209 protein-coding genes, 1 tRNA gene, 1 other RNA gene and 2 pseudogenes (2 of these 213 running past the window's edge) are annotated in these 228,513 nt (G+C 64.0%); 114 read left to right on the top strand and 99 right to left on the bottom strand.

What is annotated here, in order from left to right; translation table 11 throughout:
* The 15 genes from lnt to FJV83_RS14525 form a co-directional block, all read right to left on the bottom strand.
* On the bottom strand, positions 1–1,000 hold the 5' portion of the coding sequence (gene lnt, locus FJV83_RS14600) for an apolipoprotein N-acyltransferase (protein WP_142886563.1). The gene continues 593 nt to the left of window position 1, outside the view; 1,000 of the gene's 1,593 nt are visible here — the first part of the coding sequence; the start codon lies at positions 998–1,000; its stop codon lies off the left edge, out of view.
* A gap of 201 nt (positions 1,001–1,201) precedes the next feature.
* Positions 1,202–1,672, bottom strand: coding sequence for a VOC family protein (locus FJV83_RS14590; protein WP_142886562.1), 471 nt, complete (start codon positions 1,670–1,672; stop codon positions 1,202–1,204).
* Positions 1,673–1,685: 13 nt separating this feature from the next.
* Positions 1,686–2,780, bottom strand: coding sequence for a hemolysin family protein (locus tag FJV83_RS14585; RefSeq protein WP_142886561.1), 1,095 nt, complete (start codon positions 2,778–2,780; stop codon positions 1,686–1,688).
* Between the two features lie 27 nt (positions 2,781–2,807).
* On the bottom strand, positions 2,808–3,308 hold the full coding sequence (ybeY, locus tag FJV83_RS14580) for an rRNA maturation RNase YbeY (protein ID WP_095771817.1): 501 nt from the start codon (positions 3,306–3,308) through the stop codon (positions 2,808–2,810).
* A gap of 19 nt (positions 3,309–3,327) precedes the next feature.
* Positions 3,328–4,320: a PhoH family protein gene (locus FJV83_RS14575; protein ID WP_245318074.1), complete on the bottom strand. Its 993-nt coding sequence runs from the start codon at positions 4,318–4,320 to the stop codon at positions 3,328–3,330.
* Between the two features lie 83 nt (positions 4,321–4,403).
* Positions 4,404–5,813: a tRNA (N6-isopentenyl adenosine(37)-C2)-methylthiotransferase MiaB gene (gene miaB, locus FJV83_RS14570; RefSeq protein WP_095771815.1), complete on the bottom strand. Its 1,410-nt coding sequence runs from the start codon at positions 5,811–5,813 to the stop codon at positions 4,404–4,406.
* A gap of 75 nt (positions 5,814–5,888) precedes the next feature.
* Positions 5,889–6,689, bottom strand: a complete 801-nt coding sequence (locus tag FJV83_RS14565) for a 1-acyl-sn-glycerol-3-phosphate acyltransferase (RefSeq protein WP_095771814.1) — start codon at positions 6,687–6,689, stop codon at positions 5,889–5,891.
* 27 nt (positions 6,690–6,716) lie between these two features.
* The gene (gene rimI / locus FJV83_RS14560; protein WP_010913305.1) at positions 6,717–7,211 is read right to left on the bottom strand and encodes a ribosomal protein S18-alanine N-acetyltransferase; all 495 of its coding nucleotides are present in this window, start codon (positions 7,209–7,211) and stop codon (positions 6,717–6,719) included.
* On the bottom strand, positions 7,211–7,888 hold the full coding sequence (gene tsaB / locus FJV83_RS14555) for a tRNA (adenosine(37)-N6)-threonylcarbamoyltransferase complex dimerization subunit type 1 TsaB (protein ID WP_142886560.1): 678 nt from the start codon (positions 7,886–7,888) through the stop codon (positions 7,211–7,213). The genes rimI and tsaB overlap by 1 nt, the downstream gene beginning before the upstream one ends.
* A 96-nt stretch (positions 7,889–7,984) precedes the next feature.
* Entirely contained in the window at positions 7,985–9,088 is a 1,104-nt protein-coding gene (locus tag FJV83_RS14550) for a DUF1513 domain-containing protein (protein ID WP_142886559.1), read from the bottom strand.
* 2 nt (positions 9,089–9,090) lie between these two features.
* Positions 9,091–10,170, bottom strand: a complete 1,080-nt coding sequence (locus FJV83_RS14545; RefSeq protein ID WP_142886558.1) for an imelysin family protein — start codon at positions 10,168–10,170, stop codon at positions 9,091–9,093.
* Positions 10,170–11,771 carry a di-heme oxidoredictase family protein gene (locus tag FJV83_RS14540; protein WP_142886557.1) on the bottom strand — a complete coding sequence of 534 codons (1,602 nt, stop codon included), beginning with the start codon at positions 11,769–11,771 and terminating at the stop codon, positions 10,170–10,172. The genes FJV83_RS14545 and FJV83_RS14540 overlap by 1 nt, the downstream gene beginning before the upstream one ends.
* 12 nt (positions 11,772–11,783) lie before the next feature.
* A complete protein-coding gene (bfr, locus tag FJV83_RS14535) occupies positions 11,784–12,269 on the bottom strand; it encodes a bacterioferritin (RefSeq protein ID WP_019863056.1) in 486 nt (161 codons plus the stop codon).
* Positions 12,235–12,546, bottom strand: coding sequence for a (2Fe-2S)-binding protein (locus FJV83_RS14530; RefSeq protein ID WP_142877124.1), 312 nt, complete (start codon positions 12,544–12,546; stop codon positions 12,235–12,237). Before FJV83_RS14530 ends, bfr begins: the two co-directional genes overlap by 35 nt.
* 112 nt (positions 12,547–12,658) lie before the next feature.
* A complete protein-coding gene (locus FJV83_RS14525) occupies positions 12,659–13,948 on the bottom strand; it encodes an imelysin family protein (protein WP_142886612.1) in 1,290 nt (429 codons plus the stop codon).
* 434 nt (positions 13,949–14,382) lie between these two features.
* Here FJV83_RS14525 and FJV83_RS14520 point away from each other — a divergent pair, with 434 nt between their 5' ends.
* Positions 14,383–15,636: an FAD-dependent oxidoreductase gene (locus tag FJV83_RS14520; RefSeq protein WP_142886556.1), complete on the top strand. Its 1,254-nt coding sequence runs from the start codon at positions 14,383–14,385 to the stop codon at positions 15,634–15,636.
* A 118-nt stretch (positions 15,637–15,754) separates the two neighbouring features.
* On the opposite strand, the gene FJV83_RS14515 is transcribed toward FJV83_RS14520, so the two are convergent.
* Entirely contained in the window at positions 15,755–17,032 is a 1,278-nt protein-coding gene (locus FJV83_RS14515; protein ID WP_095771966.1) for a 4-aminobutyrate--2-oxoglutarate transaminase, read from the bottom strand.
* A gap of 233 nt (positions 17,033–17,265) precedes the next feature.
* On the opposite strand from FJV83_RS14515, the gene FJV83_RS14510 reads away from it, so the two are divergent.
* From FJV83_RS14510 to FJV83_RS14500, 3 genes are read left to right on the top strand one after another with little or no spacing between them, the layout of a single operon-like run.
* Positions 17,266–18,405: an efflux RND transporter periplasmic adaptor subunit gene (locus tag FJV83_RS14510; protein WP_142886555.1), complete on the top strand. Its 1,140-nt coding sequence runs from the start codon at positions 17,266–17,268 to the stop codon at positions 18,403–18,405.
* Positions 18,402–19,472, top strand: coding sequence for an efflux RND transporter periplasmic adaptor subunit (locus FJV83_RS14505; RefSeq protein ID WP_142877119.1), 1,071 nt, complete (start codon positions 18,402–18,404; stop codon positions 19,470–19,472). Before FJV83_RS14510 ends, FJV83_RS14505 begins: the two co-directional genes overlap by 4 nt.
* Positions 19,472–22,567, top strand: a complete 3,096-nt coding sequence (locus FJV83_RS14500; protein ID WP_142877118.1) for an efflux RND transporter permease subunit — start codon at positions 19,472–19,474, stop codon at positions 22,565–22,567. The genes FJV83_RS14505 and FJV83_RS14500 overlap by 1 nt, the downstream gene beginning before the upstream one ends.
* Positions 22,568–22,606: 39 nt before the next feature.
* On the opposite strand, the gene FJV83_RS14495 is transcribed toward FJV83_RS14500, so the two are convergent.
* The 12 genes from FJV83_RS14495 to ffs all read right to left on the bottom strand — a co-directional run bounded on the left by FJV83_RS14495 (position 22,607) and on the right by ffs (position 34,171).
* Positions 22,607–23,353, bottom strand: coding sequence for an ABC transporter ATP-binding protein (locus FJV83_RS14495; RefSeq protein WP_095771965.1), 747 nt, complete (start codon positions 23,351–23,353; stop codon positions 22,607–22,609).
* Positions 23,350–24,186, bottom strand: coding sequence for an ABC transporter ATP-binding protein (locus FJV83_RS14490; RefSeq protein WP_142886554.1), 837 nt, complete (start codon positions 24,184–24,186; stop codon positions 23,350–23,352). The genes FJV83_RS14495 and FJV83_RS14490 overlap by 4 nt, the downstream gene beginning before the upstream one ends.
* Positions 24,183–25,103, bottom strand: a complete 921-nt coding sequence (nikC, locus tag FJV83_RS14485; protein WP_095771803.1) for a nickel transporter permease — start codon at positions 25,101–25,103, stop codon at positions 24,183–24,185. The genes FJV83_RS14490 and nikC overlap by 4 nt, the downstream gene beginning before the upstream one ends.
* Positions 25,100–26,161, bottom strand: a complete 1,062-nt coding sequence (locus FJV83_RS14480) for an ABC transporter permease (protein ID WP_095771802.1) — start codon at positions 26,159–26,161, stop codon at positions 25,100–25,102. The genes nikC and FJV83_RS14480 overlap by 4 nt, the downstream gene beginning before the upstream one ends.
* 16 nt (positions 26,162–26,177) lie before the next feature.
* The gene (locus FJV83_RS14475; protein WP_095771801.1) at positions 26,178–27,821 is read right to left on the bottom strand and encodes an ABC transporter substrate-binding protein; all 1,644 of its coding nucleotides are present in this window, start codon (positions 27,819–27,821) and stop codon (positions 26,178–26,180) included.
* A gap of 261 nt (positions 27,822–28,082) precedes the next feature.
* Complete coding sequence (locus FJV83_RS14470; protein WP_142886553.1) at positions 28,083–29,375, bottom strand: lytic murein transglycosylase; 1,293 nt, start codon at positions 29,373–29,375, stop codon at positions 28,083–28,085.
* A gap of 26 nt (positions 29,376–29,401) precedes the next feature.
* A complete protein-coding gene (gene recR / locus FJV83_RS14465; RefSeq protein WP_095771799.1) occupies positions 29,402–30,007 on the bottom strand; it encodes a recombination mediator RecR in 606 nt (201 codons plus the stop codon).
* A gap of 89 nt (positions 30,008–30,096) precedes the next feature.
* The gene (locus FJV83_RS14460; protein WP_142886552.1) at positions 30,097–31,092 is read right to left on the bottom strand and encodes a cell wall hydrolase; all 996 of its coding nucleotides are present in this window, start codon (positions 31,090–31,092) and stop codon (positions 30,097–30,099) included.
* Between the two features lie 228 nt (positions 31,093–31,320).
* Positions 31,321–31,728, bottom strand: a complete 408-nt coding sequence (locus tag FJV83_RS14455) for a hypothetical protein (protein ID WP_095791920.1) — start codon at positions 31,726–31,728, stop codon at positions 31,321–31,323.
* Positions 31,729–31,804: 76 nt separating this feature from the next.
* A complete protein-coding gene (locus tag FJV83_RS14450) occupies positions 31,805–32,128 on the bottom strand; it encodes a YbaB/EbfC family nucleoid-associated protein (protein ID WP_095771796.1) in 324 nt (107 codons plus the stop codon).
* A gap of 23 nt (positions 32,129–32,151) precedes the next feature.
* The gene (locus FJV83_RS14445; protein ID WP_142886551.1) at positions 32,152–33,969 is read right to left on the bottom strand and encodes a DNA polymerase III subunit gamma/tau; all 1,818 of its coding nucleotides are present in this window, start codon (positions 33,967–33,969) and stop codon (positions 32,152–32,154) included.
* Positions 33,970–34,074: 105 nt separating this feature from the next.
* Positions 34,075–34,171: signal recognition particle sRNA small type (gene ffs / locus FJV83_RS14440), an RNA gene on the bottom strand.
* 144 nt (positions 34,172–34,315) lie between these two features.
* On the opposite strand from ffs, the gene FJV83_RS14435 reads away from it, so the two are divergent.
* The 5 genes from FJV83_RS14435 (at position 34,316) to FJV83_RS14415 (ending at position 37,328) form a co-directional block, all read left to right on the top strand.
* Positions 34,316–34,735, top strand: a complete 420-nt coding sequence (locus tag FJV83_RS14435) for an HIT family protein (RefSeq protein WP_095771794.1) — start codon at positions 34,316–34,318, stop codon at positions 34,733–34,735.
* Positions 34,736–34,804: 69 nt separating this feature from the next.
* The gene (gene nudC, locus FJV83_RS14430; RefSeq protein WP_142886550.1) at positions 34,805–35,749 is read left to right on the top strand and encodes an NAD(+) diphosphatase; all 945 of its coding nucleotides are present in this window, start codon (positions 34,805–34,807) and stop codon (positions 35,747–35,749) included.
* Positions 35,750–36,183: 434 nt separating this feature from the next.
* Positions 36,184–36,489, top strand: a complete 306-nt coding sequence (locus FJV83_RS14425) for a Dabb family protein (RefSeq protein ID WP_095771792.1) — start codon at positions 36,184–36,186, stop codon at positions 36,487–36,489.
* 162 nt (positions 36,490–36,651) lie between these two features.
* Entirely contained in the window at positions 36,652–36,903 is a 252-nt protein-coding gene (locus tag FJV83_RS14420) for a type II toxin-antitoxin system Phd/YefM family antitoxin (protein WP_140888225.1), read from the top strand.
* Entirely contained in the window at positions 36,903–37,328 is a 426-nt protein-coding gene (locus FJV83_RS14415) for a type II toxin-antitoxin system VapC family toxin (RefSeq protein WP_142886549.1), read from the top strand. The genes FJV83_RS14420 and FJV83_RS14415 overlap by 1 nt, the downstream gene beginning before the upstream one ends.
* A gap of 30 nt (positions 37,329–37,358) precedes the next feature.
* Here the strand turns inward: FJV83_RS14415 and FJV83_RS14410 are convergent, their stop codons facing one another.
* Both FJV83_RS14410 and FJV83_RS14405 read right to left on the bottom strand, forming a co-directional pair.
* On the bottom strand, positions 37,359–38,222 hold the full coding sequence (locus tag FJV83_RS14410; protein ID WP_064984594.1) for a prephenate dehydratase: 864 nt from the start codon (positions 38,220–38,222) through the stop codon (positions 37,359–37,361).
* Between the two features lie 36 nt (positions 38,223–38,258).
* Positions 38,259–38,987: a 3-deoxy-manno-octulosonate cytidylyltransferase gene (locus tag FJV83_RS14405; RefSeq protein WP_010913277.1), complete on the bottom strand. Its 729-nt coding sequence runs from the start codon at positions 38,985–38,987 to the stop codon at positions 38,259–38,261.
* 193 nt (positions 38,988–39,180) lie between these two features.
* Here FJV83_RS14405 and FJV83_RS14400 point away from each other — a divergent pair, with 193 nt between their 5' ends.
* The 7 genes from FJV83_RS14400 to FJV83_RS14370 all read left to right on the top strand — a co-directional run bounded on the left by FJV83_RS14400 (position 39,181) and on the right by FJV83_RS14370 (position 48,648).
* Positions 39,181–39,861 carry a cytochrome c family protein gene (locus FJV83_RS14400; RefSeq protein ID WP_095771788.1) on the top strand — a complete coding sequence of 227 codons (681 nt, stop codon included), beginning with the start codon at positions 39,181–39,183 and terminating at the stop codon, positions 39,859–39,861.
* A gap of 171 nt (positions 39,862–40,032) precedes the next feature.
* Positions 40,033–41,910, top strand: coding sequence for an extracellular solute-binding protein (locus tag FJV83_RS14395; protein WP_142886548.1), 1,878 nt, complete (start codon positions 40,033–40,035; stop codon positions 41,908–41,910).
* Positions 41,910–43,778, top strand: a complete 1,869-nt coding sequence (locus FJV83_RS14390; protein WP_142886547.1) for an extracellular solute-binding protein — start codon at positions 41,910–41,912, stop codon at positions 43,776–43,778. The genes FJV83_RS14395 and FJV83_RS14390 overlap by 1 nt, the downstream gene beginning before the upstream one ends.
* 30 nt (positions 43,779–43,808) lie before the next feature.
* A complete protein-coding gene (locus tag FJV83_RS14385; protein ID WP_095787255.1) occupies positions 43,809–44,903 on the top strand; it encodes a microcin C ABC transporter permease YejB in 1,095 nt (364 codons plus the stop codon).
* Positions 44,903–46,048 carry an ABC transporter permease gene (locus FJV83_RS14380; RefSeq protein WP_095787254.1) on the top strand — a complete coding sequence of 382 codons (1,146 nt, stop codon included), beginning with the start codon at positions 44,903–44,905 and terminating at the stop codon, positions 46,046–46,048. Before FJV83_RS14385 ends, FJV83_RS14380 begins: the two co-directional genes overlap by 1 nt.
* Entirely contained in the window at positions 46,045–47,676 is a 1,632-nt protein-coding gene (locus FJV83_RS14375) for an ABC transporter ATP-binding protein (protein ID WP_142886546.1), read from the top strand. The genes FJV83_RS14380 and FJV83_RS14375 overlap by 4 nt, the downstream gene beginning before the upstream one ends.
* A 30-nt stretch (positions 47,677–47,706) precedes the next feature.
* A complete protein-coding gene (locus FJV83_RS14370; RefSeq protein ID WP_095771782.1) occupies positions 47,707–48,648 on the top strand; it encodes a glyoxylate/hydroxypyruvate reductase A in 942 nt (313 codons plus the stop codon).
* Positions 48,649–48,657: 9 nt separating this feature from the next.
* Here FJV83_RS14370 and FJV83_RS14365 read toward each other — a convergent pair whose 3' ends face one another.
* The 3 genes from FJV83_RS14365 to FJV83_RS14355 form a co-directional block, all read right to left on the bottom strand.
* Complete coding sequence (locus FJV83_RS14365) at positions 48,658–49,185, bottom strand: AAA family ATPase (protein ID WP_142886545.1); 528 nt, start codon at positions 49,183–49,185, stop codon at positions 48,658–48,660.
* Between the two features lie 66 nt (positions 49,186–49,251).
* Positions 49,252–49,602 carry a hypothetical protein gene (locus FJV83_RS14360; RefSeq protein ID WP_246691863.1) on the bottom strand — a complete coding sequence of 117 codons (351 nt, stop codon included), beginning with the start codon at positions 49,600–49,602 and terminating at the stop codon, positions 49,252–49,254.
* Between the two features lie 120 nt (positions 49,603–49,722).
* Positions 49,723–50,640 carry a class I SAM-dependent methyltransferase gene (locus FJV83_RS14355; protein ID WP_095771964.1) on the bottom strand — a complete coding sequence of 306 codons (918 nt, stop codon included), beginning with the start codon at positions 50,638–50,640 and terminating at the stop codon, positions 49,723–49,725.
* 123 nt (positions 50,641–50,763) lie between these two features.
* Between FJV83_RS14355 and FJV83_RS14350 the strand changes: the two genes are divergently transcribed.
* A complete protein-coding gene (locus FJV83_RS14350; RefSeq protein WP_142886544.1) occupies positions 50,764–51,771 on the top strand; it encodes a ligase-associated DNA damage response exonuclease in 1,008 nt (335 codons plus the stop codon).
* A gap of 241 nt (positions 51,772–52,012) precedes the next feature.
* Positions 52,013–53,614, top strand: a complete 1,602-nt coding sequence (locus tag FJV83_RS14340; RefSeq protein ID WP_142886543.1) for a cisplatin damage response ATP-dependent DNA ligase — start codon at positions 52,013–52,015, stop codon at positions 53,612–53,614.
* A gap of 3 nt (positions 53,615–53,617) precedes the next feature.
* On the opposite strand, the gene FJV83_RS14335 is transcribed toward FJV83_RS14340, so the two are convergent.
* Positions 53,618–54,763 carry a hypothetical protein gene (locus FJV83_RS14335; RefSeq protein WP_142886542.1) on the bottom strand — a complete coding sequence of 382 codons (1,146 nt, stop codon included), beginning with the start codon at positions 54,761–54,763 and terminating at the stop codon, positions 53,618–53,620.
* 287 nt (positions 54,764–55,050) lie between these two features.
* Here FJV83_RS14335 and FJV83_RS14330 point away from each other — a divergent pair.
* Together FJV83_RS14330 and FJV83_RS14325 are read left to right on the top strand one after the other, a co-directional pair.
* A tRNA-Thr gene (locus tag FJV83_RS14330) sits at positions 55,051–55,126 on the top strand.
* A 142-nt stretch (positions 55,127–55,268) separates the two neighbouring features.
* Positions 55,269–55,457, top strand: coding sequence for a YodC family protein (locus FJV83_RS14325; RefSeq protein WP_019863018.1), 189 nt, complete (start codon positions 55,269–55,271; stop codon positions 55,455–55,457).
* Between the two features lie 27 nt (positions 55,458–55,484).
* On the opposite strand, the gene FJV83_RS36975 is transcribed toward FJV83_RS14325, so the two are convergent.
* Entirely contained in the window at positions 55,485–55,856 is a 372-nt protein-coding gene (locus FJV83_RS36975) for a hypothetical protein (protein WP_246691862.1), read from the bottom strand.
* On the opposite strand from FJV83_RS36975, the gene FJV83_RS36970 reads away from it, so the two are divergent.
* The 7 genes from FJV83_RS36970 (at position 55,855) to FJV83_RS14290 (ending at position 60,993) form a co-directional block, all read left to right on the top strand.
* Positions 55,855–56,109, top strand: coding sequence for a hypothetical protein (locus FJV83_RS36970; protein ID WP_246691861.1), 255 nt, complete (start codon positions 55,855–55,857; stop codon positions 56,107–56,109). The genes FJV83_RS36975 and FJV83_RS36970 overlap by 2 nt on opposite strands.
* A 45-nt stretch (positions 56,110–56,154) precedes the next feature.
* Positions 56,155–56,691, top strand: coding sequence for an RNA polymerase sigma factor (locus FJV83_RS14315; protein WP_095791935.1), 537 nt, complete (start codon positions 56,155–56,157; stop codon positions 56,689–56,691).
* A gap of 119 nt (positions 56,692–56,810) precedes the next feature.
* Entirely contained in the window at positions 56,811–57,257 is a 447-nt protein-coding gene (locus FJV83_RS14310; RefSeq protein WP_245437733.1) for a hypothetical protein, read from the top strand.
* Entirely contained in the window at positions 57,254–57,709 is a 456-nt protein-coding gene (locus FJV83_RS14305; protein WP_095771770.1) for a periplasmic heavy metal sensor, read from the top strand. The genes FJV83_RS14310 and FJV83_RS14305 overlap by 4 nt, the downstream gene beginning before the upstream one ends.
* A gap of 109 nt (positions 57,710–57,818) precedes the next feature.
* Positions 57,819–58,097, top strand: coding sequence for a hypothetical protein (locus FJV83_RS14300; RefSeq protein WP_095787337.1), 279 nt, complete (start codon positions 57,819–57,821; stop codon positions 58,095–58,097).
* Positions 58,098–58,212: 115 nt separating this feature from the next.
* Entirely contained in the window at positions 58,213–59,694 is a 1,482-nt protein-coding gene (locus FJV83_RS14295; protein ID WP_142886541.1) for a DUF1800 family protein, read from the top strand.
* Positions 59,695–59,733: 39 nt separating this feature from the next.
* The gene (locus FJV83_RS14290; RefSeq protein ID WP_142886540.1) at positions 59,734–60,993 is read left to right on the top strand and encodes a DUF1501 domain-containing protein; all 1,260 of its coding nucleotides are present in this window, start codon (positions 59,734–59,736) and stop codon (positions 60,991–60,993) included.
* A gap of 302 nt (positions 60,994–61,295) precedes the next feature.
* Here the strand turns inward: FJV83_RS14290 and FJV83_RS14285 are convergent, their stop codons facing one another.
* On the bottom strand, positions 61,296–64,703 hold the full coding sequence (locus tag FJV83_RS14285) for an acyl-[ACP]--phospholipid O-acyltransferase (RefSeq protein ID WP_095787241.1): 3,408 nt from the start codon (positions 64,701–64,703) through the stop codon (positions 61,296–61,298).
* On the opposite strand from FJV83_RS14285, the gene FJV83_RS14280 reads away from it, so the two are divergent.
* A complete protein-coding gene (locus tag FJV83_RS14280; RefSeq protein ID WP_142886539.1) occupies positions 64,692–64,910 on the top strand; it encodes a hypothetical protein in 219 nt (72 codons plus the stop codon). The two genes, FJV83_RS14285 and FJV83_RS14280, sit on opposite strands and share 12 nt — an antisense overlap.
* Before the next feature lie 61 nt (positions 64,911–64,971).
* Here FJV83_RS14280 and FJV83_RS14275 read toward each other — a convergent pair whose 3' ends face one another.
* The 5 genes from FJV83_RS14275 to FJV83_RS14255 form a co-directional block, all read right to left on the bottom strand.
* A complete protein-coding gene (locus FJV83_RS14275; RefSeq protein WP_142886538.1) occupies positions 64,972–66,561 on the bottom strand; it encodes an indolepyruvate oxidoreductase subunit beta family protein in 1,590 nt (529 codons plus the stop codon).
* Positions 66,554–68,707, bottom strand: coding sequence for an indolepyruvate ferredoxin oxidoreductase subunit alpha (locus tag FJV83_RS14270; RefSeq protein WP_095771766.1), 2,154 nt, complete (start codon positions 68,705–68,707; stop codon positions 66,554–66,556). Before FJV83_RS14270 ends, FJV83_RS14275 begins: the two co-directional genes overlap by 8 nt.
* 44 nt (positions 68,708–68,751) lie before the next feature.
* Positions 68,752–69,234, bottom strand: a complete 483-nt coding sequence (locus tag FJV83_RS14265) for a MarR family transcriptional regulator (RefSeq protein WP_095771765.1) — start codon at positions 69,232–69,234, stop codon at positions 68,752–68,754.
* Positions 69,234–70,805 carry an NAD(P)/FAD-dependent oxidoreductase gene (locus FJV83_RS14260; RefSeq protein ID WP_095771764.1) on the bottom strand — a complete coding sequence of 524 codons (1,572 nt, stop codon included), beginning with the start codon at positions 70,803–70,805 and terminating at the stop codon, positions 69,234–69,236. Before FJV83_RS14260 ends, FJV83_RS14265 begins: the two co-directional genes overlap by 1 nt.
* A 174-nt stretch (positions 70,806–70,979) precedes the next feature.
* Entirely contained in the window at positions 70,980–71,771 is a 792-nt protein-coding gene (locus FJV83_RS14255) for a cyclase family protein (RefSeq protein WP_095771763.1), read from the bottom strand.
* 118 nt (positions 71,772–71,889) lie between these two features.
* On the opposite strand from FJV83_RS14255, the gene FJV83_RS14250 reads away from it, so the two are divergent.
* The 13 genes from FJV83_RS14250 (at position 71,890) to FJV83_RS14185 (ending at position 85,845) form a co-directional block, all read left to right on the top strand.
* On the top strand, positions 71,890–73,464 hold the full coding sequence (locus tag FJV83_RS14250) for an NAD(P)/FAD-dependent oxidoreductase (RefSeq protein WP_142886537.1): 1,575 nt from the start codon (positions 71,890–71,892) through the stop codon (positions 73,462–73,464).
* A gap of 111 nt (positions 73,465–73,575) precedes the next feature.
* Positions 73,576–75,105 carry an ABC transporter substrate-binding protein gene (locus tag FJV83_RS14245; RefSeq protein ID WP_142886536.1) on the top strand — a complete coding sequence of 510 codons (1,530 nt, stop codon included), beginning with the start codon at positions 73,576–73,578 and terminating at the stop codon, positions 75,103–75,105.
* Positions 75,106–75,273: 168 nt separating this feature from the next.
* Positions 75,274–76,281 (top strand): ABC transporter permease, encoded by a 1,008-nt coding sequence (locus FJV83_RS14240; protein WP_142886535.1) that lies wholly within the window; start codon positions 75,274–75,276, stop codon positions 76,279–76,281.
* Complete coding sequence (locus FJV83_RS14235) at positions 76,274–77,122, top strand: ABC transporter permease (protein WP_095771759.1); 849 nt, start codon at positions 76,274–76,276, stop codon at positions 77,120–77,122. Before FJV83_RS14240 ends, FJV83_RS14235 begins: the two co-directional genes overlap by 8 nt.
* On the top strand, positions 77,119–77,997 hold the full coding sequence (locus tag FJV83_RS14230; protein ID WP_095791944.1) for an ABC transporter ATP-binding protein: 879 nt from the start codon (positions 77,119–77,121) through the stop codon (positions 77,995–77,997). Before FJV83_RS14235 ends, FJV83_RS14230 begins: the two co-directional genes overlap by 4 nt.
* Complete coding sequence (locus FJV83_RS14225) at positions 77,990–78,826, top strand: ATP-binding cassette domain-containing protein (protein WP_095791945.1); 837 nt, start codon at positions 77,990–77,992, stop codon at positions 78,824–78,826. Before FJV83_RS14230 ends, FJV83_RS14225 begins: the two co-directional genes overlap by 8 nt.
* 77 nt (positions 78,827–78,903) lie before the next feature.
* Complete coding sequence (locus FJV83_RS14220; RefSeq protein ID WP_095771756.1) at positions 78,904–79,503, top strand: VOC family protein; 600 nt, start codon at positions 78,904–78,906, stop codon at positions 79,501–79,503.
* A gap of 142 nt (positions 79,504–79,645) precedes the next feature.
* On the top strand, positions 79,646–81,940 hold the full coding sequence (locus tag FJV83_RS14215; RefSeq protein ID WP_095791946.1) for a bifunctional salicylyl-CoA 5-hydroxylase/oxidoreductase: 2,295 nt from the start codon (positions 79,646–79,648) through the stop codon (positions 81,938–81,940).
* Positions 81,937–82,710 (top strand): SDR family NAD(P)-dependent oxidoreductase, encoded by a 774-nt coding sequence (locus tag FJV83_RS14210; RefSeq protein ID WP_142886209.1) that lies wholly within the window; start codon positions 81,937–81,939, stop codon positions 82,708–82,710. Before FJV83_RS14215 ends, FJV83_RS14210 begins: the two co-directional genes overlap by 4 nt.
* A complete protein-coding gene (locus tag FJV83_RS14205; protein WP_010913223.1) occupies positions 82,704–83,174 on the top strand; it encodes a MarR family transcriptional regulator in 471 nt (156 codons plus the stop codon). Before FJV83_RS14210 ends, FJV83_RS14205 begins: the two co-directional genes overlap by 7 nt.
* Complete coding sequence (locus FJV83_RS14200; protein ID WP_095771753.1) at positions 83,171–83,983, top strand: enoyl-CoA hydratase family protein; 813 nt, start codon at positions 83,171–83,173, stop codon at positions 83,981–83,983. Before FJV83_RS14205 ends, FJV83_RS14200 begins: the two co-directional genes overlap by 4 nt.
* A 236-nt stretch (positions 83,984–84,219) precedes the next feature.
* Complete coding sequence (locus FJV83_RS14190; RefSeq protein ID WP_142886208.1) at positions 84,220–85,368, top strand: acyl-CoA dehydrogenase family protein; 1,149 nt, start codon at positions 84,220–84,222, stop codon at positions 85,366–85,368.
* 63 nt (positions 85,369–85,431) lie between these two features.
* A complete protein-coding gene (locus FJV83_RS14185) occupies positions 85,432–85,845 on the top strand; it encodes a RidA family protein (protein ID WP_095787228.1) in 414 nt (137 codons plus the stop codon).
* Here the strand turns inward: FJV83_RS14185 and FJV83_RS14180 are convergent.
* Entirely contained in the window at positions 85,842–86,936 is a 1,095-nt protein-coding gene (locus FJV83_RS14180) for an LLM class flavin-dependent oxidoreductase (protein ID WP_142886207.1), read from the bottom strand. The two genes, FJV83_RS14185 and FJV83_RS14180, sit on opposite strands and share 4 nt — an antisense overlap.
* A gap of 123 nt (positions 86,937–87,059) precedes the next feature.
* Between FJV83_RS14180 and FJV83_RS14175 the strand changes: the two genes are divergently transcribed.
* From FJV83_RS14175 to FJV83_RS14160, 4 genes are all read left to right on the top strand, one after another.
* Complete coding sequence (locus tag FJV83_RS14175) at positions 87,060–87,821, top strand: HpcH/HpaI aldolase/citrate lyase family protein (RefSeq protein WP_142886206.1); 762 nt, start codon at positions 87,060–87,062, stop codon at positions 87,819–87,821.
* Positions 87,822–88,218: 397 nt separating this feature from the next.
* On the top strand, positions 88,219–89,016 hold the full coding sequence (locus FJV83_RS14170) for an ABC transporter substrate-binding protein (RefSeq protein ID WP_142886205.1): 798 nt from the start codon (positions 88,219–88,221) through the stop codon (positions 89,014–89,016).
* 148 nt (positions 89,017–89,164) lie between these two features.
* Entirely contained in the window at positions 89,165–89,839 is a 675-nt protein-coding gene (locus FJV83_RS14165) for an amino acid ABC transporter permease (protein ID WP_095771748.1), read from the top strand.
* Positions 89,840–89,887: 48 nt separating this feature from the next.
* Positions 89,888–91,162, top strand: a complete 1,275-nt coding sequence (locus tag FJV83_RS14160; protein ID WP_142886204.1) for a cysteine desulfurase-like protein — start codon at positions 89,888–89,890, stop codon at positions 91,160–91,162.
* Positions 91,163–91,283: 121 nt separating this feature from the next.
* Here the strand turns inward: FJV83_RS14160 and FJV83_RS14155 are convergent, their stop codons facing one another.
* From FJV83_RS14155 to FJV83_RS36965, 6 genes are all read right to left on the bottom strand, one after another.
* A complete protein-coding gene (locus tag FJV83_RS14155; RefSeq protein WP_095771746.1) occupies positions 91,284–92,114 on the bottom strand; it encodes a dipeptide ABC transporter ATP-binding protein in 831 nt (276 codons plus the stop codon).
* Entirely contained in the window at positions 92,111–92,962 is an 852-nt protein-coding gene (locus FJV83_RS14150) for an ABC transporter ATP-binding protein (protein ID WP_095771745.1), read from the bottom strand. The genes FJV83_RS14155 and FJV83_RS14150 overlap by 4 nt, the downstream gene beginning before the upstream one ends.
* Positions 92,962–93,846, bottom strand: coding sequence for an ABC transporter permease subunit (locus tag FJV83_RS14145; RefSeq protein WP_245437747.1), 885 nt, complete (start codon positions 93,844–93,846; stop codon positions 92,962–92,964). Before FJV83_RS14145 ends, FJV83_RS14150 begins: the two co-directional genes overlap by 1 nt.
* A gap of 26 nt (positions 93,847–93,872) precedes the next feature.
* Positions 93,873–94,880: an ABC transporter permease subunit gene (locus FJV83_RS14140; RefSeq protein WP_095771743.1), complete on the bottom strand. Its 1,008-nt coding sequence runs from the start codon at positions 94,878–94,880 to the stop codon at positions 93,873–93,875.
* Between the two features lie 45 nt (positions 94,881–94,925).
* Positions 94,926–96,524, bottom strand: a complete 1,599-nt coding sequence (locus FJV83_RS14135; protein ID WP_038651939.1) for an ABC transporter substrate-binding protein — start codon at positions 96,522–96,524, stop codon at positions 94,926–94,928.
* A 399-nt stretch (positions 96,525–96,923) separates the two neighbouring features.
* The gene (locus FJV83_RS36965) at positions 96,924–97,313 is read right to left on the bottom strand and encodes a hypothetical protein (protein WP_246691860.1); all 390 of its coding nucleotides are present in this window, start codon (positions 97,311–97,313) and stop codon (positions 96,924–96,926) included.
* A 4-nt stretch (positions 97,314–97,317) separates the two neighbouring features.
* Between FJV83_RS36965 and FJV83_RS14130 the strand changes: the two genes are divergently transcribed.
* Together FJV83_RS14130 and FJV83_RS14125 are read left to right on the top strand one after the other, a co-directional pair.
* Positions 97,318–99,021 (top strand): long-chain fatty acid--CoA ligase, encoded by a 1,704-nt coding sequence (locus FJV83_RS14130; protein WP_246691859.1) that lies wholly within the window; start codon positions 97,318–97,320, stop codon positions 99,019–99,021.
* Positions 99,022–99,037: 16 nt separating this feature from the next.
* Positions 99,038–99,865, top strand: coding sequence for a methyltransferase (locus FJV83_RS14125; protein ID WP_185973402.1), 828 nt, complete (start codon positions 99,038–99,040; stop codon positions 99,863–99,865).
* Here the strand turns inward: FJV83_RS14125 and FJV83_RS14120 are convergent.
* Positions 99,849–100,571: an HAD family hydrolase gene (locus FJV83_RS14120; RefSeq protein ID WP_095771741.1), complete on the bottom strand. Its 723-nt coding sequence runs from the start codon at positions 100,569–100,571 to the stop codon at positions 99,849–99,851. The genes FJV83_RS14125 and FJV83_RS14120 overlap by 17 nt on opposite strands.
* Positions 100,572–100,576: 5 nt before the next feature.
* Positions 100,577–102,220 carry a glucose-6-phosphate isomerase gene (gene pgi / locus FJV83_RS14115; protein ID WP_142886201.1) on the bottom strand — a complete coding sequence of 548 codons (1,644 nt, stop codon included), beginning with the start codon at positions 102,218–102,220 and terminating at the stop codon, positions 100,577–100,579.
* Between the two features lie 303 nt (positions 102,221–102,523).
* Here pgi and FJV83_RS14110 point away from each other — a divergent pair, with 303 nt between their 5' ends.
* Entirely contained in the window at positions 102,524–104,017 is a 1,494-nt protein-coding gene (locus FJV83_RS14110) for a PLP-dependent aminotransferase family protein (RefSeq protein WP_010913204.1), read from the top strand.
* A 193-nt stretch (positions 104,018–104,210) separates the two neighbouring features.
* Positions 104,211–105,800 (top strand): trimethylamine methyltransferase family protein, encoded by a 1,590-nt coding sequence (locus FJV83_RS14105; RefSeq protein WP_095791956.1) that lies wholly within the window; start codon positions 104,211–104,213, stop codon positions 105,798–105,800.
* Positions 105,801–105,946: 146 nt separating this feature from the next.
* Here FJV83_RS14105 and FJV83_RS14100 read toward each other — a convergent pair whose 3' ends face one another.
* The 3 genes from FJV83_RS14100 to FJV83_RS14090 form a co-directional block, all read right to left on the bottom strand.
* Entirely contained in the window at positions 105,947–106,345 is a 399-nt protein-coding gene (locus tag FJV83_RS14100; protein ID WP_142886200.1) for a hypothetical protein, read from the bottom strand.
* Positions 106,346–106,447: 102 nt separating this feature from the next.
* Positions 106,448–107,863, bottom strand: a complete 1,416-nt coding sequence (gene chrA, locus FJV83_RS14095; RefSeq protein ID WP_142886199.1) for a chromate efflux transporter — start codon at positions 107,861–107,863, stop codon at positions 106,448–106,450.
* Between the two features lie 17 nt (positions 107,864–107,880).
* Positions 107,881–108,867 carry a chromate resistance protein ChrB domain-containing protein gene (locus tag FJV83_RS14090; RefSeq protein WP_185973401.1) on the bottom strand — a complete coding sequence of 329 codons (987 nt, stop codon included), beginning with the start codon at positions 108,865–108,867 and terminating at the stop codon, positions 107,881–107,883.
* Positions 108,868–108,972: 105 nt separating this feature from the next.
* On the opposite strand from FJV83_RS14090, the gene FJV83_RS14085 reads away from it, so the two are divergent.
* The 4 genes from FJV83_RS14085 (at position 108,973) to FJV83_RS14070 (ending at position 112,775) form a co-directional block, all read left to right on the top strand.
* On the top strand, positions 108,973–109,941 hold the full coding sequence (locus FJV83_RS14085) for a Fe-Mn family superoxide dismutase (protein WP_246691858.1): 969 nt from the start codon (positions 108,973–108,975) through the stop codon (positions 109,939–109,941).
* Positions 109,938–110,408, top strand: coding sequence for a chromate resistance protein ChrB domain-containing protein (locus FJV83_RS14080; protein ID WP_142886198.1), 471 nt, complete (start codon positions 109,938–109,940; stop codon positions 110,406–110,408). The genes FJV83_RS14085 and FJV83_RS14080 overlap by 4 nt, the downstream gene beginning before the upstream one ends.
* Before the next feature lie 266 nt (positions 110,409–110,674).
* Positions 110,675–111,931 carry an MFS transporter gene (locus FJV83_RS14075; RefSeq protein ID WP_348645175.1) on the top strand — a complete coding sequence of 419 codons (1,257 nt, stop codon included), beginning with the start codon at positions 110,675–110,677 and terminating at the stop codon, positions 111,929–111,931.
* A gap of 376 nt (positions 111,932–112,307) precedes the next feature.
* A complete protein-coding gene (locus FJV83_RS14070; protein WP_142886197.1) occupies positions 112,308–112,775 on the top strand; it encodes a hypothetical protein in 468 nt (155 codons plus the stop codon).
* A 156-nt stretch (positions 112,776–112,931) separates the two neighbouring features.
* Here FJV83_RS14070 and FJV83_RS14065 read toward each other — a convergent pair whose 3' ends face one another.
* Complete coding sequence (locus FJV83_RS14065; protein ID WP_142886196.1) at positions 112,932–114,737, bottom strand: IlvD/Edd family dehydratase; 1,806 nt, start codon at positions 114,735–114,737, stop codon at positions 112,932–112,934.
* Positions 114,738–114,886: 149 nt separating this feature from the next.
* Here FJV83_RS14065 and FJV83_RS14060 point away from each other — a divergent pair, with 149 nt between their 5' ends.
* Positions 114,887–115,336, top strand: coding sequence for a carbon monoxide dehydrogenase subunit G (locus FJV83_RS14060; protein WP_095787214.1), 450 nt, complete (start codon positions 114,887–114,889; stop codon positions 115,334–115,336).
* A 99-nt stretch (positions 115,337–115,435) separates the two neighbouring features.
* Here the strand turns inward: FJV83_RS14060 and FJV83_RS14055 are convergent, their stop codons facing one another.
* Entirely contained in the window at positions 115,436–116,605 is a 1,170-nt protein-coding gene (locus tag FJV83_RS14055) for an Mrp/NBP35 family ATP-binding protein (protein WP_246691869.1), read from the bottom strand.
* A gap of 206 nt (positions 116,606–116,811) precedes the next feature.
* Between FJV83_RS14055 and FJV83_RS14050 the strand changes: the two genes are divergently transcribed.
* Complete coding sequence (locus FJV83_RS14050) at positions 116,812–117,189, top strand: VOC family protein (RefSeq protein ID WP_095771734.1); 378 nt, start codon at positions 116,812–116,814, stop codon at positions 117,187–117,189.
* 16 nt (positions 117,190–117,205) lie between these two features.
* On the opposite strand, the gene FJV83_RS14045 is transcribed toward FJV83_RS14050, so the two are convergent.
* Positions 117,206–118,210, bottom strand: coding sequence for an inorganic phosphate transporter (locus FJV83_RS14045; protein WP_142886194.1), 1,005 nt, complete (start codon positions 118,208–118,210; stop codon positions 117,206–117,208).
* A 3-nt stretch (positions 118,211–118,213) separates the two neighbouring features.
* A complete protein-coding gene (locus FJV83_RS14040; protein WP_142886193.1) occupies positions 118,214–118,855 on the bottom strand; it encodes a DUF47 domain-containing protein in 642 nt (213 codons plus the stop codon).
* Positions 118,856–119,024: 169 nt separating this feature from the next.
* On the opposite strand from FJV83_RS14040, the gene FJV83_RS14035 reads away from it, so the two are divergent.
* The 10 genes from FJV83_RS14035 to FJV83_RS13990 all read left to right on the top strand — a co-directional run bounded on the left by FJV83_RS14035 (position 119,025) and on the right by FJV83_RS13990 (position 129,193).
* Positions 119,025–119,924 (top strand): LysR family transcriptional regulator, encoded by a 900-nt coding sequence (locus FJV83_RS14035; RefSeq protein WP_140888280.1) that lies wholly within the window; start codon positions 119,025–119,027, stop codon positions 119,922–119,924.
* A gap of 134 nt (positions 119,925–120,058) precedes the next feature.
* Positions 120,059–120,538 carry a formate dehydrogenase subunit gamma gene (locus FJV83_RS14030; RefSeq protein ID WP_142886192.1) on the top strand — a complete coding sequence of 160 codons (480 nt, stop codon included), beginning with the start codon at positions 120,059–120,061 and terminating at the stop codon, positions 120,536–120,538.
* Positions 120,535–122,091, top strand: a complete 1,557-nt coding sequence (locus tag FJV83_RS14025; protein WP_095787210.1) for an NADH-quinone oxidoreductase subunit NuoF — start codon at positions 120,535–120,537, stop codon at positions 122,089–122,091. The genes FJV83_RS14030 and FJV83_RS14025 overlap by 4 nt, the downstream gene beginning before the upstream one ends.
* Positions 122,092–122,101: 10 nt before the next feature.
* A complete protein-coding gene (gene fdhF / locus FJV83_RS14020; protein ID WP_095787209.1) occupies positions 122,102–125,014 on the top strand; it encodes a formate dehydrogenase subunit alpha in 2,913 nt (970 codons plus the stop codon).
* 2 nt (positions 125,015–125,016) lie between these two features.
* Positions 125,017–125,847 carry a formate dehydrogenase accessory sulfurtransferase FdhD gene (fdhD, locus tag FJV83_RS14015; protein WP_095771729.1) on the top strand — a complete coding sequence of 277 codons (831 nt, stop codon included), beginning with the start codon at positions 125,017–125,019 and terminating at the stop codon, positions 125,845–125,847.
* Entirely contained in the window at positions 125,837–126,145 is a 309-nt protein-coding gene (locus FJV83_RS14010; RefSeq protein WP_095787208.1) for a formate dehydrogenase subunit delta, read from the top strand. The genes fdhD and FJV83_RS14010 overlap by 11 nt, the downstream gene beginning before the upstream one ends.
* Positions 126,146–126,261: 116 nt before the next feature.
* Positions 126,262–127,815, top strand: coding sequence for an alpha/beta fold hydrolase (locus FJV83_RS14005; protein WP_142886191.1), 1,554 nt, complete (start codon positions 126,262–126,264; stop codon positions 127,813–127,815).
* 108 nt (positions 127,816–127,923) lie between these two features.
* On the top strand, positions 127,924–128,403 hold the full coding sequence (locus FJV83_RS14000) for a carboxymuconolactone decarboxylase family protein (RefSeq protein WP_095771726.1): 480 nt from the start codon (positions 127,924–127,926) through the stop codon (positions 128,401–128,403).
* Positions 128,404–128,478: 75 nt separating this feature from the next.
* A complete protein-coding gene (locus tag FJV83_RS13995) occupies positions 128,479–128,841 on the top strand; it encodes a nuclear transport factor 2 family protein (RefSeq protein ID WP_142886190.1) in 363 nt (120 codons plus the stop codon).
* Between the two features lie 37 nt (positions 128,842–128,878).
* Positions 128,879–129,193: a hypothetical protein gene (locus FJV83_RS13990; protein ID WP_010913185.1), complete on the top strand. Its 315-nt coding sequence runs from the start codon at positions 128,879–128,881 to the stop codon at positions 129,191–129,193.
* Positions 129,194–129,364: 171 nt separating this feature from the next.
* Here the strand turns inward: FJV83_RS13990 and FJV83_RS13985 are convergent, their stop codons facing one another.
* From FJV83_RS13985 to FJV83_RS13960, 6 genes are all read right to left on the bottom strand, one after another.
* On the bottom strand, positions 129,365–130,792 hold the full coding sequence (locus FJV83_RS13985; protein ID WP_142886189.1) for a gamma-aminobutyraldehyde dehydrogenase: 1,428 nt from the start codon (positions 130,790–130,792) through the stop codon (positions 129,365–129,367).
* A gap of 26 nt (positions 130,793–130,818) precedes the next feature.
* Complete coding sequence (locus tag FJV83_RS13980; protein WP_115141083.1) at positions 130,819–131,634, bottom strand: ABC transporter permease; 816 nt, start codon at positions 131,632–131,634, stop codon at positions 130,819–130,821.
* Complete coding sequence (locus FJV83_RS13975) at positions 131,624–132,574, bottom strand: ABC transporter permease (protein WP_210248226.1); 951 nt, start codon at positions 132,572–132,574, stop codon at positions 131,624–131,626. The genes FJV83_RS13980 and FJV83_RS13975 overlap by 11 nt, the downstream gene beginning before the upstream one ends.
* A gap of 14 nt (positions 132,575–132,588) precedes the next feature.
* Entirely contained in the window at positions 132,589–133,587 is a 999-nt protein-coding gene (locus FJV83_RS13970) for an ABC transporter ATP-binding protein (RefSeq protein WP_142886187.1), read from the bottom strand.
* Between the two features lie 200 nt (positions 133,588–133,787).
* A complete protein-coding gene (locus FJV83_RS13965) occupies positions 133,788–134,942 on the bottom strand; it encodes an ABC transporter substrate-binding protein (RefSeq protein WP_142886218.1) in 1,155 nt (384 codons plus the stop codon).
* A 214-nt stretch (positions 134,943–135,156) separates the two neighbouring features.
* Positions 135,157–136,047 (bottom strand): class I SAM-dependent methyltransferase, encoded by an 891-nt coding sequence (locus FJV83_RS13960; protein ID WP_246691857.1) that lies wholly within the window; start codon positions 136,045–136,047, stop codon positions 135,157–135,159.
* A 31-nt stretch (positions 136,048–136,078) separates the two neighbouring features.
* Here FJV83_RS13960 and FJV83_RS13955 point away from each other — a divergent pair, with 31 nt between their 5' ends.
* Positions 136,079–136,561, top strand: coding sequence for a helix-turn-helix domain-containing protein (locus FJV83_RS13955; protein ID WP_142886217.1), 483 nt, complete (start codon positions 136,079–136,081; stop codon positions 136,559–136,561).
* 4 nt (positions 136,562–136,565) lie between these two features.
* Here the strand turns inward: FJV83_RS13955 and FJV83_RS13950 are convergent, their stop codons facing one another.
* The 3 genes from FJV83_RS13950 to FJV83_RS13940 form a co-directional block, all read right to left on the bottom strand.
* On the bottom strand, positions 136,566–137,471 hold the full coding sequence (locus FJV83_RS13950; RefSeq protein ID WP_095771720.1) for a LysR family transcriptional regulator: 906 nt from the start codon (positions 137,469–137,471) through the stop codon (positions 136,566–136,568).
* 74 nt (positions 137,472–137,545) lie between these two features.
* Positions 137,546–138,163, bottom strand: coding sequence for a DedA family protein (locus FJV83_RS13945; protein ID WP_095771719.1), 618 nt, complete (start codon positions 138,161–138,163; stop codon positions 137,546–137,548).
* Positions 138,160–138,759, bottom strand: a complete 600-nt coding sequence (locus tag FJV83_RS13940) for a methyltransferase domain-containing protein (RefSeq protein ID WP_142886184.1) — start codon at positions 138,757–138,759, stop codon at positions 138,160–138,162. The genes FJV83_RS13945 and FJV83_RS13940 overlap by 4 nt, the downstream gene beginning before the upstream one ends.
* Positions 138,760–139,050: 291 nt before the next feature.
* Here FJV83_RS13940 and FJV83_RS13935 point away from each other — a divergent pair, with 291 nt between their 5' ends.
* From FJV83_RS13935 to FJV83_RS13925, 3 genes and pseudogenes are all read left to right on the top strand, one after another.
* Positions 139,051–139,725, top strand: a complete 675-nt coding sequence (locus tag FJV83_RS13935) for a response regulator transcription factor (protein WP_095771717.1) — start codon at positions 139,051–139,053, stop codon at positions 139,723–139,725.
* A 10-nt stretch (positions 139,726–139,735) separates the two neighbouring features.
* Entirely contained in the window at positions 139,736–141,130 is a 1,395-nt protein-coding gene (locus FJV83_RS13930) for a HAMP domain-containing sensor histidine kinase (RefSeq protein ID WP_142886183.1), read from the top strand.
* Positions 141,131–141,162: 32 nt separating this feature from the next.
* Positions 141,163–141,405, top strand: a pseudogene (locus tag FJV83_RS13925) (NAD(P)/FAD-dependent oxidoreductase); the annotation flags it as partial.
* Here FJV83_RS13925 and FJV83_RS13920 read toward each other — a convergent pair.
* Entirely contained in the window at positions 141,402–142,178 is a 777-nt protein-coding gene (locus FJV83_RS13920) for a DeoR/GlpR family DNA-binding transcription regulator (RefSeq protein WP_142886182.1), read from the bottom strand. The pseudogene FJV83_RS13925 and the gene FJV83_RS13920 overlap by 4 nt on opposite strands.
* A gap of 412 nt (positions 142,179–142,590) precedes the next feature.
* Between FJV83_RS13920 and FJV83_RS13915 the strand changes: the two genes are divergently transcribed.
* Positions 142,591–143,478 (top strand): phosphotransferase family protein, encoded by an 888-nt coding sequence (locus FJV83_RS13915; RefSeq protein WP_095771714.1) that lies wholly within the window; start codon positions 142,591–142,593, stop codon positions 143,476–143,478.
* A complete protein-coding gene (locus FJV83_RS13910; protein WP_142886181.1) occupies positions 143,475–145,928 on the top strand; it encodes an FAD-dependent oxidoreductase in 2,454 nt (817 codons plus the stop codon). Before FJV83_RS13915 ends, FJV83_RS13910 begins: the two co-directional genes overlap by 4 nt.
* A 120-nt stretch (positions 145,929–146,048) precedes the next feature.
* On the opposite strand, the gene FJV83_RS13905 is transcribed toward FJV83_RS13910, so the two are convergent.
* A complete protein-coding gene (locus FJV83_RS13905; RefSeq protein WP_142886180.1) occupies positions 146,049–146,681 on the bottom strand; it encodes a class I SAM-dependent methyltransferase in 633 nt (210 codons plus the stop codon).
* Positions 146,682–146,784: 103 nt separating this feature from the next.
* Between FJV83_RS13905 and FJV83_RS13900 the strand changes: the two genes are divergently transcribed.
* Positions 146,785–147,687: a phosphotransferase family protein gene (locus FJV83_RS13900; protein ID WP_142876262.1), complete on the top strand. Its 903-nt coding sequence runs from the start codon at positions 146,785–146,787 to the stop codon at positions 147,685–147,687.
* 28 nt (positions 147,688–147,715) lie between these two features.
* Here FJV83_RS13900 and FJV83_RS13895 read toward each other — a convergent pair whose 3' ends face one another.
* The 3 genes from FJV83_RS13895 to FJV83_RS13885 all read right to left on the bottom strand — a co-directional run bounded on the left by FJV83_RS13895 (position 147,716) and on the right by FJV83_RS13885 (position 150,772).
* The gene (locus FJV83_RS13895) at positions 147,716–148,189 is read right to left on the bottom strand and encodes a DUF805 domain-containing protein (protein WP_142876273.1); all 474 of its coding nucleotides are present in this window, start codon (positions 148,187–148,189) and stop codon (positions 147,716–147,718) included.
* Between the two features lie 271 nt (positions 148,190–148,460).
* On the bottom strand, positions 148,461–149,384 hold the full coding sequence (locus FJV83_RS13890; protein WP_142886179.1) for a DMT family transporter: 924 nt from the start codon (positions 149,382–149,384) through the stop codon (positions 148,461–148,463).
* 107 nt (positions 149,385–149,491) lie between these two features.
* On the bottom strand, positions 149,492–150,772 hold the full coding sequence (locus FJV83_RS13885; RefSeq protein WP_142886178.1) for an amidohydrolase family protein: 1,281 nt from the start codon (positions 150,770–150,772) through the stop codon (positions 149,492–149,494).
* A gap of 152 nt (positions 150,773–150,924) precedes the next feature.
* Between FJV83_RS13885 and FJV83_RS13880 the strand changes: the two genes are divergently transcribed.
* The gene (locus tag FJV83_RS13880; RefSeq protein WP_142886177.1) at positions 150,925–152,679 is read left to right on the top strand and encodes an ABC transporter ATP-binding protein; all 1,755 of its coding nucleotides are present in this window, start codon (positions 150,925–150,927) and stop codon (positions 152,677–152,679) included.
* Between the two features lie 163 nt (positions 152,680–152,842).
* On the opposite strand, the gene ilvD is transcribed toward FJV83_RS13880, so the two are convergent.
* The gene (gene ilvD / locus FJV83_RS13875) at positions 152,843–154,687 is read right to left on the bottom strand and encodes a dihydroxy-acid dehydratase (protein ID WP_142886176.1); all 1,845 of its coding nucleotides are present in this window, start codon (positions 154,685–154,687) and stop codon (positions 152,843–152,845) included.
* A gap of 267 nt (positions 154,688–154,954) precedes the next feature.
* Between ilvD and FJV83_RS13870 the strand changes: the two genes are divergently transcribed.
* Positions 154,955–155,425 carry a VOC family protein gene (locus FJV83_RS13870; RefSeq protein WP_095771705.1) on the top strand — a complete coding sequence of 157 codons (471 nt, stop codon included), beginning with the start codon at positions 154,955–154,957 and terminating at the stop codon, positions 155,423–155,425.
* 48 nt (positions 155,426–155,473) lie between these two features.
* Here the strand turns inward: FJV83_RS13870 and FJV83_RS13865 are convergent, their stop codons facing one another.
* The 3 genes from FJV83_RS13865 to FJV83_RS13855 all read right to left on the bottom strand — a co-directional run bounded on the left by FJV83_RS13865 (position 155,474) and on the right by FJV83_RS13855 (position 158,689).
* Positions 155,474–157,066 carry a peptide chain release factor 3 gene (locus FJV83_RS13865; RefSeq protein WP_019862922.1) on the bottom strand — a complete coding sequence of 531 codons (1,593 nt, stop codon included), beginning with the start codon at positions 157,064–157,066 and terminating at the stop codon, positions 155,474–155,476.
* Positions 157,067–157,166: 100 nt separating this feature from the next.
* Positions 157,167–158,096 (bottom strand): haloalkane dehalogenase, encoded by a 930-nt coding sequence (locus FJV83_RS13860; protein WP_142886175.1) that lies wholly within the window; start codon positions 158,094–158,096, stop codon positions 157,167–157,169.
* The gene (locus tag FJV83_RS13855; protein ID WP_142886174.1) at positions 158,093–158,689 is read right to left on the bottom strand and encodes a TetR/AcrR family transcriptional regulator; all 597 of its coding nucleotides are present in this window, start codon (positions 158,687–158,689) and stop codon (positions 158,093–158,095) included. Before FJV83_RS13855 ends, FJV83_RS13860 begins: the two co-directional genes overlap by 4 nt.
* Positions 158,690–158,816: 127 nt before the next feature.
* On the opposite strand from FJV83_RS13855, the gene FJV83_RS13850 reads away from it, so the two are divergent.
* Positions 158,817–159,890, top strand: coding sequence for an FAD-binding oxidoreductase (locus FJV83_RS13850; RefSeq protein WP_142886173.1), 1,074 nt, complete (start codon positions 158,817–158,819; stop codon positions 159,888–159,890).
* On the opposite strand, the gene FJV83_RS13845 is transcribed toward FJV83_RS13850, so the two are convergent.
* The 3 genes from FJV83_RS13845 to FJV83_RS13835 all read right to left on the bottom strand — a co-directional run bounded on the left by FJV83_RS13845 (position 159,884) and on the right by FJV83_RS13835 (position 162,501).
* A complete protein-coding gene (locus tag FJV83_RS13845) occupies positions 159,884–161,257 on the bottom strand; it encodes an amidase (protein ID WP_142886172.1) in 1,374 nt (457 codons plus the stop codon). The genes FJV83_RS13850 and FJV83_RS13845 overlap by 7 nt on opposite strands.
* A gap of 179 nt (positions 161,258–161,436) precedes the next feature.
* Positions 161,437–162,237, bottom strand: a complete 801-nt coding sequence (locus FJV83_RS13840; RefSeq protein WP_142886171.1) for a class II glutamine amidotransferase — start codon at positions 162,235–162,237, stop codon at positions 161,437–161,439.
* 15 nt (positions 162,238–162,252) lie between these two features.
* Positions 162,253–162,501: a DUF6356 family protein gene (locus FJV83_RS13835; protein WP_095771698.1), complete on the bottom strand. Its 249-nt coding sequence runs from the start codon at positions 162,499–162,501 to the stop codon at positions 162,253–162,255.
* Positions 162,502–162,614: 113 nt separating this feature from the next.
* Here FJV83_RS13835 and FJV83_RS13830 point away from each other — a divergent pair, with 113 nt between their 5' ends.
* From FJV83_RS13830 to FJV83_RS13810, 5 genes are all read left to right on the top strand, one after another.
* Positions 162,615–163,085: an Lrp/AsnC family transcriptional regulator gene (locus FJV83_RS13830; protein ID WP_095771948.1), complete on the top strand. Its 471-nt coding sequence runs from the start codon at positions 162,615–162,617 to the stop codon at positions 163,083–163,085.
* Between the two features lie 96 nt (positions 163,086–163,181).
* Positions 163,182–163,667, top strand: a complete 486-nt coding sequence (gene dut, locus FJV83_RS13825) for a dUTP diphosphatase (RefSeq protein WP_095771697.1) — start codon at positions 163,182–163,184, stop codon at positions 163,665–163,667.
* The gene (locus tag FJV83_RS13820; protein WP_185973400.1) at positions 163,667–164,326 is read left to right on the top strand and encodes an HAD family phosphatase; all 660 of its coding nucleotides are present in this window, start codon (positions 163,667–163,669) and stop codon (positions 164,324–164,326) included. Before dut ends, FJV83_RS13820 begins: the two co-directional genes overlap by 1 nt.
* Positions 164,327–164,397: 71 nt before the next feature.
* On the top strand, positions 164,398–165,252 hold the full coding sequence (locus FJV83_RS13815) for a hypothetical protein (protein WP_142886169.1): 855 nt from the start codon (positions 164,398–164,400) through the stop codon (positions 165,250–165,252).
* A 74-nt stretch (positions 165,253–165,326) separates the two neighbouring features.
* Complete coding sequence (locus FJV83_RS13810; protein ID WP_095771694.1) at positions 165,327–166,130, top strand: oxaloacetate decarboxylase; 804 nt, start codon at positions 165,327–165,329, stop codon at positions 166,128–166,130.
* Here the strand turns inward: FJV83_RS13810 and FJV83_RS13805 are convergent.
* Both FJV83_RS13805 and FJV83_RS13800 read right to left on the bottom strand, forming a co-directional pair.
* Entirely contained in the window at positions 166,127–166,855 is a 729-nt protein-coding gene (locus tag FJV83_RS13805) for a sulfate transporter family protein (protein WP_142886168.1), read from the bottom strand. The two genes, FJV83_RS13810 and FJV83_RS13805, sit on opposite strands and share 4 nt — an antisense overlap.
* Before the next feature lie 87 nt (positions 166,856–166,942).
* On the bottom strand, positions 166,943–167,845 hold the full coding sequence (locus tag FJV83_RS13800; RefSeq protein ID WP_142886167.1) for an EamA family transporter: 903 nt from the start codon (positions 167,843–167,845) through the stop codon (positions 166,943–166,945).
* 246 nt (positions 167,846–168,091) lie between these two features.
* On the opposite strand from FJV83_RS13800, the gene FJV83_RS13795 reads away from it, so the two are divergent.
* Together FJV83_RS13795 and FJV83_RS13790 are read left to right on the top strand one after the other, a co-directional pair.
* Positions 168,092–169,084, top strand: a complete 993-nt coding sequence (locus FJV83_RS13795; RefSeq protein ID WP_095771691.1) for an adenosine kinase — start codon at positions 168,092–168,094, stop codon at positions 169,082–169,084.
* A gap of 232 nt (positions 169,085–169,316) precedes the next feature.
* The gene (locus FJV83_RS13790; RefSeq protein WP_142886166.1) at positions 169,317–170,009 is read left to right on the top strand and encodes an antitoxin Xre/MbcA/ParS toxin-binding domain-containing protein; all 693 of its coding nucleotides are present in this window, start codon (positions 169,317–169,319) and stop codon (positions 170,007–170,009) included.
* A gap of 53 nt (positions 170,010–170,062) precedes the next feature.
* Here the strand turns inward: FJV83_RS13790 and FJV83_RS13785 are convergent, their stop codons facing one another.
* Together FJV83_RS13785 and FJV83_RS13780 are read right to left on the bottom strand one after the other, a co-directional pair.
* Positions 170,063–171,148 carry a sensor domain-containing diguanylate cyclase gene (locus FJV83_RS13785; RefSeq protein ID WP_095787183.1) on the bottom strand — a complete coding sequence of 362 codons (1,086 nt, stop codon included), beginning with the start codon at positions 171,146–171,148 and terminating at the stop codon, positions 170,063–170,065.
* A 176-nt stretch (positions 171,149–171,324) separates the two neighbouring features.
* On the bottom strand, positions 171,325–173,604 hold the full coding sequence (locus tag FJV83_RS13780) for an NADP-dependent malic enzyme (protein ID WP_095771688.1): 2,280 nt from the start codon (positions 173,602–173,604) through the stop codon (positions 171,325–171,327).
* Between the two features lie 215 nt (positions 173,605–173,819).
* Here FJV83_RS13780 and mutS point away from each other — a divergent pair, with 215 nt between their 5' ends.
* On the top strand, positions 173,820–176,549 hold the full coding sequence (gene mutS, locus FJV83_RS13775; RefSeq protein WP_142886165.1) for a DNA mismatch repair protein MutS: 2,730 nt from the start codon (positions 173,820–173,822) through the stop codon (positions 176,547–176,549).
* Here the strand turns inward: mutS and FJV83_RS13770 are convergent, their stop codons facing one another.
* From FJV83_RS13770 to FJV83_RS13755, 4 genes are all read right to left on the bottom strand, one after another.
* Positions 176,550–177,395 carry an aldo/keto reductase gene (locus FJV83_RS13770; protein ID WP_142886164.1) on the bottom strand — a complete coding sequence of 282 codons (846 nt, stop codon included), beginning with the start codon at positions 177,393–177,395 and terminating at the stop codon, positions 176,550–176,552. It abuts the gene before it with no gap.
* Between the two features lie 89 nt (positions 177,396–177,484).
* The gene (locus FJV83_RS13765; protein ID WP_095787180.1) at positions 177,485–177,877 is read right to left on the bottom strand and encodes a DUF305 domain-containing protein; all 393 of its coding nucleotides are present in this window, start codon (positions 177,875–177,877) and stop codon (positions 177,485–177,487) included.
* Between the two features lie 58 nt (positions 177,878–177,935).
* Entirely contained in the window at positions 177,936–180,455 is a 2,520-nt protein-coding gene (locus FJV83_RS13760) for a heavy metal translocating P-type ATPase (RefSeq protein WP_142886163.1), read from the bottom strand.
* Entirely contained in the window at positions 180,436–180,792 is a 357-nt protein-coding gene (locus FJV83_RS13755) for a hypothetical protein (RefSeq protein WP_142886162.1), read from the bottom strand. Before FJV83_RS13755 ends, FJV83_RS13760 begins: the two co-directional genes overlap by 20 nt.
* An 82-nt stretch (positions 180,793–180,874) precedes the next feature.
* On the opposite strand from FJV83_RS13755, the gene FJV83_RS13750 reads away from it, so the two are divergent.
* From FJV83_RS13750 to FJV83_RS13715, 8 genes are all read left to right on the top strand, one after another.
* The gene (locus FJV83_RS13750) at positions 180,875–181,672 is read left to right on the top strand and encodes a glycosyltransferase family 25 protein (protein ID WP_142886161.1); all 798 of its coding nucleotides are present in this window, start codon (positions 180,875–180,877) and stop codon (positions 181,670–181,672) included.
* Between the two features lie 90 nt (positions 181,673–181,762).
* Complete coding sequence (locus FJV83_RS13745) at positions 181,763–184,564, top strand: [protein-PII] uridylyltransferase (RefSeq protein WP_142886160.1); 2,802 nt, start codon at positions 181,763–181,765, stop codon at positions 184,562–184,564.
* A 150-nt stretch (positions 184,565–184,714) separates the two neighbouring features.
* Positions 184,715–186,295 carry a murein biosynthesis integral membrane protein MurJ gene (gene murJ, locus FJV83_RS13740; RefSeq protein ID WP_095771681.1) on the top strand — a complete coding sequence of 527 codons (1,581 nt, stop codon included), beginning with the start codon at positions 184,715–184,717 and terminating at the stop codon, positions 186,293–186,295.
* Between the two features lie 165 nt (positions 186,296–186,460).
* Positions 186,461–186,991 (top strand): dTDP-4-dehydrorhamnose 3,5-epimerase family protein, encoded by a 531-nt coding sequence (locus FJV83_RS13735; RefSeq protein WP_142886159.1) that lies wholly within the window; start codon positions 186,461–186,463, stop codon positions 186,989–186,991.
* Positions 186,992–186,993: 2 nt separating this feature from the next.
* Positions 186,994–188,295, top strand: a complete 1,302-nt coding sequence (locus FJV83_RS13730; protein ID WP_142886158.1) for a glycosyltransferase — start codon at positions 186,994–186,996, stop codon at positions 188,293–188,295.
* Positions 188,296–188,445: 150 nt separating this feature from the next.
* Complete coding sequence (gene trpS, locus FJV83_RS13725) at positions 188,446–189,513, top strand: tryptophan--tRNA ligase (protein ID WP_142886157.1); 1,068 nt, start codon at positions 188,446–188,448, stop codon at positions 189,511–189,513.
* 277 nt (positions 189,514–189,790) lie between these two features.
* Positions 189,791–190,282: a universal stress protein gene (locus tag FJV83_RS13720; protein ID WP_010913128.1), complete on the top strand. Its 492-nt coding sequence runs from the start codon at positions 189,791–189,793 to the stop codon at positions 190,280–190,282.
* 146 nt (positions 190,283–190,428) lie between these two features.
* Positions 190,429–190,998, top strand: coding sequence for a NifU family protein (locus FJV83_RS13715; RefSeq protein WP_095771677.1), 570 nt, complete (start codon positions 190,429–190,431; stop codon positions 190,996–190,998).
* A gap of 153 nt (positions 190,999–191,151) precedes the next feature.
* Here the strand turns inward: FJV83_RS13715 and FJV83_RS13710 are convergent, their stop codons facing one another.
* Complete coding sequence (locus tag FJV83_RS13710) at positions 191,152–191,769, bottom strand: L,D-transpeptidase (RefSeq protein WP_095771676.1); 618 nt, start codon at positions 191,767–191,769, stop codon at positions 191,152–191,154.
* Between the two features lie 226 nt (positions 191,770–191,995).
* Between FJV83_RS13710 and cueR the strand changes: the two genes are divergently transcribed.
* From cueR to FJV83_RS13690, 5 genes are all read left to right on the top strand, one after another.
* The gene (gene cueR, locus FJV83_RS13705) at positions 191,996–192,418 is read left to right on the top strand and encodes a Cu(I)-responsive transcriptional regulator (RefSeq protein WP_095792167.1); all 423 of its coding nucleotides are present in this window, start codon (positions 191,996–191,998) and stop codon (positions 192,416–192,418) included.
* A gap of 168 nt (positions 192,419–192,586) precedes the next feature.
* Positions 192,587–192,919, top strand: coding sequence for a hypothetical protein (locus tag FJV83_RS13700; RefSeq protein WP_142876239.1), 333 nt, complete (start codon positions 192,587–192,589; stop codon positions 192,917–192,919).
* Between the two features lie 797 nt (positions 192,920–193,716).
* Complete coding sequence (locus FJV83_RS36410; protein ID WP_019862884.1) at positions 193,717–193,884, top strand: hypothetical protein; 168 nt, start codon at positions 193,717–193,719, stop codon at positions 193,882–193,884.
* Between the two features lie 264 nt (positions 193,885–194,148).
* Entirely contained in the window at positions 194,149–194,457 is a 309-nt protein-coding gene (locus tag FJV83_RS13695) for a hypothetical protein (protein WP_142886156.1), read from the top strand.
* A gap of 112 nt (positions 194,458–194,569) precedes the next feature.
* The gene (locus tag FJV83_RS13690) at positions 194,570–195,070 is read left to right on the top strand and encodes an MmcB family DNA repair protein (RefSeq protein ID WP_167470424.1); all 501 of its coding nucleotides are present in this window, start codon (positions 194,570–194,572) and stop codon (positions 195,068–195,070) included.
* Positions 195,071–195,094: 24 nt separating this feature from the next.
* On the opposite strand, the gene nhaA is transcribed toward FJV83_RS13690, so the two are convergent.
* From nhaA to FJV83_RS13660, 5 genes are all read right to left on the bottom strand, one after another.
* The gene (gene nhaA / locus FJV83_RS13685) at positions 195,095–196,291 is read right to left on the bottom strand and encodes a Na+/H+ antiporter NhaA (protein ID WP_142886155.1); all 1,197 of its coding nucleotides are present in this window, start codon (positions 196,289–196,291) and stop codon (positions 195,095–195,097) included.
* Between the two features lie 305 nt (positions 196,292–196,596).
* Positions 196,597–197,160 (bottom strand): ActR/PrrA/RegA family redox response regulator transcription factor, encoded by a 564-nt coding sequence (locus FJV83_RS13675; protein ID WP_010913121.1) that lies wholly within the window; start codon positions 197,158–197,160, stop codon positions 196,597–196,599.
* A gap of 64 nt (positions 197,161–197,224) precedes the next feature.
* Positions 197,225–198,556, bottom strand: coding sequence for an ActS/PrrB/RegB family redox-sensitive histidine kinase (locus tag FJV83_RS13670; RefSeq protein WP_142886154.1), 1,332 nt, complete (start codon positions 198,554–198,556; stop codon positions 197,225–197,227).
* 26 nt (positions 198,557–198,582) lie between these two features.
* A complete protein-coding gene (hrpB, locus tag FJV83_RS13665; protein ID WP_142886153.1) occupies positions 198,583–201,045 on the bottom strand; it encodes an ATP-dependent helicase HrpB in 2,463 nt (820 codons plus the stop codon).
* A 47-nt stretch (positions 201,046–201,092) separates the two neighbouring features.
* On the bottom strand, positions 201,093–201,983 hold the full coding sequence (locus tag FJV83_RS13660) for a DMT family transporter (protein WP_142886152.1): 891 nt from the start codon (positions 201,981–201,983) through the stop codon (positions 201,093–201,095).
* 27 nt (positions 201,984–202,010) lie between these two features.
* On the opposite strand from FJV83_RS13660, the gene FJV83_RS13655 reads away from it, so the two are divergent.
* From FJV83_RS13655 to dhaK, 14 genes are all read left to right on the top strand, one after another.
* Positions 202,011–202,709: a PIG-L deacetylase family protein gene (locus tag FJV83_RS13655; RefSeq protein WP_142886151.1), complete on the top strand. Its 699-nt coding sequence runs from the start codon at positions 202,011–202,013 to the stop codon at positions 202,707–202,709.
* A 231-nt stretch (positions 202,710–202,940) separates the two neighbouring features.
* Positions 202,941–204,272, top strand: a complete 1,332-nt coding sequence (locus tag FJV83_RS13650; protein WP_095792002.1) for an ABC transporter substrate-binding protein — start codon at positions 202,941–202,943, stop codon at positions 204,270–204,272.
* A gap of 126 nt (positions 204,273–204,398) precedes the next feature.
* The gene (locus tag FJV83_RS13645; RefSeq protein ID WP_095771946.1) at positions 204,399–205,346 is read left to right on the top strand and encodes a sugar ABC transporter permease; all 948 of its coding nucleotides are present in this window, start codon (positions 204,399–204,401) and stop codon (positions 205,344–205,346) included.
* Positions 205,343–206,293: a carbohydrate ABC transporter permease gene (locus tag FJV83_RS13640; protein WP_010913114.1), complete on the top strand. Its 951-nt coding sequence runs from the start codon at positions 205,343–205,345 to the stop codon at positions 206,291–206,293. Before FJV83_RS13645 ends, FJV83_RS13640 begins: the two co-directional genes overlap by 4 nt.
* Complete coding sequence (locus FJV83_RS13635; protein WP_095771666.1) at positions 206,290–206,496, top strand: hypothetical protein; 207 nt, start codon at positions 206,290–206,292, stop codon at positions 206,494–206,496. Before FJV83_RS13640 ends, FJV83_RS13635 begins: the two co-directional genes overlap by 4 nt.
* Positions 206,497–206,498: 2 nt before the next feature.
* Positions 206,499–207,611 carry an ABC transporter ATP-binding protein gene (locus tag FJV83_RS13630; protein WP_142886150.1) on the top strand — a complete coding sequence of 371 codons (1,113 nt, stop codon included), beginning with the start codon at positions 206,499–206,501 and terminating at the stop codon, positions 207,609–207,611.
* On the top strand, positions 207,604–208,617 hold the full coding sequence (locus FJV83_RS13625; protein WP_142886149.1) for an ABC transporter ATP-binding protein: 1,014 nt from the start codon (positions 207,604–207,606) through the stop codon (positions 208,615–208,617). Before FJV83_RS13630 ends, FJV83_RS13625 begins: the two co-directional genes overlap by 8 nt.
* Positions 208,618–208,690: 73 nt before the next feature.
* The gene (locus FJV83_RS13620; RefSeq protein ID WP_142886148.1) at positions 208,691–210,334 is read left to right on the top strand and encodes a dihydroxyacetone kinase subunit DhaK; all 1,644 of its coding nucleotides are present in this window, start codon (positions 208,691–208,693) and stop codon (positions 210,332–210,334) included.
* Positions 210,335–210,406: 72 nt separating this feature from the next.
* Positions 210,407–211,009 (top strand): dihydroxyacetone kinase subunit DhaL, encoded by a 603-nt coding sequence (gene dhaL / locus FJV83_RS13615; RefSeq protein WP_095771945.1) that lies wholly within the window; start codon positions 210,407–210,409, stop codon positions 211,007–211,009.
* A complete protein-coding gene (dhaM, locus tag FJV83_RS13610; protein WP_010913108.1) occupies positions 211,006–211,395 on the top strand; it encodes a dihydroxyacetone kinase phosphoryl donor subunit DhaM in 390 nt (129 codons plus the stop codon). Before dhaL ends, dhaM begins: the two co-directional genes overlap by 4 nt.
* Positions 211,396–211,415: 20 nt before the next feature.
* Positions 211,416–211,718 (top strand): HPr family phosphocarrier protein, encoded by a 303-nt coding sequence (locus tag FJV83_RS13605; protein ID WP_095771662.1) that lies wholly within the window; start codon positions 211,416–211,418, stop codon positions 211,716–211,718.
* A 41-nt stretch (positions 211,719–211,759) separates the two neighbouring features.
* Positions 211,760–213,334 (top strand): phosphoenolpyruvate--protein phosphotransferase, encoded by a 1,575-nt coding sequence (gene ptsP / locus FJV83_RS13600; RefSeq protein WP_185973399.1) that lies wholly within the window; start codon positions 211,760–211,762, stop codon positions 213,332–213,334.
* Between the two features lie 11 nt (positions 213,335–213,345).
* On the top strand, positions 213,346–213,771 hold the full coding sequence (locus FJV83_RS13595; protein WP_019862863.1) for a hypothetical protein: 426 nt from the start codon (positions 213,346–213,348) through the stop codon (positions 213,769–213,771).
* A gap of 31 nt (positions 213,772–213,802) precedes the next feature.
* Positions 213,803–214,789: a dihydroxyacetone kinase subunit DhaK gene (dhaK, locus tag FJV83_RS13590; protein ID WP_142886147.1), complete on the top strand. Its 987-nt coding sequence runs from the start codon at positions 213,803–213,805 to the stop codon at positions 214,787–214,789.
* A gap of 429 nt (positions 214,790–215,218) precedes the next feature.
* Here the strand turns inward: dhaK and FJV83_RS36405 are convergent, their stop codons facing one another.
* Positions 215,219–215,416 (bottom strand): hypothetical protein, encoded by a 198-nt coding sequence (locus FJV83_RS36405; protein WP_185973398.1) that lies wholly within the window; start codon positions 215,414–215,416, stop codon positions 215,219–215,221.
* Between the two features lie 142 nt (positions 215,417–215,558).
* Here FJV83_RS36405 and FJV83_RS13585 point away from each other — a divergent pair, with 142 nt between their 5' ends.
* The 3 genes and pseudogenes from FJV83_RS13585 to FJV83_RS36960 form a co-directional block, all read left to right on the top strand.
* Positions 215,559–217,466, top strand: a complete 1,908-nt coding sequence (locus tag FJV83_RS13585; RefSeq protein WP_142886146.1) for a propionyl-CoA synthetase — start codon at positions 215,559–215,561, stop codon at positions 217,464–217,466.
* Between the two features lie 361 nt (positions 217,467–217,827).
* On the top strand, positions 217,828–218,910 hold the full coding sequence (locus tag FJV83_RS13575; protein ID WP_095771659.1) for an acyltransferase: 1,083 nt from the start codon (positions 217,828–217,830) through the stop codon (positions 218,908–218,910).
* A 71-nt stretch (positions 218,911–218,981) separates the two neighbouring features.
* Positions 218,982–219,255: pseudogene (locus FJV83_RS36960) on the top strand (OsmC family peroxiredoxin); the annotation flags it as partial.
* A gap of 55 nt (positions 219,256–219,310) precedes the next feature.
* Here FJV83_RS36960 and FJV83_RS13565 read toward each other — a convergent pair.
* From FJV83_RS13565 to FJV83_RS13540, 6 genes are all read right to left on the bottom strand, one after another.
* Positions 219,311–221,698: a polysaccharide biosynthesis tyrosine autokinase gene (locus FJV83_RS13565; protein WP_142886145.1), complete on the bottom strand. Its 2,388-nt coding sequence runs from the start codon at positions 221,696–221,698 to the stop codon at positions 219,311–219,313.
* 285 nt (positions 221,699–221,983) lie between these two features.
* On the bottom strand, positions 221,984–222,880 hold the full coding sequence (locus FJV83_RS13560; RefSeq protein WP_142876226.1) for a UTP--glucose-1-phosphate uridylyltransferase: 897 nt from the start codon (positions 222,878–222,880) through the stop codon (positions 221,984–221,986).
* A gap of 74 nt (positions 222,881–222,954) precedes the next feature.
* Complete coding sequence (locus tag FJV83_RS13555; RefSeq protein ID WP_142886144.1) at positions 222,955–223,923, bottom strand: glycosyltransferase family 2 protein; 969 nt, start codon at positions 223,921–223,923, stop codon at positions 222,955–222,957.
* Positions 223,913–224,863 carry a glycosyltransferase family 2 protein gene (locus tag FJV83_RS13550; protein WP_142886143.1) on the bottom strand — a complete coding sequence of 317 codons (951 nt, stop codon included), beginning with the start codon at positions 224,861–224,863 and terminating at the stop codon, positions 223,913–223,915. Before FJV83_RS13550 ends, FJV83_RS13555 begins: the two co-directional genes overlap by 11 nt.
* A complete protein-coding gene (locus FJV83_RS13545) occupies positions 224,863–225,852 on the bottom strand; it encodes a glycosyltransferase family 2 protein (RefSeq protein WP_095771655.1) in 990 nt (329 codons plus the stop codon). The genes FJV83_RS13550 and FJV83_RS13545 overlap by 1 nt, the downstream gene beginning before the upstream one ends.
* A gap of 9 nt (positions 225,853–225,861) precedes the next feature.
* Complete coding sequence (locus tag FJV83_RS13540) at positions 225,862–227,034, bottom strand: glycosyltransferase family 4 protein (RefSeq protein WP_142886142.1); 1,173 nt, start codon at positions 227,032–227,034, stop codon at positions 225,862–225,864.
* A 188-nt stretch (positions 227,035–227,222) separates the two neighbouring features.
* Between FJV83_RS13540 and FJV83_RS13535 the strand changes: the two genes are divergently transcribed.
* A protein-coding gene (locus tag FJV83_RS13535) for a lipopolysaccharide biosynthesis protein (protein WP_095771653.1) crosses the window boundary here: on the top strand, positions 227,223–228,513 show its 5' portion. The gene runs 206 nt beyond the window's last position; the window shows 1,291 of its 1,497 coding nt (coding positions 1–1,291); its start codon is at positions 227,223–227,225; its stop codon lies beyond the right edge, outside the window.

Below are 228,513 nucleotides of genomic sequence, written 5' to 3'. Positions count from 1 at the left end.
TGTAATAGCGGCTGTCAGTGCTGGCCGCCGAGCCGCCTTCCTCGCGAACGACGCCGGCGATCAGCATCTGGCCATCGGCCAGCATGTCGCCCAGCGCCGTCAACGCGTCGGGGCGCTCGGTGAAGAGGAACGGCACCGAGGTTTCCGGCCAAAGAATGAGCTGTGGCTTGGCGTGACCGGGGTCCGGCGCCTTGGCGGACAGGCCGAGCAAGGTGGCGAAGATACGGTCGCGCACCGAGGCATCCCATTTTTCACTGAGGTCGACGGCCGGTTGGACAATGCGGACATCGAGGCTGCGCTCCGTCGGTTTTTCAGGAGCGGCAAGCCTGATGTAGCCGAAACCGACATGGGCCGATGCAAGCAGGCCGAACAGCACCGCACCCAGGCGCAGATGCCGGCGCGCCGCCAGCAGCGCCGGCAATGAAAAGAGGAACACGGCAAGCACGTTCATGCCGATCATGCCGGTCACCGACACGCTCTGCATGAGGAGAGGCACCGGCATTGCTGCGTAGCCTATGGCATTCCAGGGGAAACCGGTGAACAGGAAGCCGCGCAGCCACTCCATCAGCCCGAAGCCGAAGGCAAGGGCGGCGATGCGGCCGATATCGCTGCTCCACAGAAGCCGGGCGACCATCGTCGCGAAGCCGTAGAAAAAGGCGAGCGCGAAGGGAATGCCGACCACGGCGAAGGGCAGCGCCCAGGCAAAGTCGTCTGCCTCGACCAGCAACGCCGAGCCGATCCACCAGAGGCCGGCGAGGAAATAGCCGAAGCCGAACCACCAGCCGACGGCAAAGGCCGGCCGCAAGCGTCTGAAAAGGCTGCCTGAAGCTTCGCCGGTCGCACCGTCGAGCAGCCAGACCAGCAGCGGAAACGAGATGAAGCAGGCGGCGAAGAAATCATAGGGCGCCTGGCCCAGCACCGCCAGCGCCCCGGCAAGAAAGGCCACGAGCGCACGCCGCCAACCCCAAAGCAGAATTATCCGGCCGGTCAGGCGCTCCATGCGTACTTCCGAGTCGCGCGAATCAGGACGTAAGATTTATCAGGCCGCGGTCCGCGCTCCAAACGCCTGCCTGTCAGTCGCGATGATCCGATCACGCTCTGGAGGGCGTCGCGTTGAAACGGATTCATGCGACGCGCTTTAGAGCTTTGTTTTTATGCATGTCGTTCTCCCAAAACCGAGGTGACTTTTGGGCGACATGCATTACCGGTGCCAGCCGTCGATGCGCAGGCCGCTCAGCCGCTCGGCCTCTTCGCGGGAAACGCAACGGATGGGCTGGGTGAAGGTCCAGACATGGCCCTCGCGATCGCGAGCCCGATACTGGCGTTTGCCGTAGAACTGGTCCGTCGGCTCCTGGATTATGTCGGCGCCGGCCGCCCGCGCCTTCTCGCAATGCGCCGCCAGGCCATCCCTGAGCCTGACATAGACCGACTGCGTGTTCTTGCCCGAGACCGAAGCCGGGCTCGCGACATAATCGCTCCATTCGGAATCGACGATGATGTAGCAGTCGCCGAACCGCATCTCGGCGTGGACGAGGTTGCCGTCGGCATCGCTCACCACCATGCTGCGCTCGAAGCCGAAAGCCGCTTCGAGCCACGCCAGCGCTGCGCGCGGATCTCTGTAGAAGACACCGGAACCCAGACTTGAATGCTTGAACGGGTCGTCCACCGTCATCTGCAGCGGAAACTCAAGCCTGTTCGGTGCGGGCCGTGGCGCGGCGACGGCGTTCGCCCTTCTGGCTTTGCACGATGCGCACGCGCTTGACGCGGCGCGGATCGGCATCGAGGACATGGAACTCGAAGCCCGGAATGGCCTGCACCACCTCGCCGCGCGCCGGCACGCGGCCGAGCGTGTTGAAGATCATGCCGCCGATGGTGTCGACATACTCGCCATGTTCTCCGGCAGCGAAATCCTCGCCGATCATCTTGGCGACCTCGTCGATCTCGGCCTTGCCGTCGACGATGAAGACACCGTCGCCGGCCTGGGTGATCATCGGCTCGTCGTCGTCATGCTCGTCCTCGATGTCGCCGACGACCATTTCGACAATGTCCTCGAGCGAGACAAGCCCGTCCGTGCCGCCATACTCATCGATGACCAGCGCCATCTGCGTGCGCGTTGTCTGCATCCGGCCCATCAGGTCGGAAGCAAGCATCGAGGGCGGCACGAAAAGAACCTGGCGGATCAGATTGAGCTCGCCGATGGTGCGCGCGAGGTCGACCTGGGCAAGATCGAGCTGCGTGGCGACGGGCGTCTTCCTGGTCGTGCGCCCCTTCTTGACGCGCGCGAGCTTGGTGATGTGGGCCAGAACGTCGCGGATATGGACCATGCCGCGCGGGTCATCGAGCGTCTCGGAATAGACCGGCATGCGGGAATGGCCGGATTGTTCGAAGGTGCCCAGGAGATCGCCGAGTGTCGTGGTGATCTCGACCGCCTCGATATCGGCGCGCGGCACCATGACATCCTCGACGCGCACTTCACGCAGGCGCAGGATGTTGTTGAGCATGGCGCGCTCGCCGGGCGAGAAGGCGCCGGCATCGCTCGCCGTCTCGGCCAGAGCGTCGGCGATTTCCTCGCGCAGGCTGGTGCCATTACGTTGCCTGAACAGGCCCAAAACACGATCGAACAGGGAGGGTCCGGCAGGCGAAAGCTCGCTGGCTGCACTGCCGGCGCTGGCAGCACCAGAGGTAACGGTACTCGGACTTGATCCCTCTTCCGACGTATCGGAAGCCTTGGGCGCACTGCCGGCGTCAGGGCGGGCGGCAGTCTCTGGTTTGTCGTTCATCGTCGTCCGGTCAATTGTCAGATGTAGTTACGCGTAGGGATCGGGAATGGCAAGCCTTGCGAGCGCTGCGCGTTCGATGGCCTCCATCTCCTCAGCCTCGGCGTCGGTCTCGTGATCATGGCCCAGCAAATGCAGCAGGCCGTGGATGACGAGATGGGTGATATGGTTCTGCACTGGCTTGTCTTCCAGCGCCGCCTCGCGAGAAACCGTCTCGGCGGCGAGCACGATATCGCCCAGCATCGGCGGCAGCGGGCCGCCTTGTACAAACGGAAAAGCCGGGAAAGACAAGACGTTGGTGGGCTTGTCCTTACCCCGCCATTCGGCATTGAGCGTACGTATATGAGCGTCGTCGGAAAAAACGACGCTGAGTTCGGAACGGCCAGTCACGCCGGTCTCGGTGAAAGCAGCGCCAACCGCACGATCGACCAGCCGTGTCAGGCTTGCCTCATCGGGCCAATCACCCGCTTCGACCGATATATCGATGTCGACGGGAGGCTCCCCGTCGCCGGATAAATTGTCCTCAGGCATGAAGCGGCATCGTCAAAAATCAATTCTCGGCGCCGAGGCCGCGCGCCAGCTTGGCGTCGCGGTCATAGGCCCTGACGATTTCCGCCACCAGCGGATGGCGAACGACATCGACATCGTTGAAACGCACGGTGACCGCGCCGGCCACGCCGTCGAGGACGCGCAAGGCTTCGACCAGGCCCGATTTCGTGCTCGGGGGAAGGTCTATCTGGGTGGGATCGCCGGTGACGATCATGCGCGAATTCTCGCCGAGACGGGTCAGGAACATCTTCATCTGCATCGGCGTGGTGTTCTGCGCCTCGTCGAGGATGACCGCTGCATGCGCCAGCGTGCGGCCGCGCATGAAGGCGAGCGGCGCGATTTCGATGACTTCGGCAGCGATGGCGCGCTCGACCTTGTCGGCCGGCATCATGTCGTAGAGGGCGTCATAGAGCGGCCGCAGATAGGGATCGACCTTCTCCTTCATGTCGCCGGGCAGGAAGCCCAGCCGCTCGCCGGCCTCGACGGCCGGCCGCGACAGGATGATGCGCTCGACCATGCCGCGCTCGAGCAGCATCGCCGCATGCGCAACCGCCAGATAGGTCTTGCCGGTGCCTGCCGGACCGATGCCGAACACCAGTTCCGACCGCTCCAGGGCCCGCATATAGGCGTCCTGGTTCAGCGAACGGGCATAGATGGTCTTCTTGCGGGTGGAGATCTGGGCAGCGGAGACCTTGCCCTTGCGCTCCAGCGTCGGCAGGGTCAGTTGATCGTCGGCGGCGACCGCCATGCGCACGGCGCCGTCAACGTCGGACTGGCCGATATCGACGCCCTTCTGCAGAATGCCATAGAGATTGTCCAAGGCACGGCGCGCCTGTTCAGCGGCCGAAGCCGACCCCTTGATGGTCAGCTGGTTGCCGCGCGAACGGATGTCGACGCCGAGCTTCTGCTCGAGCCGGGCGAGGTTCTCGTCGAACTGACCGTAAAGGGCGCTGGCAAGCTTGTTGTTGTCGAAAGTCAGAACGATGTGCGCCATGTCAGAAGCCCCAGATGCCGGTACCGGGGGCAGGTTCTTCAGCTCTGCTGCGCTCAACCGTCTCTCCTCATCTGCCGAGACCATCAGGCCAATTCGGCGAACAGGCTATTGTAGCCCGTCTTCGTGATTCGCACCTGGATAATGTCACCGATTTCGCCGGCCTTTTCATCAACAATAACCGGCTGCAGCCAAGGTGAGCGGCCGACCTTCTGGCCGGCCTGCCGGCCGGGCTTCTCGATCAGCGTGTCGATGGTGCTGCCGACCAGGCTGGAACCGAAGTCCTGCTGCTGCTTCAACAGCAGTGCCTGCAGCCGCTGCAAGCGCTCGTCCTTGACTGTTTCGGGCACATGATCGGCCATTTCGGCGCCCGGCGTGCCGGGGCGCGGCGAATATTTGAACGAAAAGGCCGAGGCGTAGTTCACCTGGCGCACCAGGTCCATCGTCGCCTCGAAATCGGCCTCCGTCTCGCCGGGGAAGCCGACGATGAAGTCACCGGACAAAGCGATATCGGGACGTGCGGCACGGATGCGATCGAGCAGGGCCAGATAATCCCTGGCCGTATGCCTGCGGTTCATCGCCTTGAGGATGCGGTCGGACCCCGATTGCACCGGCAGATGCAGATAAGGCATCAGCGACGGCAGGTCGCGGTGGGCTGATATGAGCTCGTCATCCATGTCGCGCGGGTGGCTCGTGGTGTAGCGCAGCCGCGCCAGTCCAGGAATTTCGGCCAGCCGGAACAGCAGGCGGCCAAGGCCCCATTCCTCGCCGTTTGCGCCCTGGCCGTGCCAGGCATTGACGTTCTGGCCGAGCAGCGTCACCTCGCGCACGCCAGCCTCCGCCAACCGCTCGGCCTCGGCGACGATCTGCGCCACCGGTCGCGACACTTCCGAGCCCCTTGTATAGGGCACGACGCAGAAGGTGCAGAACTTGTCGCAGCCTTCCTGCACGGTGAGGAAGGCGGTGACGCCGCGCTTGATGACCTCGGCGCGCTTGGGCTGCGGCAGATGGTCGAACTTGTCTTCGATGGCGTAGTCGGTCTCGACGATCTTCTCGCCGCCGCGCACCCTCGCCAGCACGTCGGGCAGACGGTGATAGGTCTGCGGCCCGATGACAAGGTCGACGGCCGGCGAGCGCCTGATGATCTCGGCACCCTCGGCCTGCGCCACGCAGCCAGCGACGCCGATCAGCATTTCGCGGCCGGCAATGGCGCGCTCCGCCTTCATGTCGCGGATGCGGCCGAGCTCGGAATAGACCTTCTCCGCCGCTTTCTCCCTGATGTGGCAGGTATTGAGCAGCACCAGGTCGGCCTCGTCGATGGCATCGGTCGCGGTGTAGCCGTCGGCGGCCAGCGCATCGCCCATACGCTGTGAATCATAGACGTTCATCTGGCAGCCATAGGTCTTGATGAAGACCTTCTTCGCTGCCTTGGCGCGCACTGCCGGCTGTCCGGCCACACTGCCGATGTCGTCGCTTTCAATCGTGTTCAAGTCCATCCGGCGGCTTCTAACGCCTTTCCGTGACAAAAAACAGACGATTCTCGGCGTGCACGCGCAGGCGCAGGATCCAGGCTAGCGGCTCGGGCGCGGATCGGCGAGTGCCGCCTGCATCATCCCGCGCACCTGGCTTTCCATCAGCCTGGCCGTTTCCTTGCGGTTCGAGCCCTTGGCAAACGCGACCGGTTCGCCGAAATGCACTTCCACGTCGAGCGCGCCCTCCGCCATCAGCACCTTGAGGTGCGGCATCAGATCCTCGTCGCCGATCCAGGCCGAGATCGGCCGATGGCGGCGGCCGAGCGGCACGCCGTGCAGGCGCGTATAGGCGATCGCCACCGGCTGGATGAACACCTGCTCGGCCGCGCCCTCCGAAAGCGCCATCGAGGCCGCACCGAACAGCGTGCTCTTGAACGGCAGGACGGCATTGCCGTCGCCGGTCGACCCCTCGGCAAACAGCACCATGGCATCGCCCTTGGCCATGCGACTGGCGATCTCGCTTGCCTGGTCGCCGGAAGAACGCTTGCGTTCGCGCTCGATGAAGACGGTTCGCTGCAGTTTCGACAGCATGCCGATCAGCGGCCAGCCTTCCATATCGGCCCTGGCGATGAACTTCACATCGGCAAAGGACCCAAGCACCATGATGTCGGTCCACGAGATGTGGTTGGAGGCCACCAGCAAGGGACGCTTGTCGGACAGCGTTCCCTTGACATGGACGCGCATGCCGAGCGCCCTGAGGATCAGCCGGTGCCAGATCTTGAGAATGACGGTTTCCGGCCACCAGCCGGTCTTCATCGACAGGATCTGCAATGGCACCAGGACCAGCGAGCCGGCGACGACAAGGCCCAAGGCCAGGAAAATCCTGATTTTTCCGATCATGCTGTCCTGGCCCTACCCGACCTCTGGCTAGCGAAGATCGCGGCGCATGACAAGCGCGCCGGTCGGCCCGCGATCGGGCGACTTGTAGTAGTCCGGGCGCTTGCCGACTTCGCGGAAGCCCAGCCGACGGTAGAGGGCGATCGCGGCGACATTGGTCTCGTCGACCTCGAGGAACAGCGCTTCGGCGCGCTGTGCGTGCAGTTCGCGCAGCACCGCATCCATCAATTGCCAGCCCAGTCCCTGGCGGCGGTGCGATCGCGCCACCGCGACCGTCAGGATCTCGCCCTCGCCGGCGGCCAGGCGGGCGAGCACAAAGCCGACGGGCGGCTTGGCCCCCTGCCCGGTCTCGCGCGCTGCGTAACCGAACACGGTGTCCTGCTCGAGCAGGGCGGCGAACTCGCCATCGGTCCACGGACGGACAAAGTCCTCGCGATGCAGCACCGAGACCGCAGGGCTGTCGGTGATCCTGAGCGGCTCGAGAGCATAGTCCCGGCGGCGCGGCTGCAGAAAAGGTATGCGCATCAATTTTGTTGCCTCGAAAGAATAAATCCGGCTTGCGGCTTTGCATCCGTGCCGCGCAGGTAAAGTGGTTTCGGCCTTTCGCCCTCGCCTTTGGCGGCGGCCAGACGGGCGTAGGTGAGAACATCAGCGGTCGCCGTCTGAGGCCCGATATCGGAACGCCGGCCCACCGATTCGGCGATCTGCACTGCCGCAGTTCCGGCAAGCGCCGCAGAGGTCTCCCTCGCCAAGGCACTGACTTCCGGCAGCGTGGTCACTGCTGGACCGTAAGTCAAAACTAACGCTCTATCGTACAGTGCTGCATGGATTTCCTCGCGACCGGCATCCAGCGCCGCCAGCACGGCGCGGCCGGGAAATGCCAGTGCGGCCTCGGCGGCCAAAGCTTCGAGCGTCGTCACGCCGATCGCCGGGATTTTCAGCGCCAGCGCCAGGCCACGCGCCGTGGAGACACCGACGCGCAGGCCGGTGAAGGAACCGGGGCCGACGGAAACGGCAATGGCGCCAAGGCCAGGGTAGTCGGTTGCGGCGGCCTTCAGCGCCTCGGCGATGACCGCCATCAGGTGCTCGGCATGGCCCTTGCCGAGATCGAGCACCGCACGGCCAAGCTCCCGCCCGGCCGCCGCGTCGTAGACGCAGGCGGCGCAGAGGCTGGCGGCACAGTCGATGGCAAGCACTTTCATGAAACGACCGGTTCCGAGAAACACTTCCCTGTGCCCGCCAGGGCGCGCCACCGCAAGCATAATTTGTTAAGCGGCTTCGGTTCCGCCAGCGCGCTGTCAGACCTGTTCGATGCGCAGCATGTGGTTGTCCCAGACATAGTCCGGCTCTGACCGTGTCGCGCCGCTGCCCTCGATAATCTCGCCGGCGCCGGTGGTGGCCATGAAGCCCGATCCGTCCGGCGCCAGGCCACAGACCTCGACCAGCGCGCTGGACGAAACGACCCGGCCGCTGGCCGCGTCGATCACGACAAGCGAATTGCCTTCCGGCGACGAGACGGCGACGGTGCCGGCGGTCGCGTTGGTGGCGACCGAGCCGATATAGTTGCGGAAGCCGGACAGCACGTCCTGCGGCATGTCGAGAAGCTGCAACTCCTTGCCGCGCACGGCGCGGCCGACCAGCAGCGGACGATCGGTGCCCGGCCCCCGGTACTGGCAGCCAAACCAGATGGTGCCGGACGGGTCGGTATCCATGTGGCGGATCGACAGCTGGTGCAGGGAAGCCGGCAATTCATGCCTTTCGATCAGGTCGCCGGTGACGCGGTCGATGAGCACGTAGGACGGCTTCATGGTGGCGATGTTGAGCTCGGCGCGGCCATAATCGGGATGGGTCTCGATGCCGCCATTGGCGACCGCAATCGTCCGGCCGTCGCCCATGAGCAGGAGTTCGTGCGGGCCCACGCCATAGGTCGGGAATTCGCCGATGCGACTGAATTTCGCGCGTGCATCGTAGACGCCGACGACGCCGGCCGCATTGTCGAAATCGTTCTCGGTGGCATAGAGCAGGGCGCCGTCGGGCGAGAACACGCCATGGCCGAAGAAATGCCTGCCGGCGATGCTGGCGATGGTCTGCGGCGCCTCACGGCCCGAATGATCGAAAACGACGGCGAAGGTACCGGGCTGGCGGGCGAAGACCACCGAGCGCTTCGACAGGGGATCAAAAGCGACGTCGTGACCGCGATCGGGCAGGTCGATCGCATGCAGCACCTTGCCGGCCTCGGACAGCACGGCGGCGCCAAAACCGCCGTCGCGCTTGAGGAAAGCGGTGGCGAAGACGGCGTCGACAGCAAGCGTCTTCGCCCAGGCCGACGGCGCCATCGCGGCAGCGAAGCCGATGCCCGCAACCCTCAGGAAATCCCGGCGATCGATGAGCGGCGTGCGCATGCTCAGTCCCCATCCAATGACGAAAACCCGGCGGTCAGGCCGAATTCGGCGGTCAGCCGGGTGCCGATCAGGGTCGACAGGCTGGAGGTGATCAGCGCGAAATGCTCGAGCTTTTCGCGCAGCGCGGGGTCGGCGAGCGTCTTGTCGATCGGACCCTGGATCGATTTCGCGGTGGCGACGCCGTTGACCAGCTGGATGTGGAGGGACTCCGCCATCCAGCGTGCATCGAGCGGTAGCGCATCGCCAAGTTTCGAGGCCTGGAACAGCGCGTCGACGCCGGCGAGATTTCCGGCCAGCGCATTGGCGGTGTTTTGCGAGCGCCAGTAGATTGCCTGTTTCGGCTTGTCCGAATCCGGCTTGCCGCCAAGGAAACCTTTCAGGCGGACATCCCTGACCATCTCCAGCTCGTTGATGAAAACGCCGACCAGTTCGGTGACCGCTTCGTTGCCGTCGCGGTAGAGCGCGTTCTGCGGTCCCGGATTGGCCCAAAGCGCGGCAAAGCCGTCCGGCTTGTTCCAGGCCGCGCTGACGTCACCGGCCATGGTTTCGATATTGCCGGCAACCGCCGCGCCATAGGCGCAGCGATAGGGATCGTCCTTGCCCGCCAGCGCGTCGGCGCCGTCGCCGAAAAGCACGAACTCCAGCGCGCCGAGCCCCTGCATGGCGACGCTCTTGCCGGCCAGTTGTTTCGGATCGGTCGCCGTCGAATCCTTGTCCGCCAGCGCCGCCTGCACCTGTTTCAGGCCTATGCTCTTGCGATCCGGCCAGTAGAGGATGCGCTCCAGCCGATTGTTCTCCTTGATCGGGCCGAAACCGATGATTTCGGCCGACGACCAGGCATAGACCGTGGCCGAGAATTCGGCCCGCACCGCATCCAGCTCTCCTTGCGAGGGCGCTTCACAGAGCTTGTGCATCGCATGCGTCAACGCTTCCGCATGCTGGTGCAGATCGGCATAGGCCGGACGGACAAAGCCGTCGATTGCCCGCTGGATGATGTCGGAGGCTTTCACCGCCGCCGAGGCCGGGAAAACACCGAGCAGAGCCAGCGGAAGAACGAGAACCAGTGCAGAGCGCTTCAGCATCACAGTGACTCCAGGAATTTGACCAGCGCATCGCGCTCGGCCGCGTTGGCGGCGGCAAAGCGGTCGCGCGCCTTCCGCGCCTCGCCACCATGCCACAGGATCGCCTCGGTCAGGCTGCGCGCGCGGCCATCATGCAGAAAGAAGGAATTGCCGTTGACGGTTTCGGTGAGGCCGATGCCCCACAGCGGCGGGGTGCGCCATTCGCTTCCCGTCGCATCGCCCACCGCCTGGCCGTCGGCCAGGTCGGGTCCCATGTCGTGCAGCAGGAAATCGGAATAGGGCCAGATCAGCTGGAAGGCCTGCGCTTTGTCAGGCGCATCCCGACGAGTGACGAATTTCGGCGTGTGGCAGGAAACGCAGCCGATCTCGTAAAAGAGCTTCTTGCCGGCGAGCGCGCCAGGCGCGGCGAGATCGCGGCGCGCCGGCACCGCCAGGTTCTGCGAATAGAAGGTGACGAGATCCATCACTGGCGGCGGCGCCTCGACCGGGCCGAGGCGCGCCTGCACGCCATTCGGCATGGCCAGGCATTTTGCCTGTGCGGTGGTGCAATCGCCCCAGTGCTTTGGTTGTTCCGGCGTCGAGATGCCGATGTCACCGGCGAAGGCGTCCGCCGCCTGCTGGCGGATCGTCGCGGTCTGTGCTTTCCAGCCGAAACGGCCAAGCGTCAGTTCGCCACTCAGCCTGTCACGCACGATGTTCGGCTTGCCGGAGATGCCGTCATTGTCGCGGTCTTCCGGATCGGCATGAGCAAGAATGTCAGCCGGCGCGATCTGCTCGATCAGGCCAAGGCCGATCATCGGCGGCGTCAGGCGCGGCGACAGCGTGGTGCGCGGATCAAGCGGCCCATAAGCGAGATCGGTGACGGAGTAGCTGGGCTTGCGTAGGGAAACCGCCGTGCCGTCCGCCAGCGTCACCTGCCGTTCCTGATAATCGACGCGCATCCGGCCTTCGCCGCGCAAGCCGGGCACGGCCAGCTCCTGCAACTGCGTCCCATAGACCGGGTCGGGGAAATTGGGCAGATCGCGGTCGGCAATGGCCGACTTTTCCTCTGCGCTGCTGGCGTCGCGCGCCAGCCGCAGGAACATCGAGGTGGTGCCGATATCGCCTTGCGGCGGGCGACCGCGGCCGTCCTTCAGATGGCAGTTCTGGCAGGCGCGTTCGTTGAACAGCGGACCCAGCCCGTCCGACGCCTGCGTCGAAGATGGCGACGACACCCAGTTCTTGCGGAACAGGGCGTCGCCGAGCTTGAAAGTGCCCTGTTGCTCGAAGCTGATGTTGGCCGAGGATTGCGAGAAGGCGTCGCGGCTGACGTCTTTCTCAGACGTGCCGGCGCCGCCTTGCATCAGTTCGAACGGCTCGGGTTTGGAGAAATCCGTGGTCAACCTGGTGACGGCGGTGACGCGCGCCTGATCCTTGGCATTGAGGTCGCTGCGCGTCGTGGCGAGTCCGGCCGGCTGAAGCTCGCCGGCAATCGCGGGCGATGTCAGCGCCAACACGAGAATGGTGCAGCGCCGACGAGCCAGTCCGGCTGGTCTCTTCAGGTGAAGCGGCGAGCCATCGGCCCGCCGCAAGCGGCGGGATAATTCTAGCAGGCGCCGCATTCCCGCATGCCTTTACTCCGCCTCGTTGGCCGAGTCGGCGTTGAGCTGGCCGTACTTCTCCTCGCCGATCGAGGCGAGCAGGTCGAGCTGCGTCTCGAGGAAGTCGATGTGACCTTCCTCGTCAGCCAGCAGATCCTCAAACAGTTTCATCGTCACGTAGTCGCCCACCTCATGGCAGATTTCGCGCGAACGCTTGTAGGCCGTGCGCGCGTCATATTCGCCGGCAAGATCGGATTCGAGCACTTCCTTGACATTCTGCCCGATGCGCAGCGGCGCCACGGACTGCAGGTTCGGATGGCCTTCAAGGAAGATGATCCGGGCGATGAGCCTGTCGGCGTGGTGCATCTCCTCGATCGATTCCGCCCGCTCCTTCTTGGCCAGCTTCGTGTACCCCCAATCCTCCAGCAGACGGAAATGCACCCAATATTGATTGACGGCTCCAAGCTCCAGGAAAAGCGCCTCGTTAAGCCGCTCGATGATCAGACTTTCGCCTTTCATGGGTTCTGCTCCCGTATTGGACGCGCAGGCCTCTGACGCGATCCAGGTGTGAAACGACATCGGCGCCGCTCGCCTCCGAGCGGGCGTGGTAATTTTCGGTAACCCGAATGATCGTTTCGACCACATTTGGGAAACAGCCGCAACAGCGGCCACGCTTTTGCATCGCGTGATAGACCTTGGCCGGCACGATGAGTTGCCAGGGGTCCAGGTCCAGCAGCCCGATGATCGTCTGCTCGATCTCCTTCTCGGTGATGACATTGCAATGGCAGATCAGCATTTACAGGGCTCGGATGGCTGACGGCGCCTCCCGCGCCGTGTGGCTTGTTCTGGTCCCGGAGCCCATTTCGAAGCCGATTATCAGCTTCCGACCGGGCTCCAGGTTTCGGCGCTTACTTGAACACCTTGTCGGGTGCGTCGAGGCTGTCGGAGCCTTCGAAGGCGATGGCGTTGAGTTTCAGCGAGCCGACGGCACGCTCGATCGATTTGGTCTGATCGATCAGGGCGTCGATCGCTGCCTGCACGGTGGCGTTGCCCGCAGCGTTACCCTCGGCGATCTGCTGGTCATAGGCCTCGCCGGCCTCGGCCCGCGCCTTGATCGCCTCCATCTTGGCGACGGTGACGTCGAGCTTGTCAGACAGCTCCTTGTCGATCGCAGGATCGGCCGCCTTGACCATGTCATGCACCGAAGGTCCGGAAACGACGGTGCCGTCGAGGCGCCTGTAGCTGGCCAGGTAGGCGGCGCGGATGCCTATCGCATCATAGAGGTGGGAATTGTAGGTGTTGTCGGAGAAGCAGTCTTGCTCCTCCTCGGGATCATGCAGCATCAAGCCGAGTTTCATGCGTTCACCGGCCAGTTCGCCGTAGGACAGCGAGCCCATGCCGGTGAAGATGACCGAGATCGCCGTGTTCGGCTCGCCATCGACCAGGTTCTTGCGTGCGGCCCCGTCTTCCTTCCAGTCGTTGACCATCTTCTGCAGGTCCGAAACCAGAAGGGTGGTGGCGGACTTCAGATATTCGGCACGGCGGTCACAATTGCCGCCGGTGCAGTTCTTGAGGTCGTAGTCGGTGTAAGGGCGCTCGCCGGCGCCCGGGCCGGTGCCGTGCAGGTCCTGGCCCCAGAGCAGGAATTCGATGGCGTGATAGCCGGTGGCGACATTGGCCTCGACGCCGCCGGCTTGCTGCAGCGTGCCGGAGAGGAATTCCGGCGAAAGCTTCGAGGCATCGACCTTCTTGCCGTTGATCTCGATTTCCTTGTTGGCGATCACATTGGCCGTATAGAGCGAATTCGTGTCCGATTCCGTGCCGTAGCTCTTGGCGACATAGTCGATCAGGCCTTCGTCCAGCGGCCAGGAATTCACCTCGCCTTCCCAGTCGTCGACGATCTTGTTGCCGAAGCGGTAGACCTCGGTCTGCTGGTAGGGAACGCGCGATGCCTTCCAGGCGGCGCGGGCGGCATTGAGCGTTTCCGCCGACGGGTTGGCCAGCAGCGCATCGACCGCCTCGTCGAGAGCCTGCGCCGTGGTCAACGAATCCTCATATTTGGCAAGCGCGATGTCGGAATAGGTCCTGATGACCGCTTTCGCGTCGGTTTCCGCCTTGGCAGGCAGCACGAACACCGCCGCCGTCAGCAGCGCCGTGGCACCAATCGCCGCCAGCCTGCCGCCATATCGTGCTGTCATCATCACTCTCCAGTTTCTCGGAAATTCCATAAGCGGCGCGCGCGGCGACCGGCGCGAGGCCACGTCGTTGCCAAGAGCGCCAAGACTTGCCGCGCCATTGCGCGGTTCAGGGAAGAAAGACACCAAAATGCCTCCAATCGAACGGGTTCAAGGCCCAGACATCAAAGGGATGCGCCAATACGCAGGCTTCCATAAAGCTTCGACGCCGATGGAAGTCAACGAAAATCTGCGGGAAAAGCCAATTGAAACAATAGTTTAGAATTATTCTAAACTACAGAAGTCAACTTTACACCTCGACTGCGCCGGCTTCGCTGTCGAACTGTACGATTGACAGCCGCCGTTCCGGGTGCGACCCGCAAACGCTCTCTTGCGGCGGCGCCAGACAATTGCCACCTGCCGAGAGATCCTAGGATCGAATCAGGATTTGGGACGCGATGAAGAACGGCGTGGTCATTGTCGGTGCGGGTCATGCGGGCGTGCAAGCGGCCGCCAGTCTGCGCGAGGACGGCTATGACGGGCCGGTGATCCTCATCAGTGACGAGAACGAACTGCCCTACCATAAGCCGCCGCTGTCGAAGACCTTCATCAAGGATGCCGACGCCAAGCCGCAACCGCTTCGGGGTGAGGCCTTCTATACCGGCAGCGCCATCGACTACCGGTCGGACGTGCGGATCGAGCGCATCGATGTCGGCGGCCGCAGCCTGGAGATATCAGGCGGCGGCATGCTTGCCTTCGACCATCTGATCCTGGCGACCGGGTCGCGCCCGCGCCTCCTGCCGCTGCCAGGCGCTGATCTGGCCGGCGTCTTGTCGCTGCGCTCGCTGGCCGATGCACGGCGGATCCGCGACCTGAGCGCACGGAGCGAAGATGTCGTCATCCTCGGTGGCGGCTTCATCGGGCTGGAGATCGCCGCGACGCTGCGCGCGGCCGGCCGCACGGTGACGGTGGTGGAAGCGGTGGACCGGCTGCTTGGCCGCGCCGTGGCGCCGGTGGTGGCGAGCCATGTCCGGCAAAGGCTGGAAGCGACCGGCGTGCGCATCCTGACTGGCACCTCGATTTCAAGCCTCGAAGGCGAAAACGGCCATGTCGTCGCCGCCATCACCTCGTCAGGCGAAAGGCTGCCGGCGCGCATGGTCATCGTCGGCATCGGCGCCGTGCCCAATGTCGAACTGGCGCAGGACGCCGGTCTTGCCATCGCCAACGGCATCCGTGTCGATCACCAGATGCGCAGTTCGGTGCCAGAAATCCTGGCCATCGGCGACGTCGCCTCTTACCGGCACTGGTTCACCGGCGGCGATGTGCGGCTGGAATCGGTGCAGAACGCCACCGACCAGGCCCGCCTCGCGGCGCGCACGATCACCGGTCACGCGGATGCCTATTCGGCGGTGCCATGGTTCTGGTCCGATATTGGCGACATGAAGCTGCAGATGGTCGGACTGACCGCCGGCGGCGACAGCCAAGTCGTGCTGGCCGAACTGCCCGACAACAAGTTCTCGATCTACCATTATGCCGGCGACCGGTTGCTCGGCATCGAATCCGTCAACCGCCCCGGCGACCACATGCTTGGCCGCAAGATGCTCGGCGCCGGCTTCTCGCCGACGCCGGAGACCGTGGCAATGGGTCCCGAAGGGTTGAAGGCGGCTCTGGCTGCCTTTCAGCAGGATGAGCCGGCAAGAGCTGCGGGATAGCCGCGCTTACCCTCCCCTTGTGGGGAGGGGTCGCTGCGAAGCAGCGGGGTGGGGGTCGGCGCAATGCCCCCACCCGGACCTGCGGTCTGACCTCCCCACCAGAGGGAGGTAAGGTGGTTCAGGCAGCGCAGACTTCACGGATCGAGCTCTCCAGTATGTCGAGGGCCTCGTTCATGACCTCATCCTGGATGGTGATCGGCGCGAGGAAACGGATGACGTTGCCGTAGACGCCGCAGGTCAGCAGGATCAGGCCCTTGTCGAGCGCCTTCAGCCGGATGGCGTTGGCGATCTCGGCCGACGGCAGGCCCTTCTTGACGTCGTTGAACTCGACCGCGTTCATGAAGCCGAGGCCTCTTATATCGACGATCTCGGGCACGTCGTCGCGGATCGACTGCAGGCGCTGCTTCAGCCGCGCGCCCAGCGTGTTGGCACGGTCGCACAGCTTTTCGTCCTCGATCACATCAAGCACGGCATGCGCGGCCGCAACGCCGATCGGGCTGCCGCCATAGGTGCCGCCGAGGCCGCCGGGGCCGGGCGCATCCATGATCTCGGCGCGGCCGGTGACGGCCGACAGCGGGAAGCCGCCGGCCAGGCTCTTGGCCATTGTGGTGATGTCGGCCGCGACGTCGTGGTGATCCATCGCGAACATCTTGCCGGTGCGGGCAAAGCCGGTCTGCACCTCGTCGGCGATCAAAAGCATGCCGTGCTGGTCGCAGAGCTTGCGCAGCGCGGTCAGGAATTCGCGCGGCGCCTCGTAGAAACCGCCCTCGCCCTGAACCGGCTCGACAATGATGGCGGCGACGCGGGCCGGATCGACATCGGCCTTGAACAACCGGTCGAGTGCGGCAAGCGAATCGGCAACCGACACGCCGTGCAGCGGCACCGGGAACGGCGCGTGATAGACGTCGCCCGGCATGGCGCCGAAGCCGACCTTGTAGGGCACGACCTTGCCGGTCAGCGCCATGCCCATGAAGGTGCGGCCATGGAAGCCGCCGGCGAAGGCGATGACGGCCGGGCGTCCGGTGGCATTGCGGGCGATCTTGATTGCGTTCTCGACCGCCTCGGCGCCGGTGGTGACGAAGATGGTCTTCTTGTCGAACTTGCCGGGCAGCATTGCGTTCAGCCGCTCGGCCAGCCTGACATAGCTTTCATAGGGCACGACCTGGTGGCAGGTGTGGGTGAAACGGTCGAGCTGCGCCTTGACCGCTTCGATCACCCTGGGATGGCGGTGGCCGGTGTTGACGACGGCGATGCCAGAGGAAAAGTCGATATAGCGACGGCCTTCGACATCCCAGATTTCCGAATTTTCGGCCCGGTCGGCATAGATTTGCGTGGTCATGCCGACGCCGCGCGAGATCGACTGGTTTTTGCGTTCGGAAATGGCTGAATTCTTCATGATATCCCTCATCGGGCCGGCGCCCGTCCTCGTTGATCAGGTGTCTTCTGACCTTATTTCACGTTTTCCTCAAGTCGGCACCACCGGCGGGCGATTGGGCCTGCGACGAGAAGATCCGGGCCTTAACCAGTCGGACGATACGCGTACGAGGCCGGTTTCCTTTTTGCGGGGATCGATTATCCTCCCGACATCCGCGAGGCATCGCGATCAGCGACCTGCGGCTGGGGGAGCCCATGATGAGGAACGCGACATCGTCCGTCTCGCCGCCATCCATCAAAACCTCCAGCCTTTTGTCATTTCCAATTGCCTCGGCAGTGTGCGCCTGCGCAGCCGCATTGCTGCTGGCCGGCTGCCAGAAGCAGGAAGCGGCGGACAAGAAACTGCCAATCATGGTGCGCACCGAAACGGTGGCGATGGCCGACTATGCGCCGAGAACCTCGCTGACCGGGGTGATCGCCGCGCGCACGCTGAACAATCTGTCGTTTAGGGTTGGCGGCCGCATTGCCGAGCGGCTTGTCGATGTCGGCCAGCATGTCGACCAGGGGGTGGTGCTTGCCCGCATCGATCCGCAGGAGCAGCAATCCGACCTGCGCTCCGCACAGGCCGATCTCGATGCAGCACGAGCGCAGCTGACCCAGTCCGCCGCCGCCTTCGACCGGCAGAAGACGCTGCTTGCCCAGGGCTTCACCACAAGGCGCGACTATGACGCCGCCGACCAGGCGCTGAAGGTGGCGCAAGGCAGCGTCGATGCCGCGCAGAGCGCATTCGCCAACGCCCAGCAGAATCTGTCCTTCACCGAGCTCAAGGCGGGTGCCGCCGGCGTCATCACCGCCCGCCAGGTCGAAACCGGCCAGGTAGTGCAGGCGGCACAAACCGTCTTCACCGTCGCCGAGGACGGTGACCGCGATGCGGTGTTCAACGTGCAGGAGACGCTGGTCGCCAGGACGCCGGCCTCGCCGGCGGTGACGATCACATTGTTGTCCGACCCGCAGGTCCGGGCGACAGGCAAGGTGCGCGAAATCTCGCCGGCGGTCGACCAGGCTTCCGGTTCGATCCGGGTCAAGGTCGGCATTGCCGACACGCCAGCCGGCATGCCGCTGGGGGCGGCCGTCATCGGCTCGGTCAGCGCCAAGCCGGCGAAGGCGATCCTGCTGCCCTGGCAGGCGCTGACATCCAGCGCCGGCAAGCCGGCGGTGTGGATCGTCGACCCCTCGACCAAGGCGGTGGCGCCGACGCCGGTCGAGGTGCAAGCCTTCGATTCAGGCACGGTCGTCATCACCGGCGGACTGAACGAGGGCCAGAGCGTCGTGACCGCGGGCGGGCAGTTGCTCAGTCCTGGCCAGACGGTCGAGATATCGGGAGCGGCCCAATGAACCGGCCTGTCATGCTTGGCCTGTTCGCGCTTGGCGCGCTCGCCGCCTGCTCGAAATCGGAGGAAAAGCCGCCGGAGGTCATCCGGCCGGTCCTGTCGATAGTGGTCGAGCCGCGCACCACGCAGACCTTCGGCTTTGCCGGCTCGGTCGAGCCGCAGGTCAGCGCCGACCTTGCCTTCCGCCTGCTTGGCCGGGTCGTCTCGCGCGACGTCAAGGTCGGCGACATCGTCAGCAAGGGCACGACGATCGCCGCACTCGACCCGACCGCGCTGGAGCTGGCGGTACAAGCAGCCAAGGCCGAGCTCTCCAATGCCGAGGCCCAGTTCGCCAACGCAGCCGCCAGCGAGGAGCGCCAGCGCCAGCTGCTTGCCTCGGCCAACGCCTCGCAGGCCGTCTTCGACGCCGCCCAGCAGGCACGCAAGGCCGCGGAAGCCAATGTCGAGCGGGCCAAGGCTTCGCTTGCCAAATCGCAGGAGCAGCTTGGCTACGCCAGGCTGTTCTCGGATTTCGACGGCGTCGTCACCGCTGTCGGCGCCGAAGTCGGGCAGACCGTCTCGGCCGGCCAGACGGTCGTCACCGTGGCACGCTCGGATCTGCGCGAAGCCGTGGTCGATATTCCCGATCAGTTGACCGGCGATCTGACGGCCGGCACGCCGTTCCAGGTCATCCTGCAATCGCTGCCGACGATCGAGACCCAGGCCAAGCTGCGCGAGATCGCGCCGCAGGCCGAGGGCTCGACCCGTACCCGGCGAGTCAAGCTGACGCTCACCGATCCGCCGCAGGCCTTCCGGCTCGGCTCGACGGTGACGGCGACCCGCGTGACCAAGGTGGCGCCGACGATCGAACTGCCCATCTCGGCGCTGCTGGAAAAGAACGGTGCCGACAAGGTGTGGATCGTCGATCCGCAGACATCGAGCGTGAGCACGAAAGAGATCAAGGTGGCCGCCAAGGGTGCCGCAACCTTTACCGTCGCCGAAGGGCTGGAGGCCGGCATGCGCGTCGTCACCGCGGGCGTCCACAGCCTGAGCGAAGGCCAGAAGGTCAAAGTGCCGGAGGGCGGCGTCTGATGAAGGGCTTCAATCTCTCCGACTGGGCGCTAAGCCACCGCTCCATGGTCTGGTATTTCATGCTGGTCTTCGTGGTGGCCGGCATCTTCTCCTACCTCAATCTCGGCCGTGAGGAAGACCCTAACTTCACCATCAAGACGATGATCATCCAGGCCAACTGGCCGGGCGCCTCCGTCAAGGAGACCTTGCAGCAAGTCACCGACCGCATCGAGAAGAAGCTCGAGGAACTCGACAGCCTCGACTACACCAAATCCGTCACCACCGCCGGCCAGACCGTCATCTTCGTCAACCTGAAGGACACCACCAAGGCGCGCGATGTCGTGCCGAACTGGATTCAGGTGCGCAACATGGTCAACGACATCAAGGCACAGCTTCCGCAAGGCGTGCAGGGACCGTTCTTCAATGACCGCTTCGGCGATGTCTACGGCAACATCTACGCCTTCACATCGGACGGGCTGACGCCGCGCCAATTGCGCGACTATGTCGAGGATGTCCGCGCCAAGGTCCTGACCGTGCCCAATGCCGGCAAGGTCGATCTCGTCGGCGCGCAGGACGAAGCCATCTATCTCGAGTTCTCGACCCGCCAGATCGCCGCCCTCGGCCTCAACCAGCAGGCGATCGTGGCAAGCCTGCAGGCGCAGAACGCGATCACGCCGTCCGGCGTCATCCAGTCTGGACCGGAGCGCATCAGCGTGCGCGTCGGCGGCCAGTTCACCTCCGAGGACAGCCTTCGCGCCATCAACCTGCGCGTCAACGACCGCTTCTTCCGGCTGAGCGACGTGGCGACGATCACGCGCGGCTATGCCGATCCGCCAACGGCGCTGTTCCGCTTCAACGGCCAGGACGCGATCGGGCTCGCCATCGGCATGAAGCCCAACGCCAATCTGCTGCAGTTCGGGGAGGCGCTGCATGAGGAGATGAACAAGGTGCTGGCCGACCTGCCGGTCGGTGTCGGCGTGCATCTGGTTGCCGACCAGCCGGTCATCGTCGAGGAGGCCGTCTCGGGCTTCACCCGCGCTTTGTTCGAGGCGGTGGCCATCGTGCTCGCAGTATCGTTCATCAGCCTCGGCATGCGGGCCGGCTTCGTCGTGGCGCTGTCGATCCCGCTGGTGCTGGCCATCACCTTCACGGTCATGGCCTATCTCGGCATTTCGCTGCAGCGCATTTCGCTCGGCGCGCTGATCATCGCGCTCGGCCTTTTGGTCGACGACGCGATGATCGCCGTCGAGATGATGGTGGCGCGGCTGGAGGTCGGCGACAATCTGCGCAAGGCGGCCACCTATGTCTACACCTCGACCGCCTTCCCGATGCTGACCGGCACGCTGGTGACGGTCGCCGGCTTCATCCCGATTGGGCTCAATTCGAGTGCCGCCGGCGAATACACTTTCACCCTGTTCGTCGTCATCGCCGTGTCGCTTTTGGTGTCATGGATCGTGGCGGTGCTGTTCGCGCCGCTGCTCGGCGTCACCATCCTGCCGGCGACGATGAAGACGAAACACCATGACCAGCCGGGACGCTTCACTTCGCTGTTCCGGCGCGTCCTTGTCGGCTCGGTGCGCCACCACTGGCTGACCATCATCGCCACGGTGCTGTTGTTTGCCGCCTCGATCGCCGGCTTCGGTCTCGTCCAGCAGCAGTTCTTCCCGCCCTCCGACCGGCCCGAGCTGATCGTCGACTGGAACCTGCCGCAGAATTCCTCGATCGCCGAGACGCGCGACCAGATGGAGCGCTTCGAGCAGCGGGCGCTGGTCGGCAATCCCGATATCGACCATTTCTCGTCCTATATCGGCGAGGGCGCGGTGCGCTTCGTGCTGGCCTATGACGTGCAGCCGGCCAACCCCTATTTCGGCCAGACCGTGATCGTCACCAAGAGCATCGAGGCGCGCAACCGGGTCAAGCCGGCGCTGGAAAAGCTGCTGCGCGAGGAGTTCGTCGGCACCGACGCCTTCGTCAAATTGCTCGAACTCGGGCCGCCGGTCGGCCGTCCGGTGCAGTACCGCGTCGGTGGTCCCGACATCCAGACGGTGCGCGAGCTGGCACAGCAATTCGCCGGCGTGATCTCGGCCAATCCGAAGCTGGCAGCCCCCACCTTCGACTGGAACGAGCCGCAGCGCGTGCTGAGGGTCGACGTGCTGCAGGACAAGGCCCGCCAGCTCGGCATCACCTCTTCCGACATCGCCAGCGCGCTGAACAGCACGGTCGGCGGCGCCACCATCACGCAGGTGCGCGACGCCACCTATCTGATCAATGTCGTGGCGCGCTCACGCGATGCCGAACGCGGCTCGATCGGGACGCTGCAGAACATGCAGTTGCCGACCAGCACCGGCGAGGCGATCCCGCTCGCGGCGGTGGCCAACTTCCGCTACGAGCTGGAGCAGCCGACAGTATGGCGACGCGACCGCATTCCGACGATCACCGTGCGCGCCGGACTGGTCGGCGACGTGCTGCCGGCCACCGTGGTCAACGAGCTGAAGCCATCGGTCGATGCCTTCATCGCCAAGCTGCCGCCGGGCTATTCTGTCGAGACCGCCGGCTCGGTCGAGGAAAGCGCCAAGAGCCAGGGTCCGATCGCGGCCGTGGTGCCGCTGATGCTCTTCGTCATGGCCACGATCCTGATGATCCAGTTGCAGAGCTTCCAGCGCCTGTTCCTGGTGGTGGCGGTGGCGCCGCTCGGGCTGATCGGCGTGGTCGCGGCCCTGGTGCCGAGCGGCGCGCCGCTCGGCTTCGTCGCCATCCTCGGCGTGCTGGCGCTGATCGGCATCCTGATACGCAACTCGGTCATCCTGATCGTGCAGATCGAGGACCTCGTCGCCGAGGGCAAGGACCGCTGGGCGGCCGTCATCGAGGCGACCGAACACCGCATGCGGCCGATCGCGCTGACGGCGGCCGCCGCCAGCCTGGCGCTCATCCCGATCGCACGCGAAGTGTTCTGGGGGCCGATGGCTTATGCCATGATGGGCGGCATCATCGCGGGCACGGCGATCACCCTGCTGTTCCTGCCGGCGCTTTATGTGACGTGGTTCAGGATCAAGGAGCCGAAGCAATCGAGCCAAGCTGGACACAGCGAAGCCTTGCCAGAAGGCGGAGCAGCCTGAGGCTCGCCTGGCGCCAAGAAGTCGATTTAATAAATTTGGCTACGCCCTCACGAAGCCATCGCTCGCTCTCAGCAGATTGCGCGTGTAATCCTCGGTCACGCGGTGCGCGACAAGTTGGGCTGCCGTGAGGTTCTCGACCGCCTCGCCGCTTTGCATCACCATCAGCCGCTCGCACATATGGGTGATGATGGCGAGGTCATGGCTGACCATCAGGAAGGTCAGCTTGCGCCGTCGGCGGACCTCTTCCAAAAGGTTGAGCACTTCGGCCTGCACCGAGGCATCCAGCGCCGAGGTCGGCTCGTCGAGCAGCAGGATTGACGGCTCGAGGATCAGCGCGCGTGCGATCGCCACACGCTGGCGCTGGCCACCCGACAATTGATGTGCGTAGCGGAAGCGGAAACCGTTGCCGAGACCGACTTCATCGAGCGCGCGTTCTATGCGCTTTTCGCCATCGGCAAAACCATGGATGGCAAGCGGCTCCTGCAGCAGCCGGTCGACGGTCTGGCGCGGGTGCAGCGAGCCATAAGGATCCTGGAAGACCATCTGCACTTCGCGATAAAAGGCCTTGTCGCGGCGCGCGCCGAGCGTCTTGCCGTTGACGGTGATGCTGCCCGAAGCGACCGGCGCAAGGCCGGCGATCGCCCTGAGCAGCGTCGATTTGCCGGAACCGCTCTCGCCGACCAGGCCGAAGGATTCGCCTGACCTGACTTCGAGGCTGACGCCTTTCAGCGCGCGAAAGCGGTCGAAGATCACTTCCAGCCCGTCGACGGTGATCGCAGCTGTCATGCCGCCCACTCCGCCTTGCGGTCGAGCACTGGCAGAGGGTGACGCTCGAAGCCGATCCTGGGCATGCAGTTGAGCAGGCCGCGCGTATAGGGATGCTGGGCCTGGCCTAGTTCGGAAGCCTTGAGCTGCTCGACCACCTTGCCGGCATACATGACAATGACGCGATCGCAGAAGGACGAGACCAGGCGCAGATCATGCGAAATGAAGATCAGGCCCATGCCGCGATCGCTGACCAATTTATCGAGAATGCCGAGCACGTCGAGTTGCACTGTGACGTCGAGCGCCGAGGTCGGCTCGTCGGCGATCATCATTTCCGGTCCGGCGATCAGCATCATGGCGATCATGGCGCGCTGGCCCATGCCGCCGGAGACTTCATGCGGGTGCAGCTCGAAGACCCGCTTGGGATCGCGGATCTGGACCGCCTCCAGCATGGCCAGCGCGCGCTCGCGCGCCTCGGCCTTGGAGACCTTTTCATGCGTGCGCAGCGTTTCGACGATCTGGCGGCCGATGCTCATCACCGGGTCGAGCGAGTATTTCGGATCCTGCAGGATCATGGCGATGCGGTTGCCCCGCAATGCCCGGCGCTGACGCGGCGAGATGCCGAGCAGGTCAATGCCGTCGAAGGCCAATTTTTTGGCCGATATCCTGGCCTGCGGCGGCGTCAGGCCCATGATGGCGCGGCCGGTCTGCGATTTTCCCGAGCCGCTTTCGCCGACGATGCCGAGCCGCTCGCGGCCTAGCGTGAAGGACACGCCGCGTACCGCCCGGACCAGGCCGGTGCGCGTCGGAAAATCGACCCTAAGATCGTCGACGTCGAGCAGGGTGTCGCTCATTGGTCACCGCTCCGCGGATCGAGGGCATCGCGCAAGCCGTCGCCAAGCAGGTTGAAGCCGAGGCTGACGATGAGGATGGCGAAGCCGGGCGCGCCGGCCACCCACCACTGGTCGAGAATGAAGCGGCGGCCCGACGCGATCATGGTGCCCCATTCGGGCAGCGGCGGCTGCGCGCCGAGGCCGAGGAAACCGAGGCCGGCGGCGATCAGGATGATGCCGGCCATGTCGAGCGTCACCCGGATGATCAGCGAGGAGATGCAGAGCGGCATGATGTGGCGCAGCACGATGCGGAAGGGCGAGGCACCCATCAGTTGTACTGCCTTGATGTAATCGGAATTGCGCACGGTCAGCGTTTCCGCGCGCGCAATTCGCGCATAGGGCGGCCATGAGGTGATGGCGATGGCGAGCACCGCGTTTTCGATGCCGGGTCCAAGGGCGGCGACGAGGGCCAGCGCCAGGACCAGCTTGGGGAAGGCGAGGAAGACATCGGTGATGCGCATCAAGATGGCATCAGTCCAGCCGCCGGCATAACCGGCGACGGTTCCGACCAGCAGGCCGATGGGTGCGGCGATGATGGCGACCAGGATGACGACGTAGAGCGTCCAGCGCGAGCCGTAGAGGATGCGCGAAAGGATATCGCGGCCGAGGTCGTCCGTGCCGAACCAGTGCCCGGAACTCGGCGCCAGCAGCCGCGCGTTCTTCAGGTCGCCGAAGGTCGGCGAATAGGGTGCCAGCACGCCGGCGAGGGCCGCGATGACCAGCAGGGCGATGATGATCAGCAGCCCGACAAAAGCCAGCCGGTTGGCGGAAAAACGCCGCCACGCGACATAGGCGCGGCCAAGCCTTGCCTGCATGCGGGAGGCCGGCCGCTCGCTGAGCAGCCAATCGCGACGGCTCTGGATCGCCTCGGCGCTCATCCTGCCTTCGTCCTTGGATCGAGCACGCGGTACAGAAGATCGGACAGAAGATTGATGCCAATGAAGACCGAACCGATGGCGATGGTGCCGCCGAGCACGGCATTCATATCGGCATTCTGCAGCGAATTGGTGATGTAGAGACCGATGCCGGGCCAGGAAAAAACGGTTTCGGTCAGCACCGAGCCTTCGAGCAGGTTGGCATAGGAGAGCGCGATCACCGTCACCATCGGCACGGCGGCGTTGCGCAGCGCGTGGGCCCAGATGATGCGCCGTTCCGACAAGCCCTTGGCACGCGCGGCGACGATGTATTCCTGCGCGAGTTCGTTGAGCATGAAGGAACGCGTCATGCGGCTGATATAGGCGAGCGAAAAATAGCCGAGCAGCGAGGCCGGCAGGACAATGTGGCGGTAGGCGTCCCAGAAGACATCCCATTGCCCCTGCATCGCCGAATCGAGAAGGTAGAAACCGGTGATCGGCGTGAAGGTGTATTCGTAGACGACATCGAGCCGCGCCGGGAAAGCCACCCATTGCAGCTTGGCGTAGAACAGCACCAGTGCCAGCAGGCCGAGCCAGAAGATCGGCACGGAATAGCCGATCAGGCCGATAATGCGCACGATCTGGTCGATGATGCTGCCGCGCCTGACCGCCGCCAGCACGCCGAGCGGCACGCCGATGAACGAGCCGATCAGTGTTCCCAACGTCGCCAGTTCGATGGTTGCGGGAAAAGCACGACGGATGTCGGTCATGACCGGATTGGTGGTCAGCACCGAGGTGCCGAAATCACCGCTCAGGGCATTCTTCACATAGATGTAGAATTGTTCGATCAGCGGCAGGTCGAGGCCCATCTCGCGGCGCGTGCGCTCGACGACATTGGCCGGCGCCCGGTCGCCGAGCACCGCCAGCACCGGGTCGATCGGGATGACACGGCCGATGAAGAAGGTGACCGCGAGAAGACCAAGGTAGGTCGTCACCGCGATGACCAGGAAACGGCCGATCGCCGACGCAATGGCGACGGCGCGGGCGCTGCCGCGCCCGCTCTCGTTTTCAACCGCGCTCATGCGGCGCGTCCGCGCGCTATTCTTTCGAGACCGGCCCGACGAAGTTGGTGTCGAAGCTCGGGCCGAGCGCGAAGCCCTTGAGGTTCTTGCGCAGCCCGGCCACTTCCAATTGCTGATGGATGATGACGAAGGGGCTGGTGTCGAGGATCTTCTGCTGCAAATCCTTGTACATGTCGGCGCGCTTGCCCGTATCCTTCTCCAGCAGTGCCGCTTCGGTTTCCTTGGTCAGGTCCGGAATGTCCCAGGAATTGCGCCAGGCGAGCGTGTGCGACTTGCCGGCATCCGAATTGTCGGGGTTGGAGGCGAAGGTCTGGGCGTTGGAGTTCGGATCGAAATAATCCTGGCCCCAATTGCCGATATAGATGTCATGGTTGCGGGCGCGGTACTTGGTCAGCGTCTGCTTGCCGTCGCCGGGGATGATTTCCAGCTTGATGCCGGCCTGGCCGAGCGTCTGCTGGATCGATTCCGCCATGCCGGTCGTCGGCTGGCCGGTGCGCACGTCCATGGTGACGCTGAAGCCGTCTGCCAGGCCGGCCTTGGCTAGCAATTCCTTGGCCTTGGCAACGTCGAGCTTGAAGGGATTGGTGTCGATGGCGCCGAGATCGCCCTTGGGCAAGAATGATTGGTGGATTTCGCCGATACCCTTGAGGATGGTCGAGCTCAGCGCATCGTAGTCGACCAGATATTTGAAGGCCTGGCGGACCTCGGGCTTGGCGAGGTTCGGGTTCTTCTGGTTGAGGCTGATGTAGTAGACCGTGCCTTTCGGCGCGCTGGTGGTGGTGAGCTTGTCGTTCTTGGCGATGGCGTCGAGATCATTCGGCTCGAGGTTGCGGGCAACGTCGATGTCGCCGGCTTCGAGCGCCAGGCGCTGGGCCGAGCTCTCCTTCATATTGCGGTAGATGACGCGGGCGAGCTTGGCCTTTTCTCCGTGATAGTTGTCGTTGCGCTCCATGACGACGGCTTCGTTGGCGCGCCATTCGCGCAGCTTGTAGGCGCCGGAGCCGGCATAGCCGGTCTTCAGCCAGGCATTGCCGAAGTCGTTGTCCCATTTGTAGTCGGCGCTCGGCGTCACCGCGGCGACATGCTCCTTGACCAGCTTGGCATCAACGATCGAGGCGACGGTGGCCGACAGGCAGTTCAGCACGAAGCTCGGCGCATACGCCTTGTCGACGGTGAACTGGAATGTGGTGTCGTCGATTGCCTTGGCCTTTTCGGCGACGTTGTCGCCGCTGATGCCGAACTGGTCGATGATGAAGGCCGGGCTCTTGTCCAGCTTGACGGCGCGCTCGAACGAATAGGCGACGTCAGCCGCGGTGATCGGGTTGCCCGAGGCAAATTTGAGGCCCGGCTTGAGCTTGAAAGTGTAGGTCAGGCCGTCGTCGGAGACGGTCCAGCTCTCCGCGAGATCCGGCTTGACCTTGGAGGTGTCGCCGAGGTCGAGACGGACCAGCAGGTCATAGGTGTTGCCGGTGACTTCGGCGGTCGACAGCTCGAACGCTTCGCCCGGATCCATGGAGATGATGTCGTCGATGGCGAATCCCTCGACCAGCGTGTCGGCGGGCGTGACGGCGAAGGCAGGCGCTGCGCCAATGAGCAACGCGGACACCGCCGCGCCCGCCAGCAAGGCACGCGAGCGAAGAGCAAACTTTTCCATCATCATCGTGATTGTTCCCTGTTTTGTTGGTTGTTGACCTGAGTTCCCGGCTCAGGGTTGCAGAATTCTTGTCGGGGCCGAACGACAGCCCTCAAGCCCCTTACCGTCGTGGTTTTTGTCCAATTGGTCAACAGCATATCCGGCCGCTTTGTGACGGGCAACGAGCATTTGCAGAACGGCCCATTGGAGCAGAATGGCGGGCAGCACGTCGACGCACGGGCCAGCCGATCGGGGCCGCCGGACGAGAAAATCTGCCAATTATTCGAGTTATTTCAGCACGGCGACCAGGCCGGCATCGGGAAAGCAGGTCGCTGCCTGGCCGTTCTTGGACTGCCACTTGCCGATCGAACGGCGGGTCTTGAAGCCCGGCAGGCCGTCGGCGCTGCCGACATCATAGCCCTTGGCCTCCAGCGCCCGCTGCAAGGCGGCGATGTCGGAGCGATGGAGATCGCCGACCGGACCCCAGTTGCCGGAAAAATTCTGGTCGCCATGCGCAATGCGGTCGGCGCCGTGACCGATGAACAGCGCGTAGAGGTCGCTGGTGTTGTATTCCTTCAGCACATAGAAATTGGGGGTAGCGATAAAAGCCGGCCCGCTGCGGCCGGCCGGCATCAGCAGGAAGCCCTCCACCTTCAGCTCGCTCGCCGGAAACGGCTTGCCGCCGACGCGCTTGATGCCCATGCCAACCCACTCGGAGATCTTCTTGCCCTGATCGGGACCTTCCAGCGAGCAGGAGACGCTGTCGGGCACGGTTACCTCGAAGCCCCAGCCGCGTCCCCTCACCCAGCCATAATGGACGAGATAGTTGGCGATCGAGGCGAGCACGTCGGGCGTCGAGTTCCAGATATCGACGCGCCCATCACCGTCGAAATCCACCGCGTGCTTGAGAAAGGAGGTTGGCATGAATTGCGGCTGGCCAAGCGCACCGGCCCAGGACGATTTCATCGCGCCGACCGGGGCGAGGCCGCGTTGGACGATTTCCAGCGCGGCCAACAGCTCGGTGCGAAAGAAATCCTTCTTCGTCGACATGAACGCCTTGGTGCCCAGCACCTCGAAGGCGTCGTAAGGCATCTTTGCCGCGCCGAAGCCGGTCTCGCGGCCCCAGATCGCCAGAAGGATCTCGCCGGGCACGCCATAGCGCTTTTCGATCGCCGCAAGCGTCCTGGCGTTGGCGGCTTCGCGCGCGCGGCCGCCCGACGTCACCGCACGAACCGTCTTCTCGGCGAAATAGGCGCCGGGCGAGCCGAACTCGGCCTGATGCTGCTTCTGCGGCGTCTTCGGCTTCTCGCCGGGCATGACAAGGTCGGGCAGCTTCAAATTAGGCCTTATGCCGTCGAAGGCGGCATCGAAAGTCTGCTTGGAAATGCCTTTGGCCTTGGCCTCGGGCCAGAGGTCGTTCTGCAGCCAGGCGCGGAATTGGTCGTCGATCTTGGCGGCCGAGGCGGGGGCAGAAAAGACGAGGAAGGCAAGCGCAGCCAGGAAAAATGCAAGACAGAGCTGGCGACGTCCGCGTTCTGTGTCGGTGCTTGGCACCAGCCTCGAAGGACGCGCAACAATCATTATCCGCACCCTTCCCGCCAATTGCATCAAAACGCCGTCCGTGCGCGCAGCGCGGCGGCGAGCGTGCCCTCGTCGAGATAGTCGAGTTCACCGCCGACCGGCACGCCATGCGCCAGCCTTGTCACCTTGATGTCGAAGCCGGACAGCTGGTCGGTGAGGTAGTGCGCGGTCGTCTGGCCCTCGACCGTTGCGTTGACAGCGAGGATGATCTCCTTGACCTCGCCGCCGGCGACGCGGTCGATCAACGAGCGGATGTTGAGCTGGTCGGGGCCGACACCATCGAGCGGCGACAGCGTACCGCCGAGCACATGGTAGCGCACATTCATGGCGGCTGCCCGCTCCAACGCCCAGAGATCCGACACGTCCTCCACGACGATCAGCGTGGCGGCGTCGCGGCGCGGATCGGTGCAGATCATGCAAGGGTCGGATGTGTCGACATTGCCGCAAGTGGAACAGATGCGCACCTTGTCGGCGGCTTCGCCCATGGCGGCGGCGAGCGGCGACAGCAACTGTTCCTTCTTCTTGATCAGATGCAGCGCCGCGCGCCTGGCCGAACGGGGGCCAAGTCCCGGCACCTTGGCCAGGAGTTGGATCAGGCGTTCGATCTCGGGACCGGCGATTCGCTTGGACATTGCTCTGATCTAGGGTTTTTCAGAGCGCTTTGGAACATCCGGCGTCGCGCATGGTCGCCATACTGCCAATCGAAGCCGTGCGATGCGAATCAGTTGACCTCGAGCGGTCGAGACTGGCTGGCGATCATGGCACCGATGGCGTCGGTGTTCTCAGGCGTCGACTGGAACCCCATCGCCGCCTCTTGCGGCGCACCCTGAACCGAGGAAATGACGCGGGTGTTCAAGGTTCCGCCGAAACGGGCGGCGTCCGGTTCTTCCATCGGCTCCTGCATCGCGACCATTGTCGGCTTCACGGTCACCCGCGCCGACTTGGCCGTGGGCGCCGCGGCGGCGGTCACATAGGTCTCTTGAGCCGGGGCGGCGGTCCTGATCTTGGGCTGATGAGCCGGTTCCGCGGCGGCGGTCATATAGGCCTGCTGCGCCGGAGCGGTTCGGGACGTTTTGGCGGGGCGCGCCGGCTCCGTCGAGGCAACCATCGTCACCGGCGCGGCCGGCTTCACGATCTCGGACCCGGCCGAGGCAACCGCCACCATTGGTTCATCCGGCAGCGGCTGCCAGTTGCGGCCGCGCTTCTCGTAGAAGGCATTGCCGCCGGCAACCATGGTGTAGTGCATGTTCTTGTAGGGGAAGCGGAGGCCGGCGGTGTGGAAATACATCGTGTTCTTCAGCTTGGCCTTGCGCTCGCCTTTGAGCACGGCATCGGCCGCTTCCTCGACATCGGGCATGGCGCGCGAATTCATCGGCCTGGTCATGACGCCCGGCGCGAATTGCCCCGGCTCTCCGACCACCTGGCAGATGGTGCTGCCGTGGTTGCCCGAGCGCAGCCGGTTCATGACCACGGTGCCGACAGCGATCATGCCATCGCGGCTCGAGCGGTTGGATTCGAAGAACATCGCCCTCTCCAGGCACTCCCTGTCCTTCGGCGAGTGGCTGGAGGCGCGCGACGTCAGGAAGCTCGGCGTGATGGCATCGGTCAGGCCTGCAACGGACATGCCGTGCGAAGTGGTCTGGCTGCAGGCGGCCAAAAACAGGGGAGACGTGATGACGCCGAGCAACAGCGGCGTCTTCCATCGCGTGACGATCAACAGGCTACCCTCTCACTTCGATGCCCGCCCCCAGGCTGCGGCAAGAATGAGACACTTTCGGGCAAAATGATGGCCAAAACGTTATTAACAAAGTACTGTTGCCGAAAAGGCACAATTTTGAGCCTTTCCAGATAGATCGAGCCGTCATTTCACGAAAGCGATGACCGCTCTCTCTTGGTTTCGCCGCAATTGCCGAGGGAAAACCTCGTCCCGTTTTTCCGGGAATCGCTACCGCGCGGTCGCAATCGCCGCCGGCTGGCCTGGCTCAGCCTCCTCGACCTTCTCCGAAAACAGGCCGCGCCTGAGAAACAGCGCCCGCGCGTCCCTGGCCGCCGGCGCGATCTTTCCCGGCCAGTCGCTGTCGATGAATTCGGCCTTGGTGAAATCGGGATTTGTTTCGGAGGCCGCCTCGAGGAATTCGGCGATCTCCAGCACGACAGCGCGTTCGTCCTTCGAAAGCGCCGACGTGCCGGCCTCGATCGACGGCCGGTGCACGAAATCCTCGAACAGGTAGAAGTAGCCCTTGATGCCGACAATATCGACGCCGGCATCGCAATCGGCGAGAATTTCCAGAATCTCGTAGATCCTGTTGCGGATACGCTGCTCGATCAGTCTTTCGGACGGCTCTTCGGTCATGGGCGCATCGCCGCTGGTTTAAACTTTCATGCATGCCGTTACCCCAAAACCGCTGCACGGTCTTGAGCGAGACGCATCAGAACGGCAGTTTCATTCCCGGCGGGATCGGCAGGCCTGATGTCAGCGCCTTGGTCTTTTCCTGCATGATCTGCTCGACCTTGGCCTTGGCGTCATTGTGAGCGGCCAGAATCAGGTCCTCGAGGATCTCGACCTCATCCTCCTTGAAAAGGGACGGGTCGATCTTCAGCGACTTCATCTCGAACTTGCCGCTCAATGTGACGCTGACCAGGCCACCGCCGGCCTGGCCGACGGATTCGACCGTAGCGATTTCATCCTGCATGGCCTGGAACTTGGCCTGCATTTCCTTCGCCTTGCCCATCAGGCCGAGAAGATCTTTCATGGTCCGATCCTTGTCTTGGTTTATCAGGTCTCGTCGTCATCCGCCGGCGGCTCGACCGGCACTTCGGCTGCGGTCGCGTCTGCCTCCGGCGCGTCGGGAATGCGCACGTCGATGATCTTGGCGCCGGGGAAGCGCGCCAGGATGGCGGCAACCGTCGGATCGCTCTTTGCATCGAGGAAGGCGTTTTCGCGCTTGGTCGATTCCATTTCGGCCAGTGTCTGGCCGCCCTCTTCCTTCGACAGCGACACCAGCCAGTTGCGGCCGGTCCAGGCGCGCAGTTTCGTCGTCAGGTCGTTGAGCAGCAGCTTGGGCGCATCGTCGGTCAGGCTGACGTCGATGCGGCCGGGCTCGAAGCGGACAGGACGGATGCAACGCTTGACCAGCACCTTGAAGGCTATGTCGCGCTGCGCGTCGGCAAGCGCAACGATGTCGGCCAGCGACCTGACCGGCACCTGCTGCGGCTCGGACACCGGCGCGGGCGGCGCGACGAAGGCGGCCGGCGCCGGCGTAGCCTCGACCAGCCGCATGGTCTGCGCGCCACCGGAACCGGATGGCATGCGCGCCTGCGCCACCGCGCTGGCCGCGCCGCCATTGCCAGGACCGGCAGGGGCGCCATTCGGGCGCGATGCGCCATTCTGAACTGTTGCTGCCCCGTCCAGTGATCGCAACGCCTCGTCCAGAGTCGGCAGGTCGGCGGCATGCGCCAGCCGGATCAGCACCATTTCGGCGGCACTGACCGGCCGGTTGGAGGACTGCACCTCGGGAATTCCCTTGAGCAGCATCTGCCAGGTCCGCGACAGCACACGGACCGACAGCGCCCTGGCGAAATCGGCGCCGCGCTGGCGCTCGTCCTGCGACAGCGATGCATCGTCCATGGCGGTCGGCACGAAACGCAACCGGGTGACGAGGTGGTTGAACTCGGCAAGATCGGTCAGCACCGCGGCCGGATCGGCGCCGGTGTCGTATTGCGCGCGGAATTCGGCGAGTGCCGCCGCCACGTCGCCCTTCATCACATGTTCGAACAGATCGACGATGCGGGCGCGGTCGGCCAGGCCCAGCATGGTCCGCACCGCTTCGGCGCTGACGGCGCCGGCGCCGTGCGCGATCGCCTGGTCGAGGATGGAGAGCGAATCGCGAGCCGAGCCTTCGGCCGCGCGCGCGATCATCGCCAGCGCGTCGTCGTCGACCGAAATGCCTTCCTTGGCGGCGATCGAGGAGAGATGCGCCACCAGCGCGCCGGCGTCGATGCGCCTGAGGTCAAAGCGCTGGCAGCGCGACAGGACGGTGATCGGAACCTTGCGGATCTCGGTGGTGGCGAAAATGAATTTGACGTGCGGAGGCGGCTCTTCCAGCGTTTTCAGCAGGCCGTTGAAGGCCTGCGTCGACAGCATGTGCACTTCGTCGATGATGTAGACCTTGTAGCGGGCCGAGACCGGCGCGTAGCGCACGCGCTCGATGATGTCCCTGATGTCGTCGATGCCGGTGTGCGAGGCGGCGTCCATCTCGATGACGTCGACATGGCGGCCTTCCATGATCGCCTGGCAATGCTCGCCGAGCACGGCGAGGTCGACGGAAGGCTGGTCGACGGTCGCGGTCTTGTAGTTCAGCGCCCGCGCCAGGATGCGCGCCGTGGTGGTCTTGCCGACACCGCGCACGCCGGTCAGCATCCAGGCCTGGGCAATGCGGCCGGTGGCAAAGGCGTTGGTGAGGGTGCGCACCATCGGCTCCTGGCCGACCAGCTCGGAAAAATTCGACGGCCGGTATTTGCGCGCCAGCACGCGGTAGGCGGCGGCCTTTCCATTCTCCGGGCTTTTTGGCCCCGAATTTCCGGCTTCGCTCATTCGCCCGTTAAGCTCCAAAAGGCCGCGCCCAAAGGCGCCGATTCCTGCGCATAGTCTCGCCCGCGCTGCAATGCGTCGTCAATGTCGCGAGGAAGGGCCGATGAGGTGGGAGGCTGGAACAATGACCCGTTCCGGGCTCGTTAGGGCTGCTTCCTTCCGGACCTGACCCGGTTGGCGAGTGGATCGTCCACCACCAACCTCCCGATGTCCATATCGGCAATTGCGCGACGAAATGCAAGTGCGCAGGCAAATCGGCGCCATCACAAGAGAGATTCACTTGCAGCCCCGATGCAGCCGCTCTAGCGTTCGTGGTTTGATGAAAACAAGAAAAGCAAGGGAAACGCCGATGCTGCCGGGCCTGAAGGCCGGATTCACTCTGGATGCCCGGCTGGAGGCGGACAGCGAGCAGTTGATGTGGCTTGGGCTGTGCGAATTGCGGGTGATGAACGACCGCCGCTGGCCATGGCTGCTCCTGGTGCCACAGCGGCCGGGCGCGGAAGAAATCCACGACATGACGCCGCTCGACCAGGCGATGCTGACCTTCGAGACCAATATGGTGGCGCAGGCGCTCAAGAAAGTCAGCGGCTGCACCAAGATCAACACCGGCGCGCTCGGCAATATCGTGCGCCAACTGCATATCCATATCGTCGCACGGTCCGAAGGCGATCCCGGCTGGCCCGGCCCGGTATGGGGGTATGGCCTGCGCGAGCCCTATCAGCGTTCCGACCTGCGCCGGTTTGCCGAAACCGTAAGGGCGGCGCTATAAGCCTTCCCCGGTGTTGTTCCGAAACACGTTCATTCCCGGACATGTCCATTCCAAAGCATCAGAGACCGCATGAGCTTCCGCCTGTTTGACGCGCCTTTGCGCGAGCCGAGCCAGTTCGTCGGCTTTGCCGGCAACATGATCGACCGGCAATCCGAGAATCGAGCCGACGATTCGGTCGACAAGGCGCTGGCGGATCCGACGACGCGGCTTTTGCTGATGAATGGCGGCCGGCTCCACCTGAAGCTTGGTAACAGCGGCAGTCTCGATCCCTGGTTCGACGCCGCCGGGAGCGAACCCTTCAAGCCATTCTTCGCGCAGGGCGTGCTGCTCGGCTTTTCCGAACAGGGGCCGGTGCTGGCGATGCCTGTCGGAATCGAGGCCGAACAGCTGCCCGAGACCGTCAAGGCGATCGACTACCGCTCTGTCTACATGCAAGGGCTGATCGATGAAGCGGCGGCGGGGGCGATGGCGCAAGGGGCGGCCCTGCTTGCCTGGCACGCCAGCCATCGTTTTTGCAGCAAATGCGGCACGCAATCGCAAATGCGGGCCGGCGGCTACAAGCGCCATTGCCCGAATTGCGGCACCGAGCATTTTCCGCGCACCGACCCGGTAGCGATCATGCTGACGGCGACGCGGGAAAAATGCCTGCTCGGGCGCGGCCGACATTTCGCGCCGGGCATGTATTCAGCACTCGCCGGCTTCATTGAACCGGGCGAAACGATCGAGGCGGCGGTGCGCCGCGAAACGCTGGAGGAGGCCGGCATCCGGCTCGGCCGCGTCGTCTACCACGCCAGCCAGCCCTGGCCATTTCCCTATTCGCTGATGATCGGCTGCTTCGGCGAGCCGCTCAATGAGGACATCCAGGCCGACCTCAACGAGCTAGAGGACTGCCGCTGGTTCGGCCGCGACGAGGTGCGCCTCATGCTGGCCAGGGAGCATGCCGACAATCTGGTCACGCCGCCGAAAGGGGCGATCGCGCACCATCTCATCCGCGCCTGGGTCGACAGCGAATGAGCGAATTTATTCTGCGTCATATGTGGGCGTCTGTTTTGGTTGGGTTGCTGTCAGTCGATCCTGCAGCCGGCCATACCTTCGGCGGCCCTACAGCGTCAGATCCAGAAGGCTTCATAAGCAATTTACAAATGTCTGGCCGGATAGAGCGAAGATTTTTCTATTGCTCCATAGATCTAAGAATAGATAGAAACCTTTCAAGCGATAACTGCTTATATACCATCAGAAAATTGACACAGATATCAAAGAGGTTCGATTCTGGTCCAATAGAGCAATCCGATGTCAAACTCATGAGGAAACTCATCGAGATCATTGGCAAATTGGAGGGCATAGATGTCATTCGACAACCCAAGCAGTAAGATTCTCCTTTCCATAGGCCTCCTTCCAGCGAGGCTGAGAAGTTGGGAAAATTTTTGGAAGCATTGCAGGAGTAGAAAATGATCCGTCACACCGTCGTCTTCACGCTGAAGCATCCGCCGCATTCGCTGGAGGAAAAGCGTTTCCTGGTCGATGCCAAGAAAGCCCTCTCGACGATCCGGGGCGTCACGCATTTCGAACAGTTGCGGCAGATCAGCCCCAAGAACGACTATCAGTTCGGCTTCTCGATGGAGTTCGCCGACCAGGCCGCCTACACCAGATACAACGATCATCCCGACCATGTCGCCTTCGTGCGCGACCGCTGGGTGCCTGAGGTCGAGAAATTTCTCGAGATCGACTATGTGCCGCTGGGTGCGGTGATTTAAGCGCAGCCAGCGTCGAACAACAGCAAGCGCCATAGCGCTCCTGGCAAGCGCGACCCAACCCTATCCGTGAACTTGCGATGGGTTGCCATTCGTGCGCTCAACCTTGCAATTTCCGCTCAAACGGATTAAATGTGGTTACGTAACCACATTTGCGGAATTGGTATGATCACCACGCTTTCAGGTCGCGAACTCAATCAGGATCTAGGCCGTGCAAAACGCGCTGCCAAGGACGGCCCCGTGATCATCACCGACAGAGGGCGGCCAGTGCATGTCCTCTTATCGTTCGATGAATATAAACGGCTCACCGGTAAAACGCGGTCGCTCGGTGACATGCTGGCCACACCGGAAGCGGGTGACGTTGACTTGCCGCTGCCGCCCCGCACGGAACACGCCCAACCAGTAGACCTGTCCTGATGCTGTTGCTCGATACCAATGTCGTGTCCGAATTGCGCAAGGTATCGAGCGGTAGGGCGCATCCCAATGTCGTGCTCTGGAACGAAACCGTCGATCCAGCCGAAACCTTCATTTCGTCCGTAGTCCTGCACGAACTGGAGATTGCCGTAAGATTAGTAGAACACAACGACGCCGTTGCTGGCAAAGTGCTGCGCAATTGGTTGGAAAATGCGGTTCTCACAACATTTTCCGGTCGTATCTTGCCGCTGGACGACGCAGCGGCCGTTCAGGCGGCACAATGGCACGTGCCCAATCCCAAACCGATCAATCATGCCTATATCGCGGCCACGGCCTTCACCCGGCGGATGACGCTGGTGACGCGCAACATTGGCGATTTCGAGGGAACGGGAGTAACATTGGTAAATCCGTGGGACATCCAGGCGTAGGCTTTTAAGTCATGGCTTCCTGGAATTGCTCTAATCCGCCACTTTCCACTGCTCACGCGACTCGCTGGCCGGGTAGACGCCCAGGATCCGCACCTCGCGTGAGAAGAAGCGAAGCTCGTCCAGCGCCAGCTTGACCAGCGGATCGTCGGGATGGCCCTCGATGTCGGCGTAGAACAGGGTCGCGGTGAAAGCGCCGAGCTGGTAGCTCTCCAGCTTGGTCATGTTGATGCCGTTGGTGGCGAAGCCGCCCATGGCCTTGTAGAGAGCCGCCGGCACGTTGCGGACGCGGAAGATGAAAGTCGTCATCATCTTGGTGTCGGCTGAAGGCCGCTCGGCCCATTGTTTGCTCTTGGTCAGGACGACAAAACGGGTGACGTTCGAATCCGTGTCCTCGACATTTTCCTCGATGATATCGAGCCCGTAGAGCGTCGCCGCCAGCGCCGGCGACAGCGCGGCCATGGTGCGGTCCTTGACCTCGGAGATCATCTTGGCGGCACCGGCCGTATCGCCGGCGACGACCGCCTTCCAGCCGTTCTTGCGGATGTATTTGCGGCACTGGCCAAGTGCGTGGATGTGGCTGTGAACCGTCTTGATCTCGTCGCGCTTGACGCCGGGCAGCACCATCAGCTGGAAATGGATCGGCAGGAAATACTCGCCGACGATGTGCATCCGCGATTCCGGTAGAAGATGATGGATGTCGGCGACGCGTCCGGCGATGGTGTTCTCGATCGGGATCATGGCGAGGTCGGCCTTGCCGGTCTCGACCGCGTTGAAGGCATCCTCGAAGGTCGGGCATGGCAACGGCTCCATCGAGGGATAGACGTTGCGGCAGGCGGTGTCGGAATTGGCGCCCGGCTCACCCTGGAAGGATATTCTGTTGGTCTTTTCAGGCATGGCCGGGTCTCGATTCACGGGTGTCGAAGGGATTTCTCAGTTTGAAAGGATGGTTCGGGCGCGCTCAAGGTCTTGCGGCGTGTCGACGCCGAGCGGCAGCGACCGGACGATCTCGGCATCGATCCGCATGCCGGCTTCCAGCGCCCGCAACTGCTCAAGCCGTTCGCGGCGCTCCAGCGGTGACGGTTTCAGTGCGACAAAGCGCTCAAGCGCCGAGCGGCGATAGGCGTAGAGACCGACATGATGATAGAGTGGGCCCTCGCCCCAAGGCGCTGTGGCGCGGGTGAAATAGAGCGCCCTCAGCCGCGTGGCTGACAGCGGCGAACCGACGATCTTGACGACGTTCGGATTGGTCTTTTCCTCTTCGCGGACGATCTCGACACCAAGCGTGGCGATATCCACCGCCGCGTCCTCGAACGGCCTGAGCGAGGCGGCGATGATGCCGGGATCGATGGTCGGCAGGTCGCCCTGCACATTGACGATCGTTTCGACCTTGCGTCCGGGATCAAGCGCGGCCAGCGCCTCGTGGATGCGGTCGGAGCCGGATTCGTGGTCGATGCGCGTCATCACCGCCTCGAAACCATGCGCGCGCACCGCTTCGGCGACGCTTTGCGTGTCAGTCGCCACAACCACGCGGCCGAGGCCGGCTTCGGCCGCGCGACGGGCGACATGGACGATCATCGGCGCGCCGGATATGTCGGCCAGCGGCTTGCCCGGCAGGCGGGTGGAGGCCATGCGGGCCGGTATCAGGATCAGGGTGGACATGGCGGTGGCAAGGCGTTCGAAAAGAGGAGGGGAAAAGTGGCAAAAGGTCTCACTGGCAGCGCCCTTATAGGTGTTGCAACGCCGGAGCAAAAGACCTAGTTTCCGCCCGATTTGACCGGCTCTGGAGGGCGGGTCTCGATACCGACGGACGGAGTGGACGGTTCGGTCCGCCGGAAAAGGGAGCAAGGGGCGTATGGATTCCAACGAAGTCAACAAGCTGCTTGCCGGATTGCTCGGAACCGTTTTCGTCGTTTTCTCGGTCGGCCTGGTATCTGACGCGCTGTTTGCCTCGCCGGCTCCTGAAAAGCCCGGTTTTGCCATCGAGGCAGCCGAGCCGGCCGAAGGTGGCCCGGCCGCCCCGGCCGCCGAAGCCAAGCCGATCGCCGACCTGCTGGCGACCGCCAATGTCGAGGCGGGTGCTGCGGTCTTCAAGAAATGCCAGGCCTGCCATTCCGGTGAAAAGGGTGGCCCCAACAAGGTCGGCCCCGATCTGTGGGATCTCGTCGATCGTCCTGTCGCCGAACATGAAGGCTTCGCCTACTCGGCCGGCATGAAGGAATTTTCCAAGGGCGGCACCGAGAAGTGGACCTACGACAACATCAACCACTTCATCACCTCGCCGAAGAAATTCGTGAAGGGCACGGCCATGGGCTTCGCCGGCCTGCCAAAGGACGAGGACCGCGCCAACGTCATCGCCTATCTGCGCACGCTGTCGGACAATCCGAAGCCGCTGCCGGCACCAGGCGCCGCCGCCGACGCCAGCGCGCCCGCCAAGCCGGCCGATGGCGCCGCTCCGGCCAAGCCGGCTGACGGCGCGGCGCCGGCCAAGCCTGCCGCGCCCGCGGCTCCGGCACCAGCCGCGCCGGCCAAATAACCGAATTGTCATCAAAGCGTTCATAGAAAAGCCGGGTTCTGCCCGGCTTTTTTGTTAGGAAAAACGCATATGCGGCGACAAAGCCGCGCATGGCGGTTTTCAGGAGCGCCAAATCATCTAGATTGCCTTTTCTGGATGGTCCGGAGAAACGCATCGCGAAGAGGACAGTGCATGACGGTTGGCCGAACGCTTCTCAGGTCGCTGCTGGCGGCGGCCCTGCTGGTAGCGGGACTGCAGACGACCCGGGCCGACGAGTGGCGAACCACCTCATCGCTGATCGGCGATTCCAAGTACGGCGACAATTTCCAGCACTACGACTACGTCAACCCGAACGCGCCCAAGGGCGGGACGCTGAATTCGGTGCTGCTCGGTACCTATGACAGCTTCAACCCTTACATCGTCCAGGGATCGCCGGCGGCGGGCCTCGTCGGCTTCGGCGGCGGCCTGCTCTACGACACGCTGATGGAGCAGGCGACCGACGAGGGCAGCACCAGCCACCCGCTGATCGCCGACGCTTACAAATATCCGGCTGACTACTCCTCGGCGACCTACCGGCTCGACCCGCGCGCGAAATGGCATGACGGCCAGCCGATCACCGTCGACGACGTGATCTGGTCGTTCCAGGTGTTGAAGGCAAACAGTCCGCAATACAGCCGCTATTTCGAGAACGTCACCGACGCAGTGGCGATCTCCGACCGCGAGGTCGAGTTCCATTTCAACCAGAAGGGCAACCGGGAACTGCCGAAGATCATCGGCGACCTCGCCGTGCTGCCGAAGCACTGGTGGGAAGGCACCGACGCCAATGGCAAGAAGCGCGACGTCACCAAGCCGACGCTGGAAATTCCGCTGGGATCGGCGGCCTATAAGATCGCCAGCTTCAAGCCGGGCTCGGAAATCGTCTGGCAGCGCGTGCCGGACTATTGGGCGGCCAAGCTGCCGGTGAAGATCGGTCGCGAGAATTTCGACACGCGCCGATATACCTACATCCTCGACGACAATGCCGCCTGGCTGGCCTTCACCAAGGGCGGATTGGAAGACATCAACCGCGAGTACAGCTCCCGCAAATGGGCGACCGCCTATAATTTCCCGGCCATCCAGGCCGGTGACGTCGTCAAGAAGGACTTCCAGACCCAATCGCCGCAGCCGATGCAGGGCTTTGTCCTCAACCAGCGAAGGCCGCTGTTCCAGGACCGGCTTGTTCGCGAGGCACTGACCATCCCATTCGATTTCGAGAGCATGAATCGCACGCTGTTCTTCGGCTTCAACACCCGCACGTCAAGCTATTTCCAGGGTACCGAATTGGCGTCGAGCGGGCTGCCGCAAGGCAAGGAATTGGAGATCCTCGATAAATATCGCGACAAGCTACCACCCGAGCTCTTCACGCAAGAGTTCAAGCTGCCGGTCTACGATTCGCCACAAGCGGAGCGAAAGTACCTGAAACAGGCGGTCGATCTATTCGCCAAGGCAGGCTGGGTGATCAAGGGCGGCAAGATGGTCAACGCCAAGTCAGGCGCGCCGTTCAAGTTCGAGATCCTCGGCTGGAATGACACCGACCAGGTGATCGCCAGTCCCTACATCGCCAATCTGCGCAAGATCGGCGTCGACGCTTCGCTGCGCATCATCGACCAGACGCAGTACATCAACCGCGTCAACAATTTCGATTTCGATGTCGTCACGGGCCTGTTCGGCCAATCGGACTCGGCCGGCAACGAGCAGCGCGATTTCTGGAGCTCGAAAGCCGCTGACATGCCGGGCTCGCGCAATCTGATGGGCATCAAGGATCCGACCGTCGATGCGCTGGTCGACCGTGTCATCTTCGCCACCGACCGCGAGGATCTTGTCGCCGCCACCCATGCGCTCGACCGGGTGCTGCTCTGGAACTTCTACGTCGTGCCGCAATATTATCGGTCGGCGGTCTGGCTGGCCTATTGGGACAAGTTCAAATTCCCCGACAAGCAGCCTGCCTATGTCGGTGTCGACATCGATTCCTGGTGGATTGACCTCGACAAGGAGAAGGCACTGGCGGCCAAATACAAGGGCGGCAATTGATGGCGAGGCTGCCGCGCCGCGATTTCCTGGCACTGAGCGGGGCCGCCGCTGCCGCGGCCCTGCTGCCGGGAAGAGCCTTCGCCGACATTGCGACCGGCGTGAAATTGCACGGCCTGTCGGCCTTCGGGGACCTCAAATACAGACCGGATTTTACGCATTTCGACTATGTCAATCCGGACGCGCCCAAGGGCGGCCAGATGAATTTCACGCCGCCCAACGCAACCCTCAATCAGAGCTTCCTGACTTTCAACACACTGAACTTCCTGGTGTTGAAGGGGGAGGCGCCGCCGCGCGCCGAACTCTGTTTCGATTCCCTGATGGCAAGCGCGCTCGATGAGCCGGACACGGTCTATGGCCTGCTCGCCGAGTCCGTCACCTTGTCGTCGGACCGTAATGGCTTTCGCTTTGTGCTTCGGCCGCAGGCGCGCTTCCACGACGGCTCGCCGCTGACCGCCGAAGACGTTGTCTTCGCGTTGAAGCTCTACAAGGACAAGGGTCACCCAAACCTTTCCAAGGCATTGCGATACATGACCGACGCGGTCGCGGTCGATCCCGTCACCCTTGAGCTGACCTTCAATGGCGAACAGTCGGCGCAAAACATCCTGGCGGTCGTGGCCATGTCGATCGTGTCCAAGGCCTATTATACGGCCAATGAGTTCGATGCCTCGACCATGACACCGCCGCTTGGCTCGGGACCCTACAAGATCGGACGCGTGGTCGCCGGACAGGCCGTCGAATATGAACGCGTCGCCGACTATTGGGGCCGCGATCTCGCGGTGAACCGCGGCCAGTACAATTTCGACCGCATCCGCATCGACTTCTATCTCGACCGGCAGGCCGCATTCGAGGCCTTCAAGAAAGGCGATACGCATTTTCGCGAGGAATTCACCTCGCGTGTATGGGCCACCGGATATGATTTTCCGGCGTTGAACGACGGCAAGGTCGTCAAAAGGGAATTTCCCGGCGAAAAGACTCCGGACATGCAGGGCGTCGCGCTGAACCAGCGCCGTCCGCAATTCCGCGATGAACGGGTGCGACGGGCGATCGCCAACTGCTTCGATTTCGAATGGATGAAGCGCGCGCTGTTTTACGGCTCCTACGAGCGCGCGCAATCGAATTTCGAACGTTCGGACTACAAGGCCGAGGGCCTGCCCTCGCCAGGCGAATTGGCCCTACTGGAGCCATTGCGGGCCGAGTTGCCGCCGGAGGTCTTTGGCGAGGCGGTAACGCAGCCGCTCTCGGACGGTTCAGGTCATGACCGCAAGCTGCTGAGCGCGGCTTCGAAACTGCTTGCCGAAGCCGGCTGGAAACGCACGGGCAGTTTCGTCGTCAACGACAAGGGCGAGAGGCTGCGGGTGGAAATGCTGGCGGAGGACGATGGCATCGTTCGCATTTTCACTCCGTGGTCCGAGAACATGAAGGCGATCGGGATCGATGCTTCGATCCGGCAGGTCGATTCGGCGCAATATGAACAGCGGCAGAGTGATTTCGATTTCGACCTCAACGTCCTGCATTGGTCGATCGGAGCAACGCCCACGGTCGACAGCCTGGAAATGCTCTACGATTCCCGCATGGCGAACACACCGGGGCAGCGAAATTATCCGGGGACCGAAAGCAAGGCCATCGACGCGCTGATCGTGGCCGCCGGCAAGGCGCGCAGCCGAACAGAACTCGTCACCGCGCTCAGAGCGCTCGACCGGGTCTTGCGCGCGCGGCTAGACTGGATTCCAACATACTATCTGGCGAATCACCGCGTCGCCTATTGGGACATGTTCGGCTTTGTCGAGCAAAAGCCCGATTTCGGCTTTCCGGTCGAGACGCTGTGGTGGTTTGATAAGGGCAAGGCGGCAAAAATTGGCAAAGGTTAAAGTATCGGTCCGCAGAGGGCAGGAAGCCTGATGGGCGCCTATATACTGCGCCGCATCCTTTTGATGATCCCGACCCTGTTCGGCATCATGGCGATTTCCTTCGCCGTCATCCAGTTCGCGCCCGGCGGCCCGGTCGAGCAGGTGATCGCCAAGCTGACCAATCAGGGCGGCAGCGACCGCCTCGGAGGCGGCGGCGGCGATGCGGGCGGTTCCAATTTCGACGTCGCTGGCGACGTCAGCTCGAAATATCGCGGCGCGCAGGGGCTCGATCCGGAATTCATCAAGAAGCTGGAGAAGCAGTACGGCTTCGACAAGCCGCCGCTCGAGCGCTTCGGCATGATGCTGTGGAACTATATCCGGTTCGATTTCGGCAACAGCTACTTCCGCGACATCTCGGTGCTCGACCTGATCCTCGAGAAGATGCCGGTGTCGATTTCGATCGGGCTCTGGATCACGCTCTTGTCCTATCTGATTTCCATCCCGCTCGGTATCCGCAAGGCGGTGAAGGACGGCACGCCTTTCGACGTCTGGACCAGCGGCGTCGTCATCGTCGGCTATGCCATTCCGGGCTTCCTGTTCGGCATCATGCTGATGGTGCTGTTCGCCGGCGGATCCTTCTGGGACTGGTTCCCGTTGCGCGGCATCGTCTCGGACAATTGGGACCAGTTGTCCTGGCCAGGCAAGATCGCCGACTATTTCTGGCACATGACCCTGCCGCTGACGGCGCTGGTGCTGTCGGCCTTCGCCACGACGACGCTGCTCACCAAGAACTCGTTCCTGGAGGAAATCCGCAAGCAGTATGTGGTGACGGCGCGGGCCAAGGGCCTGTCGGAGCGACAGGTGCTCTACGGCCATGTCTTCCGCAATGCCATGCTGATCGTCATTGCCGGCTTCCCGGGCGCCTTCATCTCGGCCTTCTTCACCGGTTCGCTGCTGATCGAGAACATCTTCTCGCTCGATGGCCTCGGCCTGCTCGGCTTCCGCTCGGTGGTCGAGCGCGACTATCCGGTGGTGTTCGCCAATCTCTATATTTTCTCGCTTCTCGGCCTGTTCGTCGGATTGCTGTCCGACCTCATCTACACCTGGGTCGATCCGCGCATCGATTTCGAGCGGAGAGACGTCTGATGTCGGAGGCAAGCGTCACTGCCGGCGTGGTGCCGGAGCGGATGCCACGGCCGTTCCTGTCGCCGCTCAACAAGCGCCGCCTGCAGAATTTCAAGGCCAACCGGCGCGGCTACTGGTCGTTGTGGATTTTCCTCGTCCTGTTCGCGCTGTCGCTGTTTGCCGAATTCATCGCCAACGACAAGCCGATCATCGCGTCCTACAAGGGTGAAATCCTGTTTCCGGTGCTGGTCGCCTACCCCGAGGAAAAATTCGGCGGCTTCTATGCCGTCACCGATTATCGCGATCCGGTGATCCAGGACGAGATCAACGCCAATGGCTGGATGATCTGGCCGCCGATCCGCTATTCCTACCAGACCGTCAACAATGCCATTCCGGAAGCGGCACCCGCCAAGCCGTCCTGGCAGTATGACGCCGCGAAGCGCTGCAACCAGTATCCGCAAGGGGCCGCCGACCCCGCCTGCATCGTCGGCAACTGGAACTGGCTCGGCACCGACGACCAGGCGCGTGACGTCTTGGCGCGCGTCATCTACGGCTTCCGTATATCGGTGCTGTTCGGGCTGATCCTGACCGCCGGCTCGGCCCTGATCGGCGTCGGCGCCGGCGCCTTGCAGGGCTATTTCGGCGGCTGGACGGACCTGCTGTTCCAGCGCTTCATCGAAATCTGGTCGGCGATCCCGGTGCTTTACCTCTTGCTCATCGTCGCCGCCATCCTGCCACCGGGCTTTTTCATCCTGCTCGGGCTGATGCTGTTGTTCTCCTGGGTGGCGCTGGTCGGCGTCGTGCGGGCCGAGTTCCTGCGCGCCCGCAACTTCGAGTACGTCAACGCCGCGCGCGCGCTCGGCGTGCCCAACCGCACCATCATGTTCCGGCATCTGTTGCCCAATGCCATGGTGGCGACATTGACCTTCCTGCCCTTCCTGCTCTCTGGCTCGATCTCGACGCTGACCTCGCTCGACTATCTCGGCTTCGGCCTGCCGCCGGGGTCCGCCTCGCTCGGTGAGTTGCTGAAGCAGGCGCAGCGCAACCTCAATGCGCCGTGGCTCGGCATTTCCGGCTTCGTCGTCATCTCGCTGATGCTGTCGCTGCTGGTCTTTGTCGGCGAGGCGACGCGCGACGCCTTCGATCCGCGCAAGACGTTCAAATGAGCGAAGCGCCTCTGCTCAGCGTCCAGGACCTCAGCGTCGCCTTCGGCCAGGGCGGCGGCCAGTCTGTCGCTGTCGACCACATCTCCTTCGACATCGCCAAGGGCGAGACGATCGCGCTGGTCGGCGAGTCCGGCTCCGGCAAGTCGGTCTCGGCGCTGTCGGTGTTGAAACTCCTGCCCTACCCCAGTGCCAGCCACCCCTCGGGAAAGATCCAGTTCGAGGGCGCCGACCTGCTGGCGATGAGCGAGAAGCAATTGCGACAGGTGCGCGGCAACAAGATCACCATGATCTTCCAGGAGCCGATGACCTCGCTCAATCCGCTGCACACGATCGAGCAGCAGATCGTCGAGATCCTGAAGCTGCATCAGGGCATGGCCGACCGCGCGGCCAAGGCGCGCACGCTGGCGCTCCTCAACGAGGTCGGCATCCGCGATCCGCAGAAGCGGCTCGACGCCTATCCGCACCAGCTGTCCGGCGGCCAGCGCCAGCGCGTCATGATCGCCATGGCTCTGGCCAACGAACCGGAACTGCTGATCGCCGACGAGCCGACGACGGCGCTCGACGTCACCGTGCAGGCGCAGATCCTCGAACTGCTGGCGGGCCTCAAAAGCCGCAAAGGCATGTCGATGCTGTTCATCACCCACGATCTCGGCATCGTGCGCAAGATCGCCGACCGGGTTTGCGTCATGACCAAGGGCAAGATCGTCGAGACCGGACCGACCAAGGACATCTTCGCCAATCCGCAGCACCCCTATACGCGCCACCTGCTGGCAGCCGAGCCGAAGGGCAAGCCGCCGGCCGCCAACGCCGACGCCAAGCCGGTGATGACCGGAAAGGACATCAAGGTCTGGTTCCCGATCAAGCAGGGCTTCTTCCGCCGCACGGTCGACCATGTGAAGGCGGTCGACGGCATCGATGTCACCGTGCGCGCCGGCCAGACGCTGGGCGTGGTCGGCGAATCCGGTTCCGGCAAGACGACGCTCGGCCTGGCCCTGGCGCGCATGATCTCGTCGACGGGAACCATCCGGTTCAACGGCCGCGACATCAACCAGCTCACCTTCAACGCCATGCGGCCGCTCAGGCGCGAATTGCAGATCGTGTTCCAGGACCCGTTCGGTTCGCTCAGCCCGCGCATGTCGATCGCCGAGATCATCGAGGAAGGGCTGAAGATCCACGAGCCGAAACTGTCGCCCGATGAACGCGACGACAAGGTTGCGGACGTGCTGAAGGAGGTCGGCCTCGATCCGGCGACCCGCAACCGCTATCCGCACGAGTTTTCCGGCGGCCAGCGCCAGCGTGTCGCGATCGCGCGCGCCATGGTGCTCAACCCGCGCTTCGTCATGCTGGACGAGCCGACATCGGCGCTCGACATGAGCGTGCAGGCGCAGGTCGTCGACCTCCTGCGCAATCTGCAGGCCAAGCATGACCTCGCCTATCTCTTCATCAGCCATGACCTCAAGGTCATCCGGGCGCTTGCCAACGATGTCATCGTCATGCGCAACGGCCAGATCGTCGAAGCCGGCCCCTCCCAGCAGATTTTTGAAAATCCGCAAACCGACTATACTCGGGCGCTGATCTCGGCCGCCTTCAAGATAGAGACGGCGCCGGTCGGCATCGTCAGCCAGTAATTTGCGTAAAGAGGGACTAGACGAATCGCGATGGAAAAAGGCCGCATCCTGCTTGCCGTCACCGGCTTTCATCCGCAGCGCTGGCGCGAGTTGCTGTCGGCCGAGCGCGAGGTAGTGCTGGAGCCGGATGGCGCCAAGGATCCGTCGATCACCTATGCGGTGGTGTGGAAGCAGAAGCCCAATTTGTTGTCTTCGCTGCCCAATCTGCGCGCCATCTTCTCCATCGGCGCCGGCGTCGACCATATTTTCGCCGATCCAGGCCTGCCCGACGTGCCGATCGTCAAGGTCGTCGCCGACAATCTTACGCAATACATGACCGAATATGTCGTCTGGCGGGTGCTCGATCATCATCGCCAGGGCCTGCTCTACCGGCAGCAGCAGCAAAAGAAGATCTGGCACGAGCCGCCGCAGCGGCCAGCCGGCGACATCTCCGTCGGCATTATGGGGCTCGGCAATCTCGGCCGTGCTGCGGCCTCGGTGCTGCTGTCGCTCGGCTTCGCGGTCAATGGCTGGTCGCGCACCGAGCGGCCGATGCAAGGGGTGGCGACCTATTCCGGCGAGGCCGGGTTGATCCCCTTCCTCAAGGCAACAGATATCCTTGTCGTGCTTTTGCCGCTGACGCCGGACACGCAAGGCATCATCAATTACGGCGTGCTGAAGGAATTGCGCAAGCGCAACGGCCTCGGCGGCTCGGTGCTGATCAACGCCGGACGCGGCCGCCTGCAGAAGGATGCCGACATCGTGCGGGCGCTGGACGACGGCACGCTGAAGGAGGCGAGCCTCGATGTGTTCGAGGTCGAACCGCTGCCGAAGACCAGCCCGCTGTGGAACCATCCGAAGGTGTTCGTGACTCCGCACGCCGCGGCGACCTCCGATCCCATGCATCTGGTGCCGACCATGCTGCGCCAGATGGACGCCTTCGAGCGCGGCGAGAAGCTCGAGAATCTGGTGGATCGCAAGGCGGGATATTAGCCAGGCGTCCTATATAGCCAGGTCCCATTGCCTGAAGCACTGCTTGATTGCTCCCATCGAGGACAGCTGGAGCTTCGGCAGGTCGAGTTCCTCGAACATCGCCTGGTATCTTCCGCGGTTTTTCGGCGTGGTCACGGCAATATGGTGGATCATGTCCCATTTGACGCTGTCGCGTCCGCCCTCCAGGGCTCCGCGTCTGTTCTTCTCAAACCAGCTTCGCCTGAAATAACGCAGCAGGCTTGCCGGCGTGGAGATATCCAGCAGGATCACTCCCGTCGCCCGCCGAAAACGTTGCGGCATGCAGATCGAGTAATTTCCGTCCATCACCCAGCGCTCGCCGGCGATCGCGGCGTCATGCATGGCGATGAATTCGCTCTTTGGACGCGCCTCCCAGTCTGTGTTGGGCAGATGATGAAGCAGATCGAGGTGAACGGGCTCAAGGCCACGCTTGCGGGCAATCGCGACGGCCAGGGTCGACTTGCCGCTGTTGGACGGCCCCAGAATGCAGATGCGGTCGCCTAGGTCCGAGAGTTTCATTGATCGCCCCCATGCGGACGCGAGCATGCTGCCGGCGATCGCTCTCGTCGGCTGCTGCTTCTATCTTCAGGCAGGCAGGGCGAACTTCTTCTTCTGATTGTCCGGCTTGCCGCAGTCGCGGCGCTCGATCGACCGGTTCATGGCATCGATCTCGCCTGACGCCTTGTCACTGTCGCGCTTGGCCTTGGAGCGCATGTCGGGCGTGAACGGACCGAAACCCATGGCGGGATTGGAGAAGGTCGGCTTCGCGGTCACCGGAAGGTTGTATTGCTGCGCCAGGCCATTGCGCTGCGCCAGCAACTGGTCGCACGGCACGGTATCGTATTGCAGGGAGGATTCTACGTTGGCGTCCTGCCGCTCGGACATCGAGTTGCCGACGCAGCCGGCCGTTGCCAGGCAGGATGCCAAGATCATCATGTTCCAGCGCATCCGATATGCTCCTCCTGATATCCCGCACTGATGCGACCAGATCGCAAATATCAGTCGCGCACGCAAATCGGACTTTTTCGCAGCAGCGGGATGGTGTTCATGCACGCTTCAAACGGCGTGAGGCTTCCACGCCACAACGCCCAGCCCTTTGACGGGCTCGCGGCGATCCTGCCGGATGGTGGTTGGCTCCAGCGCCAGGATCGCAAGCCCGTTGGCTTCGAGTGTCCGCCTGACATAGGGTTGCGAATGAGCGTAGCGCCGCGAGGGCTGCAGCGCGAAGTCGCCGTCGTCTGCAAGGGTCTCGACGGAAAAGGCAAACAGGCCGCCTTCGGCGAGCAGGCCGGCAACGGTGCCCATCGGACCGTCGAGCGCGCCGATGTAGATCAAGACATCGGCCGATGTCACCAGATCGGGCTTTTCGCCTGAATGAGAGAATCCCTGCAGATCGGCTTTCGTCAGCGTGTCGTAGATGCCTTTCGCCTGCGCCTTCTTCAGCATCCTGGCCGAGATATCGACCCCTTCCAGCCGGTCGACGATCGGCCTCAGCCTCTCGCCCATCAGCCCGGTTCCGCAGCCCAGGTCGAGCGCCAGGCGGAAGCGGCCCGGCCTTGCCTTGCGAATCATCTGCTCGAGGAATTCGGGGAGCCGGTAGTCGAGCTTGCCGACCAGCATCTCCTCGAATGTCTCGGCATAGTGGTCGAACAGCGCCTCGACAAAGGCGCTGGGCGGCGCGGCGGCAACCGGAGCCTTGCCGATCAGCTGCAGTTTGAGGGCGGCGCCCTGGCGATCGGCCGCATCAAGTTTCAGCGACATCGCCCAGGCCTGCGCCGCCAGGTCGAGCCTGCCCGATGCCTCGTGCATCTCGCCGAGGCGGAACCAGCCCATTGCCCATTGCGGCGCCAGTTCCAATGCGCCGAGCAGCAGCTCGGCCGCCGCCGTGGGATCGCCGGAGGCAAAGAGCATCTCGGCATAGTCGGCACGGCGATCGGCGTTCAAATCGCCGGACGATGTCTGAAGCGGTTTCATGATGATGTTTCCGCCGGCGGATGGCAGCCGGGCCGCCATCTCTGTAGAGCAAAGCTGGCCTGAGAGTCAGCAGTCTCCGACAGACGGCTTCCCGCAGCGGAATTATATCCTATCTTGGGGACCATGCGCGCCGCCGACCTGCTTCATCCCCGGCCCGAGGGCCTTTACTGCCCGCCGGGCGATTTCTTCATCGACCCAGTGCGGCCGGTGGGCCGCGCGCTGATCACGCACGGCCATTCCGACCATGCACGCTCCGGCCACCGCTCGGTGCTGGCGACGCAGCAGACGCTCGACATTATGGGTCTGCGCTACGGCGAGGACTTTGCCGGAACGACGCAAGCCGCGCGGGTCGGCGAGACGATCGCGCTGAACGGCATCAGCGTCAGCTTCCATCCGGCCGGCCATGTGCTGGGTTCGGCGCAGATATCGGTCGAGCATCAGGGCACGCGCATCGTCGCCTCCGGCGATTACAAACGACAAAGGGATGCGACCTGCGTGCCGTTCGAGCCGATCCGTTGCGACGTGTTCATCACCGAAGCGACCTTCGGCCTGCCGGTGTTTCGCCATCCGCCGGACACGGGGGAGATCGCCCGCCTGTTGAAATCGGCAGCGCAGTTTCCCGAACGCTCGCATCTGGTCGGCGCCTATGCGCTGGGCAAGGCGCAGCGGGTGATGCGGCTGTTGCGCGATGCCGGCTATGACAAGCCGCTCTACATCCATGGCGCGCTGGCCAGGCTCAGCGAATACTATCAGAGCCAGGGCATCGACCTGGGTATCCTCGAGCCGGCAACGGTCGAAGACGGCAAGGACGACTTCACTGGCGCCATCGTCGTCGGCCCGCCATCGGCCTTCGCCGATCGCTGGGCGCGGCGCTTTCCGGATCCGATCTCGTGCTTCGCGTCGGGCTGGATGCGGATCCGCCAGCGCGCCAAGCAAGGTGGCGTCGAACTGCCGCTGATCATCTCGGACCATGCCGATTGGGACGAGCTCACGGCCACCATCAAGGAGACCGGCGCCGAGGAGATCTGGGTGACGCATGGCCGCGAGGAAGCGCTGGTTCGCTGGTGCGAGCTCGAAAGCATCGCCGCCCGGCCGCTGCATCTGGTGGGCTATGAGGACGAGGGCGATTGATGCAGTATTGCTCGTCAATCACCACCTCCGAGCACTGTGGCGCCCCCCTCTGGCCTGCCGGCCATCTCCCCCACGAGGGGGGAGATCGGACGTCGCGTCGGCGTTCGCCAATCTCCATCGTTGCCGAAGATGAGCCGGCGCCGAAGCTGCCAAGCTCCCCCCTTGTGGGGGAGATGTCCGGCAGGACAGAGGGGGGCGCCGTAGAGCGCAAACCTCCATCAATGGCGTGGTTCATACCATCATGAACCGCTTCGCCGAACTCCTCGACCGCCTGGTGCTGACGCCGTCGCGCAACGGCAAGCTGACGCTGCTGGTCGACTATTTCCGAACTGTCGAGGACCCGGATCGCGGGCTGGCGCTGGCGGCCATCACCGGGGACCTTACTATAGCCGCGGTCAAGCCGGCGATGCTGCGCATGCTGGTCACCGAACGCATGGACCCTGTGCTGTTCGGCTACTCTTACGACTATGTCGGCGATCTCGCCGAAACGGTGTCGCTGGTCTGGCCACAGACGCCGGGCAAGATCCCCAACCGCGAGCCGACGCTTGGCGAGGTCGTGGCCAAACTACAGGCGGCAAGCCGCTCGGACGGACCGAAAGTGCTGGCCGGCTTGCTCGACAGCGCCGGCATCTCGGCGCGCTTTGCCATCATCAAGCTGGTCACCGGCGGCCTGCGCATCGGCGTCTCGGCGCGTCTCGCCAAACAGGCGCTGGCGGATTTCGGCAAGGTCGACGTCGCCGAGATCGAGGAGCTATGGCACGGGCTGTCGCCGCCCTATATGGCGCTGTTCGCCTGGCTGGAAGGCAAGGCCGAAAAACCCCGCAACACGGCGATGGCTTTGTTCCGTCCGGTGATGCTGTCCAATCCGGTCGGCGACGGCGATCTCGAAAAACTCGATCCGGCGGACTACGCGGCCGAATGGAAATGGGACGGCATCCGCGTCCAGGCGGTGGCGGAAGGCGGCATCCACCGGCTCTATTCGCGCACCGGCGACGATATCTCGGGCGCCTTTCCCGACCTAGCCGACGCCATGCATTTTTCCGCCACGCTCGATGGCGAATTGCTGGTCGGCGACCCGCGAGAGGCGACGGGAACCTTCTCGGATTTGCAGCAGCGGCTGAACCGCAAGACGGTGACGCCGAAGATGCAGCAGCAATATCCGGCTTTCATGCGCTGTTACGACCTGCTTCAGCTCGGCGACGAAGACCTTCGCGCATTGCCGTTCCGCGAACGGCGTGGCCGCCTCGAAGCCCTCATGAAAGCGCTTGACCCCAGCCGTTTCGATCTGTCGCCCTTCGTCGACTTCGCGGATTGGCAGGCGCTGGAGAACCTGCGCCGCGCGCCGCCGCACCCGATCATCGAGGGCGTGATGCTGAAACGCTGGGATTCGCCCTATATCGCCGGCCGGCCGAAAGGCCCGTGGTTCAAGTGGAAGCGCGATCCGCACACGGTGGACGCGGTGCTGATGTATGCCCAGCGCGGCCATGGCAAGCGCTCGAGTTTCTACTCCGACTACACGTTCGGCGTCTGGTCCGGAGCCGAGGGCGAGGAGGAATTGGTGCCGGTCGGCAAGGCCTATTTCGGCTTCACCGACGAGGAGCTGAAGCAGATCGACAAATATGTCCGGGACAACACGGTCGAGCGTTTCGGCCCAGTGCGTTCGGTGCGGGCGGACCGTGACAACGGCCTGGTGCTGGAAGTCGCCTTCGAGGGGCTCAACCGCTCGACCCGACACAAATCCGGCGTCGCCATGCGCTTTCCCCGCATTTCACGGCTGCGCTGGGACAAGCCGGCCAACGAGGCCGACCGCATCGAGACGCTGCAGGCGCTGCTCGACCGCTAAGCCTTACGGCTCGATCGAGACGCGGATCTCGTAGATGTCGACCGCCTTGCCCTGCTTGTCGAAATCGGAATTGACGGCGATGGTTCCGGCCGAGCCCGGATGCTTGTTGGGGAACTGCACGTCGAACAGATATTCGTTGCGCTGCTGGCCGACCGCGTAGCGCTTGCGGCCGCAATCGCCGAGCTCGCCGAAATTGCAGTCGACGGAAATCTGCGTGTCCTTGCCGTCCTCGGCACGCGCGATGATGTCGAATACGGCGTGCTTGCCGGCGAGCTTCTCCAGCACGCCCTGCCCGACATCGAAAGCGATCGCCGAACCGGAGGGGCCGGACTGGATGCGCAGGAACGGACCGGTATCGTCCTTCATCACCGAGGCCTTGGCGTCCGAAGGGGCTGCGACATGCGTCGGGTCGGCCGGCGAGAACACATTGATCCAGGTGCGCGACTGGTCCGCGGCGCCGGGCTTGGCCGGCGCGTTGGCGCCGTCGGCCGGGGTGAAATCGTCACCCTCGACGGTTGGCGGCGCCTCGGGCGGCGCCGTGTCGAGCTGCGCCGCTGTCTTGAACACGCCGGTCTGCATGGCGAAGAACACGCCGATGCCGATCGCCGCAAGCAGGGTGACGATGAAGAAAATGGCGGTCAACGGCAGGCGGCGCCCGCGAATGCGCCGCTCATCGCGATCGGGCGCCACTTCCGTCGCGGTACCTGAAGCGGCGGGAGCGGACATGTCGATGGCTGGCGCGCCAGGAAGCGTCGCGTCCGGCATGATGTCGGGAACGACCGGCAACACGCGCGATCGCGGCGCATCGGAAGCGGGCTGCGCGGGGCCGTCGACGGTGACGGCGGGCGATGGCGCCTTGTCGCCGATCTCGATGGCGGGCGCCCCGGTGGCCGCGGGTTCGGCCGCCGGGTCGTCGACCTCCAGGCCGACATCCGGCACGGCCGGCAGGAACTCGGATTCGATTTCGGTGATCGTCGCCTGGATCGCCTTGCGGCGCTTGATGGCGACTTCCACGGTCACCCCGGGATTGGCCTGGAGCGCACGGTCAAGCGCGGCAAAGGCCGACCGATAGACCTTCTCGCGGAACGCGCGGTCCTCGGCATTGCCCTTCTCCAAGGCGTTCCGGATCGCTTTTTCGATCGCGTCCAAGCGGGATCCCTCTGCAAATTGCCCAAACTTCCGTGATGGTTAGCCGTAGGCGACCAATCAATCAACGGGCGGGCGGCCGCATTCTGCCTCGACGGGCCGTCCAAAGTCCATCTCGGCGATATTCCGGCAAACAAAATCGGAACATGCCGGCAATTCTCGCGCGCGGGGAGGTGCGAACCTGGTTTCGGTGGCGGCAGGCGCTCTTGCATGATTTGCCAAGTGGCATCTTGAATTCGCGGCCGGTTGAGTCTATCACCCAGCCCATCGTGGAGGCCCTGGCCTCCCGGGCCGCTTTAGCTCAGTTGGTAGAGCACATCATTCGTAATGATGGGGTCAGGTGTTCGAGTCACCTAAGCGGCACCAGTTCCCTTCCTATCCTCCATGTGCCGCAATCGGTACTCGATCACGGCCTGTGCGGTGGATCGCGCAATGGCTCCCCATATGCGCCATTGTCGAGACTCAGCTTTGGTGGGAAACTCGCGGGCCTCAGCATGGGAGGTCGAAAATGCCCAACACTTTCAAGACCGGAGACGTCGTCAAGCTGAAGTCTGGAGGGCCGAAGATGACGGTCAGCGACGGTGCCGCTTCCGGCATGTATCTGTGCCACTGGTTCAACCGCGAGGGCGATGTCTGGATCCCGCAGCATGCGGGTTTCAAACCGGACCAGCTGGTGGCCGCCGACCCGTCGGCATAGCTCCTGCCCGTTCGCCAAGGGCGGTGGCTAAACCGGCGTGCATTCGGATGACGCCGGATGGGGTGTCATGGCTGCTGCTTTTGCTGCCAGAGCTGAGGCGGCATCGCCGAATCGGATGATCGGCACAGGCGACCGACGGATTTCCGTGGTCGTGGCGTTTAACGGTTGAAGCGTGACCGCGGCATGGACCGTGGCCGACGCGCCAACAGGAGACGCCGAAGCATGATAAGCTGTTCGATCCTTGCCGCCGCCTTGAGCCTGCTGACCGTTGCGGCCCTCGCCCAGACGGCGACCCAGCCCCCCTGGCGCCACGCCGCCAGCCGCGGCCCCGGCCGCGCCAAGGGCCAAGTCCGAGATCACGGTGGCCAAGTTCCAGAAGCGGCGGGAGAAGGCGATCATGGCCGCCGACACGGATGGCGACGGCAAGATCAGCCTGCTGGAGTGGGAGGCTTTTCAGGCCAAGCGCAACATCAAGGGCGATGCGGCCAAATCCTTCGCGCGCATCGATTCGAACCATGATGGCTTCATCGATCGTGCCGAGGTCGATGCGTTCTTCGCCCAGCGCTTTGCCAAGCTCGACAAGAATGGCGACGGCGTTCTGACGGCCGACGAGATGCCAGGCCACAAATCCGCTCCCAAGCCGGAGCAATGACCAAGAGGCCATGACACGTGATGGAAATCGGGAGTGCGCCAGCCGATGAGCGCCGATCCGGACGAGGAGTTGGTTCGCCGGGTCGGTGCCGGCGACCCGGCGGCCGTGCAGACGCTCGTCGCGCGCAAATTGCCGCGCATCCTTTCGCTCGCCGTGCGCATGCTGGGCGATGCGGCGGAGGCCGAGGATGTCGCACAGGAGACCTTCGTGCGCATCTGGCGCCACGCCTCGAGCTGGCGGCGCGGCAATGCACGCTTCGACAGCTGGATCCATCGGGTGACGCTCAACCTCTGCTACGACCGGCTGCGCCGGCGCCGGGAACTGGTGACCGACGATTTGCCGGACATGGTCGACCCTGCCCCGCTTCCCGACGCCCGCGAAGAGCCGCAGGGGATCGAGCAGGCCTTGCAGGCGATCGCGCCACGCCAGCGCGAGGCGATCATCCTGGTCTATTATCAGGAGATGTCCAACATCGAGGCGGCCGCGACCCTGGAGATCAGCGTCGATGCGCTGGAGAGCCTGCTTTCGCGCGGCCGGCGGGCCTTGCAGATGATCCTGGCCAGGGATGGCGTCCATGACTGAGAAGACCGCGACCATGAATGGCGGACATTCACCGCGCTTTATGGACGTCCGGCGGGGGCCGGCCGGCCTCGTTTCCAACCCGCGTGGGCACGCGGCACCAAGGGGCAAGGGGAAGACAGATGGCTGAAGACATCGAGGACGGACCGGCAATGGACGCTAGGCGTTTCGCGGCGCTCGCCGAAGCCTATGGCGGCGATCTGCGGCGCTGGCCACAAGCGGAGCGCGACGCCGCCACCGCCTTTGCCTCAAGCGAGACAGGCCAGGCCATCTCGCGACGGGCCGATACGCTTGACGCCGTGCTCGACAGTTATCGCGTCCCGCACCCCGGCAAGGCGCTGCACGATACGATCCTGCGGACCGCCGACCGGTACATCGTCCGGCGGCGGCATCAGCGCTTCTGGTGGCTGGGGCTGGGGCTGGCCGGCATAGGGCTGGCCGGCGCCATTGCCGGACTGGCCCTGGTGACCGTCGTCACGCCCGAAGTTCAGCCCGACCATTATGTGCTCGACGCCAATGCGACGGCGTTCGGCGATGCCGGACCCGACACGATCGAGGAAGACCTATGAGCACCGGCCGCAATCTCCTCATCGCATCGGTGGTGCTGAACGTCTTCCTGGCCGGCGCGCTTGCCGGCGGGGCCGTCTGGATAAAACGCGGCAAGCCGGCCCAGGGCTATTCGCTGGAGGCGGCAGGCGGCCGGCTTCCCGACCAGCAACGCACGCTGTTCCGCAAGGCGCTGCGCGAAGTCCGCCAAGAGTCGCGCGAAATCATTCGCGACGGCCAGCAGGCCAGGCGCGATGCGGCGGATCTGCTGCGGCAGCCCGTCCTCGACACGGCGGCCCTGGCCGCCGCCCTGGAGCGAGCCCGCAATGCCGACGTCACCGTGCGCACGCGGCTGGAGCAGCGCATCATCGAGTTCGCGGCGGCAGGCTCCGCCGAGGATCGCAGCCTGCTGGCGGAAGGGCTCTCAAGGCGCGCCGGGCCGCAGCCGTCGACACCGCCAAAAAAATCGCCGTGACGACCGACGGAAAATGCCGATGGCGCCCGTTTAACGAGATGAAGGGCAGGATCTGCCGGGCCATCTGGCGCCGACAGGTTTCAACCTCGGACAACTTCGGAGCATGGTCATGAACTATCTGACAAAATACGCGGCCACCGCCGCTCTCGCGATGACCGGAACGGTGGCTACGGTCGCGGCATCCTCGGCGATGCCACTGGCGCCGGTTGCCGCCCCGGCGCTGGTCGAGCACGTCGCCTGGGGTTGCGGACCTGGCTGGCATCCCAATCCCTGGGGGCGCTGCGTCCCCAATCGCGTGGTCGTCTACCCCGGTTACCATTATTGGCATCGCCCGGTCTTCTATGGGTGGCATCCGCACCGTCACTGGCACCGCTGGCATCGCTGGTAGGGGCTTCGGGGGCCGACAACTTCGTCGGCCCCACGACCTCAGTTGAACAGGCACGAAACGGCTCGAACGGGCTTCCGGCGCCGTGCGCGGGAAGCCCCAGCAATGGAGAGCTGACTTGGATATCCCGGCCTCCAATTCCCCGCCAGATCCAGTGCTCGTCGCTTTCAACCGCTTCGGGCTCGGGGCAAGGCCCGGCGACCGCGACAGGGTGGCCCACGACCCGCGGGGCTATCTGAAGGCGGAACTGCGGCAGCCCGACATCGCCCTGATCCCGCTCGACGATCCGGCCTATGCGAGCCTGCCGGGCAGCACGCCGGCCATCCAGGCCAGCATGGCGGCAAACTTCCAACGCAAGCTCGACCGCGAGCACATGGCCGCAGCCACGGCGCAGCCCGCAATGGCGAGCACCCAGGCCACGCCGGAACCGGTTGCGCCTGCCCAACCTGTTCCGCCGCCCGCGCCACCGGGCAAACCCGCGCCGCCAATCGAGGCCACGCTGTTTCGCGCCGAAGCCCAGGCGCGCCTCGACAAGGCTTTTGGCGCCGAGGCCGGCTTCGTCGAACGCCTGGTGTATTTCTGGTCGAACCATTTCTGCGTCTCCGTGGCGAAGGACAACATCGTGCGGGCGAGCGCCGGCGCCTTCGAGCGGGAAGCCATCCGCCCCTTCGTGCTCGGCCGCTTCGCCGACATGCTGATGGCGGTGGAGCGGCATCCGGCGATGCTGTTCTATCTCGACAACCAGCAGTCGATCGGCCCGGACTCCCGCGCCGGCAAGAACCGCCGGCGCGGCCTCAACGAGAACCTCGCCCGCGAGATCATGGAACTGCACACGCTGGGCGTCGGCAGCGGCTATACCCAGGCCGACGTCACCAGCTTCGCGCGCATCCTGACCGGCTGGACGATGGCGGGGCGCAAAGGCCGGCTGGGCGAGCCCGGCAGTTCCGTCTTCAACGCCAATGCACATGAGCCGGGCGATGCGGTGCTGCTGGGCAAGACCTATCCGGCCGGCGGCATGGGTCAGGCCGAGGCGGCGCTCAACGACATCGCCCGCCATCCGGCGACGGCGCAGCACATCGCCACGGAACTTGCCCGACATTTCATAGCCGACGATCCGCCGCCCGCGGCTGTCGCGCGCCTCGCCAAGGTTTTCGCCAAGAGCGACGGCAATCTCCGGGCATTGGCGGCGACCCTCATCGACATGCCGGAGGCCTGGTCGGCGCCTCTGGCCAAGATGCGCTCGCCTTTCGACTATATCGCCGCCATCCGCCGGGCGGCCGGTCCGGGTCCGGCGAACGATCCCGGCCAGTCGCTCAATTGGCTCAATGCGCTGGGCGAGCCGCTCTGGCAACCGCCGGGGCCGAACGGTTTTTCCGACCAGGCGGACAGCTGGACCTCGGCCGAAGGCATGAAGATCCGCCTCGACATCGCCTGGCAGGCGGCCCGCCAGGTCAAGGATATCGGCAATCCCAACGACATGCTCGACGCCGTCATCGGTCCCTCCGCCTCGCCGGAAACGCGGCAAGCGGTCGCCCGCGCCGAGTCCAAGCAACAGGGCCTGGCGCTGCTCTTGATGGCGCCCGAATTCCAGAGACGCTAGCGCGAGCGACAGGTCCGGCGCCGACATGGAGACCAAGTCATGAGCCTGCTGTGTGAAACCCCTCACCCTTCCCGCCGCGCCGTGCTGATGACCGGCGGCGCGCTATTTGCCTGGGCCTATCTGCCTCGTTTCGCCCGCGCCGCCGACAATCGCGACCCGCGCCTGATCGTCATCGTGCTGCGCGGCGCGCTCGACGGCCTGTCGGCGGTCGGTCCGATCGGCGATCCCGACTATGCCGGCCTGCATGGCGACATCGCTTTGTCGCTCGCCGGCCCGCACGCGGCATTGCCGCTCGATGGTTTCTTCGCGGTCAATCCGGCGATGCCGGTCTTTGCGCGGCTGTTCAAGGACAAGCAGGCGGCGGTGGTGCATGCGGCTGCGACCGGCTATCGCGAACGCTCGCATTTCGACGGCCAGGACGTGCTGGAAAGCGGTTTCGCCGGGCCGGGCCACGTCGCCACCGGATGGCTCAACCGGGCGCTGGAGAGCCTGCCGGCGGGCGACCGCGTGGCGACGCTTGGCGGGCTGGCCGTCGGACCATCGACGCCGCTGGTGATCCGCGGCGCGGCTCCCGTGCTCGGCTGGGCGCCGCAATCGATGCCGGCGCCAGCCAGCGACCTCGCGGCGCGGGTTCTCGACCTCTACCAGCATCGCGACCTGGTCCTGGCGATGGCGCTGCAAAACGGCCTCGATGCCGACCGCATGGCGCTCGACGACCGGCCCGGCGGCAACGCGATTAAGCCGAAGGATGGGGCGATGAAGCCGAAGGGTGGCCTCGGCAGCGCCGCCGGCATGCGGCAGGCCGCGCAAGGTGCGGCAAGGCTGATCGCGGCCGATGACGGGCCGCGTGTTGCGGCGCTTGTCTTCGACGGCTGGGATACGCATGTCAACGAAGGCGGCGCCACGGGCCGGCTCGCCACCTTGCTCGGCAGCCTCGACGGCGCCTTCGAGGAATTCGAAAAGGGTCTCGGCGAGCGCTGGAAGGACACGGCGATCGTTGCCGTCACCGAATTCGGGCGCACGGCGCGGATCAATGGGACGGTCGGAACCGATCATGGCACCGGCACGGTGGTGCTGCTCGCCGGCGGCGCGATCAAGGGCGGCCGCGTCATCGCGGACTGGCCGGGATTGAAGCCGGCGCAACTCTACCAGCAACGCGACCTCGCCCCGACCAGCGATGTCAGGGCGGTGTTGAAAGGCCTGCTCGCCGACCAGTTCGGCCTGTCCGCAGCCGTGCTCGGCGACAAGGTGTTTCCCGAGTCGGCGGGGGTGAAGCCGATGCGGGATCTCATCGCTTGAAGAAGCACGATGGCGTCACGACCGCCATCCTTGGGGAAGCGCCCACCCCGCTTCGCAGCCACCGCCGTGTCGATCCGCTCCGTGATCACCAGCGATGGTGCCAATGATGTATCGGTCGGATTATCAAGCGGCGGCGGCACTGGGCTTGGCCATGGGCAGCGCCTGCGAGCTGACACTCGACAGCATCAATGCGCCTGCGGCGACGGCAATCGGCAGAATGTATCTGCGAGCATGATCGAGTCCTCCAAGCGACGCCGCGACTTTCAGCGCGGCGTCGTCGAGCGTCGAGCATGTCGCCTCGGTCAGGCGGCCTCGACCTTGGCGGCCGGCGCCTCCTGCCCCCGCACCAGTTTGGTTACGCCGGCGAAGTCGAGCTTGCCGGAGCCGAGCACCGGCACTTTCGGGACGACGCGCACTTCGGCGGGCACCATCAGGTCCATGGCGCCATTGGCCTTGGCGAAGGCCAGGAACTCGGCACGTGTGGCGCCGGGAGCCTCGGTGATGAGAATGAGCTTCTCGCCCTTGCGCGCATCCGGCACGGAAGCGACCGCCGACAACGAGCCTTTCCACAATTCACCCGCCAGCGCCTCGACGGCGGCAAGGGAAATCATCTCGCCGCCGATCTTGGCGAAACGCTTGGCGCGGCCGCGAATGGTGATGAAGCCGCCCTCGTCGACCGAGACGACATCGCCGGTGTCATGCCAGCCGTCGACCAGCGGTTCCAGCACACCCGGCTTCTCGGCGCGCAGATAGCCCGACATGACATTTGGGCCGCGCACGTAGAGACGCCCGCCTTCATCCACGCCGGGTACCGGATCCAGGCGGTATTCCATGCCGGGCATGATTTTGCCGACGCTGCCGGACCTGTTGTACATCGGCGTGTTGATGGCGATCACCGGCGCCGCTTCGGTCACGCCGTAGCCCTCGAGGATACGCACCCCGAACTTCTCCATGTAGGTCATGCGCGTCGCTGCCTTGACCGGTTCCGCGCCGGCAAAACAATAGCGTATCGAGCGGAAGTCGTAGGGGTGCGCTGTGCGGGCATAGCCGCTGAGGAACGTATCGGTGCCGAAGATGATCGTCGCGTTGGAGGCGTAGATCAGTTCCGGAACGATGCGGTAGTGCAGCGGCGATGGGTAGAAATAGACCGGCACGCCCGAGATCAACGGCAGCACCGTGCCGGCCGTCATGCCGAAGGAATGGAAGATCGGCAAAACGTTGAACACCTTGTCGCCCGAGTGGAAGTCGATGCGCGAGGCCGCCTGCGCGGCATTGGCCAGGATGTTGCGATGGGTGAGCACGACGCCCTTCGGCGTGCCTTCCGAGCCTGAGGTGAACAGGATTACCGCCGGGTCGTCAGGCTTGCGCGGCGCGCGCGGTGTCGACTTGCGCAACAGGCCAAGCAGCTTGTCCTTGAGACCGATGGTTGCACGCAGATCGTCGAGCCAGACGATGTCAACCGACCGGCCGATCTCCTCGACCACCGCGCCAAGCTTGGCCTGTTCGACAAACGCGCGGGACGTGAGCACGGTCTTTACCTCAGCGGCCTTGCAGGCGGAAAGGATGTTGGCGGCACCGGCGGTGAAGTTGATCATCGCCGGCACCTTGCCGGACGACATCACGCCGAGCAGCGTGGCGCACGAGCCGTTGGCGTTGGGCAGCATGATGCCGAGCGTCTGCTGATCGGCATAAAGGTTCTGGAATTTCTCGCCGAGCACGGCGGCCGCGGTCAGCAGCTTGCCATAGCTCAGCGAGCCGGTGACCGGATCCTGCACGGCGAGCCGTTTCATGCCGCGTTCATTCGCCGTCAGGATGATCTTTTCCAGCACCGTCCTGTCGATGTCCTGGGTGCGGAAGACGAGATCCGACATGACCTGGTAGAGTGCAGACCCCGCCGCGGCGCGGCGCTTGCGGCCTTTCAGCTCCGGCGGCACTTGCAGCTTGACCGGCTCCAGTATGGTCACCTTGACCTTCGGGAGCAGACGGCGGCGCACATGCTGCGACGTCAGCCGGGAGAACGGGCTTTTCTCCAGCCCGTCGATGCGGATCGGCACGACCATCGAGCCGGTCTTGTCCGCCACCATGGCGGCGCCATCATAGACCTTCATCAGCCCGCCGGTGACGGTGATGCGGCCTTCGGGGAAAATGACCAGCGGATCGCCGCCCTGCACGATCTTGATCAGCGTGCGGGTCGACATCGGCTTGGCCGGATTGAGCGGCAAGGCACGGGCGAGCTTCATGAACGGCTTCATCCACCAGGCCTGGGCTATGGCGTAGTCGATGGCGAAGACCGGCTCCTCGTCGGTCAGCGTCAGCGCCAGCGGACCGTCGAGGAAGCTCACATGGTTGAGCGCCAGGATCGGCGCCGTGCCGGCCGCCTTGAGGTTCTCCATGCCCTCGACCTCCAGGCGCAGGAAGGCGCGGAACAGGATGGAGACGAAATCGCGGAAGGCGTTGGTCGGCAGGAATTTCAGCATCAGCCAGGCGGCGACGGCATTGGCCGCGGCGAGGCCGAACAGGATGCCGCCGGTCGAGACTTTCGTCTGGATCGCGGCGACGAGGATGCCGCCGACGGTCATGAAGCCGGCATTGACGATGCTGACCGCGGCGACGACACGGGCGCGGCGCGCCTCGGGCGACCAGGCCTGCACGGCGGCGAAGGTCGGCACCACGAGGAAGGCGCTGGCGATGGCCATGCCGGCGAGGTCGATCGCCACACGGATGGTGTCTGGCCCGGCAAAGAACAGGGCAAGAGTTTGCGCCTTCGGCGAAGGCTGCATGCTCCAGATGGTCCAGGCCAAATGCAGGCCAAACAGCGCCAGCAGCGCCGTGCCGACCGGTGCGGGCAGAAGCACGATACGCCCCTGCGACATCCATGCGGCAATCGCCGAGCCGATGGCGATCGAGACGGCGAACACAGCGAGATAGACGGTGACGGCGATCTCGTTGCCGCCGAGCGAATCCTTGATCAAGGTCGGCAGGATCGAAAGCACGATGGCGCCGATCAGCCAGAACCATGAGGTCATCAGGCCGGCGCGCCAGATCCGCGTGTCGGTCCGCAGCTCGCTGACCTGGCGCCAGGTCGAGCGAAAGATGTTCCTGTCGATGACGAGGTCAGGTGCCGCGGAACCCGTGGGCGGAATATAGCGGCTGACGAACCAGCAGCCGACGGCCAGGGCCATCATGATCGGTCCAAACACCGTGACGCCGATGCCATCGGCCGACACGACGCCGCCGGCGATGGTGCCGCCGAGGATGGCGGCAAACGTGGCCGACTCGATCCAGGCGTTGGCCTTAGGCAGTTCCTTGCGCTCGAGGTGATCGGGCAGGATGCCGTATTTGATCGGCCCGAACAGCGCCGAGATGATGCCGAACATCAGCAGCGCCGTCATCAGCACGGGAATAGACGACAGCGCGATGCCGACGACGGAGACACCCGCGGCGGCGATCTCGGCGAATTTCAGCCGGCGCGCGATCAGCGCCTTGTCGAAGCGGTCGGCGATCTCGCCGCCAAGCGCCGACAACAACAGGAAGGGCGCCATGAAGACGGCGCCAGCCAAAGTGACCAGCGAGGCCGCCTGGTCGGCTGCCAGCGTGAAGAGGATCAGGAACACGAGCGTGTTCTTGAGGAAATTGTCGTTGAAGGCGGACAGGAACTGCGTCCAGAACAGAGGCGCAAAGCGCCGGGACAACATCAGATGCGTGTTCATGGCGATTTCCACTTGGCGGAACCCTACGGCTATTCGCCGGAGGCCCTGCGGGTTGCAGGCGCTATTTCAAGCTCAGTGATAGTCATGAGCTGGTTAAACTTCCTTACAGTGCCCGATGTCCATATCGCGGCTTTCGGTTCGCCAGAAATGAACATCGTTCATAAGCGCACCTTATCACATCTTGAACATTGTTCAAGCGAAAAATGAACGTCGTTCATTGCGCCTGGAAACGGAACCCGGAACCGGTGATGCCTCTGGTATCTCAGGGTTAGGGCGCCGAGATTGCCGGACCTGGCCCGAGCGTCGCCACTGTCTTCAGCGCGCCGTCGAGCATGTCGCCGTTTTCGTCCTTCAGCGCCGCCTCGCGCAGGCGGCGGATCCAGTCGGCGGCATCGTCGCGGCCCTTGAGCATGGCAAGCGCCGACAGCACGCGGTCGAATTTGGACTGGGCGCGAACATGGGTGTCGCTGTAGCCCTTGATCAGCCGGCGGCAGTTGAGGATTTCGACGGCCAGCGCATAGTCCTGGGGCACATGGGCGAGCGCCAGCGCGTACCAGCGATCGAGATGCGCGGTCTCGACCTTGTGCCTCAGCAGGCCGCGGCGCCAGCGGCGCAGGCCGCCGATAAACCAGAGTGCCGCAAAGCCGGCAAAGCTGTCGGTGCGGATGCGGCGGCCATGGTTGATGCGGCGGTCGAGGAAGGCGGCAAGCTTCGGCCGGCTCTCGATATAGCTGCCCAGCCCCGCCGGCATCGTGCCGCAGAACTCCTCGATGCGCGGATGAAAATATTCGGTGACCTGCAGGATCGAACCTTCCTTGACGCCGACTTCCTTGCGCACGCGCCTGTCACGGGTCGACCGTGTTTTCAGGTCGGCGACACGGATCATGTCGTCATAGCACAGCGCGTTGGCGAGGTGCTTGGCGGCGGCGATGGACAGCGCATGGGCATGGTCGGCGCGATCCACCGCGACGGCCTTGTCCAGCCGGTCAAGATACTCGCCGCCATAGGCGATGTCCTGATAGTCGACGACCTTCCTCAGGCCCCGCAACGCCATGTCACGCACCGCCACGGGCATCAGGTCGATGCGGGCAGCGAGCGCCTGCCAGCCCTGCAGCAGGTTTTGCGGGCCGCTCACGCGCCCTGCGCCCAATGCGGATTCGACAATGGCCGGCCCTGCCGGCCTCGGCGCCGGTGCCGCCGTGCCGCGCGCCCGGTCATAGGCGGCGCCAAAGGCGGCGAGGCTGGCCTTGACGCCGCGGCCGCCGGCACTGACCGCCTGCTCGTAGCTTTCGCGCGTGAAGGGCAGTGCGTCCGAGCCCGCCAGCGCGCCAAGCAGGCTGGCCGAGATCATCGAACCATTGTCGGCGGCGATCTTTTCCATGTCGAAGGCGATGAAGCGCTTCGATGCGGATTCCGCCGTCGCATGCACCTTGGCAGATGAGGCCCGGCCGTCGCCCGGCTCGATCTTCTCCGATACCGCGGCGATGCGGTGCGAAGAGGCGATCAGCGTGGTGCGCTCCGGCGTGACGAAACCACGGATGATGGCACGGCCGGCTTCCATCAATTCGGCGGCGACCAATATGTCGACATCGCCTTGCGAGGGCGACAGCGCGAAGACCGGCAGCCGGCCGGTGTCCCGGGCCATTTCGACATAGTAGATGGTGGCGCCGGTGCGCTGCGCCACGCCGGCGACCGAGGTCGATTGCGCGACATAGCCATTGCGTTCGGCGACATCGGTGATCCAGTCGGCCAGCACGCCGCCGCCCTGGCCGCCGACCGCCAGCACAGCGAGCTTGATGACGCGCTGGTCGTCCTGGGTGCCGTCCTTGGCGCGGAATGGCGGGACAGCGTCAAGCATTGGCGAACGTCAGGCGCCGGCTTTCGCGGCGGCGCTGCAGAAGGCTGATCACCGCGCGACGCGCGGATTCCAGGAAACGGTCCCAGCGGCTCGGATTGTGGACTACATCGGCGCGGTAGAAGGACGGGCAGAGTACGGCGGCATCGGCGACCTCGCCGCAATTGCCGCAGCCGACGCAGTTCTGGTCGATCGATGCCACCGGATCGTCGCGCAGCGGATCGTCGAGCGACTTCACCGACAGTGACGGGCAGCCCGACAACCGCATGCAGGCGTGGTCGCCGGTGCAGATGTCCTCGTCGACACCGAATTTCGGTTTGATCACGCGCTCGCCGCCCTTGATCGCCTTGTCGACCAGCGGCTTTTCGCGGCGCTGGCGGTTGAGCATGCATTCTGACGAGGCGACGATGACCTTCGGCCCCTTCTCCTCCGTCGTCAGCGCCTCGCGCAACGTGTCCTGCATCTTGCCGACATCGTAGGTGCGGTCGACATGGCGCAGCCATTTGACGCCCATGCCCTTCACCGCCTCGGTGATCGGATGTTTTGTCGACTTGGTCTTGTTGCCGGCGCGCGATGACAGGATGTCCTGCCCGCCGGTAGCGGCCGAATAGAAATTATCGACGATGACGATGACGCCGTCATTCTTGTTGAACACCGCATTGCCGATCGAGGAGGTCAGGCCGTTGTGCCAGAAGCCGCCATCGCCGACGAAGGAGATCGAGCGGCGCTTGGCATCGGGCGAATTGAACGCCGACGCCGAGGCCGGCCCCAGCCCATAGCCCATGGTGGTGGCGCCGAGCTCGAAGGGCGGCATGATTGAGAACAGATGGCAGCCGATATCGGAGGCGATGTGGTGCTTGCCGAGTTCCTGCTCGACCAGCTTGGTCGCGGCGAAGATCGGCCGCTCCGGGCAGCCGATACAGAAGCCCGGCGGACGGCCCGGCACCACATTGATCAGGTCCGCGGTGTCGACGCCGTCGCCGACCTTGTTGGGCGCGCGCACTTCACCGGGCAGCAGATGCGGCGCCTCGGCGCGCAGAAAGGCGCCGATGCCGTCGAGCATGACCTGGCCGGTGTATTCGCCGGCCATCGGCAGATATTCCTTGCCGACCAGCCTGGAGCCACGCCCGGCCTTGTGCAGCATCGCCGCGAAGGCCTGCTCGATGTAATTGGGCTGGCCCTCCTCGACGACCAGCACCGCCTGCTTGCCCTCGCAGAAGGACAGGAACTCGTCGTCGATCAAGGGATAGACGGCGTTGAGCACGTAGAGCGGCACGTCCGTCTCGCCATAGGTGTCGGCAAGGCCGAGACGCTGCAAGGCGCGGATGACGGAATTGTACATGCCGCCCTGCATGACGATACCGACCGAGCCGTGGTCCGAACCGAAGAATTCGTTGATCTTGCGGCTCTTTATGAAATCGACGGCGGCCGGCCAGCGCTTCGCCACCTTCTCCTTCTCATGCAGGAAGGAGGCGGGCGGAAGCACGATGCGGCCGGTGTCGCGGCGCGGTGCTTCGAGAGCATCGGCGACCGTCATCGGCGGCCGCTTGTTGTCCTTGGCGGTGAAATGGCCGTGAACGTGGCAGCAGCGGATGCGCACTTGCAGCATGACCGGCGTGTTGGAGGATTCCGACAGCTCGAAGCCGTCCTCCACCGCCTTGACGATCGACGGCAGGTTGGGGCGTGGATCGAGCAGCCAGACCTGGCTCTTCATGGCAAAGGCATGGCTGCGCTCCTGCATGATCGAGGAGCCCTCGCCATAGTCCTCGCCAACGATGATCAGCGCGCCGCCGGTGACGCCGCCGGAGGCAAGATTGGCGAGCGCATCGGAGGCGACATTGGTACCGACGGTCGATTTGAAGGTCGCGGCACCGCGGATGGGATAATGCACGGAGGCGGCGAGCATGGCGGTGGCGGTGGCTTCCGAGGCGCTCGCCTCGAAATGCACGCCGAGTTCGCCCAGAATGTCCTGCGCGTCGGCCAGCACATCCATCAGGTGGCTGATCGGCGCGCCCTGGTAGCCGCCGACATAGCCGACGCCGCATTGCAGCAGCGCCTTGGTGATGGCGAGGATGCCCTCGCCGGCAAACTCCTCTCCGGCGCCGAGCCTGAGTTTTTCAACTTCCTTGGCGAAAGACCGTTCGGCCATCTCTGCCTCCTTCCGTTGCCGCCGAGAACCGGCGGCGCGTACGTCTAGATGTCGTGCTTGCGAATGTTCTTGAGCATCTTCAAAAGCGTGGCGATGAGTGCCGCATATTCAGCGTCGTCGATATCGTCGAACATCGCCTCGAACGCGTCATGCATGGCCGGCCAGGCGCGAGTGAACTCGGCGCGGCCCTCATCGGTCAGGAAGACATGGCGGATGCGGCTGTCGGTGACGCCCTGTTCGCGCCGCACGAAACCTTGCCCCTCCAGCGTGTCCAGCGTGCGGCTCAAGGTCGACTGCTCGATCACCGTATAGACCGAGAGGTCGTTGACGGTGACGCCATCGGTGACCGACAGCACGGCCAGCGTGCGCACCTGCGGAATGGTCAGGCCCTGCTTGCGGAAATCATCGCGCAAGGTGGCGTTGTAGCGGCCCATGATGCGGTTCATCAGATAGGGCGCGAATTGCTGCAGGCCGATCTGCCCGAGCGTCGAAATGCGCTGGCGCTTTTCCGCCACCTTCTGTTCCATCACAGCCTCCTCGCCAGGAGAAAGCCGGAACCGCCGCCGAGACCCGCGCCGGGGTGGGTCGAGGCGCCGATATGATAAAGCCCCTTTATGCCGGTCTGGTGGTTGCGGCTGGTCTTGAACGGCCGCCACAGGAATGACTGGTCGATGGTCGAGGATCCGCCATAGGGATCGCCGCCGACCAGATTGATGTTCATCGCTTCAAGGTCGGTCGGCGAATAGGCTCGGCGCGCAATCACGCTGTCCTTGAAGCCATCGATGTGGCTGGCGAGGATCGCTCCAGCGCGGTCGGCATAGGCCTCGCGCAATGCGTCGGTCCATTGCCCATCAGCCGGGGCCTCCAGCTTACCGGCGGCATCGCCTTTGATGTGGCGCGGCGCCTCTGGCAGTTGCAGCCAGAGGATCGCCTTGCCTTGCGGACAGCGCGACGGGTCGAGCGCGTGCGGCTGGCCGACGCAGATGGTCGGCACTTCCGGCAGCATGCCGCGCACCGCCTCGTTGCAGGCTTTCGACACGCCATCCAGGCCCGGCGTCAGATGCAACAACGCCACCTTGTCCAGTCCTCCGCCGCGCCATGCCGGCGGCTTGTCGAGGGCGTAGTGGATCTGGAAGTTGCCTTTGCCGTAGCGGTATTTCCGCGTTGCCTCGATGTCGGCTTTGGGCGCCTCGCTGCCTAGCAGCCGGCCATAAAGCTGCGTCGGCGTCACCGAGCAGATGATGCTCTTCTTCGCATGGACCGTTTCGCCCGAGGCCAGCCGCACACCGGTGGCGCGACCACCAGCCAGGATGATGGAGGCGACGTCCGCTTCGGTGGAGATGACGCCGCCGCGCTCGATGATCAATGCCTCGAAGGCCGACAGCAGGTTCCTTGCCCCGCCCTTGACGATCGGGGCGCCCGCGGCTTCGAGCGCGAAGGCGATCACCTTGGCGATCTGGCCGGAGAAGGCATCTTCCGGCCCGAGCCCGGCATGCAGCACCCAGGGCGCCCAAAGCGCGCGGATGGTTTCGGACTGGTAGGTGCTTTCCAGCCAGCCGCGTGCCGGCGCCAGAGCGTCGCCGAGAAAGGCGGCAAGGCCGCGCGGGCCGCGCCGCCAGGCATCGCCGGCCAAAAGCTTGGCCGTCGGATAGGACCACAGGCTGCCGCCGAGCAGGCCGAACAGCAGGCCGGCATTGCGTTCGATGCCACCGACATCGTCGGCGTGGCGGTCGCCATCACCCGCCGCGATCGCATTGAGTGCGGCGACGTTGGCGGCGCGGTCGGTGCTGAGCACCGCGTGGCTGCCGTCCGGCCGCAGCACGCCGGTCGGCGTGGCCGTGTGGCAGAACTCCAGCCCGTGCCGGGCGAGGTCGCCGCCCAATGCCGCAAAGGCCGGCGAGGTGATGAACAGCACGAAGGTCGTCGCCATCACATCGTGTATGAAGCCGGGCGCGGTGATCTCCTCGGTGCGCATGCAGCCGCCGATGCGGTCGTTGCGTTCGAGGACGAGCACCTTGGCGCCCTTGCCGCCAAGCATCGCCGCGCAGACCAGCGCGTTGATGCCGCTGCCGACGATGATGTGATCGGGCGCTTTCATTGGGGAGTACCCTTGGATGACGGGAGGCCAATCGGGCTAAGCCGCGTTCCTTCGCGCCCCCCTCTGGACAGAGGGGGGCGCCGTAGAACGCTGACGTCACAAGACGGTCTTCCCCACTTCGTCATCGAAGTTTTGCCCTCGACCATGATCTTCTCCCGAAGACCGCCACCTCGCCTATTGCCCCGAGACCAGCGCCAGCGCGCGGATCGGGCTGCCAGTGCCGTGCTCGATCTTGAGCGGCGCCGCGATCAGGATGGCGCCCTTCGGCGGCAGCTGGTCGAGGTTGCACAGGCTGGCGAGGCCGTAGCGGTTGGCCTTGTGCATCAGCGTGTGCGCCGGGAATGGCGGCTCCATGCCGCCCGCCTTGCCGGCGTCGGTTCCGATCGTCTCCGAGCCCCAGCCCTTGATGTCCTTGGCTATCAGATACTGGATGGCTTCGGCCGTCGGGCCGGGCGTATGCGGGCCGGTCTCGTTGGCGTTGAGGAACTCGGCTTCCGAACCGTTGCGCTTGTACCAGTCGGTGCGCATCACCACCCACTCGCCGGCGTTGATGGCGCCGTGCTTGGCTTCCCACGCCTTGATGTGGTCGACGGTGAGCAGGAAATCGTGGTCGGCGGCGGCTTCCTTGGAGCAGTCGATGACATTGACCGGGCCGACAAAGTTCTGCGCCGGAATGGTATCGGTGGCGCCGTCCGGATAGTCCTTGCCGGTGATCCAATGCTGCGGCGCATCGAAATGCGTGCCGGAATGCTCGCCGAGCTTCAGCCAGTTCCACGCCCACCAAGGGCCGTTCTTGTCATAGCGGGAAATCGAATGGATCTCGACCTTGGGCGTGTCGACGGCGAGTTCCGGCGGCAGCTTGATCAGCGGCGTGTCCGGTCCGAGCTGCGCCGACAGGTCGACCACCTTGATGGCCCCTGAAAGCAGCCGGCCGGCGACTTCGCCGAGGAGTTTTTGCGTATCCATGTTTGTGTTCCCTCTTTTGTGGTGATGATCGAGGCTCGTCTCGGCCCTTAATATCCTACTAGACGAAAACATATGCATCTGCAATTATCTTTAAGCATAAAGGAAATGGGAACGGGGCGTGAGCGAGTTCGACGCGATCTTTGTCGGGGCGGGCCACAACAGTCTGGCATGCGCCGCGCATCTGGCGCTCAAAGGCTGGAAAACCGGGATTTTCGAGCGCAGCGCAACAATCGGCGGCGCCGTCCAGACCCGCGAATTCACCCTTCCCGGCTTCCGCCATGATTTCGGCGCGATGAATCTGAGCCTGTTTGCCGGCTCTGCCTTCCACCGGAAATATGCAAATGAATTGAAGGCGCAGGGCCTGGAATTCGCTCCGGTCGCCGACTGTTTCGCCAGCGCCTTTCCGAACGGACGCTGGTTCGGCGTCAGCAACGATCTGGAAAAGACCGCCACGCGCATGGCCGCTTTCTCCACCGCCGATGCCGCGACATGGCGCGGGCTTGTTGCCGCCTTCCCGGCCGAGGCCGAACATCTGTTCCGGCTGCTGGGCTCGCCGATGAGCGCCCGCGCGCTGGCCGGCTCAGCGTGGAAGCTGTGGCGCAAGAAGGGCATATCCGGCGCGCTCGACACGGGAAGGCTGTTGCTGTCGTCACCCCGCGCGTGGCTGGAGGAGACTTTCGAGTCGCCTTATGTGCGGGCGACGCTCGCCACCTGGGGCATGCATCTCGACTTCGCCCCCGACATCGCCGGCGGTGCGGTGTTCCCCTATCTGGAATCGATGGCCAACCAGAGCTTCGGCATGGTGCTGGGCAAGGGCGGCGCCGACACCATCATCCGGGCGCTGGCCGGCATGGTGACGTCCGCCGGCGGCAAGATCGTCACCGGCGCGGAAGTGGCCGAGATCACCGTTTCCGCCGGCAAGGCGACCGGGGTGCGGCTTGTTTCCGGTGAGACCCATACAGCCACCAAGGCCGTCATCGCCGGCGTCGCGCCAAAGGCGCTGACCGGCACGCTGCTGCCGGGGGGGTCCGGCAATGCCGGCTTCGACACGGCGATGAGAAAATTTCGGTATGCGCCGGGTACGATGATGATCCACCTGGCGCTGGACGACCTGCCGGACTGGCGCGCCGGGTCTGAGTTACGGCAGTTCGCCTATGTGCATCTGTCGCCCTCGCTCGACGCCATGTCGCGCACCTATCAGCAGGCAATGGCCGGCATGCTGCCGGACGAACCGGTGCTGGTCGTCGGCCAGCCGACCGCGATCGATCCCTCACGCGCGCCGCGGGGCAAGCATGTGCTGTGGGTGCAGGTGCGCATGCTGCCTGCAGAGATAACAGGCGATGCTGCCGGCAAGATTGCGCCCGCGCATTGGGATCAGGTCAAGGACGCCTATGGCGATCGCGTGCTCGACATCATCGAGACTTATGCGCCCGGCCTGCGCGCCAAAATCCTCGGCCGGTCCGTGTTCTCGCCCATCGACCTCGAGCGCGAGAACCCGAACCTGGTCGGTGGCGACCAGGTTTGCGGCAGCCACCATCTGGCGCAGAACTTCTTGTTCCGCCCGGCGCGCGGCTATGCCGGCTGGAACACGCCGGTCGGCAATCTGCATCTGACGGGAGCCGCGACATGGCCGGGTGCCGGGACCGGTGCGGCCTCGGGTCTCATGCTCGCGCAACAGCTTGGCGGGAGGTAGGCTCCGACGATTTTATCGAGGTGACGAGGGGCAAGGCGCTGCTGCCCACGAAGCCTGAACCAATGAACGGATAGCGCCGCGCAAAGACAATAACCAACAAGGGGAACGACCATGAAAATCAACAGACGCGAATTGCTGGGATACAGTGCCGCGGCACTCGGCATGGCCGCGGTTGGCCTGCCGAAAATAGCCAAGGCGGCGGCCGGCGAACTGACCATCGCATACAATGTCAACCTGCCGTCCTGGGATCCGACCACTGGGCCCTCGGCCGTCAACCCGACGATCCAGGGCCTCTACCAGTCGGTGTTCGACCAGTTTATCCCGCAGAAGCCCGACCTGTCCTTCGCCCCTGGCCTGCTCACGGAATGGGGCTGGAACGACGACCGCACCAAGGTGATGATGACGGTGCGCGAGGGCGTGAAATGGCATGACGGCTCACCCTTCACGCCCGAGGACGTTGTCTGGTCGCTGCAGCGCGCGGGCGACGAGAAGACCGGCAACCCGATCCAGTTCGTCTGGAAGAATGTCAGCAACTTCAAGATCGACGGCAACAAGATCACGGGCGACGTGGTGCAGTTCGACCCGGTCTATTTCAAATGGATGTCGTTCCTGACCGGCTACATCCTGCCGAAGGCCTATTACGAGAAGGTCGGCGCCGAAGGCTTCGAGAAAGCGCCGATCGGCACCGGCCCCTACATGGTGGAAAAGTTCGAGCGCAACGCCTTCCTGCGGCTGAAGGCCAATCCGAACTATTGGGGCGGCAAGCCGGCTTTCGAGAATGTGACGATCAAGTTCGTCACCGACGCGGCGAGCCGCGTCGCCGAGATCGAATCCGGCTCCTCGCAGGTGACGCTCGAAATCCCCTACGAGGAATATGACCGCCTGATCGCCAAGGACGGACTTGCCGGCTCGATCAAGAATGTTTCCGACATCGGCATGATCTTCTTCAACGACATCGAGGCGATGCTGGACAAGAACGTGCGCCAAGCAGCCGTGATGGCGGTGGACAAGGAGCTTCTGGTCAAGCGGCTGCTGCGCGGCTACGGCCAGCCGATCGCCACGCTGGAGACGCCGGAATACACGGCCTACGATGCGTCGATCAAGGTCGAGCACAATCCGGAAAAGGCCAAGGAGTTGCTTGCAGCCTCCGGCTATTCGCCGGAAAAGCCGGTCAAGTTCACCATCCAGACGACCAAGGGCTTCAAGCCCAAGGATTATGAGATGATCCAGGCGATCGTCGGCATGTGGCGCAAGGTCGGCATCGAAGCGACGATCGAAGTCTACGAGATCGCCAAGCACTACGAACTGCGCGCCGCCGACAAGCTGGCGCCGGCGGCCTTCTACAATTGGGGCAACGCCATCGGCGACCCGACGACCTCGACCGGCTTTGCCATGTACGGGCCGAGCCCGCACTCGGTGTGGGACAGCCAGGACCTGATCGACATGATCAACCCGCTGTGGGGCGAGAAGGACGAGGCCAAGCGCATCGCCGGCTGGAAGGCGGTCGACAAATACATCGCCGAGCAGGCCTATGTGCTGCCGCTTATGCAGTATGCGCAGCCGATCGTGCATGCCAAGGGCGTCAAGGTGGTGCAGCATGTCTCCGGCGCGTTGCTGCCGGCACTGATGACCCCGGCCTGAGACTGACGACAAGGCACGCTGTTCCAAGACAGCGTGCAACTTACGCAGGCCCCCTCATCTGGCCCTTCGGGCCACCTTCTCCCCTCGGGGAGCAGGTGGCCGCCAAGCGGCCGGATGAGAGGGCGTTTCGCTTAACCGATCACTGAGACAGGCCGGGCTTCAGCCAGCATGCTCCTGCAAAGATTCCTGATCCGTCTTCTGACGATGCTGATCACGCTGTTCGGCGTGGCCATCGTCGTTTTCGTCGTGATCCGCGTCGCGCCCGGCGATCCGATCGCCATGATGCTGCCGCCCGGCGCGACGGATGACGACATCGCCCGCCTGCGCGCGCTCTACCGGCTCGACAAGACCATCGTGCAGCAATTCTTCATCTGGTTGTCCGGCGTTGTCCGGGGCGATTTCGGCACCTCGATTTCGCTGCGGCAGGACGTGCTCGGCCTCGTCTTCAACCGGCTGCCGGCGACGCTGGAACTGGCCATCGTCGCGCTGATCATGGCGGTGGCGATCGGCGGTACGACGGCGGTCCTCGGCGCCAGAGAACGCGGCACGGCGGTGGAGGCAGGCATCGACATCGCCAGCGGGGCGGCACTTTCCATTCCCGATTTCCTGTGGGGCCTGGTGCTGATCCTGTTGTTCGGCGTGCTGGTGCCGATCTTCGACATTTCCGGCCGTGTGTCGCCGCAGCTCGACCTGCCCTTCGCCACCCAGTTCTATTTCTTCGAGAGCCTGCTGCGGCTGCGCTTCGACCTGACCTGGGACCTGTTGAAGCACATGCTGATGCCGGCGGTGGCGCTGGCGCTGCCGCTGGCGGCGATCATCTCGCAACTGCTGAAACAGTCGCTGAAGGAAGTGCTCGACCTCGACTATGTCGTGCTGGCGCGGGTCAAGGGTTTTTCCGAGACGCAGGTCATCCTGCGAGAGGCGCTGAAGAACGCCGCCCTGCCGACGCTGACCCTGGTCGGCGTGCAGTTCACCTTCCTGATCGGCGGCACCGTCATCGTCGAGCGGCTGTTTTCCTATGAAGGCCTCGGCAACATGGCGATCGATGCCGTCATCAACCGCGACCTGCCGCTGATCCAGGGCATCGTGCTGGTCTTCGCGCTGCTGTTCGTGCTGATCAATCTCGTGGTCGACATGATGTATGCCCTGCTCAACCCGAGGCTGCGCCATGGATGAGGCCCGCACATCAAGACGCGGACCGAGCCCCAGGCTGTGGCTCGCCGGCGGCTGGCTGCTGCTGGCTCTGCTGGCGGCGATCTTCGCGCCGCTGGTGGCGCCGCAGGATCCACTGGCGCAGGATCTGATGCTGGAGCGGCTGCCGCCCTTCTGGCTTGATGGCGCCGAGCCCGGCTATTGGCTGGGCACCGACAGCCTCGGCCGCGATCTGTTGTCCCGGCTGATCTTCGGCGGCCGTATCGCCTTCATCGTCGCTTTCGCGGCGGCCATCGCCGCCTGCCTCGTCGGCTCGACGCTCGGGCTGATCGCAGGCTATTTCGGCGGCTGGGCCGACCGCATCATTTCGCGCGTCGTCGATATCTGGATGGCGTTTCCGCCGGTGCTGTTCGCCATCCTCTTGGTCGCTGTGCTCGGCACCGGCCTCAGCTCCGTCATCCTGGCGATCGCCATCATCGACTGGACGCGCTTCTGCCGGGTGATCCGCGCCGAGGCGATGGGCCAGTCGCGCATGGACTATGTCGAGAATGCCCGCATCGCCGGCTATGGCCGCATCGGCATCATGCTGCGCGAAGTGCTGCCCAATGTGGTGCCGTCGATCGTGGCGCTTTTGTCGCTGGAGATGGGCATCGCCGTCATCGTCGAGGCGATCCTGTCCTTCGTCAATCTGTCGATCTCGACCGACGATCCGACCTGGGGCAGCATCATCGCCGAGGGCCGGCTGTCGATCCATCAGGCCTGGTGGGTGCTGGTGTTTCCGCTGATCACGCTGATCCTCACCGTGCTGTCGTTCAGCCAGTTCGGCGAAGCGCTGAAGGCCCGTTTCGACCCGGTGCTGCGATGAGCGCCTGTCTCGACATCGCCAATCTCAGCGCCGTGCTGCCGAACGGCCAGCGCGTGCTGCGCTCGGTGTCGCTTGCCGTGCAACCCGGCGAGGTGCGCGCACTGGTCGGCGAGAGCGGCGCCGGCAAGACGATGATCGGCAAGGCGGTGCTCGGCGTGTTGCCGTCGAGCGTGCGGCTCGTCGAAGGCGACATGCTGCTCGAGGGCGAAGACCTCGGCAGGCTTCAGCCCAAGGCACGGCGCACGCTGATCGGCGCCCGCACCGCGCTGATCCCGCAGGATCCGCTGACCGCGCTCAACCCGTCGCGCCGCATCGGTCCGCAGATGACCGACCGGCTGGTGCGCATTCTCGGCTGGAGCGGCGAGAAGGCCGATCGGCGCACCCGGCAGTTGCTGGACGAGGTGCAGATCCGCGATCCCGAGCGCGTGCTGAAAAGCTATCCGCACGAGCTGTCCGGCGGCATGCGCCAGCGCGTGCTGATCGCGGCCGCCTTCGCCGCCGAACCCCGGCTGATCGTCGCCGACGAGCCGACGACGGCGCTCGACGTCACCGTGCAGAAGCAGATCCTGCGCCTGATCGCCGCGTTGCAGCGCGAGCACGGCACCGCGATCCTGTTCGTCACCCACGATCTCGGCGTCGTCGCCAAGATCAGCCAGAAGGTCTCGGTGCTCTATGCCGGTAAGGTGGTGGAGGAAGCCGATACGGCAGCGCTCTTCGCCGCCCCTCAGCACGCCTATACGCGGGCGCTGATGGCGGCGACGCCGCGCTATACCGACCCTTTCGCCTCGCTGAAACCCGTGGACGGAGCGGTGCTGGCTGGGCTTGCCGCCGAGATCGCAGCAGCAGACCTGGCGTGGAGGCGGCCGCATGGTTGAGCCGCTGTTTTCCGTACGCGGGCTGAAGGTCGCCTTGCCCGACATGACGCGCAAGCCGCTGATCGGCCGTGCGCCTTTGGCCGAAATCCTGAAAGGGTTCGACTTCGACTTGCCGAAGGGCTCGGTGACCGGCATCGTCGGCGAATCCGGTTCCGGCAAGTCGACACTCGGTCGTGCCCTGGTGCGCCTGCTGGAGCCCAGCGCCGGCAGCATCGGCTTCGACGGCCGCGACATCACGCATCTGCCGGAAGCGGAGTTGCGGCCGTTGCGCCGCAATCTGCAGATGATCTTCCAGGATCCGATGTCGTCGCTCAATCCGCGCCGCACCATCGCCAGCATCATCGCCGCGCCGCTCAAGCAGAACGGGCTTGGCGACAATCTGAAGGCGCGCGTCGCCGAGGCGCTGCAGCGGGTCGGCCTGCCGCAGAGCTTTGCCGGCCGTTACCGCCACGAACTGTCTGGCGGCCAGCGCCAGCGCGTTGGCATTGCGCGCGCTCTGGCGCTGTCGCCGAAATTCGTGCTGGCCGACGAGATAGTCTCCGGCCTCGACGTGTCGACGCAGGCGCAGATCCTGACCCTGCTGGAGAAGCTCGCAGCCGACATGGGCCTGACCGTCGCCTTCATCAGCCACGACCTGTCGGTCATCCGGCGGCTGTGCCGGCAAGTCATCGTCATGCGCGAAGGCATGATCGTCGAAGCCAGCGCCACCGACGCCTTGTTCGACAATCCCAGGCAGGCCTACACGCGCGACCTCATCGGAGCCATTCCGCTGCCCGAAATCGACGCCGGCTGGCTGGACATTCCTGCCGCCGCCAAGGCCCCGACATGAATGCATACACATGCCGAAAAGCGGGGTTCGGACATGCGACCGCAAAGACCCAGGTCCCGCCAATGGAGAGGACTGACATGAAGACGATACTTCGAAATGCAACGCTTGCCGCCGCTGTCCTTGGCGGCGCCGGCATGGCCTCGGCCGATTCGATCCCCGGCATGCGCGGCCACGATCACACCGGCATCACCGTCCCCGACATGAAGCAGGCGGTCGACTTCTTCACCGAGGTGGTCGGCTGCAAGAAGGCAATGTCGTTCGGCCCGTTCGCCGATGACAAGGGTACCTTCATGCAGGACCTTCTGGGCGTCGATCCCAAGGCCGTCATCGAGCAGGTCACCATGGTGCGTTGCGGCTATGGCTCGAACATCGAGCTGTTCAAATACACCGCGCCCGACCAGAAGGATCTGACGCCGAAGAACAGCGACATTGGCGGCTTCCATATCGCCCTCTATGTCGACGACGTTGCCGCCGCCAAAGCCTATCTCGATGGCAAGGGCGTCAAGACACGCATGGGGCCCCTGCCGGTCAAGCAAGGGCCCGCCGCCGGCCAGACCATTCTCTATTTCCAGGCGCCCTGGGGATTGCAGCTGGAAGCGATCAGCTACCCCGACGGCATGGCCTATGAGAAGGGTGCCGAGACGGTGCTGTGGAGCCCGAAGAACCCGGAAAAGTGACCCTTGGCGCGCGCTTGCGGGGCGACACGCAAGCGCGCTGCCCGGTATCGGCATAATGATTTCGACATAAAACTTTAAGCTTGAAATATTTTGCCGCCGGCGCGATACTCACCAGGCAGCAAGCGAAGAGGAGATCGCACAGATGAAGGTTGCGGTTCTCGGCGGCGGTCCAGCCGGCCTCTACTTTGCCATATCGATGAAGCTCAGGGACGCCGCGCACGATGTGACGGTGTTCGAGCGCAACCGCGCCGACGACACGTTCGGCTGGGGCGTCGTGCTGTCGGCCGAAACGCTTGAGAACCTCGCCAAGAACGATCCGGTCAGCGCCGTCTGGATCAAGAAGCATTTTGCCTATTGGGACGACATTGCCGTCATTCATGACGGCGTGCGCACGGTCTCGTCAGGTCACGGTTTCTGCGGCATCGGCCGCAAGCGGTTGCTGATCCTTTTGCAGCGTCGCGCCCGCGAGCTCGGCGTCAAGCTGATGTTCGAGACCGATATCGCCGATCCCAAGCCTTACATGGAGTCTCATGATCTAGTCGTCGCCGCGGACGGGCTGAATTCCAGGGCGCGCAACACCTTCGTCGACATCTTCAAGCCGGACATCGACACCCGCAAATGCAAGTTCGTCTGGCTCGGCACCAACCAGAAATTCGACGACGCCTTCACCTTCATCTTCGAGAAGACCGAGCATGGCTGGGTGTGGGCGCATGCCTACCAGTTCGACAGTGAGACCGCGACCTTCATCGTCGAATGCAGCGAGCAGACCTGGGCTGCCTTCGGCTTCGGTGTGATGACGCAGCAGGAATCGATCGCGGTGTGCGAGCGCATCTTCGCCAGGCATCTCGGCGGCCACGCGTTGATGACCAATGCCAACCACATCAGGGGTTCGGCCTGGATCAATTTCCCGCGCGTGCTGTGCGAACGCTGGTCGTACAAGAACCTGGCGCTGATGGGCGACGCGGCGGCATCGGCGCATTTCTCGATCGGCTCCGGCACCAAGCTGGCGCTGGAAAGCGCGGTCGCGCTGGCCGAGTATGTGGAAACCGAGCCGGATCTCGATGCCGCGTTCCGCAAATATGAGGACGCACGGCGAACCGAGGTGCTTAAGCTGCAATCGGCGGCGCGCAATTCGCTCGAATGGTTCGAGGAGGTCGAGCGCTATCTTGGCCTCGATCCGGTGCAGTTCAACTATTCGCTGCTGACCCGCTCGCAGCGCATCAGCCACGAGAATTTGCGGCTGCGCGATGCCGAATGGCTGGGGGGTGCCGAAGAATGGTTCCAGCGCCAGGCGGGTGCCGGCGGCAACAGGCTGCGCCGGGCGCCGATGTTCGCGCCGTTCAAGCTGCGCGACATGAAGCTGCAGAACCGCGTCGTCGTCTCACCGATGGCGCAGTACAAGGCCGTCGACGGCTGCCCGACCGACTGGCATTTCACCCATTATGCCGAGCGCGCCAAGGGCGGCGCCGGACTCGTCTATATCGAGATGACCTGCGTCAGCCCGGAAGGCCGTATCACGCCCGGTTGTCCCGGCTTCTACGCGCCCGAGCACGAGGTGGCCTGGAAGCGGCTGCTGGACTTCGTCCACACAGAGACCGAGGCCAAGATCTGCGCCCAGATCGGCCATTCCGGCGCCAAGGGCTCAACCCGTGTCGGCTGGGAAGGCACCGACGTGCCCCTGGTGTCGGGCAACTGGCCTGTCATGGCGGCCTCGGCGATCGCGTGGTCGCCGCAGAACCAGGTGCCGAAGGCGATGGATCGCGCCGACATGGACAAGGTGCGCGACGAGTTCGTGGCCTCGGCCGAGATGGCCGACCGCTGCGGCTTCGACATGCTGGAGATCCATGCCGCGCACGGCTATCTCTTGTCGTCCTTCATCACCCCGGTCACCAACCGGCGCACCGACGCCTATGGCGGCGCGCTGGAAAATCGCATGCGCTATCCCCTGGAAATCTTCCACGCCGTGCGCGCCGCTTGGCCGGCGGAGAAGCCGATCTCGGTGCGCATTTCAGCCAATGACTGGGTCGGCATCGAAGGCGTCACACCCGCCGACGCAGTCGAGATCGCGCGGCTGCTGCATGAGGCCGGCGTCGACATCTGCGACGTGTCCGCCGGCCAGACCTCAACGGCGGCAAAACCCGTTTACGGCCGCATGTTCCAGACACCGTTCTCGGACCGCATCCGCAACGAGGTCGGCATGGCGACGATGGCGGTCGGCAACATCTACGAGCCGGACCATGTCAACTCGATCCTGATGGCCGGCCGCGCCGACCTGGTGGCGCTGGCACGGCCGCACCTTGCCGACCCGTACTGGACGCTGCACGCGGCGGTGACGCTCGGTGACCGCGGCGTGAAATGGCCGGATCCCTATCTGCCCGGACGCGACCAGATCTACCGGCTGGCCGAGCGCGATGCCGCCGCGGGGCTGAAAGTATGACGGCGGCACCAGCGATCTCCGGCAAGCATGCGCTGGTCACTGGCGGTGGCTCCGGTGTCGGCCGGGCCATCGCGCTGGCGTTGGCTGGTACCGGCATCGACGTGACCGTCTGCGGCCGGCGCGACGCCGAGCTTGCCAAAGTGGCCGGCGAAAGCGACCGTATCTTCGGCATCGCCGCCGATGTCACCAATGAGGTGTCGATGGCCTCGCTCTACCAGAGGGCGGAATCCGAGCGCGGGCCGTTCGACATCGTCATTGCCAATGCCGGCATGGCCGGCAGCACACCGGCGCACAAGACCACGCTCGCCGACTGGCAGAAGACGCTCGACGTCAACCTGACCGGCGCCTTCCTGACGGTGAAGCCGGCGCTGGCCGGCATGGCCGCGCGCAAGACAGGACGGATCGTGTTCATCGCCTCCACGGCCGGATTGAAAGGCTACGCCTATGTCGCGCCTTACGTGGCGGCCAAGCATGGCGTCGTCGGGCTGATGCGGGCGCTGGCGGCGGAGACCGCGAAATCCGGCGTCACCGTCAACGCTGTGTGCCCGGGCTTCGTCGAGACCGATATGCTGGAAGAATCCATCCACCGCATCGTTGAAAAGACCGGCCGCTCGGCTGGCGAGGCGCGGGCGAGCCTTGCCTCGACCAACCCGCAAGGCCGCTTCATCCAGCCGCAGGAAGTCGCCGCCGCCGTGCTGTGGCTGTGCGGCGAGGCAGCGTCATCGATCACCGGACAGGCAATTTCCATCTCAGGAGGCGAAACATGGTAGCCGGCCCCCTGCCCGCACCGTCGGGACCCGGCAAGGACCGTCTGCGTCTGTGGATCAGGCTGCTGCGCGCCTCGCGCACAATCGAGGCCGAACTGCGCGAGCGCCTGAAGAAAGAATTCGATACGACCCTGCCGCGCTTCGACGTGATGGCGGCCCTCTATCGCGTGCCTGAAGGCATGCTGATGAGCGACCTGTCGCGCTTCCTGCTGGTCTCCAACGGCAATGTCACCGGCATTGTCGACCGGCTGGTTTCCGAAGGACTGGTCGCTCGGGCCCGCCGCAATGGCGACCGCCGCACCTCCATGGTGCGGCTGACCGAGGAAGGCACCAAATCCTTTGCCACCATCGCCGCCGCCCATGAGGGCTGGATCGGCGAATTGCTGGGCAAGGTCAGCGAGGAGGATGCGCGCCGGCTGACCGGCATGCTGACCTCGTTCCGCAGCAACTGGGAGGGACGCGAATGACCGGGATGGCCGGGCTGAAGCCGAAGCATTTCCTGTGGGAGGTCGAAGGCAGGATCGCCAAGATCCGGCTCGACCGGCCGGAGCGCAAGAACCCGCTGACCTTCGACAGCTATGCCGAACTGCGCGACACCTTCCGCGACCTCGTCTATGCCGACGATGTCGACGCCGTGGTGTTCCTCTCCAATGGCGGCAATTTCTGCTCCGGCGGCGATGTCCACGACATTATCGGCCCGCTGGTCAAGATGGACATGAAGCAGCTCCTCGCCTTCACCCGCATGACCGGCGATTTCGTCAAGGCGATGCTGAACTGCGGCAAGCCGATCATCGCCGCCGTCGACGGCGTGGCGGTCGGCGCCGGCGCCATCATCGCCATGAGCTCCGACATCCGCATCGCCACACCGGAGGCCAAGACCGCCTTCCTGTTCACCCGCGTCGGCCTTGCCGGCTGCGACATGGGCGCCTGCGCGATCCTGCCGCGCATCATCGGCCAGGGCCGCGCCGCCGAACTGCTCTACACCGGCCGCACCATGACTGCCGCCGAGGGCGAGCGGTGGGGGTTCTACAACAGGCTGGTCGATGCGGCCTCGCTCGAGGCGGACGCACTCGACATGGCGGCGCGCATCGTCTCCGGCCCGACCTTCGCCCACGGCATCACCAAGACGCAGCTCAATCAGGAATGGTCGATGGGTCTCGACCAGGCGATCGAGGCGGAAGCGCAGGCACAAGCGATCTGCATGCAGACGCGCGATTTCGAGCGCGCCTACAAGGCGTTTGTGGCCAAGGAAAAGCCGGTGTTCGAGGGGAATTGAGATGTTTTCGTCGCTCAAGAAGGACTTGCCGGCGGGGCAGCGCCCCCCTCTGTCCTCCCGGACATCTCCCCCACTTGGGGGGAGATTGGCAGCTTGGGCGCCGGCTCCCGTCTTGCAACGCTGGCGATTGGCGAATGCGGCAATAATAGCCGATCTCCCCCCTTGTGGGGGAGATGTCCGGCAGGACAGAGGGGGGCGTCGTAGAGCGCAACGCTCCATGTACTGCGGAGGCCAACATGCCTGACCGTTCCTTCCTCAACTGGCCCTTTTTCGAGAACCGCCATCGTGAACTCGCCGAGAGCCTGGAAGCATGGTGCGCAAAACATCTCCCCGTCGATCACCACGACGTCGATGCCGCCTGCCGCGCGCTGGTGCAAAAACTTGGCCGCGACGGTTGGCTGAAGCCGACCGCTGTTGACACCGACAATCCCGGCCCGCTCGATGTCCGCATTTTGTGCATCACGCGCGAGACGCTTGCCCGCCATGACGGGCTTGCCGATTTCGCCTTCGCCATGCAGGGATTGGGCACCGGCGCGCTCAGCCTATTCGGCACGGCCGATCAGCAGCAATGGCTGGCGCAGACGCGGGCCGGCAAGGCGATCTCGGCCTTCGCCCTGTCGGAACCGCGCTCGGGCTCGGATGTCGCCAACACCGAAATGACGGCGACCCGCGACGGCGACAGCTATGTGCTCACCGGCGAGAAGACCTGGATCTCCAATGGCGGGATCGCCGATCTCTACATCGTCTTTGCCCGCACCGGCGAGGCGCCGGGCGCCAAGGGGCTTTCCGCCTTTATCGTGCCTGGCGACACTGCGGGCCTCGGCATCGCCGAGCGCCTCGAAGTGATCGCGCCGCATCCGCTGGCGCGGCTTTCCTTCGATCAGGTCCGTGTCCCCATCTCGGCCCTGATCGGCAAGCCAGGTGACGGCTTCCGCATCGCCATGTCGGTGCTCGACGTGTTCCGCTCGACCGTCGGTGCAGCAGCGCTCGGCTTTGCCCGCCGGGCGCTGGAAGAAAGCATCAGCAGAGTGGCCGAGCGCAAACTGTTCGGCGCACCGATGGCCGAATTGCAGATGGTACAGGGTCACATCGCCGACATGGCCCTCGACGTCGATGCGGCGGCGCTTCTGGTCTACCGCGCCGCCTGGACCAAGGACATGGGCGCGGCGCGGGTGACACGCGAGGCGGCGATGGCAAAACTGTTCGCCACCGACAAGGCGCAGGAGGTGATCGACAAAGCGGTGCAACTGCATGGCGGCGACGGCGTGCGCAAAGGCCACATCGTCGAAAGCCTGTATCGCGAGATCCGCGCGCTGCGCATCTACGAGGGTGCCTCCGACGTGCAGAAGGTGGTCATCGCGCGGCAAGTGATGGGCGCGGCCTGACGCGGGAAATTGACGGGCATTCGATTTTGAGACTTGGGTTTCAGGAATACCGGGAGGCTTCAAATGCATGAGATTCTGCAGCCGGAAGGCTGGGCCAAACCGGTCGGCTACGCCAATGGCGTCGCGGCGCGTGGGCGGCTCATCTTCGTCGGCGGACAGGTCGGCTGGAACGGTCAGTGCCAGTTCGAAACCGACGACTTTGTCGGCCAGGTGCGGCAGACGCTGCAAAACATCGTCGCTGTGCTGGCCGAGGCCGGTGCCGAGCCCCGGCACATCACCTCGATGACCTGGTATTTCACCGACAAGGCCGAGTACCTCGCCAACCTCAGGGGCCTCGGCGAAGCCTATCGCGAGGTGATCGGCCGACATTTCCCGGCGATGGCCGCCATGCAGGTGATGGCGCTGGTCGAGGACCGCGCCAAGGTGGAGATCCAGGCCACCGCTGTGATACCGGACGAACTCGTTCGTCCGGACTAAGTTACCCGCAGACCAGCCTTCCTCAAAATCGGCAGCACGTGGTCGCAGAAATAGGGCAGCTCCTGCGTGTAGTTGACGAAGGAGAGCGCGATGCCCTGATAGCCGTTCCCGGCAATGGCGGCCATGTCGGCGGCGATCGTTTCGGGTGTTCCGACCAGTGGATAGGTGCCGGCCCCGCCGGCGAAGCGTTGGCGGTACCGGTCATAGGCGTGCGGGTCGTGCGACTGCGAGAATTCCTTCTTGCCAGCCATATGGGCGTCGACCGCGTCATGGTCGGCCAGATCAACCGCGTAACGCATGTAATAGGCCTGCGCCTCCTCCATGGTCGGGCGGCAGACGACATGCGCCACGGTGTAGACGCCGACATCGCGGCCGGCCTTGTCGGCGCGCTCGCCGATATCGGCGACATGCTTGCCGGCATCGCTCATCTCGGAAAAGGTCGTGAACAGATAATCGCACCGGGCGGCGGCGAAGTCGCGGCCCGGCCCGCCGAAAGCGGCATTCATAGTCACCGGGCGAGGAAGCTGCAGACTGGCCGGCCGGCTCACCGCTTCCTTCAGGCGATAATAGGTGCCTTCATAGTCGAGCGGCCCGGCCGATGCATAGAGCTTTTCAAGAATCTCGATCCACTCGGCCGCCTGGTCGTAGCCCTTCTCGACCAGCGGCGTGCCGAACATGCCGAATTCCTTCGGGTTCCAGCCGCAGACGATGTTGAGCCCGGCGCGGCCCTGGCTGATGTGGTCGACCGTCGCCAGCGCCTTGGCGGCATAGAGCGGATGCACCAACGGCACGTGCACGGTCATGAACAGGCCGATCTGGTCGGTGGCCACCGCCAGAGCAGCCGCCCAGGTGAAGGTTTCGAACGACCATTCGCGCACCTTGTTGCGGCCGCCAAAGCCGCGCCAGCGCGCGATCGGCAGGATGAATTCCAGCCCGGCGCGGTCGGCAATTTGCGCTGCCGTCAGATTGTCCTGCCAGCTTGCCGTCCAGCGTTCCGGCACATCGGTGATGGCAAGCCCGCCATCGGCGTTGGTCGAAAAGACGCCGAGCTTCAGTTTGTTCGGGCCGTGCAGGGGATGCGCTTTGATCATCTCGGGAACTCGCGGCGGGAGGCCACACGCTAGGCTCGCGGTAAAATATTTCAAGCCTGAAATAGCTTCGCCTCGCCGCCGTTTGCGGATATGAGTTTGGGCCAGACGACAAAGGGGATCGGCATGAGCGAATTCCGCCAGAAATGCATCGGCAAGGCAAACCTCGTCGGTTCGTTTGCCGCCATTCCCCATCCGGTCGCGGTCGAAGTGATGGCGCTGTCGGGCCTCGACTTCCTCTGCATCGACTGGGAGCATGCGCAGATCTCGCGCGACATGATCGAGACCATGGTGCGCGCGGCCGACGTTCGCCGCGTGCCGGCGATGGTGCGCGTTCCCGGCCATGCACCGGAAGCCATCCAGGCGGCGCTGGACAGCGGCGCGCAAGGCGTGCTGGTGCCGCGCGTCTCGACCGCCGCGCAGGCCGAAGCAGCAGTGAAAGCCTCGCGCTATCCGCCGCTGGGCGAGTGTGGCGTCGGGCCTGGCCGAGCCGCCGGCTATGGTTATCGCATTCCCGAATATCTTGCCGGCGCCAACGACAGAACCGTCGTCGCGGTTCAGGTCGAGACAGCGGCGGGGCTCGCCAACGTCGATGCGATCGCGGCCACCGACGGCGTCGACGTGATCTTCGTCGGCCCGGGCGATCTTTCGGTGTCGATCGACGCGATCGGACCGCAAGGCGCCGACAAGCTCAATGCGGCGATCCGGACAGTCATCGGCGCGACGGTCGCACGCGGAAAGACATCAGGCATATTTTGCGCCAGCCCACAGGCCGTCAGCCGGTGGGCAGCCATCGGCGCGAGTTTCTTCGTGCTGGCCAGCGACACGATGTTTCTGGGCGCCGGCGCCGCGGCCAACGCTGCCGCCGCGCGCGACGAATTGGCATAGACAGGCGCGGCCAGACAAAAAGGCGTATCGCCGGAGCAACACGCAAGCCAAGCTTTTTAAGCTTAAAACTTTCGCCTTGAAATGCGTCCCACTTTGGATAAGCATTCAAGATCGATGACGGCGGCCGTGCCGCAGGGGTTGCCGGCCAGTCCATCGTGGTGCTTCGGGGGGTTCAGTCCTTGTCGTTCATGCTGCCCCAGTCATCATCCAGCGCGCGCTGTGCTTTCGACGGCGTGCGCTGCCAGATCCGCGATCCGCGTACAGAGACCATCGCCAACCACGCGCGCAGGTCGCTGCCATGAATTGACGCCCCGCTGGGAGGTGGGACGGCAAGAAACCGTGCGGGGCGAGCCCGCCCGATCAACAACCAGAGGGGATACCCCAGAGGGAACACCAAATGAACCTGACACGTCGCAATCTCATCCTGCTTGCCGCCGCCATCGGCATCGCCCCCGGCCCCGCCACGGCTTACGCCGCCGATGTGCTCAATGTCGGCGCCTATCCGACCAATCCGCCCTTCGAGTACAAGAACGAGAGCGGCACCTTCGAGGGCTTTGAAGTCGACATCGTCAACGAAGCCGCCAAGCGCATCGGCATGACCACCGATATCGCCGATCTCGGCTTCCAGGCGCTGTTCGCGGCCACCACGTCGAAGCGCATCGATGTCGCCATCTCGTCGATCACCATCACGGCCGAGCGGCTGAAGTCGCAGTCTTTCACCCAGCCCTACTATGATTCCGACATGGGCATTGCGACGAAGACCGACAGCGCTGTTAACACCGAAGCCGACCTCAAGGGCAAGATCGTCGGCGTGCTCTCCGGCTCGACCGGCGAGACCTGGGTCAAGGCTCATCAGGAAGCCGACGGCTTTAGCGATGTGAAGGGCTATGACACGCAGCAGAACCTGCTGCTCGACCTCAGCGCCGGCCGCGTCGACGCCGCCGTCAGCGACATTCCGGGCATGGAATACTCCTTCACCAAGATGAAGGATCTGAAGGTCAAGCAGCGCATCAAGACCGGTGAACAGTACGGGCTGATGATGACCAAGGACCACCCGCTGCTCGGCAAGCTCAACGACGCGCTGACCGCGATGAAGAAGGACGGCACGCTGGCCGCGATCCACAAGAAGTGGTTCGGCAGCGACGCGCCGGCCGATTCCTCGACCGTCAAGGAAATGCCGCTGCCGAAGGCCTGAGCGGAGATGCACTGAAATCGTGCCGGCTTTCCAGGCCGGCACGATTCATTTCACGCTTTCGCACTGCCGCGCGGACCGTCTCGCCATGGGCGAGGTCGATTGGTTTCAACTTTGAGCACCCCTTGCTCTGGGGTTCGGGAACGCTCCCATGTCGCTGATCGACACCTTCTTCAATCCCGACGTCATCATGGCCAGCCTGCCTGCGCTGCTGCGCGGCTTCCTGAACACGCTGCTGCTTGGCATTTTGAGCATCGGCATCGGCATCCCCATCGGCCTGCTGATCAGCCTGGTGCGGCTCTATGCGCCGAAGCCGCTGCGCTGGCTGGCGGTCGCCTACACCGACATTTTTCGCGCGCTGCCGGTGCTGGTGGTGCTGATCCTGATCTACTATGCCCTGCCCTTCCTCGGCATCCGCCTGTCGTCCTGGGCGTCCGCGGTGACGGCCTTCGCCTTCATCATGTCGGCCTATTCGGCGGAAGTGTTCCGCTCCGGCATAGAAAGCATTCCGAAAGGCCAGTTCGAGGCGTCGCAGGCGCTGGGCCTGCCGTTCCTCTTGACCTTGCGCAAGGTGGTGCTGCCGCAGGCGATCCGCGTCGTCATCCCGCCGATGACCAGCAATTGCGTCTCGATGTTCAAGGACACCTCGCTCGCCTCCACCGTGGCGCTGCCGGAACTCCTGAAGGAAGCGACCAACGCGCAGTCGCTTTACGCCAATCCCTCGCCGCTGATCGGCGCCGCACTGGTCTATCTCATCTTCCTCTGGCCGATGGTGCGCCTCGTCAGCCTGCTTGAAGACCGCTTCAAGACCGAGAAGGCGCGCTGACCTCGCCAACCGTTCTCCACCCGCCAAATTCTTCGCAGGAGCCTGCCCGTGAACAAGCACCAAACCGACAACGCGAACGCCGCAGCGTTCCCCGTCGACACCATCCGCGCCATGTTTCCCGCCCTGCAGCGGGCCGGCGATTTCATCTTCATGGACAATGCCGCCGGCGCGCAGATCCCGCAGAGCGTGCTCGACGCGGTGACCAACCATCTGGTTTCGCACAATGTACAGCGCGGCGGCCGCTATGGCCGCAGCGTCACCGTCGACCAATCCGTCACCGAAGCCCGGACAAGCGTGGCGCTGCTGATCAACGCCTATAGCCCAGCGGAAATCTGCTTCGGCATGAACGCCACCTCGTTCATCCGCCTCGTCAGCCTCGGCATCGGCCAGATGCTCTCGGAACGCGACGAGATCGTCATCACCGACATGGACCATGACGCCAACATCGCCACCTGGCTGGCACTGGAATCCGCCGGCGCCAAGTTCAAATGGTGGCGCATGCGCGAGGACGGCAATCTGCATGTCGACGATCTCAAGCCGCTGGTTTCCGACCGAACCCGCCTCGTCGCCTGCACGGTCACCGCGCACTCGATCGGCTCGATCGTCGACGTCGCCTCGGTCGCCAGGATCGCGCATGCGGCCGGCGCCGAAGTGTTCCTCGACTGCGTGCACTACGGTCCGCACGGGCTGATCGACGTGCAGGCCTGGGATTGCGACTATCTCGTCTGCTCCGGCTACAAGAATTTCTCGCCGCATATGGGTTTTCTCTGGGGCCGCTTCGATACGCTCAAGCGGCTGCCGACTTTTCGCGAGGACTTCATCCCCGACGAGCCGCCCTACAAGGTCGAGGCCGGCACCTTCATCTACGAGAACGTCTCGGGCATGGATGCGGCCGTGCGGTATCTGGAACTGATCGGCCGCAATCTGGCCCCCTCCAACAACCGCTCGCGGCGCGAAAACATCGTCGCCGGCATGGGCGCCATCCGCGACTACGAACTGCTTTTGGCGCGCGAGATGCTTGCCGTGCTGAAGGGCTGCGGCGCGACGATCTATGGCGTCGCCGACGAGGCCCGCATCAATGAGCGCGTGCCGACCTTCTGCTTCAACATCGGCAAGCTCTCACCGCAACGGATCGTCGAGGAGATGGCCGAGATGCAGATCGGCATCCGCGACGGGCACATGTACGCGCCGCGACTGATGAAGCGCCTCAATTTGTCGATGGACAGCGGCGCCATCCGCGCCTCGCTGGTGCACTACAACACGGTCGAGGAAGTGCACAAATTCGGCGAGGCGCTGCGCGCGATTATCGCCAGGCTGTCTTGAGCCTGGACCTTTGGTCCGACCCTTGCATGGGAGTCGGTTGCGGTTCCTCGACGTCGTCATCCTATGGCGAAGCAGGAGCGAAGCGACGCGGCGCAGACCATAGGATGACGAAATCCGAGGTTCAGGCGGCCTTCTTCTTCGCCAACCTGGCCTTGATGCTCGCCACGTCGGCGCGCGGCGTCGCGGCGAACAGCGTCTTGGTGTAGCTGTGCTTGGGGTCGGCGAAGACCTCGTCGCGCGGGCCGTATTCGACCGCTTCGCCGAAATACATCACCATCACGTCGTCGGCGATGTAGCGCACGACCGACAAATCATGGCTGATGAAGACATAAGTCAGCTGGAACTCGTCCTGCAGGTCGGCGAGCAGGTTGAGCACCTGCGCCTGCACCGAAAGGTCGAGCGCCGAGACCGGCTCGTCCAGCACCAGCAGGCTCGGATTGAGCATCAGTGCGCGGGCGATGGCGATGCGCTGGCGCTGGCCGCCTGAGAACATATGCGGGTAGCGGTTGTAGTGTTCGGGGCCAAGGCCGACCTTCTTCAGCATCTTCATTGCGAGGTCGCGCCGTTCCTCGGCCGGCTTGTTGGTGTTGATGAGCAGCGGTTCCCCCAGCACGTCGCCGATCTTCTGGCGCGGGTTGAGCGAGCCGTACGGGTTCTGGAAGACGATCTGCACCTTGCGGCGCATCTCCTTGGTCAATCCGCTCCTGGCGATGTCGACCTTGTTGCCGTCGATGAACAGCTCCCCCGAAGTCGCCGGATCGATCAGCGTGATGATGCGGGCGAGCGTCGACTTGCCACAGCCGCTTTCACCGACGATGGCCAGCGTCTTGCCCTTGTCGACGCTGAACGAGACACCCTTAACCGCATGCACGGTGCGCTGCGCGCGAAACAGCCCGCCGCCGACATGGTAGTCGCGCACGATATTCTTGCCTTCGACGACCTTGACGCTCATGCGGCGGCTCCCGAGGGCGCCGGCTCGAACAGCATGTCGGAGACGGTCGGCAGCCGGTCGCCCACCGCGTTCTCCGGCAGCGCCGACAAAAGCGCGCGGGTGTAATTGCTCTTCGGCTGCTCAAACAGCGACAGCACGTCGGCCTCTTCCATCTTGCGGCCCTTGTACTGGACGATGACGCGGTCGGCGGTCTCGGCCACCACGCCCATATTGTGGGTGATCATGATCAGGCCCATGCCGTATTTGGCCTGCAGAGAGACCAGGAGATCGAGGATCTGCTTCTGGATGGTGACGTCGAGCGCGGTAGTCGGCTCGTCGGCAATCAAAAGCTTCGGATTGCAGGCGATGGCAATGGCGATCATGACGCGCTGGCATTGGCCGCCCGACATCTGGTGCGGGAACGAGTTCAGCCGTTCCGCCGGCTCGGCAATGCCGACCTGGGTGAGGAGTTCGATGGCGCGCTCCCGGCGCTGCGCACCGTCCATGCCCATATGGAAACGCAGCACCTCCTCGATCTGGAAGCCGACGGTGAAGCAGGGATTGAGGCTGGCCATCGGCTCCTGGAAGATCATCGACATGTCCTTGCCGACGATCTTGCGCCGCTCGGCAGGGCTCAGCTTCAGAAGATCGCGGCCATTGAAGCTCATGCGGTCGGCCGTGACCTTGGCGGTCCATGGCAAGAGGCCCATCACCGCGAGCATCGAGACCGACTTGCCGGAACCGGATTCGCCGACGATCGCCAGCACTTCGCGCTCGTCGACATGCAAGGAAACGCCATCGACCGCCCGGAACATACCTGATGCGGTCTGGAATTCGACGACGAGGTTCTGGATGTCCAGCAGGGCCATCACGACCTCCTCAATTTCGGATCGAGCGCATCGCGCAGACCGTCGCCGATCAGATTGATGGCAAGCACGGTGATCAGGATCGCCAGACCAGGAAAGGTCACCACCCACCAGGCGCGCAGGATGAATTCACGCGCCGAGGCGAGCATCGTGCCCCATTCGGGCGTCGGCGGCTGGGCACCGAGGCCGAGGAAGCCGAGGGCGGCCGCTTCGAGGATGGCGTTGGAAAAAGACAAGGTGCCCTGGACGATCAGCGGTCCCAGGCAATTGGGCAGGATGGTGCGAAGCATCAGCCTGAGATGCCCGGCGCCGGCGACCTTCGCCGCCACGACATATTCGCGGCTCTTCTCGGCCATCACCGCGGCGCGCACCAGCCGCGCGAAATGCGGCTGCAGCACGAGCGCGATGGCCAGCATCGCATTGAACAGGCCGGGACCGAGGATGGTGACCATCACCAGCGCCAGCAACAGCGACGGGAAGGCCAGGATAAGATCCATGACGCGCATGATCGCCACGTCGACCCAGCCGCGGAAATAACCGGCCAGCAGGCCAAGCGTGATGCCGCCGATGAGCGCCAGCGAGACCACGACCGCGCCGATCAGCAGCGAGAAGCGCGCGCCGTAGAGCAGGCGTGAAAGGATGTCGCGCCCAACCGGATCGGTGCCGAGCAGATATTGCGAGCTGCCGCCTGCCTGCCATGCAGGCGGCCGCAAGAATGCGGTCTTGTCCTGGATGTCTGGCGCGTAGGGGGCCAGCAGCGGCGCAAAGAGCGCCGCCAGCACCAAAAGGAGGAAGACGAACAGGCCTATAACGGCGCCCCGGTTCACCGAGAAATAAAACCAGAAGGTCCTGAGACCGGTGAGGCGATCCGGGTTGCCGGCGGCCATCGGGGCGATTTCGGTCGACTGGCTCATCACGCCGCCCTTATGCGTGGGTTGATAACGGCATAGAGCACGTCGACGATCAGATTCACGGCCATGACGATAAGCGCGATCAAAAGCAGGCCAGACTGCACGACGACATAATCGCGCTTGGATATGGATTCGACCATCCACCTGCCGATGCCGGGCCATGAGAAGATCGTTTCGGTAAGGATGGCACCGGCGAGCAGCGTACTAACCTGCAGGCCGATGGTGGTGACCACCGGGATGAGTGCGTTGCGCAGGGCATGCACGCCGATGACCCGGGCCGACGAGAGCCCTTTGGCTCGGGCCGTCCGCACATAGTCCTCGCCCAGCACTTCGAGCATGGCGGAGCGCGTCTGGCGCGCTATCACAGCCAGCGGAATGGTGCCGAGCACAATCGTCGGCAGCACCAGATGGCGCAATACCGAGCGAAATGCAGCCCATTTGCCGTAGAGCAAGGTGTCGATGGTCATGAAGCCGGTGATCGGCTTGAAGAAGTACTGCAGGTCGATGCGGCCGTTAACCGGCGTCCAGCCGAGGTAACCGGAGAAGAAGATGATCAGCAGCAGGCCCCACCAGAAGATCGGCATGGAATAGCCGACGAGCGCGGTGCCCATCAGCGACTGATCGAACCAGGAGCCGCGCTTGACCGCCGCGAAGATGCCGGCCGGAATGCCCAGTACCATGGCGAAGATCATGGCAAAGAACGACAGTTCCAGCGTCGCCGGGAAGAGCGTCTTGAACTCTTCGAGCACCGGGCGCTTGGACGAAATCGAGACGCCGAAATCGCCGGTCACGACCTCACCGACATAGCGTGTGTATTGCTGCCAGATCGGCAGATTGTAGCCGAACTGCTCCTTGAGCTCTTCATAACGCGCCGGCGCCACGCCGTGTTCACCGGCCATGGCAAGAATAGGATCGCCGGGCAGCAGCCTGACGAAGGCGAAGGCGCAGATCGTGATGCCGACAAGCGTCGGGATCAAAAGTGCAATTCGGTGGAGGATGTATTTTAGCATGATGTAGGGGGGCGGCGCTTCATTGCGCCCCCCCGCTCTATAGTCTTATTCGGCCTTGTCAACGCCGTCGAAGCGGTGAATGCCGAGCGGATCCATCTTGAAACCGCTGACATTGTTGCGCACGACCGCATAGACTTGGCTATGGACCAGCAGGAAGGCGGGCGCTTCCTTGGCGAAGATCACCTGCGCCTGCTCGTAGAGCTTGGTGCGCTCGGCCTGGTCGCTGGTCTTCTTGGCCTTCTGGATCAGATCCTCGAAGTCCTTGTCGCACCAGCTCGAGTAGTTCGACACGCCGATGGCGGAGCAGGCGAACAGGGTGGCGAAGAAGTTGTCCGGATCGCCATTGTCGCCGGTCCAGCCGATCTGGAAAGCGCCTGGACGGTCCTTCTTCTTGCCTTCCGAGCGATACTTGGTCCACTCGTAGTTGACGATCTCCGCCTTGACGCCGACCTTGGCCCAGTCGGCCTGGATCAGTTCGGCAGCGCGCTGGAAGTTCGGGTTGTACGGGCGAACGCGGTCGGATGCCCAGAGCTGGATTTCCTTCAGGCCGGCGTCGGCCAGCACCTTCTTGGCCGCTTCCGGATTGTAGGCGTCGGTCTTCACATCCTTGTTCCACGACCACATGGTCGGCGGGATCAGGTTTTCGGCAGGCGTGGCGCCGGCATCCTGGAACAGCGACTTGATCAGCGATTCCCGATCGATCGCCTGGTTGAGCGCATGGCGCACCTCAGGCTTGTCGAGCGGCGGGATGGTGGTGTTGTAGCTCATATAGCCGATGTTCAGGCCGGCCTGGTCCATCAGGGTCACGTCCTTGTTGGCCTTGATGGTGGCGATGTCGGCCGGGTTCGGATAGGGCGCGATGTCGCATTCCCCGGCGAGCACCTTCTGGGTGCGGGCGGTGGCGTCAGGCGTAATGGCGAAGACGAGATCGTCGATCTTTTCCTTGCCCTTGAAATAATCCGGGTGGGCCGCGTAGCGGATGACCGAATCCAGCTGGTAGTCGACGAACTGGAACGGACCTGTGCCGATCGGCTTGGTCGAGAAATCGGCCATCTTGCCGGACTTCTCCAGTTGGTCGGCATATTCCTTCGACACGATCGAGGCGAAGTCCATGCCAAGGTTGGCCAGCATCGGCGCGTTCGGCTCAGTCAGCGTCAGCTTGACGGTCAGGTCGTCGACCTTTTCCCACTTGGCGACGTATTTCGGCATGTCCATGCCGGTGTAATAGTCCCAGGTCAGGTTCGGCAGATACTTGTCGCCGTTCCAGGGGTTCGCCTTGTTGAACTGGCGATCAAAGGAGAAAACGACGTCGTCGGCGTTGAGGTCACGCGTCGGCTTGAAATAGTCGGTGGTCTGGAACTTGACGCCCGGATGCAGGTGGAAAGTGTAGACCAGGCCGTCGTCGGAAATCTCCCACTTGTCGGCAAGGCCGGGCTCGACTTCGGTGCCGCCATGCTTGAATTCGACCAGACGCGAATAGACGGTACGCGACGAGGCATCGAAGTCGTTGCCGCCGGTCGTGGTACCCGGATCAAAATTGGCAGGCGACGCTTCCGAGCAATAGACGAGCGTCTTTGCATTGGCCATGCCGCTGAGAACGCTTGCGGCCAGCAAAGCGGCCGCAAAAGCGAGTTTCTTTTTCATTGAGCACTCCCTGATGTTCTTCCAAGCCCCTCTAGCAGGCTCGCGAAGCGCGCATATAAGCACCGTTTTTCCGGCTTTGGAACACCCCGTTTGCTTACCCCTCGGGAAGCAGGAAAAAAATCCGCCATTTTGCTAAATGGCAGAAAAAATTAGCAGTTTTTTCCACTCACGAGATTATTAACGACCGCATTTTTTTATTGATCTGACATATGGCGACATGGACGCCGCGTCCGCCCTCATCCGGTCATCGATGCGGAAAGATACCGGTTCCAGGGTCGCCAGCGGGAAAGATTTTCGACGGCAAATCTTTCGGCGCCTTGCCGCTAGGGCAAGACTTGCACCGCCGCCGATAGAGGCAATACATAGATGGATATGCTGGCGGCACGGAGGACGTCTCTGTCAATTCGGAGGCGGGCGCGGCATAGGCGACCGAAACGGGCGAACAGGAATTGTCGAGGAGGAACGGGTGGCAAAAGCATCAAAGGCGCCGGTGAAGGCGTCGGCAAAGGCAGCCTCGAAACCAGCCGCCGCCGCCGCTGGCCAAGGTAAAGCCGGTGCCAAGACCTCGACCGCCAGCACAGGCGCAAAACCTGCCAAGACGGCACAGGCGGCCACCGCCAAGGCCGTTGCGAAGCCGGCGGCAAAAGCCGCCCCGGCAAAGACCTCAGCGACGAAAACTTCGCCGACGAAGACTCCAGCAAAGGCTTCTCCCGCAAAGGCTGGGGTAACAAAGGCCGCATCGCCAGCAAAGGCAGCGCCGCCAGCGAAACCGGCGACGGCTGCCGCCAAGCGGTTGCCGAAGGCGCTCACGGAACTTGCCGCCGGCCTGCCGGAAAAGCCGTGGCTCAAGAGCTATCCAAAGAACGTGGCGGCCGAGATAGGTGCGTTGCCCTACAGTTCGATCGGCGATTTCCTGGTCGCCGCCTGCAAGCAGTTTTCCGCCCAGCCGGCCTTCACCTGCATGGACAAATCCATCAGCTATGCCGATGTCGAGCAGTTGTCGGCGGCCTTCGGTGCCTATCTGCAATCGAAGGGGCTGCAAAAGGGTGCGCGCGTCGCCATCATGATGCCTAACGTTCTGCAATATCCGGTGGCGATGATGGGCATCCTGCGCGCCGGCTATGTCGTGGTAAACATCAATCCGCTTTACACGCCGCGCGAGCTGGAGCACCAGCTCAAGGATTCCGGCGCGCAAGCCATCGTCATTTTGGAAAACTTCGCCAACACCTTGCAGGCGGTAACCGCCAGGACCGCGGTCAAGCATGTCGTGGTGGCGGCCATGGGCGACATGCTTGGCGGCCTCAAGGGCACGATCGTCAACTTCGTCGTGCGCCGCGTGAAGAAGATGGTGCCGGCATGGTCGCTGCCCGGGCATGTCAAGTTCAACGCGGCGATGAAGGCCGGCGCCGGCCTTGGCTTCAAGCCGGCCAAGGTCGCGGCCGACGATGTCGCCTTCCTGCAGTATACGGGCGGCACCACGGGCGTGTCGAAAGGCGCCACGCTGCTGCACCGCAACGTGCTTTCCAATGTCGTGCAGAACGCGCAGTGGATGGAAGACGCCTATACGATCAAGCCGAAGCCCGCGCACCCGAACTTCATCTGCGCGCTGCCGCTCTATCATATCTTCGCGCTGACGGTGAACGCGCTGATGGGCATGCAGCAAGGCGCTCGCAACGTGCTCATTCCCAATCCGCGCGATATTCCGGGCTTCGTCAAGGAACTCCAGAAGTATCCGGTCCACATCTTTCCCGGCCTCAACACGCTGTTCAACGCGCTGCTCAACAATGAGGACTTCCGCAAACTCGACTTCAAGCCGCTCGTGCTGACGCTGGGCGGCGGCATGGCGGTGCAGAAGGGCGTCGCCGAACGCTGGAAGGCGTTGACCGGCTGCCCTGTCACTGAAGGCTACGGCCTCTCGGAAACCTCGCCGGTGGCGACGGCCAACAAGTTCAGTTCCGGCGACTTCACCGGCACGATCGGCCTGCCGCTGCCGTCGACGGAAATCGCTATTCGCGACGATGACGGCAACAATTTGCCGCTCGGCGAAGTCGGCGAGATCTGCATCAGGGGACCGCAGGTGATGGCGGGCTACTGGAACCGGCCCGACGAGACCGCCAAGGTGATGACCAAGGACGGCTACTTCAAGTCCGGCGACATGGGCTTCATGGACGAGCGCGGCTACACCAAGATCGTCGACCGCAAAAAGGATATGATCCTGGTCTCGGGCTTCAACGTCTATCCGAACGAACTCGAAGAGGTCGTGGCCATGCATCCGGGCGTGCTCGAAGTCGCGGCGATCGGCGTACCGGACGAGCATTCGGGAGAAGTGCCGAAGCTGTTCATCGTCAAGAAGGATCCGGCCCTGACCGTGGAAGCCATCACCGCTTTTTGCCGCGAGAACCTGACCGGCTACAAGCGGCCCAAATATGTCGAGTTCAGGACTGAATTGCCGAAGACGCCAGTCGGCAAGATCCTGCGGCGGGCTCTGCGCGCCTGATGCACATCACCCAAAAGTGACCTCGGTTTTGGGAGAACGACATGCACCAAAACAAAGAGCTGAAGCGCAGCGCGCTTTAGCGGGGGGCCGTCCCTCCGGCGACGAGGGGGGACCGGGCAAGGATTTGCCAAGCCGCCGCCCGCGCCTCGACCCGGCGGAATTCATCAAGGCGAACATGCGCCTTGTGCCGGTGCCCAGGCTTGCCGAAATCCGGCTCTACACCGCCCACCCCGGCAGCGGGTTGAGACGGCTCGTCGATGCTGAAGACGATGCTGAGGCGGACGACGACGCGCCAGAGCCGCAACCGCCCTACTGGGCCTATGCATGGGCCGGCGGCGCGGTGCTGGCGCGCCACATCCTCGACAATCCGATGACCGTGGCGGGCCGTCGCGTGCTGGACCTTGGCGCGGGTTCGGGCATTGTCGGCATTGCCGCCGCCACGGCCGGCGCAAGCGAGGTGATCGCCGCCGAGATCGACCGCAACGGCGTTGCCGCCATCGGCCTCAACGCGGAAGCCAACGGCGTCGAGATCAGGATCGTCCACCAGGATATCATCACGGGTCCGCCGCCGGCTGTCGACCTCGTGCTTGCCGGCGACGTGTTCTACGGCCACGAGGTCGCCCTGCGGGTTACCCCGTTCCTCGATCGCTGCCTGGAAGCCGGTATCGAGGTGCTGGTCGGCGATCCCCGTCGCCATGACCTGCCGCTGTCCCGGCTGCGACTGCTCGCCGAATATCAGGTGCCGGATTTCGGCGACGCAAAAGACGCCGCGCTGAAACCGAGCGGCGTCTTTCGTTTCGACACCGCGCCTGCGCTGGCGGGAGCGATCAAACCGTCTCCTTGACCCGCGTCGACAGGAAGTCCGGCAGGTCGGCTACAGAATCGAGGACGACGTCGGCAATGCCGGCCAGCGATTCGCGCGTGCCGGTGCCGGACAGCACGCCCACCGCCAGGCCGCAGCCGCCGGCGCGCGCCATTTCGAGATCGTGGCGGTTGTCGCCGACCATGGCGATCTCCGCCGACTTCAGGCCGGTGAGGTCGCAAAAGGCCTGGATGGTGTCGGGCGCGGGTTTGGGATTGGCCACCGCGTCGTAGCCATAGGCGGCGTCGAACAGTTGGGCGACGCCCAGCGTGACCAAGGTCTTTTCCGCGCCGCTGGTGGAATCGTTGGTGGCGACGCCAAGCCGGTAGGATCTTTTGTGCAGCACCGCCAAGGTATCGACGATGCCCGGCAGCGCCACCGCCATCGTCGAACCCTGCACCGAGGTGATCTCGTTGAAGCGCGCGACGGCCAGCATCTGGTCTTCGTCGGACAGACGCGGGAACCACAGCTCGACGACATCCATGTTGGTGCCCGAGGCAAAGATCGAATCGGGCTTGAAGCGCCTGTTGGCGAAATCGAAGCCGGCGGCCGCAAGCAGCCTGTCGGCCTTCCAGCGGTCGCCATCGGCGGCATCCATGGCCATGAAATCGGCGACGCCGAGCCAGGTCGCGTTGAAGTCGACAAGTGTCCCGTCCTTGTCGAACAATATACCCTTGATGTCTGCCAAATCAGTCACTCCGAACCGCGCAATTGGTGGATGCGTTCCACAAGGCCCCTGGTCGAGGCGTCCCGGTTTGCGGCGCTTTCCTTGCCTTCCACGACAGGCAGCAGGCCGGTCGCCAGCTCCTTGCCGAGCTCGACGCCCCACTGGTCGAAGGAATTGATATTGAACAGCGTGCCCTCGACGAAGACGCGGTGCTCGTAGAGCGCGATCAGCCGGCCGAAGGTGCGCGGGTCGAGCTTGCGATAGAGGATGGTCACCGAAGGCCGGTTGCCGGAGAAGACACGGTGCGGCGCTATCTTGTCGACGTCTGCGGGCTTCATGCCCTTGGCCAGCATCTGCGCGCGCGCCTCGTCCAGCGTGCGGCCCTTCATCAGCGCTTCCGACTGCGCCAGGCAATTGGCGAGCAGAAGATCATGCTGGTGCTTCAGCTCCGGCTCATGGCCGACGGCCGCGGCAAGGAACTCGACCGGGATGAAGTCGGTGCCCTGGTGCAGGAGCTGGAAGAAGGCGTGCTGGCCATTGGTGCCCGGCTCGCCCCAGACCAACGGCCCGGTCGGCGTCGGCACCGGTGTGCCTTCAAGGGTGACGCCCTTGCCGTTCGATTCCATATCGAGCTGCTGCAGATAGGCCGGCAGCCGGGACAAGCGCTGGTCATAGGGGATGACCGCGCGGGCCGGATAGCCGCAGATCACGCGATGCCACCAGCCGACCAGCCCCAGAAGCGCCGGCAGGTTCCCGGCGAGCGGGGCGGTGCGGAAATGCTCGTCCATCTCGTGCGCTCCCTCGAGGAAGGCGCGGAAATTCCGCGGACCGACGGCGATCATGACGGGCAGGCCGATCGCGCCCCAGACCGAATAGCGGCCGCCGACCCAGTCCCAAAAACCGAAGACGCGGTCCTGCTCGATGCCGAACTTGGCCACCAGGTCGAGCGCCGTCGAAACAGCGGCGAAATGCTTGCCGACCGCCTGCTTGCCGAGCGCCTTCTGCACCCAGTCGCGTGCCGTCTGCGCGTTGGTCATCGTCTCGACCGTGGTGAAGGTCTTGGAGGCGACGATGAACAGCGTGGTTTCGGCCTTCAGGCCCTTCAGCGTGTCATGGATATGGGCGCCGTCGATGTTGGAGACATAATGCGCGCGCGGCCCGTCATGATATGGCGCCAGCGCCAGCGTCGCCATGGCCGGGCCGAGGTCGGAGCCGCCAATGCCGATGTTGACGATGTCGGTGATCTTCTTGCCGGTGGCGCCTAGCGCCTTGCCGGAGCGGATGGCATCGGCGAAGGCGCCCATCGCGTCGAGCACGGAAATGACGTCGGCCTTGACGTCCTGGCCGTCGACCGTGACGCCCTTGCCGCTGAGATTGCGCAGCGCCGTGTGCAGCACGGCACGGTCCTCGGTGATGTTGATCTTCTTGCCGGCGAACATGGCGGCGCGGCGGCCCTCGAGATCGGCAGCAGCGGCGAGCTTCTCCAGCAAGTCCATCGTGACGGCATCGACGGCGCATTTCGACCAGTCGAGCAAAAGGTCGCCGTCGGTGGCTGAGAATGTCTGGAAACGCCGTGGATCGTCGGCGAAGGCCTGGCGCATGCTGGCAGGCGCCGCGGTGCGATGATCGCGCAAGGCGGCGAGCTGTTTCTGGAAGGCTGACTTATCCAATGGCGGGGAGCTCCTGGCGTTTTTCGACGTACTTTATCAGACCGGGTGTTTCCGGCGCGTGTCGTCGCGACAAACCTATTGAGCCGAATTCCGTGCGGTCAATACGCGGCGATGCCGCATCGCATCACGATGCGATGACACAATGTGTCGATCCGGGCGGCCACAGGGCTCCATTTCGGCTGAAGGATCACTGGCATAAATCCCAAAGATCAGAAAAATTGATTGGCGCAACCCCTTGTGCCACCCATACACTCGACTGGTCCAGCCAAATGAAAATGGCTGGCCATCCGAGGAAGATTTCCCATGCCACAGCGCAACGACACGGCCATATGGTCCGGCCTGTTCCGGATTTCGGCCGAATCCGGCCAAACCCTGCAGGCGCAGATCCGCCAGGCCATCGTGGCCGCCATTCTCGACCGTCAGATCGCCGCTTCGATGCCGCTTCCCTCCTGCCGCATCCTGGCTGAGAAGCTGGGCGTCGCACGCGGGACGGTGGTTCTGGCCTTCCAGCAGCTCGTCGACCAGGGGTTCCTGGTGGCGCGCGAGCGGCGCGGCCATTTCGTCAATCCCGACGTGCTGGCAACACCGGCCAAGCCGCACCAGAAGGCGCCCGACCAGGCCAATGAGATCGACTGGAAGGCACGCCGGCAGATCGCCGCCAGCGATATGCCGCCGCCGGCCAAGCACGAGAACTGGATCAAGTCGTCCTATCCCTTCGTCTATGGCCAGTTCGACCCGGCGCTGTTCCCGACCGCCGAATGGCGCGAGTGCAACCGCATGGCGCTGGCGGTGCTCGAAATCCGCAACTGGGCGTCGGACATGGTCGACCGCGACGATCCGCTGCTGATCGAGCAGATCCAGGCGCGGCTCCTGCCCAGGCGCGGCATCTTCGCCAATCCCGACGAGATCATCGTCACGCTGGGCGCCCAGAACGCGCTCTACATGCTGGCTTCGCTGCTGATGACCAAGGGCTCGAAGGTGGCGATGGAAGACCCCGGCTACCCCGACGCACGCTCGATCTTCCGGCTTGCAGGCGCCGACATCCAGCCGGTGCCGGTCGACCAATCCGGCATCGTAACTTCTTCTATCCCCAACGATTCCGGCTTCGTCTTCGTCACGCCCAGCCATCATTGCCCGACCATGGTGCCGTTGTCGGCCGAGCGGCGGCAGGATCTTCTGGCGCGCGCCAACCGGCACAACCAGATCATCATCGAGGACGGCTACGACAGCCAGCTTCTCGACGAGGCGCCACAGCAGGCGCTGAAGAGCCTCGATCGGTCGGGCCGCGTCGTCTATGTCGGCTCGATGTCCAAGACGCTGGCTCCGGGCCTGCGGCTCGGCTATATCGTGGCCTCTGCTGGACTAATCTCGGAGCTGAGGGCACTGCGCCGCTTCATGCTGCGCCATCCGCCGGCCAACAACCAGCGTGCCGTGGCGCTCTTCCTGTCGCTCGGCCATCACGAGGCGTTGGTACGGCGTCTGTCGAGCGCCTTCGACGAGCGGCGCAAGCGTCTGGTCCATGCGATTTCCGCTTTCCTGCCGGAATGGCGCTCGACCGACTCGGCCGGCGGCACGTCGCTCTGGCTCGAAGGCCCGCGCGGCACCGATTCCCGCGGTTTGGCCGAGGCCGCGGCCTCGCGCAGCGTCATCATCGAGCCGGGAGACCGCTTCTTCGACCGCACCGAAAAGCCTTCGCGTTTCATGCGGTTGGGCATTTCCTCGATCGCGCTGCAGCACATCGAGCCAGGCATCCGGGAACTGGCCACCGCCGCCGGACGCAGGCCCGCCGCCGCCTGATCCACTTATCCGATCCTTTGACCGGGGCCGCCCAATCGTGGCCCCCGTTTCCTTTAGCGTTGGCATATGCAACCAGACCAGCTGGCTCATGGTCTGGGCCAATGCCGGCGGCATAGTCGTGGCACAAAGGGGAAGAAGCAGCCGATGGTGGACCAACCGCCGCCCTGTTTCCGAGAAAAGGTGGAGTGCCTCCATGTCAGTGGTTCTTGAAAAGCAGGAAGCGGCGGCGGATCAGCGCTCGCGCCGCTCCGGTGGACGCGAAGCGCGCCGCGCGATGCGGGCAGCGCCGCTCGCCGACGACATCAGGCCGGTGCGCGCCGGCCTCGAGGGCGGCAGCTACGGACCGTTGCGCGGCAACGACCAGGAGCGCATCCACGAGGCGGTGCTGACGCTGCTGGAGACGGTCGGTTTCGCCAATGCCATCCCCTCTTGCATCGAGGCGCTGACCAAGGCCGGCGCCACCTATGGCGATGACGGCCGTATCCGTTTCCCGCGCGCTCTGGTGCTCGATACCATCAAAAAAGCGGCACGCAATTTCACCTTGCACGGCCAGGATCCGAAACACGACATGGTGATCCAGGGCAAGCGCGTGCACTACGGCACGGCCGGCGCCGCCGTGCATCTGGTCGATGTCGAGAAGCGCGAATACCGCGAATCGCTGCTGCAGGACATCTATGATGCCGCCCGCATCGTCGACGGGCTCGACAACATCCATTTCTTCCAGCGGCCGATGGTGCCGCGCGACATTCCCGATCCGCTCGAAATGGACTTCAACACGCTCTATGCCTGCGTGACGGGTACGTCCAAGCATGTCGGCACCTCGTTCACGGTGCGCGAGAACGTGCAGCCGGCGCTGGAAATGCTCTATGCCATTGCCGGCGGCGAGGAGAATTTCCGCGCCCGGCCGTTCGTGTCGAACTCCAACTGCTTTGTCGTGCCGCCGATGAAATTCGCCGAGGACGCCTGCGGCGTGCTCGAGGCCTGCGTCGAAGGCGGCATCCCGATCCTGCTTTTGTCGGCCGGCCAGGCCGGTGCAACCGCTCCGGCGGCGATTGCCGGTGCCGTGGTGCAGGCCGTGGCCGAAGTGCTGGCCGGCCTGGTCTATGTCAACACCATCAAACCGGGGCATCCGGCAATCTTCGGCACCTGGCCGTTCGTGTCGGACCTGCGGACCGGCGCCATGTCGGGCGGCTCGGCCGAACAGGCGGTGCTGACCGCGGCCTGCGCGCAGATGGCGCAGTTCTACGACCTGCCGGGCGGTTCGGCCGCCGGCATGACAGATTCGAAACTGCCCGACATTCAGTCCGGCTACGAAAAGGGCATCACCGACGTGATGGCCGGCCTTGCCGGGCTCAACCTCGTCTATGAATCTGCCGGCATGCATGCCTCGTTGCTCGGCTTCTGCCTGGAAAGCCTGATCATCGACAATGACATGCTCGGCCATTGCCTGCGCTGCGTGCGCGGCATCGAGGTGACCGACGAAGCGCTGTCGATCGATACCATCGCCGAAGTCTGCCTGAATGGGCCGGGCCACTATCTCGGCAACGAGCAGACGCTGCGGCTGATGCAGACGGAGTATTTCTACCCGGCCGTCGGCGACCGGTTTTCGCCGAAGGAATGGAACGAGAAGGGCCGTCCCGACATATTGCAGCGCGCGATCATCGAGAAGAAGCGCATCCTGGCCGAGCGTTTCCCGCGCCACGTCGCAAAACTGCTCGACGACAAACTGCGCGCCCGCTTCGGCGACATGATCAAGCTGCCGCGCGCCAATATGGGTGGATAGCCGGTTTGCTGACCGGCATCACCGCCTGAACATCAATGCCCTAGAGCGTTTCACCGTTTCATGGAAACGGCGAACCGCTCTAACTCTTTGTTTTGACGCAATTCCGGACGGAAAACCGCTCACACTTTTCCTGGAATTGCTCTAGGCTAGTCGGCGCCCAGCCCGTAGCGCTCGACGACCTCTGCATTGATCAGCTTGGCGTGCAGGGCCATCAGCACGATCTGGGCGTCGAAACTGTCGCCGGCTTCCACCGCGGCCTCGATCCGGCGTTCGACGTCCTGCCGCTGCTGCAAGCCATGCGCGCCTTCGAAGGTTTCCGTACCGGCGATGCAATAGCTGAACAGCCGCGCCACGTCCGGATAGGCCTGTGGCGGCGGCTCGTCGGGCCAGCGATCCTTCATCAGATTGACGATTGTGAGCTTCACGCCCTCCGGCACGAGGGCGGGATGCAGGTCGGCGCCACGCAATGCCGCGTCGAGCTGCCTCAGGTCGCCCGAGCGGCCGAAAATGCCGAGAAAGCCGAGGGAAGAGCGCCGTGCCGTCATGATCATCCAATCCGTTTCCAACCACTTAGGTGGTTGGCCAAAGGAATACAAAGTCAGCGAACGGCACGAGCCAAACTTACGGCGCAGTTGAGATCGCTCCGCCTATATCGCGCCGGTGGCGAAGCCATAGAGCACCCCGAGCACCGAGCAGACTGCCAACACCGGCAGCATGCCAACCTTGAAGCGGAATACGGCCAGCAATGCGCCAATCGTCAGGACCAGCGAGGGGATGTTGATTGAACTCAGCACCGGCACGTCGACGTTCATGCCGAATCCTTGCCTTTCATGCAGCTCGCGAAACAGCACGTGGAGCCCAAACCACACCGCCAGGTTCAGGATCACCCCGACGACAGCAGCGGTGATCGTCGCGAGCGCGGCGGACAAAGCCTTGTTGCTTCGCAAGTTCTCGATGTAGGGGGCGCCGAGAAAGATCCAGAGAAAGCACGGCGTAAAGGTGACCCATGTCGTCAACAGCCCACCCAGGGTCCCGGCAACGAGCGGATGAAGCGTGCCAGGCGCGCGAAACGCACCCATGAAACCGACGAACTGCGTGACCATGATCAACGGGCCAGGCGTGGTCTCGGCCATGCCGAGACCATCGAGCATCTCGCCAGGCTTGAGCCAGCCATAGGTCGTTACGGCCTGCTGCGCGACATAGGCGAGCACCGCATAGGCGCCACCGAAGGTCACCACTGCCATTTTCGAAAAGAAGATGGCTATGTCGGTAAAGACATTCCCGGGCCCGAACAAGGCCAACAGGCCGAGGACGGGCGTGAACCATAGCACCAGAAACACGGCGGCGATTTTGAGCGACCAGCCGAGGGTCAGCCTCGCATGAGCCGGTGTGTCTTCGCCCAGAGCCGTATCGGCATCGGCAACCTGCTTGCCGCCGACCTTGCCATGCCCGTTGCCGGCCATGAACGGCGCCAATCCGGCCCGACCGCCGATATACCCAATCACTGCGGCTGTGAGGATGATCAGCGGGAATGGCAGGCGGAAGAAGAAGATCGCGACAAAGGCGGCGGCGGCCAGCGCTACCATGACGTTGTTCCTGAGGGCCCGCTTGCCGATCCGCACCACAGCCTCAAGCACGATGGCCAGCACGGCGGCTTTCAATCCGAAGAACAGAGCCTGGACCGCGCCGACATTGCCGAAGATGGCATAGATCCAGCTCAGTGCCATGATGGCGACGACGCCCGGCAGCACGAACAGGATACCAGCGACGAGCCCGCCTTTGGTCTTGTGCAGCAGCCAGCCGATATAGATCGCGAGTTGCTGAGCCTCGGGGCCTGGCAGCAGCATGCAGTAGTTCAGCGCATGCAGGAACCGCGTCTCGCCGATCCAGCGTTTCTCCTCGACGAGGATACGGTGCATCACTGCAATCTGCCCCGCCGGGCCGCCAAAGCTCAGTGCCGCGACCCGCGCCCAAACGCGGACGGCTTCGCCGAACGGAATGCCATGAGCCGGCGTTCCGGAAGGTCCTGCCGGCGTCGCCTTGATGCTCTCGGCCTTGTTCATCGGCTCGTCCCCGTTTGTTACCCGCGCTTGTTGCGGAAATATTGATAGAGATTGTCGAAGACGGGAGCGCCCTGGGCGACGCGTTGCTCGTCATCCTGATTGGCCATGGCGATCCCAGCGATCAGACTGGCAATGCCTGTTGCCTCTTCGCGTGCGAACTTGGCGTCCTTCAGATCGATATCGTGGACGATCTCCCCGATCGCCTGCAGTGCAGGATCAGTGAGACCCGCGCGAGCCAGTAACACTTCGAAGCTGCAACGATCACCCTCGTGCGTGAACTCGCCTTCGAACATGTCGAAACGCAGCTCCCCCGGGTTCGGGACGTAACCTTTGCCCGACACGAAACGGATCGCAGCCGCTGGATCGATGAATCGACTGATCAGCCAACTGCAGGCTATGCGATCGACGTAGACACCTTCGCGCGTGACCCAGGTCCGCCCCTTGAGATCGGCAAGCGTCCCTGCATCGGTCTTGGCCGGCCCTTCGGTCATTTTCTTGTCCTCCGTCAGTTGGGCCTCCACTCCCGCAATCAGGCCCTCCACCGGCAGGCGACTATTGGCGCCGAAGAAATCGATGGTGACGACATCCTTGAGCCTCTTGCGCAGGCGGCCAATCTGCGTCCGTGCCTCGGCCCGTTCCTCCAGCGTGATGGCCGTTTCGAGCTTCGCGGCAAGCGATCTGGTATCCCTGGCAATCTCCTCGTAGTCGGCATCTCTCGCGGTATCGAACAGCGCCCGTGCCTGAGGATCCGACAGACCATCTACAAGGCGCGCTTCGCAGACCATGGCCTCGCCGCCGCCCTCGACGATCTCTTTCAGAAGCCATTCGAAATCCTCTTGCGTCTCGGCATTCGAGGGCAGCGCGTAGACCGTGCTCTTTACGGCCACCGCCCCAATACCTTGCAGTCGCCGCCAGATCTTGACCCTGAAATAAGCCGGCTTGCTGGGCAGCTGGTGGATCAGGAGCAGCCAACGCTGCTCCGCTGATATTCCGCCTTCATTCATAGGGATACCGTATCATCAGATATCGAAAAAGCAACACTTGTATCATTTTAGATTCGGGCGTAGCGTTCGCCTCCTCACTGACATTGCGTGCCGCCGAGCGAGGATATGATGCAGCACCAGATCATGCCGTTGCCCTTCAAGCCGCCCCGTCTTGACGGGCTTTCTGAACGGCTATTGGCAAGTCACTACGAAAACAATTACGGCGGCGCGGTCCGGCGCCTGAACGCAATCGAGAGTCGCCTCGATGGGCTCGATTGGGGAGCGGCGCCGGTATTCGACATCAACGGGTTGAAACGGGAGGAGTTGGTCGCGGCCAACTCGGCGATCCTGCATGAGATCTATTTCGACGGCCTTGGCGGTTCGGGAGATGCGGCAGGCGATCTGGCCGCCACCTTGGAGCGCGACTTTGGCAGCGTTGCTGCCTGGCGCACCCAGTTCACGGCTTGCGCCAAGGCTCAAGCCGGCGGCTCGGGCTGGACGCTGCTCACCTGGTCCGAACGCCATGGCCGGCTGACGATCCAATGGGCTGCGGATCACACCAACTGTCTGGCTGGCGGTATGCCAATCCTGGCGCTCGACATGTACGAGCATGCCTATCATCTCGATTTCGGCGGCAGGGCGGGCGCCTATGTCGACGCCTTCATGAAGAACATCCATTGGGGGCGAGTCGGCGAGCGCTACGGGCGCATGACCAGGAAGCAAGGCGGCGCGACCAATGCCGCTGCAAACGATCATGTAGTCGCCCCGGAGGATTTGCGCGGCTGTATCGAGCGCTATGAGGATATCGTCGTGCTTGACGTCTGCCTCGCCGAAGATTTGGCGAAACGCAGCGACATGCTGCCAGGCGCGTTGATCCGCGCTCCAGAGACGATTGCCGATTGGGCCGGCGAGCTACCCAAGGACAAACCGATCGTCGTCTACTGCGTCTATGGCTTCCAGGTCAGTGGCGATGCCGTCGCCGAACTTCGCCGTCGCGGCTTCAATGCACTGACGCTCTCCGGCGGCATCGCCGCTTGGCACGCCATAGGCGCGCCAACGGTCCCGCTCACTCACCAAAGGGAGATAAAGTCATGAAATGGGTCACGCGCGAACGTCCGGTTATCGATCGCATTGCCTGTCCCTGGCTGATTGCCCGCTTCATCGACAAGGAATCGGAATTTCTGTTCGTACCACCCGCCGAAGTGATGCGGGTTGCCAAGGAGACCGGGGCAACACCCTACGATGTGCCAGGCGTCGAATTCACGCATGTTGGCGAAGGCTGCAGCTTCGACACGTTCGTTTCGAAATACGGCCTGGATCGCGATGCTGCGATCGTTGGGATCGCCGCGATCGTGCGCGGCGCCGACACTGATCGACATGACCTCACCCCACAATCGGCTGGACTGCTGGCGATTTCCATGGGTTTGCGGGACGTGACGCCCGATGACCATGAGGTGCTGAAGCACGGCTTTGTCATCTACGACGCGCTCTACGCCTGGGCCTCACGGCGCAAGTCAGAGACGCATAGCTGGCCGCCAGCAACGAAGCCGACTGCGGCTTAAGGAGGCCGCCCCGGAAGCCTGCGAGTTGAAACTCTGCTTGTGGGTCGGAATGAGGCGGAGTTCGCGACCTATCGTCATCGGGGGGCAACAACCCGGAGAACGTCATGTGCGTAGGACCAAGTCGATGTCAGGAAGAGTTGAGGGGCCTTGCTGCATATCCGCCTTTTGACCGAGCGTTATGCGCCAGCCGGGGTCCCTCGACTGGCCGGGCCGCTGCTCGGTGGACAGCGATGACAGGCGATATTCTTTGTCCCTGAAGGGATCGCTTGACCAGCGGGGAGTTATTAGTGGTCACAGGTCTTCGCGAAACCAACGAGCAGAGCAAAACCGGGGAGCGGACGCCGACGGTCTACCTTTATGCCGCACGCGCGCTCCGCGACTTCGGGGACGGGTTCGTGGCCGTGCTGTTGCCGGTCTACCTGGCGATGCTCGGGCTTGGCGCATTCGAGATCGGGGTGGTCGCCACGCTTGCCCTCCTGGGATCAGCCTTGATCACTCTTGGTATCGGGTTTCTTGGTGTCCGAACCAATCTACGTCGATTGTTGATTGGAGCGGCGGCCTTGATGACCGCGACCGGCCTCTTATTCGCCTCTTCCAGCACGACGGCTGTTGTTATGCTGGTCGCCTTCGTTGGAACGATCAATCCGTCCGCGGGCAGCGTCAGCATTTTTGTACCGCTCGAACATGCGGTTCTTGCAGGTTTGGTGTCGGACAAAACCCGCACGAGGATGTTTGCGCGCTACGGCCTTATCGGGGCACTCGCGGCAGCGGCAGGTGCACTCGCTTCGGCCAGTCCCGATCTTCTGAGCGATTTCGGAGTGACGCGCCTCGCGGCCCTCAGAGCAATGTTCGCATTTTACGCGCTTCTCGGCGTCGCGGGCGGCCTGCTCTATCTGCGCGTTCCCGTCGAAACGAAGAAGATGGAAGGCAAGCCGGCGGCTGCGCTCGAGCAGTCTCGCGGTATCGTCTACAAGATGGCGGCCTTGTTCAGCATCGACGCTTTTGCCGGAGGGTTTGCCGTGCAGTCGCTTGTCGCTCTCTGGCTGTTCGACAAGTTCGGGCTCTCACTTTCGGCCGCGGGATTGTTCTTCTTCTGCACTGGACTACTTTCCGCGTTCTCGCTGCCGGCGGCGGCGCGACTGTCCGAGCGCTTCGGCCTCATCAACACCATGGTGTTCACGCATGCCCCTTCGAGCGTTTGCCTGATCCTGGCGGCGATCGTGCCAAATCTCCAGCTGGCGCTTGCGCTGCTGCTGACACGCGCCGCGCTCTCCCAAATGGATGTGCCGACGCGATCCTCCTACGTGATGGCAGTCGTCACACCACCGGAACGGCCGGCGGCCGCAAGCGTGACCTCAGTTCCGAGAAGCCTCGCGGCGGCCGCGGGTCCAGCCATCGCCGGCGCGCTGTTCGAAGCCGGCTACGAGGCATGGCCTTTGATCATCTGCGGCGTCCTCAAGATCATCTATGATTTTGCCCTGCTTTGGAGCCTTCGGCACATCAAGCCGCCGGAGGAGCAGTAAGACAAATGCTCGAAATGTGCTGGAAGACGGGTAGTGCATCAGTTTGAAATTGGCGGGTATTGAATATGTCTCATCCCGGCCGTATTCCATTCGTAACATCCGGGGACGACAATGGCGGGAATAGGCTGCGTCGCATTGGTGGTGCGGCCCGCCTTTTTGTTGCCCCGAAGCACATTCGCGACAACCTGATTTTTCTAGCAAAAGTCCACACGGAATCCTGGTCGATTTGTCGCAATCCCCGCCTAAGTTGTGTGGAGAGGGCAATTATCCCTAGCTTAGCGGAGCGGGACGGAGCAGCTTATGATGGCTGTCTAGCCTTCTGGACACTAAGTCCTGTGTGTCGCATCCTCTTCTTGGGAGAAGGGGACGGCTTGCAATGACCAGCGGATTCAAAGCTATCCCAGTTTACACTGCTAAGGATTATCCTCTTATCCGCAAGCTTGCCGGCGCCGATGACATGCCGGCGACTTGGGAAGAGTGGCATACGGAATTTGAAGCTTCCAAGGCGGAGAGACCCCATCGACGCGACTTCACCCACGCCAAAGTCCTCGTCAGGCCCGGCAAATTCAAAGCGTGGCTAGACGAAAACTCACTCTCGGCCTCGGAACATGCGAGACATCTCTACGCTCAGGAGCGCCTGGATTCAAAGCGGGCAAGGGAGGAAGGGCGCCGCGAGTTGGAGCAAATGCTAATCGTCTCACAACGGCAACTGCTATCCTATTATCGGCCGCCACGGCCACGCGTGGCGTACCACAAGCCCGTCCCCAAAGGCCCGATCGGCTTGATCTATGCGGCCATAGCCGGTTTGTACCTCGCGTGGCTGGCTCATCATTGGCTTGGTTGATGCACTACCGGACGACGACAGCGATATCCGGTCTCAGCACGGCATCCGGCAAGCAATCATCAGCCTTTTCCAGTGAGGGGCTAAGACAATCCAACCTCAAGCCATCAGCGACGGCTTGACCTGAGATCAAGCCGCCGCATGAGCACCGCGATGTGCTCAGTGGTTGTCCCTGGGCACGCCCCTGGTGTGAGCGACATCCTGGTATTTCACCGCCGGCTTCAGCACCATGCCCTGGTCGAACTGGTCGACCATGCCGCGCTGGATTTCCTGCCATGGCGTCTGGTGCTGCGGATAGTGATAGCCGCCATCGTTCTGCAAGGCCGCGCGGCGCTTGGCGATCTCTTCGTCGCTGACCAGAATGTTGGCGGTGCCCTTGTTCAGGTCGATGCGGACGCGGTCGCCGGTCTTGAGCAGCGCCAGCCCGCCGCCAATGGCGGCTTCCGGCGAGGCGTTGAGGATCGACGGCGAGCCCGACGTGCCCGACTGCCGGCCATCGCCGATACAGGCCAGCGCATGGATGCCCTTCTTGATGAGGTATGCCGGCGGCTGCATGTTGACGACCTCGGCACCGCCGGGATAGCCGACCGGGCCGGCGCCGCGCATGAACAGGATCGTGTGCTCGTCGATGCCTTGCGCCGGATCGTCGATGCGGGCGTGGTAATCCTCCGGTCCGTCAAAGACCATGGCGTTGCCTTCGAAGGCTTCCGGATCCTTCGGATTGGAGAGGTAGCGCTCGCGGAATTCCGGCGAGATGCCGCTGGTCTTCATGATCGCCGACTCGAACAGATTGCCGCTGAGGTTGATGAAGCCGGCATTGACCTTCAGCGGCTTGTCGACGCTGCGGATGACGTCGGTGTTTTCGTTGGCGACGCCCTCGCTATTCTCACCGATCGACTTGCCGTTGACCGTGCGCGCGCCGGGGTGCGGCAACAGCCCGCCCTTTATCAGTTCGGCGATAACCGCCGGCACGCCGCCGGCATGATGGTAATCCTCGCCCAGATATTCGCCCGTCGGCTGCAAATTAACCAGCAGCGGCACATTGAGGCCGACCGTCTGCCAGTCGTCATTGTCGAGCTTGACGCCGAGGTGGCGGGCGATGGCGTTGAGATGGATAGGCGCGTTGGTCGAGCCGCCAATGGCCGAATTGACGACAATGGCGTTCTCGAAAGCCTCTCTCGTCATGATGTCGGACGGCTTCAAATCCTCATGCACCATCTCGACAATGCGTTTTCCCGTCTCATAGGAAATCTGGCCGCGCTCGCGATAGGGGGCGGGAATAGCGGCTGAACCCGGCAATTGCATGCCGAGCGCCTCGGCCAGCGAATTCATCGTGGTGGCGGTGCCCATCGTGTTGCAGTAGCCGGTCGAGGGCGCCGAGGAGGCAACGATATCCATGAACTCATCATAGTCGATCTCGCCGGCCGACAGGCGCTGGCGCGATTCCCAGACGATGGTGCCGGAGCCGGTGCGCTTGCCCTTGTGCCAGCCGTTGAGCATAGGACCGACCGACAGCGCGATGGCCGGGATGTTGACGGTGGCCGCTGCCATCAGCAGCGCCGGCGTCGTCTTGTCGCAACCGATGGTCAGCACGACGCCGTCGAGCGGGTAGCCGTAGAGCACCTCGACGAGGCTAAGATAGGCAAGGTTGCGGTCAAGGGCCGCGGTCGGGCGCTTGCCGGTCTCCTGGATCGGATGGCACGGGAATTCGAAGGGAATGCCGCCCATCGAGACAATGCCCTCGCGCACGCGCTTGGCGAGCTCGATATGGTGGCGGTTGCACGGCGACAGATCCGAGCCGGTCTGGGCGATGCCGATCAGCGGCTTGCCCGACATCAGTTCGGCACGCGTCAGCCCATAATTCAGGTAGCGCTCGAGATAGAGCGCCGTCATGCCGGGGTTGTCGGGGTTGTCGAACCACTCCTGCGAGCGGAATTTTTTCTTCTTGGTGGGGGCGCCGGCCATCACGGTCTCCGTATTTGTATGACAAATCGATATGACAACGCGTCAATGCAAGCAAGGGGCACGCGCGTTCCCAACCCGCACTTTGGTGCGATAGACACAACAGCGCCTCTGCGCTAGGGCTTCGAACCATTGTTTCCGGGAGGTTCTTGATGGCTTTGGTGATCGAAGGCGAGGAACGCATTGCCGCACCCCTGCAAAAAGTCTGGGAAGCGCTGAACGATCCCGAGGTTTTGAAGGCGACCATTCCCGGCTGCCAGAGCCTCGACATGAAGTCGCCGACCGAGATGGCCGCGACGGTGGTGCTGAAGATCGGGCCTATCAAGGCGACCTTCAACGGCGAAGTGACGCTGAAAAATCTCAAGCCGCCGCATTCCTACACCATCCAGGGCGAAGGCAAGGGCGGCATTGCCGGCTTCGCCAAGGGCGGCGCCGACGTGACGCTGAACGAGGATGGGCCGGATGCCACGGTGCTCAAATACGCGGCCAAGGCCGATGTCGGCGGCAAGATTGCCCAGCTCGGCAGCCGGCTGATCGAATCGACGTCGAAGAAACTGGCCGGGCAGTTCTTTTCGAGCTTTGGCGAGAAGGTCGGCGGCTGACCCTCCCGCCAGTGCAATGCCAGGAAAAGTGTGAAACGGTTTTCCCGGGAAAAGCGCGTAGGGCTTTCCCTTGGGATTTGCGTCAAAACCAAAAAGAGGTCACTCGAAGACGATGCTCGGCACCGCCGCTTCGGCCGCGCCGCGTTCTTCATTGACCCTGTCCCAAACCTTGGCGGCGATGTCGCGATAGGTTTTCGCTTCGGCGCCATCGGGCTTCGAGACAACCACTGGCGCCCCGGCATCCGAGCTTTCGCGGATGCCCATTTCCAGCGGCACCTCGCCGAGGAAGGTGACGCCGAGGCGTTCGGCCTCGCGGCGCGCGCCGCCATGGCCGAAAATGTCATACCGCTTGCCGGTATCGGGCGCGATGAAATAGCTCATGTTCTCGACGATGCCGAGCAGCGGTACGTCGACCTTCTTGAACATGTTCAGCCCCTTGCGGGCATCGATCAGCGCCAGGTCCTGCGGCGTCGAGACAATGACGGCTCCGGCCAGCGGCACCTGCTGCGCCATGGTCAGCTGCGCGTCGCCGGTTCCAGGCGGCATGTCGACGACAAGCACGTCGAGCCGGCCCCATTCGACCTCGCGCAGCATCTGCGTCAGCGCCGACATCACCATCGGCCCGCGCCAGATCATCGGCGTCTCCTCATCGATGAGGAAGCCCATCGACATCACCTTGAGGCCGTAATTCTCCATCGGCTTCAGGATCTTGCCGTCAACCGTCTGCGGCCGGCCATGAATGTTGAGCAGCTTCGGCATGGACGGGCCGTAGATGTCGGCATCGAGCACGCCGACCCGCAAGCCGTTGGCGGCAAGGCCAAGCGCCAGATTGACTGCCGTGGTCGATTTGCCGACGCCGCCCTTGCCGGAAGCAACCGCGATGATCGCCTCGATACCGGGCACGCCGCGCTTGCCCGAACTGTGCGACGCGGGAGCATGCGGCGCGGGGCGCGGAGCGGCGGGTGGTGCCGGTCGGGCCGCGGGGCGCGCTGGCACCGGCGCCTCCATGCCGCCGCCTTTTTTCTCTGCAGTCAGCGCCACCACGGCGCCGGCAACCCCTGGAATTGCCTTGACCACGCGCTCCGCGGCGGCACGCAGCGGTTCCATTTCCTGCGCCCTGGCGGCGGGAACGGTGATCGAGAAGAAGACTTTCGAATCGGCGATGAAAATCTCGGAAACCATGCCGAGATCGACGATGTTGCCGGTGAAGTCCGGCCCGTTGACCGTCTTCAGGCGCTCGATGACGATTTCCTTGGTGACGGACATGATCTTTCCTCGGCGTTTGGCAATCCAGATAGTGCAGTTTCCAGCGAGAACCAAGCCGTGACGCAAAGGCTTGCCCGGCGTGCCACGGAAAACGACCGATGCTGTCGGTTTCTTGCCGGATGACGCTTCCGGCCGATTGCCGATGGCCAAACGGGCCGCGTGCCCTATTTGCCTGAGCGAGGACACGACAATCCAGGAAGGAGACGGTCATGCTCGAAAACAGCAACGCAACGGCCAATCTGGCCGTCAGGGACCTGGCAAAGGCAAAGGCCTTCTATGAAGGCACGCTGGGCCTCAAGCAGGTCGACGACATGGGCGGCGAGCTTGTCGTCTACAAAAGCGGCGACACGCTCATCAATGTCTACCATTCCCAATTCGCAGGTACCAACAAGGCGACGGCGGTGACGTGGACGGTGGGCGATCGGATCGAGACTGTCGTCAAATCATTGAAATCGAAAGGCGTTGTCTTCGAGCATTACGAAATGCCCGGCCTGACGATCAAGGGCGACATCCATGTCGGCCAGGACATGAAGGTCGCCTGGTTCAAGGACCCGGACGGCAACATCCTGAACCTCGTCGACAAATAGGCTTCGGCGCTCCGCGTCAGCCTGCCAGGTTCGTGACGAAATAAGTGAGAGCCGAAATCGCCGCCGTCGCCGGCAAGGTGACGATCCAGGCAATGACGATGTTGCCGGCGATGCCCCAGCGCACCGCCGAGACACGGCGGGCGGCGCCGACGCCGATGATGGCGCCGGTAATCGTATGCGTGGTCGATACGGGAACGCCGAGCCAGGTGGCGGCGAAAAGCGTTATGGCGCCGCCGGTTTCAGCACAGAAGCCCTGCATCGGATTGAGCCGGGTGATCTTCGAACCCATTGTGTGGACGATCCGCCAGCCGCCCAACAGGGTGCCAAGCGCCAGCGCCGACTGGCAGGTCAGGACGACCCAGAGCGGCACGTAGAATTTCTCGCCGAGCATGCCTTGCGAATAGAGCAGCACGGCGATGATGCCCATGGTCTTCTGAGCATCGTTGCCGCCATGGCCGAGCGAATAGAGCGAGGCGGAAAAGAACTGCAGGACGCGAAAGGTACTGTCGACGGCGAACGGCGTCTGGCGCACAAACAGCCACGAAACCACCAGGACCAGGAGGAGCGCCAGGACAAAACCAGTCGCCGGCGAGAGAACGATCGCGGCGACCGTCTTGCCAAGTCCCGACCAGACGATGGCGCCAATGCCCCCCTTCGCAACGCCGGCACCGACCAGCCCTCCGATCAGGGCGTGCGAACTGCTCGAGGGAATGCCGGCGATCCAGGTGACGATGTTCCAGACGATGGCGCCGACGAGGGCCGAGAAGATCACCGCCGGCGTGACGATGCTGACGTCGACGATGCCTTTCCCGACAGTCTCGGCGACATGAAGGCCGAAGAACATGAAGGCGATGAAGTTGAAGAAGGCCGCCCACAGCACAGCGTAGTGCGGCCTGAGCACGCGTGTGGAGACGATGGTGGCGATGGAATTGGCCGCATCGTGCAGGCCATTGAGAAAATCGAAGAACAGCGCGACGGCGACGAGGCCGGCCAGCAGGGGAAAGGCGATCGCGGCATCCATCTCCTAGACGTTCTCGATGACGATGCCGCTGATCTCGTTGGCAACGTCCTCGAAACGGTCGACCACCTTCTCCAGCTGGCCATAGATCTCGCTGCCGATCAGATAGGCCATCGCGTCATCGCGGCCATGGCGCCTGAACAGATCCTTCAGGCCCTGCTCATGCAAATCGTCGGCCCGGCCTTCGGCGCGCATTACCTCCTCGGCAATAGCGTTGAGGCGTGCGCTGTTGGCGCCGACCTTGGCAAGCAACGGGATTGCTTCGGCGACCAGCCGGGCGGCGTCGACGATGACGGCGCCCATTTCCTGCATCAGCGGATCGAACTCCCGCTTCTCGAACAGCCTCACGGTCTTGACGGTCTTGTGCATCATGTCGATGGCGTCATCCATCGACTGGATCAGATCCTTGATGTCGCCGCGATCGAAAGGGGTTATGAAAGAGCGCCGCACGGCAAGCAGGACCTCCGCGGTGATATGATCGGCCTCGTCCTCGAGATCGACGATCTTCTGGCACCAGCGATCGATGTCCTTGCCCTGAAGCAGTTGCTGCAGCGCTTCCGCGCCGCCGACCACCGTGCGGGAATGCCGCTCGAACAGCTCGAAGAAACGATCTTCACGCGGCAGCAGCTTGCGGAACCAGCCCAGCATGTCAGTCTCCCATCGCGCCCGGTTCACGACCGTTTCATTGACATAGCGCCGCACGACGCCGCAGGAAACAGTAAGCCGGCTGAAAGATGTGGATGCGGGACGATTACGCATGGCGCTTGCGGCAAAGGCGAATTTCCCCGAGCCTGCGCATGACGACCGGAAGGATGGCATGATCGACAAACTCGAATTCTTCATCGCATTGGCCAAGGAAGAGCATTTCGGCCGGGCGGCTGAGGCCTGTGGGGTCACCCAGCCGACCTTGTCGGCCGGTATCAAGCAATTGGAGGGGCAACTCGGCGTCATGCTGGTCAATCGCGGGTCGCGGTTCCAGGGGCTGACGCCGGAAGGCAAGCAGGTGCTGGTCTGGGCGCGCCGCATCGTCGGTGATTCAAGGAGCATGCGCGAGGAGATGCGCGCGGCGCGCCACGGCCTTTCCGGACGCATCCGCATTGCCGCCATCCCGACCGCACTCGCCATGGTGGCGCGGCTGACGACGCCGTTTCGCGAAAAGCACCCGGGCGTCACCTTTTCGGTGCTGTCGCGCACCTCGATCGAAGTCTTGTCGCTGCTCGGCAATTTCGACATCGACGCCGGTATCACCTATCTCGACAATGAGCCGCTCGGGCGGGTAACCAGCGTGCCGCTGTATGACGAGCGCTATCAGCTGATCACCGCGGTCGGAAACCCCTATTTTGACCGCGACAAAGTGACATGGGCCGAGATCAGCCGGTTGCCGCTGTGCCTGCTGACGCCGGACATGCAGAACCGCCGCATCATCGACCAGCATCTGGCCGAGGCCGGCGTGGAGGTACGGCCGACGCTTGAATCCAATTCGATGATCGTGCTGTTCTCGCACATCCACACCGGCAAATGGTCGTCGGTCATGCCGCTCAACCTTGCGGAAACATTCGGCTTTTCAGAGCCGATCCGGGCCATTCCGATCGTCGAGCCCGACGCCAGCCACACGGTCGGCCTGGTGGCCGCGCCGCGCGAGCCGCACACGCCGCTGGTGCAGGCGCTGCTGGACGAGGCAATGGCGCTGGCAGACGATTTCCGCGCCCATCGCTAGGGTAGAGAATGGCGGCTGAGCGTTCTTGATAGAAGATTTCTATCAAGCGACGGATCAGCTTTATTGATTTCGCTGGTTTCCTCTGTTTTTGTAACGACTTAGCGCTGGAGCGCACCGACCAGGGAGGGCGCTGCATGACGATGCAGCCTGCAAGTACCGAGATCGCATCGCGCACGGCGGCGATTGTCCAAGAGATGAAGGGCCTCGAAGGCCCATTGCTGCCGATCCTGCACGAGATCCAGGAAGAATTCGGCCATGTGCCGCAGGCGGCCCTGCCTGTTATCGCCGATGGGCTCAATCTCTCCAGGGCCGAGGTGCACGGCGTCGTCACCTTCTACCATGATTTCCGTGCCCGGCCGGCCGGGCGGCATGTCCTCAAGCTGTGCCAGGCGGAAGCCTGCCAGTCGATGGGCTCGGATTCCGTCGCCGCCAAGATCAAACAGTTGCTGGGCATCGGTTTCCACGAGACCACAAGCGACGGATCGGTTACACTCGAGCCGGTCTATTGCCTCGGGCTTTGCGCCTGTTCGCCGTCCGCGATGCTCGACGGCGAGGTGATCGGGCGGCTCGACAGCGAGAAGATCGACGAGATCCTTGCAGAGGTGCGCTCATGATCCCCCGCATCTACATTCCCGGCGATTCCGGCGCGTTGGCGCTCGGCGCCGAGAAGGTCGCCATGGCTGTTCGCGCGGAACTCGCCGAGCGTGGCATCGAGGCCAAGATCGTCCGCAACGGCTCGCGCGGCGCTTATTTCCTCGAGCCGATGGTCGAAGTGGCGACCGCCAACGGCCGTGTCGCCTACGGACCGGTCAAGCCTTCCGACGTCAGGAGCCTGTTCGACAGCGGCTTCCTCACCGGTGGCCACCACAAGCGCTGGCTCGGCGCGCCCGACAAGATCCCGTTCCTGGCCAAGCAGACCCGGCTGACCTTTGCCCGCTGCGGCATCAACGACCCGCTGTCGCTCGACGCCTACAAATCGCTTGGTGGGCTCAAGGGTTTGCAGAACGCCGTGGCCATGGCGCCGGCCGACATCGTCAAGCAGGTTACCGACTCAGGCCTGCGTGGCCGTGGCGGCGCCGGCTTCCCGACCGGCATCAAGTGGAAGACGGTGCTGGATACGACATCCGAGCGCAAATACATCGTCTGCAACGCCGACGAGGGCGACAGCGCGACTTTCGCCGACCGCATGATCATGGAGGGCGACCCCTTCGTGCTGATCGAGGGCATGACGATCGCCGGCATCGCCACCGGAGCGACCAAGGGCTTCGTCTATATCCGCTCGGAATATCCGCATGCGGTGGCGACAATGAACAAGGCCGTCGAAATCGCCCGCAAGGCCGGCGTGCTCGGCGTCAACGTACTGGGTTCGCCCAACGCCTTCGACATGGAAATCCGCGTCGGCGCCGGCGCCTATGTCTGCGGCGAGGAAACCTCGCTGTTGAACAGCCTCGAAGGCAAGCGCGGCGTGGTGCGCGCCAAGCCGCCGCTGCCGGCCATCCAAGGCCTGTTCGGCAAGCCGACGGTGATCAACAACGTCATCAGCCTGGCCTCGGTGCCGATCATCATGGACAAGGGTGCGGCCTTCTACAAGGATTTCGGAATGGGCCGCTCGCGCGGCACCATCCCGATCCAGATCGCCGGCAATGTCAGGCATGGCGGCCTGTTCGAGACCGCCTTCGGCCTGACGCTCGGCGAGATCGTCGATGACATTGGCGGCGGCACGGCCACTGGCCGTCCGGTGAAGGCAGTACAGGTCGGCGGCCCGCTCGGCGCTTATTTCCCGCGCGCCCTGTTCGACACGCCGTTCGACTATGAAGAATTCGCCAAGCGCGACGGGTTGATCGGCCATGCCGGCATCACCGTGTTCGACGACACGGCCGACATGCTGAAGCAGGCGCGCTTCGCGATGGAGTTCTGCGCCATCGAAAGCTGCGGCAAGTGCACGCCCTGCCGCATCGGCTCGACGCGCGGCATCGAGACCATCGACAGGCTTGCCGCCGGGATCGAGCCGGAAAAGAATCTCGCTTTGGTCACCGACCTCTGCAACACGATGAAGTTCGGTTCGCTGTGCGCGCTGGGCGGCTTCACGCCTTACCCGGTGATGAGTTCGATCACGCATTTCCCCGAAGATTTCAAGCCCGCGCCAGCGCGCGTGGCTGCTGAGTAGGAGCTGGCAGATGAACATCAAGGCCGACTTCCCATTGCTCGTCGAAGAGATCGACTACGGAACCCCGGAATCGCGGGCGCAAAAGCAGGTCACGCTGAGCGTCGACGGCCGCAGCATCACGGTGCCGGAAGGCACCTCGATCATGCGCGCCGCTATGGAAGGCGGCGTCGAGATCCCGAAGCTCTGTGCCACCGACATGCTGGACTCATTCGGCTCGTGCCGTGTCTGCCTGGTCGAGATCGAAGGGCGCGGCGGCACGCCGGCGTCCTGCACGACGCCGGTCGGCGAAGGCATGGTGGTCCGCACGCAGTCCGACCGGCTAGACGCCATCCGCCGCGGCGTCATGGAGCTTTACGTCTCCGACCATCCGACCGGCTGGAACGAGAAGGCCGGCACCGGCGCCAGCGAATTCGACACGGTGGCTAAGTCGGTCGGTCTGACCGAGAACCGCTACGGCGTCGAGGGCCGCAACCACGTCAAGCAGGAAGACGGCGTGGCGCCCGGCCATGGCTCGCTGGCGGTCGACTACATTGCCCGCGACGAATCCAATCCTTATTTCACCTATGATCCGGCGCAGTGCATCGTCTGCTCGCGCTGCGTGCGGGCGTGCGAAGAAGTGCAGGGCACCTTCGCGCTGACCATCGAGGGCCGCGGTTTCGAATCGCGCATGGTCGCCGGCATGCATGAGGATTTCATCGCTTCCGAATGCGTGTCATGCGGAGCCTGCGTGCAGGCCTGCCCGACCGACGCGCTGCGCGAGAAGACGGTGCTCGAGAAGGGCATGCCGGAACGCTCGGCCGTTACCACCTGCGCCTATTGCGGCGTCGGCTGCTCGTTCAAGGCCGAGGTGAAGGACGACGAAGTCATCCGCATGATGCCCTACAAGGACGGCAAGGCGAACCACGGCCACAGCTGCGTCAAGGGCCGCTTCGCCTATGGCTACGCCACCCACAAGGACCGCATCCTGTCGCCGATGATCCGCGAGAAGATCTCCGATCCGTGGCGCGAAGTGAGCTGGGAAGAGGCGATCGCGCACACGGCCAAGGAATTCCGCCGGATCCAGTATCAGTACGGTCGCACCTCGATCGGCGGCATCACCTCCTCGCGCTGCACGAACGAGGAGACCTATCTCGTGCAGAAGCTGGTGCGGCAGGGTTTCCGCAACAACAATGTCGACACCTGCGCCCGCGTCTGCCATTCGCCGACCGGCTACGGGCTCGGCCAGACCTACGGCACCTCGGCCGGCACGCAGGATTTCGACTCGGTCGAATTCACCGACGTCGCCGTCATCATCGGCGCCAATCCGGTTTCCGCCCATCCGGTGTTCGCCTCGCGTCTCAAGAAGCGGCTGCGCCAGGGCGCCAAGCTGATCGTGCTCGATCCGCGCCGCACCGAGATGGTCAAGTCGGCGCATATCGACGCCGACTATCACCTGCCGCTGAAGCCCGGCACCAACGTGGCGGTGCTGACGTCACTGGCGCATGTCATCGTTACCGAAGGGCTTTTCGACGAAGCCTTCATCCGCGAACGCTGCGACTGGACGGAGTTCCAGGACTGGGCCTCCTTCGTCGCCTTGCCGGAGAACAGCCCTGAAATCGTCGGCAAGCTTTCCGGCGTCGACCCGGAACTGATCCGGGGTGCCGCGCGGCTCTACGCCAAGGGCGGCAATGGCGCGATCTATTACGGCCTCGGCGTCACCGAGCACAGCCAGGGCTCGACCACGGTGATGGCGATCGCCAACCTCGCCATGGCCACCGGCAATATCGGCCGCCCGGGCGTCGGCGTGAATCCGCTGCGTGGCCAGAACAATGTGCAGGGCTCGTGCGACATGGGCTCCTTCCCGCACGAACTGCCCGGCTATCGCCACATCTCCGGCGAAGCCGTGCGCGATATCTATGAAAGCCTTTGGGGCGTGAAGCTGGACGACGAACCCGGCCTGCGCATTCCCAACATGCTGGACGCCGCCGTCGACGGCTCCTTCAAGGGCATCTACATCCAGGGCGAGGACATCTTGCAGTCCGATCCCGACACCAAGCATGTCGCGGGCGGTCTCGCGGCCATGGAGTGCGTGGTCGTGCACGATCTCTTCCTCAACGAGACGGCGAATTACGCGCATGTCTTCCTGCCGGGCTCGACCTTCCTGGAAAAGGACGGCACCTTCACCAATGCCGAGCGGCGCATCAACATGGTGCGCAAGGTGCTGGAACCGAAGGCGCGCTATGCCGACTGGGAGGCGACGCAGGAGCTTGCCCGCGCGATCGGGCTCGACTGGAACTACACGCATCCCTCGCAGATCATGGACGAGATCGCCCAGACGACGCCGAGCTTCGCCAATGTCTCCTTCGAGCTGCTCGACCGCGTCGGATCGGTGCAATGGCCGTGCAACGAGAAGGCCCCGCTCGGAACGCCGATCATGCACATAGACGGCTTCGTGCGCGGCAAGGGCAAGTTCATCCGCACCGAATATGTGGCGACGGACGAGAGGACCGGGCCGCGCTTCCCGCTGCTTTTGACCACTGGCCGCATCCTCAGCCAGTACAATGTCGGCGCGCAGACGCGGCGCACCGACAACGTCATGTGGCACTCGGAAGACCGGCTGGAGATCCATCCGCACGATGCCGAGAACCGCGGCCTGCGCGATGGCGACTGGGTGCGGCTGACCAGCCGCTCCGGCGAGACGACGCTGCGGGCGCTGATCACCGACCGTGTGTCGCCTGGCGTGGTCTACACCACCTTCCACCATCCGGACACGCAGGCCAACGTCATCACCACCGACTTCTCGGACTGGGCGACCAACTGTCCGGAGTACAAGGTGACGGCGGTGCAGGTCGGCGCCTCGAACGGCCCGTCGGATTGGCAACGCGAGTATGACGAGCAGGCCAGGAACAGCCGCCGCATCGCCTCGCTGCAGGCGGCGGAGTAGCCGTGGCCGCGCGCCGCAAAGCCACGACCGAGATATCGCGCCTGGCGCACCGCGCCAGCAGTACGACTGTTGCCAACCGCATGGTGCCGGAGGAGACGCCGGTGGCGTTTTCCTTTGCCGGAACCACGCATGCGGTGATGATGGCGAGCCCTGCCGACTTCGAGGATTTCGCGCTCGGCTTCTCGCTGACGGAAGGCATCATTGCCGACCCGCAAGAGATCGAGGCGATCGAAGTCGAGGATCATGGCGCCGGCATCGATATCCAGATCCGGCTCAAGGATCAGGCCAATACACGCTTCGAGGCGCGGCGGCGCAGGCTTGCCGGGCCGGTTGGCTGCGGGCTGTGCGGTATTGAGTCCATCGAGGAAGCGATGCGGTCCGTCGACGCCGTTGGTGCGTCAAAACTTACGCTTGATGCCGACGACATCGTCCGCTCCGTCAAGCTTTTGTCGAAGGTGCAGCCGCTGCATCAGGAAACCGGAGCCGTACATGCCGCCGGCTTCTATATTCCTGGCAAGGGCGTCGTCATGGCGCGCGAGGATGTCGGCCGCCACAATGCGCTGGACAAGCTCGCAGGCGCGTTGGCCAAAGCCGGCATCGACGGCGCCTCGGGAGCCGTTGTGGTGACGTCGCGCGTGTCCGTCGAAATGGTGCAGAAGACGGCGGCGGTCGGCTCGGCCTTCATCATCGCCGTCTCGGCGCCGACCGCGCTTGCCATCCGCACGGCCGATGAGGCCGGCATGACGCTGGTGGCGCTGGTGCGCGGCGAGGATTTCGATGTTTTCACCCACCCCGATCGGGTGGTTTTGGGAGTTGCCCAGCATGTCGCATGACGAAGACCACATCACGAGCACCAGTGAAAAGCTGGTGCGGATGGCCAACCAGATCGCGGCCTTCTTCCATTCCAAGTCGCGCGAGGAAGGTGTTGCCGGCGTCGCCGAGCACATCAACAAATTCTGGGAACCGAGGATGCGGCGGCAGTTCTTCGAACTGCTGGACAGCGGCGAAGGCTTCGACGAACTCGTCGTGGCGGCATCGGCCAGGATCAAGCGGCCGATCACGCCAGCCGAGGCCGATCTCAAGCTCGGGCTCAAACCCTTCCCGGCCGACGCCGCCGCGTCGCAAAAGTAGCCGCAAGCCGGCTGCGCGAGCCTATAATCATTTCCACTAAGGTTTGAGCTGCCGCTATCGACGCGGCTCTGCTATGGTTGCCGATCAGAAATCGTCAGGCCGGGCGGAAGAAACTCGTGAGGCCGATCGAGACCCGATATGCCCTCAGTGGCGAGGCGCGGATCGCCTATCAGGTGGTCGGCCAGGGCTCGCTTGATCTTGTCTTCGTTCCGGGCTTCATTTCCAATCTCGACCTGCATTGGGAAGACGAGGGCTATACAAGGCTCCTGAGGCGGCTTTCGGCATTCTCGCGGCTGATCCTGTTCGACAAGCGCGGCACCGGTCTTTCCGACCGTGTCGATGTCCATCACTTGCCCAGCCTCGAAACCCGCATGGACGATGTGCGCGCGGTGATGGACGCAACCGGCAGCGGCCGCGCGGCGCTACTTGGCGCCTCGGAAGGCGCACCAATGGCGATGCTGTTCGCCGCCACCTATCCGGAACGGACGCGGGCGCTGGCGCTCTATGGCGGCTATGCGCATTTCCACAAATGGGTGATGTCGCCCGAACGCCTCGGCGCCTTCATCGAGACGACGGAAACGTCATGGGGCACGGGTGCCACCTTGCCCAGCTTCGCGCCGGGCCGGGTCGACGACCCGCATTTCACCCGGTGGTGGGCGCGCTTCGAGCGCTTGTCGGCAAGCCCGACCGCAGCGGCAGCACTTGCCCGCATGAATGCCGGGATCGACGTGCGGGACATCCTCGGCGCGATCAACGCGCCGACACTGCTGATCCATCGCCGCAACGATGTTCGCGTCGATCCCGAAGCCAGCCGCTTCCTGGCAAAGAATATCCCGAATGCGCGGCTGGTCGAGATCGCCGGGCGCGACCATCCGATCTGGACCGGCGACGTCGACCGCGTCGCCGACCTGATCGAGGAATTTCTGACCGGCCAGCCGGCGGTGGCCGACACCGAGCGCGTGCTTGCCGCATTGCTGGTGACGCGCATCTACGACACGGCCAAGCTTGGCGATCGCATGTGGCACGAGCGCAGTCAGCGCTTTCAGGAGAGCTGGCGGCTGCTGGTCGGGCGTCATGGCGGACGCGCGACGGGTACGCATGGTGAATTGATGATTTCGCGCTTCGACGGGCCGGCGCGCGCCATACGCTGCGCGGCGGCGTTGCGCGAGGCGGCGCAGCAGATCGGCGTGGCGAGCGCGCAAGGGGTCCATGTCGGCGAGATCGAAGCGCGCGGCCCGCCGGTCGGACTGACGGCACGCGTGACCATGCAATTGGCGAACCATGCCGGGCGTGGCGAGATTCTGGCCTCCCGGCTGGTTGCCGACCTGGCGGAGGGATCCGGCCTGCATTTCGTCGACGCCGGCCGTGTCAGCCTCGGCGAACTCGACGAGCCATTGCCGGTGATGCATGCGACGTCGGAGCAGCATCTGGAACCGGCCTGCCGCTCGAAATCCAAGCCGGCTGAACCCGCCGTGTTGACGGCACGGGAAAGCGAGGTGGTGAACCTGATCGCCGATGGCAAAAGCAATGCGGCGATCGCTGGCGAGCTCAGGCTGAGCGAGCACACGGTCAAGCGTCACGTCGCCAACATTCTGCTCAAGCTCGACCTGCCATCGCGTGCGGCGGCGGCGGCATTCTCCGCCAGGCACGCTGGCCCGGACGGGCCATGACAGCGATGGCGCTTTCGGGCGAAGCGGGCACGCCGATCCAAGCGCTATCAATTCCCCCATGCAGGCCAGGCGGATATCGCCGGGAAGGCACTGCGAACGGAGGATGAAATGCTCGAGTCAAAACTGAACGTCAGATCATTTGTGATCGCGGCAGGCATTGGCGCGCTGTTCACGATCACTCCCGCAAAGGCCGAGGATGCATCGGCGACAGCCGCCTACAAGGACATCCAGGCGACGCTCGGCTCGGTGCCGGACATGTTCAAGACACTGCCTGACGTGGCGGTCGCCGGCGCCTGGGCCGAAATCAAGGGCGTGCAGCTCAATCCCAAGACCGCGCTCGATGGCAAGACCAAGGAACTGATAGGTCTTGCGGTGGCCGCGCAGATACCTTGCCAGTACTGCATCTATTTCCATACCGAGGCCGCCAAGCTCAACGGCGCGAGCGACGAGGAGATCAAGGAGACGATAGCGATGGCGGCGATCGTGCGCCATTGGTCGACGATGCTCAATGGAAGCCAGGTCGATCTCGCCACTTTCAAGAAGCAGACCGACGACGTCTTCGCGGCCGTCAAGGCGAAGTCGCAGTGAAAGGCACTGTCCGTCGATAAGCGCCGGGCAGATTTCCGAACGTCAACCGCCCGAAAGCGGGCCATGGAGGATGAGATGCTAACCAAGACACAAGCCGTGGACGGCGCTGCCATCAAGAAGGCGATCGAAACCCGTGACGGCAAGATGCTGTCTGGCTTCTATGCCGACGACGCGTTGGTGCGGGTGATCGACCGCAACAACCCGCCGAGCAAGCCGCGCGAGATCCGCGGGCGCGCGGCGATCACCACCTTCTGGGACGACATCTGCAGCCGGGCGATGACCCACAAGGTCGACACCACGATCGCCGACGGCAACAGCCTGGCCTTCACCCAGGCCTGCGCCTATCCGGACGGCACAAAGGTGTTCGCCGCCGCGATGCTGGAGCTGAAGAACGGGCAAATCGCAAGGCAGACCGTCGTGCAGGCCTGGGACGAATAGGCAAGCAGCCGCCAACTCAACCTTGGGAGGAACCAGCATGTTCAGCGCTAGATGGCAGATCGACGCGAAGTTCGGGCATAAACAGACCGTGCTCGACCTGTTGAAGAAATGGGAACGCGAGATCGGCTCGCAGGTCGGCCTCGCCGAGCTGAAGTTCCAGATCATGACCGGATCGATCGGCGCACGCGAAGCGACGGTCGAGTCGCACCATCAGGTCGAAAGCCTGGCCCAGTTGGAGGCGATGTTCGCCAAGATCAGCAAGATCGACGCACACGCCAAATGGGGCAAGGAAATGGAGCCCTATGTCGTGTCAGGCACCAGCCTGTGGAACATCTATCGTATCGTCGAGTAGCACCGCTACCTCTTCCCCTTGTGGGAGAGGTCGGATTGCCCCGAATTGCCCTTCGCAATTCGGCTGGCAATCCGGCTGAGGGGTGACTTGGCGCCAAGCTGGAACACCCTCATCCGTCTCGGCGCTGCGCGCCGATCCACCTTCTCCCGCAGGGGGAGAAGGGAAACTGCGCTATGCGTGCGCCACCATCACGTGCCGCACGGCGGTATAGTCCTCCAGTGCATAAAGCGACATGTCCTTGCCGTAGCCGGACTGCTTCAACCCGCCATGCGGCATCTCGTTGGTCAGCATGAAATGGGTGTTGATCCATGTGCAGCCATATTGCAGGCGGGCCGCCGTCGCCATGGCGCGCGAGACGTCCTTGGTCCAAACCGATGACGCCAGGCCGTAGTCGCTGTCATTGGCCCAGTTGACCGCCTCGTCGACTTCCGTGAAACGGGTGACCGAGACGACCGGGCCGAACACTTCGCGACGCACGATTTCGTCCTCCTGCAAGGCGCCGGCGACGACGGTCGGCTGATAGTAGAAGCCGGTGCCCTCGCCCGGCTTGCCGCCGGTGGTGATCTCGATGTGCTTCAGCTCGGAGGCGCGTTCGACGAAGCTCGACACGCGGTCGCGCTGGCGGCGCGAGATCAGCGGCCCGATCTCGTTTTCGGTGTCGTCGGCACGGTTGTACCTGATGGTCGAGACGGCGGAAGAGAGGTCGGCGACGAGCTTGTCGTAGACCTTCTTGCCGGCATAGATGCGGCAGGCGGCGGTGCAGTCCTGGCCGGCATTGTAGTAGCCGAAGGCGCGCAGGCCGTTGACCACCGCGCCAAGGTCGGCGTCGTCGAAGACGATGACCGGGGCCTTGCCGCCGAGTTCGAGATGCGTGCGCTTGACCGATTTGGCGGCGGCCTGCAGAACCTTCTTGCCGGTGGCGACGTCGCCGGTGATCGAGATCATGTTGACCTTGGGATGGTTGATCAGCGCGTTGCCGACGCTGTCGCCACGGCCGAGCACGACATTGACCACGCCTTCGGGGAGGATTTCGGCCAGGATCCTGGCCAGCTTCAGCGTCGTCAGTGGCGTCTGCTCCGACGGCTTGAAGACGACGGTGTTGCCGCCGCCGATCGCCGGCGCCAGCTTCCAGGCCATCATCATCAGCGGGTAGTTCCAGGGCGCGATCGAAGCGACGATGCCGATCGGGTCGCGCCGCACCATCGAGGTGTGGCCGGGGAGATATTCGCCGGCGACGACGCCCGGCATCGTACGGACCGCGCCGGCGAAGAAGCGGTAGCAGTCGACGATGGCCGGAATCTCGTCATTGAGCACGGAATTGATCGGCTTGCCGCAGTTCAGCGCCTCGAGAGCGGCGAAGTCCTTGGCCTCGGCCTCGATGCGGTCGGCGATCTTGAGGAGATAACCAGAGCGCTGCGCCGGCGTGGTGCGCGACCACAGAACGAACGCTTGTTCGGCGGCCGCCACCGCCGCCTCGATCTGCGCCTGGCTGGCCTCGGGCAGGTTGAGAATGGTCGCCCCGGTCTTCGGATTGAGGATCGGCTCCTCGGTCTCGGCGCCGTTCTCGAATTTCGACCCGATCAGCATCTGGGTGTCCATGGACGTCTCTCCCTTACGAACTGACGTTATTTGCCCGAACCGGCGATCTGGTCGCCGTCGCGGGTGAGGTAATAGGCAAACAGGATGGGCAGCAGCGTCACCAGCACGACGACCATGGCCACGACATTGGTGACCGGGCGCTGGCGCGGGCGGATCAGCTCCTCCAGCATCCAGATCGGCACGGTCTGCTGCTGGCCGGCGGTGAAGGTGGTGACGATGACTTCGTCGAAAGACAAAGCGAAGGCCAGCATGCCGCCTGCAAGCAGCGCGGTGGCGATGTTGGGCAGCACGACATGGCGGAAGGTCTGAAAACCGTCGGCGCCGAGATCCATCGAGGCCTCGATCATCGAACCGGATGTGCGACGGAAACGGGCGACCGCATTGTTGTAGACGACGACCACGCAGAAAGTGGCGTGGCCGAGCACGATCGTCCAGAACGAGAAAGGAATGTCGGCGAGCGAAAAGGCCGAGCGGAGCGCGATGCCGGTGATGATGCCGGGCAGCGCGATCGGCAGGATGACCAGCAGCGAGATGGTCTCGCGGCCGAAGAATTTCGTCCGTGACACAGCGGCGGCGCACAGCGTGCCGAGCACCAGTGCGATCGCCGTCGAGATGGCGGCGACGCGCACCGACAGCGACAGCGCTTCCCACACGTCAGGCCGGTTCCATGTGACGGCGAACCACTGCGTGGTCAGCCCCGGCGGCGGCCAGACGAAGCTCTTCTCCTCGGTGGTGAAGGCGTAGACGAAGATCAGCAGGATCGGCAAATGCAGGAAGAGCAGGCCGCAGGCGGCGGCGATCTTCAAGCCGAGCGGAGCCGATTGACCACGGTCAGAGCGCATCGAAAGCCCCCATGCGCTTGGCGCCCCAGAGGTAGAAGCCCATGATGACGATGGGCACCACGGTGAAGGCGGCTGCAAGCGGGATGTTGCCGGCGGTGCCTTGCTGCGAATAGACGGCCTGGCCGATGAAGAGGCGCGACGTGCCGATGATCTGCGGGATGATGTAATCGCCCAATGTCAGCGAGAAGGTGAAGATCGAGCCGGCGACAATGCCGGGCAGCGCCAGCGGAAACAGCACGTTGCGGAAGGTCTGGCCGGGCGAAGCGCCGAGATCGGAGGAGGCTTCGACCAGATTGCCCGGCACGCGCTCGAGCGCCGCCTGCACGGGCAGGATCATGAAGGGCAGCCAGACATAGACGAAGACGATGAAGGTGCCGGTGAAAGACACCGACAGCGAGTTGCCGCCGACGACCGGCAACGCCAGCCAGGCCTCGAGCAGCCACAGCAAATGCAGCTTGGCGAAGAGCCAGGTGAGGATGCCTTCCTTGGCCAGGATCAGCTTCCAGGCATAGATCTTGACCAGGTAGCTCGACCACAGCGGCAGCATGACGCCGAGATAGAACAGCGCCTTCCAGCGGCCACGGGCATAGCGCGCGGCATAGTAGGCGATCGGAAAGGCGACAATGGCCGAAGCCAGCGTGACCAGGGCCGCCATGGTGACGGTCCGCAGGATGATGTCGAGATTGGCGGCCTGCAGCAGGTCGCCATAGGTCTTCAGCGTGAACTGGCGGTTGATGAGGCCTGAGAACTCGTCGATGGAGAAGAAGCTCTGTGCCAGCAGCGCGAAGAGCGAGCCGATATAGACGATGCCGAGCCACAGCACCGGCGGCAAAAGCATGAGCAGCAGAAGCAGTTGCGGCCGGCGCCAGAACAGGTCCGACAGCGCGCCGCGCATGCCGCCGCTGCCGGGCAGGATGGCGGGGGCCGTGGCGCGCGGCATGGTGACGTCGACGCTCATGCCGGCTCATCCATCAGATGCAGGTGCTCGCGGTTGAAGGTGAGCACCACCGCTTCGCCTTCGGCAGGCAGCGCCGTGCCGGCTGGCACCACGGCGTGCAGCTTCAATCCGTCGGCATCGAGCGCCAGCCTGGTGGTGGCGCCGAGATAGTTGGTCGAGACGAGGCGGGCGGCGACGCCTTCGCCGCTTGCGGCGCGGCTGACGCGAATGGATTCGGGGCGGAGACTGCCCCAGCAGTGCTGACCGGAATAACGCTGGACGAAATCCGGCGGCAGCACGTTGGAGGAGCCGACGAAATCGGCGACGAAGCGGGTTCTCGGCCGCTGGTAAATATCCTCCGGCGTGCCGATCTGCATGATCCTGCCGTCGTTGAAGACGGCGACGCGGTCGGCCATCGACAGCGCCTCGCCCTGGTCGTGGGTGACGAAGACGAAGGTGATGCCGAGCGCCTTCTGCAGCGATTTCAGCTCGTCCTGCATGTTCTCGCGCAGCTTCAGGTCAAGCGCGCCGAGCGGCTCGTCGAGCAGCAGTACCTTGGGCTGGTTGACCAGAGCGCGGGCGAGCGCGACGCGCTGGCGCTGGCCGCCGGAAAGCTGGCCGGGGCGGCGGGCGCCGTAGCCTGGCAGCCTCACCAGCGACAGGGCTTCCTCGGCCGCCTTGTGCCGTCCGGCCTTGCCGACGCCCTTGACCATCAGCCCGTAGGCAACGTTATCGAGCACATTGAGATGCGGGAACAGCGCGTAGTCCTGGAACACCGTGTTGACGTTGCGGCGATAGGGCGGCACGCCCTCGGCGCGCTCGCCGAAGATCGAGATCGAACCCGAAGTCGGCTGCTCGAAGCCGGCGATCAGGCGCAGGCATGTCGTCTTGCCGGAACCGGAGGGACCGAGCATGGCGAAGAACTCACCCGGTACAATGTCGAGGTCGACGGCATCGACGGCGCGCACACTGCCGAAATGGCGCGAGACTTTCTGAAAGGAGACGGCTGATGTCATGGGCTCTCAGTCTGTTGCCGGTTTGTCTTTGGTCGAAATGGCTCTTGCCGCCCGATTGGGACCGGAGCGACAGTCCACCTCCCCCTCGAGGGGGAGGTCGCGGCGAAGCCGCGGGTAGGGGTGCCGGCGCCGACGTTTCGGGCAGCCCCCACGCCGACGCTGCGCGTCGACCCTCCCCACAAGGGGGAGGGTAAGCGAAATCACCGTCCGCCGATAACGCCGATATAGTCCGACACCCAGCGGTAGTAAGGCACGCACTGGTCGTTCTGGGTGGCGCATTTCGAGACCGGCGTCTTCCAGAACTTGATCTTGTCGAAATTGTCGTAGCCGTTGGTCTTGCAGCCTTCGTCGGTCAAGAGCTCGTTGCCCTTGCAGGCGGCGGGAACCACGGGGAGCGATCCGAACCAGGCCGAGACATCGCCCTGCACTTTCGGCGACAGCGAATGTTCGAGCCACATATAGGCGCAGTTCGGGTGAGCCGCGTCGGCTTCCATCATGGTGGTGTCGGCCCAGCCGGTGACGCCTTCTTCCGGCACGGTCGAGGCAACCGGCTTCTTGGCGGCGACCAGCGTGTTGACCTGATACGGCCATGAACCGGAAGCGACGACACCTTCATTCTGGAAATCGTCGACCTGGATGGCGGCGTCATGCCAGTAGCGGCCGACCAGCGTGCGCTGGACGCGCAGCAGTTCGAGGGCTGCCTTGTACTGGTCCTCGTTCAGTTCGTAGGGATCCTTGATGCCGAGTTCCGGCTTGTGGAACATCAGATAGTTGGCGGCGTCGGCGATGTGGATCGGCCCGTCATAGGCCTGGACGCGGCCCTTGTTGGACTTGCCGTCCGGCAGCTTCATTTCCTCGAAGACGACGTTCCAGCTCTTGGGCGCTTCCTTGAACACCTCGGTGTTGTACATCAGGATGTTCGGTCCCCACTGGTAAGGAACGCCGTAATGCACCTTGTCGACGGTGAACCAGGGCGCGTCCTTCAGCCGGTCGTCGACCGTCTTCCAGCTCGGGATCAGATCGGTGTTGATCGGCTGCACGCGCTTGCCCGCGACGAGGCGCAGCGAGGCATCACCCGAAGCCGTGACGAGGTCGAAGCCACCCTCGTTCATCAGCGAGACCATCTCATCCGACGTGTTGGCGGTCTTGACGTTGACCTTGCAGCCGCTCTCCTTCTCGAAGGCGGTGACCCAGTCATAGCCCTTGTCGGTCTCGCCGCGCTCGATGTAGCCCGGCCAGGCAACGATGTTGACCTGGCCCTCGCCTCTGCCGAGTTCCTTGACCTGGGCGATGGCCTGGCCGGAGAAGGTCAGCGCGACCGTCAGCGCCGTGCACGACTTCAGGAATGAATTCATCATCGATCTCCCATTTTGGCGCATGCCCCCGAAACCGCTCCGGTTTTCGCCAGATCACGCGCGGACTGAAAAACATATCAGTTCGTCCTGTGGACTTGATGTCGCTCTGCTGGCGGCTTTGGTCCCTGACACCGAAAGTGCTTGGAAAATTCCGGTTTCGCAAATTCATTTATCAGAAAGACGGTATCGGTTTTTCCGATAGAGAGCCGCCGCTTCAAGCAAGCGCCGTCACCAGCCAGCAGGCGGCGTTAAAGCGAGCCTCACCGTCCTCAACGAAAGGCGCGAACGCAGCCGGCAACACCGTGGTGATTTTTTCGGCCGTCGCCCGGTCAACCTCACGCAGCGCGGCGCCGACCGGCCCTAGCCGGGTGACGAACGTCATCAGATCGCGTTGGGCGATCCGGCACGGGACGTCTGCCTGTTCGACTGCGATTGAAGCCCAGCCGCCCGCTTCAAGGATCCGCCTCACCTTGGCGCCGTCGGCAAAGGCAAACTGACCCGGCGCATCGGGGTCCGGCGTGGGTGCGGGCGGCAGGAAGGGCGCAGCCGCTCGCGCGGCGGTCGTCATGAAATCATTCTCGAGCGGACTGCGCCAGGCAACAAAGGCGAGTTTGCCGCCGCGCCTCGCGGCCTTTCTTATGTTGGTGAACGCGGCCACGGGATCATCGAAGAACATGACACCGAAGCGCGAGATAACAGCGTCGAAGTACCCCGGTTCGAACGCATATGCCTGGGCATCGCCCACTTCAAAACTTGCGTTTGCTACCCCTCCCACCTTCGTGCGCTCCGTCGCCAGGGCGACAAGCGGCTGCGAGATGTCGAGCCCCACACACTTTCCGTCGTTGCCCACGTGGCGCGCCATCGCCAGAGTCGTGGCGCCGGCACCGCAGCCGATGTCCAGGACATTGCCCCCTTCCCCGGGATAGCCGGCATCGACCACCAGCCGCTCGAACGGCGCCAGTATCTCGTCGAGGATCGGCTGCATCTCGACCCAGGTCTTTCCGCTGACATCGTTCCAGAGCGCGGCTTGGCGTGTGTTTGGCGGCACGGATTGCGGCATAACGGACCTCGCTTTCGTGTTGCTCTCGCTGATCGTCGCGAGCACTCTACGAGTTCAAGCCGACTTGAGGTCAAGCATGAAAGATATGGACATTGCCGAAGTGTCGCGCCGCACCGGCGTGCCCGCCTCCACCCTTCGCTACTACGAGGAGAGGGGCCTCGTCGCCTCGATCGGCCGTCGCGGCAAGCGCCGCCTGTTCGACCCTGCCGTCCTGGACCGACTGGCCTTGATCGCGCTCGGACGCGCCGGTGGATTCGCACTGGACGAGATTTCCTCGATGCTGACGCCCGACGGCCTGCCGAAAATGGATCGAGGGCGCCTGGATGCCAAGGCGAACGAACTGGACCAAATCATCCAACGCCTGACGGCGATCCGAGAGGCTTTGCGTCACGCCGCTAAATGTCCGGCCGCCCGGCCGACGGAGTGTCCGACGTTCCGCCGCGCCGTCAGACTTGCCGGTGCTGGTCGCTTCGAGGTTGCTCCGCTCGCGCCGTTCAAGGCGGAGGCGGTTTCCGTCACAAGGCGCAAGCGTAGGACTGGCCACGTCAGGCTGGAGTAGGCCACTAGCGACGGACCGTCCGCTGCGACTGGGCAAGGCCGATGAAGTCGCGCGCCGCCTGCGGCAAGCTGGAACCGCGCCGCCAGACCATGCCGACCTGCACCACTGGCAAGGAGCCCGAAATATCGCGCGATTCGATGCGGTCGCCTTCCAGTGACCATGGCCGGTAGACGAGGTCGGGCAGCAGCGCCACGCCGGCACCGGTAGCGACCAGACTGCGGACCGCTTCCACCGAACGGGTGCGGAAGGCGACATGCGGCTTGGCGCCGATCGCCGCCAGCAGTTTTCCCGTGTTCTCCTCGATCTCGTCGACGGTAAGCATGATCAGAGGCTCGCCGGCGATATCGCCAATGCTGATGATGTCGGCGCCGACGAGGGAATGGCCGAGCGGCAGCCACAGGCGGTAGGTCGAGACCTCGAGGATTTCCGATTGCAGCGCCGTGCGGTCGCGCAGATTGGAGGTCACCATGACGGCGATATCGAGCTTGCCGCCGATCAGGAGATGTTCGAGGTAGTCGCCATTGTCCTCGATGGCCGAGACCTCGACGCCCGGATAGGCGCGGCGATAGCGGGAAAGCAGATCCGATAGCACATAGCCGGCGACCAGCGAGGTGACGCCAAGCTGCAGCCGCCCTCCAGCCACGGCCTGTTCGCCGGAAAAAGAGCGGCGGGCGTCGGACACGTCGGCCAGGATCTTGGTCGCATGGCGCAGGAACTGGTGGCCCTTATGCGTGATGTTGAGGCCGCGCGGATGGCGTTCGAACAGTTCGACGCCAAGATCGCTTTCGAGTTCCTTGATCGCTTCGGTGACGGACGATTGCGAGATGGAGAGGTTCTGTGCGGCGCCCGACACCGTGCCTTGTTCGGCGACGGCGATGAAGAACTGCAGCTGGCGGATGGTGAAGGCCATGGCCGGACTAAACACCGGCGGCCGAGCGAAGGAAAGCCGACGGCGGAACTTATCCCATGGCTGGAGACTGGTGCTCAGCCGAGCGCCAGCCTGATGCGCCGCCGCCATGCGGGGCCATAGCGCAATGCAAGCATGAAGGCCGTCTCCAGCACCACGACAATGACGATGATGCGCAAGCCCACCGTGAAGGAATCCTGGCCGCTGCCGCGCAAGAGGTAGCCGGTCAGGAGGAAGCCCGCATTCCAGATGGTGGCGCCGAGCAGCGTCGCCATCGCGAAGGGCAGCGCCGGCAGACAAAGCGCGCCGGCCGCGATCGGCAGATAGTTGCGCACCGTCGGGATGAACTGCGCCAACAGCGACACCCGGACATGATTGCGGCGATAGGCCTGGCCAAGCTTGCGGTAGGTTGCCGGGCGCAGGAAGACATATCTGCCGATCTGTTCGATCAGGTGGTCGGCACGGTCAAATCCGATCCGGCGGCCAACCGCATACCAGACAAGGCAGCCGGCGAAGGAGGCTAGCGTCGTCACCGCCAGCAGGACCAGCAGCGCCGCGCCATTCGGCGCCGCCGTCATGCCGAGGAACAGCAGCAGCACATGCGACGGCGGTATCGGCAGGATCTTCTCGGTGAAGGCGAGGCAGAAGACGCCGAACAGGCCGAAGCCGAGAATGGCCGACAACGGACCGGTCATGCAAAGCGCCAGTCATAGGTTCCAAGCGCCTTGATCCTGGCGACGCGATAGACCGTCGCCGGCGGGAAATTGCGAAAGGTGTGGCCGACCCGCGTGACTTCGAGATCGAGCCGGTCGAGCAGCGACTGGTCGAACGGGCAGCGCCGGCCGAGCGTGAACTGGTAGAGCGCCCCACCCGGGCGAAGGTTTGCGAAAACACCTTCGAGAATGGCAAGCGTCTTGCGTGGCGAAATCAAGCGGAAGGGCAGTCCGCTGACGGCGGCGCCAACCACCGGCCCGGGAAACAGCGACAGATGGCGCAGGCCGGCGGCATCCATCTCGAAAATGCGGGCGGTGGGAAAGCGCCGCATGAGAAGTGCCGCAAAATCCGGATCGGATTCGATCAGCGTCAGATCCTCTTGCTGCACCCCGCGGGACAGCAGCGCCCGCGTGAACGGGCCGGTTCCGGGACCGAGCTCCAGCACGGGGCCGGTCTCGGGACCGATGTCGCGCGTCATCAAGGCCGCCAGGCTGGAACTGGACGGTGTGACGGAGCCGACCCTGAACGGCGCCACGGTCCACGCCATGAGAAAAGACAGGGCATCATGTGCAGGCATAACCAACCTCAATCCCGAACAACGGCACGCCAACCAATTCGGCGCGGCCGCTTGATTTCGTTTCGGCGTCGGACCCGAACCTGTTGCATCGTCGGGCCCGACGCCTTGACGCCGGCATGGGCGGTTCCTGCCGACCGGCGCTGTTTGCCGTGGCTGGATTGCATAGACATTGCGCAATAGCCTGGACGCAAAGAAAGAGCTTGCCGGCCGCCGGCCGTTCGGCTTTGCCATGTCCACGCAATGTTGGCGCGGTAGCGCCCGATGCGGTGTGCTCGTCGCCGGGGAGTGTGGATGCGTATCTTGCTGGTCGAAGACGAGTCCGAGATGGTCTCGGCGCTGCGTGCCGCGCTGAAGCGCCACGACATGGTGGTCGATCACGCCGGTACATTGCTTGAGGCGGAAGGCTTCGTTGCCGTCGACAGCTACGACGCCATCCTGCTCGACCGCCAGTTGCCTGACGGCGACGGGCTGTCGCTGGTGCCGAGATTGCGCTCGGCGGCGAACACCACGCCCGTGCTGGTGCTGACGGCCAAGGGCGACACGTCCGACAAGGTCGATGGGCTGGACATGGGCGCGGACGACTATCTGGCAAAGCCGTTCGCCTTCGAGGAATTGCTGGCCCGCTTGCGCGCCTTGCTCAGGCGGCCGGCGCCGATGCAGTCGCAATTCATCCGCGCCGGCCATCTGGTGCTCGATGTCGGACACCGCGAGGCTGCGATCCGCGGCGAGCCGCTCAGCCTGCCGCGCCGCGAACTCCTGGTGCTGGAGGCGCTGATGCGGCGCACCGGCCGTATGGTGCAGCGCGAGGCGCTGATGGAAGCGGTGTTCGGCCTCGACGACGAGATCCAGTCCAATGCGCTCGACACCCATGTCTCGCGCCTGCGCCGCAAGCTCGCCGACGCCGATGCCGGGGTGACGATCAACGGCATTCGCGGCGTCGGCTATCTGCTGCGCGAAACGACGTGAGCCTCGATCGATGAGCCTCAGACGCCCGCGTTCGCTCAAATGGAGCCTGGTGCTGCGCATCGCCTTGCTGCAATGCGCGATGCTGACGCTGATCATCGTCGGCATTCTCGGCGCGTTGCTCGCCACCGGCCTCATTCCGCACGACTATGAGGACGGCACGATGGACGTGCTGGCGGATGCGGTCGCGCGTGACGCTGGCGGCAAGCTTGTGCTGCGCGAGACCTCGGATCTGACGAAGCTGCGATCCGAAGTCCCCGACCTCTGGTTCATCATCCGCGACAGACAGGGGCAGCGGCTGCAGGAAGGCACGGTGCCGGCCATCTTCCAGCCTTTCGCCGGACTGCTGGACACGATCAGCGACGCGCGTATCGACCATTCCATCGGCGAGAGCGCGCCGCCGGATGCGAAGATCCGCTGGACCGAAACGGCCGCGGGCGACCTCCAGATCTTCACCGGCACCAAGGGCGGGCTTTCGCTGCTGCGCCTGCTCGGACAAGCGCCGCAATTCTTCCTGCAAGGCATATTGCCGCTCGCCGGCCTGATGGCGCTGGCCACGCTGTTCGCGACGCCATGGGTGGTGCGCGGCGCGCTGTCGGGCCTTGGCCATGCCGCCGCCGAAGCCGAACGCATCGACATCGACCAGCGCGGCGTGCAACTGCCACTGAAGGATGTGCCAAAGGAAGTTACGCCGCTGGTCAAGGCGGTGAACGCCGCCCTTGCACGCCTGGACAAGGGCTACGAGCGCCACAAGCGCTTCCTGACCGACGTCGCCCATGAACTCCGAACGCCGGTCGCCATCCTCAACACGCGCCTGGCCTCGCTGCCGGCGACACCGGAGCGAGCCCGGCTGCTGCAGGACGCAGCGCGGCTTTCGACGCTGACCGACCAGTTGCTCGACCTGCAACGCCTCGACCGACAGACCTCGCCGTTTGAGAAAGTCGATCTCGTGGCGATCGCGCGCGGCGTTATCGTCGACCTAGCGCCGATGGCGTTCTCGGCCGGATACGAGATATCGTTCGAGCCGCAACGGGAAGCGGTTTTCACCACCGGCGATCGCACCGCGATCGAGCGCGCCGTGACCAACATCGTCCAGAACGCCATCGAGCATGGCGGGCGCACGGGCAAGATCACCGTCAGTGTCACCGCTCCGGCCGTCATCGAGGTGCGGGACGAAGGCGACGGCGTGCCGCCAGCCGAGCGCGAACGCATCTTCGAGCCCTTCTACCGGTTGCGCCCGCAGGATCACGGCGCCGGGCTCGGGCTCAACCTGGTGCAGGAAATCATGCAGTTGCATGGTGGGCGCATCGAGATCCTCGACGGCAAGCCGAGCGGCGCGTGCTTCAGGATGAGTTTTCGCGCCTTGCGATCGTCAGCGAACTCAGGGAAGACGGCTCCGGCGGCCTGACCGTTTATCTCGAGGGCGGCCGAACGGCCGGCGTCAGGGCGATGTTCACCGCGCCGCGCAACACGATGGCGAGCCCGCTGGCGGAGCAGCTCGGCTGCGGCTTCACGGACGGCCTGCTCGGTCCGGTAATATCCGTCGATGACCGGCAGCAGACGACAATTCCCGGCGTCTACGCCGCCGGAGACGCCGCACGCGCTATGCACAACATCGCCTTCGCGGTATCGGGTGGGACCTTCGCGGGCGTGTGCGCCCACCAATCGCTGGTGTTCGGTTAGAATCCGGCTTCGCCGCCGGCAATGCTGAGCCGCGCGCCGGCCTGCGTCAGCGCCGCGGCTATGTCGTGCGGCGGCGAACGGTCGGTGGCGAGTTCGGAAAAGCCGTCGAAGCCGCAGACCTGGACCAGGCCCTGGCGGCCGAACTTGGTGTGGTCGGTGATGACGATTGAGCGCTGACCGCGCGACAGCACCATGCGGGCGAATTCGGCCTCTTCCAGATCATAGTCCATGACGCCCGTCACCGCATCGACGGCGCCGGTGGATATGATGGCATGGCTTACCGAGAAGCGGCTGACGAAGTCGATAGCCGAAGTGCCGAACGCGGCACCTGAATCGCTGCGCAATTCGCCGCCGGCCATATAGACCTTGTTGCCGTTGATGGTGGCCAGCGTGCGGGCGATGTCGGACGAATTGGTGACGACCGTCAGGCGCCGGTGGCCGAGCAGTTCCCGGGCCAGGAACGAGGTGGTGGTGCCGGTGTCGAGCATGACCGATTCCCCGTCGCGGATGGTGGCGGCGACCATGCGGGCAATGATGCGCTTGGCATCGGCATTCTCGCGCATGCGCCGTTCGAACGGCGCCTCGCCGACCATGGACGGCAGGCCGACGGCGCCATGCATCTTCAGCACCGAGCCGTCGCTGGTGAGTGGCTTGACGTCGCGCCGCACGGTTTCCAGCGAAACACCCAGCCGATCCGCCAGGCTGGCGATGGTGACGGTTCCTTCTTCCTGCAGCAGCCGCAGGATCTCGCCGTGGCGTTTGGAATGGACCATTGGGTTTCCCGGACTTCGCCTTTTTGACCGGTTTTAAGGTAATTCAAGCAGTTTTAAAGATATCGCCCCTTGCTTTCGGGCAAAACACCCAAAAAAAGTCACATCTTTTTATTGACAACCGGGCAACCCTGGCGTGAAATCTAACGCATCAGCAGGGTTCGGAGCTGCAACGGGAGGGCGATGGCAGAGCCGCAACTCACTGGCCAGGCGGTCTTGAACGCGTCTGGGGTAAGGAATTTTCAGATCCGCGGGGGCGGATGCCGGGATCAGAATCCTGGCCAAGGGGCTCGTCGGTGCGGTGCGGGATACCGATCCTGGCGTCCCGCACCGACGAGATTATTTGCGTTTCTCCCCGCTCTCGTCGCGCTGTCCATGGCGCCTTGTCGAAGCCCAGCAAACCAGGGATGATCCCGTGATTGCCGAAGATCGCATCCGCGCCCTGCCGTGCTGGACCGGCGCCATCGAGATCGCCCCCCTGCCCGGCGGCCTGAGCAACGCCAATTATGTGGTCAGTGACGCTGCCGGCAAACATGTCGTGCGCTTCGGCCAGGACTATCCCTTCCACCATGTCTTCCGCGAGCGCGAGGTGATGACCGCGCGGGCGGCCCATGCCGCCGGCTTCGCGCCGGCCGTGCGCTATTCCGAACCTGGCATCCTGGTGACGCAGTTTCTCGGCGCCAGGACCTACCTCGCCGAAGACGTGCGCGCCAATCTCGGGCGCGTGGCGGCCCTGCTGCGATCCTTCCATCGCGAGATGCCGAACCATGTCTCCGGCGCCGGCTTCATGTTCTGGGTGTTCCACGTCATCCGCGACTATGCGCGCACGCTCGAGGAGGGCAACAGCCGCAAGCGCAACGACTTGCCGCGTCTGCTGACGCTGGCCGACGAACTGGAGCGGGCGCAGAAATTGCTGCCGATCGTCTTCGGTCACAATGATCTATTGCCGGCTAATATTCTCGACGACGGCAACAGGCTGTGGCTGATCGATTTCGAATATGCCGGCTTCAACACGGCAATGTTCGACCTCGCCGGCGTCGCCTCGAACGCCGGCATGAGCGACGCGGAATCCTTCGCCTTCCTGACCGCCTATTTCATGAAGGAGCCGGACGAGGCGATCCGCCGCTCGCACGCCGCCATGCAATGCGCCTCGCTGTTGCGCGAGGCGATGTGGAGCATGGTTTCGGAACTCTATCTCGACGCGCCCGGCATCGACTACGTCGCCTACACCGAGGAAAATTTGGTGCGGCTCGACGCGGCGCTGGAAAACTACCGGACAAAATACGGGATCCTGAAATCATGACCTTGCCCAGCCAGGCCGCCATCGTCGTCATCGGCGGCGGCATCATCGGCTGCTCGACGGCCTATCATCTGGCGCGCGACCACAAGGCCGACGTCGTGCTGCTCGAACAGGGCAAGTTGACCTCGGGCTCGACCTGGCACGCCGCCGGCCTGGTCGGGCAATTGCGCTCGTCCGCCTCGATCACCCGCGTGCTCAAATATTCGGTCGACCTCTACAAGGGGCTGGAGGCCGAAACCGGCCTTGCCACCGGCTGGAAGATGACCGGCTGCCTGCGGCTCGCCACCAATGCCGACCGCTGGACCGAGTACAAAAGGCTGGCGACCACGGCGAAGAGCTTCGGCATGGACATGCATCTTTTGTCCCCGGCCGAGGTCAAGGCGATGTGGCCGCTGATGGAAACCGGCGATCTCGTCGGCGCCTCCTGGCTGCCGACAGACGGACAGGCCAGCCCCTCCGACATCACGCAGTCGCTGGCCAAGGGCGCGCGGATGCATGGCGCCAAGCTCTATGAGAATGTCCGCGTCACCGGCTTCGAGATGGAGGGCGGCCGCATCACGGCGGTGAAGACCGATCAAGGCGACATCGCCTGCGACAAGGTGGTGAACTGCGCCGGACAATGGGCGCGGCAGGTCGGCGCGATGGCCGGCATCAACGTGCCGCTGCAGCCGGTGAAGCACCAATACATCATCACCGAGAAGATCGATGGCCTGGCGACCGACGCGCCGACGCTGCGCGACCCCGACCGGCGCACCTATTTCAAGGAGGAGGTCGGCGGACTGGTGATGGGCGGCTATGAGCCGAACCCGCAGTCCTGGGCGACCGATCTCCCCGGCGGCGACGTGCCCAACGACTGGGAGTTCCGGCTGTTCGACGACGACTACGACCATTTCGAGCAGCATATGACACAGGCGATCGCGCGTGTGCCGGCGCTGGAAACCGTCGGCGTCAAGCAGATGATCAACGGGCCGGAAAGCTTCACGCCGGACGGCAATTTCATCCTCGGCACGGCACCAGAATGTGCCAACATGTTCGTCGGCGCCGGCTTCAACGCCTTCGGCATCGCCTCTGGCGGCGGCGCCGGCTGGGTGCTGGCGCAATGGGTGGTGGACGGCGAGGCGCCGCTCGACCTGTGGGTGGTCGACATCAGGCGCTTCTCCAACCTGCACCGCGACCGGCAATGGGTGCGCGAGCGGACGCTGGAAGCCTATGGCAAGCATTACACGATCGGCTTCCCGCACGAGGAGTATGCCAGCGGCCGGCCGCGCATCGTCTCGCCGCTTTACGACAGGCTGAAGCAGCAGCGCGCCGTGTTCGGCTCGAAGCTCGGCTGGGAGCGGCCGAACTGGTTCGCACCGGAGGGCGTCGAGCCGCGGGACATCTATTCAATGGGCCGGCAGAACTGGTTTTCAGCGGTCGGCGACGAGCACCGGCATGTACGCGAGAAGGTCGCCATCTTCGACCAGTCGTCCTTCGCCAAATACGAATTGAGCGGACCCGACGCGGCCAAGGCGCTCGACTGGATTTGCGCCAACGACGTCAGCAAACCGGTCGGAAGGCTGACCTACACGCAGCTTCTCAACACGCGCGGCGGCATCGAGGCCGACCTGACCGTCGCGCGGCTGGCCGAGGAGAAATTCTACATCGTCACAGGCACCGGCTTCCGCACGCATGATGCCTCGTGGATCAGCGACCATATCGGCGAGGGTCACGATGCGGAATTGACCGATGTCTCCGAGGATTTCGGCACACTGTCGCTGATGGGACCGCGGGCGCGCGACGTGCTCGCCGCGGTGACCGATGCCGATGTGTCGAATGCTTCGTTCCCGTTCGGCCATGTGCGCGAGATCGCCATTGCCGGCCACACGATTCGGGCGCTGCGTGTCACCTATGTCGGCGAACTCGGCTGGGAACTGCATGTGCCGATCGCGGCGACAGGCGAAGTCTTCGACGCGCTGATGGCGGCCGGCAAGACGCATTGCATCCGCCCGGTCGGCTACCGGGCGCTGGAATCGCTGCGGCTGGAAAAGGGCTACCGCGCCTGGGGTTCCGACATCACACCCAACGAGACGCCGCAGGAAGCCGGCCTCGGCTGGGCGGTCAAGCTCAGAAAGAACACCGATTTCGTCGGCCGGCGCGCGCTGGAGAAGGTGGTCGGCGCGCCCTTGAAGAAGCGTTTTGCCGGTTTCACGGTCGACAATCCGGAAATCGTGCTGCTCGGCCGAGAGACCATCCTGCGCAATGGCGAGCCGGTCGGCTATCTGACCAGCGGCGGCTATGGCTACACGCTGGGCAAGAACATCGGCTACGGCTATGTACGCAACGGCGACGGGGTGAGCGACGATTTCCTCGCCGCCGGCGACTACGAGCTGGTCGTCGCAATGGAGCGGACGCCGGCCAGAATCCATCTCGAGCCGATGTTCGACCCGACAGCGGAGAGGGTAAAGGCCTAGAGCGTTTCACCGTTTCATGGAAACGACGAATCGCTCTAACTCTTTGTATTGACGCAATTCCCAAGGGAAGCGCTATGCGCTTTTCCCGGGAAAACCGCTTACACTTTTCCTGGAATTGCTCTAGTTCACCCGCAAGGCAAGGCCGCGGCTGGGCACGGTGTCGGCCTCGCCCGGCATCGAGACGTAAGGGCGCGTTTCCTCGGCACGGGTGACGACGCCTTGTGCTTCGAGTTCGGCGATGCGTGCGGCAAAACCCTGATCCCACAGCGTGTTCTTGACCGTCAGCACGATGATCCCGCCGGGCCGGCAGATGCGGATCAGCTCATCCAGCCCTTCGACGCCGACATGGCCTGAAGTGAAGACACCGGCCGAGACGATCCCGGCATAGGCATCGTCGGCAAAGGGCAGCGTGCCGCCGAGCGCGAGGCAATGCAGCGCGGAATAGACACCCTTGCGGGCGGCCTGGTCCAGCATGCCTTGCGAGATGTCCAGCGCCTCGACTTCAGGATAGCCTGATATATCGAGCCATTCGCCGATGAGCCCGGTGCCCGCGCCTGCATCGAGCAGCGGCGCCGCGCCGCGCGGCAGATGGCGGGCCAGCAGGGCAAGGCAGATCGTCGGATGACGATAACCGGCGGCAGACATGTCGGCGTCATAGGTCTGCGACCAGCGATCATAGAGTGCGGCCACCTCCTCCGGGCGTTTGGCTGCGTAGGCCGCGCTGAGCGCGTCCAAGTGTTTACCGTCCGTCATCGCTGCTGTGTCGCCTGATCAAGTTGCCTTTGATCGGATGATAGCCAAACGGCGAAAATTGTGGAACCGTTGCGGTGAGAAATAACGGCGTGGGGGCGCGGGCATGGTGACAGACGAAGCGCGGGCGAAGCTGGCCGCCATTCCCATGCTTGCCGGCTATACCGGGCCGCTGGAGCGGCTTGGCGGCCTCACCAATCTCGTCTTCAGGGCCGGCGATCTCTGCCTGCGCATTCCGGGCAAAGGCACTGCGGAATACATCAACCGAGCCAACGAAGCGGTGGCCGCGCGCGAGGCCGCTAAAGCCGGCGTCAGCCCGCAGGTGCTGTATGCCGACGCCGATACCGGCGTGATGGTGACGCGCTTCATCGCGGGCGCGCAGACCATGTCGCCGGAAAAATTCAGGGAGAGACCGGGCAGTCCAGCCCGGGCCGGCGAAGCCTTCCGCAAGCTGCACGCGTCCGGTGCGGTGTTCCCCTTCCGCTTCGAACTTTTCGCGATGATCGACGACTATCTCAAGGTGCTGTCGACCAAGGACGTCACCCTGCCTGCCGGCTATCACGAGGTGGTGCGCGAGGCCGGCAGCGTGCGCTCGGCGCTTGCCGCTCATCCGCTTCCGCTCGTCGCCTGCCATTGCGATCCGCTGTGCGAGAACTTCCTCGATACGGGCGAGCGGATGTGGATCGTCGACTGGGAATATTCGGGGATGAACGACCCGCTCTGGGATCTCGGCGACCTCAGCGTGGAAGGCAAGTTCGATGCGAACCAGGACGAAGAATTGATGCGCGCCTATTTCGGCGGCGAGGCGAGGCCGGCGGAGCACGGCCGCGTCGTCATCTACAAGGCCATGTGCGATCTGCTCTGGACGCTGTGGGGGCTGATCCAGCTTGCCAACGAAAATCCCGTCGACGATTTCCGCGCCTATGCCGACGGCCGCTTCGCCCGCTGCAAGGCGTTGATGGAGACGCGGGAGTTTTCAAGGCATCTGGCGGCTTTGCGTATGGGTTAAAGCAAATCCATATGGCAGGAGCCCCAGCCTACCTGAAAACCCTCTCTATTTCGGTCAAAGTCACCGTGTCGTCGGATTTTTTGCAATACCAAATGATCAACGCAATGGTGCCGATGGGGAACAACCCCGCAAGGAGTTGATGCCAACCGCTTCTGTTGATGTCATGCAGTCGGCGAGCGGTCATGGCAAGCGTCGGCAGAAGGATGGCAAGATTCCAGATCGATGAGATGATTTCATTCTTCACAATGGCATCGACTATGACAAGAACGACGCCGACAATGAAAATGAAAAGATAGGAATACCAGAACTCCGAGCGGCTGGCCCTGCCGGAAAAATTCACGTAATTTCGAAAGAAGCTTGAAACGGCTTCACCGAAATTCATCGAAGGCGGCATTTCTCCGAACCGGTTGGCGCCGGCTGGCGCTGCTCTTAGAATAAACACCAGCGGCAAGCCGATCAGGATCAAAACGATCAGCCAATGCCATATGGAAAAACTTCCCATCATCGCCCCCCCCCGCTGTCGCAGTTTTCTTGGGATGCTGATCCTGCGTCGCCCGGACAAGAATCAATCCCGTATTGAGCCCGAAAGGCAACGTACACCGCAAAGTATCGATGTAAATATCGGATTTTCTGATCGGAAACTCCGACAATTCCGCATGATAGCCTTCCGCCGCTGGGTGCGGAGCTTCGAAACGGCAGCCTGTGACGTGCCGTATGCTTTGTTTAGACCCAATCGCGGACGGAAAGCCTTCTTACAATTTCCTGGAACCGCCTTAATTCACGCCCTTCGGCACGTTTTCGGGCGGCACAGTAGTGTCGACCACCTTTTGGCGATGGAAAATGAACAGGCCCGCCAGCACGATGATGCCGGAGCCGATCAGGATGCGCGGACCGGGGACGTCGCCGAAGAACACCAGCCCGAACACCACGGCCCACAGGAGCAGCGTGTAGTGCAGCGGCGCCAGCGTCGAGGCCGGCGCCAGCTTGAGCGCCCGCGTGATCATCAGATGGGCGCTGCAGGAAACGATGCCGAGCAGCAGCATGGCGCCGAAATCGAGCGCCGAGGGGGTTTGCCAGGCGCCCATGGTCAGCACGCCACCGACCAGCAGCGTGCCTATCGTCTGCCATGTCACCAGGTTGGTGTCGCTGGTGCTGCGCAGTCGCCGGTTGAGGATGATGGCGAAGGCAAAGGCGATGCTGCCGGCAAGCGCGAAGCTCGACGACAGCGAAAATGCCGCGGAGGAGGGCTTCAGCATGATCACCACGCCGCAGAAGCCGAGCAGGATCGCCACCCAGCGGCGCCAGCCGACCTTTTCGCCGAGCAGCAGGTGTGAGAGCGCCGCGACATAGATCGGCCCCGCCATGTAGAAACTCATGACGTCGGCAAGCGGCAGATAGACGACCGCGGCATAGAAGAGTGCGGTGTCGAGCGTGGTCATGACGACACGCAAGATCTGCAGTTCAGGGCGTTCCATGCGAAACAGCCTGGCGGTGCCCTGATGCGCGATCATCGGCCCGAGAACGAAGAAGGCGCCGATGGACCGGATCAGAACCACCTGGCCGACGGAGAAGCTGGCGACCAGCCACTTGCCCATCGCATCGTTCAGCGCAAACAGGAAGTCGCCGGCCAGCATCAGCAGAATGCCGGCCAGAAGCACGTTCCTGATTGTGGAATTCTGCGCAACGGGTTGCGTCATGCCGATCCCGATTCCTCCCTCGCTCAAGTCGCGTCGTAGACGGAAGCGGCGGCTTTGACGAGAGGAATCCGGGAAATCGCCAAACCAGGACCGGGAATCGGCTGGGCCTACGTGGCTTTGTGCCTGCGGTTGACCAGTGCCGGCCTGCCCGGGATGGAAAGCCTTGTATCCTGCCGCGTCCGTTGCGACACCACCTTGCCCCTGGCGATGACGCAGATGCGCTCGGCGCGCAGGCGCAGGGCCTCGATCGGATTGCCGGCGTCGAGGACGACGAGGCTGGCGCGCTTGCCGACGGCGAGACCGAGATGGTCCAGACCCATGATGGCGGCGTTGACGTTGGTGACCATGTCGAAGCAGCGCGCCATGTCGGCCGGGCTCGACATCTGCGCGACGTGCAGGCCCATGAAGGCGACGTCGAGCATGTCGGCGGTGCCCAGCGAGTACCAGGGATCGAGCACGCAATCCTGACCCCAGCCGACACGGATGCCGAGCGCCTGCATCTCCTTGACCCGGGTCAGGCCGCGGCGCTTTGGAAATGTGTCGTGGCGGCCCTGAAGCATGATGTTGATCAGCGGATTGGGGATAGCTGAAACGCCGGCCTCGGCGATCAGCGGCAGAAGCTTCGAGACATAGTAATTGTCCATCGAATGCATGGAGGTGAGGTGCGAGCCGGCCACCTTGCCCTGCAGGCCAAGGCGCTGCGTTTCATAAGCCAGTTGCTCGATGTGGCGCGACAGTGGGTCGTCGGTCTCGTCGCAATGCAGGTCGACCATCAGGCCACGTTTGGCCGCGATCTCGCACAGTTCTGTCACCGAGCGCGTGCCGTCTGCCATGCTGCGTTCGAAATGCGGAATGCCGCCGACGATGTCGACGCCCATGTCCAGCGCACGGATGGTGTTTTCACGCGCCTTCGGCGAGCGGTAGAAACCGTCCTGCGGAAAGGCCACGAGTTGCAGGTCGATGTAGGGCGCGATCGTTTTCTTGACGTCGAGCAGGGCCTCGACCGCCAGCAGCCTGTCGTCGCAGACGTCGACATGGGTGCGGATGGCGAGCAGGCCCATCGATACCGCCCAGTCGCAATAGGCGAGCGCCCGGTCGCGCACCGCCTCATGCGTCAAAAGCGGCTTCAGCTCACCCCATAGCGCAATGCCTTCCAAGAGCGTGCCCGAGGCGTTGATGCGCGGAATGCCGTAGGACAGCGTGGCATCCATATGGAAATGCGGATCGACAAAAGGGGGCGAGACCAGATTCCCGCTGGCATCGACCTCGGCCCGGGCGGAACCCTGCAATTTGGGCTCGATCGCGGCGATTGTCTCGCCGCTGATGCCGATATCGGCAATCCTGCCATCCGGCAGCGTGCCGCCACGAACGATAAGGTCGAAATCCATCTGCCGTCATCTCGCCTGAAGAATCACTTTGCCATCGTGTCGCAAAAGACAGCTTGACGCAGCGGTTTCTTTCCAGAAGCCGCCAATGGTTCCATCCGGCGACAACTCCCTCTATAAGCCGCCTTCGTTATTGCGCCACCAAGGATCAGCCTTTGTTTCGTTTCTTCCGCTCGACGGAAAACCAGCGCCTCGTCGCAAGGCTGGTCAAGGAATCGTTCCGGGAGCATATGTTCGGATATGGCGCGGCCATTCTTTCGATGCTGGTGGTGGCCGGCATGACCGCCGCCAGCGCCTGGATCCTGCGCGAAATCACCAATGAATTCGTGATCGACAAGCGGGTCGACCGCGTCAACATGATCGCCGCGGCGGTCGCCGGGATCTTCATCCTCAAGGGCCTCGCCAATTTCGTCCAGGCCTATTTCATGAGCCGGGTCGGCAATGCCATCATCGCCGACCGGCAGCGCAAGATATACGACCGCATCCTGGCGCAAGGCATCGAATTCTACCATTCGACCTCGTCATCCGACCTGATCACCCGCATGACCAACAATGCCCAGGCGGCACGCAACGTGCTCGACCTGATCGTCACCTCCTATGTGCGCGATCTGGTGACCCTGCTTGCCTTGGTTGGTGTCATGGTCTGGCAGCAGCCGGTGCTGTCGCTGATCTGCTTCGTCGCCGGGCCTGTGGCCATCTATGGCGTCAACCGCATCCTGAAGCGTGTGCGCAAGTTCGCCGCCATGGAGTTCCGCTCGGTTGGCCAGATCGTTCAGGTGATGCAAGAAACCGCTATCGGCGTGCGCGTGGTCAAATCCTTCAACCTCGAAAGCTTGATGCGCAAGCGCATGTACAAGGCGGTGGCAGACGTCGAGGATCGGGCCAACAACATTGCCGCGCTGGAAGCGGTGACCAGCCCGGTGATGGAGACGCTGGCCGGGCTGGCGATCGCCGGCGCCGTCATGGTCAGCGGCCTCCTGGTTCTGCAGGGCGGCCAGATGCCCGGCAACATCATGGCGTTCATCGCGGCGCTGCTGCTCGCCTATGAACCGGCAAAGCGCCTGGCGCGCGTGCGCATCTCACTGGAAAGCGGCATTGTCGGCGTGCGCATGATGTTCCAGCTCGCCGACGAGCCGCTGACACTGGCCGAGAAGCCCGATGCAAAGCCGCTTCGGGCCGGACCGGGCGAGATCCGGTTCGACGCCGTCAGCTTCGCCTACCAGAATGGGCCGCCAGTGCTCGACCGGTTCGACCTCACCCTTGAGCCGGGAAAGATGACGGCGCTGGTCGGGCCCTCCGGCGGCGGCAAGTCGACGATCCTGAACCTGATCATGCGCATGTATGACCCGAAGAACGGCAAGGTGCTGCTCGACGGCCAGGATATTTCCCATGCCACGCTCGCCTCGCTGCGGGAAAAGATCGCCTATGTCAGCCAGGACACGTTCCTGTTTGCCGGCACCATCATGCACAACATTCGGCTTGGGCGGCAGGACGCGACCGATGACGAGGTGATCGCCGCCGCCAAGGCCGCCAACGCGCATGACTTCATTGTGGCGCAGGCGAAGGGCTACGAGACCGATGTCGGTGAGAATGGCGGCCTCTTGTCGGGCGGCCAGCGCCAACGCATCTCGATCGCGCGTGCCATGCTGCGCAACGCCGAAATCCTGCTGCTGGACGAGGCGACCAGCGCGCTCGACGCCGAATCCGAAGCGCTGTTCCGCGACGCGCTGCAGCAGCTGACCGAAGGTCGCACGACGATCGTCATCGCGCACCGCCTGTCGACCGTGCACCAGGCCGACACGATCGTGGTGCTGGAAGGCGGCAAGGTGGTCGAGAGCGGGCCGCATCGTGCCCTGCTCACGCAGGGCGGGCTTTACCAGAAGCTCTATGAATATCAGCTGATGCCGTGAGGATTCTTCCTTCTCCCCGTGTGGGAGAAGGTGGATCGGCGCGTCAGCGCCGAGACGGATGAGGGGTGTTCCAGCGGAGTGAGACGTTGGCGTTCCCTGGAACACCCCTCATCCGTCGCCTTCGGCGACACCTTCTCCCACAAGGGGAGAAGGAAGAAACGTGCTATTCCGGCACTTTCCGCACGGCGCCCTTGTCGGCGCTGGTGGCGAAGGCGGCGTAGGCGCGCAGCGCGGTCGTCACCTTGCGCTTGCGCTTTTCCTCCGGCTTCCAGGCCAGGGCGCCCTTGGCTTCCATCGCCGCCCGGCGCGCTTCAAGTTCGGCGTCGCTGACAGCGAGGCGGATGGTGCGGTTGGGGATGTCGATCTCGATCGTGTCGCCTTCCTGCACCAGTCCGATCGTGCCGCCTTCGGCGGCTTCCGGCGACGCATGACCGATCGACAGGCCCGACGTGCCGCCGGAGAAGCGGCCGTCGGTGACCAGCGCGCAGGCCTTGCCGAGGCCCTTCGACTTCAGATAGCTGGTCGGGTAGAGCATCTCCTGCATGCCGGGGCCGCCGCGCGGCCCCTCATAGCGGATGACGACGACGTCGCCGGCCTTGATCTCGTTGGAGAGGATGGCCTTGACGCTGGCGTCCTGGCTTTCGAACACCCGCGCCGGGCCGGTGAACTTCAGGATCGATTCGTCGACGCCGGCCGTCTTCACGATGCAGCCATCGAGCGCCAGATTGCCTTTCAGCACGGCAAGACCGCCATCTTTCGAGAATGGCGTTTCCGCCGAACGGATGACACCCTTTTCACGATCGAGATCGAGCTCGTCCCAGCGGCGTTCCTGGCTGAAGGCGACCTGCGTCGGCACGCCGCCGGGAGCTGCGAGGAAGAAGTCGCGGACATTCTGGCTGGAGGTGCGGGAAATATCCCAATGGTCGAGCGCCTCGCCGAGGCTTGATGTGTGCACGGTCGGCAGGTCGCGGTTGATCAGCCCGGCATTATCGAGCTGGCCGAGGATGGCCATGATGCCGCCGGCGCGATGAACGTCTTCCATGTGGACGTCGGACTTGGCCGGCGCCACCTTGCAGAGCACCGGAACCCGCCGCGACAGCCGGTCGATATCCTCCATCGTGAAGTCGACCTCGCCCTCATGGGCGGCGGCCAGGATGTGCAGCACGGTGTTGGTCGAGCCGCCCATGGCGATGTCGAGCGTCATGGCGTTTTCGAAGGCGCCTTTCGAGGCAATGGTGCGCGGCAGTGCCGTTTCGTCATCCTGCTCGTAATAGCGCTGGGCCAGATCGACGACGAGATGGCCGGCCTCGACGAACAGCCGCTTGCGGTCGGCATGCGTGGCCAGCGTCGAGCCGTTGCCCGGCAGCGACAGGCCGAGCGCCTCGGTCAGGCAGTTCATCGAATTGGCGGTGAACATGCCCGAGCAGGAGCCGCAGGTCGGACAGGCCGAGCGCTCGATGACCTTGACGTCCTCGTCGGAGATTTTGTCGTCGGCGGCCGCGACCATGGCGTCGACCAGGTCGAGCGCCTGGGTCTTGCCGGCCAGCACCACCTTGCCGGCTTCCATCGGCCCGCCGGAGACGAAGACGGTCGGAATGTTGAGGCGCAGCGAGGCCATCAGCATGCCGGGGGTGATCTTGTCGCAATTGGAGATGCAGACCATGGCGTCGGCGCAGTGGGCGTTGACCATGTATTCGACGGAGTCGGCGATCAGCTCGCGCGACGGCAGCGAATAGAGCATGCCGTCATGGCCCATGGCGATGCCGTCATCCACGGCGATGGTGTTGAATTCCTTGGCGACGCCGCCAGCCTTCTCGATCTCGCGTGCCACCAGTTGGCCGAGGTCCTTCAAATGCACATGGCCCGGCACGAACTGGGTGAAGGAATTGACCACCGCGATAATCGGCTTGCCGAAATCCGAATCCTTCATGCCAGTGGCGCGCCACAGGCCGCGGGCGCCCGCCATGTTGCGGCCATGGGTGGTGGTGCGGGAGCGATAGGCAGGCATGTTTTTTCCTTGGTGGCTGGCCGCAGCCCGGGAATGACGCGGCGGAGCTGAATTCGGATCGCTGGCTTTATAGACGCGCAAGTATGGTCTGGCCACATTTTTGCAATGCGCCAGAGTCTCCCGAAAAACGCGAGCTCCCGAAAGAAATTACATGCGGCTGTCGGATCGCGTCGCGCAGGACCGTCCTTGGGCGGACGGTACGGAGATGGCACCATTCTCGGAGTCAACCGTTTCATCGTAACAGCAAAAGCAACCGAGGAGCACGACATGCAAAAGATCACCACCTGCCTGTGGTTCGACGACCAGGCCGAAGAGGCGATGAATTTCTACGTCTCCATCTTCAAGAATTCGAAGGTGCTGAGCGTGATGCGTTGGCCCGAAGGCCACGCCGATGAAGGCAAAGTGCTGGTGACCACGTTCGAGCTCGACGGCGTGCAGTTCCAGGCGCTGAACGGCGGACCGCAATTCAAGTTCAACGAAGCGATGTCACAGTCGATCGACTGCAAGACACAGGAAGAGGTGGATTATTTCTGGGACAGGCTCATCGAAGGCGGCGGCGAACCATCGCAATGCAGCTGGCTGAAGGACAAGTTCGGCGTTTCCTGGCAGGTCGTGCCGGAACAGCTGCCGCGCCTGCTCGGGGATGCGGACCGGGCCAAGGCCGGCCGGGTGATGGATGCGATGATGCAGATGGGCAAGATCGACATCGCCAAGCTGGAAGAGGCGGCGAAAGGGTGAGAGCCGTGATCTTCCCTTCTGCCCAAGGGGGAGAAGGGAAACTGGCGCTCAAGCCGCCTTGTCGCGGACCTGATAGTCCTTGATCGTGGCGAAGCGGATCGCTTTCCAGCGCTCGGCTTCGTAGTTCAGCGAGAAAGCGTGCTGGGCCAGAAATACCGGGTCGTTGTCGAGGTCCCTGGCGATGTCGCCGCGATGCGCCTCGATGAAGCGAAGCGTCTCGGCCTTGTCGTCGGCCGAGATCCAGCGGCAGACGGAAAAGCGCGACATTTCGAATTCGACCGGCAGCGTGTATTCGAAGTTCAGCCGCTCCTTCAGCACATCGAGCTGCAGGGCGCCGACGACGCCGACGATGGCCGGTGAGCCATCCTCGGGCGAGAACAGCTGCACGACGCCTTCCTCGGCCATCTGGTGCAGCGCTTCCTTGAGTTTCTTGGCCTTCATGGCGTCGCCGAGGCGCACGCGGCGCAGGATTTCCGGGGCGAAGTTCGGCACGCCCCTGAAAAGAATCTCCTCGCCCTCGGTCAGCGTGTCGCCGATGCGCAGCGTGCCATGGTTGGGAATGCCGACGACGTCGCCGGCAAAGGCTTCATCCGCCGTGACGCGGGTGCGGGCGAAGAAGAACTGCGGCGCCGACAGGCTCATCGGTTTGCCCGTTCGCACCAGCTTGGCTTTCATGCCGCGCTCGAGCTTGCCCGAGCAGACGCGCACGAAAGCGATACGGTCGCGGTGGTTGGGATCCATGTTGGCCTGGATCTTGAAGACGAAGGAGGTCATCTTGTCCTCGGTCGCCTCGACCTTGCGGGTGTCGGCCTCCTGCGCGCGCGGCGGAGGCCCGAAGGCGCCGAGCGCCTCGATCAGGTCGCGCACGCCATAATTGCGCAGCGCCGAGCCGAAATAGACCGGCGTCAGATGGCCCTCGCGAAAGGCGTCGATGTCGAGCGGCCGGCAGGCTTCGCGCGCGAGTTCCAGTTCCTCGATGAAGGCCTCGCGCTCGTTCTCCGGCAGCAGCCCGGCGACGCGGTTGGAATCGGGACCGTTGACCGGCGTGCGTTCCTTCTCGTCGTCGCCCTTGCGCACCGCGTTCAACGCCAGGTGATAGGTGCCGGAAAACGTCCTGCCGCGGCCGATCGGCCAGGTGATGGGTGCGGTATCCAGCGCCAGCTTCTGCTCGATCTCGTCCAGAATCTCGAACGGATCGCGGCTTTCGCGGTCCATCTTGTTGACGAAGGTGATGATCGGGATGTCGCGCAGCCGGCAGACTTCGAACAGTTTCAGCGTACGCGGCTCGATGCCCTTGGCGGCGTCGATGACCATGACGGCCGAGTCGACCGCCGACAGCGTGCGGTAGGTGTCGTCCGCGAAATCCTCGTGGCCGGGCGTGTCGAGCAGGTTGAAGACGTTGTCTTCATACTCGAAGGTCATCACCGATGTGACGACCGAAATGCCGCGCTCGCGCTCGATCTTCATCCAGTCGGAGCGCGTCTGGATCTTGTCCTTCTTGGCCTTGACCTCGCCGGCAAGCTGGATGGCGCCGCCGAACAGCAGCAGCTTTTCGGTGAGCGTCGTCTTGCCGGCGTCGGGGTGCGCGATGATCGCGAAGGTGCGGCGGCGCGCCACTTCCTCTGGTATTGTTTCGGGCATTCTCTGGGATTTCCGTGTGACAGGCCGGGCTTCTAGCAGCGTAGTGCCGGGCTGTCGACCGGTCCGGCGGCGCGGACGCCGCCGGATGCCATGGCTTGCCTCAGGCCAACTCGCCCATCCGGTTCGCCAAAACCACCTCCGGAAGCCAGCTGGCGATAGCGCCGCCAATCGCGTCGGCTTGATCCTCCTGAAGATAGTGCGCACCAGGCCCGAGATTGATGAAACCGCAGTTCTTCAAACCGGCCGCGAATTCGCGCGCGGCCTGCGGCCCGATCAGCGCGCCCGGATCACCCGCGAACAGCAGTTTCGGATAGGTGGACAGCCGCAGCGCGCGATGGTCGTGCGCGCTGATGGCGGCGACGTCGGCGGGCTGGCCTTCGATGGGCATTTCCCGGGGCAGGCGCAACACCGGCCTGCGCGATTGCGGCGTCGGGAACGGCGCCCGATAGGCGGCCATTTCCTCGTCGCTCATCGTGCGCAGCACCGAGGCCGGCAGCACTTTCTCGACGAAGACATTGTCCTCCAGAACCAGCTTTTCGCCGACGCCGGGCGTGCGGAGCGCCTTGAACATTTCGCGGGCTTGCGGGCGCTGGTGAAAATCCTCCCAGCGCTCGAAGGGCCGGATGAATTCCATGAAGGCAAGGCCGAGGATGCGCTGCGGCCGCCTTGCCGCGAGATGGAAGGCAAGTGCCGTGCCCCAATCCTGCGCGACCAGCACCACATCGCTGATGTCGAGGGCGTCGAGGAAGGCATCGAGATAGCGGACCTGGTCGAAGAAGCGATAGTCGATATCGGGCTTGCCGGACTGGCCATAGCCGATCAGGTCGGGCGCGATGCAGCGGCCGAACGGCGCGACATGCGGGATGATGTTGCGCCAGATATGGGACGAGGTCGGGTTGCCGTGCAGGAACAGCACGGTCGGGCCGGACGCTCCCGCCTCGACATAGGACATGGTCGAATCGAGTACGGGAATCTGCAAGCGTTTCGGCGCGGTGGCGACGGGCTGAGGCGGGTTGGCTTTCGAACTCATGGGGTCGGCTCCTTTGCAAACACTGTGCTGAAGATGACTTTCTTGAACCGCTCGAGCGGTTCGGGGCTGCGCTCGACCTTCATGCGCAGCATGGCGCCCTGCCAGGACGACAGCAAGAAGTCGGCGAGGTCCTCGGCCTCAAAGGTCTTGGCGATGTCGCCGGCCGCCTGGCCTTCTGCGATGCAGACGGCGAATGGCTGGCGCCAGCGCTCGAAGATGGCGACGAGTTGCAAGCGCAACGGCTCGCTGTGCACGGCTGTCTCGAGGCTGAGATTGCCGATCATGCAGCCGTGCGCCCAGTCATGCGCCTCGAGCTTCGAGGTGATGACGTCGAGGTAGCGGCGCAGCCTGCCTATGGGCGGCGTGCCGTCCTGCGCCAGCGCAGCCTCGACCAGCCCGCTGACATAGGTGAAGTAACGGTCCAGCACTTCGCCGACGAACGCCTCCTTGGAGGCGAAATGGTTGGTGAAGGATCCCGGCCGGGCGTCGGCGGCGGCAACGATGTCGCGCACGCCGGCGGCGGCATAGCCTGAATTCCAGATGGTCCGGAAACCGGCGTCGAGAAGTTTTTCGCGGAGTGATTGTCTAGCCATGGTCGAGTAATACGTACGTACGTATTGATGTCAAGCGCATATTTTTGCTGTGTCCGATGTTGGCAAGTGACGAACGGGGTGGCACTGCAAGAGCGTCCTCGGCGGACAACCAGGTAAAGGAGCGAACATGGCTGCGGCGAAACAAGTGATCGTCATCGGCGCCGGCATCATCGGCGCCTCGGTCGCCTGGCATCTGACCAGGGCAGGCGCCCAGGTCACGGTCGTTTCCGAAAGCGGCGCGGGTGGCGTCGCGACGCCCAATTCCTTTGCCTGGATCAACGCCAGCTGGGGTAACCCCGAAATCTATTTCCGGCTGCGCACCCGCGCCATGGCCGAGTGGAGGCGACTGGCGAACGAGCTGCCTGGGCTGCCGCTCGCCTGGTGCGGCGGGCTGTGCTGGGACTTGCCGGCCGACCGGCTCGAGGCCTACGCGGCCGAACATTCTTCATGGGGCTACGGCATTGAACGGGTTGGCCGCGAGCGGGCGACGCAAATCGAACCCAACCTGGTCGAGCCGCCTGAATTCGCTGTTCATGTCGCGGAGGAAGGCGTGGCCGAGCCGGTCGCGACGGCCAGGGCCTTGCTGGCAGACGCCGAACGGCATGGCGCGCGGGTCATTGCCAGCACGGTCTCGGCGCTGGCCCAGACCAACGGCAGGACGACCGGCGTGGACACATCGCATGGGCTGATTGCCGCCGACGAAGTGGTGATCGCCGCTGGCGTCGGCTCGCCCGACATTGCCGCGACGGCCGGCATCAAGCTGCCGATCGAAACGCCACCTGGCCTGATCGTCCATTCGCGGCCATACAAGAAGCTGCTCAACGGTCTGGTGCATGTCGAGAGACTGCATATGCGCCAGACGGCAGAGGGCCGCATCATCGCCGGCTCTGATTTCGCCGGCGGCGATCCCGGCCAAAACCCCGAAGCGACGGCGCGCGACCTGTTCGCGGTGACAAAGGCGGCATTGCGCGGCGCCGAAGGGCTGGAGCTCGATTTCCACACCATCGGCTACCGTCCCCATCCGATCGATGGCTTTCCGATCATCGGCCGCGCCGAGGGCATGGACGGGCTCTATGTCGCGGTGATGCATTCGGGCATCACGCTGGCGCCGGCCGTCGGCCTGTTTGCGACCCGGGAAATCCTCGACGGCGAGCGCGATCCGCTGCTGGCACCCTATGGGCTGTCGCGCTTTGCTCAATAAGCCGGCGGGCGGCGAAAGCCACCGGTAAGCGGCTCAATGGCCGCCGCGACACCAAGCAGCCGCGCCTCCGACCAGCGTTTGCCGACCAATTGCAGGCCGATCGGCAGGCCGTCGCGATCTTTTCCGCACGGCATCGAAAGTGCAGGATGGCCGCTGTAGTTGAAGACGGCGCCATAGGCCGGCAGCATCCAGTAGTCTTGATCCTTGCTGTCGATCCTGATCGGCGTGCCCGGCTCGCAATGCGGAAAGGCCGTGGTCATCGCGACCGGGCAGAGCAGCGCGTCCCAATCGTCAAAGAACCGGTCCCAGCCGAGAATGGATTTGTCGCGGCGGGCAAGCGCCTCGAACCAGCGCGAGACCGACGTCGGCCGCTTCGGCGGCTCCGGCTGCGCGGCCTCCATCATCATACCGATCAGCGCGCCGCCCTGCGCGAGATCGTCGTGCAGATCGAGCTCGGGCAGCTTCGCCTGTTCCACGATCGCTCCCGCCGATTGCAGCTGCCTTGCGAGATTTTCGGCTGCGGCGCCGACAGCGCCGGCCACCGGGAAGCCGGGCAAGGACGGAGCGAAGGCGATTCGCAGGGTCTTCGTGCTGAGCTTCGGCGTGATTTCGACCGGCACCGGCGCCAGATCGGTGTCGCGCCCGTCCGGCCCGGCGATGATTTGATAGATCAGCGACAGATCGTCCACGCAGCGCGCCAGCGGGCCGAGGCAAGACATCAGCCGCACGCTGCGCGCGGCATTGCCAGGATTTGGGAAGGCGCCGGCCAGCGAGACGCGGTGTTCGGTCGGCTTCAGGCCGTACACGCCACAGAAGGCGGCCGGAAGCCGGATGGAATCCTGCATGTCGGTGCCGACATCGAACGGCGTCATGCCGGCCGCCACCGCCGCCGCGGCGCCGCCGCTTGAGCCGCCCGCCGTGCGCTCAAGGTTCCATGGATTGCTCGTGCGCCCGAACAGCGGATTGTTCGACTGCCAGTCCGACAGCATGGTGGCGACATTGGTCTTGGCCATCAGCACGCCGCCGGCCGCCTTCAGTCTCGCAACGACCAGGCTGTCGTGGCTGGCGACATAGTCGGCGAAGGGCGGGAAGCCCACCGTGGTTTTCATGCCGATGGTTTCGTGCATATCCTTCAGCGTGAAGGGAACGCCATGCAACGGCCCGGGTGTGGCCCCGCGCGCAAGTGCCGCGTCGGCCTTCCCGGCGCGTTCGTACGCGCCCTCCCGGTCGAGCGAGATGACGGCGTTGACGCCTTCATTGTGCCGGTCGATCTGCGCCAGATGGGCGTCGAGGGCTTCGACGGCGGAGATTTTGCGACGAGCGATGGCGGCGGCGAGTTCGACGGTTGAGGAGAAAACGATGTCCATGGCGAATGCTCCGGCTTGGCCGCGCTCATCAGATCAAGATGGCGGAGAGCGGCACGGCTTCAAGCAGAGTTGAGCATTCGCGGCCTAGTGGTGTTTGATCGAAATTGCGCCGACCGTCCGTTGAGGTCTGCGCTCTACGGCGCCCCCTGTCCTGCGGCGGTTCCGACTTAGAGAAGGATTTACCCGACCAAGGCCAACTTCGCCGCCGTCGGGGCAAAGGGCCGAATGCTGATCCCGTCCCCAGTCATGGTGACGAAACTCGACGGCGGGATCGCCTGCCAGTCACCGCTCTCGCGATCGAAAGGTTCGGAGACGATGCAGCGGCCGCCGCCTTTGCGCAAGGAGGAGGTGTAGAGCGTCGGCGCATGGGCGTCGGTGGCATAGCGCACCGCGTGCATCGCCTGCCCGTCCGAGAAGGCGGCGGTGAGTTTCAGTGCAGGTTCGAGGCCGGCCCGGCGCGAGGCTTCGAGCACGCGGGCAGTGGCGCGCGAGACCGCGCCTTGCGGGTCGCCGGCCAAGCCCTCGTCGATCATCAGGAGAAAGAACAATTCGGAATCGGTGGTGCCTTCGCGCTGGTCGAAGACGGCGTCGGACAGCGAATTCTCCAGCGCGCGGCGGATTTTCTCGAAGCCGCCGATCTGGCCATTGTGCATGAACGACCAGGAACCGGAGATGAAGGGATGGCAGTTCATGCGGCTGGTGGCGCCGCCGGTCGAGGCCCGCACATGGGCGAGGAACAGGCCGGATTTGATCTGCCGGCACAGGCTCTTCAGATTGGGATCGGACCAGGCCGGCAGGATGTCGCGGTAGAGGCCGGGCTCCGGCCGGTCGCCATACCAGGCGAGGCCGAAACCGTCGCCATTGGTCGGCGACTTGGCTTCCTGGGCGCAATGGCTCTGGGCAATCAGCGAGTGGCAGGGCGCCGTGAGAATGTCTTCAAGAAAGACCGCTTCACCGAGATAGGCCGCCCACCGGCACATCGCTTCTGTCGTCCTCTAGGCGCGATCCATGAGAGCCGCCGGCTCCTTGGTCGCGTGTGTGCCTCTGTTGTGCGTCCGGTCGTAAAGCTCGCGGACGATTCGGCTGGCGGTAGTCTCGAAGAGAAATGGCAAGAAAGCGTGAACGAGGGCGGCGCCGGCCGCCAGCAGCAGGCGCGAGGAGAACCAGGCGGCAAAGGCCATATGGCCGAAATAGGTTTCGCCGACCTTGGCGGGATGGGAAGTGAAGATCCTTGCAACCGACATTGAGGTCCCCTTCAGCGCTTGCGTTCAGATATGAGTATCCTGACACGCTTCGCCGGTTCATCGGTCTCAAAATGTCCTTGTATTTTGTCACTCTGCGGGACAAATATCCCAACATGGCGCTGGATATCGATGAAATAGACCGAAAACTGCTTACCGAATTGCAACGCGACGGCACGCTGTCGGTCGACCAGCTGTCTGAACGGGTGGCGTTGTCGCGCAATGCCTGTTGGCGGCGCGTCAAGCGGCTGGAGGAGGATGGCGTCATCACCGGCCGCGTGGCGCTGGTCGATGCCGACAAGCTCGGGCTTGGCCTTTCGGTGTTCATCCTGGTCCGTACCTCCAACCATGATCCCGACTGGTTGCAAAAGTTTCGGGCGGCGGTGACCAGCCTTCCCGAGATCACCGGCGTCTATCGCATGTCCGGCGACCTCGACTATGTCCTGCGTGCCCGCGTTGCCGACGTGAAGGCTTACGACCGGCTCTACCAGCGGCTGATCGCCAAGGTGGCGCTGTCCGATGTGTCCGCCTCCTTCGTCATGGAGGAGATCAAGGAGACGACGGTTGTTCCAATGGAAGTGCGCTAAAGCGTGCTCAGGCCATAGTGATGCCTGAAAGAAAGCCGTTGATAGCGGCGCGGGCGAATTGACCGAATCGGCAATCGCGCCGATAGGATCGATTTTATGCGCGCAGCCCTCCAAAACTCCTCCGTCATCGGTCCGACCGTCGGCTTCGTCAGATTGCCGCATGCTGAAGGACTTCCCCTCCCCGCCTACGAAAGCGCCGGCGCGGCCGGCATGGATCTTCGCGCGGCGGTACCCGACGACCGGCCACTGCTGATCCTGCCTGGGAAACGCGCTTTGGTGCCGACCGGGCTGATCCTGGAAATCCCCGAAGGCATGGAAGGCCAGGTGCGGCCGCGCTCCGGCCTCGCCTTCAAGCATGGCCTCACCGTCCTCAATTCACCCGGCACGGTCGACAGCGACTATCGCGGCGAGGTGAAGGTGCTTTTGATCAATCTCGGCGACGAGGATTTTGCCGTGACGCGCGGCATGCGCGTCGCCCAGATCGTTTTCGCCGCGGTGACGCAGGTGGCCGTCGAAGAGCGTTCGCTGGCCGGCGGCACGGCGCGTGGTTCGGGCGGGTTCGGATCGACCGGCACCGCCTGATGCAAATACCAAAGCTGGTCATCTTCGACTGCGACGGCATTCTCGTCGACACGGAGAATCTCGCCAATCGACGCCTCGCCGAATGGTTGACGGCCGCCGGCTATCCGACAAGCTTCGAATATTGCCGCAGGAATTTCTCCGGCCGCAGCATGGCCTCGGTGCAGAAGGAGATCGAAGAGCGGACCGAGGTTCGTCTCGGCGCCGAGTTCGTCGATCGCTGGAATGCCGGCCTGCCGGACCTATTCTCCCATGGCGTCGAAGCGATCCCCTACGTGCGGGAGTTCATCGAGGCGGTCCGCGCGGCCGGCATCCCCTATTGCGTCGCCACCTCGGCCCGGATTTCGAAGATGCACATCACGCTGGGCCAGACCGGGCTGTTGCCGCTGTTCGAACATGCGATGTTTTCCTCGACCATGGTCGGGCGCGGCAAGCCGTTCCCCGACCTGTTCCTGCATGCGGCCAAGTCCTTGGGCTTCGCGCCGGCCGACTGCATCGTCATCGAGGACAGCGTCGCCGGCACGCAGGCCGGCATCGCCGCCGGCATGCGGGTGTTTTCCTATCATGGCGATCCCTATTCCGATCGCGACGGCCTGATCGAGGCCGGCGGCATCCTGTTCGACGACATGCGCGAACTGGCTGGTCTTGTGCCGATCCACTGATCCGGGTCCAGCACGGCTGCGCGATGCTGGAACCCGTGCTAGCGTGAGTGGCCTGATCTTGGGGGGCGCTCATGCCAACGAACTTTTTCCGCTTGATCCTCGCCGTGATGCTGCTGCCGTTCCTGTGGTCCGCGGCCGGCGCGCAAGCCGTCAGCTTCCCGGATCTCGGCAGCTCGCTGCCCGGCCGCAGCGATGTTACCTATCTCGACCTGGCCAGAATGGTCATTCCGAGCCTCGCCGCGGACGGAGACGGTTTCTACAAGGGCGGATTGCCGATCGAGATGCGCCACATCGAAGGACCGGATAGCGGCGGCTCGCCGCCCGAGACATCCAGCTTCTCCAACGCCGCCGTGCTTGCCGTCAAGGCCGGCGGCAAGGGCCGGCTGGCCATGCTGTTCGACCTTGGCGATTCTCCCGACAGCGCAGAGGGCTATGCGGTGCTGGCGCTCTACGACGTCACGGCCAAGCCGAAACTGCTCGATGCGGCCAATGTCGCGGTCGACCGCAGCACTTATTTCCGCGAGCCGAACAAGCTTTCGATCGGCGCCGGCGACGACATGCTGATCACCATGAGCACGCATTTCAATTCGAGCCAGGGCTATGTGATCACCCCGCTGATCATGGTCCGCGACGACAAATTCGAGCTGATCGACATGATCTACACGTTCGACGAAAGGCTCTGCGCCTACAGCCGCAAGCAGGATGTGGCCTTCCAGACCATCGCCGACGGCCAACCCTATGCCGCCGTCAAGGCGACGGTCACCGACAGCACCGTGCCAAGCGATGAAAGCTGCGATGACGCGCCGCCCGAAGCGTCGTCGCACGGCATTTCCGTCACCTATCATTGGGACAAGAAGACATCGCGCTACGTCAAGGATTCCGACGCATTCGAGAAATTGGCAGCTGAGAACGAGAAACGCTTCTGAACCAAGCGCATTTATTTGCCCGGCCGAAGACGGCGCGATAGCATCCGCCCCGACACTTCTGATGGGGAGCATTCATGGACAAGGGCAAGATCTTTCGCGACCTGCATGCCTCGACCTTCGTCATGCCCAATCCCTGGGATCCGGGCACGACCAAGCTGCTCGGATCCTTCGGCTTCAAGGCGCTGGCGACGACCAGCGCCGGCTTTGCCTTTTCGCGCGGCCTGCCGGACGGCGCGGTGACCTTCGAGCAGATGATCCATCACTGCCGCGAGGTGACGGCGGCGACCGACCTGCCGGTCTCGGCCGATCTCGAGAAAGGCAAGGGCGACAGTGCCGAGCGGGCCGCCGAAACCATCTTCGCGGCGGAAGCGGCCGGCCTTGCCGGCTGCTCGATCGAGGACCACACCGGCGATCCCGACAGGCCGATCTATGATTTCTCCCACGCGGTCGAGCGCGTCGCGGCGGCGGTGGAGGCGGCTCGGGCCTTGAAACGCGATTTCGTCTTCACCGCGCGGGCCGAGAATTTTCTGTGGGGCAAGCCCGATCTCGACGACACCATCAAGCGGCTGCAGGCCTTCGAGAAGGCCGGCGCCGATGTGCTCTATGCGCCTGGGATCGGCGATGTCGAGATGGTGAAAACGTTGTGTTCGGCGGTCAGCAAGCCGGTCAACGTCATGGCGAAACCGGGCTTCACCATCGCCGATCTCTCAAAGGCTGGCGTGAAGCGCATTTCGCTCGGGCCCTGGCTGACCAATTTCGCCTATGGCATGCTGGAGACGGCGACGCGCGAAATCCAGCAGGACGGCACGTTCGGCTTCACCCGCGCCGCCATGCCGTTCGGCAAATTGCAGGCGCTGTTCGGCAAATCCGCCGATTAAACGGCGGCCGTCATATGGCGACCGCGGTCAGCGGCGGCTTCCCGCGCCGAGACCGCCTTGTGCAGATGCACCATCATGGCGGCGGCGAAGAGCGGCGTCAGCAAATTGAGCAGCGGCACGGCAAGGAAGGCCGCTATGACCAGCCCGGCGAGAAACACCGTGCCGGCATACTGCCGGCGCAAGGCCCTGGCTTCGTCCTCAGGGCGAAAGCGCATCGCGGCGAATTCGAAGAATTCGCGGCCGAGCAGATAGCCGTTGACGATGAAGAAGGCGGCGATGTTGATACCGGGCACCAGCAGGAGCATGAGCGCCACGATGTTGCCGAGGATGACGACGCCAAGGAATTTTATCGCCAGCACCAGCGAGCGCAATGCCGGCATGGCGCGCCCGACGGGGTCGCGGGGACAGTCGGTGCACTCGAGTACTTCGGCGACATCGTCGAGGAACAGGCCGGCGATCACCGCCGTGACCGGGGCGACGAGCAAGGCCATGCCGAAGGCAAGGGCGATGGCCGCGATGATGCCGCCAAGCCAGCCGGCCCAGGACGGCATGCCCGGCAGCAATGTCTGGAGCCATGGCAAAGCCAGCCACTCGACAAGACTGGTCAGGCCAAACCACAAGGCTACCAGCGCCAGCACGGTCAGGCCGAGCGTCTTGATGAACACGGCACGAAACGGCGGCGAGAGCAGCTCGAGGACCGCGATGCGGGCAGCGTCGAAAATCACCGTGCTTCAACCCCCGGGTCAGCGGACACCGCCGACAGGCGGAGGCTCCCGAGATAGGCAGCGCTGGCCGCGAGCACAAGCATATCGCTATCGGGCAAAGGCCGACTTTCTAACCGGGATGGTCATGGCCGCGACGCCGGACACGACAAAAGCCATGCCCAGCCATGCCGTCGGCCCCAGACTTTCGCCGAGGAAGACGGCGCCGATGCCGACGCCGATCGGCACGCGCAGATAGGCCTGTGACGTGGTGCCGACCGAACCCAGCGTGTGGATGAGGCGGAAATAGATGACGAAGGCAAGCGCGGTCGAAAACACCGACAGGCCGAGCAGAGCCAGGATCGACGCCGTCGATGGCGAGAGCGTCCAGGGCTGGTCGACCACCAGGCTGAGCGGCACCAGCATGACCGCGCCGCACAGCATCGAGCCTGCCGCCGGCAGCATCGGATCGAGGCCCTTGAAGCCACGGCCGAAAATGGCGGCGCCGGCATAGCAGATCGTTGCCGCGACGATGGCGACCTGCGCCCACAGCTCGTGGCCGATGCCACCCAGCGCCTCGGTGCCGACGATGAGGCATATTCCGGCTATGCCGGCGCCGACACCGATCAACTTGCGCACCGTGACCGGCTCATGGCGGGTGATCAGAGCGGTGAGCAGGAAGGTGAAGATCGGCGAGGTGGCGTTGAGGATGGTGGCGAGGCCGGCATCGACCGAGCGCTCGGCCGCGGCGATCAGCGTGAACGGTATGACGCTGTTGAGGCAGGCCTGGAAGGCGAAGCGGCGCCAGGTGGCTGTGTCGCGTGGCATGGCAAGTCCGCGCCAGCGGATGATGGCCAACAGGATGCCACCGGCGATCAAGGTGCGCGCGGCGATGAAGGTGACGGGCGGGATGGTCTCGACGCCGATCTTGATGAAGGTGTAGGAGGCGCCCCACAGCACAGCCAGCACGCCGAGCAAGGCCAGGTCGGTGGTCGTGTCGCTCTTTGCAGACATGGGGACTGGCTCGCCTTTGATGGTGATCGGCAAAGCCAGCTTGTAAGCGACGGCCAGACGAAATGCTTCGTCCACGGTCGAATTGTCGTAGCGCCTGGCGTGTCGCGCTCCAGGGTTCGTTGCGGTTCAGGTCAGGCCGGCAGCACCTCAATAGCAACACACCCTAGGCAAAGCCGCCGCGAATCGCTAAACCCGCGCCCGGCCAGCGTGGCAAGAAGCCGGCTCGGGTTTTTGGCGGAGACATTGATGCCGGATTATGACGTGCTTTGCATCGGCAATGCCATTGTCGACATCATCGCCCAGTGCGAGGAGGCATTCCTCGAAACCAACGGCATCATCAAGGGCGCGATGAACCTCATCGACACCCACCGCGCCGAACTGCTGTACAGCCGGATGGGTCCGGCGATCGAAGCCTCCGGCGGCAGCGCCGGCAACACGGCGGCCGGTGTTGCCTCCTTCGGCGGACGCGCCGCCTTCTTTGGCAAGGTCTCCAACGATGCGCTGGGCGGAATCTACGCGCACGACATCCGCGCGCAGGGCGTCGCCTTCGACACCAAGCCGCTCCAGGGCGAGCCGCCGACGGCACGCTCGATGATCTTCGTCACACCCGATGGCGAACGCTCGATGAACACCTATCTCGGCGCCTGCGTCGAGCTTGGGCCTGAGGATGTCGAGGCCGACAAGGCCTCTGCGGCCAAGGTCACCTATTTCGAAGGCTATCTGTGGGACCCGCCGCGCGCCAAGGAGGCGATCCGGCAGACGGCCAGGCTGGCGCACGCGGCAGGCCGCGAAGTCTCCATGACGCTGTCGGATTCGTTCTGCGTTGACCGCTACCGCGACGAATTCCTCGAGCTGATGCGGTCGGGCACGGTCGACATCGTCTTTGCCAACAGCCACGAGATCAAGTCGCTCTACCAGACATCGTCCTTCGACGAGGCGCTGGCCAAGATCCGCAAGGACTGCGGAATAGCCGCCGTCACGCGGTCGGAAAAAGGCTCGGTCATCGTGCGCGGCGACGAGACCGTGGTGATCCAGGCGACGGCGATCCGGGAACTGGTCGACACGACGGGCGCCGGCGACCTCTATGCCGCCGGTTTCCTGCACGGCTATACGCAAGGCCGCGACCTCAAGACCTGCGGCGACCTTGGCTCACTGGCGGCCGGTCTTGTGATCCAGCAGATCGGCCCAAGGCCGAGGCAGAACCTGCGCCGCGAGGCGGAACTGGCTGGGTTGCTGTAGCAGCCGCTTCTCACCGTCGCGCAGTTGTCACATACCGCTCCTAGACGAAATCGAGAGCGTCCCGTGACTGACATTTCGGGGCGCCCGCGGTCAGATGGGATGTTGAAAAGATGCAAGACAGCAAGCTGTCGGGCGGCGTGACCCGTCGCCGCCATGATTTCCATTTTCCGCAGTAGTAATTTCAGCAATCGGCCGCGGCTGAGGGAGGAGCGCGCGGCCGGAAGACATGTGCATGAGCAGATTTCAGACAACCGGTCTTGGACAGGACGACTTCGCGGAGATGGTCGCGGAGGACGTCGAACGCGCGCTTGCCCATTATGACGAGGCCATAAACCAGTCCACCGTGGTCTCGGTCGGCAAGATCGCCGGCAGCATAGCATCCGCCGTCACCTTGCGGTCGCCGAAGCACCAGCGCGCCATCGACGCCATCCATGCCGACCTTCCCGGCCTTGCCTCGAAATTCGTGCGCGCTCTGGCGGCGGAAGCCGCGCGCCGCAGCGAGGCCGGCGCCGCCGATATGCCGACGGCTTTGCCGGCCGATGAAAGGCTTGCCCCGCCGCCACGGTCCGACGACCTGGAATCGATGCTGATCGAGGACTGGGCCGGCCGTGTCGCCGGCTCGACCTATCTGGAAGAGAACCTGCGCATCGCCCGCTCGACCCTGCACCGCTGGCAAAGGCGCGGCGATGTCATCGCCTTGCGCAAGGGCGGCCGCAAGCACGTTTTCCCGCTGGCGCAATTCGTCGACGGCAGGCCCGTCGCGGGCATAAGCGACGTGCAGTCGCTGATCGGCAATCCGAGGCTCGCCTGGCTGTGGCTGACGCGCCCGGCTGCACAACTCGACGGCCGCATTCCGATCGACCTGCTGCGGCAGGACCAGATCGAGGACGTCGTCGAAGCGGCACGGGCGTTCGCGCCGGGCTGAAGCCGGCGCGGTCATCCCTTGGATTTTGGAGTCGGCACAGTTCTTGGCGATAGCTAGGCCGTCTTGCGAAGGCGAGGCCTGGACGACGGCTGTTGCGGCGCCATTTCGCTGGCGGTGACCAGCCGATTTCGGCCGCTCTTCTTGCCGATGTACATCAGCCGGTCGGCGAGCGCGATCAGCGCTTCGGAGTCGCCAGCTTCCGCCGGATACATGGCCACGCCGACGGTGCAGCCGACCTGGATGGCGCCATTGGGCGTAGGAACCTTGATCCGCAACCTTTCCAGGATGCGTTCGGCGACGCGCACGGCCTTCTGCCGTGCCAGCTCGGTGTCGGCCGAGAAAAGGAAGGCGAACTCGTCGCCGCCGAGCCGGGCGACGAAATCGGCGCTGCGCAGGATCGAGCGAAGCTGGCTCGACACGCGCTGCAGCAGCGCATCGCCGGCCTCGTGGCCAAGCGTGTCATTGACTTCCTTGAACCGGTCGAGATCGATGAACAGCAACCCGGCCGCCTCGCCGGTGGCGCCGCAGCGGGTGACGACCGATCTGATCTCGTTGTGGAAGGCACGCCGGTTGGGCAGGTCGGTCAAGGCATCGTGGTTGGCCGAATGGTCGCTCTGCTGCTTCGCCACCTCGATCTCGCGCTTTTGCGCCGAGAGTTCCTCGTTGGCGATCTTCAGATCCAGGACCAACTGGGCGTTCAGGTCCTCGACGACCTTGCGGTCGCTGATGTCGACGACGAAGCCCTCCAGAAATTCGAGTTCGCCGGCTTTGTCCCAGACACCGCCGCCGATCTCGCGGACCCAGAGCGGTTCGCCGGCCCTCGGCACAATGCGATAGTCGACGTTCCAATTGCGGCGCGCCTCGAGCGCGGCGTCGACGGCGGCATAGACCGACGGGAGGTCATCCGGGTGGATGGCCGAGACGTAGTCGCGCACCGCATTGTGGATGAAATCGCTCGGCCGATAACCGCTGACGGTGAAGATGCCGTCGCTGATATAGAGCATAGTGTAGGACGCGTCGTTGCGGCAGCGATAGAGATAACCGTCCATGCGGCCGGTAATGCTGAGCAAGGCGTCCAGCCGCTCGTCGTGGTGGACCACTGGGCCGACCGTGGATACGGAAACTCCGTCATGCTTCATGGCCGCACCCCCATTTAGCGGTCTGAGCGCGCCGTGGATGCCGTTACGGCATGTCGGCAAGAGCTTCCCTATATCAGCTGAATCTTATCAATCTGTTATGGGGAGCCGGCGGCGTTTCGAGCCGCCGGGTTCGAAGAGCCAGATCGTTAGCTTCCGCCTTCCACGCGGACCGCCCCTCAAGTCCCCGCCGTATAGGCCGCGATCGCGGCCATGTTGACGATGTCCGAATCCTTGGCATTCAGCGAGACGATCTGCACCGGTTTGTTCAGGCCGACCAGCAGCGGGCCGATCACTGTCGAGCCGCCGAGTTCCTGCAACATCTTGGTGGAGATCGAGGCCGAGTGGAAGGCCGGCATGATCAGCACATTGGCCGGGCCGGTGAGGCGGATGAACGGGTATTGCGCCATCGCCCGGGCATTCAGCGCGACATCGGCGGCCATTTCGCCGTCATATTCGAAATCGACGCGGCGCTTGTCGAGGATGCGCACTGCCTCCTGGACACGCTCGGACCGCTCTCCTTGCGGGTGGCCGAAGGTGGAATAGGCGAGCATGGCGAGCCTCGGCTCATAGCCCATGCGGCGGGCGAAGCCTGCCGCCTCCTCGGCGATGTCGGCGATCTGCTCGGCATTGGGCATGTCGTGCACGGCGGTGTCGGCAACGAGGACGGTTTTACCTCGCGCCAGCACGATCGAGACGCCGATGACGCGGTGGCCGGGCTTGGCGTCGATGACGCGGCGGATGTCGTCGAGCGCGGTGGAATAGTTGCGGGTGACGCCGGTGACGATGCCGTCGGCGTCGCCCAGCGCCACCATACAGGCGGCGAAATGGTTGCGGTCGTTGTTGATCAGCCGCTGGCAATCGCGGAACAGGAAGCCTTTGCGCTGCATGCGCTCGTAGAGATAGTCGGTGTAGATGCCGTTGCGGCGCGACAGCCTTGCATTGATGATCTCGATGCCTTGCTTGTTGAGGTCGATGCCGGCGTGCTTGGCGTTTTCCTTGATGACATCGTCGCGGCCAAGCAGGATGGCGGTGCCGAGGCGCTGGTTCACATAGGAGACGGCGGCGCGCATCACCTGCTCCTCCTCGCCCTCGGCGAAGACGATGCGCTTGGGCTGGCGGCGCACGCGGTCGTAGATGCGCTGCAGGGTAGAGGCGATCGGGTCGCGGCGAGCCGACAGTTCCTGCGCATAGCGGTCGAGATCGAGGATCGGCTTGCGGGCGACGCCCGACTCCATCGCCGCCTTGGCCACCGCTAGCGGAATGGCCGAGATCAGCCGCGGGTCGAACGGCACCGGAATGATGTAGTTGGGGCCGAATCTCGGCCGGTTGCCCTGATAGGCGGCGGCGACGTCGTCGGGCACGTCCTGGCGCGCCAACTCGGCGAGCGCGCGGGCCGCGGCGATCTTCATGTCGTCATTGATGGTGGTGGCCCGCACATCCAGCGCGCCGCGGAAGATGTAGGGGAAGCCGAGCACGTTGTTGACCTGGTTCGGATAGTCCGAACGGCCCGTCGCCATGATGGCGTCGGTGCGGATCTCGGCCACTTCCTCCGGGGTGATTTCCGGGTCGGGGTTGGCCATGGCGAAGATGATCGGGTTCTTGCCCATCGACTGCACCATGGCGGTGGTCAGCGCCCCCTTGGCCGAGAGGCCGAGGAAGACGTCGGCGCCGTCGAGCGCCTCGGCAAGGCTGCGTGCCTCGGTCTTGACCGCATGCGCCGATTTCCACTGGTTCATGCCTTCGGTGCGGCCCTGGAAGACCACGCCCTTGGTGTCGCACAGGATGATGTTTTCGGGCGCGAAGCCCATCGCTTTCATCAGCTCGATGCAGGCGATGCCGGCGGCACCCGCACCGTTGCAGACCATCTTCGTGGTCTTCATGTCGCGGCCGGTGATCTCCAGCGCGTTGATCAGCCCGGCGGACGAGATGATGGCGGTGCCGTGCTGGTCGTCGTGGAAGACCGGGATGTCCATCAGTTCGCGCAGGCGCTGCTCGATGATGAAGCATTCCGGCGCCTTGATGTCTTCCAGGTTGATGCCGCCGAAGGAGGGTCCGAGGAAGCGCACGCAGTTGATGAACTCGTCGGCATCCTCGGTGTCGACCTCGAGATCGATGGAATCGACATCGGCGAAGCGCTTGAACAGCACCGCCTTGCCTTCCATCACCGGCTTGGAGGCCAGCGCGCCGAGATTGCCGAGGCCAAGGATGGCGGTGCCGTTGGAGATGACGGCCACCATGTTGCCGCGCGTCGTGTAGTCGAAGGCGCGGCTGGGGTCCTCGGCGATGGCGCGTACCGGCACGGCGACGCCCGGCGAATAGGCGAGGCTCAGATCGCGCTGCGTCGTCATCGGCTTGGTGGCGACGATCTCCAGCTTGCCGGGCCGGCCCATCGCGTGAAATTCGAGCGCTTCCTGCGCGCTGACGGACGGACCGTTGTTCTCGGTTTTCCTGGCCATGATGCTTTTCGATTTCCTCGCCGGTGCAGCACCTCCTTGAAGCGGGTGCTTTGTTTCGGTCCGAATTAAGACCACGCGCCGCCGCGTGTAAACCGCCAGCGCGCGGGAATCGCAGGCCGACGGGCAATTGCTTGCAAACCATCGCCTCGGTCTTCCCCTGCTTTTCGAAGCCCCGGCATTAAACCCGGCCACCACATCTGCTAGCGTGCCGCGCCATGAACATGCACATAGCCAATGAGCCCGACGCCCCCGAGGTGATGACGCCGCCCCAGCCCGGCACGGCCGCCGTCACGCCGATGATGGAGCAGTTCATCGAGATCAAGGCGGCGAACCCGGATTCGCTCTTGTTCTACCGCATGGGCGATTTCTACGAGCTGTTCTTCGACGACGCCGAAAAGGCGAGCCGGGCGCTGGGCATCGTCCTGACCAAGCGCGGCAAGCACCAGGGCCACGATATCCCGATGTGCGGCGTGCCGGTGCATGCGGCCGACGACTATCTGCAGAAGCTGATCGGCCAGGGATTCCGCGTCGCCGTCTGCGAGCAGATCGAAGATCCGGCCGAAGCGAAGAAGCGCGGCTCCAAATCGGTGGTGCGCCGCGACGTGGTGCGGCTGGTGACGCCGGGCACCATCACCGAGGACAAATTGCTGGCGCCGTCGGAATCGAGCTTCCTGATGGCGCTGGGGCGGGTGAAGGGCGGCAGCGACCATGCCTTCGCAATTGCCTGGATCGACATCTCGACCGGCGCCTTCCGCGTTGCCGAGACCATCGCCGACCGGCTGCTGGCCGACATCTTCCGCGTCGATCCGCGCGAGCTGATCGTCGCCGAGCCGGTGTTCCATGATCCCGAGCTGAAGCCGGTGTTCGACGTGCTCGGCCGCGTCGCCAACCCGCAGCCGCCATCGCTGTTTGATTCGGCCTCGGCCACCGGGCGCATCGCCCGCTTCTTCGAGGTGGCGACGCCGGACAGCTTTGGTACGTTTTCGCGCGCCGAACTGTCGGCGATCTCCGGCGCCATCGCCTATGTCGAGAAGACGCAGAAAGCCGAGCGCCCGCCTTTGTCGCGGCCCGAGCGCGAGGAGCAGGGCTCGACCCTGTTCATCGATCCGGCGACGCGCGGCAATCTCGAGCTCTTACGCACGCTGTCGGGCAGTCGCGAGGGCTCGCTGTTCAAGGCGATCGACCGCACGGTGACCGGCGGCGGCGCAAGGCTGCTCGCCGACCGGCTGATGGCGCCGCTGACCGACCCGGCGGCGATCGGCGCGCGCCTGGATTCGGTGTCGTTCTTCCGCTCCGAAACCCGGCTTTGCCAGGCGGTGCGGACGAGCCTGAAAAGCGTCGCCGACATGCCGCGCGCGCTGTCGCGGCTGGCGCTCAACCGCGGCGGCCCGCGCGACCTCGGCGCACTGCGCGCCGGTTTCGAGGCGGCCGGCGCCATCGTCGAAATCTTCGCCGCGACCGCCCTGCCCCAGGAACTGGCGGAGGCGATGGCCGCCATCCAGGCGCTGCCGCAGGCGCTTGCCCAGCATCTGACCCAGGCGCTCGGCGAGGAATTGCCGCTGCTCAAACGCGACGGCGGCTTCCTGCGCGGCGGCTATCACCCGGAACTCGACGAGATGCGGGCGCTGCGCGACGAATCGCGAAAAGTGATCGCCGGGCTGGAGCGCTCGCTGATCGAGGAGACCGGCATCCGTTCGCTGAAAATCCGGCACAACAACGTGCTGGGTTACTACATCGAGGTGACCGCCAATCACCACGCGGTCATGACCGGCAGCGATGGCGCCAAGGCGCGCTTCATCCACCGCCAGACCATGGCCAATGCCATGCGCTTCACCACGACGGAGCTTGCCGAACTCGAGACCAAGATCGCCAACGCCGCAGACCGGGCGCTCAGCATCGAGCTGGCAGCGTTCGATGCGCTGACGGCGCAAGCCGTCGGCGAGGCGGAAAAGATCCGTGCCGGCGCCGATGCGCTGGCAGCGATCGATGTCTCGGCGGCACTTGCGTTGCTTTCGGAAAGCGAAGCCTGGTGCCGGCCGGTGGTGGATTCGAGCCTTGCCTTCGAGATATCAGGTGGCCGTCATCCGGTGGTCGAGCAGGCCTTGCGCCGTTCGGGCGAGGGACCGTTCGTCGCCAATGATTGCGACCTGTCGCCGGAAGGGAACGCCAAGAACGGCGCAATCTGGCTGCTGACCGGCCCTAACATGGGCGGTAAATCGACGTTTCTGCGGCAAAACGCGCTGATCGCCATCTTGGCCCAGACCGGCTCCTTCGTGCCGGCGGCATCGGCCCATATCGGCGTCGTCGACCGGCTGTTCTCGCGCGTCGGCGCTTCGGACGATCTGGCGCGCGGCCGCTCGACCTTCATGGTCGAGATGGTCGAGACGGCGGCGATCCTCAACCAGGCCGGCGAACGGGCGCTGGTGATCCTCGACGAGATCGGCCGCGGCACCGCCACCTTCGACGGCCTGTCGATCGCATGGGCGGCAGTGGAATATCTGCATGAGAAGAACCGCTGCCGGGCGATCTTCGCCACCCATTTCCACGAAATGACCTCGCTGGCCGGCAAGCTGGCGCGGCTCCACAACGTCACCATGCGGGTCAAGGAATGGGAAGGCGACGTCGTCTTCCTGCACGAGGTCGGCAAGGGTGCCGCCGACCGCTCCTACGGCGTCCAGGTGGCACGGCTCGCCGGCCTGCCGGAAGCGGTGGTCGACCGGGCCAAGCAGGTGCTGCACCAGCTGGAGGAAGGCGAGGTTTCCGGCAAGACCAACCGGCTGGTCGACGACCTGCCGCTGTTTTCCGTGGCGGTGAAGCGGGAAGCGCCGAAGCCGGTGAAGAGCGACGCGCTCGGCGCCGCCCTCGGCGAGATCAATCCGGACGAGATGACCCCAAGGGAAGCGCTGGAAGCGCTTTACCGGCTGAAGGGACTGGCGGGGAAGTAGTCAGATCATCTCCAGGCCGCGCCTGCGTGTTGGCGGCGGAAAGGCGCGGTCGAGGTCGGCGAGATCCTCGCCCGTAAGCTCGATGTCGAGCGCCGCGAAATTCTGGCGGACGTGCTCCTGGCTGCTGGCCTTCGGAATAGCGATGACGCCCTCCTGATGCATCACCCAGGCCAGGGCGATTTGTGCCGCGGTCGCATTGCGGCGGGCGGCGACGGCATCGAGCCTGGCATTGCGCGCCAGCGCGCCCTGCTCGACCGGCGAATAGGCCATCAGGGGAATGCCGCGCCTGCGGCTCCAGGGCGCCAGATCGAATTCGGGGCCGCGCCGGACCAGATTGTAAAGCACCTGGTTGGTCTGGACGTTGCCGCCATCGGGCAAGCCGGCCAAGTCCTCCATGTCCTCGGTGTCGAAATTGCTGACGCCCCAATGGCGGATCTTGCCGGCCTTCTTCAAGGCCTCGAAGGCCTCGACCGTCTCGGCCAAAGGCACACTGCCCGGCCAATGCAGGAGGTAGAGATCGATGCGGTCGGTGCGCAGGCGCTTGAGGCTGTTCTCGCAGGCGCGCTGCACGCCCGCGCGCGATGCGTTCGACGGCAGAACCTTCGAGACCACGAAGACCTCGGCGCGGCGCCCGGCAATGGCTTGCGCCACCACTTCCTCGGCGCCGCCGCTGGCATACATTTCGGCGGTGTCGATCAGCGTGAGGCCAAGGTCGAGGCCGAGTTTGAGAGCGTTGACCTCATCGGCACGGCGGCGCGAATCCTCACCCATCTTCCACGTGCCCTGGCCGAGCACCTGAACCGCTTCGCCAGAGGGCAGCGTGGTGATTCTGATGGTCGATGGCATGGCAGGCTCCGTTCGAGGCCGAATCGCATCACAGGACGGGCGAGAAAATCCAGAGGCGTTGTCGCCCAAATCTAACCGTCGCGAAAGGCTCACTTGACCGGATGCGCGGCGAGCCAGTCCTGCATCTGCTTGATCTCGGCTTCCTGCGCGGCGATGACGCCTTCGGCGAGCTTGCGGATTTCCGGGTCCTTGCCGTTGGCAAGCTCGACCTTGGCCATGTCGATGGCGCCCTGATGGTGCGGGATCATGCCGCGGACGAAATCGACATCGGCATTGCCGGTGTATTGCGACGCCATCATGTCGGCATGCATCTTGTCCATCGCCGCCTTGTAGCCTTCGGTCGAAGGGCCGGTGGTGCCCATCGACATCCCAGCCATGTCGTGTTTCATCTCTTCGCTCTGCGCCGGAACGCTTTCGAGGAAGACGGCGATCAGCATTCCGGCCGCCATCAGCAAAAGCACGAGTTTCTTGGCCAAGGTCATTCATGGTCTCCTGTTGCTTTGGTTCGGTATCTGGGGGTTTCGTATTTGGGGGTTTGGATCAGAGTTTCAACGTCCGCAGCCGCAATGCGTTGGCAATGACCGAGACGGAGGACAGGCTCATCGCCGCCGCCGCCAGCATCGGCGACAAGAGCATGCCGGTGATCGGATAGAGCACGCCCGCGGCGACCGGCACGCCAAGCACATTGTAGAGGAAGGCGAAGAACAGGTTCTGGCGGATGTTGCCGATCGTCGCCTGGGCCAAGGTGCGGGCGCGGACGATGCCGTTGAGGTCGCCCTTGACCAAAGTGATGCCGGCGCTTTCGACCGCGACATCGGCGCCGGTGCCCATGGCAATGCCGACATCGGCGCTGGCCAAGGCCGGCGCATCGTTGACGCCGTCGCCGGCCATGGCGACACCGGCGCCCCTGCCGCGCAGTTCCTCGACCAGGGCTGCCTTCTGTTCCGGCAACAGGCCGGCGCGAACCTCGTCGATGCCGAGGCTTTTGGCGATTGCGTTGGCCGTGCGCTCATTGTCGCCGGTCGCCATGATGATCCTGAGGCCGCTGTCATGCAGCGCCTTGATCGCCTCGGGGGTGGTCGCCTTGATGGGATCGGCGACGGCGACGATGCCGGCCAGCCTGCCGCCGACAGCGACGAACATCGCCGTCTTGCCGTCGCCCTGCAGCGCTTCTGCGCTGGCCGCAAGGAAAGAGACATCGACGCCGAGATCGCCCATCATCGCGGCATTGCCGAGCGCCATGGCCTTGCCCGACACCGTGCCGGAAACACCCTTGCCGGTAACCGCCTCGAAATCGCCGGCGTCGGTGACGGCCGCTCCGCGCGCCGCGGCGCCCTCGACGATGGCCTCGGCCAGCGGATGTTCCGAGCCCTTCTCCAGGCTCGCGGCGTGCCCCAGCAAATCGTCTTCGGAAAAGCCGTCTGCCGCGATGACATCCGTCAGTTTCGGCCTGCCCTCGGTCAGCGTGCCGGTCTTGTCGACGATCAGCGTGTCGACGGAGGCGAAGCGTTCGAGCGCGGCGGCTTCCTTGATCAGCACGCCTGCATGCGCCCCGCGCCCGGTGGCGGTCATGATCGACATCGGCGTGGCGAGGCCAAGCGCACAGGGACAGGCGATGATCAGCACCGAGACCGCCGAGACGATGGCGAAGATCAGGCTGGGCTCGGGACCGAAGACGGCCCAGGCGATGAAGGCCACGACGGCGACAAGGACGACGGCCGGGACAAAGTAGAAGGAAACGCGGTCGGCCAATCCCTGGATCGGCGCGCGCGAGCGCTGTGCCTTGGCGACGAGTTCGACAATGCGCGCCAGCGTGGTCTCGGCGCCGATCCGTTCGGCGCGCATGATCAGCGAACCCTGCCTGTTGAGCGTGCCGCCGGTGAGAGCATCGCCCTCGGCCTTTTCGACCGGCAGCGGCTCGCCCGTGATCATCGATTCGTCGATGGAGGAGCGGCCTTCGAGCACCGTGCCGTCGACCGGCACCGCATCACCGGGCCGGATGCGCAGGCGATCGCCAGCCTTGACGCTGTCCAGCGGCACATCGGTCTCGGAACCGTCTTCGGCCATACGCCGCGCGGTCTTCGGCGCCAGATCGAGCAAGGCGCGGATTGCCGAGCCGGTCTTTTCGCGGGCACGCAGTTCCAGCACCTGGCCGAGGAAAACCAGCGCGACAATGACGGCGGCGGCCTCGAAATAGACCGGCACAGCCCCGCCATGGCCGCGGAACTGATGCGGGAAGATGTCGGGAAACAGGGTGGCGACGACGCTGTAGAGGTAGGCCGCGCCGACGCCCAGCGAAATCAGCGTCCACATGTTGGGGCTGCGGTTGAGGACAGACTCCCAGCCACGGTGGAAGAAGGGAAAAGCGGCCCAGAGCACCACCGGGCTTGCCAGGAGCAATTCTATCCAGACCTTTGTGCGATCATCGACCCAGCTTTCGAACGACACACCAATCATCGGCGCCATCGCGACGATCAGAAGCGGGACCGACAGGACCGCGCTGACCCAGAACCGCCTGGTGAAATCGACCAGTTCGGGATTTGGCCCCTCATCGCCCGATGGCACGCCCATCGGCTCAAGCGCCATGCCGCAGATCGGGCAGGAGCCGGGCTTGTCGCGGACGATTTGGGGATGCATCGGGCAGGTATACTGCGTGCCCTTGGGCGCGGGCGGCAGTGCCGGCCTGTCGCCGAGATAGGTCTGCGGTGCCGCCTCGAATTTCGCCTTGCAGCCGGCGGAACAGAAATAGAAGCCCTGGCCTTCATGGCGCGCGAAGTGCCTGGCTGTGCCACGTTCGACGCTCATACCACAGACGGGGTCGGTGGCCGTCAGGTATTGCTCCGGCTCGGCCTGGAATTTCGAACGGCAGCGCTCGCTGCAGAAATGATAGAGGCGGCCGCCATGCTCCGATGTCGGCTTGCCGGCGGCTGGATCCACGGTCATGCCGCAGACCGGATCGCGCAGAACGGCTGGCGCATCGGCACCGTTCGGCGCGCAACAGCTGCCGTGCGGGCCATGTGCGTGGTGATCGCCGCGATGGTCATGGTCTGGGTGCGTCATTCCAAAATGCCTCTATGCCTCTGCCTGATTGCGGAGGTAGTGCTTCCAGTAACTGGAAGGTCAAGGGCTGTTCCGATTTTTTCGTTTCCAGCCCGGCATTGGCCGCTCGCCCCGTTACCGGCGGCTGCATCATGTCGAGGCAAATGGCACGCGACGTCCTCGACGCTACCGCACCGGCCTGCGCGTAGCCGATGATCTCGTCTTCAATCCGGCGTTCCCGACATCGGGGCGCAATCTCCCGGGAAATCAGGCTGGCCTTGAGAGCTTGGCTCTCTGTTGGCTCTCCCCTTGCGGCATGATATTCACGCCACAAAAGATCAACAAACCATAGCGTCACCCGTGCTAGAAGGCTCCTGCGGTGCTTGGCGGTTCACGCCGGTTCCGTGGAAGCAAGGGTTTCGAAAAAATAGCTCGTGAAAATGAAGCGTCTGGTCATCAACCTCGATCGATCTCCCGAGCGGCTTGCTCACATGTCGAGGGAATTCGCCCGCATCGGCATTGGGTTCGAGCGGGTCGCGGGGATCGATGGCAAGCAACATCCCGACCTGATGCTGCAGCCGCAGCACGCAATACACGCCACCCGGCCGCTCTCCGGCAGTGAAATCGCCTGCCTGCACAGTCATCGAGCCTGCTGGACGATCATTGCACAGGACGGGGCCCCATACGGCGCCGTGTTCGAGGACGACATGGTCTTCTCCAGTAAGGCCGGGGCGTTGCTGGGCGATACGAGTTGGGTGCCGGCGGACGCCGATGTCGTGAAGCTGGAAACGTTCTTCTCCAGAACCGTGATCCAGAGGAAGAGGACCCCTGCCGGGCATGGTTTTTCCATGTTCCGTCTCCGCAAGGGCCATCCGGGGGCGGGCGGTTATCTGCTCTCGCGGCGAACGGCACGCGATTTTCTGCAGGCAACGGCGCAGGCCAACATTGCTGTCGATGATCTCATCTTCAACCCCATCATGTCGGCCGGCAAGACCATCTACCAACTTGTTCCGGCGCTCTGCGCACAGGATCAATTCGTCGACGGAAGGCTGGCGAGCCTGCTTGACCAGGAACGCGATGCCGCGCGGACCGCGAGCGGGCTTATGGCAAGGCAGAGGAAGCCGATGGCCGTGAGAATCAGCAGAGAGGCCGGGCGAACCGCACGGTGGATCGCCGATTTCTGCAGATTCCGGCAACGGATCATCGTTCCCCTCGATCCGGTCGAGGCATCGGACTAGGTCGCTTGCCGGGCCACCAGCAGGCCCCATACCCAGCGCCGCGAAAACACGCTATAGACGCCGCCCAAATGGCAAGGCCGACTGATACCTATGGCGAAAATCTCCTTGAAGCTCGACGAACTGATCGACGGCGAAGCCTTGCGCCGCGAGATGACCGCGCTGACGACGGCCACGGCGGGTGATGGTTCGGGACCCGCCGCCCGCGCCGGCGTGTTGCAGCTTCTCAAGGCCCGGCTCGCCGAAGGCCGAAGGATTGCCGAGGCCATGCTGAAGCAGGATGGCGGCGGCAATGCCTGCGCCGAGCGATTGTCGCATCTGATGGATGAGCTGATCCGGGCGCTTTACGATTTCGCGGCGACGCATGTTTACCGCGTGAAGAACCGTTCGTCGGCCGAACGCATGGCCGTCGTGGCGGTCGGCGGCTATGGCCGCGGCACACTGGCGCCGGGATCCGACATCGATCTTCTGTTCCTCTTGCCCTACAAACAGACGCCATGGGGCGAGCAGACCGTCGAATACATGCTCTACATGCTGTGGGATCTCGGCTTGAAGGTCGGCCACGCCACCCGCAACATCGATGAGTGCCTGCGGCTGTCGCGCACCGACATCACCATCCGCACCTCGATCCTCGAAGCGCGCTTCCTGTGGGGCGAACGCAAGCTCTATGACGAACTGATGCTGCGCTTCGACCATGAGGTGGTGCGCACGACCGGCCCCGAATATGTCCAGGCCAAGCTTGCCGAACGCGACGATCGCCATGCCAAGGCCGGCGAAAGCCGCTATCTGGTCGAGCCCAACGTCAAGGATGGCAAGGGCGGCCTGCGCGACCTGCAGACGCTGTTCTGGATCGGCAAGTATTTCTACCGCGTGCGCACCGGCGAGGAACTGGTCGAAAAGGGCGTCTTCACCGAGGCCGAGTACCGCGAGTTCCAGAAGGCCGAGGACTTCCTGTGGGCAGTGCGCTGCCACATGCATTTCCTCACCGGCAAGGCGGAGGAGCGGCTGCATTTCGACATCCAGCGCGAGATCGCCGAGCGGCTCGGCTACACCACCCATCCCGGCCTGTCGGCGGTCGAGCGCTTCATGAAGCACTATTTCCTCGTCGCCAAGGATGTCGGCGACCTGACCCGCATCTTCTGCGCGGCGCTCGAGGAGGAACAAGCCAAGCACGTTCCCGGCTTCAACCGCATCTTCCTCACCTTCCAGCGCCGCAAGCGCAAGCTTGCCGGCACTTCCGATTTCATTGTCGACAACCACCGCATCAACATCGCCGACGACCAGGTGTTCGAGCGCGATCCGGTCAACCTGCTCAGGCTGTTCTGGTTCGCCGACAAGCACGGGCTGGAATTCCATCCCGATGCGCTGAAACTGCTCACCCGCTCGCTCGGCCTGGTCAACAAATCGCTGCGGCGCGACGAAGAGGCCAACCGGCTGTTCCTCGACATATTGACCTCGGACCGCAATGCCGAACTCAATCTGCGGCGCATGAACGAGGCCGGGCTGCTGGGCAGGCTGATCCCCGATTTCGGCAAGATCGTCGCCATGATGCAGTTCTCAATGTACCACCACTACACGGTCGACGAGCACCTGATCCGATGCATCGGCGTGCTGGCCGAGATCGAGCGCGGCGATGGCGAAAAGGTGCATCCGCTGTCGCATTCGCTGATGCCCGGCCTCAAGAAGAGCCGCGAGGCGCTTTATGTCGCCATCTTGCTGCACGACATCGCCAAGGGCAGGCCGGAAGATCATTCCGAGGCCGGCGCCCGCATCGCACGGCGCATCTGCCCGCATATGGGGATGTCGGTGGCGGACACGGAAACCGTCGCCTGGCTGGTCGAGAACCACCTCGTCATGTCGATGACGGCGCAGACCCGCGACCTCAACGACCGCAAGACCATCGAGGATTTCGCCTCGATCGTGCAGTCGGTCGAGCGGCTGAAGCTGCTGTTGGTCCTCACCGTCTGCGACATCAGGGGTGTCGGGCCGGGTGTGTGGAACGGCTGGAAGGGCCAGTTGCTGCGCACGCTCTATTACGAGACAGAACTGCTGCTGACCGGCGGTTTTTCGGAAGTGTCGCGCGCCAAGCGCACGGCGGCGGCGCGCGAACGCCTGGCCGAGGCGCTCGCCGACTGGTCCAACAAGGACCGCAAGCGCTATGTCGGGCTGCATTACGAGAACTACCTGCTGACCGTCGACCTGCCGGATCAGCTGCGCCACGCCGAATTCGTCCGCGAGGCCGACGCCGCCGGCAAGAAGCTCGCCACCATGGTCAAGACCCACCAGTTCGAGGCGGTGACCGAAATCACCGTGCTGGCGCAGGACCATCCCCGTCTCCTCTCGGTCATTGCCGGGGCATGCGTCGGCGCCGGCGGCAATATCGTCGACGCGCAGATCTTCACCACCGCCGACGGCCGCGCGCTCGACACCATCCTGATTTCGAGGGAATTCGACCGTGACGAGGACGAACGCCGGCGCGCCGAGCGTGTCGGCCGGCTGATCGAGGACGTGCTGTCGGGCAAGAGCTGGCTGCCGGAGATGATCGAGAAGCGCACCAAGCCAAAGCGCGGCGCCAAGGTGTTCAAGATCCCGCCACGCGCCGAAATCCGCAATACGCTCTCGAACCGGTTTTCGGTCATCGAGGTCGAGGGGCTCGACCGCCCGGGCCTGCTGTCGGAGATCACCGGCACGCTGTCCGACCTGTCGCTCGACATCGCATCGGCACACATCACCACTTTCGGCGAAAAGGTCATCGACACCTTCTATGTCACGGACCTCACCGGCCAGAAGATCGACAGCCCGACCCGCATCGCCACCATCCGCAACCGGCTGACGACAACGCTCGAAGGCATCTCGCCCGAACGCGGCGGCAAGGCCAAGGCGGCCGCCGAGTGACTGCCATCCCCACCTTGTCCCACGCTCCAGGGCTGTTCATTGTTTCATGGAAACGGCGAACCGCTCCAGCTTTTTGTTCCAACGCAATTCCCGAGGCAAAGCGCGACGCGCTTTTTCCGGGAAAACCGCTCTAAGGCAGTCTTCGAACGCATGAGCCTCGTCAAGAAATTCGCTACCGTCGCTTCCGGCACGCTGATGAGCCGCGCGCTCGGTTTCGGCCGCGAGATGCTGATGGCGGCAGCGCTCGGCACCGGACCGGTGGCCGACGCCTTCAACGCGGCGTTCCAATTCCCCAACACCTTTCGCCGGCTGTTCGCGGAAGGCGCCTTCAACGCCGCCTTCGTACCGCTGTTTGCCAAGGAGATCGAGACGCACGGCACCGACGGCGCCAAACGTTTTTCCGAGGAAGTGTTCGGCGTGCTGTTCTCGGCACTGCTGGCGCTGACCATCGCCATGGAACTGGCGATGCCGCTGCTCGTGCGCTACCTGGTGGCGCCTGGCTTTGCCGACACGCCGGGCAAGTTCGAGACGACCGTCCTGCTGGCGACGATCATGTTCCCCTATCTCATCTGCATGTCGCTGGCGGCCATGATGGCCGGCATGCTGAATTCGCTGCGCCGCTATTTCGCGGCGGCGATCGCGCCCGCCTTCCTCAACATCATCCTGATCAGCGTGCTTGGCTATGCCTGGTACCGCGGGCTGGACGCGCATGCCGTAGGCTTCAGCCTGTCCTGGGGCGTGCTGGCTGCGGGGCTTGTGCAGCTCGCCATCGTGTGGGTGGCGGTGCGCAATGCCGGCATCTCGATCGGCTTCCGCCGGCCGAAGATGACGCCGAACGTCAAGCGCCTGCTGATCCTGGCCCTGCCGGCGGCGATCACCGGCGGCATCACCCAGATCAACCAGCTGATCGGCACGGCGATCGCGTCGGCGCAGGACAGTGCGGTGTCCTCACTCGCCTATGCCGACCGCGTCTACCAGCTGCCGCTCGGTGTCGTCGGCGTGGCGGTGGCGATCGTGCTGTTGCCGGAACTGTCGCGGGCGCTGAAATCGGGCAATCTCATCGAGGCGGCCAATCTACAGAACCGCTCCGTCGAATTCACCCTGTTCATGACGCTGCCGGCGGCGGCGGCGCTCTGGGTGATGTCGGAGCCGATCGTGCGGCTGGTCTATGAGCGCGGCGCGTTCGCCGCCAACCATTCGACGCCGACCGTGGCGGCGATCCTGGCGATCTTCGGCCTTGGCCTGCCGGCCTTCGTGCTGATCAAGGCCTTCACCCCGGGCTATTTCGCCCGCGAGGACACGCGCACGCCGATGATCTTCGCCGCCATCTCGGTGGCGGTGAACGTCGCCACCGCGCTGACGCTGTTTCCCAGGATGGGCGCACCCGGCATTGCGGTGGCCTCGGCCGTGGCCGGCTGGGTCAACGCGCTGATGCTGCTTGCGGTCTTGATCCGGCGCGGCCATTGGGGCCGCGACGTGCCGCTCCTGAAGCGCATTCCCCGACTGGTGCTGTCGGCGGCGGTGATGGCGGTGGCGCTGTATTTCGCCGAGCACTGGCTGGCCGCCAGGCTCGGTCCCGGCTCGCCGCTGGTCGTCAAGGCGACGACGCTGCTGGCGTTGGTGGCCGGCGGGGCGTTGCTCTACTTCGTCACCGCCTTTGCCACCGGCGGCGCTGATTTCGGCATGATCCGGAGAAATATCGGGCGTAAGGGATCGCCGCCTGTCGGCTGACGATCACCGGACTCTTGATACTGCCGCCGCGGATGCCGTGCGACCGCCTTGAACCCTGTGGATATGCGAGTGCTGAGGCGCCATCGCCTCTTCGTGTATTGCCTTTGGCGCCGACTGACAGCAGGACAAGCCTAGATTGCGTTGCCACTAACGTTGGAGGGCTCGATGGACAGGCTATCACTCGAAGATTTTGTTGATGATCAGCCTTGGGGAGACGACGTTCCGCTTCTGGAAGACATTTCCATTGAAAATCCGATAGCGGGCGTGCGGATGCAGCGGCTGGTTACAAGGGGCGACAAGCGTGGCGAGCTTACGGTCCTCATGTCGGCACTGCTGGAGCCCATAAGTCCGCCGCCACATGTCTATCTGGTATCGGCCGAGGCGGGATCGATCAGGGCGTGGGTCTATCACAAACGACAGTTCGACCGGCTCGCCTATACAAATGGCGACCTCAGGGTCGTACTCTACGATCTGCGCGAGGATAGCCCGACATACCAAAAACTGGAGGTCCTCGACGTCGGTGCGGCGAACAAGATCCTGCTGACGATTCCGCCCTGTATCGTTCACGGGATTCAGAATCGGGGCAAGAGCATCGCGACATTCATCAACATGCCGACAACCGTCTACGATCCTAAACATCCGGACAAATCACGAATCCCCTACGATCATCCAGGCATCCCTTACAAATTCGGATAAACATGACCACGTTTTCCGTCATCATGGCCACCTACAATCGCGGCAGACATATTCTTCCGTCGATACAATCGGTGCTGCGCCAGACCTGTCGGGACTTCGAGCTGTTGGTGGTAGGCGATTGCTGCACTGACGATACCGCCGATGTGGTTCGGGCGCTCGCGTCTCCGCAAATCCGCTGGCTGAACCTGCCCGAGCGCGGCGGCAGCCAAGCCTTCCCCAACAATGCGGGCATAGAGATGTCGCGCGGGCAATACATTGCCTATCTCGGTCATGACGATATCTGGGCTCCGGACCATCTCCAGGCACTGGCAGATCTTTTCCGGCACAACCCGCAGCCGGACTTTGTCGTGAGCGGCGCGATCTTTCATGGCCCCAGGGCAAGCAATTTTCGGTGGGTGACCGGCATTTTCGACGAATCGGACACCGCTCTCAGGCACTTCTTCCCGCCTTCCAGTTTCGGTCACCGACGCGACGTCACCGATCGAATTGGGAAATGGCGCCATGCCAAAGAGATCACAGCGCCCGTTGACGCGGATTTCCTTTTGCGGGCGGCAAGGTCCGGGATGAATTTTGTCTCGACACAGCGGGTCACTGTCCACAAGTTCGCGGCCGGCCACCGCTACCTGAGTTATACGAGCCACACTTCGGACGAGCAGGAGCGAATGGTCCGGCGAATAGCCCGGCCGGGATATGACGGCTATCTGGCGTCCGAACTGGCCAAGGCGAAGGCCGCCGGCGCTTACATGATCGTCGTTCATCCGGACTACGAGCGCTATGAAAATGGTCAGGTTTCGAGTCAGAATGCGATGGCCAAGGGCGTCGTCCGCCCGGATCTGCGCAAGCTCAGACAGCGCGAGGTCATCAAGCAGGACAACTCGCCAAAAGCGCTCGACTGGTTTCCACTCGAAGCGGGCGGCGACTGGGTATTGTGGGTCGGCTGCAATCCGCGCCCAAAGCTGCTTGTGCCGTTCAAATATGCCGGCAAGGCGCGGATTCGCCTGGACATCCGGCACCCCCTACGCGAGGCGCTGACCGAGCTCAAATTGTCCGCAAACGGACAGCCGGCTGTGGCAAGCCTTTGCAACGTGCGCCAGGAAGGCAATCTCTGGAACGCACAAGCGACGTTTGAAGTGGCGCTGCGAAGGCACGATCATACGATTCTGGAGCTTCATCTCACCAGATTGCAAAGACCCGCGGGACGCAGCGGCATCGGCGTTGCCGACATAGTGGTGACCCCGTTGGGGTGGCGAAGCATTGTTGCAAAAGGCACGCGGCTGCTGGCAAAGTTCCGCCCAGCCCGCTGATACCTCTTGCCGGTTTTTCACCCGTCGTCCATAAGCGCGCCGTCGCAAGACTTTCGCCGCGCGCGGTTTCCAGCCGCGTGATTGGCTCCAAAAAGTCTGCAACTTTTTGGAATCATGCTTATACGGCCCTCCACAAGCCATGAGGAACCCATGTCCGCCTTCAAGCCACTCGTCTTTTCCGGCGTCCAGCCGACCGGCAACCTGCATCTCGGCAACTATCTCGGCGCCATCAAGAAATTCGTCGCCCTGCAGGACACGTCCGATTGCATCTACTGCGTCGTCGACCTGCATTCGCTGACCGCGCAACTCGTTTATGACGACCTTGCCGACCAGACGCGCTCGATCACCGCCGCCTTCCTTGCCTCCGGCATCGACCCGAAGAAGCACATCGTCTTCAACCAGTCGCGGGTGATGCAGCATGCCGAGCTTGCCTGGATCTTCAATTGCGTCGCGCGCATCGGCTGGATGAACAAGATGACGCAGTTCAAGGACAAGGCCGGCAAGGACCGCGAAAATGCTTCGCTGGGCCTGCTCGCCTATCCCTCGCTGATGGCTGCCGACATCCTGCTCTACCGCGCCACGCATGTGCCGGTGGGCGAGGACCAGAAGCAGCATCTGGAGCTGACCCGCGACATCGCCCAGAAATTCAACAATGATTTTTCCGACCGCATCGCCCGGCTTGGCGTTGGCGTCGCGATGCAGGTCGGCGAGGAGACCGTGAACGGCTTCTTCCCGATCACCGAACCGGTGATCGGCGGCCCAGCGGCGCGCATCATGAGCCTGCGCGACGGTTCGAAGAAGATGTCGAAGTCGGACCCGTCGGACCTGTCACGCATCAACCTGACCGACGATGCCGACACCATCTCGAAGAAGATCCGCAAGGCCAAGACCGATCCCGAGGCTTTGCCGAGCGAAGTCGACGGGCTGGAAAGCCGGCCGGAAGCGGAAAACCTGGTCGGCATCTATGCCGGGCTGGCCGAGATGTCGAAGGCCGACGTGCTGAGGGAATTCGGCGGCCAGCAGTTTTCCGTGTTCAAGCCGGCACTGGCCGACCTTGCGGTGGAGAAGCTGGCGCCGATCGCCGGCGAGATGCGCCGCATCGAAGGCGACCGCGCCTATGTGGACGCGGTGCTCAGGGACGGCGGCGAACGCGCCGGCGTGCTCGCCGAAGCGACGATGACGACGGTGCGCGACATCATCGGGCTGCTTCAGAACTGATCCGCATCGTCAGTGCAGCGCACCATTCCGGCGCAAGACATACTGGCCTAAGGTCGGCGGCTTGCCGCCGGTCGGCGGCGGTGGCAGATTGCGGCCGAAAACGCACTCGCGTCACTGATTTTGAAATTCGCCAGAGATATCAAGGGCAATGCGAATTTCAAAATCAGTGACACGAGCAAACTATTGATTTCCAGTGTCGTTTTTGATTTCGAAGTTCGCTCGGAGCGCGATATCGAAAGCAGGCGAACTTCGAAATCACGACACTAGGTAGATAGACATGGTCTCCAAACGCCTCAGCCGCGAAGCCGGTCATCGCAGGAAATTCCTGACGATCATCGACGATACGCCCGAGTGCGAGCGCGCCGTCGCCTACGCCTCGAAGCGGGCGCAGAGCACCAGCGGCACGCTGGTGCTGCTCTATGTCATCGTGCCGGACGATTTCCAGCATTGGCTGGGCGTCGAGAAGATCATGCGCGAGGAGGCGAACGCCACGGCGCGGGCGGCTCTCGATGGCTACGCCAACAAGGTACGCCAGAAGCTCGGCATCGAGCCGGAGATGGTGGTGCGTGAAGGCAAGCCGACGGAAGAGATCCACAAACTGATCGAGGAGGACCAGGACATCGCCATCCTGGTGCTGGCGGCCGGCGCCGGCAAGGAAGGTCCCGGGCCGCTGGTCGGTGCCGTGGCCGGCAAGGGCGCCGCCTTCCCCATTCCGGTCACGGTGGTGCCGCAGAATCTGTCGGACGAGGAGATCGACAGCCTCGCCTGACGCCCGCCCGGGATTCTGTCCCCCAGCCAGCAAAAACATTCCGCAAGCCAGTCGTTCGGGCGATGCGTTTCGCTTGAATGTCCAGCCGATAAAGCCTATTTAGAACTATTCCAAACTATCTGCCCGTAGCGGGCACGGAGACGGCCATGTTCATCCAGACCGAATCGACGCCCAATCCGGCGACGCTGAAATTCCTGCCCGGCAAGGAAGTGCTGGTGGAAGGTACCGCCGATTTCCGCGATGCCGACAGTGCGGCAACGGCCTCGCCCCTGGCCGGCCGGCTGTTCGAAATCCCCGGCGTCACCGGCGTCTTCTTCGGTTACGATTTCATCACGGTGACCAAGGACGGTCCCGACTGGCAGCACCTGAAGCCGGCGATCCTCGGCGCCATCATGGAGCATTTCATGTCGGGTGCCCCTGTCATGGCGAAAAGCGGCCCGGCCGCGGAGACCAGCCAGACCGGCGAGTTCTACGACAAGGCGGACGAGGAACTGGTCATTACAATCAAGGAACTGCTCGACACCAGGGTGCGCCCGGCGGTGGCCCAGGATGGCGGCGACATCACCTTCCGCGGCTTCGAGAACGGCACGGTGTTCCTGCACATGAAGGGTGCCTGCGCCGGCTGTCCGTCATCGACGGCGACGCTGAAGCACGGCATCCAGAACCTGCTTCGGCATTTCGTGCCGGAAGTGCAGCAGGTCGAACAGGTCGCCTGATCGTCCCCGTTGCCAGCACGACTTCAGTCGTAAAAAACAAAAAACCGGGCCGAATTGCCCGGTTTTCTGTTTGGGACGTCCGTTGTTGCCTAGACGGTCCGCGTATGAACTTGTCTTCTCGTTTGACCGTGATCCCGCGAGGGATCATGGTCCTTACATCACGATGACCTTGGCGCCGACCGAGGCGCGGTCATAGAGATCGATGATGTCCTGGTTCATCAGCCTGATGCAGCCGGACGACATCGCCTTGCCGATCGAATTCCATTCCGGGCTGCCGTGCAGGCGGTAGCCCATGTCGCCGCCCTTGTTGAAGAGATACATGGCGCGCGCGCCAAGCGGGTTCTTCAGGCCCGGCTCCATGCCATTGGCGAACTTCGCCAGTTCCGGCTGGCGCCTGATCATTTCGCGGGGCGGCGTCCAGGTCGGCCATTCGCGCTTCAGCGCGATATGGGCGGTGCCGTGCCACTCGAAGCCTTCGCGACCAACGCCGATGCCGTAGCGGATCGCCAGGCCGTCACCCTCGACGAAGTAGAGGTACTTGTTCTGCGTATCGACTATGATGGTGCCCGGCTTTTCCTTGGTGTCGTAGTTCACTTCCTGCCGGCGATACTGCCTCGGCACCTTTTCGATCGGGACGCGCGGCAGTTGGTAGCCAGCATCGGTCACTGCGCCGTAGTCGTTGGAGAAGATCTGTCCGCCTATGGTGCTGCAGCCGGCGATGGCCGTGGACAGCGCCAATGCGGCAATTATTGCAAGCGACTTCATGCGCATGAGATGATCCGGTGCCCTGCCCAAACTTCAGCGGCACGAGTCGGCCGCTTTCTTGCCTTCATTCATGCTGGCATTTGCTTTGCTTGCCAAGCGCACGATGCCTATATGCTGGGACTTACGTGCTGGTAAGCGTATCAGTATGGCATTTCGGCAACAGCCTTCACCGGATTGTGAAGGAAATTCAATGGGCCTGACTCGCGGGCCCGGCAAGATCGAGGACAACGCCATGAATGTCGGCGACGCCGCCCATCGTTCAGGCCTGCCGGCCAAGACCATCCGCTACTATGAGGAGATCGGCCTGATCGCGCCGGCGCGCGCCGCCAACGGTTACCGCGATTATTCCGGTGACGACATCCATCGGCTGACCTTCCTGCGCCGCGCGCGCAACCTCGGCTTTTCCATCGACGATTGCCGCCAGCTGATGGCGCTTTACCAGGATCGCGGCCGCGCCAGCGCCGACGTGCGCGAGATCGCCGCCGCCCATGTCACGGCCATCGAGGAGAAGGTGCGCGAGCTGCAGTCGATGCGCTCGACCCTGCAGAAACTGATCCACGCCTGCCATGGCGACGAGCGGCCGGATTGCCCGATCCTGGATGACATGGCAGGGGCCGCGGCGCCTGGCGACAAACCCGTCCCGGCGAGACCATAGCAGACCCCAGCAAGGGATTTTGGGCAGAGCGAGAGAGATGGCTTTCCGTCATCCACCGCATTGGGCGCCGTTGTTCGCCCTCTGCCGGCCGGGACGGCGCGCCATTAAGTTAGACAATGCTTATAGACACATCGCCGGAGCGGCGGCATTCTCCCCTCGGGAGGGGGAGTGGACAAGTCTCGCTACGACAATCGTTCCGACCGCTGGCGAAGGCGCGCCAGGCGTCGCCGGCATTGGCGTCCCTCGCGCAACACCATCTGGTGGACATTGATTGCCGCGGCGATCGCCATCCTGGCCAGCCTGATCGCAGTCAAGGCCGGGCCGCCTCTGGTGGGCTGCAACATCAAGGGAAACATCAGCTACAATACGGGCGAGCGCATCTATCACGTTCCCGGACAGCAATATTACAACGAGACCCGGATCAGCTTGTGGAAGGGCGAACGCTGGTTCTGTTCGGAGCAAGAAGCCCGGAAGGCTGGCTGGCGAAAATCAAGATTATGAGGACGTCCGGCCAGGTCCGGTGGAACCAGGGACTTCAGTCTTATTTGCGCGATTGCTAATATACATATAGGTTAATCAGCGCGGGGACAATCACACCCAAAGCCCAAACCCGCAATGGCCGGTGCAGCCCCCTATAACCCAAAGCCAAACTGCGCCGGCCATTCCGCCAGGCATATTCCTTACGCCAACCCTTATATGCCGACTATCTAAAGTAATGGAACGTCTAATGGACATTTGAGGAACCTAAAAGGTCCCCTCAGACCTTTGTACACCGGCACGCAAGACTTTAGTCTTGCCGCTCTCTAGTGAAGAACGCAAGTTGATCGCCACGACATAGGGCTCCACAGAGATGAATACCAGACTGCCCCCACCCGGATATTGCGCGATCACGGAAGGCCCCTAGGGCTGCGGTTCGCCAACCCAATCGGCCGGCATAGAGCGATTGCATGATCGACAGACCAATGTTGCGCGAGCGATCGCGCCTTGGATGCGCCGATTGCCACGCCCCGCAGGAACGACCCGGCACGCTCGCAGTCGGGGGGACATGGGGTCGTGCCGGGTCGTTGCGGGTCAGGCTTTTGGGATCGTCTCCGCACTGCCTAAGCTATATCTATATTAGCTTCATCTCAATTAAGACTGAAGTCCTGCCCATGGACTGCCAACTTCAGAGAGCAGAACCTGTTCCGCACTTCCACGGGATGAATATTTAAGGCCGATACACCCAAAAGAAGTCAGGATCGGTTCTTGAAGGCTTGACTTGAAGGGCATACCGTCAGCCCAATGGGCCTGGTGACACAATGTTGAACGACGAAAAAGACAAGCAGTTTTGGGCTTTGGACCTGGACGCTCTGCGCAAGGCTTTCGACACATACGTTCAAGAGCACAAAACCACGGCAGCGGAGTGGGGGGAACACGCCAAGCGGTTCCTCGAAAAACAACGCGTACGTCAGCGCGAATCGAACTGATTCCCAGCCGCAGGGGTCTGCATCGGTCTGCTAGACAGATTCGACTTCCCTACCACCACCCCCTACGGGCCTGCATCGGTTGTAGGTCTGCCCGCGTATAATATCGCCTATCATAAGCCGACCAGAAGAAGACGCCCGACCAGATTGGTGGATGCATCCCGACGACCGACCGAAGAAGAAGCCGAAGGAATAGCGGCAGTCGACCTGTAGCCTTCCCCTACGGCTGGGGTAGCGGGTAACGTAACGCCGCACGGGGCAAGCACCATGAACAAACCAACTCGCCTTGCGATCGCCGCTGTGGCGTTAGGCAGCGCCGGATGCGGTGCGATGGATAGCGTTCAATCCTTTGAGATGCGTCGGGAAGCAGACGGCGCACGCGCATCATGCGGGCAAACGACTGCCCCTACTTCCCTAGGCGGAGGTAATATCGACCCCGCCGTGGCGCGATGTGTAACTGCATGCAAGCAGCTCGGGTTTGTTGTTGAGAGCACTCTTCCTCCCGGTCTGATCAACAAGAAGATCGATATGGCTGGTGGTATCCCAGCGTCAGAATGCCTGATCCTCAAAAAATAGGCCGCCGGCCCGCCTAGGACAAAATACCTATTTCACTCTGGGTTTGTCGACCATACAATCCCCCATCACAAAAGAGTTCAAACCGTGAACAAAATCTGGCATGGTGCCTGCCATGCCGATCATTTCCCCCATCGCAATCAACCCCCTCATCGACGGTCGCCAGTCCGAACGCGCCATGCTGGTGCGGCGCGGCGTGCAGCGGCTGCTCATGGCGATGGGCGCGCATGTGCTGCCTGAACTGTCGCTGGCCACCGGCCGTCGCGCCGACCTCGTGGCGCTGACCCGCCAGGGCGACATCTGGATCATCGAGATCAAATCCTCGATCGAGGATTTCCGGGTCGACCGCAAATGGCCCGATTACCGGCTGCATTCCGACCGCTTCTTCTTCGCCACCCATCCCGGCGTGCCGGCGGAGATCTTTCCGGAAGAGTGCGGCTTCATCCTCTCCGACGGCTATGGCGCCGAGATCCTACGCGAGGCGCCGGAGCACCGCATGGCGGCGGCAACGCGCAAGGCGCTGATGCTGCGCATCGCGCGCGCCGGTGCGGCGCGGCTGCTGGCGGCGGAACTGGCCGGCGTCTCGGTGCCGGCGCTGGAAGGGGAGAGCGAATAGTTCGCGGAACCGCGAACCGCGCCGCTACTCCTCACCGTCTTCCGCCCCACCCGCGGCCGGCGCCATCAGCAGCACGGCGGCGCCGAAGATGGCGGCGACGAAGGAGCCGGCGAGGATGCCGACCTTGACCGCATCCTGCAGGGCCACGTCGCCGGCAAAGGCGAGCAGGCCGATGAACAGGCTCATGGTGAAGCCGATGCCGCAGAGCAGCGAGATGCCGATCATATGCGACCATCCGGCATGGGCCGGCAGGTCGGCCAGGCCGAGCCTTATGGCGAGTGCCGAGGAGCCGAACACGCCGACCAGCTTGCCGACCACCAGGCCGGCGGCGACGCCCAGCGTCAGCGGCTCGATCAGCGCGCCAAAACTCAGGCCGGCGAGCGAAACGCCGGCATTGGCGAAACCGAAGATCGGGATGACGAAAAAGGGCACGATCTTGTGCAGGCCATGCTCGAGCCGGTGCAGCGGCGAATGGTCGAGATCGTGGCCGATCCCGGCGGAGCGCTCGAGCCGAATGGTCAGCGCCAGCGCAACGCCGGCAAGCGTGGCGTGGACGCCCGATTTCAGCACCAATACCCACAGGATTGCGCCGAGCACGAGATAGGGGACCAGCGTCATCACCCGCATGCGGTTGAGCACGACAAGCACCGCAATGACGGTGAAGGCGGCGCCGAGATAGGCGAGCGACAGGCCGCTCGTATAGAAGATGGCGATGATGATGACGGCGCCGAGGTCGTCGATGATGGCGAGCGCGGTCAGGAAGACTTTCAGCGAAGCCGGCACACGGCTGCCGAGCAGCGACAGCACGCCAAGCGCGAAGGCGATGTCGGTGGCGGTCGGGATCGCCCAGCCGGAGAGTGCCGCCGAATTGTTGCGGTTGATCAAGACATAGACCAGCGCCGGAACCACCATGCCGCCGGCCGCCGCGATGCCGGGCAGCACGCGGCGCGGCCAGGTCGACAGCTGGCCGTCCAGCATCTCGCGCTTGATCTCCAGCCCGACGAGCAGGAAGAACACCGCCATCAGCCCGTCATTGACCCAGTGCGAGACGCTGAGTGGGCCGATATAGGCATGGAGAACGGAGAAATAGGTTTCGGCGAGCGGTGAGTTGGCGACGATCAAGGCGAGTGCCGCCGCCACCATCAGGATGATGCCGCCGGCCGCCTCGCTGTCGAGGAATTCGCGGAAGACGGAAACCGGCCGCTGCTTCAAATCCTGCATGTCGCCTCCGTTAAGCCGCCTGATCAGCAGGCTTCACTATCCAAACGCCGGTGCCGCCCCTCACCTGCCTGCCGGCATCCTCTCCCCGTATAGTGACGGGGAGAGGGGCGCTGTCATCGCCGATTTCGCCAATCGCCAACGTCGCAAGAAGGGCGCCGGCATCGCGGCCAGCCCCCTTCTCCCCGTCACTATACGGGGAGAAGTGCCCGGCAGGGCGATGAGGGGCGGCGCTGACTTTGAGAATTGACGGCCTCCACCGTGAACTCGAAATCGGCCCAAGGCAATTGCCTTGCGTGTCCTGGATCCTAACGCGGCGCGCGCTTGGCCAGTATGCGCTGCAGCGTGCGGCGATGCATGTTGAGCCGGCGCGCTGTTTCGGAAACGTTGCGCTCGCACATTTCGTAGACGCGCTGGATATGCTCCCAACGCACGCGGTCGGCCGACATCGGGTTTTCCGGCGGTGCGGCGCGCTCGCCCGAGGTGCGGGTGAGGGCGGCGAAGATGTCGTCTGCGTCGGCAGGCTTCGACAGATAGTCGACGGCGCCAAGCTTCACCGCGGTCACCGCGGTGGCTATGTTGCCGTAGCCGGTCAGGATGATGGTGCGGGAATCCTCGCGCTTCTCGCGGATGGCGGCGACGACATCGAGACCGTTGCCGTCGCCGAGCCGCATGTCGACCACGGCGTAGGCCGGCGGATTGGCGCGGGCCTTGCCCACGGCCTCCTCGACGCTCTCGGCGGTCTCGACCACAAAACCCCTGGTTTCCATGGCCCGGGCGAGACGCGTGAGGAACGGCTTGTCGTCATCGACGATCAGAAGCGAGGTGTCCTCGCCTTCAACCATTGCTCCAATATTTTCATCGCCTGTCATCGTCGTAAGAATTCCTGCTGCCTTAATTTTACGCAGATATAGTTTTGCGCCGCTATTGTCCAATTCACGCAGTGTCAAACATGGTGGCCGGGGCCGTTTCCGGGTTCAGGAAGACCGATCTGGGCCACGAAATCTGCACCACGGCGCCCTCGCCCAGGCCGCTCGAATTGCGGAAATCGAGCGTGGCGCCCGAGCGTTCGAGCAGAGTCTTGGCGATGAACAGGCCGAGTCCCAGGCCGCCGCCGGCCTCGGTGCCCTGGCGCGTCGACATATAGGGCTCGCCGATGCGGTCGATGATTTCGGGTGGGAAACCAGGCCCGTCATCGATGATCGAGAAGGTGACGGTCGCCTCGTCCCAGCTCCAGCGCACGGTGACGCTCTTGCGGGCGAAATCGACGGCGTTCTCGACCAGATTGCCGAGACCGTAGATGACGCCCGGGTTACGGCGCCCGACCGGCTCCGGCCCGGTGCGCTCGCCCGGGCGAAGCTTGATCGAGATGCCGAAGTCGCGATGCGGCGCGGTGACCTCCTCGACCAGCGACGTCAGCGGCAAGCGGGACAGATGCGCCTCGCCCTCCGACGAAAGGCTGGTCAGGCGCTTGAGGATTTCGCGGCAGCGTTCGCTTTGCGAGCGCAGCAGCTTCACGTCTTCCGCGTATTTCGGGTCGCTGCCGAGCGCCTTTTCCATCTCCTTGGCGACGAGCGTGATGGTGGCGAGCGGCGTGCCGAGCTCATGCGCGGCCGCCGCCGCCAGGCCGTCGAGCGCCGAAAGGTGCTGTTCGCGCTGCAGCACCAGCTCGGTGGCGGCAAGCGCATTGGCCAAAAGCCGCGCTTCGGCGGCCACCCGGAAGGCATACATGGCGGTGAAGGCGATCGAGGACAGCACCGCCATCCACATGCCGGCGACATAGATGAAAGGCATGGCCAGCGGCGCGCCTTCATACCAGGGCAACGGCAGATGGAAGAACACCAGCAAGGTCGCCGCCAGCATCACCAGCCCGCCGAGGATGGCGGTGAGGCGTAGCGGCAGCGACGTCGCCGAAATGACGACAGGCACGGTCATCAGCAGCGAGAACGGATTGGTCAGGCCGCCGGTCATGTAGAGCAGCCCGGCAAGCTGCAGGCTGTCGAAGATCAGGATGCCGAAGGCGGCAAATGGGGTGAGCCGGTGCGCCGCCGGAAAGCGGAAGGCCAGGAACAGGTTCATCCACGCCGAACAGGCGATCAGCGCGAAGCACAGGCTGACAGGGAGCGGGAATTTCAATCCATAGGCAACGACGAGCACCGCCACGCTCTGGCCGACAATGGCCAGCCAGCGCAGCCGGATCAGCGTGTTGAGGCGCAGCCGCTGGCTTTGCTGAAAATCGGGCGCGTTCAGGATGTTGATCATGGCCATGGATTACAGCCGGGAAAGCAGGAGCGCTAGCTCCCGCGTGGCTTGGCACGGGCTGTAGCGGCGGCAAGCAGCGGATTTTCCGGCCAGACATGCTTGGGATAGCGCCCGCGCATGTCGGCGCGCACATCGGCCCAGGAGCCGCGCCAGAAGCCGGGCAGGTCGCGTGTCGTCTGGATCGGCCTGTGCGCCGGCGACAGCAACTCGAGTGTCAGCGGCACGGTGCCGTTGGCAATCGAGGGGTGGCGGTCGAGGCCGAACAGCTCCTGCACGCGCACCGCCAGAACCGGCCATTCGCCGTCATAGCGGATCGGCACATGACTGCCGGACGGCGCATCGAAATGCGTCGGCGCCAGTGCATCGACCTTGCGCTGCAGCTCGTGCGGCACGAGCGAGGCCAGGGCGGCCGAGACAACTCCGGGATCGATGGCGGCCAGGGACGCCGCCCCCGACAGGAAGGGCAGCAGCCAGTCGTCGAGGCGTTCGATCAGCGCTTCATCCGACATGTCGGGCCAGGGTGCGCCGAGGCCACGATGCAGCCAGGACAGCCGCTGGCGCAGCGTCTCGGCCTCCCTGCTCCACCCGAGCAGCGACAGGCCGTGCTCGCGCAGCGCATCTATTATGGCGCGGTCGGCATCGGCGCCTGAAGGAGCCGGCAGCATCCGTTCGGCGAGCGTGATGGCGCCAAGGCGAACGGCTTCACGCACACGCACGGCGCGGCGCTCGCGATCGAAGCTGGTCTGCCGGCGCGTTTCGATCCGGTCGGCCAGCGTGGCGCGGATGTCGTCCTCGCTTATTGCCGCGGCAGCCGCGATGCGGGCGTTCTGCGCCTTGCCCTGCAGGTCGGCGACGACCAGAAACGGCTCGCCGGCCAGCGGGTCGGCGGCATCGAGCATGGCGCCGGAGCCATTGGCCAGCACGAAGCGGCCGCGCTCGCCACGCGCCTTGGCGACGCGGTCCAACCAGGCGTTCACGAGGAGCGCGCCGGCGGAAACGGGTTCACCGTTCTTCGCGCCGCCGGCCTGTTTGGCCAGCCGTTCGGCGAGCTGGCGCGCGGCGGTGGCGCGGGGCGATCTTTCCCCGCGAAAGCGCATCAGCCGCCGCTCCAGATCGGCGCCGTCGCCGCCAAGGCCGCGTTCGGTGAGCAGCACGGCCAGCATGGCCGCCTCGCCCGCATGGCCGCTCTTGGCGGCCTCGGCAACCATATGCGCCAGCCGCACCGGCAGAGCGAGCTTGCGCATCGAAGCGCCCGCTTCCGTCAAACGCCCCGCATCGTCGATGGCATGGAGCGCGCGCAGCAGCACCCTTGCCTCGTTGAGCGCCGGCGCCGGCGGCGGATCGAGGAGGGCGAGACCGGTCGGGTCGGCCACGCCGAAGGCGGCACAGTCGAGCAACAGGCCCGAAAGGTCCGCTTCGAGGATTTCCGGCGGCGTGAAGGCGGGAAGTGCCGCCGTCTGTTCGGCGCGCCAGAGCCGGATGGCGACGCCGGCCTGCGTGCGCCCGGCGCGGCCGGCGCGCTGGTCGGCGGATGCCTTGCTGACGCGCACCGTCTCCAGCCGCGTCAGGCCGCTCGCCGGCTCATAGCGCGGCAGGCGCGACAGGCCGGAATCGATGACGACACGCACGCCGTCGATGGTGATGGAGGTCTCGGCGATCGACGTCGCCAGCACCACCTTGCGGCGGCCCGGCGGCGCCGGCTTGATCGCGGCGTCCTGCGCCTTGCCGTCGAGCTGGCCATAGAGCGGCACAATGTCGGTGTCGGCGCCGACCTTGCCGGCCAGCCGTTCGGCGGTGCGCTCGATCTCGCGCTGGCCGGGCAGGAAGGCAAGCACGCTACCGCTCTCGTCGGCAAGGGCGGCGCGGATCCCCTTGGCCATCGCATCCTCGATCGGGACGCCGGCCGGCCGTTCGTCGTAGCCTATGTCGACGGGGAAGGCGCGGCCTTCGCTTTCGATCACCGGCGCGCCCGACAGGAGTTTTGCCACGCGCGCGCCATCCAGTGTCGCCGACATCACCAGCAGCCGCAGATCCGGCCGCAGCGCACCCTGCACGTCGAGCGCCAGCGCCAGGCCGAAATCGCCGTCGAGCGAGCGCTCGTGGAATTCGTCGAAGAGGACCGCCGAGACGCCGGGCAGTTCGGGATCGTCGAGGATCATGCGCGCCAGAACGCCCTCGGTGACGACCAGTATCCTGGTCTTGGCCGAGGTGCGGTTTTCCATGCGCATGGCATAGCCGACGGTCGCGCCGGGCTCCTCATCCAGCAATTGCGCCATGCGACGCGCGGCGGCGCGGGCGGCGAGCCGGCGCGGTTCGAGCAGGACGATCTTGCCTGTCCCCAGCCATGGCGCATCGAGCAGCGCCAGCGGCACCAGCGTCGTCTTGCCGGCGCCGGGCGGCGCCACCAGCACGGCGCTGTTGCGTTCGGCCAGCGCCGCGCCCAGCGCCGGCAGCACGGCGGATACCGGAAGCTCCGGCAGGGATCTTGTCGTCATCGCGTCCGCATATCAGCGGTCACGGTCACCGTGCAACCGGCGTCGGCTCAAAGCCTGGTGCGCGCAAACGGGTTCCAGCGCACGGTGCCCAGCCGCACCTCCTCGCGCACCATGGTCAGCAGTCCCGCCCCGCCGACGACCGCAAGGCCCACCAGCGACAGCCAGTCCGGGTATTCCTGGAAGAACAGCGCGCCGAGGATCACCGCCCAGACGATCTGCGAATAATGCGTCGGCGCGATCCGGTTGGCGGGAGCGTATTTGGCGGCGAGCAGCTGCATGAATTGCCCCCCCGCGGTGAAGGCGCCGGCCATCGCCAGCCAGACGAGCTGCATGGCATTCGGCAAGGTGAAGGAGGTGGCCGCAGCGCCCGCACCGTTGAACAGCAGACCATAGCCGACAAGCACGCCGAGCATCGAGGTGCGCTTTTCCTGCTGGGCGAGCGAACGCAGCAGGATGACACTGGCCGCTGCGAGGAAGGCGTTCACGAAGGCGGCCAGGTGGCCGAGGTTCAATTCGCGAAAACCCGGCCGCACCACCAGCATCACCCCGGCAAAGCCGGCCACCACCGCCAGCCATCGCCAGGGGCCGACCTGTTCCTTCAGGATGACGGTGGACAGGATGGTGACAAGCAAGGGCGCCAGGAAGATCAGCGCGTAGACTTCGGCAAGCGGAATGTGGGTGAAGGCATAGACGCTGAGCACACCGGAGGCGATGCCGGCCCAGGCGCGCGCCTGCACTGCCCATGGCCGCTTCATGCGCCAGAAATCGCGCCAGCGTTCAGCGGCCGGGCGGGTGAAGAACAGGAAAAAGCCGGCAAACAAAGTGGCGAAGAACCCGATCTCGAAGACGGTGAACTGTCCGCCCAGGCTCTTGATAACGGCATCGCTGCCCGAATAGCTTGCATAGGCGAGCAGAGCGAGCAGGATTCCGTTCGGCACGTTTTTCCATTTCCGGGAGAGAGCAGCTTGAAAATTTTGGCGCTCGGTGCGCATCCGGACGACATCGAGATCTTCATGTTCGGTACTCTGGCCGCCTACGCGGCGCAAGGCGCAGAACTGACTTTTGCCGCGGCCACGGATGGGGCCAAGGGCGGCAAGAGTGATGCCACGGTCCTTGCGCGTGTCCGCCGCGAGGAAGCAACGGCGGCGGCAGCACTACTTGGTGCCGCGCCACGCTTTCTCGACTTTCCCGACGGCGAGCTGGTGGCCGATGCCGCGCTCATCGGCGCGCTGAAAACGCTGATCCGCGAGACCGGGCCTGAGCTGGTGATCACGCACGCGTCCAACGACTATCACGCCGACCACCGCGCGCTGTCGGACGGCGTGCGCATCGCGGCCTCGTTCGCGGTTCCGGTGCTGCATGCCGATACGATGGGCGGCACCGGGTTCTCGCCGACGCACTATGTCGATATTTCCGCCTACCGGGATATCAAGACACAGGCGATCCGCATGCACCGGTCACAGCGGCCGGAGCAATATGTCGACCGGGCGCGCATCCAGAATGAATTTCGCGCCGGCCAATGCAACGCCTTCCCCGGTTCTCTGGCCGAGGCTTTTCGCTTCGAGCCTACATTTCCCTTCGCCGACATACGCGCCTTGCTGCCGCCCGCGCCGCCGGTCCGGCCGGTGGCGCCACAGACGAACGCCATCAGCGAGGCCGGCTGAGCCGCTGCCGGAGAAACATCCGGCGACCATTTCCCAACAATTTCAATCATCCGTTTCGTCATGTTGCGACGCAGCAACGAATTCGCTTGCGTTGTTTAGTAAAAATTGCATCACTAAACAAATTACTAAACATCTGCCGTGCTCCGGCGCCGCCATGTTTAGGCCTCTGAGGAGAGAGGTTGAGGCTCTTGAAACCGTCATCCGGGCGCGTTTCGCAAATGGGAGGAAGGCATGAAATCGAGCTTGAAACTGGCGTTGGGACTGGCCTCGGCGATTGCAGCGTCGACAGCCGTCTCAAACGCCGCACACGCTGAAGACCTGACGCTTTGCTGGGCCGCGTGGGACCCGGCCAACGCACTCGTCGAACTGTCCAAGGATTTTACCAAGGAAACCGGCATCGGCATGAAATTCGAGTTCGTGCCGTGGACCAACTATGCCGACCGCTTCCTCAACGAACTGAACTCGCACGGCAAATTGTGCGACCTGATCATCGGCGACAGCCAGTGGATCGGCGGCGCGGCCGAGAACGGCCACTACGTCAAGCTGAACGACTTCTTCGACAAGGAGAAGATCAGCATGGACGACTTCGTGCCGGCGACCGTCGTCGGCTATTCGGAATGGCCGAAAAACACGCCGAACTACTGGGCGCTGCCGGCCATGGGCGACGTCGTCGGCTGGACCTATCGCAAGGACTGGTTCTCCAAGCCCGAGCTGCAGAAGGAATTCAAGGAAAAGTATGGCTGGGACCTCGGCCCGCCGGCCACTTTCGACCAGCTGAAACAGATCGCCGAATTCTTCCAGAAGCGGCAGATCGACGGCAAGACGGTCTATGGCGCCTCGATCTACACCGAGCGCGGCTCGGAAGGCATCACCATGGGCGCCATGGACGTGCTCTACAGCTACGGCTTCCAGTATGAGAACCCGAAGAAGCCCTACGAGATGGAAGGCTTCGTCAATTCCGAGAAATCGGTGAAGGGGCTGGAATTCTACAAGGCGCTCTATGATTGCTGCACGCCGCCCGGCGCCTCCAACAGCTATATGGGCGAAGGCGTCGATGCCTTCAAATCCGGACAGGTGGCTATGCACATGAACTTCGCCTTTACCTGGCCCGGCCTGCAGAAGGACGAGAATGTCGGCGGCGACAAGATCGGTTACTTCGTCAACCCGAAGGGACCCGACGGCGACCAGTTCGCCCAGCTCGGCGGCCAGGGCATCTCGGTGGTGTCCTATTCCGACAAGCACGAATCGGCGCTGAAATACATCAAGTGGTTCGCCAACAAGGACGTGCAGGCCAAGTGGTGGTCGCTCGGCGGCTATTCCTGCCTGAACGCCGTGGTGAAGGACCCGAAATTCCCCGCCAGCCAGCCCTACGCGCAGGCCTTCCTCGACTCGATGGCGATCGTGAAGGACTTCTGGGCCGAGCCGAGCTACGCGCCGTTGCTGCAGGCCTCGCAGAAGCGCTTCCATGACTATGTCGTCGCCGGCCAGGGTTCGGCCAAGGATGCACTCGACGGCCTGGTCAAGGACTGGACCCAGGTGTTCCAGGACGATGGCAAGATGTAACCGGGGCAAGATGTAACCGGCTCCTCCCGAGCCAGACCGACGCGTCCCGTGCCACCCTTGGCACGGGACGCAGTTCAGATAAATTCCATCACAGAGACGACCCAAGTGACCGAAGCAGGACTGACCATGCTCAATCGGACCGCGGAGAACGTTGCCCGGGCGACCCCGGAACCGTTGGCTCGCAAGGTCCGGGGCATCAGCGACAAGGGCCTCGCCTGGCTGTTCATTTCGCCGACGATCCTGTTGCTGCTGGCCATCAACATCTTCCCGCTGTTCTGGGCGATCTACCTATCCTTCACCAACTTCCGGGCCAACCGGCCGAACGAAGTGGTGAAGAATCTCGGCTTTGCCAACTATCAGCGCATCCTCGGCGACCAGGACATCTGGATCGCCATGCAGACGACGGCGCATTTCGTTTTCTGGACCATCCTGTTGCAGACGCTGATCGGCTTCACCCTGGCCTGGCTGATCGACCGGAAATTCCGCGGCCACGCCTTCTGGACGACGCTGATCCTGGTGCCGATGATGCTGTCGCCGGCGGTGGTCGGCAATTTCTGGCGCTTCCTCTACGAGCCGCAGATCGGCCTGTTCTCCTATGTCATCTCGTTCGTCAGCGGCATCCCGCCGACAAGCATCCAGATGCTTTCCAACGTGTCGTTGGCGCCATGGTCGATCATCATCGTCGATACCTGGATGTGGACGCCCTACGTGATGCTTATCTGCCTCGCCGGGCTGCGCTCCATCCCCGAATACATCTATGAGGCGGCCGAGGTCGACCGCGCGTCCAACTGGCGGCAATTCTGGTCGATCACGCTGCCGATGGCGCTGCCCTTCATCATGCTGGCGGTGCTGTTTCGCGGCATCGAGAACTTCAAGATGTTCGACATGGTCAACCTGCTGACCGGCGGCGGGCCGGGCTCGACCACCGAGGTCGCCTCGATCACGCTGAAGCGGCAGGCTTTCGAAAGCTGGCGCACCGGCTATTCCTCGGCCTTCGCCATCATCCTGTTCGTGGCGGTGTTCGGGCTGGCCAACATCTACGTCAAGGCGCTCAACAAGGTGAAGCAGAGATGAGCCTGACCACTGCCCATTCGGTCGTCGCACCGTCAGCGAATTCGAAGCGCATCGCCGGCGCGATCATCATCGCCTACGCGCTGATCTCGATCGTGCCGCTGTTGTGGATCTTCGCCACCAGCTTCAAGACGCCGCCGGATTCGATCGCCTATCCGCCAAAAATCGTGTTCCAGCCGAGCATCGAAGGCTATTGCAACCTGTTCACGACGCGGACGCGGCAGACGCCGGAATACATCAACTCGCTGGGGCCGGCGACCGGCTTCTGCGACGAGACCGTGCGCAAGCGCAACATGGTGATCGCCGGCCCGTCCAACTTCCTGCCGCGCTTCCTCAACTCGCTGATCATCGCCTTCGGCTCGACCTTCTGCGCGGTCTTTCTCGGCACGCTGTCGGCCTATGGTTTCTCGCGCTTCAAGGTTCCGCTCGCCGACGACCTTCTGTTCTTCATCCTGTCGACCCGCTTCATGCCACCGATCGCGGTCGCCATTCCGATCTACCTGATGTACCGCGAGCTCGGCCTGTCGGACACCGCGCTCGGCATGATCCTGCTCTACACGGCGGTCAACGTGTCGCTGGCGGTGTGGCTCTTGAAAGGCTTCATCGACGAGATCCCGCGCGAATATGAGGAAGCGGCGATGATCGACGGCTACACGCGGCTGCAGGCCTTCTGGCGCACTGTGCTGCCGCAGGCGACCACCGGCATTGCCGCGACCGCGATCTTCTGCCTGATCTTCGCCTGGAACGAATATGCCTTCGCGGCACTCTTGACCTCGGGCACGGCCCAGACCGCGCCGCCCTTCATCCCGACCATCATCGGCGAAGGCGGCCAGGACTGGCCGGCTGTGGCGGCCGGCACGACGATCTTCCTGGTGCCGATCCTGGTTTTCACTATCCTGCTTCGCAAGCAATTGCTGCGCGGCATCACCTTCGGCGCGGTACGCAAATGAGCATGACCAATCCCGTCAAACGCAAATCGCGCTGGCCGGCCTGGGCGCGGCGCGGCCTGATGGAAAACATCGCGACCGCACTGATCGCCATCGGTTTCCTGATGCTGTTCCAGCCTTTCGCGCTGTCGCTCTACACCTATTCCTTCATCACCATGCTCGCCGGCACCGTGATGTTCATCATCGTCTCGAAGTTCCCGGAATAATCATGGCCGAGATCCGTGTTCAGCACCTGAGAAAGGCCTTCGGCGATTTCGTCGCCGTGCAGGACTCCAACTTCGTCGTCGAGGATGGCGAGTTCTTCGTCATGCTCGGGCCGTCGGGCTGCGGCAAGACGACGACACTGCGCATGATCGCCGGGCTCGAACTGCCGACCGGCGGCCAGATCCTGCTCGGCGGCGAGGACGTCACCATGCTGCGGGCACGCGAGCGCGACATCGCTTTCGTCTTCCAACTGTTCGCGCTCTATCCGCATATGAATGTGCGCAAGAACATCGGTTTTCCACTGCTGGCGCAGGGCATGCCGTCGGCCGAAATCCGCGCGCGCGTCGAAGAGACGGCAAAACTCCTGCGCATCGACCATCTGCTCAACAAGTCGGTCTCCGGCCTTGCCGGCGGCGACCGTCAGCGCGTGGCGCTTGGGCGCGCCATCGTGCGGCGGCCGAAATGTTTTTTGATGGACGAGCCGCTCGGCACCTTGGACACCGAATTCCGCGATCTCATGGTCCATGAACTGCGCGAACTGCACAACCGCATCCACGCCACCACCGTCTATGTCACGCATGACCAGATGGAGGCGATGTCGATGGCCGACAAGATCGCTGTGATGAACCACGGCGTCATCGAGCAGTTCGGCACACCGCGCGAAATCTACGACCGCCCGGCGACCATGTTCGTCGCCGACTTCATCGGCTCGCCGCCGATGAATTTTCTGGGCTTCGGCGGCGGGCTCGCCAAAGGCGCGAAGGAAATCGTCGTCCAGGGCGCGAAGGTCGCGGTGCCGGAGGTGCGTGAGGATATCGCGCCGGCCGACATGGCGCTCGGCATCCGGCCCGAGCATATCCGTTTCGACGACACTTCCAAGCTGCGCGGCGCCATCTACGGCACCGAATATCTCGGCACCACGCAGATCGTAGCGGTGGAAACGGCCGACGGCATCATCAAGGCGCGGGTGCCGGCCGAAATCCGGCTCAATGCCGGAGATCATGTCGGCCTGGCCCTGAACAGCGCCCGGCTGTCGCTGTTCGACAAGGGATCGGGCCGCGCGGTGAGAACCGCGGTCCACGACACCGCCTCTCAGGGGAGAGCGCAGCATGGCTGACGTGCACATCAAGAACGTGTCCAAGAGCTTTGGCGAGCATGTCGCCGTCAACGGTCTCGACCTGCACATAGCGGACGGCGAATTCGTCGTGCTGCTCGGGCCGACCGGGGCCGGCAAGACGACGACGCTGCGGCTGATCGCCGGGCTGGAACGGCCGGATGCCGGCACGATCGAAATCAGCGGCCATAATGCGACGACGCTGTCGCCGGCCGAGCGCGACACGGCCTTCGTGTTCCAGCAGTACTCGCTCTATCCACATCTGTCGGTCTACGACAATCTCGCCTTCCCGCTGCGCTCGCCGGCGCGGAAGATCCCGGAGGACCAGATCCGTCGGCGGGTCGAGGACGTGGCAAAGATGGTGCGCATCCATCACAAGCTCGCCAACCGCTCGACCAAGCTGTCGGGCGGCGAAATGCAGCGCGTCGCCATCGGCCGCGCCTTGGTGCGCAAACCGGCGATCTATCTGATGGACGAGCCGCTGTCGTCGCTCGACGCCAAGCTGCGGGCAGATCTGCGGCTGGAGCTGAAGCGCATCCAGTCCGAACTCGGCGCGACCATGCTTTATGTCACCCATGACCAGATCGAGGCGATGACCATGGCCGACCGCATCGGCATCCTCGCCGACGGCGTGCTGGTGCAGATCGGGTCGCCGCGAACCATCTATTCGGAGCCGGCAAACCTGCATGTCGCGGCAAGGCTCGGCCAACCGGCGATCAATCTTCTGCCGACCGGCCTGCTGCCCGATGGCGGCGCGCCGGCCGGCACCAGGACGATCGGCGCGCGCACCGAACATCTGACGATCGAGAAAGCGATGAACGGCCATGCCGATGGCGTCGTCGACTGGGTCGAGCATCTCGGCGACCAGAACCATCTGCATGTGACGGTCGGGCCGAAGAAGCTGGTGACGCTGACCGACCCGGACACCGATCTGTCGCAAGGCGACAAGGTGGTGATCCGCTACCGCTCGCCACTCTATTTCGGCGCCGATGGACAAAGATTGATGTGAATGGTTTCGGTGTTTCCCCACCAAAGGGACAATGCCTCCTCCGATTGACGATCGCGAATACGGGACGAATTCGATGAAGCACTTTTTCAACCGCAGGGAAACGATCGTCACCGAGGCGCTGGACGGCCTGTTGCGCACCATCGGCTCGGGCGATCTCGCGCGCCTCGACGGCTATCCCGAGATCAAGGTCGTGCTGCGCGCCGACTGGGACAAGTCGAAGGTCAGCGTCGTCTCCGGCGGCGGCGCCGGGCATGAGCCTTCGCATGCAGGCTTTGTCGGCAAGGGCATGCTGACGGCGGCGGTCTCCGGCGAGATCTTCGCCTCGCCGAGCGTCGAGGCGGTGCTGGCGGGGATCCGCGCGGTCACCGGCCCGGCCGGCTGCCTGCTGATCGTCAAGAACTATACCGGCGACCGGCTCAATTTCGGCCTGGCGGCGGAGAAGGCGCGCGCCGAGGGCTTTCGCGTCGAGATGGTGATTGTTGCCGACGACATAGCCTTGCCTGACATCAACCAGCCGCGTGGCGTCGCCGGCACCTTGTTCGTGCACAAGATTTCAGGCCATCTGTCGGAGGCCGGACATGATCTTGCCGACATCGCGGCAGCGGCGCGGGCGGCGGCAAAGGATATCGTATCGCTCGGCATGTCGCTGTCGTCCTGCTCGATCCCCGGACAGCCGCATGAAGACAGGTTTGGCGCGGACGACGGCGAACTTGGCCTCGGCATTCATGGCGAGCCGGGCGTCGAGCGGATTGCCTTGCAAAGCGTCGACAGGCTGGTCGCGATCATGGCGGAGCGCCTCGCCGCTGGGCTCGACCCGAAGGCGAGCCATGCCTTGCTGATCAACAATCTCGGGTCGGTGCCGCCGCTCGAAATGTCGCTGATTGCCAATGCGGTGCTGGCCTTGCCGCTGGCCAAGACGGTCAAGCTGACGATCGGCCCCGGGCCGCTGATGACGGCGCTCAACATGAACGGCTTCTCGCTGTCGCTGATCCGGCTCGATGCGGCGCGTGAAGCCGCCCTGCTGTCGCCGGTCGGCCCGCATGCCTGGATGCCGGCCAAGCCGGTCGCGGCGCCTGTCATCATGCCGATGGCGAAAGCAGCCGGACAAAGCGCTGCGCACAAGGCCAGCCAGCATGCCGGCACCAGGCGCCTGATCGTCACGGTCTGCGAAAGACTGATCTCGCTCGAGGCGTCATTGAACGGGCTCGACGCCAAGGCGGGCGACGGCGACACCGGCTCGACGGTGGCGACCGGCGCGCGCAGCGTCCTCGATCGGCTCGACACGCTGCCGCTGGCCAACCCCGCTGCGACGCTTGGCGCGATAGGCGACATATTGAGCGCGTCGATGGGTGGTTCCAGCGGGGTGCTGCTGTCGATCTTCTTCACGGCGGCGGCGCAGGCCCTCGGCGGCGGGGACAGTTTGTCCAAGGCGCTGCTTGCCGGACTTGAGCGGATGATCTTCTACGGCGGCGCCAGACCGGGTGATCGCACCATGGTCGATGCGCTGGAGCCCGCGCTGAAGGCACTTGATGCCGATGGTCTGGAGGAGGCAGCAACAGCGGCGAGGCGTGGTGCCGAGGCCACGGCCGCCATGGAGAAGGCGAAGGCCGGACGGTCGGCCTATGTCGGCACCAAATTGCAAGGCGTGGTGGACCCCGGTGCCCATGCGGTGGCCGGGGTGTTTTCGGCCGCCGCCACGCTGCTCGTCACAGCCTGACGAATGCACCAGTTGTCGAATGACCGTTCTTTCGCTACTGCCGGCAAAGTGGAAACCGGGATTTTGGGCGATATGGCGGCGTTGCACCTTGCCAGGCTGATCGCGGTGGCCGCCGATACGATTGCCGCTCACGCCGAGGAATTGACGGCGCTCGACCAGGCGATCGGCGACGGCGACCATGGGCTGAACATGAAGCGCGGCTTCGAGGCCGTGCGAGCCGAGGCCGATGCGTTCGCCGCCAAGCCGCTGCCTGACGCCCTGAAAGCGATCGGAACCAAGCTGGTGATGACGGTGGGCGGCGCTTCGGGTCCCTTGTTCGGCACGCTGTTCATGGCCTTGGGCAAGGAGATCGCGGCGGACCCCGATCGCAAAAACCTGGCCGCTGCCTTCGGCAAGGCTGTCGAAGCCGTGGCCGCTCGCGGCAAGTCGCAGATCGGACAAAAAACCATGCTCGATGTGCTGCAGCCGGTGCATGACGCCTTGGCCGGGGACAAGACGGCGGCTGAGATCGCCGACATCGCCGATGCCGCCGCCGAAGCGACGGTGCCGATGAAGGCGCTGCGCGGTCGCGCCTCGTTCCTTGGCGAGCGCTCGATCGGCCATATGGATGCCGGCGCGCGCTCAACCGCGCTGCTGGTGCGCTCGGTGGGGCAAGCGATCGGGGAAAGTGCATGAGCAATGTCGGGATCGTGATCGTGTCGCATTCGCCGCTGGTCGCGGAGGGCACGGCCGACATGGTACGCCAGATGGTGGGCGACGAAGTGCCGCTTGCATGGTGCGGCGGAAACGGCCATGGCGGGCTCGGCACCAATGTCGAGGCGATCATGGGCGCCATCGACAAGGCCTGGTCGGAAGCCGGTGTCGCCATCCTTGTCGATCTCGGCGGCGCCGAGACCAACTCGGAAATGGCGGTGGAGATGATCGGCGAGCCGCGTGCGCAGAAGATCATCGTGTGCAACGCGCCGATCGTCGAGGGCGCGGTGATGGCCGCGACCGAATCCTCCGGCGGCGCCTCACTGAAGGAAGTGGTGGCGACGGCGCACGAATTGTCGCCGTCGTGAGTAAACGGGATTTCTGAAAAATGTCCGCAGCCGCCGAAGCGACCGTCCTGATCACCCACGATGTGGGGCTGCACGCGCGCCCGTCGGTGAAGTTCACCAAGCTGGCCAAGACCTTCGCCGCCGACGTGGAAATCGCGCTGGCCGCCAACGGGCCGTGGTTCGACGCCAAGAGCATCGTCAAGGTGATGGCAGCCAAGGCGCCGAAGGGCACGGTGCTGCACATCAGGGCCAGGGGCAACGGCGCCGATGATGCGGTGCGCGCACTGATCGAGCTGGTGCAGCGCGACTTCGACGAGGACGCCGGTCATGTCCGCTCGGCGTGAGGCTGGCGCGCTTCTTCGCCGGCCCGCAGGGAATGCGGGCCATGCGGATTGAGGGGGTTCCGGCCTCGGCCGGCTATGCCGAGGGGCCGCTGTTCGACCTCGACCGGTCGCCGGCCGTCTACGCCGGCAAAGCCACCGCTACGGAAGAGAAGACGTCGCTGCAAGCCGCGATCGGCACGGCAGTGAGCCGGCTTGCCGCCATGGCGGAGACCGCCGACAGCGACGCCGCCGGCATACTCGAATTCCACATTGCCATGCTGGAAGACAACGCCTTGAGCGGGCCGGCCTTCGCGTCGATCGCTTCCGGACAGACCGCCGACGCGGCATGGCGAGAGGCGCTTGATGCCGAGATCGCCGGTTACGAGGCCTCGGACCAGGACTATTTCCGCGCCCGCGCCACGGATTTGCGCGATATCAGGGACCAGGTGCTGCGTGCCTTGACCGAGGACGTCGACAGCACGGCGCCCACCGGTGCCATCCTCTGCGGCGAGGACATCGCGCCGACGCGCTTCCTCGAAACCGACTGGAGCCATGGCGGCGGCATTGCGCTGAAGGCGGGCAGCACCGCCAGCCATGTCGCCATGCTGGCGCGCTCGCGTGGCGTGCCGATGGTGGTGGGGCTGCGCGAACCGCTTGGCGATCTTGCCGGCATGGCACTGCTCGACGCCGAGCATGGCAGCCTCGTGCTGGCGCCCTCGCCGGCGGAGATCGGCGCGTTCCGGCAGTCATCCGCTTCCTTCGTCGCCCGCCAGGGCGTGGCCCGGCGTTTTCTGGCGCGGCCGGCGGTGACCAAGGCCGGCACGGCGGTGCGGGTGCAGGTCAACATCGCCGATCCGTCCGATGTCGACGGCATCGACATCGCGACCTGCGACGGTGTCGGGCTGATGCGAACTGAGTTCCTGTTCGGCAAGAATTTGCCGGATGAGGAGACGCAATATCGCGCCTATCGCAAGGTGCTGGAATGGGCTGGGGAAAAACCAGTGACGATCCGTACTGTCGACGCCGGCGGCGACAAGCCGGTACCGGGCTTCACCGTCGAGGAAGGCAATCCATTCCTTGGCCTGCGCGGCATCAGGCTGTCGCTGGCGCGGCTCGATATTTTTCGCGTACAGATCAGGGCATTGCTGCGCGCCGCGCCACACGGCACTCTCAAGGTGATGTTTCCGATGATCGCCATGGCCGATGAGTATGAGCGCGCAGCCGCCCTGTTCGCCGAAGAGCAGGCAGCCCTTGCCGCGCGTGGCGTCGCCCACAGGATGCCGCCGCTGGGCATCATGGTCGAGGTGCCGTCGGTGGCCATCGCGCCGGAAGCATTCGCAGGCGTCGCCTTCTTCTCGATCGGCTCCAACGACTTGACGCAATATGTGATGGCGGCCGCGCGGGATAACGCTGCTGTGGCCCATCTCAATTCGGTCCGTCATCCCGCTGTGCTGCGGTTGATCGGCTCGGTCACGGCCTTCGGACGGGAAAACGGCATTCCAGTCAGCCTGTGCGGCGATGCCGGCGGCGATCCCGCGTCGATCCCTTCGCTGCTGAAGGCTGGTTTGCGCGATCTGTCCGTTGCACCGGCGCAACTCGCTATGGCCAAGGCGGCCATATCCGATGTCCCGGTCTAGGCGCGGCCGGCATGGTTGACATCAAACCCGAACCCGGCTCCGAAGAGGCAATCCGCGCCTACAAGACGATCCTGTCGCAGGTCATCGACCAGCGACCGTCCGGCATGCGCCAGCGCCTGGCCGACGCGCTTGGCAAGCACCGCAGCTTCGTGACGCAGATTTCAAGCCCTGCCTATACGGTGCCGATTCCGTCGAAGCATTTGCCGGCTATTTTTTCCGTCTGCCATTTCAGTCCAGCCGAGCGGGATCAGTTTCTCGCCGCCTACCATCAGGCGCATCCGGGAAAAATGTCGATCGCCGCGGGCATGCGCAAGACGCGGCATGTGTCGCTCGTCGTGCCGGATTTCGGCGACGACAAGCAGAATGCGGCGCTCGATCGGGCGATCAATGAATTCATCCAGAAGATCACCAGCATCGCCGGCAAGGGTGGCAGCTGACCATTCTTGCCGGGCTGTTTGGGAGGACGCTATGAAGAAATTTATGAATGCGGTGGACACGGTGCTGACGGAGAGCCTCGACGGTTTCGTGGCCGCCCACGCCGATATCCTCGTGCTTGGCGAGGAGCACAAATTCGTCCGCCGCAGGACGTTGCGGCCGGGCAAGGTGGCGCTGATCTCCGGCGGCGGCTCGGGCCACGAGCCGCTGCATGGCGGCTTTGTCGGCCATGGCATGCTGGACGCCGCCTGCCCCGGCCAGGTGTTCACCTCGCCGACGCCGGACCAGATGCTGGCGGCGGCGCAGGCCGTCGACACCGGCGCCGGCTGCCTGTTCATCGTCAAGAACTACGAGGGCGATGTGATGAATTTCGACATGGCTGCCGAAATGTCCGATGGCGTCCAGCAGGTGGTGACCAATGACGATGTCGCCGTCGAGAATTCGTCCTACACGACCGGCCGGCGCGGCGTGGCGGGTACGCTGGTGGTGGAAAAGATCGTCGGCGCGGCGGCCGAGCACGGCCTGGCACTGCCGGTGCTGAAGACGTTGGGCGAGCGCGTCAACGCCGCGACCCGCTCGATGGGCGTGGCGCTGACCAGCGGCACCGTGCCGGCCGCCGGCAAGCCGACCTTCGACATCGGCGACGGCGAGATGGAATTCGGCGTCGGCATCCATGGCGAGCCTGGCCGCCGGCGCGATGCCTTAAAGAGCGCCGACGCGATCGCCGGGGAGATCTGCACAGCGATCCTCGGCGATCTCGGCGACAAAGCGAAAGGACCGGCGCTGCTGTTCGTCAACGGATTCGGCGGCACGCCGCTGATGGAGCTCTATCTGATGTACAACAGCGCGCGAAGGATCTTCGAGACGCATGGCGTGACGGTAATCCGCTCGCTGGTCGGCAGCTATGTCACCTCGCTCGACATGGCCGGCTGCTCGATCACGCTCACCATGCTCGACGAAGAGATGACCGGCTGGTGGGACGCGCCTGTCCATACGGCGGCGCTGCGTTGGGGCATGTAGCAATTCGAGTGCGCGGCGATTTTCCCTGGAAGAGCCATAGCGCTTCCGTTGGGAATGGCGATCTAAGCGCTATCACCTGCTCTCAGCGGAAATCACCCCAGAAATAGTCGTCACCATGAAGCCTCCGGTAAGTGCGTTGACTCGCCGGGCCGTTGCCTTTCTTCCCCAAAGTAAGGTAAGGACTCCCGGGATTTTTGGGGAGATAGCGTATGCGTTACAACTGGGAGCGGGCGCCGACGACTTTCGAACATCATCGGAAAGCGCTAGCGGCGGCCATTTTGATCTTCGGTGGCGTGGGCCTCATGCTTGTGGCCCTGCCGATCTAGTGCGGTAGACATTTCGTCCCATGAATAGCGTTTGTTAGGCGGCTATCGGCCGGCCTCTCAACGAGGCTGCCCGGTCACGGCGATGAAGCGGCGGTCGCGCCCTTCAAAGTCCCAGCACGACAATCACCGCCGGTTTGCCGGAAGGCGCTGGCCGTACTGCTCGAAGGCGAGATAGCGGCCATCGGGCGAAAAGCCGATGATGGGCCGCGGTATCTCCGGCCAAGGCGGTTGAGATCGCGAGCACCGCGCCGATCGCCAGCGCAAACACCGGTTTTGCCATGATCGACGCCGGATGGCGCATCGCTGAGATCCCGTCCCCCGAGAAGACCTCACTTCACGATCCAAGCCGGGACCGGTTCATACGAAAATCAGGGGAGACAGCGCCGGAAAAAACAGCATAGGCTGTTGGCAAAGACGTCAAATGGTTCCTGGGGAGGTTACGGATGGCTTCACGCTATCATGAGGTCTATGACGGCTGGAAACGCGACCCGGAACAATTCTGGGCGGACGCGGCCGGCGCCATCGACTGGTATTCGCCCTGGGACAAGGTGTTCGACGCCACCGCCGGCGTCTATGGCCGCTGGTTTACCGGCGCGACCTGCAACACCTGCTACAACGCCATCGACCGGCATGTCGCCGGCGGACGCGCCGACCAGATCGCACTGATCTATGACAGCGCCATCACCGGAACGGTGAAAAAATTCACCTACGCCGAACTCAAGCGCGAAGTGGTGGCGCTGACCTCGGTGCTGAAGAACCGGGGCATCGGCAAGGGCGACCGCGTCATCATCTACATGCCGATGGTGGCGGAGGCGGCCATCGCCATGCTTGCCTGCGCCCGCATCGGCGCCGTGCATTCGGTCGTGTTCGGCGGCTTTGCCTCGCATGAACTGGCCACCCGCATCGACGATGCCAAGCCGAAGCTGATCATCTCGGCCTCCTGCGGCCTGGAGCCGGGCCGGGTCGTCGCCTACAAGCCGCTGCTCGACAAGGCGATCGAGATGTCCCACCACAAGCCGGATGCCTGCCTGATCCTGCAGCGCGACCAGCTGCGCTGCGACCTGAAGGAGCATTTCGACATCGACTATGCCGACGCCGTCGCGCGTGAGCGGGCGGCCGGCGCCAATGTCGACTGCGTGCCGGTGCTGGCCACCGACCCGCTCTACATCATCTACACGTCAGGCACGACCGGCCAGCCCAAGGGGATCGTGCGCGACAATGGCGGCCACATGGTTGCGCTGAAATGGACGATGGAAAACGAGTTCGGCGTCAAGCCGGGCGAAGTGTTCTGGGCGGCGTCCGATGTCGGCTGGGTCGTCGGCCATTCCTACATCGTCTACGGACCGCTGCTGCATGGCAGCACCAGCGTCCTGTTCGAAGGCAAGCCGATCGGGACGCCGGATGCCGGCACCTACTGGCGGGTCATCTCGGACCATGGGGTGGTCGCGCTGTTCACCGCGCCCACGGCGTTCCGGGCGATCAAGGGCCAGGATCCGCGGGGTGAGTTCGTTGCCAGATACGATCTGTCGAAATTCCGCACGCTGTTCCTCGCCGGCGAGCGCGCCGACCCCGAAACCATCAAATGGGCGGAGCAGAAGCTGAATGTGCCAGTGGTCGACCATTGGTGGCAGACCGAGACCGGCTCGCCGATGACCATCAACCCGGCGGGGCTCGGCCTGCTGCCGGTGAAATACGGTTCGCCCGGCGTGCCGATGCCCGGCTATGACATCCGCGTGCTCGACGATGCCGGCCACGAGGTGCCGCGCGGGACGCTCGGCAATGTCGTGGTCAAGCTGCCGTTGCCGGCCGGTTGCCTGCCGACGCTGTGGAACGCCGACGCCCGCTTCCGCCAGGCCTATCTCGATGAGTTTCCCGGCTACTACAAGACCGCGGATGCCGGCATGATCGACGAGGACGGCTATCTCTACGTGATGGCGCGCACCGACGACATCATCAATGTCGCCGGCCACCGGCTGTCGACCGGCGCCATGGAAGAGGTGCTGGCCGCCCATCCCGATGTCGCCGAATGCGCCGTCGTCGGCATTGCCGATGCGATGAAGGGGCAAGTTCCGCTCGGTTTCGTGGTGCTGAACGCCGGTGTCGCGCGCGACGGCGGCGCCATCGAGAAGGAGGTCGTGGCGCTGGTGCGCGAGCGGATCGGGCCGGTCGCCGCCTTCAAGACCGTGGTGACGATCAAGCGCCTGCCCAAGACGCGGTCCGGAAAGATCCTGCGCGGCACCATGCAGAAGATCGCCGACAACGAAGAATGGACGATGCCGGCGACGATAGACGACCCGGCCATCCTCGACGAGATCACCGCGGCGATAAAGGCGCGGGGGATCGGGGTTTAGGGGCAGCCAATCGCATAATGCATGCCGCCCAAAAGTGGCCCCGGTTTTGGGAGAACGACATGCATGAAAACAAAGACCTAAAGCGCGTCGTATGAATCCGTTCAGACGCGACGCGCTTTAGGCCATCGCCGGTCCTCCGGCGGACAAGAAAACTGTCACCCATGCTACCGGTCCATTCTGTTACCTATCTATCCGGTTCGGACACGCGCCAAGGCCGGCGAACTCGCGCCGTTCTCTCCCCCGGAGTGGGAGGGTGCCTCGGCGAAGCCGAAACCTGACGCGATTTCAGCACCAATCTCTTATTGTGCAATGCAGCAAGCCACCCTACAGTGTCTCCTGGGGGGCCATCCGACGGTGCGGTATGGCTCAGCAAAAAATTACCTTTGGCGGCGTCGACATCCTGCGGTTTCTCGCAGCCGTTCTGGTCATGGTCTACCACTATGGCTTCTGGGTGTGGGCCTATCCCGATGGCATCTCGGCACAGGCCACGGGCGGCGTGCCGGCGCAGCCTGACATAGGCGCCTGGGTCGGATCCGGATGGGTCGGCGTCGAGATCTTCTTCGTCATCAGCGGTTTCGTCATCGCCTTCAGCGCCGAGAAGTCGACGCCGCTGCGGTTCTTCGAGGCCAGGGTGAAGCGGCTGGCGCCGGCGGTCTGGATCTGCGCGCCGGTCACCGCCGTGCTGCTTCTTGCCATCGGCCTGAGCTGGCCGACCGACGCGGTGGTCAGGCTGGTTCGCACCGGGCTGTTCGTGCCCTATGGTCCCTGGGTGGACAGCGTCTACTGGACACTCGGCATCGAGATCGCCTTCTACGCCATCGTCTGGATCCTGCTGCGGCTTGGCCGCTTCGATCTGATGGAGGCGGTCGCCATCGTCATCGGCCTGGTCAGCACGCTGTTCTGGTGTCTCTATTATCCGCTCGGCTGGGCCGACTTCGCCGAGACGCGGCTGCTCCAGCTCACTTTGGTGCATCACGGCTGCTTCTTCGCCGTCGGCGTGCTGCTGTGGCTGATCCGGTTCAAGGCGCTGACGGCGCCTCGCCTTGGCTTCTGCCTGCTGTTCCTCGGCGGGGGCGTGCTGCAGATCGCCAGTTCAGTCGACGTCCACAGCATCAAGGTCAATGCCGTGATGCCCTATGCGCCGCCGATCCTGATCTTCCTCGTCGCCATCGCGCTGATGGCGTGGTCGCTGCGGCTCGACCTCAGCTGGAGCGGCTGGCGCCGGATCGGCCTGATGACCTATCCGCTCTACCTGATCCACGACGTCGTCGGCGCGGCGATGCTCGGGGCGATGGTCCGTGCAGGGATGCCTTATCTCCTGTCGATGGCAGTGGTCGGCGCGACCATGATCGCGGCAAGCTGGCTGGTGGCGACGGAAGCCGAACCGCGCATAAGGCTGCTGCTCGACCACACCGTCTTCCGGTATCGGCTCAAGGCAGCGTAGCCGCGATCGTCCGTTTGAGGAAATGGTGTTCGTCCATGCCGGCGTGAGGCCGGCGTCGACCGGAAGAACCAGTACATTGGGAGCGCGAAGGAGCGGTCTTCACTGACGTTACAGCCGCGCGCACATTTGGCGCTTTGACGGCGGCCAGGTCGTGCCGGCGTCGGCGTCGCCGCATATCGTTCCGCTTCCTTATTCCGTCGAGGCCAATGTCGATCCGGAGGAGGCCTACATCGCGGCGATTTCCAGCTGCCACATGCCGCAACGCAAGCGGAGTTGCACCACTTGGCGCATGAACAGTGCTTCATCGCCAATTCCGTCAAGACGGAAATCCAGGTAGCCGCTTGAGATATTCATTTTGGAGCCGCTCCAGGAAAGCGTGAAACGGCTTTCCTGGAATGCTCTATACCGTCGCCTTGCTGCGCACTTCGGACTTGTCGAGATAGTAGCTCGAATATTTGTCGAAGAATTTTTCCGACGCGCCGAACGATCCGTATTTGGCGAGCTTCTTCAGGTCGACCTTGTTCAGCACCGCGCCGACGATCTTGTTGGCGACATAAGGTTCGGATTCCAGCATCGACCTGACCATGGCGCGCGGCGTGCGGCCCCATTCGGTGACCAGCACGAAGCCGTCGACCAACGGCGCGAAAGCCTTGGCGTCGACCACCGGCCCGAGCGGCGGCAGATCGACGACGATGTATTCGAACGTCTCCTTGGCGTTCTCGATGAAGCGCCGCATGCCAGCCGAGGACAACAGCTCGCTGGTGTGCGAGAAGTGGCCGCGCAGCACGGCCGGGATGATGGCGAGTTTCGTCTGCCGGTCGATCTTGCCGACCGACTGCCAGGTCTGGCCATTCATCACCGCTTCCATCAGGCCCTGCTCGGCTTCCATGCCGAGGCTGCGGCTCAACCCCGGATTGCGCAAGTCACCGTCGATGAGCAGCGTCCTGGCGCCATTGGCGGCCAGCAGTCCGGCAAGATTGGCCGCGACCGTCGACTTGCCTTCGCCGGGAAGCACCGAGATGACGCCGACGACGCGGCTGCCCTGTCCTTCCATCACGACATCGAAGGCGATCTTGGCGCTGCGCAGCGTTTCGGAGAACATCGATGCCGGCGCGTCGATGCTCACCCGCATGCGCGCGCGCCTTTCGATGGCCGCCGGCGACCTCGCTGCCTTGGCATCCGGCTGAGCCTCGGCCGGCTTGTCGTCCTTGGCGGGCCTGCTGCCGATGGTCGGCAGATAGCCGAGGAATTTGAGGCCGACGCGGTCGCGGACCTCCTCGCCGGTCCGGAAGAACCGCTCGTTGAACTCGTTGAGGCCGCCGAAGCCGGCGCCCATCAGCACGCCGAGCACGAGAGACAGTCCGAGCACGATGATGGTGCGCGGGCTCGAGGCGGAGAGCGGCGTCGAGGCATCCGAGATGATGCGGATCTTGCCGACCGGGAAAGATTGCTGCTGCGCGGCTTCCTCGTAGCGGCCGAGGAACGTCTGGTAGAGCGTGGTGAGCGCCGTCGCCTTCTGGTCGAGGTCGCGCAACTGCACCTGCGACTGGTTGTCGACGGAGCTCTTGCCCTGAGCGGCGGCAACATTGGCCCTGAGCGCGGTCTCGCGCGCCAGCGCCACCTCATACTCGTTGCGATAACTTTCGGTGAGCTGCTTCAGCTCGCCGAAAATCTGCGCCGATATGTCGGCCTTTTCCTTGGCAAGCGCCACGGCCTGCGGATGTTGAGGACCGAAATTCGCCTCGACATCCTGCTGACGCTTGGAGACGGTGAGGTAGCGGGTCTTGAGCGCCGAAATGACCGAGCTGCTCGGCTGATCGCTCGAAATGGCGGCATCCTTGAAAGCGTTGTCCGAGCCGCTGTCGACGATCGACTTGTACTGCTGGTAGCGGGCGCTGGCGCGCGCCGTGTCGGCCTGCGCCACGATGAGCTGGGCGTTGAGGTCGGCAAGCTGCTTGTCGCTCAACAGCTGGCCATCGCTGTTGGCGGACAGGCCGTGTTCGGCCCTGAATTTTTCGACCGCCAGCGATGCCTGCTGCGAGCTCTCGCGCAGTTCCGTCAGCCGGCCCTGCAGCCAGACCGCCGCGCGCTCGGTGGCGTCGAAGCTGGCATCGAGCTGATCGGCCAGATAGGCGTCGGCATAGGCCTTGGTAATCGCTTTCGCCAGGCCCGGATCGGTCGCCTGATAACCAAGCGCGATGACGTAGCTTCGTCCGACGCGATCCGCCTGGATCTCGCTCTGCAGCTTGAGGATCGCATAGTCGCGGCTTGACGTGGCGATCAGCGCATTGCGGGTGGCAGGATCGAGCTTGCTGATGTCACCCATGCCCGGGATAGGCGGGCTGGGGCGGACATACTGGATAAGGCCGCGGATCAGGCCGACGCCCTGGGCAAGCGCCGACTGCGGCGGGTTCATAAACGCATCGTTCTGGTCGAGCTTGAGCTTGTCGACGACCACCGCGGCAAGTCGCGTCGAGGTCAGTATCTCGATCTGGCTCAGAATGGCGGAATCGGTCTGCATGGTCGTCGACGCCGCTGAAATGTCGTCGACGATCTTGTTCAAACCCTCGTCGATCAGCACGCTCGAGACCGACACATATTTGGGCGGGGTTGTCTGCAGATAGAGCATGCCCAGGAAAAGACCGATGACGGCGCACACGGCAACCACCTTGGCCTGCCGCGCAGCCATGCCAAGCAGCCGCTCGATATCGATGAAGTCTTCGCCGTTTCCTGCGTCCGAATTCGGCAATGGCATCCTCTTGTCGAGAGGAAAGTTGGCATAATTCATCGTCGGTCCAATCCCAGAGCCCGCTGCGTTCCCGATAATCGGGTTGAGGCTCTATCTCTTTGTTTGGGCATGATCTTTTCCGAAACCTTCGGGAATCATGACCTGTCTAAGTTTAAGCATGACCTTTGCGGAAACCGGGAGCCACTTTCCGGGATCATGCTTGGGCTTGCAGGCGCCCCAACGGTCGGGAGCATTGCCAAGAAGCAACGCAAGCTTCATGCCAGACGACGGGGCCTGTCGGCCCCTCGCCGCCAGCCATCCGGCAATACTCCCGAAAGATGGGCATTATGCGGCTTCTTCCTGGCGTTCATGCGACCGGACGAACTCCTGAAGCATCGCGAAAACCGGGCCTTTCATGTCGTTGCGCGCCAGCGCAAAAGCGATGTTGGCCTGGATGAAGCCTTCCTTGGACCCGCAGTCGAACATGCGTCCCAGGAAAGGCTGGGCAAAGAACGGCTGGTCCTTCGACAGGCGGACCATGGCGTCCGTCAGCTGGATCTCGTTGCCGGCGCCACGCTGCTGATTGCCCAGCAGCGCGAAGATCTCGGGCTGCAGGATATAGCGGCCGTTGATGTAGAAATTTGACGGCGCGTCGGCCGGGGCCGGCTTTTCGACCATCGCTGTGACTTCGAAGCCGCCGCCGATTTCGGCACCGCGGCCGACAATGCCGTATTTGTTGGTCTCGCTCGGATCGCAGCGTTCGACGGCGATGACATTGCCGCCGGTGCGCTCATAGAGGTCGACGGTTTCGGCAAGACAACCGCGCCCGCCGAAGGAGACCATGTCCGGCAAAAGCAGGGCGAAGGGCTCGTTGCCGATGACCTCGCGGGCGCACCAGACGGCGTGACCGAGACCTTGCGGCGACTGCTGGCGGATGAAGGAGGTGGCGCCGGCCACAGGCAGCATGCTTTCGAGCGCCTCCAGCTGGGTCTTCTTGCCGGTCTGCTCCAGGGTTCCGATCAATTCCGGATGCAGGTCGAAATAGTCTTCGATGACCGCCTTGTTGCGGCCGGTCACGAACACGATGTGCTCGATGCCGGCTTCGAAGGCCTCGTCCACCGCATATTGCACGACAGGCCTGTCGACCACCGGAAGCATTTCCTTCGGCATCGACTTGGTCGCCGGCAGGAACCGTGTTCCAAGCCCCGCCACCGGTATCACGGCCTTCCTGATTTTCTTCATCGCAAATTCCTTCTGAGGAGATCGACTTCAATCCATTCACAGGCCACGAAAAATCCCTTCATGTGCCTGCATCTTCACCTCCCCGCCCCCACGGCAAATTGTGCCGCTACTCGTCGCAACCGCACGGCGATCGGCATGCCCATATGCCTGACCGCCGCCGGGTCGCTGAGCGCCGTCCGGATCGCTTTGAGCGGGGACCGCGCCTTGATGTGCTGGACCATCGCCAGGAAGGAGGCTGCCTTGCGCAGGCTGCGGCCGCGCCGGGCAAAGGCCGCCTGGGCCGCCTCGTCCATCCGATGGGTTTGAGCGAATACGGCATCCGCCTTGCGCATCGCTTCTACATGGTGAAGCTCGAGCACACGCGAGATGGAGCCACTGCGAATATGGTAGGCGTAGCCGATCTCCGGCTCGACCACGCATCTGCCGCCCTTGGCGAGCGCCTCGGCAAACAGGATGTAGTCTTCGCCGATCCTCAGTTTCTCGTCATAGCGAAGCCGGTTTTCGTCCAGGAACCGGCGCTGGAAGATCGGCTTGAGGTAGCCGAGGTTGAACTTCGATTCGAAGACGACGTTGCCGGCGATGTAGGTGGCAAGCGAAATCTCGCGCAGGCCTTCCAGATAACGCCTTGGGAACATCGCATCCTCGACGACGCCGTCCTCGCGGATGACCTGGAGATTGTCGACGGCGATCTGGGCATCCGCTTTTTCGGCACGGCCGATCATGGCGGCGATACGGCCAGGGAAGACGGCATCGTCGGAATCGAGCACCGCGACCCACCTGCCGCGGGCGACGTCGAGTCCGGCATTTCGGGCGCCGCCGGGACCGCGATTCCTGGCAAGCGCGACGACGCGCACAATGTCTTGCGGATAGGCCCGCGCCACATCGAGCGTGGCATCGCGCGACTGGTCGTCGAGGACGATGATCTCGACGCTGACACCCTTCTGCGCCATGGCGCTGGCAATCGCGCGGTCGAGCGTCGCCTCTGCATTGTAGGCGGCGATGACAAAGGAAACATCCGGAGCGAAGGAAACGTCAGGCTGCACGCTTGCCTCCTTCCGGGGATGACGATTGGCCGTAGAGCCGGAGTTCGCGGACGCCGACAAGGCCGCTGACGACGCCGACATGCATGATGCCGCGCAGCACGCTGCGGTTCCTGCGCACCGGGCTGGCGACCACGGGAAGGGCCGCGGCGAAACAAAAGGCTGCCTTTGCGGCGGCAAGGCCGACATGCTTGATCAGCCCGATGCCGCGCGCATTGCTGCCCAAGAGGTGACCATGCGTCTGGCCGACGCGAAAACGGCGGCGGCCGAGCCAATCGAACGCGGCCCTTGAGCGCGGCACCACCTCGTCCACCCAGGCCTCTCGAGCGAAGGCGATGCGGCCGCCGACCTTGACCATCTGATCGAAGAGTTCGGTGTCCTCGCCGCCGGTCTGGCCGCGCGCCAGGCTGAAGCGACGGCCGCGCAGGCTGTCCGACCGCATGCGCAGCAGGACGTTGCAGGTGTAGCCGGTGCGGATCTCGCCGCGCACCCAGACCGGCAAGGTCGAATGGAAATCGCCCCGGCGCATCCATTCGGGTGCATCCGGACGGTAGAGCGCCCGCACCGGACCGAGCACGGCTGTTGCACCACTGTCCTCGGCCGTCGCCACCAACTCGGCCAGCCAACGGGCGGAGGCAGTCTCATCGTCGTCGATGAAGGCGAGGAAATCCGCCTCGCTGGCATCGAGGCAAGCGTTGCGGGCGACCGAAATGTTGCGCGCCGGGGCGTGCCGGTAGCGGACCGCCAGCGCCAATTCCTGCGACAGCGCCGTCACCAATGCCTGCGCGCTCGGCGTGTCGTCATTGTCGGCGACAATGACGCCGATGTCGAAGCCTTCGGGCATCTCCATGGCGGCAAGCGAACGCAGCGTGTCGGCCAGCTCCGGCCGGCGGAACGTGCACACGCCGATGTCGATGCTGCGGTTCTTGGCCTGAGCCACCATCACGCCACCCCGCGTCGCGCGCCGAGGCCGAGAAGCTGCAGCCAGAAGCCGACGGACCAGCCGAAATGCATGACCATGGCCGAAACGCCGGCCAGTGCGATGTCGGCATTGCGCTGGCGAATGGCCGTCACCAGGCCATAGCCGAGGCAGACCGAAGCCCAGATCAGCAGCGGCACAGCCGCGATCCAGTGCACGAAGGAGAAGGCCGCCAGAAGAACCACCGGGAAGACCGCCAGTGGCACCATCTGCCGGACCTTCGGGATGACGCGGTGCTTCAACACATTTTTGGCGCGGCCGCGGCCATAGCCGAGATACTGGAAATAGAGGCCTTTGAGCGAGGCGCGCGGATAGTAGACCATCTGCGTCTTGCCGCTCATCCAGATTCTGTAGCCGGCCTGCCGCAGCCGGTAGTCGAGCTCGGCATCCTCATTGTGGCTGAAGCTCTCGTCATAGCCGCCGACAGCGCCGAAGGCCGATATCCGCATCAGCGCGTGATGGCCGTGGTCGACCCATTCTCCGGCCGAGAGGTGACGATGCTTGGAACCACCGGTGCCGAGTTTCGAATTCTGCGCCGCCGCAACCGACTTCTGCACGGCGCCGCTGCCGCTGGTCAGCATCGAAACCACGACCGAATCGGCTGATGTGGCCAGCGCTTCCTCAAGCAGCCGGTCGCAGTAATCGTCGGGATAGCCGCCATGCGCGTCGATGCGGATGAGATATTCCGCACCTTCGCCAAAAGTGCCGACGGCGAGATTGATCGCTGCGCTCTGGATGCGCCGCCTGTTGTGAAGCAGGACAACGCGCGGGTCCTTCGCGGCGATCTGCTCGACAATGGCCAGCGTGCCGTCGGTGCTGCCGCCATCGGCAACGACGATCCGGGCGCCAAGCCTTGCCGCCGCCGGGCAAAGCTGGCCGAGCAGCGCGCTGATATGGGCTGCCTCGTTCAGGCAAGGGATCACGATCAGGCTGGAGGGAAGCGCTTGCGTCATCGGGCGATCCTATGCCGGGGCTTCAGTCGCGAGGGACTCGCGCACGGTGGTCAGGCGGCGCAGTTTTTCGACCAGCGCGCTGCAGTCGCTGCGATCGTAGCTCCACGTCCTCGGATTGCGGGCAAGCACGCGCGCCTTCAGTCTGCCGAAGCGCTGCTCCTCCATCGTGCCGAGTGCGGTTTCGAGCGCCTCGGGCGTCGCCTGGGGCAGCAGGATGCCGACGTCCTGCTGGCTGAGGAACCGTCCGGTTTCCGTATGGCCCATCGAGATCGGCACCGCCCCGAAGCGGCAGCCTTCATAGAGGCGGTTGGGCAGCAGCCATTCCGAATTCTGTCCCTCCTCGAAGAAATCGATCGCCCAGGAGAAATGCACGTCCTGGTAGATCGCCGCCATGTCCTCCGGATTGCGGTAGGGTCCACGAAACGACAGATAAGGTTCGGCATCGACGAAGGCGTGGAAATCGGGGAATTCGGAAAGCGCCGGACGGCCGCGCAGCACGATTTCGAAACGTCCATCCATGCGGCGGGTGAAATCAGCCAGAAGCTTGAGCGAGCGGCGGCAGCGCAGCGCTCCGAACCAGCCGATTCGCCAAGGCGGGGCGGCAGGCGCTTCGACCGTTTCACGCGCGCCGGGCAGGATCGCCGCTGCCTCGAAATATTTGTTCTCGATCAGTTCGACAGGTGCGGCGACCTGGCGGAAGGGCTTGAAATAATTGGCGATGAAGGCGGGCGAACTGGTCACCAGCAGCTTCACGTCGCGCGCCAGATGGCGCTCGGTGGCGCGCAGCGCCTTGCCGAAGATGTCGTCGCGAAGCACCAGGCGGTGGATGTCGAGGCATTCATAGACAATCGGCACCGTGGCGCCGAAGGCCGACCTGGCGCGGCGCGCCAGTGCCAGCATTTCCAGATTGCGCGCGATGATGAGATCGGGCCGCGGCGCGCCCTTCAGCTTCGAGCCTATCGAAACCGCTGCTTTCGCCACCGCCGCCAGGCGCTGGGCGAATCGGCCGTCGCGCGTCGCGCCAAGGTCGACCGGCTGCAATCCCTCGATGTCGGCAATCGGGGTCGCGGTGCGGCGAAAGCCCGCCAGAGTGACCCGGGCACCGCCTGTCCTGAGCATTGTGATCCGTCGGCGAACCGCCGGATCGGAAACATCGTGCACCAGGTACAAGACATGCAGCATGAAAACTCGACCGCTGTTTGACCCCACCCACAAGGATGCTAGTACAGCTCTTGCTGCATCGCAACATTTTTGGCGCGGCAATGGACATTTTCTGTTGCACTGCAAAATTATTGCCGTAGTTTGGGGATGGCGGCGGTCGTGGATTTTCAGGGTTCGGAAATCCGCGCAAAAAATCAGGAATCCTGAATTTGGAAGCCAACCCATTCGATCCGCCGGAAGGCTCGCTGCGTAAATCGGTCGGGCGCGGCGCGGTGGTGACCGCCATGTCGCAATCGGTGCGGGTCGCGACGCAGATCATATCCGTCATCGTGCTGTCGCGGCTCTTGTCGCCGCAGGATTTCGGCGTCGTGGCGATGTGCGCGCCGGTGCTGGCCTTCATCGCGCTGTTCCAGGATTTCGGCCTGACCCAGGCGACGATCCAGAAATCGGGCATCCGCCATGAGGAGGTGAACTACCTCTTCTGGATCAATGTCGCGGTCAGTGCCATCCTGGCCTGCGTGCTCGCGGGTGCGGCACCGCTGGTCGCCGCCTTCTACGGTGAGCCGCGCGTGGCCGGGCTGGTCGCCGCGTTCGGGCTGCAGATCATGGCCTATGGGCTCGGCGCCCAGCATCTGGCGCTTTTGACACGACGCATGCAGTTCGGGCGCCTGGCGGTCATCGACGTCGCCAGCGCGGTTGCCGGGCTGGTGGTGTCGATCGCCTGGACCTTCATCGACCGCTCCTACTGGGCGCTGTTTGCCGGCACGCTGACCGGCGCGGTGCTGCCGACGCTGTGCTACTGGGCAAGCTCGCGCTGGCGGCCAGGCCTGCCGCGCAAGGTCGCCGGCATCGGCGAGTTGATCAATTTCGGCGCCGGCATCACCGGCTTCAACTTCGCCAATTTCTTCGCCCGCAACCTCGACAATGTGCTGATCGGCAAATACTGGGGCGAGCAGCAACTCGGCCTCTACGACCGCGCCTACAAGCTGCTTCTGTTCCCGCTCAGCCAGATCACCAATCCGCTGTCGAAGGTCATGGTGCCGGCGCTGTCCAGGCTGAAAGACGAGCCGGACCGCTACCGCAGCGCCTATCTGCGCGTCATGCCGCTGATCCTTTTGGTGGCGCTGCCCGGCGTCGCCTTCGCCACCGCAATGTCGGATGTGCTGATCCCCTTCGTGCTCGGCGAACAGTGGCGCGCAAGCGCCTCGATCTTCCTGGCGCTCGGCTTTGCCGGGCTGCTGCAGCCGCTCAACAACCCGGCGGGCTGGCTTTTCGTCAGCCAGGGCCGCTCCGGCGACTTCATGCGCTGGGGCATCATCACCGCCGTGACCTCGGTGCTCGCCTTCGCGCTCGGCCTGCCCTATGGCGCGCTCGGCGTGGCGATAGCCTATGCGGTCAGCGAATATCTGCGCACGCCGTTCCTGTGGCTCTATGTCGGCAAGAGCGGACCGCTGCGGGCCAGCCATGTGCTGCGCGCGGCAACGCCATTCGTGCTCGGCG

Source organism: Mesorhizobium sp. WSM4307, assembly GCF_007003945.1.
GTDB lineage: Bacteria > Pseudomonadota > Alphaproteobacteria > Rhizobiales > Rhizobiaceae > Mesorhizobium.
This window is presented reverse-complemented; position numbering and strand designations above follow the sequence as displayed.

Excerpts from the sequence above, each read along its gene's own strand:
- FJV83_RS14590 (WP_142886562.1), bottom strand. The coding sequence starts at position 1,672 with ATGACGGTGGACGACCCGTTCAAGCATTCAAGTCTGGGTTCCGGTGTC.
- FJV83_RS14585 (WP_142886561.1), bottom strand. The coding sequence starts at position 2,780 with ATGAACGACAAACCAGAGACTGCCGCCCGCCCTGACGCCGGCAGTGCG.
- ybeY (WP_095771817.1), bottom strand. The coding sequence starts at position 3,308 with ATGCCTGAGGACAATTTATCCGGCGACGGGGAGCCTCCCGTCGACATC.
- FJV83_RS14575 (WP_245318074.1), bottom strand. The coding sequence starts at position 4,320 with ATGGCGCACATCGTTCTGACTTTCGACAACAACAAGCTTGCCAGCGCC.
- miaB (WP_095771815.1), bottom strand. The coding sequence starts at position 5,813 with ATGGACTTGAACACGATTGAAAGCGACGACATCGGCAGTGTGGCCGGA.
- FJV83_RS14565 (WP_095771814.1), bottom strand. The coding sequence starts at position 6,689 with ATGATCGGAAAAATCAGGATTTTCCTGGCCTTGGGCCTTGTCGTCGCC.
- rimI (WP_010913305.1), bottom strand. The coding sequence starts at position 7,211 with ATGCGCATACCTTTTCTGCAGCCGCGCCGCCGGGACTATGCTCTCGAG.
- tsaB (WP_142886560.1), bottom strand. The coding sequence starts at position 7,888 with ATGAAAGTGCTTGCCATCGACTGTGCCGCCAGCCTCTGCGCCGCCTGC.
- FJV83_RS14550 (WP_142886559.1), bottom strand. The coding sequence starts at position 9,088 with ATGCGCACGCCGCTCATCGATCGCCGGGATTTCCTGAGGGTTGCGGGC.
- FJV83_RS14545 (WP_142886558.1), bottom strand. The coding sequence starts at position 10,170 with ATGCTGAAGCGCTCTGCACTGGTTCTCGTTCTTCCGCTGGCTCTGCTC.
- FJV83_RS14540 (WP_142886557.1), bottom strand. The coding sequence starts at position 11,771 with ATGCGGCGCCTGCTAGAATTATCCCGCCGCTTGCGGCGGGCCGATGGC.
- bfr (WP_019863056.1), bottom strand. The coding sequence starts at position 12,269 with ATGAAAGGCGAAAGTCTGATCATCGAGCGGCTTAACGAGGCGCTTTTC.
- FJV83_RS14530 (WP_142877124.1), bottom strand. The coding sequence starts at position 12,546 with ATGCTGATCTGCCATTGCAATGTCATCACCGAGAAGGAGATCGAGCAG.
- FJV83_RS14525 (WP_142886612.1), bottom strand. The coding sequence starts at position 13,948 with ATGACAGCACGATATGGCGGCAGGCTGGCGGCGATTGGTGCCACGGCG.
- FJV83_RS14520 (WP_142886556.1), top strand. The coding sequence starts at position 14,383 with ATGAAGAACGGCGTGGTCATTGTCGGTGCGGGTCATGCGGGCGTGCAA.
- FJV83_RS14515 (WP_095771966.1), bottom strand. The coding sequence starts at position 17,032 with ATGAAGAATTCAGCCATTTCCGAACGCAAAAACCAGTCGATCTCGCGC.
- FJV83_RS14510 (WP_142886555.1), top strand. The coding sequence starts at position 17,266 with ATGATGAGGAACGCGACATCGTCCGTCTCGCCGCCATCCATCAAAACC.
- FJV83_RS14505 (WP_142877119.1), top strand. The coding sequence starts at position 18,402 with ATGAACCGGCCTGTCATGCTTGGCCTGTTCGCGCTTGGCGCGCTCGCC.
- FJV83_RS14500 (WP_142877118.1), top strand. The coding sequence starts at position 19,472 with ATGAAGGGCTTCAATCTCTCCGACTGGGCGCTAAGCCACCGCTCCATG.
- FJV83_RS14495 (WP_095771965.1), bottom strand. The coding sequence starts at position 23,353 with ATGACAGCTGCGATCACCGTCGACGGGCTGGAAGTGATCTTCGACCGC.
- FJV83_RS14490 (WP_142886554.1), bottom strand. The coding sequence starts at position 24,186 with ATGAGCGACACCCTGCTCGACGTCGACGATCTTAGGGTCGATTTTCCG.
- nikC (WP_095771803.1), bottom strand. The coding sequence starts at position 25,103 with ATGAGCGCCGAGGCGATCCAGAGCCGTCGCGATTGGCTGCTCAGCGAG.
- FJV83_RS14480 (WP_095771802.1), bottom strand. The coding sequence starts at position 26,161 with ATGAGCGCGGTTGAAAACGAGAGCGGGCGCGGCAGCGCCCGCGCCGTC.
- FJV83_RS14475 (WP_095771801.1), bottom strand. The coding sequence starts at position 27,821 with ATGATGATGGAAAAGTTTGCTCTTCGCTCGCGTGCCTTGCTGGCGGGC.
- FJV83_RS14470 (WP_142886553.1), bottom strand. The coding sequence starts at position 29,375 with ATGATTGTTGCGCGTCCTTCGAGGCTGGTGCCAAGCACCGACACAGAA.
- recR (WP_095771799.1), bottom strand. The coding sequence starts at position 30,007 with ATGTCCAAGCGAATCGCCGGTCCCGAGATCGAACGCCTGATCCAACTC.
- FJV83_RS14455 (WP_095791920.1), bottom strand. The coding sequence starts at position 31,728 with ATGACCGAAGAGCCGTCCGAAAGACTGATCGAGCAGCGTATCCGCAAC.
- FJV83_RS14450 (WP_095771796.1), bottom strand. The coding sequence starts at position 32,128 with ATGAAAGATCTTCTCGGCCTGATGGGCAAGGCGAAGGAAATGCAGGCC.
- FJV83_RS14445 (WP_142886551.1), bottom strand. The coding sequence starts at position 33,969 with ATGAGCGAAGCCGGAAATTCGGGGCCAAAAAGCCCGGAGAATGGAAAG.
- FJV83_RS14435 (WP_095771794.1), top strand. The coding sequence starts at position 34,316 with ATGCTGCCGGGCCTGAAGGCCGGATTCACTCTGGATGCCCGGCTGGAG.
- nudC (WP_142886550.1), top strand. The coding sequence starts at position 34,805 with ATGAGCTTCCGCCTGTTTGACGCGCCTTTGCGCGAGCCGAGCCAGTTC.
- FJV83_RS14425 (WP_095771792.1), top strand. The coding sequence starts at position 36,184 with ATGATCCGTCACACCGTCGTCTTCACGCTGAAGCATCCGCCGCATTCG.
- FJV83_RS14420 (WP_140888225.1), top strand. The coding sequence starts at position 36,652 with ATGATCACCACGCTTTCAGGTCGCGAACTCAATCAGGATCTAGGCCGT.
- FJV83_RS14415 (WP_142886549.1), top strand. The coding sequence starts at position 36,903 with ATGCTGTTGCTCGATACCAATGTCGTGTCCGAATTGCGCAAGGTATCG.
- FJV83_RS14410 (WP_064984594.1), bottom strand. The coding sequence starts at position 38,222 with ATGCCTGAAAAGACCAACAGAATATCCTTCCAGGGTGAGCCGGGCGCC.
- FJV83_RS14405 (WP_010913277.1), bottom strand. The coding sequence starts at position 38,987 with ATGTCCACCCTGATCCTGATACCGGCCCGCATGGCCTCCACCCGCCTG.
- FJV83_RS14400 (WP_095771788.1), top strand. The coding sequence starts at position 39,181 with ATGGATTCCAACGAAGTCAACAAGCTGCTTGCCGGATTGCTCGGAACC.
- FJV83_RS14395 (WP_142886548.1), top strand. The coding sequence starts at position 40,033 with ATGACGGTTGGCCGAACGCTTCTCAGGTCGCTGCTGGCGGCGGCCCTG.
- FJV83_RS14390 (WP_142886547.1), top strand. The coding sequence starts at position 41,910 with ATGGCGAGGCTGCCGCGCCGCGATTTCCTGGCACTGAGCGGGGCCGCC.
- FJV83_RS14385 (WP_095787255.1), top strand. The coding sequence starts at position 43,809 with ATGGGCGCCTATATACTGCGCCGCATCCTTTTGATGATCCCGACCCTG.
- FJV83_RS14380 (WP_095787254.1), top strand. The coding sequence starts at position 44,903 with ATGTCGGAGGCAAGCGTCACTGCCGGCGTGGTGCCGGAGCGGATGCCA.
- FJV83_RS14375 (WP_142886546.1), top strand. The coding sequence starts at position 46,045 with ATGAGCGAAGCGCCTCTGCTCAGCGTCCAGGACCTCAGCGTCGCCTTC.
- FJV83_RS14370 (WP_095771782.1), top strand. The coding sequence starts at position 47,707 with ATGGAAAAAGGCCGCATCCTGCTTGCCGTCACCGGCTTTCATCCGCAG.
- FJV83_RS14365 (WP_142886545.1), bottom strand. The coding sequence starts at position 49,185 with ATGAAACTCTCGGACCTAGGCGACCGCATCTGCATTCTGGGGCCGTCC.
- FJV83_RS14360 (WP_246691863.1), bottom strand. The coding sequence starts at position 49,602 with ATGATGATCTTGGCATCCTGCCTGGCAACGGCCGGCTGCGTCGGCAAC.
- FJV83_RS14355 (WP_095771964.1), bottom strand. The coding sequence starts at position 50,640 with ATGAAACCGCTTCAGACATCGTCCGGCGATTTGAACGCCGATCGCCGT.
- FJV83_RS14350 (WP_142886544.1), top strand. The coding sequence starts at position 50,764 with ATGCGCGCCGCCGACCTGCTTCATCCCCGGCCCGAGGGCCTTTACTGC.
- FJV83_RS14340 (WP_142886543.1), top strand. The coding sequence starts at position 52,013 with ATGAACCGCTTCGCCGAACTCCTCGACCGCCTGGTGCTGACGCCGTCG.
- FJV83_RS14325 (WP_019863018.1), top strand. The coding sequence starts at position 55,269 with ATGCCCAACACTTTCAAGACCGGAGACGTCGTCAAGCTGAAGTCTGGA.
- FJV83_RS36970 (WP_246691861.1), top strand. The coding sequence starts at position 55,855 with ATGGCCGCCGACACGGATGGCGACGGCAAGATCAGCCTGCTGGAGTGG.
- FJV83_RS36975 (WP_246691862.1), bottom strand. The coding sequence starts at position 55,856 with ATGATCGCCTTCTCCCGCCGCTTCTGGAACTTGGCCACCGTGATCTCG.
- FJV83_RS14315 (WP_095791935.1), top strand. The coding sequence starts at position 56,155 with ATGAGCGCCGATCCGGACGAGGAGTTGGTTCGCCGGGTCGGTGCCGGC.
- FJV83_RS14310 (WP_245437733.1), top strand. The coding sequence starts at position 56,811 with ATGGCTGAAGACATCGAGGACGGACCGGCAATGGACGCTAGGCGTTTC.
- FJV83_RS14305 (WP_095771770.1), top strand. The coding sequence starts at position 57,254 with ATGAGCACCGGCCGCAATCTCCTCATCGCATCGGTGGTGCTGAACGTC.
- FJV83_RS14300 (WP_095787337.1), top strand. The coding sequence starts at position 57,819 with ATGAACTATCTGACAAAATACGCGGCCACCGCCGCTCTCGCGATGACC.
- FJV83_RS14290 (WP_142886540.1), top strand. The coding sequence starts at position 59,734 with ATGAGCCTGCTGTGTGAAACCCCTCACCCTTCCCGCCGCGCCGTGCTG.
- FJV83_RS14280 (WP_142886539.1), top strand. The coding sequence starts at position 64,692 with ATGCGTGTTCATGGCGATTTCCACTTGGCGGAACCCTACGGCTATTCG.
- FJV83_RS14285 (WP_095787241.1), bottom strand. The coding sequence starts at position 64,703 with ATGAACACGCATCTGATGTTGTCCCGGCGCTTTGCGCCTCTGTTCTGG.
- FJV83_RS14275 (WP_142886538.1), bottom strand. The coding sequence starts at position 66,561 with ATGCTTGACGCTGTCCCGCCATTCCGCGCCAAGGACGGCACCCAGGAC.
- FJV83_RS14270 (WP_095771766.1), bottom strand. The coding sequence starts at position 68,707 with ATGGCCGAACGGTCTTTCGCCAAGGAAGTTGAAAAACTCAGGCTCGGC.
- FJV83_RS14265 (WP_095771765.1), bottom strand. The coding sequence starts at position 69,234 with ATGGAACAGAAGGTGGCGGAAAAGCGCCAGCGCATTTCGACGCTCGGG.
- FJV83_RS14260 (WP_095771764.1), bottom strand. The coding sequence starts at position 70,805 with ATGAAAGCGCCCGATCACATCATCGTCGGCAGCGGCATCAACGCGCTG.
- FJV83_RS14255 (WP_095771763.1), bottom strand. The coding sequence starts at position 71,771 with ATGGATACGCAAAAACTCCTCGGCGAAGTCGCCGGCCGGCTGCTTTCA.
- FJV83_RS14245 (WP_142886536.1), top strand. The coding sequence starts at position 73,576 with ATGAAAATCAACAGACGCGAATTGCTGGGATACAGTGCCGCGGCACTC.
- FJV83_RS14240 (WP_142886535.1), top strand. The coding sequence starts at position 75,274 with ATGCTCCTGCAAAGATTCCTGATCCGTCTTCTGACGATGCTGATCACG.
- FJV83_RS14235 (WP_095771759.1), top strand. The coding sequence starts at position 76,274 with ATGGATGAGGCCCGCACATCAAGACGCGGACCGAGCCCCAGGCTGTGG.
- FJV83_RS14230 (WP_095791944.1), top strand. The coding sequence starts at position 77,119 with ATGAGCGCCTGTCTCGACATCGCCAATCTCAGCGCCGTGCTGCCGAAC.
- FJV83_RS14225 (WP_095791945.1), top strand. The coding sequence starts at position 77,990 with ATGGTTGAGCCGCTGTTTTCCGTACGCGGGCTGAAGGTCGCCTTGCCC.
- FJV83_RS14220 (WP_095771756.1), top strand. The coding sequence starts at position 78,904 with ATGAAGACGATACTTCGAAATGCAACGCTTGCCGCCGCTGTCCTTGGC.
- FJV83_RS14215 (WP_095791946.1), top strand. The coding sequence starts at position 79,646 with ATGAAGGTTGCGGTTCTCGGCGGCGGTCCAGCCGGCCTCTACTTTGCC.
- FJV83_RS14210 (WP_142886209.1), top strand. The coding sequence starts at position 81,937 with ATGACGGCGGCACCAGCGATCTCCGGCAAGCATGCGCTGGTCACTGGC.
- FJV83_RS14205 (WP_010913223.1), top strand. The coding sequence starts at position 82,704 with ATGGTAGCCGGCCCCCTGCCCGCACCGTCGGGACCCGGCAAGGACCGT.
- FJV83_RS14200 (WP_095771753.1), top strand. The coding sequence starts at position 83,171 with ATGACCGGGATGGCCGGGCTGAAGCCGAAGCATTTCCTGTGGGAGGTC.
- FJV83_RS14190 (WP_142886208.1), top strand. The coding sequence starts at position 84,220 with ATGCCTGACCGTTCCTTCCTCAACTGGCCCTTTTTCGAGAACCGCCAT.
- FJV83_RS14185 (WP_095787228.1), top strand. The coding sequence starts at position 85,432 with ATGCATGAGATTCTGCAGCCGGAAGGCTGGGCCAAACCGGTCGGCTAC.
- FJV83_RS14180 (WP_142886207.1), bottom strand. The coding sequence starts at position 86,936 with ATGATCAAAGCGCATCCCCTGCACGGCCCGAACAAACTGAAGCTCGGC.
- FJV83_RS14175 (WP_142886206.1), top strand. The coding sequence starts at position 87,060 with ATGAGCGAATTCCGCCAGAAATGCATCGGCAAGGCAAACCTCGTCGGT.
- FJV83_RS14170 (WP_142886205.1), top strand. The coding sequence starts at position 88,219 with ATGAACCTGACACGTCGCAATCTCATCCTGCTTGCCGCCGCCATCGGC.
- FJV83_RS14165 (WP_095771748.1), top strand. The coding sequence starts at position 89,165 with ATGTCGCTGATCGACACCTTCTTCAATCCCGACGTCATCATGGCCAGC.
- FJV83_RS14155 (WP_095771746.1), bottom strand. The coding sequence starts at position 92,114 with ATGAGCGTCAAGGTCGTCGAAGGCAAGAATATCGTGCGCGACTACCAT.
- FJV83_RS14150 (WP_095771745.1), bottom strand. The coding sequence starts at position 92,962 with ATGGCCCTGCTGGACATCCAGAACCTCGTCGTCGAATTCCAGACCGCA.
- FJV83_RS14145 (WP_245437747.1), bottom strand. The coding sequence starts at position 93,846 with ATGGCCGCCGGCAACCCGGATCGCCTCACCGGTCTCAGGACCTTCTGG.
- FJV83_RS14140 (WP_095771743.1), bottom strand. The coding sequence starts at position 94,880 with ATGCTAAAATACATCCTCCACCGAATTGCACTTTTGATCCCGACGCTT.
- FJV83_RS14135 (WP_038651939.1), bottom strand. The coding sequence starts at position 96,524 with ATGAAAAAGAAACTCGCTTTTGCGGCCGCTTTGCTGGCCGCAAGCGTT.
- FJV83_RS14110 (WP_010913204.1), top strand. The coding sequence starts at position 102,524 with ATGCCACAGCGCAACGACACGGCCATATGGTCCGGCCTGTTCCGGATT.
- FJV83_RS14105 (WP_095791956.1), top strand. The coding sequence starts at position 104,211 with ATGTCAGTGGTTCTTGAAAAGCAGGAAGCGGCGGCGGATCAGCGCTCG.
- FJV83_RS14100 (WP_142886200.1), bottom strand. The coding sequence starts at position 106,345 with ATGACGGCACGGCGCTCTTCCCTCGGCTTTCTCGGCATTTTCGGCCGC.
- chrA (WP_142886199.1), bottom strand. The coding sequence starts at position 107,863 with ATGAACAAGGCCGAGAGCATCAAGGCGACGCCGGCAGGACCTTCCGGA.
- FJV83_RS14090 (WP_185973401.1), bottom strand. The coding sequence starts at position 108,867 with ATGAATGAAGGCGGAATATCAGCGGAGCAGCGTTGGCTGCTCCTGATC.
- FJV83_RS14085 (WP_246691858.1), top strand. The coding sequence starts at position 108,973 with ATGATGCAGCACCAGATCATGCCGTTGCCCTTCAAGCCGCCCCGTCTT.
- FJV83_RS14080 (WP_142886198.1), top strand. The coding sequence starts at position 109,938 with ATGAAATGGGTCACGCGCGAACGTCCGGTTATCGATCGCATTGCCTGT.
- FJV83_RS14070 (WP_142886197.1), top strand. The coding sequence starts at position 112,308 with ATGACCAGCGGATTCAAAGCTATCCCAGTTTACACTGCTAAGGATTAT.
- FJV83_RS14065 (WP_142886196.1), bottom strand. The coding sequence starts at position 114,737 with ATGGCCGGCGCCCCCACCAAGAAGAAAAAATTCCGCTCGCAGGAGTGG.
- FJV83_RS14060 (WP_095787214.1), top strand. The coding sequence starts at position 114,887 with ATGGCTTTGGTGATCGAAGGCGAGGAACGCATTGCCGCACCCCTGCAA.
- FJV83_RS14050 (WP_095771734.1), top strand. The coding sequence starts at position 116,812 with ATGCTCGAAAACAGCAACGCAACGGCCAATCTGGCCGTCAGGGACCTG.
- FJV83_RS14045 (WP_142886194.1), bottom strand. The coding sequence starts at position 118,210 with ATGGATGCCGCGATCGCCTTTCCCCTGCTGGCCGGCCTCGTCGCCGTC.
- FJV83_RS14040 (WP_142886193.1), bottom strand. The coding sequence starts at position 118,855 with ATGCTGGGCTGGTTCCGCAAGCTGCTGCCGCGTGAAGATCGTTTCTTC.
- FJV83_RS14035 (WP_140888280.1), top strand. The coding sequence starts at position 119,025 with ATGATCGACAAACTCGAATTCTTCATCGCATTGGCCAAGGAAGAGCAT.
- FJV83_RS14030 (WP_142886192.1), top strand. The coding sequence starts at position 120,059 with ATGACGATGCAGCCTGCAAGTACCGAGATCGCATCGCGCACGGCGGCG.
- FJV83_RS14025 (WP_095787210.1), top strand. The coding sequence starts at position 120,535 with ATGATCCCCCGCATCTACATTCCCGGCGATTCCGGCGCGTTGGCGCTC.
- fdhF (WP_095787209.1), top strand. The coding sequence starts at position 122,102 with ATGAACATCAAGGCCGACTTCCCATTGCTCGTCGAAGAGATCGACTAC.
- FJV83_RS14010 (WP_095787208.1), top strand. The coding sequence starts at position 125,837 with ATGTCGCATGACGAAGACCACATCACGAGCACCAGTGAAAAGCTGGTG.
- FJV83_RS14000 (WP_095771726.1), top strand. The coding sequence starts at position 127,924 with ATGCTCGAGTCAAAACTGAACGTCAGATCATTTGTGATCGCGGCAGGC.
- FJV83_RS13995 (WP_142886190.1), top strand. The coding sequence starts at position 128,479 with ATGCTAACCAAGACACAAGCCGTGGACGGCGCTGCCATCAAGAAGGCG.
- FJV83_RS13990 (WP_010913185.1), top strand. The coding sequence starts at position 128,879 with ATGTTCAGCGCTAGATGGCAGATCGACGCGAAGTTCGGGCATAAACAG.
- FJV83_RS13985 (WP_142886189.1), bottom strand. The coding sequence starts at position 130,792 with ATGGACACCCAGATGCTGATCGGGTCGAAATTCGAGAACGGCGCCGAG.
- FJV83_RS13980 (WP_115141083.1), bottom strand. The coding sequence starts at position 131,634 with ATGCGCTCTGACCGTGGTCAATCGGCTCCGCTCGGCTTGAAGATCGCC.
- FJV83_RS13975 (WP_210248226.1), bottom strand. The coding sequence starts at position 132,574 with ATGCCGCGCGCCACGGCCCCCGCCATCCTGCCCGGCAGCGGCGGCATG.
- FJV83_RS13970 (WP_142886187.1), bottom strand. The coding sequence starts at position 133,587 with ATGACATCAGCCGTCTCCTTTCAGAAAGTCTCGCGCCATTTCGGCAGT.
- FJV83_RS13965 (WP_142886218.1), bottom strand. The coding sequence starts at position 134,942 with ATGAATTCATTCCTGAAGTCGTGCACGGCGCTGACGGTCGCGCTGACC.
- FJV83_RS13955 (WP_142886217.1), top strand. The coding sequence starts at position 136,079 with ATGAAAGATATGGACATTGCCGAAGTGTCGCGCCGCACCGGCGTGCCC.
- FJV83_RS13950 (WP_095771720.1), bottom strand. The coding sequence starts at position 137,471 with ATGGCCTTCACCATCCGCCAGCTGCAGTTCTTCATCGCCGTCGCCGAA.
- FJV83_RS13945 (WP_095771719.1), bottom strand. The coding sequence starts at position 138,163 with ATGACCGGTCCGTTGTCGGCCATTCTCGGCTTCGGCCTGTTCGGCGTC.
- FJV83_RS13940 (WP_142886184.1), bottom strand. The coding sequence starts at position 138,759 with ATGCCTGCACATGATGCCCTGTCTTTTCTCATGGCGTGGACCGTGGCG.
- FJV83_RS13935 (WP_095771717.1), top strand. The coding sequence starts at position 139,051 with ATGCGTATCTTGCTGGTCGAAGACGAGTCCGAGATGGTCTCGGCGCTG.
- FJV83_RS13930 (WP_142886183.1), top strand. The coding sequence starts at position 139,736 with ATGAGCCTCAGACGCCCGCGTTCGCTCAAATGGAGCCTGGTGCTGCGC.
- FJV83_RS13920 (WP_142886182.1), bottom strand. The coding sequence starts at position 142,178 with ATGGTCCATTCCAAACGCCACGGCGAGATCCTGCGGCTGCTGCAGGAA.
- FJV83_RS13910 (WP_142886181.1), top strand. The coding sequence starts at position 143,475 with ATGACCTTGCCCAGCCAGGCCGCCATCGTCGTCATCGGCGGCGGCATC.
- FJV83_RS13905 (WP_142886180.1), bottom strand. The coding sequence starts at position 146,681 with ATGACGGACGGTAAACACTTGGACGCGCTCAGCGCGGCCTACGCAGCC.
- FJV83_RS13900 (WP_142876262.1), top strand. The coding sequence starts at position 146,785 with ATGGTGACAGACGAAGCGCGGGCGAAGCTGGCCGCCATTCCCATGCTT.
- FJV83_RS13895 (WP_142876273.1), bottom strand. The coding sequence starts at position 148,189 with ATGGGAAGTTTTTCCATATGGCATTGGCTGATCGTTTTGATCCTGATC.
- FJV83_RS13890 (WP_142886179.1), bottom strand. The coding sequence starts at position 149,384 with ATGACGCAACCCGTTGCGCAGAATTCCACAATCAGGAACGTGCTTCTG.
- FJV83_RS13885 (WP_142886178.1), bottom strand. The coding sequence starts at position 150,772 with ATGGATTTCGACCTTATCGTTCGTGGCGGCACGCTGCCGGATGGCAGG.
- ilvD (WP_142886176.1), bottom strand. The coding sequence starts at position 154,687 with ATGCCTGCCTATCGCTCCCGCACCACCACCCATGGCCGCAACATGGCG.
- FJV83_RS13870 (WP_095771705.1), top strand. The coding sequence starts at position 154,955 with ATGCAAAAGATCACCACCTGCCTGTGGTTCGACGACCAGGCCGAAGAG.
- FJV83_RS13865 (WP_019862922.1), bottom strand. The coding sequence starts at position 157,066 with ATGCCCGAAACAATACCAGAGGAAGTGGCGCGCCGCCGCACCTTCGCG.
- FJV83_RS13860 (WP_142886175.1), bottom strand. The coding sequence starts at position 158,096 with ATGAGTTCGAAAGCCAACCCGCCTCAGCCCGTCGCCACCGCGCCGAAA.
- FJV83_RS13855 (WP_142886174.1), bottom strand. The coding sequence starts at position 158,689 with ATGGCTAGACAATCACTCCGCGAAAAACTTCTCGACGCCGGTTTCCGG.
- FJV83_RS13850 (WP_142886173.1), top strand. The coding sequence starts at position 158,817 with ATGGCTGCGGCGAAACAAGTGATCGTCATCGGCGCCGGCATCATCGGC.
- FJV83_RS13845 (WP_142886172.1), bottom strand. The coding sequence starts at position 161,257 with ATGGACATCGTTTTCTCCTCAACCGTCGAACTCGCCGCCGCCATCGCT.
- FJV83_RS13840 (WP_142886171.1), bottom strand. The coding sequence starts at position 162,237 with ATGTGCCGGTGGGCGGCCTATCTCGGTGAAGCGGTCTTTCTTGAAGAC.
- FJV83_RS13835 (WP_095771698.1), bottom strand. The coding sequence starts at position 162,501 with ATGTCGGTTGCAAGGATCTTCACTTCCCATCCCGCCAAGGTCGGCGAA.
- FJV83_RS13830 (WP_095771948.1), top strand. The coding sequence starts at position 162,615 with ATGGCGCTGGATATCGATGAAATAGACCGAAAACTGCTTACCGAATTG.
- dut (WP_095771697.1), top strand. The coding sequence starts at position 163,182 with ATGCGCGCAGCCCTCCAAAACTCCTCCGTCATCGGTCCGACCGTCGGC.
- FJV83_RS13820 (WP_185973400.1), top strand. The coding sequence starts at position 163,667 with ATGCAAATACCAAAGCTGGTCATCTTCGACTGCGACGGCATTCTCGTC.
- FJV83_RS13815 (WP_142886169.1), top strand. The coding sequence starts at position 164,398 with ATGCCAACGAACTTTTTCCGCTTGATCCTCGCCGTGATGCTGCTGCCG.
- FJV83_RS13810 (WP_095771694.1), top strand. The coding sequence starts at position 165,327 with ATGGACAAGGGCAAGATCTTTCGCGACCTGCATGCCTCGACCTTCGTC.
- FJV83_RS13800 (WP_142886167.1), bottom strand. The coding sequence starts at position 167,845 with ATGTCTGCAAAGAGCGACACGACCACCGACCTGGCCTTGCTCGGCGTG.
- FJV83_RS13795 (WP_095771691.1), top strand. The coding sequence starts at position 168,092 with ATGCCGGATTATGACGTGCTTTGCATCGGCAATGCCATTGTCGACATC.
- FJV83_RS13790 (WP_142886166.1), top strand. The coding sequence starts at position 169,317 with ATGAGCAGATTTCAGACAACCGGTCTTGGACAGGACGACTTCGCGGAG.
- FJV83_RS13785 (WP_095787183.1), bottom strand. The coding sequence starts at position 171,148 with ATGAAGCATGACGGAGTTTCCGTATCCACGGTCGGCCCAGTGGTCCAC.
- FJV83_RS13780 (WP_095771688.1), bottom strand. The coding sequence starts at position 173,604 with ATGGCCAGGAAAACCGAGAACAACGGTCCGTCCGTCAGCGCGCAGGAA.
- mutS (WP_142886165.1), top strand. The coding sequence starts at position 173,820 with ATGAACATGCACATAGCCAATGAGCCCGACGCCCCCGAGGTGATGACG.
- FJV83_RS13770 (WP_142886164.1), bottom strand. The coding sequence starts at position 177,395 with ATGCCATCGACCATCAGAATCACCACGCTGCCCTCTGGCGAAGCGGTT.
- FJV83_RS13765 (WP_095787180.1), bottom strand. The coding sequence starts at position 177,877 with ATGACCTTGGCCAAGAAACTCGTGCTTTTGCTGATGGCGGCCGGAATG.
- FJV83_RS13760 (WP_142886163.1), bottom strand. The coding sequence starts at position 180,455 with ATGACGCACCCAGACCATGACCATCGCGGCGATCACCACGCACATGGC.
- FJV83_RS13750 (WP_142886161.1), top strand. The coding sequence starts at position 180,875 with ATGAAGCGTCTGGTCATCAACCTCGATCGATCTCCCGAGCGGCTTGCT.
- FJV83_RS13745 (WP_142886160.1), top strand. The coding sequence starts at position 181,763 with ATGGCGAAAATCTCCTTGAAGCTCGACGAACTGATCGACGGCGAAGCC.
- murJ (WP_095771681.1), top strand. The coding sequence starts at position 184,715 with ATGAGCCTCGTCAAGAAATTCGCTACCGTCGCTTCCGGCACGCTGATG.
- FJV83_RS13735 (WP_142886159.1), top strand. The coding sequence starts at position 186,461 with ATGGACAGGCTATCACTCGAAGATTTTGTTGATGATCAGCCTTGGGGA.
- FJV83_RS13730 (WP_142886158.1), top strand. The coding sequence starts at position 186,994 with ATGACCACGTTTTCCGTCATCATGGCCACCTACAATCGCGGCAGACAT.
- trpS (WP_142886157.1), top strand. The coding sequence starts at position 188,446 with ATGTCCGCCTTCAAGCCACTCGTCTTTTCCGGCGTCCAGCCGACCGGC.
- FJV83_RS13720 (WP_010913128.1), top strand. The coding sequence starts at position 189,791 with ATGGTCTCCAAACGCCTCAGCCGCGAAGCCGGTCATCGCAGGAAATTC.
- FJV83_RS13715 (WP_095771677.1), top strand. The coding sequence starts at position 190,429 with ATGTTCATCCAGACCGAATCGACGCCCAATCCGGCGACGCTGAAATTC.
- FJV83_RS13710 (WP_095771676.1), bottom strand. The coding sequence starts at position 191,769 with ATGCGCATGAAGTCGCTTGCAATAATTGCCGCATTGGCGCTGTCCACG.
- cueR (WP_095792167.1), top strand. The coding sequence starts at position 191,996 with ATGAATGTCGGCGACGCCGCCCATCGTTCAGGCCTGCCGGCCAAGACC.
- FJV83_RS36410 (WP_019862884.1), top strand. The coding sequence starts at position 193,717 with ATGTTGAACGACGAAAAAGACAAGCAGTTTTGGGCTTTGGACCTGGAC.
- FJV83_RS13695 (WP_142886156.1), top strand. The coding sequence starts at position 194,149 with ATGAACAAACCAACTCGCCTTGCGATCGCCGCTGTGGCGTTAGGCAGC.
- FJV83_RS13690 (WP_167470424.1), top strand. The coding sequence starts at position 194,570 with ATGCCGATCATTTCCCCCATCGCAATCAACCCCCTCATCGACGGTCGC.
- nhaA (WP_142886155.1), bottom strand. The coding sequence starts at position 196,291 with ATGCAGGATTTGAAGCAGCGGCCGGTTTCCGTCTTCCGCGAATTCCTC.
- FJV83_RS13675 (WP_010913121.1), bottom strand. The coding sequence starts at position 197,160 with ATGACAGGCGATGAAAATATTGGAGCAATGGTTGAAGGCGAGGACACC.
- FJV83_RS13670 (WP_142886154.1), bottom strand. The coding sequence starts at position 198,556 with ATGGCCATGATCAACATCCTGAACGCGCCCGATTTTCAGCAAAGCCAG.
- hrpB (WP_142886153.1), bottom strand. The coding sequence starts at position 201,045 with ATGACGACAAGATCCCTGCCGGAGCTTCCGGTATCCGCCGTGCTGCCG.
- FJV83_RS13650 (WP_095792002.1), top strand. The coding sequence starts at position 202,941 with ATGAAATCGAGCTTGAAACTGGCGTTGGGACTGGCCTCGGCGATTGCA.
- FJV83_RS13645 (WP_095771946.1), top strand. The coding sequence starts at position 204,399 with ATGCTCAATCGGACCGCGGAGAACGTTGCCCGGGCGACCCCGGAACCG.
- FJV83_RS13640 (WP_010913114.1), top strand. The coding sequence starts at position 205,343 with ATGAGCCTGACCACTGCCCATTCGGTCGTCGCACCGTCAGCGAATTCG.
- FJV83_RS13635 (WP_095771666.1), top strand. The coding sequence starts at position 206,290 with ATGAGCATGACCAATCCCGTCAAACGCAAATCGCGCTGGCCGGCCTGG.
- FJV83_RS13630 (WP_142886150.1), top strand. The coding sequence starts at position 206,499 with ATGGCCGAGATCCGTGTTCAGCACCTGAGAAAGGCCTTCGGCGATTTC.
- FJV83_RS13625 (WP_142886149.1), top strand. The coding sequence starts at position 207,604 with ATGGCTGACGTGCACATCAAGAACGTGTCCAAGAGCTTTGGCGAGCAT.
- FJV83_RS13620 (WP_142886148.1), top strand. The coding sequence starts at position 208,691 with ATGAAGCACTTTTTCAACCGCAGGGAAACGATCGTCACCGAGGCGCTG.
- dhaL (WP_095771945.1), top strand. The coding sequence starts at position 210,407 with ATGGCGGCGTTGCACCTTGCCAGGCTGATCGCGGTGGCCGCCGATACG.
- dhaM (WP_010913108.1), top strand. The coding sequence starts at position 211,006 with ATGAGCAATGTCGGGATCGTGATCGTGTCGCATTCGCCGCTGGTCGCG.
- FJV83_RS13605 (WP_095771662.1), top strand. The coding sequence starts at position 211,416 with ATGTCCGCAGCCGCCGAAGCGACCGTCCTGATCACCCACGATGTGGGG.
- ptsP (WP_185973399.1), top strand. The coding sequence starts at position 211,760 with ATGCGGATTGAGGGGGTTCCGGCCTCGGCCGGCTATGCCGAGGGGCCG.
- FJV83_RS13595 (WP_019862863.1), top strand. The coding sequence starts at position 213,346 with ATGGTTGACATCAAACCCGAACCCGGCTCCGAAGAGGCAATCCGCGCC.
- dhaK (WP_142886147.1), top strand. The coding sequence starts at position 213,803 with ATGAAGAAATTTATGAATGCGGTGGACACGGTGCTGACGGAGAGCCTC.
- FJV83_RS36405 (WP_185973398.1), bottom strand. The coding sequence starts at position 215,416 with ATGCGCCATCCGGCGTCGATCATGGCAAAACCGGTGTTTGCGCTGGCG.
- FJV83_RS13585 (WP_142886146.1), top strand. The coding sequence starts at position 215,559 with ATGGCTTCACGCTATCATGAGGTCTATGACGGCTGGAAACGCGACCCG.
- FJV83_RS13575 (WP_095771659.1), top strand. The coding sequence starts at position 217,828 with ATGGCTCAGCAAAAAATTACCTTTGGCGGCGTCGACATCCTGCGGTTT.
- FJV83_RS13565 (WP_142886145.1), bottom strand. The coding sequence starts at position 221,698 with ATGAATTATGCCAACTTTCCTCTCGACAAGAGGATGCCATTGCCGAAT.
- FJV83_RS13560 (WP_142876226.1), bottom strand. The coding sequence starts at position 222,880 with ATGAAGAAAATCAGGAAGGCCGTGATACCGGTGGCGGGGCTTGGAACA.
- FJV83_RS13550 (WP_142886143.1), bottom strand. The coding sequence starts at position 224,863 with ATGGTGGCTCAGGCCAAGAACCGCAGCATCGACATCGGCGTGTGCACG.
- FJV83_RS13545 (WP_095771655.1), bottom strand. The coding sequence starts at position 225,852 with ATGACGCAAGCGCTTCCCTCCAGCCTGATCGTGATCCCTTGCCTGAAC.
- FJV83_RS13540 (WP_142886142.1), bottom strand. The coding sequence starts at position 227,034 with ATGCTGCATGTCTTGTACCTGGTGCACGATGTTTCCGATCCGGCGGTT.